The following is a 230686-nucleotide window of genomic DNA, read 5'->3' as shown; positions in this document are numbered from 1 at the left end:
TATTTCAGGAAAAATGCGTAAAAATTATATTCGTATTTTGACAGGTGATAAAGTTCGTGTTGAGTTAACACCTTATGATCTTTCAAAAGGTCGTATCACCTACCGAGCGCGTTAGTTTTTAAACAAATCTTATAGTCGATTTACATTTTATGGTAAGGTGGTTTCTTTGCTACCTTAGCTTTCTACTATTAACATTTTTTTGCTTGTTATAATTATCCTTGCTAGATGATAATAGACCTTTATATGGCTAATATATACCAATAATAAATCATTAAAGGATAATTAATAATCTATTATGAAACAATTGCTTATTCGTTTTTTTAGATTGGAAGCGGCATCAGGTATCTTATTGATTATAGCTACCATTTTAGCATTAATAGCTAGTAATAGTTTGCTTAGTGATTGGTACAATAATTTTTTAAATATACCTGTTATGTTGGCAGTTGATAAGTTAGTGATTGATAAGCCATTGTTGTTATGGATTAATGATGGGCTAATGGCTATCTTCTTTTTACTCATTGGTTTAGAAGTAAAAAGGGAAGCATTACAAGGTCAACTCTCCAAAGTTTCACAAGTGATTTTGCCAACGGTTGCAGCCTTTGGCGGGATGATTGTTCCTGCTATTATTTATTGGGTATTTAATCAAAGTGACCCACAAGCTCATAGTGGTTGGGCTATCCCAATGGCAACTGATATTGCTTTTTCTTTAGGCATTTTGGCATTATTGGGCAAAACGGTGCCAGTCCCTTTAAAATTATTTTTGATGACCTTAGCTATTATAGATGATCTTGGGGCTATTCTTGTTATTGCATTATTTTATTCTGGTGATGTATCACTAGGAGCATTAGGGCTGGCAGGGATTTGTTTAATTGTATTGATTACTTTGAACTTGCTGAAAGTTAGAAGTATAGGTCTTTATTTAATTATTGGCTTTATTTTATGGGTTTGTGTATTAAAAAGCGGTATACATGCCACTATTGCAGGGGTTGCCTTAGCCTTTACTATTCCTTTAAAACTTAGAATGACTAAAGCGGAGCATATTCATCCACCACTTATTAAGTTGGAGCATGCATTAAGCCCTTGGGTTTCTTATGTTATTTTGCCTCTATTTGCCTTTGTTAATGCTGGAGTTTCTTTTGCTCATGTCACCCAAGATCATTTATTAAGTACGGTTACATTAGGCATAGTACTGGGGCTTTTATTGGGTAAAACCATTGGTATTTTTAGTTTTACATGGATAATAGTAAAATTAGGTTTTGCTAAACTCCCTAAAGGTTCTGATTGGTCTCTGCTCTTTGGAGTCTGCATACTTTGCGGTATAGGTTTTACCATGAGCCTCTTTATTGGTGGTTTGTCTTTTCCAGCTAATAATGAGTATGTAGGCATTGATAGAGTGGGTATTTTGATAGGTTCTTTTTTATCTGCTGTCATTGGTTATTGTGTAATGTATAGAGCACTTAAAAAGAAAGCCAAATCATCATAATTTGATAGAGTATTTTCCTTAATATACTTCTTAATTTAGGTAGGTTAAATTTATAGTTGTTGTGTTTAGTAAATTTTAGTATAATCCCGCCCCTTGCTCTATTGTGGGCATGTAAAACTGAAAATTAACTCCTTGCTTGATACTTGCTGATTACAAGTACAGGCTATTAACCCGTAAGGAGCAGCTATGCGTCATTACGAAATCGTATTTTTAGTGCATCCAGACCAAAGTGAACAAGTACCTGGTATGGTTGATCGCTATAAAAAAATTATTGAAGAAGATGGTGGTAAAGTTCATCGCCATGAAGACTGGGGCCGTCGCCAATTAGCTTACTCTATCAACAATGTTCATAAAGCACACTACGTGTTATTAAATGTTGAATGTGGTGCTAAAGCATTAGCAGAAATTGAAGACAATTTCCGTTATAACGATGCGGTTATTCGTAATTTAATCATCCGTCGCGATGAAGCAATTACTGAACAATCTGATATTGTTAAAGCTGAAGAAAACCGCAACTCTCGTGGCGATCGTCGTCGTGATGATGTGATTCTTGAAGATCAAGATGACATTGAAGAAGATGATGATATGTTAGAAGAAGTTGACGCTTCTGACGAAGAGTAATTCCCAGATTAAATGAGGAGCCACTATTATGGCACGTTTTTTCCGTCGTCGTAAGTTCTGCCGCTTCACTGCTGAAGGTGTGCAAGAGATCGATTACAAAGATTTAAATACATTAAAAGCATACATTACTGAAACAGGTAAAATTGTTCCTAGTCGTATTACAGGAACTAAAGCTAAATACCAACGTCAATTAGCAACAGCAATTAAGCGTGCTCGTTACTTAGCTTTATTACCTTATACTGATGGCCACGATCGTTAATATTTAACCCTATAAGTTTATATTAGCTATTAATGATAGTTTTTGATTAAAGTTGATTTTACTTTAACTAAAGACTAGAAAAGATTGAAATGACGAGGTAAGACTTAAATGGAAGTCATCCTATTAGATAAAGTTGAAAATCTTGGTAACTTAGGTGACAAGGTTAATGTAAAATCTGGTTATGGCCGTAACTACTTACTTCCACAAGGTAAGGCAACAATGGCTACGCCAGAGAATATTAAAGTATTCGAAGAGCGTCGTGCTGAGCTTGAAAAACAAGCTGCTGATAAATTAGCTGCTGCACAAGCGCGTGCTGCTAAGTTAAATGAGCTTGAAATTTCTATCACAGCAAATGCAGGTGATGAAGGTAAGTTATTTGGTTCTATTGGTACTCATGATATTGCTGAAGTTTTAACTAATAATGCAGGTATCGAAGTTCATAAGAGCGAAGTACGTTTACCTAACGGTACTATCCGTAATGTTGGTGAATACAGCATTGATTTACACCTACACTCTGATGTAGATGCTACTATCAAATTAATTGTTGTAGCTGGCTAATTTATACTACTTATTTATAGTCAGTATAAAATATAATAGGCACGTTAACGTTTTTACGTTAACGTGCTTTTTATTTTTTGATGGTTTAAAAGTAGGCGCAGATGGCAAATATAACACCTGAACAACATGATCTAGAAATAGCAGCTTTAAAAGTACCTCCTCATTCTATTGAGGCTGAACAAGCTGTGTTAGGTGGAATAATGTTAGAAAACAACACATGGGATCGTGTTGAAGATGTTGTTTCAGATAATGACTTTTACCGTCATGATCATCGCTTAATTTTTAGAGCAATTGCTAAACTAGCCGAACGCAATCAACCCTTTGACGTAGTTACTTTATCTGAACAGCTGGATAAAGAAGGCGTGTTAGAACAAGTAGGTGGTTTAACCTATTTAGCAGAGCTAGCTCGTAATATTCCATCAGTAGCTAACATTAGAGCTTATGCACAAATTGTTAGGGAGAGAGCTACTTTAAGACAGCTTATTAGTGTAAGTAATGATATTGCGGATAGTGCCTATGTTCCTAAAGGCCGTACAGGTGATGAAATACTTGACGATGCTGAACGAATGATCTTCCAAATTGCCGAAGGTCGACCTAAAACAGGTGGCCCTGAAGTTATTAACAATATTCTTGCTAAGACCATTGATCGTATAGATGAATTATTTAACTCCAATAATGCGTTAACAGGTATCTCAACAGGCTTTGCTGATCTAGACAAAAAAACCAATGGTCTACAAGCAGCAGATCTTATTATTGTGGCAGGTCGTCCCTCAATGGGTAAAACCTCCTTCGCCATGAACCTTATAGAAAATGCTGCTTTAAGAACAGATAAAGCTGTTCTAGTTTACTCTTTAGAAATGCCTGCTGAATCATTAGCCATGAGAATGCTTTCCTCATTAGGCCATATTGAACAAGGTAAAATTAGAACGGGTCGTTTAGATGAAGATGATTGGCCTCGTTTAACATCAGCAATAAATCTACTTAATGAATGTAAATTATTTATTGATGATACGGCGGGTATTAGTCCTTCAGAAATGCGTTCAAGAACCCGTCGCTTAGCACGTGAGCATGGTGAAATAGGCTTGATTATGGTTGACTACCTGCAATTAATGCAGCTAGGTAATGGTGGTAGCGAGAATAGAACCAATGAAATTTCTGAAATTTCACGTTCTTTAAAAGCCTTAGCAAAAGAATTTAACTGTCCAGTTATTGCTTTATCCCAGTTAAACCGTTCACTTGAAAGTCGACCTAATAAACGACCTGTAAATGCCGACTTACGTGAATCTGGAGCAATCGAACAGGATGCTGACGTTATTATGTTTATCTATCGTGATGAAGTCTATCATCCAGAAACAGAATATAAGGGCGTGGCTGAAATTATTATTGGTAAACAACGTAATGGCCCTATTGGTACAGTAAGACTTGCGTTTTTAGGTAAATATACCCGCTTTGAAAATTTAGCAGCTGGTATGTACGATTTTGATGATGAATAAAATATAGGCAGTATGTATTATGCAAATCAAATTGGCCAATCCCCGTGGTTTTTGTGCTGGTGTAGATAGAGCGATTGAAATTGTTAATCGTGCACTTGATCTTTTTGAACCTCCTATCTATGTCCGTCATGAAGTAGTACATAACAAATTTGTAGTAGAAAACTTAAAGAGTCGTGGTGCAGTATTTGTAGAAGAGCTAGATCAAGTTCCAGACGATAATATTGTTATCTTTAGTGCTCATGGTGTTTCCAAAGCGGTTAGAAAAGAAGCAGAAAATAGAGGGTTAAAAGTTTTTGATGCTACTTGTCCTCTAGTAACAAAAGTACATATGGAAGTGGTACGTTATAGTCAAAAAGGTCAAGAGTGTATTCTTATAGGTCACGCAGGGCATCCAGAGGTAGAGGGTACCATGGGGCAGTATGACTCTAGTCAAGGTGGTTCTATATACCTTGTGGAAAATGAACAAGATGTACAGCAACTACAAGTTCATAATCCTTCTGCTTTGGCCTATGTCACTCAAACGACTTTATCTATGGATGATACAGCTAAAGTCATTGATGCATTACGAGAAAAATTCTCTGAAATTCAAGGGCCTCGTAAAAATGATATATGTTATGCCACCCAAAATCGCCAAGATGCAGTAAAAACATTAGCTGCTGAATGTGACTTAGTGCTCGTAGTAGGAAGTCCAAATAGTTCTAATTCAAACCGTTTACGTGAGTTGGCAGAACGTATGGGAACTAAAGCTTACCTAATAGATGGTGTACAAGATCTAAAGCAACAATGGTTTGATGGTGTCAATAATATTGGTATTACTGCAGGTGCATCGGCTCCAGAAGTACTAGTTCAAGAGGTGATTCAACAGCTACAGAGCTGGGGGGCTACCAATCTAATAGAACTGGATGGACAGTTAGAAAATATTACTTTCTCTATGCCAAAAGAGCTTAGAATAAAAGAACTATAACTATTTATAAAATTACTCTTCTTATATGTCCTGTAAATACAGGGTTTATTAATTTAATTAAAAATAGTTTAAAAAAGTAGTTGACGGGTTTTGTTGATCGCGTATAATGCGCGTCCTCGATAGGCAGTAAGCAAAAAGTTGGTTACCAAACTATCACTGTTCTTTAACAATATAAATCAAGTAAATCGTGTGGGTGTTTGTAGTACTGGTAAGAAATATCAGTAATATAAACAACTCGTCATAGATTGAGTTTTTAGATTACTGAGCCGTTTTAGAACCTTATGGTTCAAAAGATTTTAAACTGAAGAGTTTGATCATGGCTCAGATTGAACGCTGGCGGCAGGCCTAACACATGCAAGTCGGGCGGTAACAGGTCTTTCGGGATGCTGACGAGCGGCGGACGGGTGAGTAAAGTCTAGGAATCTGCCCAGTAGTGGGGGACAACGCGGGGAAACTCGCGCTAATACCGCATACGCCCTACGGGGGAAAGGTGCTTTATTGTACCGCTATTGGATGAGCCTAGATCAGATTAGCTAGTTGGTGGGGTAAAGGCCCACCAAGGCGACGATCTGTAGCTGGTCTGAGAGGATGATCAGCCACACTGGGACTGAGACACGGCCCAGACTCCTACGGGAGGCAGCAGTGGGGAATATTGGACAATGGGGGAAACCCTGATCCAGCCATGCCGCGTGTGTGAAGAAGGTCTTCGGATTGTAAAGCACTTTAAGTTGGGAGGAAGGGGTGAAGTAACGACTCACCTTTGACGTTACCAACAGAATAAGCACCGGCTAACTTCGTGCCAGCAGCCGCGGTAATACGAAGGGTGCAAGCGTTAATCGGAATAACTGGGCGTAAAGCGCGCGTAGGTGGTTTGTCAAGTTGGATGTGAAATCCCCGGGCTCAACCTGGGAACTGCATCCAAAACTGACTGACTAGAGTACAGTAGAGGTTAGTGGAATTTCCTGTGTAGCGGTGAAATGCGTAGATATAGGAAGGAACACCAGTGGCGAAGGCGACTAACTGGACTGATACTGACACTGAGGTGCGAAAGCGTGGGGAGCAAACAGGATTAGATACCCTGGTAGTCCACGCTGTAAACGATGTCAACTAGCCGTTGGGACCCTTGAGGTTTTAGTGGCGCAGCTAACGCAATAAGTTGACCGCCTGGGGAGTACGGTCGCAAGATTAAAACTCAAATGAATTGACGGGGGCCCGCACAAGCGGTGGAGCATGTGGTTTAATTCGACGCAACGCGAAGAACCTTACCTGGCCTTGACATGTCCGGAATCCTACAGAGATGTGGGAGTGCCTTCGGGAATCGGAACACAGGTGCTGCATGGCTGTCGTCAGCTCGTGTCGTGAGATGTTGGGTTAAGTCCCGTAACGAGCGCAACCCTTATCCTTAGTTACCAGCACGTAAAGGTGGGCACTTTAAGGAGACTGCCGGTGACAAACCGGAGGAAGGTGGGGATGACGTCAAGTCATCATGGCCCTTACGGCCAGGGCTACACACGTGCTACAATGGTTGGTACAGAGGGTTGCCAAGCTGTGAAGCGGAGCTAATCTCAGAAAACCAATCGTAGTCCGGATTGAAGTCTGCAACTCGACTTCATGAAGTCGGAATCGCTAGTAATCGCGAATCAGAATGTCGCGGTGAATACGTTCCCGGGCCTTGTACACACCGCCCGTCACACCATGGGAGTGGGTTGCTCCAGAAGTAGCTAGGCTAACCTCGTGAGGCCGGTTACCACGGAGTGATTCATGACTGGGGTGAAGTCGTAACAAGGTAGCCGTAGGGGAACCTGCGGCTGGATCACCTCCTTAAACGAAAGCTGGTACTACAAGTACCCACACGAATTACTTGATTTATAATTGCAAAGAACGAATTGGGCGGATGCCTAAAAAGTTAACAGATTAGGGTCTGTAGCTCAGCTGGTTAGAGCACACGCTTGATAAGCGTGGGGTCGTAGGTTCAAGTCCTACCAGACCCACCAATTAAATGGGGCCATAGCTCAGCTGGGAGAGCGCCTGCCTTGCACGCAGGAGGTCAGGAGTTCGATCCTCCTTGGCTCCACCAGATAATAATCAAAAGAAGCTAGAAGCTAATTCTTTTAAGCAAAGAGAATTACCTTCTAACTTTTAAAGTTAGACTGTTCTTTAACAAATTAGATATGCAAAGAAGTAAAGATTAATTAGTAATTACTGGTCTAATTACTAATGCTGAGGTGAAAATATTGCGAACTCAAGCGCAAATTTTCGGCGAAACAAATGTCGATTCTTTGGTTGTGTAGCTTTAGATTACTAGATAATTTAGGGTTATATAGTCAAGTGAATAAGCGCATACGGTGGATGCCTTGGCAGTCAGAGGCGATGAAAGACGTGATACCTGCGAAAAGTTACGGGGAGCTGGGTACAAAGCATTGATCCGTAAATGTCTGAATGGGGAAACCCAACTGAGAGAACCTCAGTTATCCAGTACTGAATACATAGGTACTGAGAAGCGAACCAGGGGAACTGAAACATCTAAGTACCCTGAGGAAAAGAAATCAACCGAGATACCCCAAGTAGTGGCGAGCGAACGGGGTGCAGCCAGTGTTCAGAAGCATATGTATTAGTGGAATGGTCATGGGAAAGCCAATCATAGAGGGTGATAATCCCGTACACGAAAATACGCATGTGGATCTAAGTACACAAAAAGTAGGTCGGGGCACGAGAAACCTTGACTGAAGACGGGGGGACCATCCTCCAAGGCTAAATACTACTGACTGACCGATAGTGAACCAGTACCGTGAGGGAAAGGCGAAAAGAACCCCGAGTAGGGGAGTGAAATAGAACCTGAAACCGTATGCGTACAAGCAGTGGGAGCGGACTTGTTCCGTGACTGCGTACCTTTTGTATAATGGGTCAGCGACTTATATACAGTAGCAAGCTTAACCGAATAGGGGAGGCGTAGCGAAAGCGAGTCTTAATAGGGCGCCTAGTTGCTGTGTATAGACCCGAAACCAAGCGATCTATCCATGGGCAGGTTGAAGGTTAGGTAACACTGACTGGAGGACCGAACCGACTACCGTTGAAAAGTTAGCGGATGACCTGTGGATCGGAGTGAAAGGCTAATCAAGCTTGGAGATAGCTGGTTCTCCTCGAAAGCTATTTAGGTAGCGCCTCATGTATAACTTCTGGGGGTAGAGCACTGTTTCGGCTAGGGGGTCATCCCGACTTACCAACCCGATGCAAACTCCGAATACCAGAAAGTTCTAGCATGGGAGACACACGGCGGGTGCTAACGTCCGTCGTGAAAAGGGAAACAACCCAGACCGTCAGCTAAGGTCCCAAAATTTTGGTTAAGTGGGAAACGATGTGGGAAGGCATAGACAGCTAGGAGGTTGGCTTAGAAGCAGCCATCCTTTAAAGAAAGCGTAATAGCTCACTAGTCGAGTCGGCCTGCGCGGAAGATGTAACGGGGCTCAAACCAAATACCGAAGCTACGGGTTCACGTTTTACGTGAGCGGTAGAGGAGCGTTGTGTACGCCTGTGAAGGTCAATTGAGAAGTTGGCTGGAGGTATCACAAGTGCGAATGCTGACATGAGTAACGACAATGGGTGTGAAAAACATCCACGCCGAAAGACCAAGGTTTCCTGCGATACGTTAATCGAAGCAGGGTTAGTCGGCCCCTAAGGCGAGGCTGAAAAGCGTAGTCGATGGGAAATAGGTTAATATTCCTATACTTCTAATAACAGTGATGGAGGGACGGAGTAGGCTAAATCAGAGTGGCGTTGGTTGTCCACTTGAAAGGCTGTAGGTAGATCTCTTAGGCAAATCCGGGAGATTATTACTGAGAACTGATGACGATTCATTTATCTTAAATGGAAAGTGATTGATGCCATGCTTCCAAGAAAAGCTTCTAAACTTATGTTATTAGGAACCGTACCCCAAACCGACACAGGTGGTCAGGTAGAGAATACCAAGGCGCTTGAGAGAACTCGGGTGAAGGAACTAGGCAAAATGGCACCGTAACTTCGGGAGAAGGTGCGCTGGTGGTAAGTGAAGTTCCTCGCGAATGGAGCTGAAGCCAGTCGAAGATACCAGGCCGCTGCAACTGTTTATTAAAAACACAGCACTCTGCAAACACGAAAGTGGACGTATAGGGTGTGACGCCTGCCCGGTGCCGGAAGGTTAATTGATGGGGTTAGCTTAGGCGAAGCTCTTGATCGAAGCCCCGGTAAACGGCGGCCGTAACTATAACGGTCCTAAGGTAGCGAAATTCCTTGTCGGGTAAGTTCCGACCTGCACGAATGGCGTAATGATGGCGGCGCTGTCTCCACCCGAGACTCAGTGAAATTGAAATCGCTGTGAAGATGCAGTGTATCCGCGGCTAGACGGAAAGACCCCGTGAACCTTTACTGTAGCTTTGCACTGGACTTTGAACCTGTTTGTGTAGGATAGGTGGGAGGCTTTGAAGTTAGGACGCTAGTTCTAATGGAGCCAACCTTGAAATACCACCCTGACATGTTTGAGGTTCTAACTCTGACCCGTTATCCGGGTTGAGGACAGTGTATGGTGGGCAGTTTGACTGGGGCGGTCTCCTCCTAAAGAGTAACGGAGGAGTACGAAGGTGCGCTCGGCGTGGTCGGAAATCACGCTAAGAGTATAAAGGCAAAAGCGCGCTTGACTGCGAGACAGACAAGTCGAGCAGGTACGAAAGTAGGTCTTAGTGATCCGGTGGTTCTGTATGGAAGGGCCATCGCTCAACGGATAAAAGGTACTCCGGGGATAACAGGCTGATACCGCCCAAGAGTTCATATCGACGGCGGTGTTTGGCACCTCGATGTCGGCTCATCACATCCTGGGGCTGAAGCCGGTCCCAAGGGTATGGCTGTTCGCCATTTAAAGTGGTACGCGAGCTGGGTTTAGAACGTCGTGAGACAGTTCGGTCCCTATCTGCCGTGGACGTTTGAGATTTGAGAGGGGCTGCTCCTAGTACGAGAGGACCGGAGTGGACGAACCTCTGGTGTTCCGGTTGTCACGCCAGTGGCATTGCCGGGTAGCTATGTTCGGAAGAGATAACCGCTGAAAGCATCTAAGCGGGAAACTTGCCTCAAGATGAGATCTCACTGGGGATTTAATCCCCCTAAAGGGCCGTTGAAGACTACAACGTTGATAGGTTGGGTGTGTAAGCGTAGTGATACGTTGAGCTAACCAATACTAATTGCCCGAGAGGCTTGACTATATAACCCCAAGTTATTTAGTTAACCAAAGAAAGACAAGCAAAAGTCGAAAGTGAGCAAATGAGTTCGTTTGCCAAAGCGTAGACTAGACTGAAATAATGATTAATCTTTACAGCATACAAAAGCATATCTGATTTGGGTGATGGGGTAAGATAACCAAGAACCTTCTCACCATAAAGAATTGCTTGAGGAAAATAGAGCGTTGGAACCACCTGAATCCTTCTCGAACTCAGTAGTGAAACGACGTATCGCCAATGGTAGTGTGGGGTCTCCCCATGTGAGAGTAGGTCATCCTCAAGCTCCTAAACAAAAGCCCCATCATAAACTTATATGATGGGGCTTTTTTATTTACAGATAAATTTAATAATAAATAGAAAATATTAGATGGCTGGTTAAAGTCATTAAAAATACTATATTAGATTACAGTAACTTCTTACCTTAGCGGCTGGGATTCAACCATAATGTTGGTTCTTGATATCTTTAGCATATAGCCAAGCACCATAGATTGAGATTACCTCTAAGTTTTCATTTTTGTTAATATCTAATTCTGTTGGATTGTAATCTATTACTAATTCATTATCCTCAAGGAGGTATTTAGATATGTAGGTAGTATATCCATCTATTTCACACAGATACCAGTCAACAAACTCTTCGCAGGACTCTTTAATGGTAACTCTTGTTCCTTTTGGGAAAGTTGGAAAAATTCCTTCATTTTGGTGGGAGCTAGTAGTTGTTACTTGTAGCATAATCTCTCTCTATTAGATCCTAAACAAATATTAATGTGTATGATTACTCCATAATAACTCTTAATAATAAGTAATCCAAATTAGTATTTTTAATTTTATTAAAGGGTATTTTGTGAAGTTTTAGATATCCAATGAGTAATTGAAATACTTCATTATTTTTAGAAAGGTTATTGGGGATGGATTCTATTTTTATTAGAGCATTGCTAGAAGATTTGTGATCTGTTTTTGAGTATAAGTTGATTTCGAGTGGATAACTTTTCCTATCATACACTTTATATTCACTGTTAAGAATATCTATTACTTCCATTTGGCATAGAGTTGTACTTGAAAGAATAGTTCATTGATAATTCCTGTAGGCCAAGTCCAGATATTAGCCCGAGCAACAAGGATAACAGTAAGTAAACCAAATAATGTACCTAAAAATTTAGCGTAACTTAAATGATAATTAAGCACTGTTAACATCACTGCGTTGATATCAAAGAGAAAGTTTATCGTTTTTATATAAAGGGAAAGATTTTTCTCAATTTATCTATTCTAAATTAGTTGTTAAGTCAAAAGCTATAATTGTTTGATTTAGTTTAAGGTAAATATTAATTAAGATAAGTGTTAGTTTTGTTTTATTGTTTTTTATCAGTTTTATTATTTTTGAAAGTATTATGCTAATAAACGGATATTTACTAATTAGGGGATAGTAAAATGAGGAAAAAATTAATATCAGTTTTGCAGTCTATTTTGTTATGCATATTATATTCATGGGGAGGCTATGTCTGCGCTGAACAGGATGCTTCTAAGTTTTATTTACCTAATGATATTACTCAGGCACAAGCTGAGCAGGTAATGGCGGCAGCGGTAAAAAAGGCAGTTGATAATAAGCTTTTAATGAATATTGCTATTGTGGATGCAGGTGGAAATTTAAAGGCTTTTGTACGTATGGATGGGGCATTCCTAGCTAGTATTGATATTGCCATTAAAAAGGCTAAAACAGCACGTTCTCTTAATATGTCGACTTATGAGTTAAGTAAATTAGCACAACCTGGCAATGAGCTTTATGGAATAGAAGCTACCAATGGTGGTATGGCTATTTTTGGTGGTGGTGAGTTAATAAAGAATAAGGATGGTTTAATTGTTGGTGCTATTGGCGTTAGTGGTGGCAGTGTGGCTGAAGATATGACTGTGGCGCAAGCAGGTGCTGCTGTGATGGTTAAGTAAAATTAGGTATCTATTTTTTTATCAATTTAATCATGAAGTATTTTGGGTAAATGATTATAAAGTACTATTTTATATTGGGAGTTTAATTATGTTAATTAAAAGATTGGTATTAGGGTTAGTTGTGGGATTGTTATCAACAATGGTTTTAGCTGAATATTATCCAAAAGAAGAATTAATTACTTTTGATAGAGATTCAGTAGCAGGTGGTAAAGGCAAATTATATGGTAATTTTGCATTTAAACGTGATGCTGCGTTGAAAGATCATGCCATTAAAGAAATTGGTTGGATGACATTACAACCTGGGGATTCTATAGGATTACATAAACATGAATTAAATGAGGATGCGTATATTATTATATCTGGTGAGGGTACTTTTAAAGATACAGATGGTAAACAATATGCTGTTAAAGCTGGTGATATAACCATTGTACGCAAAGGGGAATCACATGAGTTAGTCAATACAGGTAAAGAGCCGCTGATATTTTTAGATGTTATTGCTGAACAGTGATATTTTCTTACTAAGGGTTGGTAAAAAGTTTTACTAATCCTTAGTACAAGAAAGCTAAAATTTATAAGAAAAATAACAAAAAGAATGCAGAATATCGGCTTATTTATTCAAAAAATTTATTTTATTATACTTAAGAATTATTCTCATTAATATTGTTTGTGATGTACATCAAGTTTTATTAGAACGTTCTGTATTACTATATGTTGTGTTTGTTATATTAAATGTCACTATATGTAGAGTTTTCCCATGAATGATCAGCAGCTCAGACTTCCTAGTAATATCCGTAAACGTGATGGTCATATTGCCATTTTTGATGCTAAGAAAATAGAAAATGCTATAGCAAAAGCAGGTAAGGTAACAGGTGACTTTGATGAGTCAAAAGCTAATCAGTTAACTGTAAAAGTATTAGGAAATATTGCAGGGAATGATTTATTAAATATTGAATCTGTACAAGATTATGTAGAGCGCACATTAATGGAAGAAGGTTATTTCAATACAATGCGTGCTTATATTGTTTATCGTGAGCAACATAATCGTTTAAGACAAGATCATAAAACAGTGATTGATGTGTCCGCTTCAATGAATGAGTACCTTAATCAGGAGGATTGGCGAGTAAGAGCAAATGCTAATCAAGGTTATTCATTAGGTGGATTGATTTTAAATGTGTCTGGGAAGATTACGGCTAATTATTGGTTAGATGAGGTTTATGCCCCAGAAATTGGTGAAGCTCATAGGGTAGGTGATTTACATATTCATGATTTGGATATGTTAGCAGGTTATTGTGCTGGTTGGTCATTACGTACTTTGTTATTTGAAGGTTTTAATGGGGTGCCTGGTCGTGTAGAAGCAGCTCCGCCAAAACATTTATCTAGTGCTTTAGGGCAGATGGTTAATTTTTTGGGAACCTTACAGAATGAATGGGCAGGTGCTCAAGCTTTTAGTTCGTTTGATACTTATTTAGCTGCTTTTATTCGTAAGGATAATTTAAGTTATGATAAGGTTCGTCAATCTATTCAAGAGTTTATTTATAATTTAAATGTACCTTCTCGTTGGGGTACGCAAACCCCTTTTACTAATTTAACGTTTGATTGGGTATGTCCAGAAGATTTACGTGAGCAAGTACCTGTGATTGGCGGTGAAGAAATGCCGTTCACTTATGGTGAATTGCAAGTAGAAATGGATATGATTAACCGCGCTTACATTGAGGTTATGCAAGCAGGTGATGCCTATGGTCGAATCTTTACTTTCCCTATTCCTACTTACAATATTACTCATGATTTTCCTTGGGAAAGTGAAAATGCTACCCGTTTGTTTGAGATGACAGCTCGTTATGGTTTACCTTATTTCCAAAACTTTTTAAATTCTGATTTGGCACCCAACTTGGTACGGTCTATGTGTTGCCGTTTACAATTAGATGTGCGTGAGTTATTAAAGCGTGGTAATGGTTTGTTTGGTTCTGCTGAACAAACAGGATCACTAGGCGTTGTAACTCTAAACTGTGCGCGTTTAGGTCACCTATATAAAGGTAATAAGCAAGCACTTTATCAGCGTTTAGATGAATTATTAGAGTTATCTCGTGATAGTTTAGAAGTAAAACGCAAAGTTATTCAGCGTCATATGGATAATGGTCTGTATCCTTACACTAAACGCTATTTAGGTACTTTACGTAATCATTTCTCAACTATTGGAGTAAATGGTATCCATGAGATGATTCGTAATTTTACAGATGATGCAGAGGGTGTTCATACAGAACAAGGTCATAAGTTTGCTGTTGAGTTTTTAGATCATGTTCGAGCTAAATTAGTGGAGTTTCAAGAGCAAACTACCCATTTATATAATCTTGAAGCAACACCTGCTGAAGGAACTACTTATCGCTTTGCTAAAGAGGATAAGAAACGTTTCCCAGATATTTTACAAGCAGGTACAGCAGAAGCACCTTATTATACAAACTCTTCGCAGTTGCCTGTGGGAATTACTGATGATCCTTTCTATGCATTAGAAATGCAAGATGATTTACAGACTAAATATACAGGTGGAACAGTATTGCATTTATATATGGCTGAGCAAGTTTCTTCAGCAGAGGCTTGTAAAAAGTTAGTTCGTAATGCATTAACTAAATTTAGATTACCTTATTTAACAGTTACACCTACTTTCTCCATTTGCCCAGTACATGGATATCTGGCAGGTGAGCATGAATATTGTCCAAAATGTGATGAAGCCTTATTACAGCAACAAAGTGCGCAAGCAGCTAAGACTTGTAGTAGCTGCTAAGCAGTAAACTTAATTTTAGAGAGGTATTATATGACTAAAGAGCAATTACCAGTAGAACAAAGACAACGTTGTGAAGTATGGACTCGAGTGATGGGTTATCATCGTCCTGTGAGCGCGTTTAATCTAGGTAAACAATCTGAACATAGCGAGCGTCAACACTTCACTGAGTGTGCTGCTGGTAAAAGTTGTCATCAATAATTAACAGAATTAACTCGTGGGAGTAATAATGAGCGCTTTAACTCATCCCTCAATAGCCAACTCTACTACTCCCATTGAGTTATATCCTACTCTGCATGTTGGTGGCTTTGTGCCACTGACGACATTAGATTATCCAGATCATTTAGCTTGTGTTGTTTTTTGTCAGGGTTGTGCTTGGCGTTGTCGCTATTGCCATAATGGTGATCTTATACCGCCAAGAACGAATGATGAATTAGCTTGGCAAGAAATTATAAGTTTTTTAGAAAAACGCAAAGGATTATTAGAGGGTGTTGTTTTTAGTGGGGGAGAACCTACATTACAACGAGGTTTGTTACAATGTATTGAACAAGTAAAGGCAATGGGCTATTTAGTAGGACTACATAGTGCAGGGATTAAACCAAAACTGTTTGAGCAGGTGGTAAATAAAGTTGACTGGGTAGGTTTTGATATTAAAGCTTTGCCTGAAGATCATCAGCAAATTACTTGTGTGCAAGGAAGTGGAGAGGCAAACTGGTTAAGTTTAGAGTATTTATTGGAGAGTGGTACTCACTATGAAGTGCGTACCACTGTTCATTGGCATTTATTAACAGTAGAGAAGTTAGAACGCTTAGCTAATAAGTTACGAACAGTAGGTGTTGAGAAATTTGTAGTACAGGTAGCACGACATAAGCAAATGTTAGATGCTGAATTACCTGTAACACCTCCCCCTTTAGAAAAACAACAACTGTGGGATTATTTGGCTAGTTTATTTCCTAGCTTTATATTAAGAGAAGCATAACGTATTAAAATTAATAAGTAATTTTAATGTATAAATAAATATTCTGAATAATTGCTTAACTACACTTAATTGTTATTATTTTTTACCTGAACAAAATAATACCTATTTTTTCTAATATTTCACAAAATATTTTTTACCAAGGAAATAATCATGAAGATAGGTTTGCATTTAATATTGGTTTCTTTACTTGCTACTGGTTCTGTATTAGCTAATGAACAATGGGGATATGAAGGAAAAGTTTCTCCAGAGCATTGGGGGGATTTATCTGTTGATTTTACAACTTGTAAGATAGGAAAACATCAGTCTCCCATCAATATTACCCAATCAAAAAAAGTACATCACCATGACCTTAGTTTCCATTATGCGTTGACTTCAGAAGAAGTAGTGAATAATGGTCATACGGTGCAGGTAATAATTAAGAGTGATGATGACTATTTAATTTATAAAGATAATAAATACTACTTAAAACAGTTTCACTTTCATACACCCAGCGAAAATTTAATACAGGGTAAGTCCTTTCCTTTAGAAGTTCACTTTGTACATGCAGATAAAGAGGGTAATTTATTAGTGTTAGCTGTTATGGCTGAAGAAGGTAAAAATAATCTAGAGTTAGCAAAAGCATGGCAAGTAGTTTCACAACAACAGAATCACGTAGTGGCTATTAAAGATCCTTTTGATATTAATAACTTTTTACCTGAAGAAAAAAGCTATTATCATTTTGAAGGTTCTTTAACTACGCCACCTTGTACTGAAGGGGTGAATTGGGTAGTGTTGAAACATTCTGTAGAAGTGTCTAAGGAACAAGTTCAGCAGTTTGAAAAATTAATGGGACACCATAATAATAGACCTGTTCAACTCATTAATGATCGTGAGGTAGATGAGGATTAGTTGTACTTCTTAGAGGTGTTTCTAAAAAGGAACACCTCTTCTTGCCAGTTAAGATAAGTTAGTGATAGTCTTACCATAAATAACAAAAAATTAAGGATATAGAATGCTAATTGAGCTTACTTCCAAACGGTTAAAATTACGCCAATGGCAAGATAAAGATTATGAGCCATTTTTTAGCCAGTTAAGTGCAGACCCAAAAGTAATGGAATATTTCCCAAGTACATTAGATAAAGTAGCAAGTGATGCTATGGCTAATAAATGTCGTAGCCTTATTGAAGAACAAGGCTGGGGAATTTGGGCTGTTGAATTGAAAGCTACTGGTGAGTTTATAGGTTTTGTTGGGCTACATAAACCTAGCGCAAAATTACCTTTTTCACCTTGTGTAGAAGTGGCTTGGCGACTAGCTTCTAAATATTGGGGGAATGGTTATGCACCAGAAGCAGCACAAGCTGCATTGAAATTTGGTTTTGAAGAGTTAGCTCTAGATGAGATAGTGTCTTTTACTACCTTACAAAATCAACGCTCTCAAACTGTAATGAAAAAATTAGGGTTTGAGTTTTCGGAGGAATTTGATCATCCTGCTTTACCAGCAGATTCGCCATTACTCAGACATTGCTTATATCGTTTATCAAAAGCTAAATGGCAAAGTTTAGTTTAGGATTACTTTTCTAGAACCACGTACACTGTTAATAAAGAGTATTTGTTCTGCTTGTTGAATATCTTTTTTATAGAGTATTTGTTCAGATATATATTTTTTATTAAGTAACCATTGTCTGAGAGTGCCAGCTAATAAACCACTACTAACAGGTGGAGTTAGCCATTTTCCGTTACTTAGAATAACCAGATTACCATTAACAAACTCTGTTACTTCGTCTTTTTCATTGGTCATTAAAAATTCATATTCTGGTTTCACTTTTGGGAAAAAATCTCTACTGGTGGTTTTATGATAAAGCAAAATATTTTGACTATTCATAATAGTATCTGACCAACTTGCTTGTAGAGGAGTAGGGTCTAAGTGGATAGTGGCTGCTTCACAATCAATTTGACCGTTATTATTTAATAATAGTCGTACTTTATATTGTCCATCAGCGTATTGTGTGGCTAGTTGTTGTAAACGATGCTTTATCTGTTGATAGCTAAAAGAAAAATTAAAGTAACTAGCTGAATCTTTTAAACGCTTTAAATGCAGTGAAAGTAAGAGGTATTTACCATCTACTAATAATAAACTTTCTAATAATTGTTTAGGAATATGTTGAGTGGTTAATACTTTTGCTTTAGTGAGCACTTCTTGGTATTCATTTCCTTCAGTGGAGTCCCAAGTAATTCCTCCACCCACACCATAACTAGCAATTTTTTTGTTGGTATCTACTTTTATAGTACGGATAGCTACATTAAAAGTGGCCTCATTGTCTGGTGTTACAAAACCTATTGCCCCACAATAAGCTTCTCTAGCAGTAGTTTCTAATTGTTTGATAACATCCATTGCACTGGTTTTAGGCGCCCCTGTGATTGAACCACAAGGAAATAGTGCTTTAAATATATCAAGTAACGTAGTATTAGGTTTTGTTTGTGCTGTAATGGTGGAAGTCATTTGTAGCACAGTAGGGTATTTCTCAATAGTAAATAATTGTGGTACGGCTATAGAGTTTAAATGGGCTATTTTACTTAGATCATTACGTAGTAAATCTACAATCATTAAATTTTCAGCTTGATCTTTAGCAGAATTAGCTAAGGTTTCTGTTTGTAATTTATCTTCTGTTACTGTTTTTCCTCTAGCAATCGTTCCTTTCATAGGCTTGGTGGTAATAATACCTTGATGCCAATGAAAGAAAAGTTCTGGAGAGGCTGATAACAGCTGAAATTCTCCCATATCTAAATAAGCGCTATAGTTAGCTTGTTGAGCATGGTGAATTCTTTGATAGTAAGCATAACTTTCAGTAGGGCTAAAAGTTGTGTTTAAACGAACTGTATAGTTAACTTGATAAACATTGCCATTACCAATTTCATTATGGATAGTTTGAATAGCTTGTTGATAATGGCTACGAGAGGTATCTATGCGCCAATTAGGTGTTGTTAGTGCACATTGAGTAAAGAGTTGAGCTTTTTCAATAGGTTTCTCGAACACTCCAAACCACAATAAAGGCATATCACCTTTAGGATGAGTCATTAAATAAGGAGTAAATGCAGAGGCAGCCTCATAAGAGACATAACCCGCTATATAGTAACCTTGCTTAATAGCTGTTTGTAGCTGATGAAAACAGCTAATAACTTGATCAAGTTGATGAGTTTGAATAATTTGTAGAGGATGGCAAAAGTTTAAGCTTTTGCCATTAAAATCGAACTGCAAATGAATCAACAGTAAAACCTATATTTCAAGCGTCCAGTTATAATCTATTGTTAAAGGCGCATGTTGTGAAAAACGAGGTTGACGAGATAAGTTAAAGTTTCTAACAATACGACGTAAGCCAGGCGTTAGTAGTTGGTAGTCGAAACGCCAGCCAAAGTTGAGGGCTTCAGCTTGTTCACTATCTGGCCACCAACTAAATAAATCTGTTTCGCGAGTAAGTTCTCTCATTGCGTCAACATAGCCTAGGTCTGCAAAGATATCATCTAACCAAATGCGTTCATCAGTTAAGAAACCTGGTAGTGATTGGCAATCACGCCAGTTTTTAACATCCAATTTTTGATAAGCAATATAAAGAGAAGCACAATAAATGTATTCGCGACGTTTACGTCTTTGTTTAATAAGGTGTTCTGTAAAGTTCTCCATAAAAGAGAATTTTTCGTCAAGTTGTTCTTCACTTTCACGTCCAAAAGGAAGTAGTAAAGAAGAAATACTCACTTTATCAAAATCTAATTGTAAGTAACGACCGAAATGATCGGCTTCTGGAAAACCTAAACCAAAAATCACGGCTTTGGGTTGCAAGCGAGAGTAGATAGCAACACCACCTTTTTCTGGTTCAAAAGAATCACAACTGAATAGGTTAAAACCTTCTAATTGAAACTCAGGCGCTTCCATCTCTCTGTTAGTTATACGAGTGTCTTGCAAACAAATAACATCTGCAGCTTGCTCTCTGAGCCAGTCAAATAAGCCTAGTTCGGTAGCAGCTCTAATACCGTTAACATTAACACTAACAACTCGCATAATATAAAATAACCTCTTCAAAAACTAATGCGTATAATACTCTAGTTAGGTATATTTTTTTAGGTAAATTCATCAAAATAAACCTAATTTATGCTCTAGGGCAAATTAGGTTGTACAATCGTTATATGAAATAAAGAAAAGATATCTAAAAAAATAAACCAATTGCTTAAATCTTACAGCAAAAGATGTTTCTCGATAGCTGGGGGGTATCAATGAGTATCCATCTAGGGCGCGTATTTTATGCTTTATATGAGTAAATTGCAAAGAAAACAAAAGATTAACAGGGTTTTTATTTGATTGTTGGCAAGTTTTGTGAATTAACGAAGACGATCACTGTAATTATCGTTAAAATAGCACAAATTTTTTGTCATTATTGGTTTTATTATCGGGTGAAGCATGCAAGATTATCAGCGGGATTTTATTCAATTTGCTATAGAACAAGGAGTATTAAAGTTTGGCGAGTTTACTTTAAAATCAGGTCGAGTTAGTCCTTATTTTTTTAATGCAGGATTGTTTAATAGTGGTTTAGCTATTTCTCGTTTGGGGCAGTTCTATGCAGCGGCTATTGTAGAAAGTGGTTTAGAGTTTGATGTGTTATTTGGCCCAGCCTATAAAGGCGTACCATTAGCAATAGCTACAGCTATTTCGTTAGCTGAAGATTATGAGCAAGATTATCCTTGGTGTTTTAATCGTAAAGAAGCAAAAGATCATGGTGAGGGTGGTGTATTAGTTGGCGCTCCTCTAAAGGGTGATGTATTAATCATCGATGATGTAATGACAGCAGGCACAGCCATTCGTGAAGTAATGCAGATTGTTAAAGCTGAAAAAGCGATTACAGCAGGTGTTATTATTGCTTTAGACCGCCAAGAGCGCGGTAAAGGTGAGTTATCAGCTATTCAAGAAATTGAAAATGATTTTAGAATGCCTGTTTTAAGTATTGTTACTTTAGATATGATTTTAGAATATTTAAGTGAAGATAAGACACTTAAAGAGTATTTGCCATCAGTTAAAAAATACCGTGAAGAATATGGTGTATGATTTATAATAATTAACTATTGATAATATTAGAAATTATTATAAAACTAAAAATATACAGCCTTATAAAAGTAATTTTATAGGGCTTTTTTATTATTAGTTATTTATTAAAATAATTAATTACGATTTATGGCTCGGTGTAGGGTGTTGCCTAAAGAGCCAATAAAATCCAGTGATTTTGCTGAGTTGCTTGGGAAAGTAGTAGATTAACATAATCACTAATAAATGGGTCAATGTTATTAAGCCTAGGTAATAGACAATACCAATGCCAGCACCTAATTGTTTAATGGCAACGAAAAAAGCGATAACTAATAGCAAAGAGCCAAAGATAATAGCGATGATATTATTGTGGTACAAAGTAATAGCTAGGGCTTGTGCATAATGCTTTTTAATTCCCATACAGAGATAGCTAAGCCCAAAAAAAATAATTAAAAATAACATAATAATCATTTTTTATTTATCCATCACAAGTTGTTGAAGTTGGGCATTAGAATTCACTTTATGATTTTTAGGGTGATAGTTGTGATGAAAGATCATATAACTTAACCATGCAAATAATAGAGCAAAAGTGATAGCTATTAATTCAACACTGGCTAGTTGCCAATTACCTTGAGTGATAGATTGAAATAATGAATCTTTAGTCGTTAGGGAATTAATAATAGGAATGGCTAAACAAGTTATAGTAGCTAATGCAAAAAGTTCATACCATGCTTTTTTATAGGGGCGGATAATACTATAGAGTAATGTGAGTCCCCATATAATGAAAAAAATATGTGCTTCCCATCTTTGACGGTGTTCTAGCATAGTAGGTAGTAAACGATTGGTTAACAGTACACTAGGTAATGCAACACATAAGCCAGCTATAGTTGTAACATTTAGTATTTGTACTAAACGATGGCTAAAAGGTTGTTTGTTAGGGGATGTTTTTTTCAATCTTGCTTGTTTTTTGATAAACCATAAAATTAAGCCACTGGCCGTCATAAAACAGCCTGCAATACCTGATAAAAAATATAGCCAACGTAATCCATAATTAGCAAAGTGACCACGATGAAGTGAGCTGAGCGTATTTTGAGTAGCTGCTGCTGGTCCATTGGCGTTGACTTCAGTAACTATTTCACCTTGGTTGTTAAAAACCAAACCCTTTGGATTGATAGTATTTGCAATATCAGTTGTTAGTACAATTTTACTATTGGTTTGATTGGGGCGGTAAATTGTTATAAAGCTAAGTTGTTGGTTTGGATATACTTTATTAAATTGCTCAAGCAGGGAGCTAATTGATGGCATAGACTGTTTAATACCACTGGCTCGCTCACCAAAGTCTGGGATATTAAATGCTTCTTGATATATTTTACCTCGCTGTTGTCCGTAGACTGCATCGTTACCCCATGGCATAAAGAAGCCAATTAAAATAATTAACCCACTAAAGGTTATCATTAAATGAAAAGGTAACGCTATTACGCCACTAATAATATGGCCGTCTAACCAAGAGCGCTGGCCTTTATGGGTACGTAGTACAAAGAAATCTTTAAATATTTTTTTATGCGTAATAATACCTGTGATAAGTGCAATTAACATGCAGAGTGTGACAACACAAATAATAATACGCCCTGTAAAAGGGGATAGATACCACAGTTGATAATGCATGCGGTAATAAAAATTACCTCCCACCGTTGCTCTTGGTTTAATAACATTACCTGTATTTGGATCAAATACTAAATTGCCTCGTTGTCTAGCGGCAAACCAATTAACTTTTAAGGTGGGATTACGGTCTGATGGTAAGGTAATGGCTAAAAAAGAAGCATCTTCTATTTTAGGCGAGAGTTGCCTAAAAACTCTTTCTAATATAACAGCTTGATTTTCATCTTTAGGTAATGATACTGAATGTAATTCGGGTTGCATCCAATAAGTAATTTCCTCTCGAAAAAAGCTAAGTGTTCCTGTAGCAAAGATCATAAACAATAGCCAACCTACTATTAGGCCAGACCATGTATGTAACCATGCTTGTGATTGTCTAAAACCCTCTTTCATTAAACACTACCTGCTTGATGAAGGCCATTAAATAACAAACATAATAGGGTGGGTAACAGTACACCTAACAATGCTTTCCAATTCTTATCAACACTAAATACCCAGCAAACAGCTATACAAAGAATAACTAGACATAATAAGTTAGCGGTTATGACTGCTTCTGACGGTGTAAATGGCAGATATAATGCAAGAAAAATATTGCTTGTAGCAGCTAATGCATAGCCTCCAGCAATAGCAATTAAACATCTAATGGCTACTGCTATACGATACTTTGTTAAGCTTTGTTGGTGTATTCTCATAGGTGATTAAAAATCTACATCAACTGAAAGCATGTAAGTACGAGGATTACCCATCGTTAGATAGTTCGCACCTGCATAACCGCCTACTGATGCCCAGTATTTGCGGTTTGCAATATTCTCTACTTTGCCTCTTAGGGTTATTTTTTGTTTACCTATATTCATTTGATAACGTGCACCTAAATCCATTCTTGTCCATGAAGGAACGTGTAATGTATTGGTTGCATTAACATATTGTTTATCGGTATACATCAGCTGACTATTAACAGCTAACCCTTCAACAAAAGGAATATCCCATTCAGCATTTAAATTAGCTCGATATTTAGGAACACCAATTGCCTTTTTATTTTTAGACGTATCATCCGCTACTTTAATTTGCTTGGCTTCTATATACGTAATACCACCTAATAATCTAACGCCTTCTACTGGCTCACCAAACAGCATTAACTCAACACCTCTATTACGCTGTTTGCCACCTGCTGTAAAATAGCTGTCTTTAACCATGCTAAAAGGTTTTTTGGTAGTGAAGAAAGATAAACTACCGCCTATATTGCCACCATCATATTTAACACCAAACTCAGTTTGTCTGGAACGGTAAGGCGCTAATGCCTCACCAGCATTAACAACTGGGGTACCACTACTAACTGAAGGGGCAACATCGCCCTTAGTTAAACCTTCAATATGGTTGGCGTATAAAGAAATTTCAGAGTTAAATTTGTACACTACACCATACATAGGTGTAGTAACGCTTTCATCATAAGATGAAGCTCTATCACCTGTATTATAGTTATAGCTCTTTACATTTAAGTTTTGACGACGAGCACCTACAGTAACCAAAAATTGATCATCAAAGAAACCTAATGTATCCACTATGGCTGTACTCATCATCTCTGTACGATCAGTAACATGGGGAGATGAAAGGTCACCACCAACAATAGAGTTATCTGTAGGCATACTACTTCCAATAGGATTATAGATATTACCTGTGATAGATGAGGATGACCAAGCATAAGCATTGCGGGAGCGTAAGTTATAACGATTGTGGGAGACAGCCCATTGATGGGAAATAGGGCCTGTCATAAAGTTACCCATCAATCCCATGTCTCCTGAAAATACAGTATCTTCACGACTGAAAGAGGAGCGTCTAGCCGTAAATGAACCATCTTCTTGGGCAGTTGGACCTGATAAAATACTGTGCTCAGTCCCTTTACGCATGCCCACTGCCGCCCAAGCTGTAACATTATCTAGTAAATCCCACTCTCCGCGGAAAGTACCGAATGTCTGGCGCTCCATAGAGTAAGTCCAAGGTTGTGCAAAGTTATCTTTGGTGTTCGGCACGCTGGGAACACCATTACCTGTTGGTGTTACACTAGGGCGAGGATCATCTAACCGTTGATCTTGATAACCAAAATCACTGGAAAGTCTAATATTATCAATTCGATAATCTAATCCTAGTGAAAATACATCAAGTTTACGATATTCATCTTCAATGCTGGTTTCACCTTTGTGGCGAGCGGCGTTTAACCTAATACCTAATTGTTGCTCATCACCAAAACGTCTACTAATGTCCGTAGCGGTATACCACTGACCACCATTCTCAATACCAGAGGATAATCTGGTTAATGGCTCATTACTTGCTCTTTTAGGTAATAAATTAATCGCACCACCAATACCACTTCCACCTGGCGCTGCTCCATTTAAGAAAGCATTAGCACCACGGAATACTTCAACTCTTTCTACCAGTTCAGTGGCTACATATTGGCGGGGTAAAATGCCGTATAGTCCGTTATACATCATATCGTCTGAATAAATAGGAAAACCACGTATTACATATACTTCTTGAAAGTTACCAAAGCCTCGCGCCACTTGTACGCTAGGATCATTACGTACCACATCAGCAATACTGCGTGCTTGTGTATCTTGAATCATTTTAGAGGTATAGGCAGTGCTTACAAATGAAGAATCCATCATATCTTGATTCCCCAAAATGCCCATACGAGCACCACGGGCTACTTGTCCACCTGAATAGGCTTCGCTTAAACCTCGAGAAGAAGCATCTGCACTAATTGTAAAAGTATCCATTTGTAAGGTATCTTCAGTTGTGTCTGTTGAGTTTTCTGATGGTGTTATCTGTTCTTCAGCTTTAACTATACTTCCCCATAAGAGAGGCTGAATAAGGATTGCTAATAGAATTCCTTTTCTTATAGGGCTATTTTGAAGCATAGCTACTGAATTGAGAATACAAGACATGCGAAGGGTAACCTTACCTTGAATTTTGAATGGTAATTAAAAAGCGCACATTCTAAATGATAAAAATTATTATTTGCAATAGGTATTGAGTATCATTTCGATAAAAATATTAATAGATTCATGCATTTTTATTTTTGCTAAGGCTAGCAAGGCATTTAAAGATAAATGATAGGTTGGTAATAATGATATATATGAGAGGAATAATAAGCCACTTTTAAAGTGGCTTATTAGTTATTACATAAAGGTGAAGATTTGTTCTTCTGGGAGACGAGACTTAGGTAATTTACTATTAAAGTCATCTGTAGCATGATAACCAAGGCTGGCTACAACTACACTAGAAAGCCCTTTTTCTTTTAAGCCTAATACTTCATCTAGTTTTTGTTGATCAAAGCCTTCAATAGGTGTTGAATCTATACCTAAGGTGGCCGCTGCTAACATTAAGTTACCTAAAGCAATATAAACTTGTTTGCTTTCCCAATTAAATAATTGCTCTGGTGAGTTATTATTCAGACCTACGAAGAAGTGACGACCGCCATCATTAGCTTTTTTAATCTCTTCATTAGCAAAGCGACCATCTTTATCTTCTTGATTTAAAATAGTTTGTAAGTGTTCTTCTGGCATTTGAGTTTTTGCGCAGAATACGACTACATGAGAAGCATCCGTAATACGTGGATGATTAAAATCACTAATGCCAGGTAGGATTTTTTGTTTGCCTTCTGTGCTATTAATCACAAAAAAATGCCAAGGTTGTGAGTTTACAGAAGAAGGACTATTACGTAGCACTGTAAGTAATTGTTTTACTTGATCTTCAGGGATTTTCTTACTACTATCATACTGTTTAGTCGTAAAGCGTTTTGCTGAGATTTCACCAATATTCAATTTTATCTCCTCATTGTGAGTGATATTAAATAGTTAAACCTAAATTATAACAGTCTAGAGATTACCTTTTTAGATTATTTAGAACTGAATATATTTCTATTAATGTAAAAAAAGATAATTCTTATGGACAAGATAGGCAATTATCATTGCTGTAATACTTCAAAAAATAAGGGATTAAATAACTGTAAAAAATTACAGAGATTACATTATTCAATTTAGGTTTGTTTATGGTTTTAATCGCTAATGATTAATAGAATGAAAGAGAGCGTTATAGTCTCTCTTTCATAATGGTGTGTATTAAATTTCTGAATAAATTTTGCCACCTTGTTGTTTAAACTCTGCAGATTTTTCCTGCATTTTCTGTTCTATTTCTGTTACAGCAATTGTTTCTTGTTTAGCTGCATAATCACGAACTTCTTGAGTGATTTTCATAGAGCAGAATTTAGGGCCGCACATTGAACAGAAATGAGCTACCTTAGCAGAGTCTTTGGGTAGTGTTTCATCATGAAAGCTTCTAGCAGTATCAGGATCTAACCCTAAATTAAACTGATCTTCCCAACGGAACTCAAAACGAGCTTTAGATAGTGCATTGTCTCTTATTTGTGCACCAGGATGACCTTTTGCTAAGTCAGCGGCATGTGCAGCAATTTTATAAGTGATAATACCTGTTTTTACATCTTCTTTATTGGGTAGTCCTAAGTGTTCTTTAGGGGTGACATAACAAAGCATAGCGCAACCATACCAACCAATCATCGCTGCACCAATACCAGAGGTAATATGATCATAAGCTGGCGCAATATCAGTAACTAGTGGACCCAAGGTATAAAAGGGTGCTTCATCACAACAGGCTAGTTGTTTATCCATATTTTCTTTAATTAAATGCATAGGAATATGGCCAGGGCCTTCGATAATGGTTTGTATATCGTGTTGCCATGCAATTTTGGTTAATTCGCCTAGTGTTTCTAGCTCACCAAATTGTGCTGCATCATTAGCATCCGCTACAGAGCCAGGGCGTAAACCATCACCTAAGGAGAAGCTAACATCATAGGCTTTCATAATCTCACAGATATCTTCAAAGTGTGTATGCAGGAAGTTCTCTTGATGGTGAGCAAGACACCATTTTGCCATAATAGAACCACCACGGGAGACAATACCTGTTAAACGTTTTGCTGTTAGCGGAATATGATGTAACCTTAAACCTGCATGGATTGTAAAGTAATCAACACCTTGTTCTGCTTGTTCAATTAAGGTGTCTCTAAATAATTCCCATGTTAAATCTTCTGCTATGCCGCCTACTTTTTCTAAAGCTTGATAGATTGGTACTGTACCAATAGGTACTGGGCTATTGCGAATAATCCACTCACGGGTCTCATGAATATATTTACCTGTGGAGAGATCCATAATGGTGTCTGCACCCCAACGAATCCCCCATGTTAGTTTGGCTACTTCTTCTTCAATGGAAGAGCCTAATGCACTATTACCAATATTGCCGTTAATTTTTACTAAAAAATTACGACCAATAATCATTGGTTCTAATTCAACATGGTTAATATTGGCGGGAATAATCGCTCTACCCCTAGCAATTTCTTGGCGAACAAATTCTGGAGTGATTTGTTTTGGTATGCTGGCACCAAAACTTTGTCCTGCATGTTGATTATTATAAACGCCTGCTTCTAATTGTTGTTGCAGTTTTAAATTTTCTCGAATAGCTACATACTCCATTTCATCGGTGATAATACCTTTTCGAGCATAGTGCATTTGAGTTACATTTTGGCCTGACTTAGCTTTTCTTGGTGTATGAGTTAGTCCAAAGCGCATAGCTTGTAACTCAGCATTGGCTAATCGTTGTTGACTAAATTGTGAGCTAAGGGAGGTCAGTTGCTCCGTATCTTGACGACGCTCTAGCCATGTTGAGCGAATATCCGCTAATCCTTTACGAATATCTATAGTAATATTGGGATCAGTATAGGGGCCTGAAGTATCATAAACAGTAACTGGTGGATTGTATTCATTACCTAGTGAAGTAGGTGTTTCAGCTACAGAGATTTCTCTCATAGGTACTTGAATATCTGCTTTTGAACCCTGTACATATATTTTTTGTGAGTTGGGAAAAGGTTGTACTGAGTTACTATCAACTTGAGCTGATTGACTTAAAGGGTTTAGAGATGTTTTTTGCATAATGGTCACCACCTATAGTTTATTGTTAATCACGGAGGTGAACCTGAAGAGTGAGCAAGGCATGTATACAAACCAATAGATTGAATAAATCCATATAGTTGTATTCACTTGTTCCCTACGCAGGTATTAACCTGATCAGGTTCAACGGGACAAGGCAACTGCCAATCTCAGCCATAAGGCGCCCCGACAAGAGTATTTATAAGTTTACAGACTTGAATTTATTAATCAATAGCTTTAGCTGTTATTGGATATTTGATTTTAGTAGTACTCATAGCGAAGTTAATTGATTAAGGTGTTGTAATGTTACATATAGGGTTACAATTTGTAAGATAGATTTTACCTATTAATACAATAAGTTATTAGCGCAATGATTAATATAATTAATAAATTAAATGTGTTAAGTTGTAAAAAACGTATAATTTAAGCATTAATATAGTGCTGGAAAGATTGGTATTTATGAACAAAATGACACAACAAAATACTGATAAGGCTTGGTATCAACTCGAAACGGAAGAAGTAGTCAAACGACTCAATACATCAAAACAAGGCTTAGCTATAAGTCAAGTCGATGATTTATTACAGGAGTACGGTAAAAATACTTTACCAGAAAAAAAATCTAAGCATCCACTACTGCGCTTTTTAGCTCATTTTAATGATACTTTAATTTATATTTTATTGGTGGCCGCTGTTATTACATCTGTTATGGGGCATTGGGTTGATACGGCTGTTATTCTTGGCGTGACCGTTATTAATGCATTGATTGGGTTTATTCAGGAAAATAGTGCTGAGCAGTCATTAAAAAGTATTCAAGGGATGTTATCTAATACCGCAACAGTGATTCGTGGCGGTGTTGTTCAAGAAATCGATGCAATGGAGTTAGTGCCTGGTGATATTGTCTCTTTAAAACCTGGTGTGAAAATTCCTGCTGATTTACGTTTAGTTGATGTGCATAACTTACAGGTTGAAGAAGCTATTTTGACAGGAGAGTCTATAGCGATAACTAAACAAACTGATCTTATAGAAAAAGAGTCCTTATTAGGCGATCAATTAAATATGGCTTTTTCTGGTACTACAGTCAGTGCCGGTACAGCTATAGGTATTGTTGTGGCAACAGGTAGTCATACTCAACTTGGTTTAATCAATCGCATGATGGATGAAACAACAAGTTTACGTACACCATTGTTACAGCAAATGGATCAGTTAGCGAGAAATATTCTTTATGCGATAGTAGGGCTTATTGCCATCCTTTTTGTTTTTGGTTATTTCCTACACGATATTTCATTAGGTGAATTGTTAATTGCGCTTATTAGCTTGGCGGTGGCTGCTGTTCCTGAGGGCTTACCTGCTATTATTTCGATTATTTTATCGATTGGTGTACAAAATATGGCACGTAAAAAGGCCATTATCCGCAAAATTCCTACAGTAGAAACTTTAGGTGCGATGACTGTTATCTGTTCTGATAAAACAGGTACGCTCACCATGAATGAAATGGTGGTGGAAAATATTATTTTAGCTGATGCCGAATATCAAGTAACAGGTAATGGCTATGAACCTGTGGGTGATATTTTTAATGAAGCATCATTGCAACAAGTTGATCTTAACCAAGACATTTTATTAAGTCGTTTTTTACAGGCTGCTCTGTTATGTAATGACAGTGAGCTTAATCAAGATAGCAGTGGGCAATGGCATATTATTGGTGGTCCAACAGAGGCAGCTTTAAAAGTATTAGCGATTAAATCAGGTATTGAAGTAGAGGATGAAAGGATTAGTAAAATACCTTTTGATTCATTATATAAATATATGTCTACCTGTAATCAAATAGATGATAAAACATTTATCTTTCTAACAGGGGCACCTGATGTATTGTTTAAATTGTGTGATAAACAATTAACAGCACATGGTACGGAAAGTTTTAATCAAGATTACTGGGATAAAGAAATAGCTATGTATGCCCGTAGAGGGTTGCGTATGTTAGGTGTAGCCTATAAAGAACAAGCAGAACCAGTGGTTAAGTTAGAACACAGTCATGTACAAGAAAGGATGGTATTTCTTGGTATTGCAGGAATTATGGATCCTCCTCGCTCTGAAGCTATTGAAGCAATTAGGCAATGTCAGAGCGCAGGTATAAAGGTCAAAATGATTACGGGTGACCATCCAGAAACAGCAATGGCTATTGGTTCAATGTTAAATATAGGTAATGGTAAGGATGTTATTACTGGACAAGAGCTAGAGCAAATAGACGATCAAGCTTTGATACCTGTTGCCAAACAGTATGACGTATTTGCCCGTACCAGCCCTGAGCATAAACTACGTTTAGTACGAGCATTGCAGGCCAGTCATGAGATAGTAGGCATGACAGGAGATGGAGTTAATGATGCGCCTGCACTTAAACAAGCCGAAGTTGGCATAGCTATGGGGATCAAGGGAACTACGGTTACTAAAGAAGCTGCTGATATGGTGCTGGCGGATGATAATTTTGCCACTATTGCTAACGCTGTTAAAGAAGGGCGGAGAGTATATGATAACCTTAAGAAAACAACCTATTTTATTTTACCAAGTAACCTTGCACAGGGATTAATTGTTGTTATAGCTATTATATTGGGGATGGGAATCCCATTAACACCTTTACAAATCTTATGGATGAATATGGCTACCTCCATAACACTATCATTTGGGTTGGCAGCTGAGTTGGCTGAGTCTAATGTCATGTCCCGTCCACCACGTAATGCTAAAGCTTCTATTTTGGATGGTTATGCAATTTGGCGAATCATTTTTGTGGGTATTTTATTGGCAACAAGTGCCTTTATTTTAGAAAGTTATTTGGCAAGTAAATATGATAATGTGAACCTTGTTCGTACCATAATTTTACAGACGTTGGTTGCAGGGCAGTGGGTATATATGTTTAATTGCCGTTTCCAAACAAAATTTCCTTTTGATAAGACTATTTTTCAAAATAAATGGCTTTGGGGAGCGACGGGTGCATTGATTGTATTGCAGCTGGCAATTACTTATTTACCCTTTATGAATCGGATTTTTTCAACAGAACCATTACCTCTATTATACTGGGGAATTATTTTGCTATTTAGTGTGGTGATTTTTATCATTATTGAACTGGAGAAGTTTATTATGAGTCGTTTTAAATCAAGATAATTTTATTACACATTATTAGCTAAGTATTTTTTATTTATTTAACTAGAGTATACTAAACCACCTTGTAATTTTTGCAGTTTTGAAGTGATTTATGCGTAATGATCTTAAAGATGAACCTATTGATGTACCAAGTTTAACGTTGGATGAACATGACCAGTTAGAGAATGCTGATCATGCCTCACGCGATAGAGCAAGGAGTACAAAGCTGTCTAGATTATCTAATAGAACTGTTGTTTATATGCTGTTGTTTTTGTTTGTTGTCTATTCTATAGGCATGGTTGTATTGTTTTGGGTGTTTAAACAAGCAGCCGATGATGTGCGATACCAATTAGATGAGAAAACACATACAACATCTGCAATTACAGAAAATAATACGGGTCGATTACAGGCTATTACAGAACAAGTGAATAATCAACAAACAGTGACTAAAAATCAGCTTGAAAATATTCGTGCGCAAAATAAACAATTAGTTAATCAATTAAATCGGATTTTAGAAGCACAACAGACAATTACCACTAAACAAGAGGCTCAAGAAAAACGTTTAGCTAAATTAGAAGAGCAATTAGCTGTGTTAGGTAAGGCTACTAATCAAACAGAGCAAGTAAAGCAACTACAAAATGAAATAGCTGAGCTTAAAAAGATACAACCAGCTATCATTAGTTTAAGCAGTGATGTTGATGGACTGAAAAAACAAAATGTATCGCAAACACTGAAAAGTGTGCAGGATGATTTGTTATTATTACGTAGTCAGTTAGATAATGTTTCTACTAATAACGATAGTAAACAGCAATTAGAAGCATTACAAAATAAAGTAGATAGCCAGCTACAAAAAATGCAACAACAGCTTGATAATCGTTCCCCTTATTAAATGACAGAATATCCTCATGCGGTAGCTAAATTACGTGCTATTCGGCAAGCAAGTAGTACACGTCCTTTTTTAGCAAGGGGACATCAGGTTAAGCGTTGTGAGCGTTGTAGACTTGATGAAAACTACTGTATTTGTAATTGGCAGCCTAAAGTTAATACATCAGTAGGTGTTTGTTTATTGATGTATGATAGTGAACCATTTAAACCCAGTAATACAGGTTGGTTAATTGCTGATATTGTAAAAGATACACATGCTTTTAGTTGGACTAGGGTAGGTGATATGCAGGCAGTTAAAGACTTACTGAAAGATGATAGTTGGCAGCCTTATATTGTGTTTCCTGGTGAGTATGCACAATCAGAGCGAGTTAATCATCAGCTAATAAAAACAACAAAAAAACCATTATTTATTTTATTAGATGGTACTTGGCCCGAAGCTAGGAAAATGTTTCGTAAAAGCCCTTATTTGGATAGTTTGCCTGTATTGAGTTTAACGCCTGAACAATACTCACGTTATCAATTACGACGCTCTACTAATAACATGCATTTATGTACCGCAGAGGTGGCTGCACTTTGTTTGGAGTTAGCCGATGAAAATCTAGCAGCTTCAGCACTAAATACATGGTTGGACCTTTTTACGCAACATTATCTGGCAGCCCGAGAGTGCCGAAAAGTTAATGTAGATGATGTATTACATCAGCAAGCATTAACATATCAAATGGATCTTTAGTTATTAACTGGTAATGATGGTTGTTTTTTTGTTGGCCAGATTTGCGCAATAATAATTCCTACAAACATAAACATACATCCAATATAGCCTCGTGTTGTTAGTGATTCGTCTAAGAATATAGCGCCACAAATAGCAGCAAATACCGCTTCTAATGATAAAATAACAGCCGCATGTGAGGGAACAGCATCTTTCTGAGCAATGAGTTGTAATGTAAAACTAATAGCCACCGAAACAATCCCTGTAAAGAAAATAGCCAGTAGTGCTGGTTGAGCAAAGCTGATTTGTAGTCCTTCTAATGGCGCTGCTAGTAATAAACTAAGTATCGAGCAGACTAAACATTGCATAAAAGCCACTGCGATAGGATCATAACGACTTACTAGAAAACCAGCGCTTAGTACATGAAGCCCCCATGCAAATGCACTGATTAGGGTAATTAAATCCCCAAAACTGATGGTAAGGTGATCTGTTAATGTAAGAAGAGCCATGCCAATAACGGCTAATACGGCACCAATCCATGTACCTAATCCAGTTCTTTGACCAATGATTAAACCAAGGATAGGAACCAGAATGACATAAAGGCCAGTAATAAATCCAGAGTTAGTAATAGTAGTGTATTTAATACCTATCTGTTGTAAGTTGATGCCTATAGTTAATATAATTCCTAATACGATGCCACCTGCGATAGTCCTTTTAGAAAATATTTGTAATAAAGTAAGTTTATTTTTTCTTAAATAAAAGAAGATAATAGGCAGTAGTGCAAAAGTGCCTAATAGAAAACGTACTCCTGAAAAGGTAAGCGCGCCCATGTAGTTCATTGCGACATTTTGTCCGAGGAACGTGCTTCCCCAGATCATGGCAGTGATTAACATTAGAATGTTGGCACGGATTATAGCAGTTTGCATGATGTTCCATTGATACAAAAACCAATAACTTTGCCTGAAAATATGATGATTCGCTAGTGTTATTTGAGAAAATATAGTTAAATTGTATAGTCAGTAATCATAATTAAAATATAGGAAGATAGCACGTGAATAAATATGATATCTTAATTGCAGATGATCATCCGCTGTTTAGAAATGCCCTTCGTCATACACTAGTGTTAGGCTTGGGCTCTGATACTAAATTGGTGGAAGTGGATACTATTTCTAATTTAGAAAAAAGTTTAACGGATAAGTCGGATTGGGATTTAGTGTTACTCGATCTAAATATGCCAGGTGCTTATGGTTTTTCTGGATTGGTATTGTTGCGTGGCCAATATCCTAAAATCCCTGTAGTTATTATTTCTGCCCAAGAAGAACCTTCTATTGTTAACCGCTCTAGAGAGTTTGGTGCAGTTGGCTTTATTCCTAAATCTAGCCCTTTAGAAACTATTCAAAAGGCAATTCAACAAGTATTAGATGGTGACACATGGTGGCCTTACCCTGAAAATACTGATGATGGTATGGAAGAGGAAGCTAAAGAAACTAGTGCGAAACTAGCTAGTTTAACTCCTCAGCAGTTTAGAGTATTAACGATGGTGTGTGATGGCTTGTTGAATAAGCAAATTGCTTATGACCTAGATGTATCAGAAGCAACAGTTAAAGCACATATTACAGCCATATTTCGTAAGTTGGGAGTGCGTACACGTACTCAGGCAGCTTTATTATTACAACATATGGAATCGTTAGCACAATCTAAATAAGAATGTGTATTTGTGGTCATCTTTTGGATTAAGCGATAGAGAAAGATGAACCACAACCACAGGTTGTAACTGCATGTGGATTATTTTTTACTACAAAGCGAGAGCCTTGTAGGCCTTCTTCATAGTCAATTTCTGCACCTGATAGGTATTGAAAACTCATAGGGTCAATAACAAGATTTACGCCATTTCGTTCTATTAGAGTATCATCTTCAGCTGTTTCTTCATCAAAAGTAAAACCATATTCAAAGCCAGAACAACCACCACCTGTTACAAAAACACGTAATTTAAGGCGAGCGTTACCTTCTTCCTCGACTAAAGATTTTACTTTTTTAGCAGCACTTTCAGTGAATTGAATAGAACTAGGAGTAAATGTTTCGATACTCATTTTTTGATGTCTCCATGGTATTTTTTAGATAATAAAAATACCAATATAAATAAAATACCTAATTATTATCTTATTAACCAACTGAAACAGTCAATTATTATTTAATGACAAACTATTAACTGTTTGGGTCTTCGATGTCTTTAATCGGAAGTGGTTGTACTGTCCAATCAAAAGTATAGGTAGTCGGTTTGGTTTCATCAGCTAAATAGGCAGTTATTTTAACGCTTTTAGGTATAAAATTCTCTGGTAAAGTCATCTCACCAAATTGATTGCTTTCAGGAATCATGGCCATATATCTAAAAGAGAACGGGATATTATCTTTTTTATGCTCTGTTGTTGTGGTAACTGCTGCTAATGATATTGTGTGGGGTTGGTTATTGGTGGATCCAACAATAGCAATATGTAATGAGCCTTTTAGCAGTATATTGGCTTGATCAAGGCGTGTTAAAACTAACTTATAGCGAAAAGTATAAGGTTGTTCAGTAGCCTGAATAATTAAATCTCTAAATACTAATGGATCAGTAATTTTTTGTTTTGAGATAATGGCTTTATAAGAAATAATATCTTTTTGCTGCTGATAAATTTGTTGTTCTAACTGTAGGATAGTTTGACGAGTTTGGTCAAGCGTTTGAGTGTTTATTTTATTGGTATTTTCTGCCATGGATAGGCGAGTTTTGGTACTTTTCAACTGTACTTCTAACAATTTATATTGTTTTACTGAGTCAGTATTTGCATTGCTAGAAGCACTGTTAGCAACTAATTTCCCTGTATAGTAACTGGCTACAATGATTAACAGAGTAACAACGATAATTGAAGAAAGCTGTAGCCCAAACCAAAGTTGGTTTGGGTTGGATGGTGAGGTATTGTTATTCATAGTTATGGCATTAATGCTGTGTTCGTTAGTCCCAATGTTTCGTCTAAACCAAATAGGATGTTCATATTTTGAATGGCTTGTCCTGAAGCACCTTTAACGAGGTTATCAATAACTGATAAGATAACAACTAAATCACTATTTTGTGGGCGATGGACTGCAATTCGACAAACATTAGCACCTTTTACACTACGTGTTTGAGGATGACTACCTGCTGGTAAAATATCCACAAAAGGTTCATTGGCAAAACGTTGTTCATAGAGTTTCTGTAAGTCGGTAAAATGGTCTTTTACTTTTACATAAAGGGTTGCGTGAATACCTCTAATCATAGGGGTTAAGTGTGGGACAAAGGTAAGATTAATAGGTTGTTGAGCGGCTATTTCTAGCCCTTGTTTTATTTCAGGTAAATGGCGATGTCCACTCACACTATAAGCCATCATATTTTCAGTAGCTTCACAAAATAATGAACCTATTTTGGAGGCACGTCCAGCACCACTAACACCAGACTTGCAGTCAGCAATAAGTTGTGAAGTATCTGCTATGCCTTCTTCTAATAGTGGCAAAAATCCCAATTGTGTGGCTGTAGGATAACAACCTGGCACCGCGATTAAACGAGCAGTTTTAATTTGTTCACGATTAACTTCTGGTAAACCATAAACAGCTTCCTTCACTAGAGTAGGCGCACCATGTGGTTGACCGTACCATTTTTCCCATTCTGTAATATCTTTGATACGAAAGTCAGCAGATAAATCAATGACCTTGGTTCCTGCTTCTAACAATTCACCTGCTAAAGAGTGGGCCACTCCATGAGGGGTAGCAAAGAAAACCACATCACAAGCAGCTAGTTTTTGTGTATCAGGTACTGTAAAAGTAAGGTCGCTATAATAGTCTCGTAGGTTAGGATACATATCTGCTACATGTACACCTTCTTCAGAGCGAGAAGTAATAGCTACTACTTCAGCTTCTGGATGGGCAGCAAGTAAGCGTAGCAGTTCTACACCTGTATAGCCTGTTCCTCCAATAATACCTATTTTTAACATAACGCTTTACCCTTGATATGTGTAAATCAACATTATAAGTAATCAATAATAAAGCCAGAAGATTAAACAAACAATAGTATCTGTGAATTATCTTGATTATACTTGCAACCTAATAAAGCGATTTATCACAATAAGTTAGTTGATTAATAACATTATTTGTTATTTTGTAAGGCTTAACTTATGGTTTATGAGTGTTTGCAGGAGAAAGTTATTTTGACATTTAGAAAGGATTTATTAGTTACTTTGTTATTAATTACAGTAGCTCCTTTTTGTGTATTTATCCATTTTGCACCTTTGGGTGATTTTTGGCCATTTTTTATTGCTTGTGTTGCAGTTGTAATTTGCGCAGTATTCACATTAGGGGTTAATAACTTTAAGCAAAGTAGTTTGCTGGTTTCTCCTTTAATAGGTTGTTTAGTTGGGTTTTTTGCTATTCTTTGTTTGTTAACAGTAGTACAAAACACTAGTTTGCCAGATAAGGTCACTTTAATTGTTTATAGTGTGGTTGTTATTCTAGCAGCACTATTAGCTATTCAATTAGCTCAGAAAAGTGAAACACAATATTATGACTATTTAGCTTTTATATTGTTTATAGGCGGAATAGTTGAAGCATTAGGTGCTATCGTCATTCAATATCGTTTAGCAGGTATTGATTATTGGATGGTTCCTATGAGCGATCGTCTTATAGGTTTTATTGCTCAATCAAATCAATTAGCTATTTATATGATGGTAGCTTTTTTAGCACTTTGCTATTTAGCTTTCCGTAATATTTTACATATTGTAGTTGTGGTTATTTTTGCTTTATTGTTTGGTTTTGTATTGCTAGGTAGTGGTTCTAGGGCCGTATTAGTTTATCTAGTAATGGCATCAATAGTTGCTGGATTTTGTTTATTTAAAACGAGAGATAAAACTTACTTAAAGTTTGTTGTTTGTTTGGTTGCTCTTATTATAGGTGCTTTAATCTATTATTTTTTACCTACTATTCTACAACTATTTACTGATGATACTACGCAAGTTGCAACCACTAATATAGTTAGTTCCTTAAATCGTTCAGCGGCTAGTGAATCATTTCGATTATCTGAAATAAGCAAAGCATTTGCCATTGTTAAAGAGTCACCCTTGATAGGTGTGGGATTTGGTAATTATGCTGTTCATGGTTTTTGGGTTGGGGTGAATGATCCTAATTACACTATTATTGGTGACCTAACATTACATAGCCATAATCTATTTACGCAAATAATGGCTGAGTTTGGTTTAATAGGTTTGTTAGCATTATTAGCCTTATTGGCTTATATCACTGTTTGTTTTTGGAAAGCGCCTAAAACTTTACAATGGTGGTTAGTGCTCACAATATTCTTAGTGTATTTTATTAACTCTATGCTAGAGTATGTAATGTGGCGTATGCACTTTGTGCCATTAATTATTTTGGTATTAGTACCTTTATTATCAAAAAACATAAAGTTATTTATACCTAAAGTAATCAGTGGTGTATTCTGGATAATAGTTGCAGGGGTATTTATAGTTATAGCTAATAGCTCATTAGATACTTATGCAAAAAGCTTTTTTTACGATAATAATGTAGCTGTATTTGATAAAGGTGATTATAACAAATTTAAATCTGCTACAAGGGATTTGCTCTGGGGACGTGAGGTTCAACTACAAGAGTTTGTTAATTTGTCGCCTACAGTTGTCGATTTTGCTTATCAGCAAAGAGTAACTGATGAAATGTTAGCATGGCGCCCTTATGCACCAGTTATTGCAAATAAAATACAGTTGTCTTTATTATCTGGACAGGTAGGTGACTTGGATAAGCTATCACATGCATTAACTAGGGCTTATCCTACTATGGTACCAATGGTGTGCAATTATTTTAAAGATTTTAATAACATACCGAGTCTTCAAGGATTACGTATTGTCAAAAAAGAATTAAATTGTAGAAAGTTATCCTTATCAAAATAATAAGTATGTTGGTGAGTTTAATTAAATAAAGAGGCATTATAATAATGAGTAATGAGTTATTGGGTGAGTTAATTACTTTATTAAACCTAGAACCTATAGAAGAAAATATTTACCGTGGTCAGAGTCAAGATTTAGGGTTTCGTCAATTATTTGGTGGGCAAGTACTCGGGCAAGCATTATCAGCGGCCAGTTATACTGTTCCTGAAGAGCGCGTTGCTCATTCATTACATGGCTATTTTTTACGTCGTGGTGATGCGACTTTCCCTGTTGTTTTTACTGTTGATCGAGTTCGTGATGGAAAAAGTTTTAGTTCTAGACGTGTAACAGCCATTCAAAAAGGTAAACCCATCTTTTTTTGTAGTGCTTCATTTCATGATCCTGAAACAGGTTTTGAACATCAAGAAAAAATGCCAGATGTGCCAGGCCCTGATGATCTTGAAAATGAAGCTAGTTTGATTTCTAGGCAGTTAGATACTTTGCCAGAGAGGGTGTTAGAAAGAGTAAAGCGTGGTCGTCCTATAGAGATAAGACCTGTGTCTGATTTTAACCCGTTTGTACCTAAGAAAGGTCCAGCTATTCGTCAAGTATGGTTTAAAGCGGATGGTGAAGTGCCAAATATTGCTTCATTGCATCGCTATTTATTAGCTTATACATCTGATTTCAATTTATTAACTACTAGCTTATTGCCGCATGGTAAAGGGTTTATGGATGTAGATATGGAAGTAGCGAGTGTAGATCATAGTATCTGGTTTCATAGTCAACCTAAAATGAATGAGTGGATGCTTTACTCTATGTATAGTCCTTGGGCAGGAGATGCACGTGGTTTAGTTCGTGCGGAAATTTTTAGTCAGGATGGCAAGTTAGTGGCATCAGTGTGTCAGGAAGGGCTTATTCGTCAAATAAAGGCTAATCCTTAATTATATACTTAGGGGATGGGGATAGTTATTATGCAAATGGATATAAAAAAGCTTAAAGCTTGGGGTGTTCATGCGTTTACTGCTAGTGGTGTGGTATTTGGTTTATTAGCATTATTGGCAATTTTAGAGGGTGATCCACAAATGTCTTTTGTGTGGATGGGGGTTACCTTATTAATAGATGGTATTGATGGTACATTAGCACGTCGTTATGATGTAAAGAATCAAGTACCAGAATTTGATGGCAGTATATTAGATTTAATCATTGATTATTTAACCTACGTTTTTGTACCAGCTATCTTTATTTATTATTTTGTACCATTACCTTATGGTACACAGATATTATCAATAGCCATTATTTTATTATCGTCCTTTTTCTGTTTTTGCAATGTAAATATGAAAAGTGAAGATAATTATTTTGTAGGTTTTCCTGCTACATGGAATATTGTTGCATTATATTTTGTAGTAATTAATCCCCCTGCAGTTTTAACATTTTTGGCTATTATAGGACTAGCGATATTGTCAGTAATACCTGTTAAGTTTTTGCATCCTTTTAGAGTTCGTAAAGCAATGGTATTAAATATTATATTTAGTTTAGTGTGGTTGATTACTAGTGGTTTTTTAATTGCACAGTATGGCAATTTTAAAACATGGACTTTAATATTATGGTGGATTTCAGGTCTTTATTTTATCGGTTTTGGTGTGTGGCAAACGATTAGTGATAGAAATAGTCAAAACTGATAAGATTTGGTATGTTTACTTAATACGTACTGAGCATGGGAAACTCTATTGTGGTAGTAGCCATGATCCTGTTGCAAGATTTTATAAGCACTGTCAGGGTAAGGGGGCTAAGTTTTTTTCAACAAGCAAGCCCATAGCATTAGTTTATATTGAGCAATGCGAATCTAAATCCCATGCTTTAAAAAGAGAAAGTGAAATAAAGCAATTAACTAAATATAATAAAGAACAGTTAGTTATTAATGGTTGTAAAGGGTTTCAGTTACCTATTTATAATAAAGAACCCTCTTTAACATTAGCTGATATTTTACAAGCATGAGGAAGATAATGTTATGTGGCAAGATATTGAAGAACGCCTTAAGCTATACCAGCCAAGTTCTCCTTTATTTCCCAGTTCTTTGCAAGAAGCCGCTGTACTAATACCTATTATTAAAAAAGAGCAACCAGAGTTAGTCTTAACATTGCGTTCTGATAAATTGGCCTCTCATCGTGGAGAGGTTGCTTTCCCCGGTGGTAAACGTGATCCAGAGGATGTAGATTTATTGCAAACGGCATTGCGTGAGTCTGAAGAAGAAATAGCCTTATTACCTGATAATGTAGAAATTATAGGTTCTTTACCAACATTAATTTCTAAAAATCTTTTAAAAGTTAAGCCTTATGTCGGTTTTGTCGACGATTCTCTTTCTTACCAAGCTAATTTAGATGAAATAGCATTAATTTTTACGGTGCCCTTGAGCTATTTTAGAGAGGATCCACGCATTGTTACTCACCGTATTGATTATTTAAATATTGAGTGGTATATCCCTTGTTATCAATATCATCAATTTAAGATTTGGGGATTAACCGCCATCATGATAGCAGAGCTAGTAAATATAGTATTTGATACTAATATTTCCTTTCATGAGAAACCTGCTGATAGTCTTTTAATAGACTATACTCAGTTGAAAAAATAAATCTATATCAAAAAAAATTGATATAGACTTGTTGTTTTGTCATTTTCTGGGTAGACTGCGCAGCTATGCCAGCTTCTAACCTAACTATTGATAATTTTGCCAATCTATGTAAAGCAGTGAGTGAACCGCTGCGGGTTATGGTATTAAGGGTTTTATTGCATAATTCGTTTGGTGTTTTAGAGCTTACCCAGTTGTTTAATACTACACAGTCAGGAATGAGCCACCATTTAAAGGTGTTATTGCAAGCAGGCCTAGTGATAACTAGGCGTGAAGGAAATACTATATTTTATCGTAGAACACTTTCTGTAGAGCATTCTTTGAGTAGATTTCATCAAAGCTTATTAGCCGAAATTGATGGTTTAGCAATACCAAATGAGCTGCAACAAAATCTTAATATCATTTATGCTGAAAGAGCAGAGGCTAGTCGAATTTTCTTTACTAATCTTGCAAAAGGCGATGGTATAGATCAGCAAGATGTGATTGTTGACCTGAAACATTATCAAGATAATATTTTGAAGATTATTGATAGTAAAGGTTTTAATAAAGAGGCTATTGCGTTAGAGGTGGGGCCTGGTGATGGCAAGTTTTTACCATTACTGGCTAAGCGCTTTAAAGAAGTAATTGCAGTCGATAATAATGCGGAAATGCTACAATTAGCAGAGCAATATTGTCAGCAGCAACAGCTGCCTAATGTTATTCTAAAGAAGGCAGATGCTACTAAGCTACAGGTAACTAACCCATTAGATTGTATAGTGGCTAATATGGTGTTACATCATTTACCAGCACCAGCTGATGCTTTCCAACATTTTAAAAGTTGTTTAAAAGCATCAGGTAATTTATTAGTGGCAGAGTTATGTCATCATGAACAAGATTGGGTTACTAAAACTTGTGGTGATTTATGGCTAGGTTTTGAGCCAGATGAATTAACTCATTGGGCTAGTAGTGCAGGGTTTAAGCCAGACGAAAGTTTGTATATAGGTTTACGTAATGGTTTTCAACTACAGATAAGATGCTTTTGTGCTGTTTAGCGATTCTTTAGTAATAAAGTGATCAGTTATATTATTTAATATGAGGAGTTTTGTGATGAGTGAATATGCACTCTTTACTTCAGAGTCAGTTTCTGAGGGACATCCAGATAAAATTGCAGATCAGATTTCCGATGCGATATTAGATGCTATTATTGCTCAAGATAAACTTGCACGTGTGGCTTGTGAAACTTTAGTAAAAACAGGTGTGGCTATTATTGCTGGTGAAATTTCCACCAATGCATGGGTGGATTTAGAAGAATTAGTTCGTCGTGTTATTTGTGATATTGGTTATACTTCATCAGATGTGGGATTTGACGGTGCAACTTGTGGTGTACTTAATGTAATTGGTAAGCAGTCAGTTGATATTGCACAAGGTGTAGATAGACAGAAACCAGAAGATCAAGGTGCAGGTGACCAAGGTTTAATGTTTGGATATGCAAGCAATGAGTCTGATGTATTAATGCCAGCGCCTATTTGTTTCTCTCATCGTTTAGTTGAACGTCAATCAGAAGCACGTAAAAGTGGTTTATTACCTTGGCTTCGCCCAGATGCTAAATCACAAGTTACTTGTCGTTATGACAATGGTAAAGTGGTGGGTATTGATGCGATTGTATTGTCTACGCAACATAATCCTGATGTATCACAAAAAGATATTCAAGAAGCAGTAATGGAATTAATTGTTAAACATGTTATTCCAGCAGAGTTATTACATAAAGATACTCAATTCCATATTAATCCGACAGGTCAATTTATTATTGGTGGTCCTGTAGGTGATTGCGGGTTAACAGGTCGTAAGATTATCGTAGATAGCTATGGTGGTATGGCGCGTCATGGTGGTGGTGCTTTCTCTGGTAAAGATCCATCAAAAGTTGACCGTAGTGCGGCTTATGCGGGTCGTTATGTGGCTAAAAATATTGTGGCGGCAGGTTTAGCAGATCGTTGTGAAATTCAAGTATCTTATGCTATTGGTGTGGCACAGCCTACTTCTATTTCGATTAATACCTTTGGTACAGGTAAAGTAAGTGATGAGAAGATTATTCAATTAGTGCGTCAGCACTTTGATCTTCGTCCTTATGCCATTACTACTATGTTAGATTTATTACATCCAATGTATCAAGAGACGGCAGCTTATGGACACTTTGGACGTATTCCACAACAAAAAACAGTAGGCGATGATACCTTTACTACTTTTACTTGGGAACGTACTGATAAAGCAGAGGCATTAAAAGCAGATGCTGGCATTAAGTAAGTTAAGGTAAATTAATAAAAAGGCAGATTTATTCTGCCTTTTTTATTAATTAGAAAAATAATTGGTAAGTTTATATATTCCATAAACGCATAAGTACCTTATTAAAAATTCTTTTTAAGAATAAAAAAAGCTCGTTAGAATGCTACCCAACAATCTAAATAAAATTGGGAAGAGGCCATTATGTCTACTTTAAAGAAAACAATAGCAGGTGTTGTGGGAGTATTATTAACAACTCAAGTAATAGCTGCTGAGTTGCTTAATGTGTCTTATGATCCAACCCGTGAGCTTTATCAATCTTATAATGAAGCGTTTAAAAAACATTGGCAAGAAACAACAGGTGAGACACTGACCATTAAAAACTCGCATGGTGGTTCAGGTAAGCAAGCAAGAGCAGTGATTGATGGATTAAGAGCAGATGTGGTTACTTTAGCGTTAGCAGGAGATATTGAGGCAGTTAATTTAAAACAGCCGTTAATTGATAAGGATTGGCAAACAAGGTTACCTAATAATAGTACTCCTTACACCTCAACTATTGTTTTTGTAGTACGTAAAGGAAATCCTAAAAATATTAAAGATTGGGATGACTTAGTTAAAAATGGTGTACAAGTTATTACTCCAAATCCTAAAACATCAGGTGGCGCACGTTGGAATTTTCTTGCTGCTTGGGCTTATGCGAAGCATAAATATGGTAGCGATGAGCAAGTCCGTGACTTTGTGAAAAAGATTTTTGCTAATACTCCTGTATTGGATACTGGTGCTAGAGGCTCAACAATAACCTTTGTGCAACGTGGTTTAGGTGATGTACTTGTTGCTTGGGAAAATGAAGCTTATCTTTCTTTAAAAGAGGAAGGTGGTGACCAATTAGAAATAGTGACTCCTTCGCTGTCTATTCTTGCTGAACCCCCTGTTGCAGTTGTTGATGCTAATGTAGATCGAAAAGGTACTCGCAAACAAGCCACTGCTTATTTAGAGTATTTATACAGTGAACCAGCACAACGTATTATTGCTGAAAATTTTTATCGTCCTCGCAATGAAAAAATAGTGGCTGAGTTTAAAGATCAATTCCCCGCATTAAAGTTAGTAACCATTGACGAAGAGTTTGGTGGTTGGAAGATTGTACAACCTAAGTTTTTTAATGATAACGGTATATTTGACCAGATTTATAGTGAAATAAACCATTGATAGTTGGATTATGTAAGTAATGTCTTTTCGTAAAGCATCAGTTATTCCAGGTTTTGGCCTCACATTAGGGTATACCCTAATGTGGCTTTCTCTTATTGTATTGATTCCATTAGCTGGTATGTTCTTTTATGCCAGCCAAATTACCATGGAACAATTATGGACTATTCTTAATAGTAGACAGTTACAGTCTGCTTTAAAGTTATCCATTTATACCTCTTTATTATCGGCCTTTATTGTTTCTATTATTGGTAGCTTATTAGCATGGGTATTGGTGCGTTATGAGTTTCCAGGGAGAAAGTTAATTGATGCCATGGTGGACTTACCCTTTGCCTTACCTACAGCGGTAGCAGGTATAGCATTAACTACTTTATATGCACCGCAGGGTTTAATAGGTTCATTATTACCTTTTAAAGTGGCTTATACACCCATAGGTATTACCCTTGCTTTGGTGTTTGTTACTTTACCCTTTGCGGTTCGGACGGTTCAACCTGTTATTAAGGATATTCCCCGTGAGCTAGAAGAAGCTTCTCGGAGTTTAGGAGCAAATAGATTTCAAACTTTTTTGTTTGTTGTCTTTCCTATTTTATTTCCAGCGTGGATAACTGGTTTTTCTTTAGCTTTGGCAAGAGGAATAGGGGAGTATGGCTCAGTAGTTTTTATTTCCGCTAATATTCCTTTTAAAACAGAAATACTGCCTTTATTGATTATGTCAAAACTGGATCAGTTTGATTATATAGGCGCTACTGCTATTGGTGTATTAATGTTAATTATTTCCTTTGCTATGCTATTAATGATTAATTTAATTCAGCGTTATTTAAAACCTACTTATATTTTAAATATGTTTTTGAAATTATTTAATGTGGTAAGGGCATAGGCCAGAATTATGATACGTTCTAAATACACAGGTAAGTTTTCATGGACAGCCCTTATTTTAATTATATTGGCATGGTTAATTTTTATTTTAGTGTTACTTTTACCGTTATGGGCGGTTGTTTCTCAAGGTTTAGCTAAAGGACTGGGTGAGTTTTGGAATGCCATTAGAGAGCCTGATGCTATTTCTGCTTTTAAACTTACCTTAATAGCTACAGGTATTTCGGTACCATTGAATATTATTTTTGGTATTGCTGCGGCATGGTGTGTGACTAAATACGAGTTTTGGGGTAAGAGTATCTTAGTTACTTTAATCGATTTGCCGTTTTCAATTTCTCCAGTAGTAGCTGGTCTTATTTATGTTTTATTATTTGGGGCACAAAGTTATTTTGCAGATTTCTTTAACGAGCACGATATCCAAATAGTTTATGCAGTGCCTGGTATTGTATTAGCCACCATCTTTGTAACGTTTCCTTTTGTGGCGCGTTCACTTATTCCGTTAATGCAAGAACAAGGTACGCAAGAGGAAGAAGCTGCCAGATTGTTGGGTGCTAGTGGCTTTAAAATTTTCTGGTATATTACTCTGCCGAATATTAAATGGGCTTTACTGTATGGTGTAGTTCTATGTACTGCTAGAGCTATGGGGGAGTTTGGTGCTGTTTCAGTGGTATCTGGTCACATTCGTGGTTATACCAATACTTTACCTTTACATATCGAAATTCTTTATAACGAATACAATATTGTTGCTGCATTTAGTGTAGCCATCTTATTACTAATAATGGCGTTGGTGGTGTTATTGCTTCGTCAATGGAGTGAGTCTCGTTTAAATCGCTCCCGTCAACGTCCAGAGGGTCCTGCTGTATGAGTATAACTGTTGAAAATGTCACTAAAAACTTTGGTAACTTTAGGGCACTTAATAATATTAATTTAGAGATTAAAAGTGGTGAGTTAGTTGCTTTATTAGGCCCTTCAGGTTGTGGTAAAACCAGCTTGCTACGAATTATTGCAGGTTTGGAAACACCTGACACAGGCAGTATTATCTTTCATGGCGAAGATGTAAGTGGTCATGATGTACGTGATCGTAATGTGGGATTTGTGTTTCAGCATTATGCATTATTCCGTCATATGACAGTATTTGATAATGTGGCTTTTGGTTTAAGAATGAAGCCTCGTAGCGAGCGCCCTACTGAAAAAGTGATTAAAGAAAAAGTACAGTATTTATTACAGATGGTACAACTTGATTGGTTGGGTGATCGTTATCCTGATCAGTTATCCGGTGGTCAACGGCAACGTATTGCTTTGGCGCGTGCATTAGCAGTAGAACCTAAAGTATTACTACTTGATGAACCTTTTGGTGCACTAGATGCTAAAGTACGTAAAGAGTTACGTCGTTGGTTAGCACGTTTACATGATGAGATTCATTTAACCAGTGTATTTGTAACCCATGATCAAGAAGAAGCGATGGAGGTTTCTGATCGTATTGTGGTGATGAATAAAGGGGTAATTGAACAAGTAGGTTCACCTGCAGAATTATATGATAAGCCTGCTAATGATTTTGTGTATCATTTTTTAGGCGATTCTAATCGCTTTACTGTGGGTAACCAAGAAATACTCTTTAGGCCGCATGAGGTAATTATTTCATCACGGCAAGAGCAAGGTTTTTTTGAAGCAGAAGCATTGGATATTAGGCCTTTGGGCGCTATAACTCGTGTAACGATAAAGCCTGCCAATCAAAAGGACTTTTTAGAAGTTGAATTAACTAAAGATAATCCTAGTTTAGTAAATTTACAACGTGGTCAGAAGATTTATTTTAAGCCTAACCCACAGAAAAACTGGTAATTGTACTATTTTATATAAAGCTAATTGATGATTTGTTAAAAGCAGTAAAGAAATATTTTATGTTGAATAGTCATAAGTTTAAGAAAGAGGCTCAGTTAAAAAAGTGAGAATGAAGCAACTTTCTCAACTGTTGGTTTGAGAGATAAATTGCGTATTACTGATAAAGCTAAGATAAGCTTAGGTGCTTATTACTAAAGACACTACTATTACTAAGTTTGGAGTAGAAGTTAATCTAATGCTAAATACCAGTATTTCAGCTAATTAATAAGGACAATTTGATAATAAAGCAGAGAGTAATACAGTGAAGGTAGGGCTTAATTATAAGTTGTTTAGTTAATAAAAAAAGGATTAGTTAATTACTAATCCTTTTTTATTGGCTATTATTCAACAGTAACGCTTTTAGCTAGGTTACGTGGTTGATCTACATCGGTTCCTTTTAAAATAGCCACATAATAAGAGAGAAGTTGTAATGGAATAGTATAGAGAATAGGTGATAGCACATCATGAATATGTGGCATATTCACTACATGAGTAAACTTATCTTCTTTGATATCTATGGTTTCATCTGCAAATACAAAAAGCTCGCCACCTCTAGCACGTACTTCTTGTAAATTGGATTTAAGTTTTTCTACTAGCGCGTTATTGGGTGCGACTGTAATAACGGGCATATCTGCATCGACAAGAGCTAATGGGCCATGTTTTAGCTCACCAGCAGGATAAGCTTCTGCATGAATATAAGAAATTTCTTTTAGCTTTAAAGAACCTTCCATCGCCACAGGGTATTGAGCGCCTCTACCTAAGAAAAGAGCATGGTGCTTTTCAGCAAAACATTCAGCTATTTTTTCAATAGTGTTATTGGTTGCTAATGCTTCATCAATACGGCTTGGTAAACGGCGTAATTCTTTAACTAAAGTTGCTTCTAATTCAGGATTAAGCGTGTTACGTACTTTTCCTAAAGCAAGGGTAAGCAATAGTAAGGCGGTTAGTTGGGTGGTAAACGCTTTAGTAGATGCCACACCAATTTCTGGTCCTGCTTTGGTTAATAAGGTTAGTCCAGACTCTCTAACTAGAGAGCTAGTTGGATTATTACAAATGGTAAGGCTATCTAAGTAGTTGCCTGTGGTATAAGTTTCAGAGAAAGCATTGCGTAAAGCAGCTAAGGTATCTGCTGTTTCGCCGGACTGGGAAATAGTAATGAATAAAGTATCAGGTTGAACGGCAACACGACGGTAACGGAATTCACTAGCTACTTCCACTTGACAAGGAATACCAACTAACGCTTCTAACCAGTAGCGAGCTACTAAGCCGGCATGATAACTTGTGCCACAAGCTACAATTTGAATATTTTTAACTTGAGTAAAAAGTTGTTCTGCATTAGGTCCAAAGCTTTGTACATTGATTTGATTATCAGTAATTCGACCATTGAGAGTTGTTTGAATAACAGTAGGTTGTTCATAAATTTCTTTCATCATAAAATGACGAAACTCACCTTTATCTGCTGCTTCGGCATTTTCTTGGGCTGTTATAATTTCACGGTGAACTTCTCGTCCTTGTTGATCCCACAATTTGACAGTGTCACGGGTAATTTCAGCAATATCGCCTTCTTCTAGGTAAATAAAACGGTCAGTGACTTGTCTTAATGCCAGTTGGTCAGAGGCTAAAAAGTTCTCGCCAATACCAAGCCCAATAACTAATGGACTACCACTTCGAGCTGCTACAATACGGTCAGGCTGTTGTATACACATGGCGGCCAAACCATAAGCGCCATGAAGTTCTTTAACTGTTGCTTTGAGTGCAGTAGTAAGGTCTCCGATTTCAGTTAGTTTGTAATGGAGTAGGTGAGCAATAACCTCTGTATCTGTTTGCGAAGTAAACTCATAACCAAGGGTAATAAGGTGTTCCCTTAATAGCTCATGATTTTCTATAATGCCATTATGTACTATGGCTACTTGATTATGTGAGAAGTGTGGATGAGCATTTTGTTCAGTAGGTGCACCATGGGTAGCCCAACGTGTATGAGCAATTCCTATTTTGCCAGTAAAATTTGAATCTTGTTGTAGTGCTTGAGCAAGCTGGTTAACTTTACCTGTGCGGCGAACCCTTTGTAGATTTTGTTTATTATCGATAATAGCTAATCCAGCACTGTCATAGCCACGATATTCAAGTCGTTTTAGCCCTTCAATTAAGAGTGCGGTAACATTACGCTCAGCAATAGCTCCTACAATTCCACACATATTAAATATCCTCTGATTCTTGCAGCGTAGCACATAGAAGTTGTACACCACATTTAGTGATTTGTTTTTGAATAGTTTTATCTAAACGGTCATCAGTGATAAGAATATCGATCTTATCCCATGTTAATTCAATATTTGGTATCTTACGACCGATTTTATCAGCTTCTAACATAACAATAACTTGATGAGCATTATTGGCCATAGCTTGTGACAGTGTTAGTAACTCATGAAAGCTGGTTGTCCCATGAGCTAAATCCAAACCGTCTGCACCAATAAAAAGTTGGTCAAAGTCGTAACATTCCAATACTTGCTCAGCAATTTTTCCTTGAAAAGATTCAGAAGTTGGATCCCATGTGCCGCCTGGCATTAACAATGTGGGCTCTGGTTCAAGAGTCAATAGTTGATTAGCTATTTTTAATGAATTAGTCATTACTAACAGATTTTTTTTCTCCGTTAGCATAGGAATAAGTGCTGAAGTCGTATTGCCACTATCAATAATAATTCGACTATTATTTTTGATAAGTTGACTGGCTAGTTTTGCAATAGCCTGTTTATATTGGGAAACTAACTGCTCTGTGGTATGACTAGGTAAACGAATAGCACCACCGTAACGTCGTAATAGTTTACCTTCATTTTCTAGAATATTAAGGTCTTTACGAATCGTAACTTCTGAGGTGTTGAGCTCTGCTGATAATTGTTCAACAGATACCTCTCCATTCAAAGCAATTTGTTCAATAATATAGTAACGACGTTGTTGAGTGTTTCTTTGTGTCATTTAATTGTTTCGATTCGAAATATTTATATTTCATTTATAACATATATCGAAAGATGAAGCACAAAAAATTAATTGTCGTTCACATTAATTTCACATTGTATGTGTTGATTATCTTCTATATTAGTATCCCAATCTAGTCGATAAATAAATGAAAGAGTTCCTGTACCACTCTTAATGGCTTTGAATTTCCAAATGGTTTCTTGTCGGTGCAGATGGTTCTCTGGATGGTCATCTTTTTGGGTATGATTTTTATTAAGTTGCAAAATAGCTGTTGCATCGTTTTCAAGCTGCCATTTATAACCACTATGCGCACTGCTAGGTAAGGCAACAATAAGTTCCTGATTTTTGTGTAAGATAAGTGGATTACACAATGTTTGATAATTTTTATTATTAATCGTTTTAGCAGGTGAAGTAGAGACACAAGCAGTTATTGAGAGAGAAATTAAAGTAATAGTTATTAAACGAAATATTATTTTTTTGATCATAAAGGTTAAGATAAGCTGTATTAAAATTAGTACTTATCTTAACCAACAGATTATTTATTTTATATTCTATAAATCAATAAAAATGTAATAATTTATTAACTAAATAATACTTTTGCCACATCTTTATATGTTTTAGCAAAGTGAATAGTCAGCCCTTGTTTTAAATAATCTGGTAGCTCTTCATAGTGCCCACGATTAGCGTCAGGCAAGATAAGCTCCATGATTTTTTGACGACGAGCAGCAATCACTTTTTCTCTAACTCCTCCAATGGCTAATACTTGGCCAGTTAAGGTTAACTCACCAGTCATTGCTACGCCTTTTTTAGGGGCTTGGTTTCGGGCTAGTGATAGTAGCGCACTTGCCATGGTAACGCCTGCACTCGGTCCATCTTTAGGGGTGGCACCTTCAGGTACATGAAGATGTACAAATGCCTTATCAAAAAACTCTGGGTTTGCTTTATACTCTTTTAAATGAGATGTAATGTAACTGTAAGCAATTTCAGCAGATTCTTTCATTACATCACCAAGTTGCCCTGTTAATTTGAAGCCTCTATTTAAGGTATGTACACAGGTTGCTTCGATTGGTAGTGTAGCTCCTCCCATGCTTGTCCAAGCTAACCCAGTGATAATACCTATGCCAGCCAAAACTTGTTCGTTATGGAAGATAGGCATACCCAATAGTGGTTCTAAATTTTTATGGCTAATTTTGATATTAAGCTCAGGTTCTTTTAATAGTGTAACAACACTTTTTCGAATAACTTTAGCCAATCGTTTTTCTAATTGGCGTACACCTGCTTCTCGAGCGTAACCTTCAATAATTGCTTTTAAGGCACTATCAGTAATGCTGATCTTACCTTTGGGTACGCCAGCTTTTTCTAATTGCTTAGGCCATAGATGTTTCTTGGCAATAGCTAGTTTTTCTTCTGTGATATAACCAGCAAGACTGATTACCTCCATGCGGTCTAATAAGGGACCAGGAATGGAGTCTAATGTATTAGCAGTACAAACAAACAGTACTTTAGATAAGTCGAGCCTTAAATCAAGGTAATGATCTAGGAAGTTAATATTTTGCTCAGGATCCAGTGTTTCTAATAATGCTGATGCAGGGTCACCTTGATAGCTTTGTCCCATCTTATCAATTTCATCCAGCATAATGACTGGATTGATAACTTGTACTTCTTTTAGCGCTTGTACAAGTTTACCCGGTTGTGCACCAATATAGGTACGACGGTGACCTTTGATTTCTGCCTCATCACGCATACCTCCTAAACTAAAGCGATAAAAAGGACGGCCTAGTGACTCAGCAATGGATTTACCGATACTGGTTTTACCAACACCAGGAGGGCCGACAAGGAGAATAATCGAACCATTAATTTCACCTTTATAAGCACCTATAGCTAAAAACTCTAAAATACGGTTTTTAACATCTTCTAAACCAGCATGATGTTTATCGAGTACTTTTTGAGCATGTTTAAGGTTTAGCTTATCTTTACCCATAATGCTCCAAGGTAAAGCAGTTGCCCAATCAAGGTAGTTACGTGTGACAGCATATTCAGGAGAGCCTGTTTCTAATAAAGAAAGTTTGTGTAGCTCTTCATCAATACGTTTTTGTGCTTGTTCAGGCAGTACTTTTTCTTTTAAGCGGGCTTTAAACTCATCTGCATCTGCACTTTTATCATCTTTTGTAATACCAAGTTCACGTTGGATGATTTTAAGTTGTTCTCTTAAGAAAAAATCACGTTGATTTTTACTGATTTTCTCATTTACTTCAGTAGAAAGTTTATTTTGTATACGTGCTACTTCTACTTCTTTACGTAGTAAGGGCAATACTTTTTCCATTCGTCTTAAAACAGGAATGGTATCTAATACTTGTTGCAACTCTTCGCCAGGTGCAGTTGTGAGTGCAGCAGCAAAATCAGTTAAAGGAGAAGGCTCATTAGGGCTAAAGCGATTAAGATAGTTTTTTAGCTCTTCACTATATAAAGGATTAAGTGGTAATAGTTCTTTAATAGCATTGATAACAGCCATGCCATAGGCTCTCACTTCATTGCTAGAGTCTTCACTATTCTTAGGATATTCGACTTCTGCTAAATAAGGTGGCTTATGGGTAAGAAAACCTTTTATTTTAACGCGTGTGATGCCTTGAGCGACAAATTGCAATTTATCATCTTCTTTGCTTACATGGTGAATTTTCACCAAGGTGCCACATTTAGGTAAACTCTCTATATTAAAGTTTTCATCAAAAGGCTCTTCAGTATAAAAAATAGCAACAGAGTGATGTTCCGTTTTTGCTACACGACGGAGAGTTTTTTCCCAAGGATCTTCATTGACTAGTATAGGTAATACTTGAGCAGGGAAGAATGGCCTATTATGAATAGGAATAATATATAATTTTTCAGGATAAGAAGGAGTAGGCACAGCAATTTGTTTACTTGGCTGTGTATTTTCTGCTTCTATAATTACTTCATCCGCTTGATTTTTGTCAGTCATAACGTATCCGTATCTAAGATTATTGTTATATAGATGGGGTGTTATCTTTAAAATTCAATAGATAGAATTTTGGGTAATACAAGTTACATTAATAACGCCAAAAGCTAGGTGTTAGCAATACTAAAATAGTAATAATTTCTAACCGACCTAATAACATGCCAAAAGACAGCACCCATTTAGCTATATCAGGTAGGGTGGAGAAGTTGCCTGCTGGCCCTATAGTTTCGCCTAGTCCTGGCCCAACGTTACAAACAGTAGCTACTGCAGCACTTAATGCAGTAACCATATCATAGCCGAGAAAGGCTAAAAATAGTGCAATAATGGCGATAATAAAAGCAAAAAAGAAAGTAAACGTTAAGATAGAGCGAACAATTTCTTCATCAAGATTATGACCATTATATTTTTGTGGAATAACTGCTCGGGGATGAATAAGTTGTTTTAAGTTGGCAGCAAGTAATCTTAAGGTAACTTGAAAGCGGAAAGTTTTTAGACCACCTGTGGTTGAACCAGAGCAACCACCTAAAAAGGTAAGGTAGAAAAAGATAATCATAGCGAAACTACCCCATTGGCTATAATCATCCACAGCAAAACCAGTAGTAGTAACAACAGAGACAACACTAACAGAGGCTACTCGTAGAGAGTCTATAAATGAGTTACCACTGTTTTTCCAAAACCAGAGGCTAAGTAGGAAACAACTAACCACTAAAATAGTGATAAAACCTCGTACTTGTTCATCTTTAAACAAAGCCGTGTAGTTACCACGCAGGGTACTAACATAGAGGGTAAAAGGTAAACTGCCTAGTAACATTAGTACAATAGCAACCCAATGAGTAGCAGGTAGGAATTTTCCTAATGAAGTGTCTGAAGTTGAAAAGCCACCTGTTGCAATTGAACTCATGGCATGGTTAACTGAGTCAAATATAGGCATGCCGGCTAACCAGAAGGCAAAGATACCAATAATAGTAAAAGATACATAGATAACAAGAATGTATTTAGCAATAATATGGGAGCGAGGTAGCACTTTTTCTGACCAATCAGAAGATTCTGTTTGGAAAAGTCTCATACCACCAATACGTAGCATTGGTAAAACAGCTACAGCCATAACAACGAAGCCGATACCACCAAGCCAATGTAGCATCGAACGCCACATAAGTAGAGCGGGAGCAGCATTATCTAAACCAGATAAAACAGTTGCACCCGTTGTGGTAATACCAGACATTGCCTCAAAAAAAGCATCTGTGTAGCTAATATGGCTAATCATAGTCATAGGCAGTGCTGCGAATATACAGACCACAATCCAACTACTTGCAGTAAGAAAATACATGTCTCTTGGGCGCAGTTGAATTTGTAATGAACCTTTTTGCTTAATCATTAAAAAGCCAGCAAAGAAAGTAACCAGACCAGACCAGAAAAAAGCAGCGATATCATTGGCTGTGTGTTCAAAAATAAAAGAAGTAGTAAGCGGCACTAACATGCTAACTGAGAGTGCAATAAGAAAAAAACCGACAATGTAGGAAATACTGCGTATTGTTTGTCGAGTCATACAGACTAACTACACCTTTGATGATATTCGGAATGGGCTATTATAGTGGTTAGTTCGTAAATAGTAATCTCATTTTACAAGTTTGTTATTTGTTGGCATGCTTACTACGCTATTCCTTAGCAATTGCTTCTAGTCCAGCTAATGAAAATATTTTTAAATGTTGTGTAAGGGGCACGGCATTATAGAAACCTATAATACAGAGTTTTCAGGGCAAAAGAATTTAATTAATGTTGAAACTAGGGCATGGTATAACCCAAATTTAGAGTCACGCTGGAATATTATGCTTGCAATGATTGCTACATTCAGTTTCTTGCAAACCCTAGTTTTAACAGCCTTATTTGTGGTTAGGGTTATCCATTTCAGCTTTATCATTGATAATGATTTTATTGTCCGGATTAACGGCACCCATTAGTAATATTCCAGTAATTATGCAATATATCACTTTACTGAATTCATTACGCTATGCTATTGATTTTGTAAGGTGAGTTTATTTAGAAGGTATAGGGTTATGGCAACTTAGTTATGATCTATGGCCGTTACAGATAATCGCAATAGTAACATTACCGATAGCCACTTGGTTATTTAGAAATAAATTGAGCCAATAAAAAAGGCTACAATTAAAGTAGCCTTTTTATAGTTAGCGGGATAGTTATTTTACCCAACCACGTGCCTTAATAGCTTTTGCTAAACGATCAATAGAAACCATATAGGCAGCCATACGTAAAGTTGCTGCTTGGTTATGGTTTTGATACATGTTCCATACGTTGTTGAAAGCGCGTACCATTGCCTCTTCTAAGCGATCATTAACTTCTTTTTCGGTCCAGTATAAACCAAAACGATTTTGTACCCATTCAAAATAAGAAACAGTTACACCACCAGCATTAGTAAGAATATCTGGTGTTACAACAACACCTTTAGCTTGTAGAATTTCGTCTGCTTCTGGGCTAACAGGACCATTAGCCGCTTCTGCAATTACTTTTGCCTTGATGTTGTTCGCATTTTCTTCAGTAATTTGATTTTCTAATGCTGCTGGAACTAATACGTCACACTCAATTTCAAGTAATTCAGCATTGGAGATTTGAGTTACACCCTCAACAGAGAGGATAGTTTTATTATCTGCGATCGCTTGGTCTAAACTATTAGGGTCTAAACCATTGGCATTATAAATACCACCATCACTATTACTCACAGCAATAATTTTTGCACCTAATTCATGTAGGAAATGTGCAGTGAAAGAACCTGCATTGCCATAACCTTGGATGGCTACAGTAGCACCTTTAATATTAATATCTAATTTTTGTAATAGTTCTCTTACAATGATACTAGTTCCTTTACCAGTAGCTGCAACACGACCTTCAGAACCACCTAGTATAAGAGGTTTACCTGTTAATACACCGAAGTGATTACCACGGATTTTGATGTATTCATCAACCATCCAGCCCATGATTTTGGGATTAGTATTTACATCTGGAGCAGGGATATCTTCAAGTTCTCCAATTACAGGTGCGATTGCTTGAATATAGGCACGTGTTAATCTTTCTAACTCACCTTTAGAAAGTTTTTTGGGGTCTACAACTATACCGCCTTTACCGCCCCCATAAGGTAAATTAAGTACACCACACTTAAATGTCATCCAGATTGATAATGCTTTAACTTCATCCATTGTTACATCTTGATGATAGCGAATACCACCTTTACCTGGACCAATTGCATTGCAATGTAAAGATCTATAGCCCTTGAAAAGTTGTACTGAACCGTCATCCATAGTTACAGGAACAGAAACTTCTAAACAACGTTGAGGCTCTCTTAAAATAGTATGAATGGCCGGATCTAATTTAAGAAAAGAAGCGATTTTGTCTATTTGTTGATGGGCCATTCCTAAAGCAGATGTTTCATGTTTACTCATATCTAAATCCTAGTGATATATTTTTAGTTGCTTTTATAAAAGTTTTGAAGAAAGGAAATGTATTATATGTTTATTTTCATGATATGCAAATACTGTATATGTTATGCATGTTTTGCATAGCGATTATGTGACAATAGATATAAGTTATGTTTTAGTAAAAATTTTAATAAAATTAATAACAAGAAAATTATTTAACACAAATTGATTTGGTGTTTTTTTATAAATTTAACACTAAAGAATTGATTAAACTCATAGAAAGCATTTAGGTTAAAAAATCATCAGAAAGTTGTAAAATTGATCACAACTTATTAATAAGTTCAAGATAATGCTTTCAGCAAAGAGCAATTACCTACTATAATAGCCCCTTTATATGTTTGGCATCACTGGACGAGTTTCATGTTTGATAATTTAACCGAACGCCTTTCCAAGACACTTCGTCATATAACTGGACAGGCAAAGCTTACTGAAGAAAATATTCAAGGTACTTTACGTGAAGTGCGGATGGCTTTATTAGAAGCTGACGTGGCGTTGCCTGTTGTAAAAGATTTTATAGAAAAAGTTAAAGAAAAAGCAGTTGGTACTGAAGTACTAAAGAATCTTTCTCCAGGGCAAGCTTTTGTTAAGATTGTACAGGCTGAGTTAGAACAACTAATGGGGGCTGCTAATGAAGATTTAGCTCTTAATGCTACGCCTCCTGCAGTGATTTTAATGGCTGGTTTGCAAGGGGCTGGTAAGACAACCACAGTTGCTAAATTAGCACGCTTCTTAAAAGAACGTAAGAAAAAAACAGTATTAGTAGTTTCTGCTGACGTTTATCGTCCTGCTGCAATTAAACAGCTTGAGACGTTAGCTAATGAAGTAGATGTTACTTTTTTCCCTTCTACCATAGAACAAAAACCAGTAGATATTGCTAAGGCTGCTATTGCAGAAGCTAAGTTAAAATTTATTGATGTTGTATTAGTGGATACCGCAGGTCGTCTTCACATTGATGAAGAGATGATGGGTGAGATTAAAGGTCTTCATGCTGCTGTAAATCCTGTGGAAACATTGTTTGTGGTTGATGCCATGACAGGTCAGGATGCAGCTAATACAGCCAAAGCATTTAATGATGCTTTACCATTAACAGGGGTAATCCTTACCAAGGTAGATGGTGATGCACGTGGTGGCGCGGCTTTATCTGTGCGTGCTATTACGGGTAAACCTATTAAGTTCTTGGGTATGGGAGAAAAAACAGAAGCTTTAGAACCTTTCCATCCTGAACGTATTGCAACCCGTATTTTAGGTATGGGTGATATGCTCAGCTTAATTGAACAAGCTGAACAAAAACTCGATAAAGAAAAAGCTGAAAAGCTAACGCGTAAAATCAAAAAGGGTAAAGGTTTTGATTTAGAAGACTTCCGCGATCAACTACGCCAAATGAAAAATATGGGTGGTTTAGGTAGTTTAATGGATAAATTGCCTATGATGGGTGGTGTTAACTTGGCGGCTATGGCTGATAAGCAGGATGTTGCTGATAAACAGTTTGTGCAAATGGAAGCAATTATTAGCTCTATGACAATGGCTGAGCGTCGAGATCCTGAGCTTATTAATGGTTCTCGTAAACGTCGGATTGCACAAGGTTCTGGTACGCAAGTACAAGACGTAGGTAGATTAATCAAGCAGCATAAACAAATGCAAAAAATGATGAAAAAAGTAATGGGTAAGGGCGGATTAGCTAAAATGGCTCGTGGTTTGAGCAGTGTATTACCAAAAGGTAGTGCTGGCCGTCGTTTTTAACTCGTTGTTAATTTGGTGTATTTAATAAAAGCATGAGATTTTTGTGAATGAATTGAAAAAGCCATTTGCAAAAATCTCAACTTCCTATAGAATATGCCACCTTTTATATGCTATGTATTTTTACATAATTAACTAATTTAGGAATAATATCTTCATGGTAACTATTCGTTTAGCACGTGGCGGCTCTAAAAAGCGTCCTTTTTATTATATTTCTGTAACTGACAGCCGTAATGCGCGTGATGGTCGTTTCATTGAGCGTGTAGGTTTCTTTAACCCAATCGCTGCTGGCGGTGAAGTAAGATTAAACGTTGATCAAGAACGTGTTGCTTACTGGAAAAGCCAAGGTGCACAAATTTCTGAACGCGTTGCTAGCCTATTAAAGGAAGCTGCTAAGACTGCTGCTTAATCAATAGCATTATCATGCTTGAGAAAGAGTTAGTTGTATTAGGTAAGATTGTTTCTGTACATGGTATTCGTGGTGCAGTAAAGGTTTATTCGTTTACAGACCCTATTGATAACATTCTAGATTATAAAAACTGGATATTACGTAGGGCAAATGAACAAACTACAGTTAAACTACAAAGTGGTCGTTTACAAGGCAAAGTACTAGTAGTTGAATTACAAGGTTTAACTGATAGAGATGAAGCTAGAAGTTTAGTAGATTCTGAGATTTGTATTTATCGTGATGAATTACCTGAATTGGCAAGTGACGAGTATTATTGGTACCAATTACAAGGTTTAAAAGTTATTAATCAACAGGGCCAATTATTGGGTCAAGTTGATCACCTGTTAGAAACAGGTGCTAATGATGTATTAGTAGTTAAACCTTGTATTAATAGTATTGATGATAGAGAGCGATTGCTCCCTTATATAGATCAATGTGTATTGAATATTGATCTAACAGCAGGCGAACTTCAAGTTGATTGGGATGCAGAGTTTTAACAAATAGGCAACAGGCCATGCAATTTGAACTCATCACCCTTTTTCCTGAAATGTTTGAAGCTATTACTAGCTATGGCATTACAGGTCGTGCTGTAAAACAAGGACTAATGACATTAAACTGTCATAATCCTAGAAGCTATACCCATGATCGTCATCATACTGTTGATGATCGTCCCTTTGGTGGTGGGCCAGGTATGGTAATGAAAATAGCTCCGCTTGAAGCGGCGTTGTTAGAAGCAAAAAAACAAGTACCACCAACAGCTAAAGTAATTTATTTATCACCACAAGGTAATAAGCTAACACAGGCAGCTGTGCAACAGCTAGCTAGTGAACAAGCATTAATATTAATAGCAGGCCGCTATGAAGGTATTGATGAACGGTTTATAGAAAGCTTTGTGGATGAAGAATGGTCGATAGGCGACTATGTATTATCTGGCGGTGAATTACCTGCTATGGTAATGATAGATGCCATTACACGTCAGTTACCAGGTGCGTTGGGGTGTAATGAATCGGCACAGCAAGATTCATTTATGAATGGTTTGCTAGATTATCCTCATTATACACGGCCTGAAGTATATAATGAGCAAAGTGTTCCAGCGGTGCTACTTAGTGGTAACCATGAACACATCCGGCGCTGGCGTTTACAACAAGCTTTAGGGCGAACTTGGCAACGTCGGGCTGATCTTCTGGATAGCCGCTCGCTTTCTGGAGAAGAACAACAGCTGTTGACCGAATACCTCGATCAACAGAACGATAGTAAACGTATCGATGGTTAGCCAGTTGGCAACCTTAGGAGCATTAACATGACGAATAAAATTATTGCTCAGCTAGAAGCTGAACAAATGAATAAAGAAATTCCAGCGTTTGCGCCAGGTGACACAGTAGTTGTACAAGTGCGTGTGGTGGAAGGTGAGCGTACCCGTTTACAGGCTTTTGAAGGCGTTGTAATTGGTAAGCGTAACCGTGGTTTAAACAGTGCATTTACTGTTCGTAAAATTTCTAGTGGTGTTGGTGTAGAACGTACTTTCCAAACTTATAGCCCAATCGTTGATAGCATCACTGTTAAACGTCGTGGTGATGTACGTAAAGCGAAACTTTACTACTTACGTGAGCTTTCTGGTAAAGCTGCTCGTATTAAAGAAAAATTGGCTAAGCAAACTCAACAGCAAGCTGCTGAGTAATAGCTTACTAATGAAAGAAAACCCGCTTTATAGCGGGTTTTTTTATGAGAGATTAGTTATTATTTGCAAGTATAGCTATATAGATTGGTTTAGTGACTTCCTAGTGTAATAGTAGGATTGTTCCAATTACCCTTAATGCTATAAGTAACAGCTACTAGTTTCATAAGTTCATTACCAAGAAAATAATCTACTATCAACATGGCCCCACCAATAGGCGGTGCAACGGCTAAAGTAGCAATAGAAATATTAGAGCCTAAGGGAACACCTACTTTAAGGTTAGCATCTACTTGTTGGTTCTGCATATTAATATGTCCTGTCATGGACATAATCATAGAAGGACCTTCAAATACAAAAGGTTTATCGATTTGCAGAACGCCATTATTACCTTTGAATTCACCTTTAATACTGTCGTAGGCAAGTCCTGCCTTATATAGGTCGGTAAAATCTAAACGTAAGCGTCGACTAATTGCTTCAGAGTTTAGAATACCAAAGATACGTAATATATTAGTGGAAGAACCATCAACACTTAGTAAACGGCCAGATTTTAACTCTGGAGCTAGTGTTCCTGTAAAGTGTTCCGGAGCAAAGTCAGCAGGTGTACCAAGCCATGAACCATTAATAGCTACTTTAAAAGATTTAGCTGTAATAGTGGGTTTTATGTCCCAGCTAGTTAAAATAGCTTCTAAATTTTTTCCTGATAATATACCGTTAAAAGTAGTTTGTTGGCCTATTTGCCAATCTAAGTCACCTTTTACATGTAGACCTTTAAGATTTAAGGCAATGTTGGAAACCTTTAATCCCTGTTTAGATGTACTGTTTTTTAAATTAATAGTTCCTATTAACTCATTCTCTATAAATAGCTGTTGAATAGATAAATTTATATTGGGAATGTTATCAGTATTAAAGTTATTAATAGGGTCTTTTTCTTTTAATGAAGTAACAAGGGTTTTAGGTATTTTCAAATATTTTAGATGAACATAATAAGGTAAGTTTTTAACTTGTGGAGCAGTAATACGGCCTGCTATGGATGGACTGTTAATATCAAGCCGCCAACCTTGCTCACCTGTTGGTTGTAAATAGAGAGCAGCTTGTTGAGAGGGAAGGTTAAACCCTGTAACCTGGCCAATACGTAAATCTATACTGCGTAGTGTATTGGTATTAACACTCGTTATTTTATTATTCTGATTAGATGTATAGTTCGATAAATATTCATCATAAAGTTTTTGCCATTCTTCTAGATTTACTTGACTTAAATTACCACGAACCTGTAGTCCTTTTTTATTTGAAAAAGCGGCTTTTCCTTGATTAATTAATAATTCACCTTGCCAGTTCTGTTGGTTTTCATCCATAGTGATAGCAGAAGTAATAAGAGAATTATAGTCAAGCTGTAGTTGAGTCTTTTGTTGTTTGCCAAAATTCATTTGATAAGTAAAGTTTTGCTCTTGTTCTGCTGATTTTGTAAATGGAGCAGGAAGATTTAGAGCAATGCCTTTTAGATCAGAGGAAACTTTTAACTGGTTATTTTCTCCTATCCAAATTTCTAAATCATAAGGTGTTTTCCCAGAAAATGGCCATGTCTTATTGGGTGTAATATACCAGCTGGCTAGTTTGGTAATATCAATATTTCCTTTTAGCTTCATATAGGAAAGCGGCTCACCATGAGTACCTTTAGCTGTAATAGAACCTGTTATAGGGTTGCCTAAAGCATAGGCACTAACTGCTTGGCTGCTTAATCCTTTAGTGCTGTCATAATGGAAGTTGCCTGATATATTGGTTAAAGCGGGAATAGGGTGTTGTAGATTTAATTGCGCCCCTTTTGTACTAAAACTAGTAATAACAACTGGTTGATGATGTTTTTTCAAAGGAATATCTAATTGTAAACTCCCTGTTAAGTTACCTGTACCTTGCCAGTCATTAAATACATGAGATATTTCGGGTGGTGCTGACTTTAGTATTTGGAGGGTATCATCAAGAGTACTAACAATTTTAGCGTTTAAATATAAATGAGTGATTGCTGGATTAGCTATATGTGGAATATTGATATTGATATCAGTTAATTGGCTATTACTAATAACGCCTTTATCAGCTAATATGCGAACTCCAGAAGGTTCTACAAAAACCTCTCCATCAACTTGTTTGATGGGTAGCCATGGGGCTTGATAATTAATTTCAGCATTTTTAGGCTTCATATAAAGCAATAAACTATGTGCAGTGGAAGGTGTTCGCTTATCTAATGAACCTTGATATTGAAAGAAACCTGTTTCAATATCTCCACTTTTAATAGAGGTATTTAACCAATGCACTAACTCTGGATCAATATTTGCCTTTGAAGGAATATATTTAGAGGTATAGCTAGCATCACCATTGGCAATATTTACCCGTAGATCCATATAGTCTTTGATGCCATCATAGGGATAAAGGCGAATCATCATATCCCCTGCTAGGTCACCTTCATCACCTTTAAGCTGCATTAAGTGACTAAAAATGCTAACGGTGTCACCATCGAATGACCAATTTAGGGTAGTTTTGGCATGTTGATAGTGCCAAGGCTTACTGTATACTTTTGCGATAAAGAGTGAAAAGTTGTCAGCATCAAGATCTAAGTGACCGCTATTAATACCACCTTGGATTTTTCCTGTAATATTAGATGCTCCTACTGTATCTTTATAAGCATTAAAAGATATATCTTTAACATCAGCTATAAAACTTAAACTATCAATCAGTGGTTTTTCAGGTAGCCATTTAATGTTCAAATTTTGGATGATACCTTTAGGAGATACTGTATTAATAGCTTCATGTATTTTTTTAGAAAGAGGGGCTAGTGCTAGTACTGGGGGAATAAAGTGCTCTATATTAATGCTATTAGCTTGAGCATTCCATTGTTGTTGATTATCGATTGTGCGACGTGTTAATAGTAGATCAAGGTCTGTGAAAGGTGTTTTGTCGATGGTAAAAGATAACCCTTTGACTTGTAGCCCTATATATTCTTGTCGATAAGCATCAAACCATGCTTGCATATTGATATCTTTAATTGCAACAGTTTGATTTTTTTCATGTTGAACAACTAATTGGCTATTTTTAGTATCAATAGTGGCTGAACGTAATTGACCATTCTTTACAGTAGCCCACACCTGGCCACCTAAGGTTAATTTTTTCAATTGTTGAGGTAATTCAATCTCTTTAGGTAACCATGTATGCCAATCAAGATAAGGAATATCGGCGTACAGTGTACCCTTTAAGTTTTGCCAGTTTTCAGGGGCTATAGAAGCTGTTGTTGAAAGAATAAGAGGTTTATCATCATTAATATAGAGTATGCCATCTAACCGCATTCTTTCATCTGTAAAATGAGTTAATGTGGCGTTAACATGAGTAAATGTATGCGTAGGATAATTGTAAGGATGAACACTGATCGTACTATTACTGATAGATATTTTAGTAAAGCGCTGTAGTTGTGAGAGAATGATCGCTGGTGTAATAGGGTCTTTTTGTCGAGGTATACCACCTATTGACCAAGTATCGGGTTTATTTTCACGAATTTGTAGTTTTAAACTTTCACCATGAGCAGTTGCAATACGTACTTGCCAATTTAAAATAGTTTGTGGAACATCTATTTCAAGTGTTAGTTGATCAACTTCTAGTTTTTGCTCATGATCACCAATATGAACATTATAAGCGGTTAAAGTAGGGGAAAATATATCCCAACTACCTTTTAGTTCCCCAATAGTGACTGGGGTATGTAATGTTTCAGAAAGTTTGTTTTGTAGGTGAAACTTATAGTCACTTACCCAAACAACTAATTGCCTAGCAATGCTGACATAAAGAGCTACGAGTACCAATAATAACAATAAACAGCTAATGATTAGCTTGCGTATTTTAGTTGTAATTTTTGGGTTGCCCTGTGTCATTCTTTATTCCATTATTGTGGAACAACATCATATTGATCTTGTGTATAAAGATTTTCTACTTGAAAACTAATGGTTTTACCAATAAATGTTTCAAGATCTGCCACATTGTTAGATTCTTCATCTAATAAACGATCAACAATTTTTTGGTTAGCGAGTATTAAATAACGATTAGTAGGATAAGCTCTAGCAATTCTCATGATTTCTCTAAAAATTTCATAACAAACTGTTTCAGACGTTTTTAATGTGCCTTTCCCATGACATTGGAAACAGGGTTCGCAGAGTGTTTGCTCAAGATTTTCACGAGTTCGTTTGCGTGTCATTTGTACTAGCCCAAGTTCTGTAAATCCTAGTACATTAGTTTTTGAGTGGTCTTTTTCAAGTTCTTTTTGCAGTGTTTGTAGGACTTGATCGCGGTGCTCTTCAAGTTCCATATCAATAAAATCAATGATAATAATACCACCTAGATTACGCAGTCTTAGTTGGCGAGCTATAGCTGTGGCAGCTTCAAGATTTGTTTTGAATATGGTTTCTTCAAGATTTTTATGTCCTACAAAGCCTCCTGTATTAACATCTATGGTGGTCATGGCTTCGGTGTTATCAATTACTAAATAGCCGCCAGACTTGAGAGATACTTTTCTTTCGATAGCTTTTTGTAGCTCTTGCTCTATTCCATAAATATCGAAGAGAGGAGGATCATTCATATAAAGTTTTAAACGGTCACTAAGCTCAGGTAGAAATTCTTGTAAAAATTGTTCAGCTTTGTGGAAAGTTTCTTGTGAGTCTATGTATACTCTATGAATGGTTGGATTAATGAAATCACGTACTATACGTAAATTGAGTGGTAAATCTTCATAGATTAGTGAGGAAGCTTGAGCTTTCTCAATATGGCCTTTTACTTGATTCCATAGTTTATTGAGATAACGAATATCTGTTAGTAGTTCCGATTTAGCAATGCCTTCAGCTGCTGTGCGAATAATAAAACCACCCTCTACTATTGCTTCCTCTTCAATACATTCAGTGACTAATTGTTTAAGCCGTTCTCGCTCTAACTCATCTTCAATACGAAGTGAAATACCAATATGCTGTGTTTGTGGCATATATACTAGATAATGAGAGGGGAGAGACAGTTGCGTGGTTAATCGAGCACCTTTAGTTCCTATGGGATCCTTAGTGACTTGTACAATTAGGTGCTGCCCTTCTTTCAATAGTTTAGTAATATCTTCTTCTTGTGGTTGGTCAATTTCACGATTGGTAAGCTCTGCTACGTGAATAAAAGCAGCTTTATCTAAGCCTATATTAATAAAGGCAGCTTGCATTCCTGGTAGTACTCGGATTACTTGACCTTTATAAATGTTACCAACAATGCCTCGTTTAAGGGTACGTTCCATATATACTTCTTGCAGAATGCTATTTTCTACAAAAGCAACTCTTGTTTCCATAGGGGTGACATTTATAAAAATCTCAGTGCTCATGAGTTGTCCTATTATTTATTCTTTATTAGTGGATAAATGCCAACCTGCTTTAATAATTGGGTTGTAGCGAATATGGGTAAACCAACTACCGAGTAATAATCACCTTCTATTTTTTCAATAAACATAGCAGCCAATCCTTGAATAGCATATCCACCTGCTTTATCTTTAGGTTCCCCAGTTTGCCAATAAGCAATAGCTTCTTCTTCAGAGATGGCTCGCATGGTTACCTCAGTGGTGATAACCTGACTAATAAGTTGATTTTGATAGTATAAGGTAATTGCTGTAAAAACTTTATGAGTTTTATTAGATAACTCAGCTAACATAGTTATAGCTTGTTGCTGTGAGTGGGGTTTACCAAGTATTTTATTATTTATACTAACAGTGGTATCAGCCGCTAAGATACAAGCTATTTCTTTTTGTTGGTCTGATAGTTGTGTAAAACCTGCTTTCGCTTTAGCAATAGCTAAACGCTGTACATAGCTTTCAGGTAATTCATTGTGATGAGGTGTTTCGTCTATATCTGCATTAATAACGGAAAAAGTTATACCTAATTGCTTAAGCAGTGCTTGCCGACGAGGGGATGCTGAGGCAAGATAAAGAACACTCATTAGTTAATCCCTATTCGTATCCGTAAAGCTCTTAGTGCTGCGGATAGCCATGGCCACATAATAGCACTGGTAATGATAGGAAAGATATAATCAAAAATACTGAAGTTACTGGGATAAATACCTGTTAAAACATAAATCCATAATTGGATTAGTTGTCCTAATATTAAGATAACAGAAACCATTATGGTTTGTCTGACAATGGGTTGCGGCCTAATTTTATGTTGGAAGAGTAAGCTGATATATACGGTTAAGACTAAAACTAGCGCGTTTTGACCTAGTAAACTATTAACCATAACATCTAGTAGTACACCAAAAATAAAGGCTGCTACCATGCTTACACGATGGGGTAGAAATAAAGACCAATAGATAAATACTAAAGAAACCCATAATGGGCGAAAAGCATTAAGGGATTGGGGAAGAGGTGTAATGCTCAGTAATAAAGCAACTAATACACTGGTCCAAATAGCCCAACCGCCTCTAAGATGATGTGCTGTCATGGCGTTGTCTCTTCCTCTGCTGGTGTTTCTGGGGATTCTGATGTGGCAGTGTCATGACTGTTATCAAGTATTTGTCTTGAAGTAAATATTAATAATACATAACGGCTACGATTGAGTGCAGCAGTGGGTTTGGCATAAATAGTGGCAAAGGGAGTGCCATTATCATGCTCAATTTTAGAAACAACAGCTACAGGATAACCCGCAGGGAAGTTACCACCTAAACCTGAGCTTACTAAAAGGTCATTAACTTGAATATCTTCATTATTAGGAACATAGCGTATCTCTAGTAAGTCTTCACCTGTACCTGTGGCAATGGCTCTTAAGCCATTACGATTGACCATAATAGGAATACTATGGGTAGTATCAGTAATTAATAAAACCCACGCACTATGAGGCATAACATCGATTACTTGGCCCATAATACCTTTGGCATCTAATATGGCTTGTCCTATAAAAACACCATCACTACTGCCTTTATCAATTAGATAACGGAAGGTGCTAGGGTTTGGGTCAATACCTATAAGTTCACTGACAACAGCTTTTTCATCAACTAAGCTGGTTGAGTTTAATAATTCTCTTAAACGAACATTTTGTTCTGTAAGAGAGGCTAGTTTCTGTAGTTTTTGTTCTAATAATAAGGATTGTGCTTTTAAACGTTCATTTTCAGCCAATAATTCACTGTGACTTGAAAATTGCTCTTGAATAGTACCCCATATTTTATTAGGGATATTGGTAACAGCATAAAGTTGTGAGGTAACTATACCTATCTTATGGCGTACAGGTATAAGAACTTCAAAACGAGCGTCTACAACCATAGCAACAATAGCCAAAATGGACAATGTTATGGCTTTAAATCTTTTGGAAAGTCCCCTAGGGAATAAAGATTTAATAATAATCCCCCTCTATAGAATAGATAGAGAGTATAGCTCTAGTGATAGGATAGTGTAGATATATTTTTGTTGAAAAATATATCTACAAGTTAGATTAAGGATTGGTGGATAATAGATCCATTGCATGACGGTCTATCATTTCTAATAATTTACCACCACCACGAGCCACACAAGTGAGAGGATCTTCTGCCACAATAACAGGAAGTCCAGTCTCTTGAGAGATTAACTTATCTAAATCACGTAATAATGCACCACCACCAGTTAACACCAAGCCACGCTCTGCAATGTCTGACGCTAGTTCTGGAGGCGACTGTTCTAAAGCACTTTTCACAGCTTGTACAATAGTAGCTAAAGATTCTTGTAAAGCTTCTAAAACTTCAGCTGAAGTAAGTGTGAAAGAGCGTGGAATACCTTCGGCTAGGTTACGGCCTCTTACTTCAATCTCACGAATTTCACCGTTGGGGTCAGGGAAAGCAGAACCAATTTGCTGTTTAATATGTTCGGCAGTAGATTCCCCAATAAGGCTACCATAGTTACGACGTACATAAGTCACAATAGCTTCATCAAAACGGTCACCGCCTAAGCGTACAGACTCGGCATAAACCACACCATTTAATGAAATAAGGGCAATTTCAGTAGTACCACCACCAATATCAATTACCATAGAACCACGTGCTTCTTCTACTGGTAAACCTGCACCAATAGCCGCTGCCATAGGTTCTTCAATTAAGTAAGCTTCACGTGCTCCGGCATGTAAAGCAGCATCACGAATGGTACGTCTTTCCACTTGAGTGGATTTACAAGGTACACAGATTAAAATACGAGGACTTGGAGGTAATAAACTTTTTTCATGTACTTTATTGATAAAATATTCAAGCATGCTTTCACATACTTCAAAATCAGCAATAACACCATCTTTCATTGGACGGATAGCTGAAATATTACCTGGTGTACGGCCAAGCATTTGTTTTGCTTCAGTACCAACTGCAACAATACTTTTTTGATTACCTTGATGACGAATAGCAACTACAGAAGGTTCATTTAAAACAATACCACGATCCCGAATATAAACCAGTGTATTAGCTGTACCTAAATCAATTGAAAGGTCACTGGAAAAGAAACCACGTAACTTTTTGAAGACGTTAAACATAAAAGTAAGAACTCTAGTTTTTAATTAAAAAGAATAATCTGTACAATAGATCAACAATTGTAAAACGAAATTTATTCCATGATGATTAAGGAATAGATTTAGCGAAAATCAGTATTGTGATAAATTGTAATGGTTTTTGTGTAATTTATACATGGGGAAATTGTATCCCATTTAAAAAAAATTATATATAGCTGGAGATATTAATGGCACTTGAGCAAACAGATGTTGAAAAAATTGCCCAGTTAGCGGCCTTAAAGCTAAATGACAGTGATTTGGCTGAGACGACAACGACGTTAAATAACATTTTGAAATTAATTGATCGTATGCAGGCTGTCAATACTGACGGAGTGGAACCATTAGCACATCCACTAGAAGCAACTCAGCGGTTACGACCAGATATGGTGACAGAGGAGAATCACCGTGACGATTATCAGAAGATAGCTCCTGCTGTAAGTGATGGGCTCTACCTTGTACCTAAAGTTATTGAATAATTAAGGCAAATAGTAATGCATCAATTAACCTTGTCAGATATTTCTAAGGCACTAATAGCCAAAGAATTTAGCTCTGTAGAAATTACTAGCTATCTATTAGAAAGAATTAAGCAGTTAGATCCTCAGTTAAATAGTTTTATTACAGTGACTGAACAACTAGCACTTGAGCAAGCAAAAGCAGCAGATGAAAGACGCGCTCAAGGCAAATATCATGAGTTACTAGGTGTACCTATTGCTCATAAAGATTTATTTTGTACACAGGGTATACGTACTAGTTGTGGCTCTAAAATGCTAGATAACTTTTTAGCACCTTATAATGCAACAGTTGTACAAAAATTGATTAACTCAGGTTGCGTTACCCTAGGCAAAACTAACCTTGATGAATTTGCCATGGGTTCATCCAATGAGTCTAGCTATTATGGCGCGGTTAAGAATCCTTGGGATACTACGCGTGTTCCCGGCGGCTCTAGTGGCGGCTCAGCAGTAGCTGTGGCTGCTAGATTAGTGCCTGCCACTACAGGTACAGATACAGGTGGTTCTATTCGTCAACCTGCTGCCCTAACAGGCGTAACAGGTATTAAACCTACCTATGGTCGAGTTTCTCGTTGGGGAATGATTGCTTACGCCTCTAGCCTTGACCAAGGCGGTCCTATTGCTAGAACTGCAGAAGATTGTGCATTGTTATTACAAGCAATGGCAGGCTTTGATCCTAAAGACTCTACTTGTATGAGTGAAGCAGTACCAGACTATTATGCAGACTTAGATAAAAAAATAACAGGTTTAAAAGTAGGCTTACCTAAAGAGTTCTTTGGTGCAGGATTAGATCCTCGTATTGCTAGCTTAGTTGACACTGCCGTTAAAGAGCTAGAAAAGTTAGGTGCAGTGATTAAAGAAATTAGTCTCGCTAATATGGAGCAGGCTATTCCTGCCTATTATGTAATTGCGCCTGCAGAAGCTTCTTCTAATCTATCTCGTTTTGATGGGGCACGTTTTGGTTATCGTTGTGAAAATCCAAAAGATTTACAAGATATGTATACGCGCTCAAGAACAGAAGGTTTTGGGGCAGAGGTAAGACGCCGTATTATGGTAGGTACTTATGCCCTATCAGCAGGTTATTACGATGCTTACTATTTACAAGCACAAAAAATTCGCCGTTTGATTAAAAATGATTTTATGCAAGCCTTTAATGAAGTGGATGTGATTTTCAGTCCTACTACACCAAATCCAGCATGGAAAATAGGTGACAAGGCTGGTGATCCAGTAGCTCAATATTTGGAAGACGTGTATACCATTACAGCTAACTTGGCGGGATTGCCTGCTTTATCTATGCCTATTGGTTTTGCTGATGGTTTACCTGTAGGTGGACAATTATTAGCACCTTATTTTGAAGAAGGTCGTTTACTGAATATTGCTCATCAATATCAACAAGTGACTGACTGGCATCGTCAAGTCCCTACTGGCTTCTAAGGAGTTTAACTGATGCAATGGGAAATGGTGATTGGGCTAGAAATTCACGCTCAACTTTCAACAAATTCAAAGATCTTTTCAGGTAGCAGTACTACCTTCGGAGCAGAACCTAATACGCAAGCCAGTTTGATAGATTTAGGTATGCCAGGTGTGTTACCTGTTCTTAATGGGCAAGCGGTAAGAAAAGCCGTTAAATTTGGTTTGGCAATAGACGCACATATTGGTAAAACGAGTATTTTTGCTCGCAAAAACTATTTTTATCCTGATCTACCAAAGGGTTATCAAATCAGTCAATTTGAACTCCCTATCGTTGGCAAGGGGTGTTTAGAAATTGCCTTGGAAGATGGTACAGTTAAGTCTGTAGGTGTTACTCGTGCTCATTTAGAAGAGGATGCAGGTAAAAGTTTACATGAAGATTTTCAAGGGATGACGGGGATCGATTTAAACCGTGCAGGTACACCATTATTGGAAATTGTTTCTGAACCTGATATGCGTAGTGCTAAAGAAGCAGTGGCTTATGCTAAAGCAATCCACGCGTTAGTGCGTTATTTAGATATCTGCGATGGTAATATGGCAGAAGGGTCATTACGTTGTGACTGTAACGTATCAGTTAGACCAAAAGGTGCAACTGAGTATGGTACGCGTTGTGAAATTAAGAATGTTAACTCTTTCCGAAATGTAGAAAGAGCTATTAACTACGAAGCTCAACGCCAAATCGAAATCTTAGAAGATGGTGGTAAAATTGTTCAAGAAACCCGTCTTTATGATCCTGTAAAAGATGAAACTCGTTCTATGCGTAGTAAGGAGGAGGCTAATGATTACCGTTATTTCCCTGATCCTGATTTATTACCTGTCGTATTAGATGATGAACTTATTGAAGAAGTACGTGCGCAACTACCTGAGTTACCTAATCAAAAACGTGAACGTTTACAGCAACAGTTTGCTTTATCTGTTTATGATGCAACTGTGTTAACAGCTAGTAGAGAGTTAGCAGATTATTTTGAGCAAGTACAAAGTATCTGTGGTGATGCTAAATTAGCAACTAACTGGGTAATGGGGGAGTTATCTAGTTTATTAAATAAAGATAATTTAGACATAACAGAATCGCCTATTTCAGCTGAATTATTAGGTGGTTTATTGGTACGTATTAAGGATAATACTATTTCTGGTAAGATTGCTAAAACCGTATTTGAAGCAATGGCTGCTGGAGAAGGTACTGCTGACCATGTGATTGAAGCTAAAGGGTTGAAGCAAGTAACAGATTCTGGCGCTATTGAGTCTATTTTAGATGAAATGCTGGCTGGTCTTGTTAAAGATGTAGAAGAGTATCGTGCTGGTGATGAAAGCAAGCGTAAGAAAATGTTTGGTTTCTTTGTTGGACAAGCAATGAAAGCTTCTAAAGGAAAAGCTAACCCTCAGCAAGTAAATGAATTACTTAAGAAAAAATTAGAAGGTTAAAGACTAATAAAATGAGTATCCACTTAGCGATAGGTGGATACTGTATTTATTTAGTTTTTAAGGATTGAAACATAATTTCCTTTTTATTTATATTTTTATATTCTTTTGATATAGCACAATGAATGTCTAAAATAATTAAATAGATCAATATTGTTTTTGTATCTTTTTGATTTTATTTGTGTTTTCTTGTTTTTCTGAGGTTGGCTAGAAATAATATAATGGTTACAATAACCTTTATATTATTTCTAGTAATTTAATGGATATTTAATAGAGAATTGAGTTGTTTTCTTGAATGTTACTTAATTTTCTTATGAAAGAATGAGGGTGAAGGTATTATATGAGTCAACAAGAGCAGGACTCCCCACAGGTTTTTGATTTTCATAAACGTAAAAAAGGATCTGAGCAAGTAAGTGAAGACGACAGTAATTTAAACGCTAATCTACAAGAAATTCTTGCTAAGGTAGAAAGTAGCCAAAAGCTAAAAATAGTTATATTTGATATTGATGTTAAAGCAATGAATGCCTTGAGTTCGATATTAAAACCACAATATGATGTTTATTGTTTAACAGACCCATTGGATGCATTAAAAATTATCGGTACTAAAAAAATAGCATTAGTTATTAGTGACCAAGCATTACCTAATATGAATATTTTAGGAGTCGACTTTTTACTCAAAGCGAAAAAGATAGCACCTAATACCAGTAGGATATTATTAGCAGGGCAATTAGATTTTGGTAAAGCTAAACTCTCTTTAGAAAAAGGAGATGTTTTTAAACTAATTAAGAAACCTTTTGATGATAATCGTCTATTAGAGTTTGTTAATGCTGCCTTAGAACTTTATCTTGAACAATCCGGTAGCTTAGCTAGTGCAGCAGCAAAGTTACAAAAAAACTCACCAAATTTTGATAAAGAAATTACCATAGCTAAAACAATCCCTGCTTCAGCTAATCCTGTATTAGTTAAATGTAGTAGCGATGAAATATTTGAAGAAATAAAAGCAAGTTATACAGGTAAAGCTTTATTTATAAGAGCTGAGGATAGAAAATCAGCCATTAAAGTATTGGAAACGACTATCGTTAAAGCTGTTATTTATTTCTTTGAACGAGCTAATATCCTTGAGGATCATGAAACAATATTTTTAAGTCAGGTAAAACGAGAACTACCCCATTTATCTATTATTGCGGTAGTGAATAAAGATAAAACAAACTATCAAGACATTATAAATTTATTGAGTGAACAAATAATATTTAGTTATTTTCCTTTTAATACACGTGCAGAGAAGATTTGTCAGCAACTATCGCCTGCTATAGATAAAGCAACTAGGTTATATGAGGGGCCTATCTATTTAAAATGGCCGCCTCCAGAGCGTGTAGAAGAAGTTGAAGAAGAGGAAGTGGCTTTAGCTGATAAATTAACAGATATCTCATCTAAAGTTAAAGAGGGATTTTTATCAGGTATTCGTTCTGTAAAAAATCTCTTCGGCAAAAAGGATTAATTACGTAGGTGTAGAACATCAATGGTTGGTGGATTAAAGAGCCGTAATGGTAAATTGTTTTCACCAACGCCTGCTGTCACAAACACTGGTGTACCAGTAATACTAGCATCATAATAGCCACATACTAAGCCATAACTAGTTTTAACAACAAGCTTATTGCTATAAGGTAAACGAACTTGCCCACAATGAGTGTGTCCTGCTAGCAATAAGGGTACATTGTAAGTAGTTAATTTATCGCTGCTATCTGGATTATGAGCAACCACTAAAATAGGTTTATTCTTTGCTGCTTTTTTTAGAAAATCAGTATCATCATAAGATTCAACTCGATCTTTTAGGCCTGCGAGTTGGTAGCTATTTAAATCAATAATTTGATCTTCAATGATCTTAACATTAAAGCTTTCTAAAACTTTAGGAAGATTTCTTCTAGTATATCGATAATCATGGTTACCACGTACTGCATAAATAGGCTTATTGATTTTCGCTAAAGGTGCAAAGTGAGTTTTATAATATTTTTCATCACTTTTATATAAAAAGTCTCCTGCTATAACCACATAATCAGCAGGAATGGTATTAATTTTATCAACTACACGTTGTAAATAGTGTTGATCTTTATAATAACCTAAGTGTAAATCAGCAATTAAGATAATATCAGCATTAAAGCCTAGCTTTGTAATGGTTCTTTCTTTTACAAGAATAATTTGCGGTTCAATATAGTGAGCCCAAAAGAATGATAGGCTTAATATTAGTATAATAAAGCTGGTTTTTTTATAACGACGTTTTTTTATTAACCAAAGACAAAGGATAGCAACTGGAAAACAAAGCCAGCCAAAATAAACTGCTAAAAACTCTAGAAGAGTAACAGTAATAGAGATCATAGTAAAATTTCAGTAATAAAAAAGGCAGCTAATAAATAGCTGCCTAAATTTACATAAATGGCGTCCCCTAGGGGACTCGAACCCCTGTTACCGCCGTGAAAGGGCGATGTCCTAACCACTAGACGAAGGGGACAAAACCTTCTTGCAAACTAAGTTGCATAAATTGGTGGAGCTAAGCGGGATCGAACCGCTGACCCCTTGCATGCCATGCAAGTGCTCTCCCAGCTGAGCTATAGCCCCAATAAGGACGGAGCGAATGTTACAGGGGCTAACCTAGTCTGTCAAGAAGTTTCTAGTTTAGTTGTTGTCTAATTAGATACTCCATCGGTTGCAGGTACTGGCTCAGACTGAGGTGCCCCTGGAGTAATATCAATAGGTTTTATTCCTTCGGGTATTTTATAACTCAATTGTTCTGCAGTAAGTGGTGAGAAGTCATAATCATTAAATAAAACTTTAAATTTATCTGTGCCCGCTAAATTATAGCTGGTAACTAAGTAGTTACTTTTATCTATTTTAATAGTGGCTTTCTTTAAAGTCTTAGCAAATTGCTTAACAAACTCATCTAAAGGAGCAGTGATATTGCGGCTTTTAGTATATTCAGTGAATTTTGGAATATCTAAATCACCTGTTAAGGTAATGGTGTTAGTTTGGCAAGAAGCTTTTAAATCATAAATGGTTAACATGGTTTTGATAGTACCAACATAGTCTTCACCACTCAATAAACCACCAGCTAGTGAGTAGTCTGTATCAAAAGGACGCTCAGCTGTTCTTCTTTCACTCTTACTTAAGTTTACTTGGTAAACCATATTACCTTCTTCAATCCATTGGTATTGTTTGTCATATACAATGGTTAGTTTATCTGTTTCAGAAAGCTGCATAACTGCTTTTAATAGATCAGGACGTTTACCATATAAGGTCATTTCTGCAGGTTTTTGGTCATTCACAACAGACTCAATGGTTACACGATAATCTGTAATAGTGTCTAATCGTTGTTCCATTTTTTGGATAATATCTGCAGTATTACAACTTTTAGGGTTTGCATAAGCTACAGAGGTAGCCATTGCTATAGTGATAATAATACTGTTAAGAATATTATGTTTTATGTTCATTGTGGTATGCCTTGCGAATAAGAATAGTTTTAACAAATTATGGTGAATTAGCGGGAGAAGTGCAACTAATACATTATGTTTAGTATTATGTTAGAGAACTAACAGGATAGTAAAAACTATCCTGTTCAGTAGCTATTAGTAGTGAATTTGTTTGATAAGTTGTTCTAATTGATCGTTGATACTATCAGGTTTGAGAATTAAGATATCACAATCTAAATCATCCAAAATAGCTTCTACCGTATTACCAATTAATACACCAGAAATACCAGTACGAGCAACTGTACCAATTACACAAACTGCGGCATCGAGGTCCTTCGCTGTTTGTGGAATAATAATATCAGCCGCCCCTGCAGCAAGATGAATATTTTCTTTGGTAAGAGCAGGGTATTGATCTTCAAATGCTTTGCATGCCGAAGTATATATTTCTTTGATTTCAGGCGTCATACCAGGAACATTAGAGTCTGGATGAATCTCTGAGAAAATAGGTGAGGGATATACACTAACTAGGTGCAAATTGCCTTCTGCAACACGGGTTAATGTATTGGCTAGTTTGACTATTACATCATGTAGTGCAATATGATTTTTATCAGGATTACCCAAATCAACAGCTGCTAATACAGAGCGACCTAACCAAGATCTATCTTGATTAACAATAAGAATAGGGCAAGGGCAGAGGCGTAATAGCTTCCAATCTTCGGGAGTAATAATGACACGTTTCAATGCACTATCAGCTAGGTGTGTTTTAATAACCAGGCCGCAACCTTGAGCTTTCTGAATAGTCACAACGGTATTATGGTAATTGTTATACCAAGCGATTTCTGAAGTGGCTTGAAAACCTTCTTCATGTAAATCATTTACTAGGCTAGTTAATAAATCAGCTTTCTTCTTGGACTCATTACATATGAGTAAATGCAATGATGCTTTCATTACCTTAGCAAACTCTTTAGCACGGGTAAGTACGGGATTATTATCATGTTTAGGGTCAATAATCACAAGGATGCTGTAAATGGTTTTCATAATCTATCCTAATTAAAGAGTTCTGGATGAGTTTATGTTTATACTATAAGCGTTTTTACGCGAGTTGAACACTGCTAAATACAAGGAAATAGTTTATTTATATTAAGCATATAATAATTAATAAATGTTTGTGAGTTCATTGGCTATTATATAATCAGCAAAATTTTGTGATGGTTTTTTTATGGATAAATTGTTTTTTGTGTTGGATAAGGTTGTACTTAATCGCCTAAATTTACCTGTTTTTGATAAAGCAGGTGTTGAGTTAGCCGTTTTACGATTAGATAAAACAGATTATTTAATTTCAGGCAATAAATGGTTTAAGCTTCAATACCATTTACATAAGGCAATTGACCAAAAAGCAAAAGGATTGTTAAGCGTTGGTGGTGCTCACTCTAACCATTTGCATTCTTTAGCAGCAGCTGGACAAAGATTAGGTTTTGCAACCGTTGGTTTAATCCGTGGTAATCCTGTGCAAACACCGACTGTTGTTGATTTGCAAGATTTTGGAATGACGCTGCATTGGTTGAGTTATGGTGAATTTCGTCGTCGCTATCAAGATGCTTTTTGGCAGGAGTGGGTAGAATGCTATCCTGATTATTATTTTGTTCCTGAAGGTGGCGGTGGTCTTTTGGGGGCACAAGGGTGCAAGATCATTCCTCAGATGATTAAGCAACAATTACTAACGATTGGTTGGGATGATTTTGACAGTATCTATTTAAGTGTGGGTACAGGTAGTACATTGGTGGGTATTATCTGGGGTAAAGAAAATAGGCATCAAGTAGTTGGTTGTCTGGCTGTACCTGATTGCTATCGTGTAGATAAACAAATTGAAGACTTGTTGGATGAGATTCCTATTAAAATTGCTAATTACCAATTACAATCAGCAGCTAGAAAAGGCTTTGGTCAAGCAGATCCAGAGTTATTAGACTTTATTAATGAGGTTGAGAAAACAACAGGTTTACCATTAGATCCTGTTTATACAGGGAAAACATTATTTTTTTTACAGCAGCAAGTACAGGCGGGGCATATTGCAAAAGGTACTCGTATTGTATTTATACATACAGGTGGTTTACAAGGAAGACGAGTATTGTTTGATAGCTGAGGAGCGACGGGATGCGTGTGTTAATCTTAGGTGGTTATGGAAACTTTGGGCAAATAATAGCACAGCATTTACATAAAATAGCTGGTATTCAGCTTATTATCGCAGGCAGAAATTTAGTAAAAGCACAACAGTTTGCAGGGAAGATAAACGCAGAGGCTATACAGTTGGATGCTAATCAAACAGATTTAGCTAATATTTTAAAACAACAACAAATTAATTTATTAATCTCCACAGCAGGCCCTTTTCAAGGACAAAATTATGCTGTGGCTAAAGCGGCTATTGAAGCGAACTCTCATTATATTGATTTGGCAGATGGTCGGGAGTTTGTGTGTGGTATTAATATATTACATGAGCAAGCTCAACAGCAAAATGTATTGGTTTGTGCTGGTGCTAGCTCTGTACCTGGTTTAAGTAGCGCTGTGATTAATGAGTTACTACCTGCTTTTTCAGAGTTACGAATAATAGAAATAGGCATTAGTACCTCTGAGAAAATACCTGGAAAATCTACTATTGAGGGGATGTTAGCTTATTGTGGTAAGCCTATTAAACAATGGGTTGATGGTGTGTGGCAAAATCGTTTTGGTTGGCAAAATTTATCCACACACCAGTTTTCAGAACCTGTAGGAAAACGCTCTGTAGCTGCTTGTGACGTTCCTGATTTAAGTTTATTTCCTGAATATTATAAAGGAGTTAATACCGTTACTTTTTCAGCAGGTACAGGCTTAAAACTTACTCATTATGGTACATGGTTTTTTTCTTGGTTGATTCGTTTCGGAATAATTAGAAAGCCCCAAAAATATGCAGCAATTTTGCACAAAAATTCATTAATATTAGAACGTTTCGGTGATGGTAATAGTGGTATGTATATTCAGCTGACAGGGTTGGATAAGAATAAAAAACCACTTAAATTAAGTTGGGAGCTTATTGCATCGGCTAATGATGGTGTAAATATCCCTTGTCTTTCTTCTGTCGCTTTAACTCGTAAATTATTAACTGATAAGCTAGTAGCTAGAGGTGCAATGTCTAGTATGGGGTTGCTAACGCTTGATGAATATTTAGCAGAGTTAGCAGGCTTACGTATAACAACTAAACTACATGAGTTATATCCCTTTAGCTAATTGTTTAGTAATTTCTGCGGCAGGAATAATATTACAGCCACTAGTGTTTTGGCTGGCCCATAAAGGAGTGAAGTCATTACTATCTTGTGATTCTGCTATTTGCCTGAGTGTCGCCATTGCTGGTGTAGCATAAGGGAAAGTAGGTGCTAGGGGGTTAAGTGCGCCAATTTCTTGAATAGCCTTATTTATAAGCGCCCGTGCAGGTTTTCCCGTAAAAATATTAGTGATAGCGGTGTGTTTAATTTCATCGGAAAGGATTGCCTGTCGATGCAGCAAACTGGTTTTTGCTTCAGGGCATAGTAAGTAACTGGTACCCACTTGTACGCCTGAAGCACCTAGTGTCATGGCTGCTTTCACGCAGTTAGCATTGGCTATCCCACCCGTAGCGATGACAGGAATATTTACTGCTTCAACAATCTGTGGTAGTAAAGCCATTGTGCCCATTTGTGTCATTAAATCATCAGTTAGAAACATACCACGGTGTCCGCCTGCTTCTAATCCTTGCGCAATAATAATGTCAGCACCATTGGCTTGTAGATAAAGTGCTTCTTCTATGGTAGTTGCTGTGGATAGAATGGTGGTTCCCCACTCTTTCAGTTGATCTAGTAAGTTTTTGTCAGGCAAACCAAAATGAAAACTAACTACTCTGGGTTTAAATTCAGTTAATACATCCAGTTGTTCTTGACTAAATGGACGACGATTGGCTTCAATCTTTATAGTAGTAGGATCAATCTCATATTTATTAAAAAAAGGAGCTAATTCTTTAAACCATGCGGCTTGTTGTTCGTGGTTAGGCTCAGTTATTTTGTGGCAAAAGAAATTTAGATTAATGGGATTTTTAGTTTGTTTTTCTATAGTGGTTAATTCTTTATGTAATTCTTCTACAGATAGCGTGGTACAGGGTAATGATCCTAAAGCGCCTGCATTACTAACAGCAATAGCTAGTTGGCTATCTTGCACACCAGCCATAGGAGCCTGAATGATTGGAATATTAACATCTAACAAGGTGATAATGTTTTTCATTGTAATTTCCCTGTTTAATAATTTTAGGTGGAGCTTACAGTAGTATATTATTTAATTGATGTCTAATTTTTTGTCTAAAGAAATTATATTTATAGTTTTTTATAATTGGATTTATAGTAATAATAAATTTTATTAAAAAATAGAGAGGAATATACTGTAATTAAGAATTATTCTTAATTGGAGTAAGAGAAATGATTAAGACTGTAACCTTTACTTGTATGCACTTTATTATCGCATTTAGTGTTGCTTATTTATTAACAGGAAGTATAGCTGTAGGTGGTTTGGTCGCATTGGTTGAACCATTATGTAATGCTGTTGGTTTTTATTTTCATGAGAAAGTATGGAATCGTATTAAAACAACTAAGGCAAAAAACATAGCGAGGGAAAATTATGAAGTTATCTCAGCTTAATATGGTATGTCATCACTATTATCGACAAACAGGACTAGAGCATAGTCCGTTTGCCGATAATCAATCAATTAACTATACATTATGGCTAGGCTCAAATGAGTTTGCTTGGGCTATATTCCATACATCAGAATAGAAAGGACTAGCAATTTGGCCTGATAATAATTCGCCTTGTTTTAAATAGTAATCAATATTTGAAAGTAGGCGAATTTCATTATCAGAAATACGTCTTGCCACATGATGTGGTTTTAATTCAGTGGGATGATTTAAACCAGTAGCGGCTAACATTTCAGCAAAGGCATGCAAAGTATTTTTATGGAAATGATACACACGTTCTGCTTTATCGGGCACAACCAGTGCATTTTGTCTGAGTGGGTCTTGGGTAGCAACACCTGTTGGGCATTTATTGGTATTACATGCTTGTGATTGAATACAACCAATGGCAAACATAAAACCACGTGCAGAGTTAACCCAATCCGCGCCCATTGCTAAGGCGCGAACAATATCAAAACCACTGATGATTTTACCACTGGCTGCAATTTTTATTTTATCTCGTAAATTAGTCCCTACTAAAATATTGTGGACAAAAGAAAGCCCTTGTCTTAGTGGTAACCCAATATGATCACTAAACTCAACAGGTGCATCACCTGTACCACCTTCTTTACCGTCTACAACAATAAAGTCAGGTAATATCTTAGTTTCTAACATGGCTTTTACAATAGCCGCAAATTCCCAAGGGTGACCAATACAAATTTTAAAACCAACAGGTTTGCCATCACTTAATTCACGCAATTGGGCAATAAACTGCATAAGTTCAAGAGGGGTTGAGAATGCACTATGGCAAGGAGGAGATATACAGTCTTGCCCCATAGGCACTTCACGAGTAGCAGCAATTTCAGCGGTTACTTTATCTTTGGGAAGCATTCCACCATGACCAGGTTTGGCACCTTGACTGAGTTTTACTTCAATCATTTTTATTTGTGGATTAGCTGCTTGTGCAGCGAAGCGCTCAGGGTTAAATTTACCATCATCTGTTCGGCAACCAAAGTAACCACTAGCTATTTGCCAAATTAGGTCACCACCATTTTCTTTGTGGTAGGCACTAAGCCCACCTTCACCAGAGTCATGGGCAAAATTACCTTTTTTAGCTCCTTTATTTAAAGCACGGATAGCATTAGCACTTAACGCCCCAAAACTCATGGCTGAGATATTTAGAAGAGAGGCTGAATAAGGTTGTTTACATTGGTCAGTACCAATAGTTACTCGGAAACTTTCAGGGTCTTGAATGGTGGCAGGTATAATCGAATGGCTAATAAACTCAAAGCCTGTTTTATAAATATCTTCTACTGTACCAAATGCTTTATTAGCATCTAAATTTTTTGCACGTCTATAAACTAAAGAGCGTTCTTGTCTACTAAAGGGTAGTGCTTCTGTATCGGATTCGATGAGATATTGGCGAATTTCTGGACGTATATATTCAATCATAAAGCGTATATGCCCTAGAATAGGGTAATTACGACAAACGGAATGTTTTGGTTGAAACAGGTCATAGATACCAATCAATGATAATACAGTCCCTATTAAAGTAAAGACCCATAACCAGTTATGGATCATAGCAAATGGGGCTGTAATTAGCGTAAATAAAATACAAAAAACAAAAAAACTGTAGCGGCTTAATTGTAAAGCTTTCATTAATATCTCACGGTAAATTGTAGTTAACTTTTATATTTAGCAAAATAAATAGGATTATACTAAATCATTGATTAACATTTGCTGATCAAAGACTAGTTAAAGAGTGTTAATTGGATATTAATATCTTTTAAATCAATTACACGAGTACCAATGCCTAATAGTCTAACGGGTTTATTGCCACGTTCAAAAGCTTGTTTAAGTAAGGTCTGATAACTTGTTAAGTCAAGAGGAGCACCTTGTTGTTCTAAGGTTGTTTGAGTAAAGTCATGGAATTTTACTTTAACAAAAGGTTTTCCTGTTTTATAACTGCTATCTAACCGTGCTATTCGATTGTTTAATTCGAGTATTAACTCAGGTAGTTTTGTAAGACAATGTTGCAAGTCGGGTAAATCTTCTTCGAAAGTACGCTCTACACTCACTGATTGACGACGGTGTGTTTTAACTGGACGATCATCTATACCTCTGGCAAGATGCCAAAGTCTTTCTCCAAAACTACTAAATTCTCGCAGTAGTTCTGAACGACTCCATTGTCTTAAATCATAGCAAGTGTTAATGCCTAATTGATTTAATTTAGCCGCTGTTACTTTGCCTACACCATGTAGTTTATGAACAGGTAAGTGAAGAATAAAGTCATCCATTTTCTCAGGTGTAATAACAAATAAGCCACTGGGTTTTTTCCAATCACTGGCAATTTTAGCTAAAAATTTATTGGGAGCTACACCTGCAGAGGCAGTAATACCAATTTCTTGTTGGATACGTTGTTGAATTATTTTGGCAATACGTGTAGCACTATTGTTATAGAGAGGGCTATCAGTAACATCAAGATAGGCTTCATCCAGTGATAGAGGCTCTATAATTGATGTGTAATCTTGAAATATTTGATGAATTTGTTTTGATACCGCACGGTAGACATCAAAACGTGGCCTAATAAAAAGTAAATCAGGGCAAAGCTTATAGGCTTTTTGGGATGACATAGCAGAGCGGATACCATAAGCTCTAGCTTCATAGTTACAAGTAGCTACCACTCCACGTTTGTCGGGTGTACCACCAACTGCAATAGGTTTGCCGACAAGTTTTGGATCATCACGCATCTCAATAGAAGCATAAAAACAATCACAATCGATATGAATGATTTTTTTTAAAGAGGAGTTGGTCATTAGCTAATTGTAAGTCAAAACATTAAAAGGAACTAAAAAAATCAATAGTGATATTTAATTAAATATAAAGCAATATAATTTAATAATAGAGCTAGTTATGGGATAAGCGCTATTGGTTATTTTAAGCTTTCTAATATAGCAAAGGTAGACTGTAAGCACTAACGTTCTACCTTTGTATTATAGGTTAAAGAAAAGGTATTTATTCGCGGTAATAATCATGACGATTACTGCCATCGAAAACAGCCTGTTTTAAGGCAACATTTCTTAAAAGCTATGCCCAGAACCACAAGGACAAGGATCATTGCGTCCTAGTTTTTCTTCTAAAACTTTATCGCCATGAACAGTGCGAACTAAGCCTCGTTTGACGTTGGTTTCTGATGGGAAGCCTTTGCGGCGTTTGCTGGTTGGCTCAAAAAAAGCCTTTATTGTTAAAAGTACTCATGATAGTTCTCCTTTTAGTAAGAGACTTAAATGTGATGTTAGCTACTTTTAGCTAACTGAATCATTATAATGGTTATTAGTTATTATATAAATGATATTATAATAACTTTAACAATCTAATTAATCGGCAAGGAATATTGATGACTGTGCCTTACTATATACAACCACAAGATGTTACTAAGCTATCAATATGGCAAGCATTAACTGAACATTATCAGTTAATGAAAAACTTTGATATGCGCCAAGCATTTGCTGAAAACTCTAAACGATTTCAAGAGTTTTCATTAGAGGGTTGTGAGTTACTGTTTGATTATTCTAAAAATTTGATTACTAAAGAAACCATACAATTATTAGTAAAGTTAGCTAATGATGTAGGTGTGGAGCAAGCAAGAGAAGATTTATTTTCAGGGAAATTTGTTAATGCTTCAGAGAATAGAGCAGCCTTACATACTGCACTAAGAAGACCTTATGGCGATCAAGTATTTATTAATGATGTAGATATTATGCCAGAGGTACATCAAGTTCTGCATCAAATGACAGAATTGGTTAATAGTATACATAATAAATTATGGCGTGGCTTTACAGAAAAGCCTATTACAGATGTAGTTAATATTGGTATTGGTGGTTCATTTTTAGGCCCGATGTTGGTATCTGAAGGATTGCTACCTTTTGCCCAGAAAGGAGTAACTTGCCATTATTTAGCGAATATTGATGGCAGTGAGTTTAGGGAAGTAGTTGCAGAATTAAATGCAGAAACGACACTATTTATTGTATCGAGTAAATCATTTGGTACGTTAGAGACATTAAAAAATGCTCAAGCAGCAAGATGTTGGTTTTTAGCCCAAGGTGGCTCAGAAAAAGATTTAGCAAGACATTTTATTGCAGTTTCTTCTAATGTAGAGGCTGCTGTTGAGTTCGGTATTGCTAAAGAAAATATTTTCCCTATGTGGGATTGGGTAGGGGGACGTTATTCCCTATGGTCAGCAATAGGTTTGCCCATTGCATTAAGTGTTGGCATGTCTAACTTTAAAGAGTTATTGGCTGGCGCTTATATGATGGATCAACACTTCTTAACGGCGCCTTTTGAAAAAAATATGCCTGTATTAATGGCATTGTTGGGCGTTTGGTATAGTAATTTCTTTGATGCGCAGAGCCATGCTATCTTACCTTATGACCATAATTTAAGAGATTTTGTAAGGCATCTACAACAATTAGATATGGAGTCTAATGGCAAAGGTGTACGTCAAGATGGTAGCCCTTTAACAATTGATAGTGGGCCTATTATATGGGGCGGTGTGGGCTGTAATGGACAGCATGCATATCATCAATTATTACATCAGGGAACACGGTTTATTTCTGTTGATTTTATTGTGCCTGTGGTCAGTGCTAATCCATTAAATAATCATCATCAATGGTTATATGCCAATTGTTTAAGTCAAAGTCAAGCATTGATGCTAGGTAAAAATAAACAACAAGTCGAGCAAGAGCTAAAAGAAAGAGGTTGTTCAGCAGAACAAATAGAAAAATTAGCACCTCATAAAGTTATTCTAGGTAATAGGCCTTCTAATACGCTAGTGTTAGAGCGTGTAAGCCCGCGTAGTTTAGGTGCATTAGTAGCCTTATATGAGCATAAAGTATTTGTGCAGAGTGTTATTTGGGGAATTAATGCATTTGATCAGTGGGGTGTAGAACTAGGTAAGGAGTTAGGGCTAGCTGTTTATAAAGGATTAACAGATTATCAACCTGTTCCTGCTGAGGATACTTCTACCCAAGGATTAATTAATTATTTCCGTAATCACCATAGAGGTTAGTGTAGCATTGCTATTATTAGTTAAATAACAAGAATATTATTTGTTATTTAACTATGTGTAGCTATTAATTCTAGTACGCCATTAATGACAAACTGTACACCCATACAGACCAGTAAAAATCCCATTAAGCGAGAGATAGCTTCTACACCACCTTTACCAATCCATTTCATAATAGTATTAGCACTGCGTAAGCATAACCATAAAAGAATAGATATGGTTAAGAAGATAAAGATAGGTGCTATTTTAAGTATGATAGGGGAAAAAGTAGCTTGCGTTTGGATTGTCGATGCACTACTAATGATCATTGCAATAGTTCCTGGGCCAGCTGTGCCTGGCATAGCAAGAGGAATAAAAGCAATACTATCTTTATTCTGAGTTTGTAGTTCAGCAACAGTTGATTTAGTAATGTCAAAGCCTATTTCTTTGGTGGGAAAAAGCATTTGAAAACCAATGAATGTAACAATTAAGCCCCCTGCAATACGTAAGCCAGGGATAGAAATACCAAGGGTATTCATGACTAACTGGCCGCCATAAAAAGCTACTATCATAATAATAAAAACATAAATGGCAGCCATTAATGCTTCGTGATTTATTTGTTTAGTGGTCATTCCTTGTGATAATCCTAACAGTAATGCAACTGCTGTAATAGGATTAGCTAATGGCAATAAAATGGCTAACCCAACACCTATCACTTGGAACAACTCGAGAATAGTAGACATGAAAAAGCCTTATAGTAATTTTCCAATGTATATTGATTATTATTGGTATTGTAACTGTTAAAAAGTAATTATGATTTTAAAGTTTTTTCATTATATTTAAAGCTACGTGGAAAGTAAGTAAGCACATCAGGATTAGTTAATCGATAAATTTGTGCAGGTCTGTTAGTGGCAGGTCGCATTTTGTTAGTTACAGGCTCCACTAAATTGGTGGCGAGAATACGTGTACGAAAAGAGCTTTTATCAAGGTGGCGGTCTAGTACTATTTCATAGACTTTTTGTAAGTCAGGTAAGGTAAACTCATCAGGTAGCAAATAAGCAGGCAATGAGGTGTATTCTACTTTTGCTTGTAATCGTTGAATGGCATTACTGAGTAATTCGTTATGGTCAAAAGCGAGTTGTTTTTGAATATTGTCATTTGTGATAGGAAACCAAGCAACTTCAGCTGCATTGCCACCCTGTTGTAAAATAACCTTATCAGCACTTAATAATGCAAAATAAACATGGGTAACAGACCAACCTCGAGGATCACGATCTTTACTACCCCATGCACCTACCTGTTCAAGGTAAGGACTATTAACATTAGTTTTTTCTTTTAATTTACGTAAAGCACAAGCATTTAAATCTTGATCAATAGTGACATCTAAAAAGCCACCAGGTAATGCCCAACAATTAGCAAAAGGTTCTTGTTCATCATTAGGTCGTTTAACCAGTAAAACCTGCAATTTGTCATCTTTAACTGTAAAAATAGCAATATCTACTGTTACTAGAGGGCGTACAATAAAATCTAAAAAGCCTGTAGGTTTTGATTTAGATGCTTGTTTTGACATGTTTATATTCTTTTATTAATTAGAAAACTATTAGTATTATAGTACAACTAATTAAGATTTAGATACTAATTAGTATTGATAGAGTTTTCATACTAAATAATTAACAATAGATTATTGTTAGTTCATTTTGTTAATAGGTCAAAATAGCTTCAGCTAGGGCAAGATCGGAAATATGATCCGCTACAGAATAGTTTTGACGAAGATGCTGTAAAGCTACTTCTAGATATACACCTAGTACTTTGCCATTTGTCCCTACAAAAGTGGCAGCATCATTTTGTGCTTGTTCAATAATTTTATCCCGCTTGGTAGTATCGGTGGATGCTGATGATCCTGATGTACCCGCTGTACTACCTGAGGTGGCAATGTTGTTAATGGCATTAGTGGTAGCACCAAATGCAAATACTTGTACTGAAAATAAACAACCTAACACAAGTAATAATAGTTGACGCATGTTTTACCCTTAGTGAATGAATAGTCTTTTTTAGTATAGCGCGTTTTTTAGAAATACAATATTAGCTATTAATGAATATAAGGTCTGCTTTGTAGAATAAATATTGTTCCTTGTTTTACAGCCCACTCTATATCTTGATCCTGAGAATTAAAAAGATATTTTATTTGTCGGGCTATTTTTGCTAGATTAACAATTAATTGCTCATTGAGTATTGATTGGTCACTATCCAAAGGCTGTTCTACAACCCCTCCATCTTTGGCCAATTTTAATGCCGTTTTTTCATCAGACAAAGAGAGCACTTGAATTGCTTTTGACCATGAAGAATACATCACTTGTTCAGCGATTGCTTTTCCCTCTACGACTTTAATGCCTAAACCATACTTGGCTGCAATATAAGTAATATAGGGTCTTGTCTTATTAAATGGGTCTCGTGTAATCATAACCCCAGCCTTATCTGTATCTATAGCGACTTGAATAAGTACACTCATTTTAATAAGGTCATCAGATAACCTTAATATTTGCCTTGTTTCATAGGCTTTATAGTTGTAGGTTGAAGCCCAAACAGTTTTAACAGCTTTCGCTAGGGATTCTCTATCAATCACATTAGCTACACTGGTATATAAACCAGCACTACTAAAGTTAGGTAAATCTTCAGAGTTAGAAGAGCTACGTACAAAGATAGCTTTACCTGCTAATTGGCCTTGCCATTGCTTAACCCATTCATTTAACAGTTTATTAGGAATAGGGGTATCAATAATTTGTTGTCGAAATAAAGCCAATTGATGTTGGCGGTATTGTGAGTTATTTTTAAATTGAGGTTGATTCTCTAATTGTGCAAGTTGTTTAAATAAACCATGTTGTTGCATAAATAGCTGGTATTGACCAAAAGGAATACAAAAACCATCAGGAATATTTATAGCAGGTAATTTATGAGAGATCTCACCTAAATTAGCGGCTTTACTACCACAATAAATACTATCTTTGATAGTGAGTGTTTTTAAGGGAAATAGTTTTAATTGAGTGGTGTTAGTATTAGTTTTGGCTACAGTAATTACTTTGGTGGCAACCACTGTTTGCTCACTAGCTTTAATAGTATAGTTAGAGGTATTAACTTGTAGTTCTATCCATTGGTTTTCATATTGCTTAAGTTCTTCAGCTGCATTTTTGATATAGGCATTAGGTATCTTCCAGCTTTTAGCAAGTAAGTTAACATGAGAAAGTACTGTGGAAGGTTGTTCAGTAATAATAGCTGCAACTGGCGGTAAAGCAATAGGTGTTTCTTTTAAAATAATAATGTCAGAGCTAGTTAAACTTGTTAAATCTTGTTCTGATGTAATTAGTTTTAATTTTCCTACAGCAGTTCCTTGATTTAGCGCCAAGAAACTTTGTTGTTGAATAAGTTGCTGTTGAGTGAAGTAATGGATATTAGCTTTTTTAGTTGTTTGTTCTTGAGTAGTAGAGTTTGTTTTAAAGACAACGGCATCAAAGAAAGTTTGTTTGATGAGTTGCTCCGTCAATTGCAGTTGTTCAGCAGAAAGTGTATCTCCTTCCCAAAACTCATAAGTATATTGTTTGATACTTTGTTGCCAGCTTAATGTACCTAGTAAGAAACGTCTTTTAGGGCTTAAATAATTAGTGTTGAGTTCTGTACGAGTTAGTTTTTTCTTAACAATTACTTGTTGTAAAAAGTTCTCATGGAGTTCATAAAAAGGGGTATTTAAATAATAAAGGTGATTATTATTTTTTAAATCAATAACAAAAAGTATATGAGGAATTTCATAAAGTGAGCCAAGTTCATAGGTTCTCGCCAATTGTTGGAAGATATTTTGATCCTTTATGGAGGAAATATAAGTTATTTTAGGCGTAGGTCGTTGATTTGCAACTGAGCGAGGTAGTAGATTTCCTATTTTTGATTGTTGATCGTAATAAGAGGGTTTGCGTGCAGTTTGTCCATATAAAGGAAATATTAGGTTAATTAAGAATAATGTTAGAAAACTGTAACGTAGCATGACCTTTACCAATTGTTAAAAATCCTTTATGGCAATTAATACTGTCTTAGTTTGCAAAATAAGACAATTCATTTTTTATTGTATAACTGCAACTTTAAGTCGTTATTAATAATTTAAATCTATTGAATAAGGGTTTTTCATGAATTTGCTTATTGTTGTTCATGTTCTATTAATTTTTCTGCAAAAAACTTGGTAATGATTATTCAACTTTAGTCAAGAAGGTGTGTATTTACTGATTTTTATGCAGATTGTACTTGACTGATGTTGCATTGGTTTCTATAGTGTGCATAAGTGGTGTAAAGTGGTGAAAAAGGGTATAAAGTGGTTAAATAATCTCTTTTAGTGGTAAAGAAAGTAAAAATGAGGATTAAATAATTGTTTCGCGGAGCTAATGCAGTCAGTTTAGACGCTAAAGGTCGTGTAGCGATGCCTAGTCGGTATCGTGACGAGCTAAGTGTGCGCTGCTCTGGTAAGCTTATTGTAACAGTTGATGCTGTTGATCCTTGTTTAAATATTTATCCATTACCTGAGTGGGAGTTAATTGAGAATAAGCTCCGCCAAATGCCTTCTTTACGTGAAGAAACCCGTCGTTTACACCGTACTTTGATTGGTAGTGCTCAAGATGTTGAGTTGGATGGTAATGGTCGTTTTTTAATACCTCCTCGTTTAAGAGTACGAGCAGAGTTGGATAAGAAAGTTGTTTTAGTAGGACAACTGAATAAGTTTCAACTTTGGGATGAAGATACATGGAATGCTATTGAATTAGATGATATGGCAGCCATAAAAGAAGCTGGTGGTTTACCAGAAGAATTACGTGACTTAATTTTATAACGACCATGACAACACAAAATTTTACTCATACAACGGTGTTGTTGAATGAAGCCGTTGAACAGCTAGCCATAATGGCAGATGGTTGTTATGTGGATGGTACTTTTGGTCGTGGCGGGCATAGCCGATTGATCCTTAGTCGGTTAGGTAAGCAAGGTCAGTTAATAGGATTTGATAAAGATCCACTTGCCATTAATACAGGAAATTTATTAATGGCTGAGGAAAAACGTTTTTCTATTATTCAAAATTCTTTTGCAGCAATGAAAGAAGAGTTAGAAAAGCGTGGTTTAGCAGGGAAGGTATCAGGAGTTTTATTAGATTTAGGTGTTTCATCACCACAGTTAGATGATGCAGGTCGTGGCTTTAGTTTTAATCAAGATGGTCCATTAGATATGCGAATGAATCCTCTGTCAGGTGTCAGCGCTAAAGATTGGATAGCATCAGCCAGTGAAGATGAAATTAGCCGAGTACTTAAAGAGTATGGTGAAGAGCGTTTCGCTAAAAGAATGGCGAGAGCGGTTGTTCAGAGAAGGGAAGTCAAACCATTTGAGCGGACATTAGATTTAGCTGAAGTTATAACAGTAGCTAATCCTGCTTGGGAAAAAGGTAAACATCCAGCGACTCGTGCATTTCAAGCAATTCGTATCTTTGTAAATAATGAGTTAAGCGATTTAGAACACGGTTTACAAGCAGCACTTGATGTACTAGCAGTTGGTGGTCGATTAGTGGTAATTAGCTTTCATTCATTGGAAGATCGTATTGTAAAGCAATTTATGCGGAAGCAGGTAAAAGGTGAAAAAGACCAATTACCAAGGGATTTACCAATACAGGTAGAACCTTTTGAGGCAAAGTTACACATAATTGGTAAGCCAATTTATGCTAGTGAGCAGGAAGTAAAAAATAATCCTCGCTCTCGTAGTGCTGTATTAAGAACTGCAGAGAAGTTAAGGTAATGGATAAAAAGCAAAGTGCCATGCCAAAAGGTAGTTTATTAATGCTAATACTTTTTATTGCTGTATTGGTTTCAGCAGTAATGGTTATTTATACCAGTCATAAAAATAGACAACTGCTTAATGAGCTTTATCAAAATATGTGCCTTTACAATAAGGCGCAAGCAGATTGGGGCAGATTAATTTTAGAGCAAAGTACTTGGACGGCTTATAGCCGTGTTGAGAAAATAGCAGTTAATCAGTTAACCATGCATATTCCTGTCCCAAATGACGTAAGGATAATAGGCCAATGACAGCCAATGAAAATAGTTATCCAGGGCGTTTCAAATTTGTATTAGTGTTATTGGCACTGATGGTGGGAGCTATTGTTTGGAAATTGCTCGATCGTCATGTTATTAATAATGAGTTTCTTAAACTTCAGGGTGATTTAAGATCTGTACGCTACATGCCGATTTCTGCTCATCGTGGTATGATTACTGATCGCAATGGCCAATACCTTGCAGTAAGTACACCTGTTATTACTTTATGGGCTAATCCTAAAGAATTGTCACAGATGCCAGATGAGTGGCCTAAATTGGCAAGAGCATTAGGGCAAGATGTTAAAACATTATCAGAAAAAATTAAAAAGAATGATGATAGGGAGTTTATTTATCTTGCTAGGGGGTTAGACCCTGATAAGGGAAATGAGATCTTAAAACAAGATTTTACTGGCGTATACTCCCTTGAGGAGTATCGTCGTTTTTACCCTGCAGGAGATACAGTTTCTCATTTAATTGGTTTTACTGATATCGATGATAAAGGTAGAGAAGGGGTTGAGCTTGCTTATGATGGTTGGTTAACAGGCGTTTCTGGAAAGCGTGAAGTATTAAAAGACCGTCGTGGCCATTTAATTAAAGATTTACAAATAGTAAGCCATGCTAAACCAGGTAAGCAAATTCAGTTATCAATTGACTTAAGATTGCAATATCTTGCTATTCGTGAGCTGCATTATGCGATGGAAGAATATGGTGCTAATTCAGCTAGTTTAGTATTGATTGATATTAAAACAGGTGAAATTTTAGCATTAGCTAATCAACCTACTTATAACCCTAATAATCGTAGCCAGTTAAAACCAGAAGAAATACGTAATCGCGCGATGCTAGACGCGTTTGAGCCTGGTTCAACAGTAAAGCCTTTTTCCATGGCAGCAGCTTTAGCAACAGGACGTTGGAAGCCAGAAGATACTGTCAATGTTACAGGTGGGCAGTTAAAAGTTGGACACTATACAATTAAAGATGTATCGCGAGCTACTATTTTAGATTTAACAGGTGTTTTAAAGAAATCTAGTAATATTGGGATGAGTAAGATTGCCTTTGATATTGGTGCTGAACCCATTTATGAAACAATGAGAAAAGTAGGCTTTGGTGAAACTACAGGCTTAGGATTTCCAGGTGAATCAACAGGTTCTTTACCTGTTCACCGTAAGTGGGGACCAGCAGAAACGGCTACTTTATCCTATGGTTATGGTCTTTCAGTAACACCCATGCAGTTAGCTCATGCATATGCAACGTTAGCTAATAATGGTGTCAGTTTACCTCTTTCTTTGGTTAAGAGACATGAAGTTCCAGTAGGAACACAAGCTATTGATCCTAATATATCTAAAACTGTGCTTAAAATGTTACAGGCTGTAGTTGAAGATGAGGGTGGTGTGTTTAGAGCGCGTGTTAATGGCTATCACATAGCTGGTAAAAGTGGTACAGCAAGAAAAACTATTGTCAATAAGGGGTATGGTGAAAATCATTATCGCTCGTTCTTTGCAGGCATAGCACCAGCAAGTAATCCAAGATTTGCAATGGTGGTAGTGATTGATGAACCAACTAAAGTTGGCTATTTTGGTGGCCTGATAGCAGCTCCTGTTTTCAGTAAAGTGATGTCTGGCACATTGCGGATGATGAATATTACTCCTGATAATTTATTGGCGAGTGATCAATCTATCGCACAGTTTTCTAACTCAAGGAGGTAATGATGTTACTTAATCAGTTATTACCTCAAGTACAAAAGCCTATTGAAATAACAGGGCTTAAGTTAGATAGCAGAATGGTGCAGCAGGGTGACTTATTCCTTGCTGTCAAGGGTACTCAGCAAGATGGTAGAGACTATATTGAACAGGCTCTCCACAAGGGTGCATTAACTATCGTATATGATCCTGAAGATTATCAGTTAGCAGATTCTATAGTTAATCAGCACCCTTACGCTGAGTTTATTGCAGTAAAAAAATTACAATACCATGTATCTGATATTGCAGGTCGTTTCTATGGTGAACCAGCAAACCTATTACGTTTGATAGGTGTTACAGGTACTAACGGTAAAACAACAGTTACTCAACTAATTGCTCAAGCATTAGATTTGTTAAATGAACCTTGTGGCATTATAGGTACATTGGGTACAGGATTTTGGCAAAGATTACAGCAGGGTAAACAAACAACACCAGATGCGATTAGTGTTCAAGCTAGTTTAGCTAAGTTATTACAAGAAGGCGCTAAAGCCGTTGCTTTAGAGGTTTCTTCCCATGGTTTAGATCAAGGACGTGTTGCAGCATTACCCTTTAAAGTGGCCGTGTTTACTAATTTAACAAGAGATCACTTAGATTATCATGAAACATTAGAAAACTATGCTGCTGCTAAAGCTAAGCTTTTTGCTTGGGATAGTTTACAAGCCAGAGTAATTAATCAAGATGATACTTATGGTAAGCAGCTAGTAAACCAAAATAATCATAAAGAGTTACTTACTTATAGTATTGAAGATACAACCGCTGATTTGCACTGTACTAATATTTTATTCAATGAGCGGGGTGTTACAGCTAACTTAGTTTCACCACAAGGAACAGGTTTGTTACAGAGTCAGCTTATTGGACATTTTAATTTAAGTAATGTGCTAGCGGTTGTTGGTAGTTTGTTAGGGTTAGGCTATGAGTTTGCCAAAGTATTGACGATAGTGCCACAGTTAAAAGCGCCTGCTGGCAGAATGCAATGTTTGGGTGGTAATGAAAAACCTTTAGTCATTGTGGATTATGCACATACGCCAGATGCTTTAGAGCAAGTCTTAACAGCATTAAAGCCCCATGTTAAAGGTAAATTATGGTGTGTCTTTGGTTGTGGTGGTAGTAGAGATAAAGGCAAGCGTCCACTTATGGCAGCCATTGCTGAAAGATTAGCAGACCAAGTAGTGGTAACAGACGATAATCCTCGTGAAGAGATAAGCAGTGCCATTATTAATGATATTTTAAAAGGCTTTAATAGTACCCAGTCAGTACAAACTATTGCTGATAGACAACAAGCTATTTTACAAACTATAGCTCAAGCAAAATCAGACGATGTAGTATTAATAGCAGGTAAAGGCCACGAAGATTATCAGGAGATAAATGGTGAGCGCAGCCATTTCTCTGATACAGAACAGGCTAACCAAGCATTAAAGACTTGGGAGAATAAATAATATGATTAAACCAATGTCACTCGCACAGTTAGCAACTTTATTAGAAGTTACATTGATTGGTGATAGTGTAAGTTTTGATGCTGTGTCAATTGATAGTAGAACCATTAATAAAGGTGAGTTATTTATTGCTATCTCTGGTGAAAATTTTGATGGTCATGATTATGTGGCTAAAGCGGCTGAAAATGGTGCCGTTGCTGCTATGGTTGAATGTCCCGTGGATGAGGTGAATATTCCACAATTAGTTGTTGGCAATACTAGATTGGCCTTAGGGAAACTGGGTGCATTGAATCGACAAGCTTTTCAAGGAAAAGTAATTGGTATTACAGGTTCTAGCGGTAAAACAACCGTTAAAGAGTTTGTTGCAAGTATTTTAAGTAAACAGGGAACTGTACATGCTACTCAAGGTAATCTAAATAATGATTTAGGAGTACCTTTAACATTATTGCAATTAACAGCAGAACATGAATTTGCTGTTATTGAGATGGGTGCTTCAGCAATAGGTGAAATTAGCTATAGTGTTAATTTAGTAAAACCTGATGTTTCGGTATTAAATAATGCTAGTAATGCCCATGTTGGTAAGTTTGGTAGTTTAGAAAATATTATTGAAGCCAAAGGTGAAATTATTGATGGTTTAGATGCTAATGGAACAGCCATTCTTAATTTAGATGATCCTTCTTTTGCTATTTGGAAAAAACGAGCAGGGCAACGTAAGGTGATTAGCTTTGCTAAACAAAATAACCAAGCTGATTTTTATTCAAGTGATTTAAGTCGTAATAGAAATGGTTGCCAATCTTTTACTTTGCATAGTCCTGTTGGTGAAATGGATATTCAATTAAATGTTTTAGGGCAACATAATGTTAGTAATGCATTAGCTGCGGCAGCTGCTTGTTATGCAATAGATATTGACTTAGCAGTTATTAAAGAAGGTTTAAATGCACAGCTATCTGTAAAAGGGCGCACTAATACTTTCTTAGCATTAGGTGGCGCACGTGTTATTGATGATAGTTACAATGCCAGTCCTGCTTCAGTAAAAGCTGCAATTGATTTATTAGCGGAGTTTACGGGTAGAAAAATACTGGTATTAGGTGATATGGGTGAGCTAGGCCAATGGGCTGAGCAAACTCATCAGCAAATAGGTGATTATGCTAAAGATAAAGTTGATATTTTATATGCCATAGGGCCATTAACTACATTTGCAGTTAAAGCATTTGGTGATAAGGCTTATCATTTTGAAACTAAAGAAGAGTTATTAAAAGCATTGGTTGTTCACGATGATGTGAACAATATAATTTTGGTAAAAGGATCACGTAGTATGGGGATGGAAACATTGGTTAGTAACCTTTGTGGTTCTGCAGAAGGAATTCATTAATGTTAGTTTGGTTATTTAGTTTCTTACAAGAAAATGTGCACTCAGGATTTGGAGCATTTCTATATCAATCTACACGAAGCATTATGGCTGTGTTAACTGCTTTATTATTAGCTTTATTTTTAGGGCCTTGGATGATTCGCACTTTAAAGAATCTGCAAATTGGTCAAGTAGTACGTGAAGAAGGTGTTAAAGAGCATTTATCAAAAACGGGTACACCTACCATGGGAGGTGTGTTGATTTTAAGTTCTATTACTATCAGTACATTATTATGGGCAAACTTAGCCAATAAATATGTATGGGTAGTTATTGTTGTTACTTTGTTATTTGGTGCTATTGGCTGGGTTGATGATTATCGTAAAGTGATAGAAAAAAATACCAAAGGATTACCGAGCCGTTGGAAGTATTTTTGGCAGTCAATATTTGCCTTAGGGATTGCTATATTTTTATATGTAACAGCAGCCAAGGGCTCACAAGATACCTCTTTATATTTACCTTTTTTAAAACATGGTATTTATCCATTAGGGATGTTTTTTATTGTATTTGCTTACTTTGTCATTGTGGGTACTAGTAATGCGGTCAATTTAACAGATGGTTTAGATGGTTTAGCTATTATGCCTACTGTATTGGTAGGTGGTGCATTAGGTATTTTCTGTTATTTGTCAGGTAATATGCAATTTGCCAAATATTTATTAATACCTTATGTACATGGTTCAGGTGAGTTAGTTGTTTTTTGTGCTGCTATGATTGGTGCAGGTTTAGGTTTTCTTTGGTTTAACACTTATCCAGCACAAGTATTTATGGGTGATGTAGGCTCATTAGCATTAGGTGCTGCGTTAGGCACTATTGCGGTGATCGTTCACCAAGAGATTGTATTATTTATTATGGGCGGTGTTTTTGTGATGGAAACATTATCAGTCATTATCCAAGTAGCCTCTTTCAAATTAACAGGAAAGCGTGTTTTTAGAATGGCGCCCATTCATCATCATTTTGAGTTAAAAGGTTGGCCAGAACCACGTGTGATAGTGAGATTCTGGATTATTACGGTAATTTTAGTATTGATTGGTTTAGCTACCTTAAAGATAAGGTAATAGAGTTTTTTATGATTACTACGACTGACTTTTATATCGTTGTTGGCCTTGGCAAAAGTGGTATGTCGTTGGTTCGTTATTTGGCGAGTCAAAGGGCATCTTTTGCTGTGGTTGATACCCGTAGTAGTCCACCAGAGTTAACTACATTAAAAATAGAGTATCCACAAGTTGAAGTACAGTGTGGTGAATTAAATGTAGAGTTTTTGTGTAAGGCTAAAACATTGTTTGTAAGCCCTGGACTTGATTTAAAAACTCCTGCTTTACAAACAGCGGCAAAACGTGGTGTTAGGCTATCTGGTGATGTTGATTTATTTTCACAATTAGCAAAAGCTCCTATTGTAGCTATTACAGGTTCTAATGGGAAAAGTACTGTTACCACATTAGTCGGTGAAATGGCGAAGGCAGCAGGAAGAAAAGTTGCGGTAGGTGGTAATCTTGGTGAGCCTGCTTTAAATCTTTTAGCAGACGATATTGATTTGTATGTTTTAGAACTTTCTAGTTTTCAATTAGAAAGTTGCCAACAGCTAAATGCTGAAGTAGCCACATTATTAAATGTGAGTGAAGATCATATGGATCGTTACTCTGATCTAGCTGCATACAGTGATGCTAAACAGCGTATTTTTTTAGGTGCTAAGCAAGTAGTTGTAAATCTGGATGATCTATTATCTATCCCTAAAAAAGCACTAACTACAGCAGTTCGTTGGGAGTTTACTACTAAACTAGCTAAGTCAGATTTTACAGGCTTTAAATTAGATTCTTTGCAGGGTGATGGTTGGATTATCTTTAATAATGAGCCATTGTTGCCATTAGATAGATTAAAAATTAGAGGTAGTCACAACTGGTCTAATGTTATGGCTGCTTTAGCATTAGGGCATGCCGTAGGTTTATCTTTTGAAGCTATGATAGAGGCCTTAGTAAACTTCAAAGGTTTACCTCATCGTTGTGAATGGGTTGCAGAAAAAGCTGGTGTGGTTTACTACAATGATTCTAAAGCGACTAATGTAGGTGCTGCTTTAGCAGCAATCGATGGGTTAGGTAGGGATATTACTGGCAAGCTAGTGTTAGTTGCTGGTGGTGATGGTAAAGGTGCTGATTTTAATAGCTTAAAAGAGCCGATTGAAAATTATTGTCGAGCAGTTATTTTATTAGGAAAGGATGCTCCTTTAATAGAGAAAATTTTAGATACAGCGATACCAAGAATATATGTAAGTAGTATTGAACAAGCAGTGGCAGAAGCCTCTAAACTTGCTCAAAAAAATGATGCGGTATTATTAGCGCCTGCTTGTGCTAGTTGGGATATGTTTAAAAACTTTGAAGAACGAGGCCAGCTGTTTGCAGAAGCTGTAAAGGGGTTAAGTGAATGAAACTGTCCATCGTTTGTTTAAATCCTTCACCTATTTATAGCCGACGTGGTTTTGATGTCGATTTTCCATTATTGGCTGGTTGCTTATTATTATTGGGTTTAGGTGCTGTAATGATTGCCTCTGCTTCTTCTGAGGTAGCATCAGCACAAACAGGTAATACTTTTTATAACTTAACAAGGCATTTGGTTTACCTCGCTATTGGCATTTTGGCTACAGCAAGTGTTTTAGTGGTACCCATTAAAGTATGGCAAAAGTACAGTGCTCATTTGCTATGTGTGGCAGTGGTGTTATTAGTAGCTGTATTAATCCCAGGCATTGGACGCAATGTGAATGGTGCAAGCCGTTGGATTGGCGTTGGCTTATTTAATATTCAACCTTCTGAGCTAGGAAAGTTATTTGCTGTTATCTATTTAGCAGGCTATTTGGTTCGCCGTAAAGAACAAGTTAGAGATACATGGTCAGGTTTCTTTAAACCTTTTGTCGTGTTATTACCGGTGGCTTGGTTATTCCTATTAGAGCCAGATTTTGGAGCAACAGTGGTAATGATGGGCGCTGCACTTGCTATGTTGTTCTTAGGTGGTGTGAGCCTGGGACGTTTCTTATTAATGGTATTAATGAGTATTGGTGCCGTAGTATTTTTGGTTTTAACGCAAGAATATAGAATGCATCGTTTGATGAACTTTACAGACCCTTTTGCTGATCAGTTTGGTTCTGGCTATCAATTAACCCAATCATTAATTGCTTTTGGACGAGGGGATTTTTTGGGATTAGGTCTTGGTAATAGTATTCAAAAACAATTTTATTTACCAGAAGCACATACAGACTTTGTATTTGCTGTGTTGGCTGAAGAGTTGGGTTTAGTAGGCTCTCTATGCACTGTTGCACTATTTGTGTTTGTTGGTGTGAGGGCATTAATTATTGGTTTATGGGCAGAGCGTGAAAAACAATATTTTTCTGCTTATGTAGCTTACGGCATTGCCATGTTATGGCTTGGTCAATTTATTATTAATGTAGGGGTAAATGTTGGGTTATTACCTACTAAAGGTTTGACCTTACCATTTTTAAGTTATGGTGGTAGTTCTTTGGTTATTTGCTGTATTTGTTTAGGAATATTACTACGAATTGATTGGGAAAGACGTTATCCAGAGCCTGAACTATCTTACGTGTTTACTGATAAAGATTTTCCAGAAGAATCTTCGGAGGTGAAACATGGTCGCTAAAAATATATTAATTATGGCAGCAGGTACTGGTGGTCATGTATTCCCTGCGTTAGCCTGCGCTAAAGACTTTCAGGAAAGAGGTTATAACGTTCATTGGCTTGGTACACCCAAAGGCATGGAGAATGAACTGGTGGCTAAAGCAGGCTTACCAATTTATCAGATTAATGTGACAGGATTACGTGGTAAGAGTCTTACTACATTAATAAAAGCTCCTTTCTTATTGTTAGGCGCATTAAGACAAGCTCGTAAGCTGATTAAAGAAATAAAACCAGTATGTGTGGTTGGTTTTGGTGGTTTTGTGACTGGCCCTGGTGGTCTAGCTGCAAAGTTAGTTGGTATACCATTAATTATTCATGAGCAGAATGCCAAAGTGGGCACTGCTAATCGTTATTTAGCAAAAATGGCAACCCGTATTTGCCAAGGTTTTCCTAATACTTTTGTGAATAAAGAGCATTTAATTACTACGGGTAACCCTGTACGCAAAGAGCTGTTTATTGAGCAGTCTAAAGAATCCATAGTTGATCGTAAAGTGAGATTGTTAGTAGTTGGTGGAAGCTTAGGGGCTGAACCACTTAATAAGTTATTACCTGAAGCTTTGGCATTGCTTGATGATTCAATTCGTCCAGAGGTCTTTCATCAAGCAGGTAAAAACCATGCTGAAGTAACCAAAGAGCGTTATCAAAAAGCAACAGTCGAAGCTAAGGTAGAACCATTTATTACTGATATGCAACAAGCCTACAGTTGGGCTGATTTAGTGGTTTGTCGGGCAGGTGCTTTAACAGTGAGCGAGTTAGCTGCGACAGGTTCAGCTGCTATGTTAATTCCTTTACCCCATGCTATTGATGATCATCAGAGTTTTAATGCTGATTATCTTGCTTGTAAAGGGGCTGCAATCAAATTGATACAAGCTCAGTTAACACCACAAGTTATGGCTGATCATTTACAAACATTATTAAAAAATCCTGAAAAATTGAGAGAAATGGGAAAAATCGCCAAAAGCTTAGCGAAACCTAAGGCTACTAGTGACGTGGTTGATACCTGTTTGGAGGTAGCCAATGGTTAAAAGTCGTTATGAAGTTTTACAACCTGAATCACGTCGTATGCGTCGTATGCGTCGTGTTCATTGGATTCATTTTGTTGGTATTGGTGGTTCTGGAATGTGTGGTATAGCTGAGGTATTGTTAAACCTTGGCTATAAAATATCAGGTTCAGATATTAAAGTATCGCCTGTTACTGAGCGCCTAAAGAAAATGGGCGCGACAATTTATATTGGTCATTGTGTTGAGAACCAAGCTAATGCGAGTGTGCTTGTGGTTTCTAGTGCCATTAATACAAAAAACCCAGAGGTAGCCGCTGCATTGGAACGACGTATACCTGTTGTACCTAGAGCTGAAATGTTAGGTGAGCTGATGCGATATCGTTATGGTATTGCAGTGGCAGGCACACATGGTAAAACTACGACAACAAGTTTAATTGCTTCAGTTTATGCAGCAGCTAAATTGGACCCTACTTTTGTAATTGGTGGCCGTCTAAATGCAGCAGGGACTAACGCGAAGTTAGGCGGCGGTCAGTACCTTATTGCAGAAGCCGATGAAAGTGATGCTAGTTTCTTGCATTTACAGCCAATGGTAGCAGTGGTTACTAATATTGAAGCTGACCATATGGCTACTTATGATGGTGACTTTAATAAATTAAAGAAAACTTTTATTAGCTTTTTACATAACTTGCCATTCTATGGTTTAGCAGTGATGTGTATTGATGATCCTGTTGTAAGAGAGATTATCCCTCAAATCAGTCGTCCAATTATGACTTACGGTTTTAGTGAGGATGCAGATATACGTGCGGTTGATGTTTATCAAGAAGAGTTGCGTACTTATTTTACTATTTTAAGAAAAGGTTATGAGCCATTAAAAGCGGTGGTAAATCTGCCTGGTAAGCATAATGTGTTGAATTCATTAGCTACTTTAGCTATTGCCTCTGATGATGGTATTAATGATAGAACTATCTTAGCGGGTATTAGTAAGTTTGAAGGTGTTGGTAGACGTTTTCAAGTGTATGGCGAGTTACCTGTAGATGGTGGAACAGTGATGGTAGTAGATGATTATGGGCATCATCCTACAGAGGTGGCAGCAGTTATTCAGGCAGTGCGTGATGGCTGGCCAGAACGCCGTTTAGTAATGCTTTATCAACCTCATCGTTATACCCGTACTCGTGATCTGTATGAAGATTTTGTACAGGTGCTATCGGGTGTTAACTTGTTATTATTAATGGAGGTTTATCCTGCAGGGGAAGATCCTATCCCTGGTGCAGATAGCCGTCAATTGTGTGGCAGTATTCGCCAACGTGGTGTACTAGATCCAATTTATGTAGAACGTGATACTGATATTGTAGATGTGGTTAAGCCTATTTTAAGACCTGGTGATATCTTACTTTGCCAAGGGGCAGGCGATATTGGCGCTATAGCAAGCCAAATCATGAAGAACGCAAAATCTTTTATCAGTGAACCAGTTAAACCTTTGAAAAAAGGGAAAAAGAAAAATGAAAAAATATAATCCTATTGATTTTGGCAGAGTTGCTGTTTTTTTCGGTGGTGAAAGCGCTGAAAGAGAGGTTTCTTTAAACTCTGGAAAAATGGTATTACAAGCCTTATTAGATGCAGGCGTTGATGCATTCGCTGTTGATACAAAAGGTGATTGGTTAGCCAAGTTTTTGTCAGAAAAAGTGGATAGAGTCTTCATTATATTACATGGTCGCGGTGGCGAAGATGGTTGTATTCAAGGCTTATTAGAAACATTGAAAATTCCTTATACAGGAAGTGGTGTATTGGCTTCTGCATTGGCAATGGATAAGTTGAGAACCAAACAAATATGGTCAAGTTTTGGTTTGCCTACTCCTAAATATGCAGTGTTAACAACAGAAGAAGATTGTCAGCAAGCAGCGCAGTCACTAGGTTTTCCAATGATTATTAAACCAAGCCATGAAGGTTCTAGTGTAGGAATGGCAAAGGTTAATAATGTTGATGAGTTAATAGCTGCCTGGCAAAGCGCATTAACTTATGACGCTGAAGTATTAGTTGAAGAATGGGTGACTGGAGCTGAATTTACGATAGCTGTAGTAGATAATCAGGTTTTGCCACCTATTCGTTTAGCAACGCCTCATACTTTTTATGATTATGATGCTAAATATAAAGCGACAGACACTATTTATCAAATTCCTTGTGGCTTAGATGAGGAAAAGGAAAAAGAGCTACAAGCATTAACGCTTAAGGCTTGTCAGTTAATAAATATAGAGGGTTGGGGACGTGTTGATGTGATGCAGGATCAACAAGGTAATTTTTATTTGTTAGAGGTTAACACTGCACCTGGTATGACAGACCACAGTTTAGTTCCTATGGCAGCAAAAGCTATTGGGATGGATTATCAACAGTTGGTATTAACCATATTAGCTACTACTTTGGTGCAAGGAGGTTAAAATGTTAAATGTAAGATTAAGACATGGAGAGCCAGTAGCACTTTGGCGGCAGCGTGCTAATCAGCGTGGAGCAAGTCGAGCTATGCCTAAAAAAGGTGTAGTGACTACTTTAAAATCAATGGCTGATTATTTAAAAATAGCAGGTTATTTGTTATTAGCTGTTGTTTTTGCAATTTTGGCTTACAACGTTGCTAATAAAGTGATTGCTTATGTAAATCAACCTATATCAAAAGTAAGTATTTTAGGTGATTTGGGTTATATTGATCAGCAAGACTTACAGAAACGTATTGAACCTTTGGTAAGTACAGGGTTTTTAAATGTTGATTTAGAAGGTTTGCGTAATAAACTTGAAAATACTCCTTGGATTTCTCATGTGGAAATAGAGCGTGTTTGGCCAAATGAATTAAAAATTGAGTTAAATGCTCGTCAACCTATCGCCCGTTGGGGAGAGGATGGACTTTTAAATAATGTGGGCGAACCTTTTGTCGTTAAGGATATTTCTGCTTATAAATCATTGCCCTTGCTAGATGGGCCAGAATATGCACATGCTCAAGTTATGCAACAGTATCAAATTATTAGCCAATTATTGAGGCCAATGGAGCTTGCTATTACTTCGTTGACTTTAACAGAACGAGGTAGCTGGTCATTAACTACCAGCACAGGTCTTGAGCTAGTGCTTGGTAGTGGGGATGTTGCTGAAAAAATTAAACGTTTTAGTAAGGCTTATGAGATTAATTTAAAAGCTAAAATGGATAATATTGCAAGGGTTGATATGCGATACAGTAATGGCTTAGCTGTAGCATGGAAAGATCCAAGTAAAGAAATTGATACGAATAATGCTACTAAGATAGTAGCAAGACAATAAAAAACTATTCATAATAAGCCATTTGTTAGATACAAAATGATTAGTTTAGGTATTTAAGAAATGGCAATATTTGTCATTATTTTGAGTGAAGTGCCTAGAGGAGAATAGAGAGTCTTATGGCGCAAGAACAAAGTAGCAAAATGATCGTTGGCTTGGATATTGGTACTTCTAAAGTAGTAGCTTTAGTGGGAGAAATTTCGCCAGATGGTCAAATAGAAGTAGTAGGTATTGGATCACACCCTTCTCGTGGTTTGAAGAAAGGGGTAGTGGTGAATATTGAATCTACTGTTCAATCTATTCAGTATGCTATTGATGAAGCTCAGCAAATGGCAGGTTGCCAAATATTTTCTGCTTATGTTGGTATTGCAGGCAATCATATTCGTAGTTTAAATTCGGATGGTATTGTTGCTATTCGTGAAGGTGAGGTTACTAGAGCTGATATTGAGCGTGTATTAGACTCAGCAAAAGCGGTAGCTATTCCAGCAGACCAAAGAGTATTGCATACCTTACCCCAAGATTATGTGATTGATAATCAAGAGGGTGTGCGTGAACCGTTAGGTATGTATGGTGTACGTTTAGAAGCTAAAGTTCATGTGGTTACCTGTGCGGTGAATGCTTCACAGAATATTGAGAAGTGTGTAAGACGGTGCGGTTTAGAAGTCGATGATATTATTTTAGAGCAACTAGCCTCCTCTTATTCAGTGTTAACTGAAGATGAAAAAGAGTTAGGTGTTTGTTTGGTTGATGTGGGTGGTGGTACTTCTGATATTGCTGTTTACACTGAGGGTGCTATACGTCATACATCAGTGATTCCTATTGCAGGGGATCAGATTACCAATGATATTGCAATGGCACTACGTACGCCAACTCAATATGCAGAAGAAATAAAAATTCGTTATGCTTGTGCCCTTGCGAAATTAGCAGGTGCTGGACAAATGATTAAAGTTCCTAGTGTTGGTGAGCGTCCACCTCGTGAGCTTTCTCGACAAGCATTGGCAGAGGTAGTAGAGCCTCGCTATGAAGAACTATTTAAATTTGTGCAAAAAGAATTACGCCGTAGTGGCTATGAAGATATGATTCCTGCAGGTATCGTAGTAACAGGCGGTACAGCTAAAATGGAAGGGGCAGTGGAGCTGGCAGAAGAAATTTTCCATATGCCTGTTAGGTTAGGTATTCCTTACAATGTGAAAGGATTAGAAAGTGTGATTCATAATCCTATTTATGCAACAGCAGTTGGTTTATTGATATATGGTGCTCAGCAACAATTAGAAAGTGGTAGTGTTGAGCATAATAAAGTTAATAGAGAAAGTTTTTCAATGTTTGGTCGTTTAAAGAAGTGGGTACAAGGTAATTTTTAGTATTATTTTGGCTTATATTGGTAGTTATTCGTTGATTGAAATTAAATTTATCAACATTAATCACAAAAACTTTGATTTTTATACTAAGATAGTACAAGAGAACACTAGATATTCCTGCTATCTAACGTTAGAATAACAAGATATAGACGACAAGGCATGTTGTTTCGGTTTAGGAGAGAGGCAATGTTTGAGATGGTAGAAGCCCAGCTTAATGCGGTAATTAAAGTTATTGGTGTCGGTGGTGGCGGCGGTAATGCTGTGAACCACATGATTCGTAGCAATATTGAAGGTGTTGAATTTGTTTGTGCTAACACAGATGCGCAAGCATTAAAAAGTGTTACTGGCGGTGCAATTCTTCAATTAGGTGCTAATATCACTAAAGGATTAGGTGCAGGTACTAACCCTGATGTGGGTAGACAAGCTGCTTTAGAAGACCGTGAACGTATTGCTGAGGCACTACAAGGTGCTAATATGGTATTTATTACCACTGGCATGGGTGGTGGTACAGGTACAGGTGCAGCTCCCGTTATTGCACAAGTTGCTAAAGAAATGGGAATTTTAACTGTTGCAGTAGTGACTCGCCCATTCATCTTTGAAGGTCGTAAACGTAGTAAAGTAGCGGATCAGGGAATTGATGCGCTTGTAGAACATGTTGACTCTCTCATTACTATCCCTAATGAAAAATTGATTACTATCTTAGGTAAAGATGTTAGTTTATTAACAGCTTTCGCTAAAGCCGATGATGTACTTACAGGTGCTGTGCGTGGTATTTCCGATATTATGCAGCGTCCTGGTTTAATCAATATCGATTTTGCTGACGTTAAAGAAGTAATGAGTGAAATGGGTATGGCGATGATGGGAGCAGGTAGTGCTAGTGGTCCTAATCGTGCTCGTGAAGCTGCGGAGGCTGCTATTCGTAACCCATTACTTGAAGATATCAATTTACAAGGTGCACGTGGTGTATTAGTAAATATCACAGCTAGCGATATGACAATTGGTGAGTTCAATGATGTAGGTGAAATCATTGAAGATCTAGTTTCTGATCATGCAACAGTTAAAATTGGTTCTGCTATTGATCCAACTATGGGTGATGAGTTAAACGTAACTGTAGTTGTAACTGGTTTAGGTCAAGAAATGAGCAGACCAGTGAAAGTAATTGATAATACCATTCCTACTGTGAATGCAGTTGAATCATCTACAGCTACACGTTCTGAAAACTTATCAGAAACTAATTATCGTGATTTTGATCGTCCAACAGTAATGCGTAATCGTGGTGCACATGGTAATGCAGCTACCAATTTGGAAGCACAAGACGATTTAGATTATTTAGATATTCCAGCTTTCTTAAGAAATCAAGCTGATTAATCTATTTATTGTAGTAGTGTAATAATAGCGTTATAGGTAATAATCTATAACGCTATTTTATTTTTTCAATGGCTTTTCAGGGTTGTAAGGGTGTTCAGTTAAAGGGCAATCTGCTATTATTGATAGCAATTCGCATTTTGCTGGGACGAGTAATTGTATGATTAAACAACGCACATTAAAAAACACCATTCGAGCTACGGGTGTAGGTCTTCATTCAGGTAAAAAAGTTTATCTTACTTTAAAGCCCGCCCCTGTAGATACAGGTATTGTCTTTTGTAGAGCTGACTTAGACCCTATGGTTGAAATTCCAGCTAGAGCTGAAAATGTAGGAGAAACAACACTTTCTACTACATTGATGAAAGATGGAGTACGTATCGATACAGTAGAGCATTTATTATCTGCTATGGCTGGTTTAGGTATTGATAATGCTCGCATTGAGCTTTCTTGCTCTGAAGTACCTATTATGGATGGTAGTGCCGGACCTTTTGTATTTTTAATTCAGTCTGCGGGATTAGAAGAGCAAGATGCACCAAAAAGATTTATTCGTATTAAAAAAGAAGTTACTGTAGAAGATAATGGCAAAAAAGCTACTTTTTTACCCTTTGATGGTTTTAAAGTTAGTTTTGAAATTGATTTTGACCATCCAGCCTTTAAAAAACATACTCAATCAGCCACTATTGATTTTTCAAGTACTACCTTTGTAAAAGAAGTTAGCCGTGCTAGAACATTTGGTTTTATGAGAGAGATTGAGTATTTGCGCTCTAAAGATCTAACTTTAGGCGGTAGTTTAGAGAATGCTATTGTCGTAGGTGATGATGGTGTTATGAATGAAGATGGTCTTCGTTATGAAGATGAGTTTGTAAAACATAAAATTCTCGATTCTATTGGTGATTTGTATTTATTAGGTCACAGTTTAGTTGGTGAGTTTATAGGTTTTAAATCAGGCCATGCATTAAATAATAAATTACTGAGAACCCTTATAAGCCAACCTGATGCGTGGGAAATGGTAACCTTTGAAGGGGTTGATAAGGCACCTATTTCTTATATTCAGCTTGCCACATCGGCATAATCTGTTAAAATTCCTATTAGACGAAAGTCTATCTAGTATGTTTAGATAAACGTTCCAGTGCTTCTCGAAGTGCTGGATGATTTATATTTTCAGCTGTTTCGGCAATAATTTTTGCTGTTTTTGAAGACATGGTTAATTCATGTACTTCTTCTGGCTCTTTTAAGGGTTTAGGGGAAACTTTTATAGCGACTTTATGAATGCCATAGAATTCATGGTGTTCTTGTAGCTGTTGTTTTAGCTTATTTTGTTGATAGCGCAAACGGGTTGCCCAGTGTGCATTATTTACTAAAATAGTTAATATTCCATTTTGGAAGGAAGCAATAGCACAGTTTTCTCTTATGGTAGTTGATAAATACAGATTTAAACATTGTTGTAGTTGATTTAGGTAGGAAGCCTTATTCACTAATTGTTTAAGTGAAGATGTTTTTACCAATAATGACTTGGAATGTTTTGCATATAACGGTCTGAAAGACATATGAACTCTGTATTTATTATGACTTAATTATTTTAGCAAAATACAGGGATTCTGTAAGTGAATAGTTTTAATAAAGGAAGTTTGTATGCGTCTTATCTTTATTTCTGATAAAAATACTCAGCGTAGCCGCATTACCTTTGCAACGGATTTATCTACTATAATTTTAAGTTTAGTTGTATTGTGTGTTGTCTCTGCTAGCTTAGGTTACTGGTTTACTAAACAAACCATAAAGACAACAGTAATTACAGATGATCAACTGTCTAATGTAATGAAAGAACCTTTAAAAGAAATAGCTGATGTGCGTGAAAAAGCACAAGCTCGTTTAGATGCATACAGTGCTTATTTAGCTAATATTCAGGCTCGATTGATTCGTTTAGACGCGATGGGTGAACGTTTAACAGGATTAGCAGGTATTGATAATGAGTTTGATTTTTCGGAAAGCGTTGGTTTAGGCGGTACTGAGGAAAGTTTAGGTGAGGGTAAAGAGGCATTTACTCCCCCCACTTTTATGCAAGAACTAGATAAGTTATCAGATAAAATTGCCACTAGAGAAAAACAACTAGAAGTTCTTGAAAATCTTATTGTTAAGCGTAGTATTCGACAAGAAAATTATATTGCAGGTTATCCTATTAAAAATGGTTATATTACTTCTCGTTATGGGGTAAGAATAGATCCTATTACTGGACGCTCTAAAGGACATAAAGGAGTAGATTTTTCTGGCCCTCGTGGTGCTAATATTATGTCAGTCGCTGCTGGTGTTGTTACTTTTTCTGGTGTTAAAACGGGTTATGGTAATGTAGTAGAAGTTAGCCATTTAGATGGTTATAAAACTATTTATGCACATAATCAGCAAAATTTAGTGAAAGCGGGCGATCTAGTGCAAGTAGGGCAGGTTATTGCTAAACTAGGTAGTTCTGGACGTGCAACAGGGCCTCATGTTCATTTTGAGGTAGTTAAAAATAATCAAGCGATTAATCCAATTACCTATATTACACGAGTTGGTAAGTCAGATAATTTACCTATACAAATAGCTAAGGTAGAGTAAAATAACCTTTTGTTTGTTTAAAAGGTATTATTTTGATAGAGAACTCAGCTGTTGGAACACTTTATATAGTGGCAACGCCGATTGGTAATTTAGAAGATATTACTAATCGTGCTTTGCGTATTTTACGTGAAGTAGACTTGATAGCTGCTGAAGATACGCGTCATACTACCAAATTATTGCAGCATTTTGCTATTAATACAGCGCTTAAACCCTGCCATGATCATAATGAACGAGAACAACAAAACTATTTTGTGCAGCTGTTATTAGCAGGCAAGAATATAGCTTTAGTTTCTGATGCAGGAACGCCCCTGATTTCTGATCCAGGTTTTCATTTAGTGAGAGAAGCACAGCAGCAAGGTATAAGAGTAGTGCCTATTCCAGGTGCTTGTGCAGTCATAGCTGCGCTATCTGCAGCTGGATTACCTTCAGATCGTTTTAGTTTTGAAGGGTTTTTGCCTGCTAAATCAACAGCAAGAAAAAGTACACTGGAGACATTGAAAGAAGAATCTAGAACGCTTATCTTTTATGAAGCACCCCATCGTTTATTAGAGAGTTTGCAGGATTTAGTTGCTGTTTTTGGAAAGGATCGCCAAGCAGTATTAGCCAGAGAATTAACAAAAACCTTTGAGACTATTAAAAATACTACATTAGCTGAATTAGCTGAATGGGTAGAAGCTGATAGTAATCAACAACGTGGCGAATGTGTATTATTAATTGAAGGCTGGAAAGCTCCTGTACAAGAAGATATTAATCAAGAAACAGGGCGGGTATTAAAAGTATTATTAGCTGAATTGCCTGTTAAGCAAGCAGCAGCGTTAACAGCCGAAATTACAGGGGAGCGTAAAAATAAGCTATATCAATATGCCTTAGAAATAACTAATAAAACTAATGAGTAAGAGACAGATTATATATAAGCTTATTTTGATCTCACTACTTTTTTGAATTTGTGGGCCTATTGTTGGTTTTCTTTTGCTTACTTTAATAATTGCGCTTATTGGCTTTGATATATCAGCTTTTTTTCATAATAGTTTCATGCCATTTTATTGTGTATCATTTGCTAGTTAATGATGTTATTAATGCGTTTAATAAAAAATCTATAATCTATATGATCTGAATGAAAAAAGTTTTTAGCTTGTTTCTCGTTATTTAAAAAGGTATGCTTATCTCAAGCAAGAGCCAGTCAAACAGTCGCTGCTTTTTATAACATGTTTATAAAAAGGGGAGGAAAGTCCGGGCTCCATAGGGCAAAGTGCCAGGTAACGCCTGGGAGGTGAAAGCCTACGGAAAGTGCCGCAGAAAATAACCGCCTAAGTAGCATATGCTAACGGTAAGGGTGAAAAGGTGTGGTAAGAGCACACCGCACAACTGGTAACAGCTTGTGGCTAGGTAAACCCCACTTGGAGCAAGACCAAATAGGAATCCTAAGCGTGGCCCGCGTTGGATTCGGGTAGGTTGCTAAAGATGTCCAGTGATGGCCATCGTAGATGAATGACTGTTCGCGACAGAACCCGGCTTATCGACTGGCTCTTGCTTTTCTTTTCTGTAGTACCAAAGGATATGGTTAAGTGAAGAAATAATTAATCTTAATTATAGGTGTTTTGATTATAGGTTATATGAAACTGGTTTTTTCAGCAAAAGCAGTACAAGCTCCATAAATGATAGGTTTAATAGTTAGTAATGATAAACTAGTTGCTAATGCAATAATTATTCTTCAGGCAAGAGAGCCAGAGTTTTGTAAAAATCTAACAACAAAAAAATAATAAAGGAAAATTTGTCATAGGCCCTTTATGTGAATATCGAACTAAAATACCCTCGATTAGATTAGAGCTTCCACTAATGTCTGGTTATAATCTCTTTATTTATGTTGATGGTAATGTTTATCTTTGGCATGTAATGGAGCGGGGATATTTACCTTTTAAACTGGATATGACAATAGACCTTTCTAAGAGAGCTCTTTGTACAATAAAAGATAAAAAATACTTTGATTTATTTTGGTTAAAAGAAAGTAGTTTTATACAAAGTAAAACTGAGCAATAAGAGTTTTTAGTAGTAGAATATTTAACTATATATCTTTATCAAGAGTTAGATTTTTGTGAGCCTTTAAATGACTTTAAATAATATACAAAGCCAGTATGTTAGTACGATTTTTAAACATACTATGATAGGCATTAAAAATGATGCTATAACTAACCAAATAATTAGATTTGGTATTTATGAGCGTGAAATCATTGAGTTTATTTTAAAATTATTACAAAAAATTGAAAAACCTATAGTATTTGATGTTGGAGCAAATATTGGTAATCATTCGTTAGCTTTTTCTTTGTTTGCTGAGCAGGTTTATTCATTTGAACCAACAGTCCCCATTTACCAGTTTTTAAGACAAAATATCTTTATAAACAATATTAAAAATATTAATGCTGTAAATAAAGGACTTTCAGATAAAAATATGGAAAGTTATATCAATATTAATACAACAGGCAATGTAGGAGCATCTAGCATAGAAATACAAACTGAAAATTATGTGAAGGATAAAATATATTTAATAAAAGGTGATAGTTTTGTTGATGAGTTTAAAATACAAAAGGTTGATTTAATAAAAATAGATGTTGAAGGTCATGAGTTATTTGCCATAAAAGGACTCAATAACACTATAGAAAAGTTTCGTCCTATTGTGATTATGGAATGGGTAAATAATATAGAAGAATTTTCTAATGAACATACCTTGGAAAATTTATTTAAGGATTATCAGGTATTTTCTATTGGTTTTAACTTTAACAATAATTTAAGTCGAAATAATTACTTAGATAGAGTATTAAGAATAATATACAAAAAATTATGCTTAGCAAAAGTTAAATTATTCGAATTTCCAGATTATAAGCGTAATGATATTTTATTAATTCCAAAAGAAAAACTATTTTTATTAGATAAATAATTTAGAGATATCTTTCTTAAATAGATCAGGGTATTGTGAGTTATTAGGCAATATGCAACTAATATTAATGAATTTTATAAACAGTTGTTTTATTATAAAAATGTATATCATTTATAATTAAAGAATAATTATTATTAATTATTGGTAGCGGAGAGTAATTATATGAAAAATAAATATCTTTTATTAATTCTAATAATGAGTGTTTTTTCGGCTCATGCTCAGTTTAAAACCATGCGTTGTGGAACAAAAGTAGTTTCGGTAGGTGAGCGTGTTTTTGAAGTAGAAAGAAAGTGTGGTACTCCTAATGCACAGAATTTTGTAGGGTTTACAGGTGATGGAAGTAGTTTAGGCAATGTACCTATAGAAGAGTGGATATATAATCAAACTACTGGATCTGCAACAGCTTATAATTTATTACGTTTTGAGGGTGGTAAATTAGTTAGCATAGAGTCTTATTTTCCAACTAATTGATTGGACTTATAATAAGTAACAGGTATTTTTAGCTAAAAACTTTTCTAAACCCATGTACATAATGCTTATTTTGAAGTTCAATATGTGAAAAAACTTATGAGACAATTAATATCATTAATTATATTTGTTAGTGTATTTTCTCCTAGTTTATTCGCTGCAAGTACATGGCGTTGCGGTGGTGGATTAGTAAGTACAGGCAATACTAAAATAGAGGTTATTAATCGTTGTAGTGAACCTAACAGTAAAAGTTTTTTAGGATGGGGACGCAGGGTTACTAGAGGTTGGGGAAATTATTTTGAAGATGTTCCTATTGAGGAATGGATTTATTCAGTTTCTGATAGCCTTTATTATGTATTGAAGTTTGAAGGTGATGAGTTAAAAGATATTACCAGTCATTATAGTTATTGAAATAAGTGAATGAATTAGAGGATAAACATGCAATTTAATGTAAAGAATAATCGTCCAGAGGCTCTAAAAATTTCAACATGGGTTGTTGCAGTAGGTAAAGGCGATAAGTTAAGTGCTACTGCTAGTGAAGTTGATAAATTAACCCAAGGCGCTATTAAAAATATTATTAAGTGGGGTGATTTTCAGGGCAACTTAGGTCAAACATTTATATTGCAAACTAATCAGCAACTAAAGGCTAACCGAGTGTTATTAGTCGGTATTGGTGAGCAACCTCTATCTGATGCACAATACCGTAAATGGGCTATGACTTGTTTTAAAACATTAAAGCAATTAGGCGGTACAGATGCATTATTTGTAGTTGATGATGTGGAAGTTAAAGGTCGTGATATTTACAGTAAAACACGCTTATTAGTAGAGACTTTAGAAACAAGTAGTTATTGTTTTGATGAATATAAAAGCAAGAAAGCAGAACCCTATAAGTTTTCATCAGTCACATTATGTACTGATAAAGCAAATAGTAAGTTAGTTGAACAAGCTATCACTGAGTCACAGGCGATTGCTGCTGGTATGGCATTAACTAGAGATTTAGGTAATACACCCGCTAATATTTGTCATCCTACCTATTTTGCTAAACAAGCAGAAACATTAGCGAAATTAGATAAGCGTGTCACTATAGAAGTGCTAGATGAAAAGAAAATGAAAGCACTTAAAATGGGTGCGTTTTTAGCAGTAGCGCAAGGCAGTGAACAGCCTCCTAGACTGGTTGCTTTACAATATAATGGGGCTAAAAAGAAATCAGAGCAACCTATTGTGTTAGTGGGCAAGGGTATTACTTTTGATACAGGTGGTATCAGTATTAAGCCTAGTGCCGGCATGGATGAAATGAAATATGATATGTGTGGTGCTGCTTCTGTATTAGGTGTGTTTAAAGCATTAATTGAATTGCAATTACCTATTAATGTCGTGGGATTAATGGCTTGTGCTGAAAATATGCCTAGTGGTCATGCTACACGTCCAGGTGATATTGTAAAAACAATGAGTGGACAAACAGTAGAAATATTAAATACAGATGCTGAAGGTCGTTTAGTGCTCTGTGATACATTAACTTATGCTGAACGTTTTAAACCAAAAGCAGTTATTGATATCGCTACTTTAACGGGTGCTTGCATTGTTGCATTGGGTACTCAGGCTAGTGGTTTATTAGGTAATGATGAAGTATTAATCAATAGCTTACTTGATGCGGGTAAACAGGTGGATGATAGAGCTTGGCAATTACCACTGTTTGATGAGTATCAAGAACAATTAGATAGCCCATTTGCAGATATGGCAAATATTGGTGGTCCTAAAGCAGGTACTATTACGGCAGGTTGTTTCCTTTCTCGTTTTGCTAGCAAATACCCTTGGGCACATTTGGATGTAGCTGGCACAGCATGGATCAGTGGTGGTAAAGAAAAGGGTGCAACAGGTCGACCTGTACCTTTGTTAACTGAGTATCTTTTAAGCCAAGCTAAAAATTAGTATTACGATGGCTAATGTAAAACTAGTAATAGTGAGCCTAGTTATGTTGGTAGGGGCTATTAATAATGCAATAGCTTCTCCCAACTGTACAGTTACCATTCATAGTAATGATCAAATTCATTGGGGTATAGATGATATTAAAGTCAGTAAAGCCTGTGAAACTTTTACTATAAATCTCATCCATGATGGTCATCTGGATAAAGGTGTTATGGGACACAACTGGGTTTTAACTAAAGAACAAGATAAAGAAGAAGTAGCGAAAGCAGTTATTCTTGAAAAAGAAACGGATTATATTAATGATGATCCTCGCATTATTGCACATTCCAAACTAATTGGTGGTGGGCAACGTACTACTATCTCTTTTGAAGTAAACCAGTTACAGCAAGGACAACAATATAGCTATTTTTGTAGTTATCCTGAGCATATAGGATTGATGCAAGGTACTTTAGAATTAGTAGACTAGTTGTATATAGCTATTGCTCTTCATTTTTATACGTCGTTGAATGACTTTGCCGTACTAATTGTACTGTCTTCAGTCATTTGTCTAGTCTAAAATTGTATAACAACAGCTATAGCTGATTTAGGTATAGTGATATAATTTTAATTTTGTTGTTGTGTTGGTATTAATAAATGACTACAGCTGTTATCCGTGAAAAGTTAGTGTTACCTAATGAGCAAGATAAGTTACTATTACATTCTTGCTGTGCGCCTTGCTCTGGCGAAGTAATGGAAGCATTACAAGCTTCTGCTATCGACTATACGGTGTTTTTCTATAATCCTAATATTCATCCTGAAAAAGAATACTTAATTCGTAAGGACGAAAATATTCGTTTTGCAGAAAAGCATAATATTCCCTTTGTTGATGCGGATTACGATACGGATAATTGGTTTGAGCGCGCCAAAGGCATGGAAGATGAACCAGAACGTGGCATACGTTGTACTATGTGTTTTGATATGCGTTTTGAACGTACCGCATTATATGCCCATGAACATGGTTTTCATGTGATTAGTAGTTCGTTGGGTATTTCACGCTGGAAAAACATGCAGCAAATTAATGATTGTGGCGTACGAGCTGCTGCCAAATACCCTGATATTGTGTATTGGGATTATAATTGGCGCAAAAAAGGAGGCTCACAACGAATGATTGAAATCAGTAAGCGTGAAGAGTTTTATCAACAAGAATATTGTGGGTGTATCTATTCGTTGCGAGATAGTAACCGTTGGCGTCGCCAAAAAGGCCGTGAAGTAATTAAGTTAGGTGTGAAGTTCTACGGTTATGATGATGAAAAAATTTAGCTAATAACTGTGAATATGGTGGATTTAGCCTTTCTACAAAATAAACTACAAATATCGCCAGCAGGCTTTGGCTATGCAGATGTAGGTCAATGGCTGCAAGATGTTCCCCATATTGAGTTGTTGGCTGAAATAAAGCCTTTATTTTTTGAGCCACTTTCTAAAAAAGAACTATTAGCATTCGTTACTTTATTAAAACACCGTTATATTAAAGATGGGCCAGCTTATAATCTCTTTCAAGATCATTTTGAAGAATACATTAAACATAATAGTTTAGAGGATTTTTATAAGGGACTTTATCTATATAAAGATGGTAGTCAGTGTCTAGATTTCTCTCTTCTAACCCAGACACTTACAAAGTTAATTATAAGCACTTCTAGTACTATAAAAACAGTGGTAATACCTGCTAGTAAACAATTAGAAGCATTAGAGTTAAGTTATTTGCCTGAGTTAACAGATTTACAGCAAATAGAGCAAGCAAAAGGATTAATGTATTTAGCCATTAATAAATGCTCCCAATTAACTGATTTTAATTTTATTAAAAAACTTAAAAAATTAGTTTGGTTAGATTTGTCAGGTAATGAGCAGTTAACAGATTTAGGCTTTCTATTAGCCAGTAGTCAGATAGTTTTTTTACAGTTACTAGACACTGAGTTATTAGATAATCCAAAAATCATTAAACAGTTATCAAAATTAAAGCATTTAAAATATTTAACTATCAGTGGCAAACAGGCACAGATAACTGAATTACGTGAACAATTACCCAATTGTGTTGTTAATGGAATATCTGCTGTAAAAAATCAGTTGTCATTAAATAATGAGGATGATTGATTAGTCGATAATATTTATTTTATAAAATAAAAAAGGGTAGTTAAACTACCCTTTTTTGATTGCAACGATTACTTATTAAAAACATCATCCACTGATTGTAATGGATAGTTTTTAGGATAAGGTAATGTAGCCACACCTGAGTCTATTGCTGCTTTAGCAACGGCATCTGATACTACTGTCAGTAAGCGCGGATCATTTGGTTTAGGAATGATGTACTCACGACCAAAGTTAAAGCAGTCAGTACCATAAGCATCACACACTTCTTTAGGCACAGGATGTTTAGCCAAGTCTCTTAATGCATAAGCAGCCGCTATTTTCATTTCCTCATTGATAGCAGTAGCACGTACATCTAATGCGCCACGGAAAATAAATGGGAAACCTAAAACATTGTTTACTTGGTTAGGGTAGTCAGAACGACCTGTAGCCATAATAACATCAGGACGAGTAGAATGAGCAAGTTCTGGACTAATTTCAGGGTCAGGGTTAGAGCAAGCAAACACAATAGGATCTGCTGCCATTAGTTTTAAGCCTTCGGCTGATAATAAGTTAGGTCCTGATAAACCAACAAATACATCGGCACCTGTTAAGGCATCTTCTAATGTACGTTTGTCTGTTTTATTAGCAAATTGTGCTTTGTATGGATTAAGATCAGTACGGTCAGCATGGATAACCCCTTTACGATCAACCATGTAGATATTTTCTATGTTAGCTCCTACGCTAACTAATAATTTCATACAAGAAGTTGCGGCAGCACCTGCACCTAAACAAACAATCTTAGCTTCTTCAATTTTTTTACCAGTAATTTCTAGCGCATTTAACATGCCTGCTGCAGTTACAATAGCAGTACCATGTTGATCATCATGGAATACAGGGATATCACAAAGCTCAATTAGTTTTTGCTCAATTTCAAAACATTCAGGTGCTTTAATATCTTCTAAGTTAATACCACCAAAAGTACCAGCAATATTTTTTACTGTATCAATAAATGCTTGAGGGTCTTTGGTATCGACTTCAATATCAAATACATCAATGCCAGCAAAACGTTTAAATAATACGCCTTTACCCTCCATTACAGGTTTGGAAGCAAGGGCACCTAGATCGCCTAGACCTAAAATAGCTGTACCATTAGAAATGACAGCTACTAAATTCCCTTTGCCTGTATAGCTATAGGCTAGTTCTGAATCTCTGGCAATTTCACGAACAGGTTCAGCCACTCCTGGGCTATAAGCCAAAGCAAGGTCTTTAGCTGTTGCTGTTGGCTTTGTTATTTCAACAGAAAGTTTCCCTGGGCGGGGTTGACTATGGTATTCAAGCGATAACGTTTTTAGATTAGACATAATTTGAATTCTACTTGAGTGATAATATGATTTATGAAATTAATTAGTATGCGAAGCATACTCAACAATTTGTTACTCAACAAGTCACAGAGATCAAAATTTTATGGATTATTTTCAATATATGATTTTTAAATAAGGGATACCCTTTATAAAGATGAGTATAAAGGAAAAGCATATGCAAATTGAAACATATATTGGTGGTTTCAAATCGAACACTCACTTTGTTAATGTAGAGCGTAATGAAATAGTTTATAAAGTCTTTTTTATGACACTAGTATAGGAATTAAGAATAAAATCTTTAGCATAATAATGGCTCATGTTTAAGAAAACATTAGATAATTTAAATAGTTGGCAATGACATAATGGGTATATTAATGAAGATATAAGAACAGGAGAAGATATTTCTTGATTCTTGAGTATTCAATACGAGGTTCAAAAAACAACAATAAAAGTAATAGGTGTTAATGCTGTTCCTGACGAAAATGGTCAACCAAGTACTAAAGAAGCTTTAGCATTTAAAGCATATTTAACGGCTATGGAAACTTTATTAAATCAGCATTTTCGGTAATATCAATAGACTATGTTTTTTAGTAGAATATAAATATCTATTTTTTAGGAAACTTTTATGGCAACGCCACTGATTATTGCTAAAACAGCTAATTTAGAGCCTTTGGCTATTTTACCTAATATGGCTAATCGCCATGGTTTGATTACTGGAGCTACAGGAACAGGTAAAACAGTTACTTTACAAAAAATTGCTGAATCTTTTTCAACAATAGGTGTGCCTGTATTTATGGCAGATGTAAAGGGTGATTTATCAGGTATTGGAGCTAAAGGTGAGTTATCCGAGAAGTTACAACAGCGTCTGACGGCACTACAAATAGAAGACTGGCAGGCAAAGGCATCACCTATTGTGTTTTGGGATGTATATGCCGAGCAAGGCCATCCTATTCGCGCTACCATTTCTGATTTAGGCCCGTTACTAATTAGTCGTCTATTAGGTTTAAGTGATGTACAAGCAGGTGTATTACAAATAGTCTTTAAAGTAGCGGATGATAATGGTCTGTTATTGTTAGATCTAAAAGATTTAAGAGCCATGGTACAGTATGTAGGTGAACATGCTGATGAAATTAAAACCACCTACGGTAATGTCAGTACAGCCTCTATTGGTGCTATTCAGCGTGGTTTATTAACGATAGAAGAACAAGGTGGCAACCAATTTTTTGGTGAGCCTATGTTAGATGTAAAAGATTTAATGCGTACTAATGAACAAGGCGATGGTTTTGTTAATATTTTAGCCGCAGAAAAACTCTATAATTCACCAACCCTCTATTCAACATTCTTATTGTGGTTACTTTCGGAGCTTTATGAAACATTGCCTGAAGTAGGTGACTTAGAAAAACCTAAGTTAGTGTTCTTTTTTGATGAAGCCCATTTATTATTTAGTAATGCTAATAGTGCACTATTAGAAAAAATTGAACAGGTCGTTAGGTTAATTCGCTCTAAAGGGGTTGGTATCTTTTTTGTAACACAAAACCCATTAGATATTCCTGATCGTATTCTGGGTCAATTGGGAAATCGTGTACAACATGCATTAAGAGCCTTTTCACCACGTGATCAAAAAGCAGTTAAAGCAGCCGCTCAAACTATGCGTACCAATTCTGCATTTAATGCTGAACAAGTTATTACTGAGTTAGGTGTTGGTGAGGCATTAGTGTCTTTTTTAGATGCGAAAGGAACGCCAACTATTGTGGAGAGGGCGACTGTGATTGCTCCTTGTTCACGAATGGGGACTTTAACTAAAGAAGAACGTAATAGTTTACTGAATAGCTCTGCATTATTTGGTAAGTATGAAGAGGCTATAGATCGTGAGTCAGCCTATGAGTTACTAAATAGTAAGAAAGGAACGCTTTCAACGGTTAGTAAGGGTGGTAATGAAAAACCTACTACAAATAATAATGAGTCTGGTGGTTTCTTTCAGAGTGTTAAAGAGTTTTTATTCGGTCGAACTGGGCCTAGAGGTGGCCAGTATGATGGTGTTGTACAAAAAGCATCAAAACGTGTCACAACACAACTGACCAATCGTATTATTCGTGGTATATTAGGCAGTATATCTGGTGGTAGTAAACGTCGTAAATAATAAGCAGCCAAAACCGCCATTGTAGGTTTTAGTAATTTATTAGTACTTGGGTAATAGGTTAAAAGTAACTTTATATTATTGATAAGTAACTAATAAATTTCTTAAAAGAGAGTAGGGTATATTTTTACCGTTTAATAAACTATTGCAATAGGGAAAATTTATTATGTTTCCAGAATATCGTGACTTAATATCAAAATTAAAGACTGAAGATGCTCATTTTTCTAAATTATTTGAAAAACACAATGATTTAGACCATAAAATTAAAAACTTAGAGTCTAGCTTTGCTGCCGATTCTGAAGTTGAAACGTTAAAGAAAGAAAAATTAAAGTTAAAAGATGAAATTTACGTTATGTTAAAAAAACATGATGCATAATAAATTTTATTTATAATTTTCTAAAAAGTAAGGGTAGCATAAGCTACCCTTATTTATTTGGGCGCTAATATGTTCAGTTAATATTTAGTAATAGAATTTTTATATCCCAATAAGCTCATCTATTAATTAATAATAATTATCATTAGCGATTGTGAAGATTTATTATATGATACGAATTAGAAATAGTGATGCCATAAATTATCACCATTTAATTTTTAGGAGAGAAGCATGAAGCTACGTAACAAAGGCTTATTGGTAGCAATAGGGATGATGTGTATATCGAATTGGTCTATTGCGGATGATATTACGAACCAACAAGAATCAAAGGGTTTTATTGAAGATAGCAGTTTAGATATAATTAGCCGAACCATGTATATGAATAGTAATGCCCGTAAAGGTGGTTTCTATACACTGGGAGGTTATAACAAGAGCGATAAAGATCGTGGTCATGCAGAGGATTTTGGTACCAGTTTAATTGGCGTTTATCAATCAGGTTTTACAGAGGGGACTGTTGGTTTTGGTATTGATGTTATTGGCATGACAGCCTATAAATTAGATGGTGGCAGGGGGCGTAGTGGTGATGATGTAAATGGTCTATTTCCTGCCGATGGAAGAACAGGTCGCCCACAAGATAATGTTTCTAAATTAGCACCAGCAATAAAATTTCGTATTTCAAAAACCGAACTTAAATATGGGCAAATGATGGTGGATACACCTGTATTTGCTACACAATCAATTGACGATAAATTATTGCCTGAAGATGCTACAGGCTTTTTACTTCGTAGCCAAGAAATTGATAATTTAGCGATTAATGCAGGTTACTTCACTGCATTACGTGGACAGGAGTTTTCTCATCAGGACTCTATAGCAGAAGAAAGTGCTTTCTCTGATGATGGTAAAACATTGAAACGTGTTTATTTTGCAGGTCTGGAATATCAGTTTAATGATAATTTTTCAGGCAAATTATATGCCTCTAAAAATAAAGATTTCTGGAAAAAATACTATGCTAATTTAAATTACAATTATGAATTCAATGATGATAGCGCTATTGATCTGGACTTTAACTGGTATAAAACTAAAAGTATCGGCAAAGGCTATGCAGATGAGCTAAGAGCTAATGATGCTAACCGTCGCATTAATTCAGATTTATGGAGTATAGCAGCAGCTTATAGTTATAAAGCACATACATTTACTGTGGCTTATCAACGTAACTCAGGAACAGGTGGTATAGGTCGTGCTTCTTTCCCGTATGGGGTAGATGGTGGTGGTGCGATAGCTGTAGCCAACTCAATGCAATACAGTGATTTTAATTTTGAAAACCAGCATTCATGGCAAGTTCGTTATGATTTAGATTTTGCTGATTATGGTATTCCAGGTTTAACCTTTGCTGCTGCTTATGTAAAGGGTAGTAATGCTACTGATGAAAATAAAGATTATCGTCGTAAAGGCAAGTCTTGGGAACGAGATATTGAATTGGCTTACACTATACAAGAAGGTAAAGCTAAGGACTTGAGTTTTACTTTACAGCATGCTCAATATCGATCTAATTTTGGTGGCGGCACAGATTATTCTGTTAATGGCAGACACAATGCATATGGCCGTGACAATATTGATGAATTACGTCTAATCGTTCAATATCCATTTAGTATTTTATAAGAGAAGTATCCCTTATAGATAATGACTATCTATAAGGGATGATAATATCTAAGCTAATTCACTGGCTGGCCCAAAAAACTCATAATGGGTTTGTGATTCGGGTACACCCAATTCTTTTAACGCTTTTTTTATGGTAACCATAAAAGGTTTAGGACCTAAGAAATAAGCATCAATATCTTTATTTGCTGGTAACCATTTTGCTAGTAATGATTTATCTATCATACCTTCTGCATCAGCTAATTTATTAGAATCTTGTTCATAACAATAAAAACAATGTAGGTTATTATGTGTTTTTTGTTGTTCCCTAATCCAATTTCTAAAACCATCTACTTCTGCATTACGCGCAGCGTGAATAAAATAAATAGAGCGTTGAGTCGTTAATGCTGCTTGCAACATAGATAAAATAGGTGTAACACCAACACCACCAGAAATTAATACCAAAGGTTTATCACTTTCTTGTAAAGTGAAGTCACCAAAAGGTGGGTAAACACGGATAATATCACCTTCTTTAACATGGTCATGCAAGTGATTAGAGATAACACCTTGATTCTCACGCTTAACACTAATTCTATAATATTTGCCATTTGCTGCTTCAGAAATAGAGTAGTTGCGACGTTGTTCACCTTCTAAGAGTACAAAACGTAAACCTAAATATTGCCCCGGTTTATGGTGAATAATTGCTTTGCCATCTTTAGGTTCTAGGTAAAAAGACACAACTTCGCTGCTTTCTGGAACTTTTTTAGCTACTCTAAATAAACGTTCTCCACGCCAGCCACCTGTCACATCTTCTTGTTGTTGGTAAAGATTTTCTTCTACCTTAATTAATACATCAGCTAATTGTCCATATGCTACTCGCCATGCTTCAATGACTTCGTCTGTCGCAATCTCTGTACCTAATACCTCACGAATTGCACGTAATATACAAGTGCCCACAATAGCATATTGTTCAGGTAATACTTGTAGTGCAGCATGTTTGTTAGTAATTATAGAGACAAGATTACCTAGGTTCTCAAGATTATCAATATGCTTGGCATACATAAGAATACTATGAGCTAAAGCCCGAGGCTGATCACCTGTTATTTGGTTAGTTTTATTGAACAGTGGTCTTACATCCGTATATTCATTCAGCATGATATTATAAAAATGCTTTGTTAGTGTTTCACCACCTGTTTCTAATAGGGGAACAGTTGCTTTAATAATATTACGCTGGGCATTGGTTAACATCAGATATCTCCATTTATTTATTACTTAATTACTTTGGAGTTATCTACTATCAAGATATGTGCCATTTAGGAATATATTATTTATCAATAAGATGTATTTTTCATAAGTCATTATGATACTATTTGAGTAGGTTTATTTAACTACAAAGAATAATTATGACTACATTATCTTGGCTTAATAGTATTACTACCTTAGTGGATGACTTAGCACTAGAATTACCAACAGTGGAACGTTATCAACGATTACTAATGGCTATACGCCGTCTTATCTCTTGTGATGCCGTAGCATTATTACGTTTAGATGGTGACTATCTTGTTCCTTTAGCAGTCAATGGACTTAGTAAAGATACCTTAGGTCGTCGTTTTGCAATTGATGATCATCCGCGTTTTAAAATATTATTAGACTGTCCCGAGCCAATGCGCTTTCCAGCGAATAGTCCATTACCTGATCCATATGATGGCCTGATTGATGGAGTAACAAGTCAACAATTAGAAGTTCATGACTGCATGGGCTGTGTATTATTTTGTCATGGTAAATTATGGGGCTTATTAACCTTAGATGCATTGGAACGTAATAGCTTTGATAGTGTAGATTTTAATCTATTACAATTAATAGCTAGCCTAACAGTAGCTACTGTTAATGTTGGGGAGCGTATAGAAGAATTAAGGTCACAAGCTAAGTTAGAACAAGAACGGGCAGAATCTTTTCGTTTAGCTATTACGCAGCCTATCCATAAGTGGATAGGTGAAAGTGAACCCTTCTTAAAATTAAAGAAGGAAATAGAGCTAGTAGCTAATAGTGATTTAACGGTTTTAATTACGGGGGAAACTGGTGTTGGTAAGGAGTTAGTAGCTTATGGTATTCATCAAGCCTCTACTAGAAATCGTCAACCATTAGTGGCAGTTAATTGTGCTGCATTACCAGAAAACCTGATTGAAAGTGAGTTATTTGGTCATGTGAAAGGTGCTTTTTCTGGGGCTATTAGTGATCGTGCAGGTAAATTCGAGCAAGCTAATAATGGTACTTTATTTTTAGATGAAGTGGGTGAGCTACCTTTAGTTGCACAAGCTAAGTTATTAAGAGTATTACAAAATGGCCAATTGCAGCGAGTGGGTGCTGATAAAGAGTTACATGTAAATGTACGTATTGTAGCTGCTACTAATCGTGATTTAGCTAATGAAGTAAAAGAAGGGCGCTTTCGTGCAGATTTGTACCATCGTTTAAGCGTGTATCCCATGCATATCCCGCCATTACGTGAGCGTGGTAATGATACTTTATTGTTAGCTGGTTATTTTTTAGAGCAAAATCGTTCTCGTTTAGGGCTTCGAGCATTGCGTTTGGAACCTCTAGCCCAGGCAGCATTATTGTCTTATTCGTGGCCAGGTAATGTTCGAGAGTTAGAACATGTTATTGCTCGTGCTGCATTACGATTGTTAAGTCGATCTGTTGCTAATAAACAAACAATTCTTTCAATATCTAAACAGGACTTACAGTTGTTAGATACTGTTTATGAGGAGATAGAAACAACTCCTATAGCACTTTCTCCTGAAGCTCAGGGGAAAGATTTAAGAATTATTCAAGATGACTTTTTACGTAATTATATTAGTGAACGATTACAAGTGCATCAAAATAATCTATCAGCAACAGCACGTGAATTAGGAGTAAATCGGGCGAATCTTGCTAGATTATTAAAACGCCTTCAATTAAGAAAATAATATGTGCTTACATTTTTGAGGTGTAAATTTCTTTAGCGAATGCCCCTTTAGTATAAATAACCTTATGAATAATTTAATATTTTTCTACTAAAGCCTGATGGTTAGGTATGTTGTTAAGGCATAGTCTAAACATAGGTAAGATATCTTACCTAACAATGTTCAGACATTCTATAGGAGAATAAAAATGAACAAAGATATTAAGCACGATGATAAATCTAAAAAAACTGCTACTGAAACTAGCATTAAAAAAGACGATAAAACGAAGGATCAAGGGCATAAGCAACCAGGAAATAATAGTACTCACAAAGGTAAAAAATGATCTTTGTAAAGCTGAAATAAAGGTAAGTTAACACTTACCTTTGTTTTTATGGTTAGTAATAGTTGTAAGATAGATTTTTTATTAATATTGAAGACGTTGTAATAAGTCAGCTAATAATTTTTTTCTTTTAAATAGTAATTGCCAACGTCTACCACCTAATTGATGCCATAGCATAGCAGAACGAATACCTGCTAATAATAGGGTACGTATTTGAGCAGCAGCATTGGGTTGTTGTAGATAACTAACATCCCCCATCACTTGAATACGATGGTTAAAAGTACTGATAGTTTCCTCATATAAAGCACCACAGGCAGCTGTTACATTATCATGCATAATACCAAAGTGTTCTACTTTACTGCGGATTTGCTCTAAGCGTGTACTAATTGTATTAAGCATAGCACTATTACTGCTAAGTTTACGTTCTAACAAAATAAGTGATAAACCATAACGGAGTGCCTCACGAGAGATACCAGAGTTTCGCTCTAAAAATCTACATAAAAAATGGTAACCATCTACTAGCTCACTATCATTACCACCGTATACATCTAAAGTACTTTGTGGATCAATAACCAATAAACTATTAATTAAGCATTTTACAACAGGCTCATCGACTAGACCTGTTCTTGCTAATTTATCTACTTGTAAGGCAGCAGTGAATATTGCACCTAAAGCTATTAATTGTTCTTGTTGTTTAGTCATAATGTCATTCTTTAATTAATATAAGAGGGTCTGGCTCTACTGTTTCTATAACCCCACCGCCTAAACAAATCTCGTTTTGATAGAACACAACTGATTGTCCGGGTGTTACAGCACGTTGTGGTTGATCAAAACTAATATGGTAACCATTGTCTGTTTTGGCTAGTGTACAGGCTTGATCTGCTTGGCGATATCTGACTTTAGCTGTAAGTGCTAAAGGCTTGCTTAAATCAATAGGATTAACCCAATAGATTTCTTTGCAGGTTAAAGCATTGGCAAATAAACAAGGATTATCATTACCTTGTCCAACTATGAGTACATTGCGTTGTAAGTCTTTTGCCATGACATACCAAGGTTCTTCAGAGGCATTTTTTAAACCGCCAATGCCTAATCCTTGGCGTTGACCAATGGTGTGATACATCAAACCATGGTGTTTACCTATCACTTCACCTGTTGTCGTTTTAATATCACCGGGTTGAGCAGGGAGGTATTGTTTCAGAAAGTCACTAAAGCGACGTTCACCAATAAAGCAAATACCTGTGGAGTCTTTTTTTCTAGCAGTAATTAGGTCATATTGTTCAGCTATAGCTCGAACAGCAGGTTTTTCTAATTCACCAACAGGAAATAAGCTTTTAGCTAATTGTTCACCTGCTACTGCATGTAAAAAGTAACTTTGATCCTTATTTGGGTCTAGTCCTTTTAATAATAAGGTCTGGCCATTCTCATCATGTCGACGCACATAATGACCAGTAGCAATAAGCTCAGCATCTAGCATTAAGGCGTAGTCTAAAAATGCTTTAAATTTAATTTCTCTATTGCAAAGAATATCTGGGTTGGGGGTACGGCCTGCTTTATATTCTTCTAAAAAATGTTCAAAAACATTATCCCAATATTCAGCCGCAAAATTAGCTGTATGTAGCTTAATTCCTAATTTATCACACACAGCTTGCGCATCAGCTAAATCTTCTTTAGCCGTACAATATTCTGTACCGTCATCTTCTTCCCAGTTCTTCATAAATAGGCCTTCTACTTGGAAGCCTTGTTGTTGAAGGAGCAATGCGGAAACCGATGAGTCTACACCGCCAGACATGCCGACGATAACACGAGTGTTAGCTGGATCAAACTTCATAAATAATTTAGATAATCGATTAAAGAGACTCATTTTAACAGAAAATTAGTCACGAATAACGCTTAATGGATAAATATGTCCTGCTAAGTAGTCATCAATGCAATTTAAGATCATGGGATTACGCCAATGGTCACGTTTTGTTATTAACTCATCACGAGTTAGCCAAACGGCATTTATAATACCATCATCTAAAGGTTTGTCAGGATGATGTTTAATAGGATTAGCAGCAAAGCAAATTCGTTGATAACTAATACCGTTATCCCCTGTGAATAGGTAAATGCCGATAACGCCTGTTAACTCTACATCCCATGCAGTTTCTTCCAATGTTTCACGCAATGCTGCTGCCAATAGTGTTTCGTTTCTTTCAAGGTGCCCTGCTGGTTGGTTTAAAACTTTGCGATTATTTTTGATTTCTTCTACCATTAAAAAGCGCCCTTGATCTTCAACAATAGTAGCAACGGTAACATGGGGGAGAAAGCGCATAATTTCCTCATTCCTATTTAAGTGGTATAATTAGCAATTTACTACAGTTTAAACCTTAAAGTGTGTAAGATTATAGGTGAAAACTACAAAAATAGTCGCCTATTTGGGCATTGAGAGCTATTTTTATATAAGTAGAATTATTTAGTAAAAGAATTGTCTCTTCTTATAGCATATTGTTAATACATAATAAAACGATGGAGTTTTGTAATGACTAAAATTAAAGTTCCGGCAAATGGTCAAAAAATTACTGTAAACCAAGATTTTTCTCTCAATGTTCCTGATAATCCGATTATCCCTTTTATTGAAGGTGATGGTATTGGTGTCGATATCAGCCCAGTAATGATTAAAGTGGTAGATGCTGCTATTGAAAAAGCTTATGGCAGCAAACGTAAAATTGAATGGATGGAAGTATATGCGGGTGAAAAAGCGACTCAAGTATACGATAAAGACACTTGGTTACCTGATGAAACATTAGCAGCAGTTCGTGACTATGTTGTTTCTATTAAAGGTCCATTAACTACGCCAGTGGGTGGTGGTATCCGTTCATTAAACGTAGCATTACGTCAACAATTAGATTTATATGTGTGTCAACGTCCAGTACGTTGGTTCAAAGGCGTTCCAAGCCCAGTTAAAGAGCCAGGTTTAGTAGATATGGTTATCTTCCGTGAGAACTCTGAAGATATCTATGCAGGTGTTGAATGGAAAGCTGATAGCCCAGAAGCTAAAAAAGTAATTGAATTCTTAACCAAAGAAATGGGTGTTAAGAAAATTCGTTTCACTGAACATTGTGGTATTGGCATTAAGCCAGTATCTGAAGAAGGTACTAAGCGTTTAGTACGTAAGGCATTACAGTACACTATTGATAACGATCGTGAATCATTAACTATTGTTCATAAGGGCAATATTATGAAATTCACAGAGGGTGCTTTCAAAGATTGGGGTTATGAAGTAGCTCAGAAAGAATTTGGTGCTGAATTACTTGATGGTGGTCCTTGGATGCAGTTCAAGAACCCAAAAACTGGCAAAAATATCATTGTAAAAGATGCTATTGCTGATGCTATGTTACAACAAATCTTATTACGTCCTGCTGAGTACGATGTAATTGCAACGCTTAACCTAAATGGTGACTACTTGTCTGATGCATTAGCAGCTCAAGTGGGTGGTATTGGTATTGCGCCAGGTGCTAACCTTTCTGATTCAATTGCTATGTTTGAAGCAACACACGGTACTGCTCCAAAATATGCTGGCCAAGATAAAGTTAACCCAGGTTCAGTGATCCTTTCTGCTGAAATGATGTTACGTCATATGGGTTGGTATGAAGCAGCTGATTTAATCATCAAAGGTATTGATGGGGCAATTGCTGCTAAAACTGTAACTTATGACTTTGAACGTTTAATGGAAGGTGCTAAATTGCTTTCTTGTTCACAATTTGGTGATGCAATTATTGCTAATATGTAATAGATGTAATTTCTTATGCAGTCTAACAAAGGGAACTTTATAGTTCCCTTTGTTGCTTATTAAATAACAAAATAACTGCTTGGAATGGATAGGGTATGCGATTTGATCTTGTTGATTTACGATTATTTGTTAATGTGTGTAATGCAGGAAGTATTACGGGGGGCGCAGCAAATTCCTGTATAACATTACAATCAGCCAGTGAACGAATCAAAGGTATTGAAGATGAGTTAGGTACACCGTTATTAATCCGTTCGAAAACAGGTGTGATTACTACAGAGGTAGGAAGAGTTTTTTTACAACATGCTATTAGCGTTTTACAAGATGTTGACTATATGCGTGATGAGCTTTTTCAATACAGTAAAGGGTTGCATGGACATATTTTATTAGCTTGTAATTCATCAGCATTAAATGAATATTTACCTAATAAAATAGCTTATTTTTTAAAAAATAACCCTCATATTTCTTTCACATTACAAGAAAAGCTAAGCCTTGATATTGTACATGGTTTAAAAAGTAAAACGTTACCATTGGGGATAGTGTCCAATTCTGTTCAATTGCAAGGTTTGCAACAATTACCTTTTTGTGATGATGAGTTAGTTGTCATTGTGCATCAACAACATTCTTTAGGATCACATTCAGAGGTTTCTTTACAAGATATTGTACAAGAAGAATTTATAGGATTAATGGAGCATTTAGCATTACAACAGTATATTGAAAGCCACGTCAAACAGCTAGGTAAACGGCTTAACTATCGAGTACGCTTAAGTTCATTCGATGCAGTATACCAAGTGGTAGCTAATGGTGTGGGGATCGCTATTGTGCCACGCTATACCGCACAGCGATTAGCTCATAAAGATATTAGTATAGTTACTTTAAAAGACAGTTGGGCTAAACGTAAATTAGTTATTTGTAGCCATTGTTTTAACGAACTTCCACAGTACTATCGAGATTTTATTGATTGTTTAACAACCAATAATTTATAGCAAATCTTTAATTATCATATAGCTTCCTAACAGAATTAACCCTATGAAAAAATAGCGGCGAAAAACTTGCTCACTAATAATATTACGTAATAATTGTCCAAAATACATACCAATTAGTGCAGGAACTACAGCTAAAATTGATAATCCATAATTCACTGTAGGTAAGTCAGCCTGTATCAAAAGTTGTATGGCAAGTGCAATAGTTGAGGCGGTAAAAGATAATCCTAACGCTTGTATCAATTGATTTTTATTTAAATGCAATGTTTGTAAATAGGGAACAGCAGGTAATACAAAAACACCTGTAGCTGCTGTAATAGTACCTGTTATATAACCAACTAAAGGGGAAAGCCAATGCTCATTTTTAACTGCATTTGGTAGTTTTTTACCTGCTATACCCCATATTCCATACAAACAAAGAATAATACCTAAAGCAGAGCCTACCCAAGAGTTTGATGAAGTAAGTGGAGGTAGAATACTCCATAAAGTACCTATTACTATACCTAGAATCATTGGCCATAGTCGTTTAAATAGTGGCCAAAAATTTTCACCTAACCATAACTGCCAGATATTGGTTACTAAAGAGGGAATAATTAGTAATCCAGCCGCAACTGCTGGAGGGAAGAAGAGTGTTAGTAGGCCCATGGCTATCGTGGGTAAACCTAAGCCTATAACCCCTTTCACTACTCCTGCTAGTAGGAAAATTAAGATAATAATAAGTATCAACATAAGTGCTCTAATAAGTTACATAAGAATATATTGAAAATTAGCTTATCTAAAATTAAGTAGAGGGGGTATTTGGTTTTACCTGACTAGGTCTAAGGAAAATTTGGAGGAAACTAATTAATAGTAGTGATGATATAAAAAAGCCCACATTCAGTGGGCTTTTTATTAATATTAAAGAGATAAATCGAGTAAACGTCTTACCCATTTATCGTAGGCTTCCACAATATTCTTCACAAAGTTGTGGGTACGTTCATTTAAATTACCAGCTTCATCAAAAGCGTCAGCTATACCACCAAGGTAAGTTTCAGGCTGTTGCATACAGGGCATATTTAAGAAAACTAATGATTGACGAATATGATGGTTTGCTCCGAAACCGCCAATAGTTCCTGTAGATGCAGTAATAACAGCTGTTGGCTTTTCATTCCAAACGCTTTTGCCATAAGGGCGTGAACCTACATCTAAGGCATTTTTTAATACAGCAGGCACTGAGCGATTATATTCTGGGCTAACGATTAAAATAGCATCAGATGCTCTGATTTTTTCGCGGAAACTAGTATAACTAGCTGGAGGAGTTTCATTATCTATATCTTCGTTATAGAAGGGTAATTCACCAATTTCAACAATCTCTAAAGATAGTGTGGGTGGAGCCATTTTAATCATTGCTTCTGCTAATTTTCTATTATAAGAACCTTTACGTAAACTACCCACTAAAACAGAAACTTTATAAGTTGTTGTCATATTTTCTTCCTACTTAAAAGTTGATAAACAAATTTATTTAATATTACAAAAAAGTAATTGTTCTAGTTTCTTAAAGAAATAATAGACCAACCTTGTGTTTGAGCATGCTTTCTTAACTCCTCATCTGGATCTACTGCAATAGGGTTTTCCACTAATGATAGTAGAGGTAGGTCATTCTTAGAGTCACTATAAAAATAACTACCTTCAAGGTCTGCATTATTTTGTTTAAGCCAGTCATTAAGGCGAGTTACTTTACCTTCTTGATAACAAGGAACGCCTGTAGATCTACCTGTATAATGGCCATCTTTCATTTCACATTCAGTAGCTATCAAGTTATTTACACCAAGGCGTTTAGCAATAGGTTCAGTGATAAAGCGGTTAGTTGCTGTGATGATGACTAACTTATGACCTTCCTTACGATGCTGTTCTAAAAGCTCTTCCCCTTTTTTTAAGATCATTGGTTCAATCGTGTCTTGCATAAACTGCAGCTGCCACTCATGCAGTTGTTTAATGGAAGCTTTACCTAAAATAGCTAGGCTAAAGTTTAAATACTCTTTAACATCCATTATGCCAGCTTGGTATTTTTCGTAAAACTCATCATTTTTTGCTTTGTAATGAGCTTTATCGAGAATACCCCATTTACATAACCAATCTCCCCACGCATGATCACTATCGCCAGCAAGAAGAGTGTTATCAAGATCAAATAAAGCTAGTTTCATATATCATCTCTGTTTTAAATATAGTGTCATTTTAACCATTCAAAAGAATAACGTCATGGTTTTATGAGTATTCATAGACTAGAGAATAGTCGTATTTATTATAGGGATTTAGCGTTACTAATTGTTAGCATTAGATTTGTATCTTGCAATGAATTGTTAGTATTTATTTCATTATTAAAGCCAAATTAATATTTACTAAAAGAAAATTTGTATTGTATTGATATTATCTGCTTTTGAATAATGCAATTTTATGGAACAATGGTAGTAATAATTTTTGGAGATGGTTAGTGTGATAGATTCAGATGGTTTTCGCCTGAATGTCGGACTAATTCTTACTAACAACCTAGGTCAAGTTTTATGGGCCAAACGTATTCATCAAGATGCATGGCAGTTCCCGCAGGGAGGTATTCAACAGGGTGAAAAACCTGAGGATGCCTTGTATCGTGAGTTGTATGAAGAAATTGGGTTGACAGAGCAAGATGTGCAAGTCCTAGCATGTACAGGTGGATGGTTACGATATCGATTACCTGAATGGTTAATTCGTTCAAAAACTCAGCCACGTTGTATTGGTCAAAAGCAAAAGTGGTTTTTGTTAAAGTTATTGGCAGATGATAATAAGGTTTGTTTAACCAATGGTGACAAACCCGAGTTTGATAGCTGGCAATGGGTAAGTTATTGGTATCCATTGCGGCAAGTTGTTAATTTTAAACGAGAAGTTTATCGGCGAGCCATGAAAGAGTTAATTTTAAGAGCACCTCAAATAACTAAATAAATCGGAGTACTAGCTTATTATGCTTGATGCACTGCGCAAAATTGTTCAGGAAGTCAATGCTGCCAAAGATCTGAAAACAGCTCTTGGTATTATTGTATTGCGCGTTAAAGAAATGATGTCAGTACAGGTATGCTCGGTTTATTTGTTGGATGCAGAAACAGACCAATATATATTAATGGCTACTGAAGGTCTAAATAAGCGTGCTATTGGTAAGGTACATTTAGAAAGTGATGAAGGTTTGGTAGGGTTAGTGGGGACACGTCAAGAACCATTAAATTTACCTAATGCTTCTGATCATCCACAATATCGTTATTTTGCGGAAACAGGTGAAGAGCGTTATTCATCATTTTTAGGTACGCCCATTATTCATAATGGCCAAGTATTGGGTGTGCTTGTTGTACAGCAAAAAGAACGTCGTGAGTTCAGTGAGGAAGAAGTATCCTTTATTGTAACCATGGGTACACAGCTAGCTGGTGTAATCGCGCATGCTGAGGCCTCAGGCAGTGTTTCTCCTTCTAAAAGATCACCACAAGAAGCGCGTTTTGTGGGGGTGATTGGTGCATCAGGGGCTGTTGTAGGACAAGCCATGGTAGTTTTACCACCTGCTGATCTAGAAGCAGTACCTGATCGTAAAACTAAAGAAATACAAGTTGAATTAGATTTATTTGAAAGTGCCATTGAGGCTGTACGTAAAAATATTCAAAAAACCTCTATTAAACTTGCCAAACAGCTACGCCCAGATGACTTAGCCTTATTCGATGCTTATCTTTTAATGTTAGAAGATGACGTGCTAATAGGTGATATCGAAAAAACAATCAGAGATGGGCAGTGGGCGCAAGGTGCAATTAGAGATGTAATACTACAGTATGTGCAACGTTTTGAGGCAATGAATGACCCTTATTTAAAAGAGCGCGCAGTAGATATTAAAGATTTAGGTCAACGTTTATTAGAACAATTACAAAAGCGTGACCAAGCAAATATGGAGTTTCCTGATGACACTATTTTAGTGAGTGAGGAAATTAGCCCATCAATGCTTAGTGAAGTACCTGAAGGCAAGTTAATAGGTATTGTTTCTGTATTAGGCTCAAGTAACTCCCATGTAGCAATTTTAGCAAGAGCAATGGGAATACCTGCGGTAATGGGGGTGGCAGAATTACCTTACCGTAAGATGGATGGCTTAAAGATTATTGTAAATGGCTTCTTTGGAGAAGTCATTACTAACCCCAGTGAAGAGCTATGCCAGTATTACTTATCAATGGCAGAGGAAGAAAAGCAGTTATTAGCTAGTCTTAATATATTGCGTGATTTACCCTGTGTTACTTTAGATGGGCATCGTATTTCGTTATGGGTTAATACAGGTTTACAAGCGGATGTAGATAAGGCACAACAACGAGGTGCAGAAGGGGTAGGTTTATACCGTACTGAAGTGCCTTTTATGATAAGTAGTTCTTTTCCAAGTGAAAAAGAACAAATGGCTATTTATCGGCAACAGTTAGAAGCTTTTCATCCCTTACCTGTCACCATGCGTACATTGGATATTGGTGGGGATAAGTCATTACCTTATTTTCCTATTGAAGAAGAAAATCCATTCCTAGGTTGGCGTGGTATTCGAATTACCCTTGATCATCCAGAGATTTTTATCCTACAAATTCGTGCAATGCTTAAGGCTAGTGAAGGACTGGGTAATCTTAAAATCTTATTACCTATGATTTCTTCTGTGCATGAGGTTGAGCATGCTTTACGAATGATTAATAGAGCATGGTTTGAAGTAAGAGAGGAAGGCATAGAGGTAGAGATGCCGCCTATTGGAGTCATGATAGAAGTGCCTAGTGCGGTATTCCTCACTAGAGTGTTAGCCAAAGAAGTGGATTTTGTCTCTGTAGGTTCTAACGATTTAACCCAATATTTATTAGCAGTTGATCGTAATAATGCACGTGTAGCTGAGCTTTATAATTATTATCATCCTGCGGTGTTGCACAGTTTATATAAAACAGTTAAAGACTGTCATGCAGAAGGTAAAACCGCTAGTATATGTGGTGAAATGGCTGGTGATCCAGCTGCTGCAATTTTATTACTGGCTATGGGGTTTGATTCGTTATCAATGAATGCTACCAATTTACCTAAAGTTAAATGGGTGCTTAGACAATTAACCATGGTGAAGGCCAAAGAAATTTTAGACGATGTTTTAAAACAAGATGACCCACAAGTGGTAAAAAGTATTATTAATCTTGAGTTATCTCGTTTAGGATTAAAACGTATTGTTGCTCCCAGTAAAAAGATAAACTGAAAAGTTTTAAATAAAAAAGGCGGGAAAACCCGCCTTTTTTATTGAGTTATTTAAAGAGATTTTTATATTGGTGTGGTTGGCAACGTAAGTATTGTGGTGGAGCAGTTACTTGTGCACCTAACTCTGCTGCTGCTTGCCATGCCCAGTGAGGGTTGTATAACATGCCACGACCAATGGCCACCATATCTGCTTGGCCCGTTCCAATAATACCTTGTGCTTGTGTGGCTTCAGTAATTAAACCAACCGTCATCGTTGGCATCGCTACTTGTTCTTTAATAGCTTGTGCAAAAGGAACTTGATAGTTAGGACCCACAGGGATTTTTTGATCTTTATGTAAGGCTCCAGTAGAAACATCAATAAAACTACAGCCTAAATCTTTTAATGTTTTAGCAAGCGCGATAGATTGCTCTAAATCCCAACCACCTTCTACCCAATCAGTAGCAGAGATACGAATACCCACCGCTTTTTCCATTGATACTACTTTACGAATAGCTTTGAATATTTCAACAGCAAAACGAATTCTATTTTCTAATGGGCCACCATATTCATCAGTACGTTTATTACTAAGAGGTGAGAGGAATTGATGGATTAAATAGCCATGTGCACCATGAATTTCAATCATATCAAAGCCAGCATCATCTGCTCGTTTAGCTGCCTCTGCAAACTGTTTGATAATAGTTTTTATCTCATCAGTTGTTAACTCTTTAGGTGTATCATGGTTATCATCATAGGCAATGGCAGAAGGCGCAACGGTTTTCCAGCCACCTTGTTGTGGTGTTATATATTTATTTTCTTTCCAAGGTTCTGGCATAGAGGCTTTACGGCCAGCATGAACAAGTTGGATACCCAAAGGTATAGCGGAATATTTTCTAATCGACTTGATTAGTTTAGACATTGCTGCTTCTGTTTCATCATCCCATATTCCAAGATCATAGGGAGAAAGACGGCCGTCAGGGCAAATTGAAGTGGCTTCAAAAATAAGTAGGCCAGCGCCTGAATGAGACAGTGAGCCATAATGCATTTTATGCCAGTCTGTAGGCTTACCATCTATAGCAGAGTATTGGCACATAGGGGGAATAATTACGCGATTTTCTAAGGTTTGTTGATCAATGATGATAGGGCTAAACAATTTAGTCATTCTTCTCTCCAATCTTTTAGCTATATGTAATTATTATGCGGATAAATAGCCTTATGTTATTCCTATTAACATAAAGAATCCATACTACTATTGTTATTCATTGTATAAGAAGGTGTTTGATCTTTTGATTAATAGTTAAAAATAATTGACAACTTATTTCCAATAATGAAAACTGGTTGTCAATTTAAGGGAAGGATAAAAATGAATCAATCAAATTCAATTCAGCTATTGCATGAAATTATCATCAAGATTTTTCAGCTAAAAACACTATTTATGGATAAAGGGGATCAATTAGTGACTCCCTTTGGTTTAACGAGTACTCAATGGCAAATATTGGGTGCTATTTCTATGTCTAATAAGCCTATAACAGTGCCACAAATTGCTGGGTTTATGGGACTTACAAGGCAAGGTGTACAAAAACAAATTAATTATTTAATTGCTGAGAAATTATGTCGCCCACATATGAATCCAAAGAATTTGCGCTCTCCACAATATGCATTAACTGATAAAGGTAACAATGTCTTTGCTCAAATAATGAGTATTTCAGATGTTTGGATAGCAGGCCTTGGAGAAAATATTAAGTTTGAAGATTTATTTACTACATTACGTGTATTAACTACTTTATCTGATCGGCTACCCACCTCATCATTAGGAGAAGATGATGAATAATATAAAAATAGTACATGGCATTGTAGCTAATGTAGTGATATTGATGGTGATCGTTTTTTGGGGAAGTACAGTTATTAGTGAGTTATTCTTAGATCAACAAGCTATAAAACTGGTTAAACAAAGTATTGTTTATTACGGTTTGCCTTTTATGATTGTTGCGATGATGATAACAGGCATGACAGGTTTTTTATTAGGGAAAGAATCTAATTATTTACCTATTTTAAATAAGAAAAAAAGAATGCCTTTTATTGTTTTTAATGGTTTATTTGTTATGGTGCCATTAGCTATTTATTTAAATTATAAGGCAGCTAATAATGCATTTGATAGTTGGTTTGTAATTATGCAAGTTGTTGAATTATCAATTGGTATTGTTCAATTGTCGTTGTTGGGCAAGAATTTTACAGAAGGTATAAAAATATCAAAATCCTTTAATAGTTGGTAATAAAACTTATAAAAAATAATAAATAGCTTGACGTTTAGAAATTGAAAGGAATAAAATCGCCACGCCTATTTAAAGGCTTATCAATTTTAATCAATATGTGAGAGTGATTAACTAAAAAACTATGGACAACGAACAGAGACGGTTGCCAGTATTTACTGGCCTAAATAACAATTTAACTGCTCAATAGGTTGCCAGTTTCACTTATGGCCACTGAGTTGGGCTATAGGTGAATAGTATGAACTTCAAAACTATCTTCCCATTAAACATTTTTGTTTATTTCTTTAACCACAAAGATATCACTGTTAAGCAATCTGCTAATACAAATTTACCTCTTTTCCGCCAAGTATTGGTTTGGAAAAAAAATGCTCAAACTCAGTGTTTAGAATGTGGTTTTGTATCTACTAATCAATCAGAAGAAGAGCCTGCGCCGTATAACTATTTATTGGCGTGTTAAGTTCTTTGAGATGATTAATTAAATCTATTTAATAAACTGTTAAATAACGTTATTAATAACGGAGTTTAATTACAAGTAAATAATAGGAGCCAAAAATGGAAGAGCCTCCCAGTAGTGATTTTTCTGAACCAGAACCTATTCAGAAAAAACTAATTAATTTAATAGCAAATAATTTTATTTACCACTATGGTGAAGGGATATTTTCGTGCCTAATTTTTAGATAGGCAGTTATTTTCTCTTGTCACCATAGTGTACAGGAGAAAGAAGAGATGACTGTTATCACTAACAAAGAGTATACAACCCAAGCTCAAGAAAACCGTAAAACAAGTCAGCAAAATATAGTCGCTGCCAATGAAGCACAAAATACGTTAGAAAAAACTTTATATAACTTAGCAACTAGTCGTGATGGATTAAATGAGCTAGAGGTAGAAGTACGTTTAGCAAGAGATGGTGCAAATACGGTTGCCCATGATAAGGCTCCGCACGCACTCATTCAATTGTTATCAGCCTTTAATAATCCCTTTATTTACGTATTAATGGCACTAAGTGCTGTTAGTTTTTATACTGATTTTTGGTTGCCTTTTAAGGCTGGTGAAGATACAGATTTAACAGGTGTTATTATTGTTGTTACGATGATAGCTATCAGTGGTTTCATGCGTTTCTGGCAAGAATATCGTTCAAATAAAGCCGCAGAAGCATTAAAAGCGATGGTAAAAACTACTGCTACTGTATTACGTCGTAATAAAGAGGGAAATAATCCTAAAATAAAAGAAATAGCGATGCGTGATATCGTGGTGGGCGATATTGTTCATTTATCAGCAGGGGATATGATTCCAGCTGATGTGCGCTTGATAGAATCACGCGATCTATTTATTAGCCAAGCAGTATTAACAGGCGAGTCTATTCCTGTCGAAAAGTACGATACTTTAGGCAATGTCAAAGAAAAAACAGCTGATGTAGTAGCTCTTGGTGAATACGATACATTAGAACTGCCTAATATTTGTTTTATGGGAACCAATGTGGTAAGTGGTACGGCAACAGCTGTAGTAGTAGCCACAGGAGCAAACACTTATTTTGGTTCTTTAGCTAAGTCAATCGTAGGCTCAAGAGCACAAACAGCTTTTGATAGAGGAGTTAATAGCGTTAGTTGGTTATTAATTCGCTTTATGTTAGTAATGGTGCCTATAGTGCTATTAATTAATGGTTTTACTAAAGGTGACTGGACAGAAGCTTTTATGTTTGCCTTGGCCGTAGCAGTAGGTTTAACCCCTGAAATGTTGCCAATGATAGTCAGTGCGAATCTTGCTAAAGGAGCAGTAGCAATGGCGCGCAAAAAAGTAGTGGTAAAACGTTTAAATGCTATCCAAAACTTTGGTGCCATGGATATTCTTTGTACTGATAAAACAGGTACTTTAACCCAAGATAAAATTATTCTTGAACGCCATGTGGATATTAATGGAGCTAATCGCGATCAGATTTTGCAATTAGCTTGGTTAAATAGTCATCACCAAAGTGGCGTAAAAAATTTAATGGATAAAGCGATTATTCGCTTTGCTAAAAAACATCCAGAATTTAAAAAGCCAAAAGAGTGGAAAAAAGTTGATGAGTTACCTTTTGACTTTGTACGTCGTCGTCTATCTGTCATTGTAGAAAAACAAGGTGAGCGTTTATTAGTATGTAAAGGTGCTGTAGAAGAAATGCTCTCTGTAGCCACTAAAGTACGTGAAAATGGACAGCTTTTAGCTATTAATGAAGAACGTCGCCAACAGCTATTAAAAATTGCAGATGATTATAATAATGATGGTTTTCGTGTATTAATATTGGGTACTAGAGTATTAGCTGATGATTCTCGTACACAGTATACGATAGCGGATGAGTTAGATTTAGTTATTGAAGGTTTTTTAACTTTTCTTGATCCACCAAAAGATACTGCAGAGGCTGCATTAACTGCATTACGTGATAATGGTGTAGGCGTTAAAGTGTTAACGGGTGATAATCCAGTTATTACTTTAAAAATTTGCCGTGAAGTAGGCTTGGATGCAGGTGAACCATTAATTGGTAAAGAAATAGACCTATTAGATGATGAGACATTACATAGTAAAGTAGAAGAACATACCGTTTTTGCTAAATTAACCCCTATGCAAAAATCACGAGTACTTAAAGCGTTACAAGCCAATGGCCATACAGTGGGTTTCTTAGGTGATGGGATTAATGATGCTCCAGCATTACGTGATGCAGATGTGGGGATTTCAGTAGATACAGGTACTGATATTGCTAAAGAATCAGCGGATATTATTTTATTAGAAAAGAGTTTAATGGTGTTAGAAGAGGGGGTTATTAAAGGCAGAGAGACCTTTGGTAATATCATGAAGTACCTTAATATGACGGCTAGCTCTAATTTTGGTAATGTTTTTTCTGTATTAGTGGCCAGTGCTTTTTTACCTTTCTTACCTATGTTGGCTATCCACTTGCTCATTCAAAACTTAATGTATGATATCTCTCAGTTATCATTACCTTGGGATAAAATGGATAAGGAGTTTTTACGTAAACCACGCAAATGGGATGCTAAAAATATTGGTCGTTTTATGCTATGGATTGGCCCAACGTCCTCTATTTTTGATATTACTACCTTTGCTTTAATGTGGTATGTGTTTGCCGCTAATACACCAGAGTTACAATCTTTATTCCAATCAGGTTGGTTTATTGAGGGATTATTATCGCAAACCTTAGTAGTACATATGTTACGTACTCAAAAGATTCCTTTTGTACAAAGCACAGCTGCTTTACCTGTTTTATTAATGACTGGTTTAGTAATGGCGATAGGTATTTATATCCCATTCTCACCATTAGGTGCCATGGTTGGATTACAACCATTACCATGGGAATACTTCCCTTGGTTAGTAGGTACTTTAGTGTGCTATTGCTTGGTTGCACAAACGATGAAGGTCATTTATATCCGTCGTTTTGGTCAATGGTACTAAACACAAAAAAGGCACCAATAGGTGCCTTTTTTGTGTTTAGTAAATGAATATTAGAAGGATGCAGTAATCGAGGTATATAACGTTCTACCTGGCTCATTATAAGTATAAGCACCAGCATCTTTACTATTACCCTCACGGTATAAACGTTTATCAAAGATATTATTAACACCTAGGGTTACTCGTAAGTTTTTAGTAAATTCATAAGATCCTGAGAAGCCTACTAAAACATAAGGTGATATTTCTCGTTTGCCATCTTTACTAACAGGTTTTCCTTGATAATCATATTTAGGTGGTGTTTGTCTGCCATACCATGTTGCTGTAGTTTGTAATGATAGTGCGTCAGTAGCTTGCCAGTCCATTGTAGAGTTGATAGTAAACTCTGGAATAATAGACAATGGCTCACCTGTTGTTTTATTTTTGGACTGTAACATATAGGTGAAATTGTTTGTCCATGTTAAATCATAGTGTAATGGAATGGTTAAATTACCTTCTAACCCTTCAACCACTGCTTTAGGTACATTATCCCATTGGAAAATATCTGAGTTAACATAAGAGCCTGTTCCACCAGTTGCTGTACCAATAATACCTTGGCCTGCTTCGATCTTGTTTTTATAATCGTTACGGAACCATGTAATACCTGCGATCCAACCATCTTGTTTGTATTCAATACCTAATTCTTTATTAACACTGGTTTCTGCTTTAAGGTTTTTATTACCCATTAAGTAACAACTACCACCTGCTCCCCAACAACCATTACCACGACTATAGAGTAAATAGTTAGGGTTAGTTTGATACAGATTAGGTGCTTTATAAGCATGAGCAATACCTGCTTTTAAGGTAACAGTATCCGTTAAGTCTTGAGAAATATTTAGAGCAGGGCTCCAGTTGCTACCCGTTGTAGTGTGATGATCGTATCTAAGGCCTGGAGTTACGATAGTACCTGGTCTTAATTCAATATTGTTTTCTACAAATAATGAACTGATAGTAGCAGAAGACTTAGTATTACGGTTAGTACCAGTAATACTAGGAATGCTTCCTCCTTCTGTTACTGTTTGGGTATTAGAGAATGGATCATCCATTTTTTGTTCATTCCATTCTGTACCTAAAGTTACTACTTGATCAAATACAGCATAAAAGGGAATATTAACTTCACTATGGCCTGTTAAACTACGTAGACTAATAGTTCCAAAATCGTTACTGTTAATATTACCTTCAGGACCACCTGCTAAGCCTTCTTGCAATCGTCTATTACGTGTTTTTTCATATTGGAAAAAACTCATAGAGGATAAGTTATCCCATTTACCACGGTGAGTAATTGCAAAGTTTTCACGATATATTATGTTTGTTTCACGACCAATCCATGGGTCACGAAAAGCTTGTAATGCAGCAGCAGAAGAGTTATTCATACTATCACCTGCATAAATATTACCTTGTCGACTGAAACCTGCTTCAAATTCTAATGATTGTTCAGGAGTAAATTGCCATTTAATTAGGCCATTAATGTCTTTATTACGAACACCTTCACGACCTGCTGTTGCAAAGTTACCAATAGTATGATTTTTATTAATATCCTTATCATCTGCATCCGTTTTATTAAGATTGCCATAGATACGATAGGATAGATTATCAGCAAGGGGACCACTTAAACCAAAATCAATACGTTTGGTTACCCCCTCACTTTTATGTTGAGGCATATTTCTATATATGGTGACGTTGCCATGATGTTCTTGAGTTGTACCTTTAGTAATGATATTGATAACACCACCTGCGGCACCTGAACCATAACGTGCAGCAGCAGGACCACGTAAAATTTCAATGCGTTCAATTTGATCTGCTGGTACCCAGTTAGTATCACCTCTCGTATCTCGGTCACCACGCCAACCATAACGTACTGAGTTTTTAGAGGATATAGGTTTACCATCCACTAAAATTAAGGTGTTTTCTGGCCCCATGCCACGGATATCAACTTGTCGATTGTTACCCCTTGCACCAGAACCGCTGTTACCTGTTAAGTTAACACCAGGTTGTTTACGTAAGATTTCAGAAATATCATTAACAGGCGGACTTTTGCGAATATCTTCAGCAGTAATAATAGAAACACCAGGTGCTTGTTTTAGTTCTTCTTGGGCTGTACCTAAAACTTCTAAGGTATCAAGTTGAATAGCATTGTCTTGCTCTTCTGTAATTTGGATTTGTGCCAATACTGGTAGGCAAATACTAGTTACTAATAGAAATAATAAATTCTGCCTAGTTACAAACTTACGACACTTCATGAGTGTGTTACCTCTTCAAATTAATGCTTAATGATGTGATGGTGGATTACTAAAAAAACTGGTTAGAGCCTGTTGAATGGCAAATGGAATTACAGCACCATGATTTTGTTCAGGAAAAATAAAGAAACGGGTGTGTAACTTTGTAGAAGCATCTTTGCTTAGAAGATTTGCTAATTCTTTGGCATTAGTTACTTGGTTTCTTTTAACAAGTTTTTCTTTTCTTGCCGCTGGACTATTAGTAGGAACTGTTTGTTCTAAGCCGCCAACACTGATAATAAGTTGTGGTGGTTTGTTATATGTTTTCTGGCTATTAATAAAGTGACTTGATTCTCGGATAATGGCTTTATTATCCCACCAGATTGAAGGGCTTGCAGCGTAGTAGTATTGAAAGCTTTCTGGCTTAGTAAAACTGGTAAATAAAGTAAATAGACCACCATAAGAATGACCAAATAAAGCTTGTTGTTGGCTATCTATATTATATTTTTGCTCAATTAACGGTTTTAATTCTGTGGTGATAAATTTTAGAAACTTTTCAGCACCACCACCATTTTCTTCCCCTTTAATAAATGGATCATTAGTGATAGTTGAATTATGGGGTGGCGTGTAATCTTGGGCGCGGAATGTTAGCCATTGCTCTTGATAATCAATAGCAACTATTACTATTGGTTTTATAATCCCTTGTTCTATTAAATTATTGGCTAGGCTTTCTGCACGAGAAAAAGTTAAGTGTCCATCGAGCAAGTAGATAATAGGATAGCCAGTGCTAGGTGCAGCTTGTTGAGGGGATGCAATATAAATAAGATAATCTTTATTAGTGATAGATGAGTGTAGGGTTATTTGTTGAGCTGTACTTGTAAATGTTGCTTGTTGATTATTAGAGTTAGCAAGGATTGTATGAGTGTAACAGCCTGTTAAAAGAGTAAATAATGATAAAGCAATTGCTTTAAATTTACTTTTATTTGAGTTAAGGCTGTTTAAAGTCATAAATACTCCAAAAAACTTTATGAAAATGAGAATTATTATCATATAATATTGGGCATATTGTTGCTTATTTTTCTTTTTCTTTATTTTGCGTAAACGACAAATTGTTTTGCAAAAAACACAATTAACGAATTAGTTAGTTGTGGTGGTAGGTATATTTATAATGCTTTCTCACTCAGATACTATGGTCGACCGTAATCAACTTGCTAAACTTACTCAAGTAGTAGGGCGAAAATGTCACGTTATTGATAAACAACAATGTACAGATAACCATATCTTCAAAGGCAACTTTAACCTTATCAAGTTACGTGATGGTTTAACTTTACATACATCAGATGGCTATGATGCTCACAATTTAAAAACACAAGCTGAGCTTAAACCAAGAATTGGTTTTATGTTGTTTTTGAATGGTCAATGTGATGTTTGCTATGGAGAGCGAAAAGTTACTTTAGGCGTTAAACATAAGCAACAGAAAACAATAGTGCCTGAGGCAGTATTAATTTCTGTAGATCGCAAAGAGTTATTTACTAGAGAGGCGCAAGAAGGTCGTTATTTACGTAAAGTAGTGGTGGGAATAGATCCTAGCTGGTTAGAGAAAGGTGGTTTTGAAGGTTTAGAAGGGTATAAAAAGGTTATTCAATTTTCTCAACAACATCTAAAGGTTGAACGACATCTAGTATCTAAGCATATGCAAGTTATTGCTGAAAAAATTTTAAATCCACCTGATTATTCACCCTTTTTAAGAAACTTATATGTTGAGGGATTAACATTAGAAATGGTGAGTGAAGCATTAATGATGCTAACCGAGCAGCAAAGTTTAGTAACCAATACTACAAAGATTCATCCCTATGAAAAGAAACGAATTAACAAAGTATTAGAGTTATTGGAAAACACGATAGAGGTAAAAGATTTATCATTAGATTTTATTGCTCAACAAGTGGGTACTAATACTAATACATTGCAACGTAATTTCCGTAATATGATGGGTATGACAGTATTTGAATATTTACGTTGTCGCAAGCTTACTGAAGCAAAAAACGCATTAGAAAATAATCAAGTTAATGTATTAGAAGCTGCTTTGTTGGCAGGTTATAGTGGTGCTGCTAATTTTAGTACTGCCTTTAAAAAACAATTTGGTGTTACCCCTAATCAAGTACGCACAAAAATCTATACAATGTAATTGACGCTATTGTTAAATAATAAAGTAGCTTTTGTATGGTATTATTTATAGCTAATTAATTACATATATAAATTCTCCTATGGCTGTATTTCGTCATTCTAGTTATAAAAAGAACTTTCAAAAAAAGCTGGTTGCAGCAGAGCCTAGCAAGTTATTGCTGTTTAATAAGCCTTTTGATGTTCTCACCCAGTTTACTGATGAGCAGGGTAGAAAAACCTTAAAGGATTTTATTAATGTTAAAGGTGTTTATCCTGCAGGCCGATTAGATCGAGATAGTGAAGGGTTATTACTATTAACTAATGATGGAAAATTACAGGCTAAAATTGCTGATCCTAAATTTAAATTACCTAAAACCTATTGGGTACAAGTAGAAGGGACACCTACTGAACAACAACTAGAGCAGTTGCGAAAAGGGGTAGAGTTGAAAGATGGTTTAACATTGCCTGCACAAGTTAAATTGATTGATGAGCCTGATTTGTGGGAGCGTGATCCACCAGTAAGATTTCGTAAAACTATACCTACCCATTGGTTAGCTTTAACCATACGAGAAGGGCGTAATCGACAAGTACGACGTATGACAGCAGCAGTAGGATTACCTACCTTACGTTTAGTACGAGTGAAAATAGGTGACTGGACATTAGATGGATTGGCTCAAGGTGAATGGAGAGAGGTACCTGCTATATTACCGAAAGGTAATCAATAATCCCTAAGCCAGCGGCATAGCCTGTGGCAAAACAGCCTGTTAATAAATAACCGCCTGTTGGTGCTTCCCAATCAAGCATTTCTCCAGCACAGAACACACTGGGCAGTTTCTTTAACATCAAATTATTGGTCAACTCATCAAAGCAAACACCGCCAGCAGAACTGATAGCTTCTGCTAGGGGTCTAGGTTTGGTTAAAATGATAGGTAAAGTTTTTAATAGTTTGGGTAGATTAGCTAAATTTTGTAAGGCTTGTGGAGCTAATTCCCTTACTAAGCCCATTTTAATATCTTTAAGGTTAATTTGCTTACGTAGAAAATTGCTAATAGATTGGCTACCTTGCGTTTTACTTAGTTGCTGTTGTAGCTTTTCTAAAGAGGTTTGAGGAAATAAATCAAGGTATAGGGTAACACTACCTTGTTTATTAATGGTTTCTCGTAGCGGAGTAGATAAAGCATAAATGGCACTGCCTTCTACACCGTATTGGCTAATTAATAATTCACCAAGCTGTTGCTGCTGTTTTCCTTGTGCATCTATAAAAGAACAGGTGACTTGTTTAACTGGCGAGCCTGCATATTTTTCTTTAAAAATACTAGACCAACCTTTAACTTCGAATCCACAGTTTGATGGTTGCCAAGCAGAACAATTAATTTGTCTTTGTTGTAAATAGCTTAACCATTGGCCATCTGTTCCTAGTCTAGGATAACTAGCACCACCTAAGGCTAATAAAGTAGCATTAGCAGTGAGTTTTTTGATACCTGCAGGGGTAGTAAAAATAAGATTATTTTCCCTATCCCAACCTTGCCAAGTATGTCGCGTATAGAATTGTATACCTTGTTCTCGTAAACGTTTTAGCCATGCTCGTAATAGGGGCGCTGCCTTCATTTCTTTGGGGAAAATACGTCCTGAACTGCCAATAAAGGTTTCAATACCTAGACCATGGCACCATCTTAGCAACTGTTCTGTACTAAATTTTTGTAGATAGGGTGTTAGACTGTTAGTAGGGATATAACGTTGACTAAATTGATTAAAAGGTTCGGAGTGAGTGATATTTAAACCACCAATACCTGCTAATAAAAACTTTCTACCTACTGAAGGCATACGATCAAAAATATGCACACTAAAACCTTGCTGACTAATAACTTCAGCCGCTATAAGGCCAGCAGGCCCTCCGCCAATAATAGCAATAACAGGTTGATCAGTATTGGTTGTCATAAATTAGCCATAAATAAGGATTATTATAAATCACTTAATATTAATAGAATAGCTAATAGGCTAAGCTGAATAAAGGCTGTATGCTATAACAATCTTAAAATGTATGCATGGATTTAGTTTATTATATAGCGATATAACATCAGAAAAAACAGATTGAGGTTTTAATTAATAATGGCGGGCAGTCGTTCGTTAACAAATACACTCTATAATTTATGGTCGCTAGAGCGGGTTGCTTATAGTATAAGGGTATTTATTGCTTTAACAGGAGTAATGGCAGTATGTTGGTGGCGAGATGAATTATCATTATTAGTACCTTTATTTTTAGGTATTATTGCAAGTGCTTTAGCGGAGACTGATGATAATTGGCAGGGAAGATTAAAGGCTCTTATTGTAACATTAGTCTGTTTTAGTATTACATCTGCCTCTGTTACTATCTTATTCCCTTATCCATGGTTATTTGCTGTAGGTCTTGCTACCTCTGCTTTTTTTCTCACCTTGTTGGGTGCTATTGGTAGTCGTTACAGTACCATTGGCATGGCGACATTAATTCTTTCTATTTATACTATGATTAGTGTTAGCCAACATATTGAGATGAATAATCCACATATTTGGCGTGATAGTATCGCATTAATCGTTGGTGCTGCATGGTATGGAGTGTTATCGGTTGTTTGGAGTTTTCTATTTGCTCATCAACCTGTGCTATATGCATTAGCGAGTTTATTTTATGAGTTGGGTGAATATCTAAGAATTAAAGCAACTTTGATAGAGCCCGTTAGGCGCTTAGATATTGAGGAAAGGAGATTAGCTTTAGCTAAACAAAATGGCAAGGTAGTAGCTGCCCTTAATGTGGCAAAAGAAACCATATTAAATAGAATGAAAGGTAGCCGTCATAATCCTCAGGTAAGCCGTTATTTAAAACTTTACTTTATTGCTCAGGATATTCATGAGCGAGCAAGTTCATCGCATTATCCTTATGATGCGTTAAGTGAAGCATTTTTTCATAGTGATGTATTATTTCGTTGTCAGTTATTGTTACACCATCAAGGTAGGGCTTGTCAGTTATTAGCTAAAGCCATTCGTTTAAAGGAACCCTTTGCTTACAGTGAAAGTACAGAAGCTTTAGAGGACTTAAAAAAATCTATTGATTATGTGAAACAACAGCCAGAAACCAATAGAAGATTATTACGCTCAGTACGTGCTTTAGCACAAAATTTAACCGTGTTAGAGCAAAAGTTAGTGGATGCTAAAAACCCTGATGCATTAACCCATCAAGATATTAGTTTATTTGATCGAGAAGTACATACTTTTAAAGAAGCATTTATTCGTTTAAAACAAAATCTTTCTTTTACTTCATTAACATTTCGTCATGCTGTACGTATAGCCATTGCTCTTTCTGTGGGTTATGGGTTAATGCATTTATTAAATGCTGAATATGGTTTTTGGATTTTACTGACAACACTATTTGTTTGTAGACCAAGTTATGGTGCAACAAGAGTGCGTCTAGTGCAACGGATGATAGGTACAGTTATTGGGGTGGTAAGTGGTTGGGCATTGATTACATTGTTCCCTAGTTTAATTGTGGAATCGATTATTACTATTATCGCAGGGGTTTTATTCTTTGCTTATCGAGTAAGTCGTTATACGTTATCGACAGCTTTTATTACATTAATGATTTTGTGTTGTTTTAATCAAATGGGTAGCTCAGCCTTTACCATGATTATGCCACGCTTATTGGATACATTTATTGGTTGTGCTATTGCAGGTTTTGCGGTGTTTTTAATTTTACCTGATTGGCAGGGTAGACAATTAAATAGAGTTTTAGCTAATACCTTAAGTACTAGCAGTCGTTATTTACGCGAAATTATGCGCCAATATGAGACAGGCAAGGAAGATGATTTAGATTATCGAGTTGCCCGTCGTAATGCCCATAATGCAGATGCTGCCTTATCAAGTGCATTAGCCAGTATGTTATTAGAGCCTGGCTACTTTAGAAAAGATGCCGATGCAGGTTTTCGCTTTCTAGTGGTTTCTCATACCGTGCTAAGTTACTTATCAGCCTTAGGTGCACATCGAGAAACATTGCAGGATGATACTGAAACAGATGCTTTACTAGAAAGAGTGATATCTACCATTGCAGATGACTTAGATGAAATAGCCAATGATCTTTTATTGAAAAAGCCTGTTAAATTAAAGAGTGAGACAGAGGAGTCATTAGCTAAAGAATTAGAACAATTACCCGAAGAAATGGATGATAATTTAAAACTAGTACTAACAGAATTAGCGTTAATTTGTAGGCAACTAATACGTATTAGAACATTATCTGCACAATTGCAACATCAGGCAATAGAACAACCAGTGACTAATTAGTCACTGGTCTTTTTCTTAAACACATAAAATAGATTAGGCTCACTCACTAAATAAAGATTGTTTTCATCATCCATTGCTATACCTTCAGCTTGTGGTATCGATTTAGTGAGTCCTTTTGCGAATCTTAATGATAGGCTACTAATAGGGCGTCCTTTTTTATCAATCTCAACAATTAATTTAGATTCATCAGATAGTACTAATAGATGTTGATATTGTTGATTGAAGTCTAAACTGGATACATCACGAACAAACAAACGTTGATCACGGTTAGGGTTATTGCCTACTTCTATATCCATGGTTGTATTAGGTTTTTGTGGGAAACCAGTTACTTCATAGATGTGGATAGGGTCACGTTCTTTAGCAGCATAAAGCTTTTTATTTGCAGAGTCCCAAGCTAGCCCTTCAATTCCCTTGTTGTCAGTTAAGCCCATACCAAGTGTAAGTTGTTGTAGGCCCTCCGTGTTAATTTCAGTGGTAGTAGGTGTAATAATCACTTTAATAAGTTTTTGCCTTCTTTCGTCGGCTACAATAAAGCGTTCATCTCCTATGTATTCAACTGCTTCAGGATCACCAAAACCTGTTAGTTTTATACTACGTAATAATTCACCTGTGGTGGATAGTTCAATTATTTGTTGTGGATTATTGACAACGGCAAATAGCGTTCTTGTGTCATGGTTCCATGTTAGACCTGATAGATTGTTATCAATAGTTTTGATAGGTTTTGCTTCTATGATAACTTTATAATCTGGCAGCCACAGGGATTTATTTTTCCATTCATTAGCATGGCGCCATTCTTTAATACTGTATGCAACACGGTCATAAACACGAAGTTTTTGATTAACAAAATAAAGTGAGATAATTAACAATAGTAGAATAACTATAAAGATAGTTATTTTTTTAGTAAAAAATTTAGCCAATTTAAATACCTTCTCATCAATGAGAGCTTAAATAACCTCAGATACAAAATGACAGTGTTCAGGTAGTTCCATCACTAATCTATCACCTGTATTTAAAGGGCCAACACCTTTTGGTGTACCTGTTAATACAACATCACCTGGTAATAAGGTAAAATTATTAGCAATATATTGAATAAGTTCCACAATAGGTGTGAGCATTTCGCTACTATTACCTTGTTGACAAATATTTCCATTAATAGTTAAACGGATATCGATATCTGTTAGGTTAGGATAATTACTCGCAGGAACAAATGGTGTTAATACACAGGCACCATCAAAACCTTTAGATATTTCCCAAGGTAAGCCCTTTTCTTTAAGTTTTGCCTGCACATCGCGTAGTGTTAGATCTAAGGCAGGTGCAAAACCAGCTATGGCTTCAATTACATCTGTTTGACTAACAGAGCCAGCAAGTTGTTTACCAATGAGTACCGCAATTTCAGCTTCATAGTGGACAGCGCCACGATGGTGTGGAATGGTAAAACCGCCATTACTGCTGACAATAGATGTAGCTGGTTTAATAAATAAAATAGGCTCAGTAGGTATTGGGTTGTTTAATTCCTTTGCATGTTCTGCATAATTGCGCCCTACACATACCACTTTGCCTACAGCAAAATGAATAGTTGTACCATCAATATATTGGTGTTGATAACTCATAGTAAAAACTCAAACCAGAAATAATTTATCGTTGTTAGCAACTTATTAAACTTTAATAAGTTAGTTAATTTTATAGTAGAAAACAACTGCTTAAAATAACAATTATTTTTAATTATAAACATGTTCACTTTTAACTATCTAAAATAACCTCTATAGATTTTGTAACTGCAATTTCTTGTGGAGTAATATTACAACTATAAGCTAAAATTTTTACTCCTGCTTGATGAGCTAATTGCAGTGTTTTAGCATAGTTTGCATCAATTTCTTTACATGCTCTGACAGCAGAAATATTAGTTAAATTAACACAGTAAAGAAGAACAGTATTGGTTCCTTGTTTTGCCAATTCGGCTAACTCTCTAAGGTGCTTACTACCTCTACTAGTTACCGCATCCGGAAAGGCTGCGATATCACTATTATCATACCCAAGAGTGACACTCTTAACTTCTAAATAAGTAGTGGTTTTATTAGGATAATCTAGACAAAAATCTATACGAGAATTTTCTTGACCGTATTTGACTTCACGACGTAGTTGATTAAACCCTAGTAATTCCTTAATAACACCTCGCTGTAGGGCTTCTTCTACTAGCTTATTAGCTAAATGTGTATTAACACATGCAAGCCTACCTTGTGGTGTTTCAGATAGTGTCCATGAACCTGCTGATTTACGTTTAGGATCTGTTGAGCGACTAAACCAAATGCGGCAACCTTCACTCATACAATTAAGCATAGAACCAGTGTTTGGGCAATGAATAGTTAATATTTCACCGGTTGCAGTTTTAATATCTGCTAAAAAACGTTTATAACGTTTAATAAGTATTGCTTCTTCTAAAGGGGGATCAAATTGCATTGTTTAACCTTGCCAGTTTTGTAGGCCACGAGCGATACGGTTAACAGCTTCTTCTAATACAGGCAAACTTTGGGTATAAGCGAAGCGCACATGTTGATTAGAGTGATAGTTACCAAAATCTAATCCAGGTGTAAAAGCAACATGTTGATTTTCTAAAAAGTAATAACAGAATTTATAAGCATCATCAGTAAAGGCTGAAACATCAGCATAAAGATAGAATGCACCATCAGGTTTAGTTTTAATTTTAAAACCTAGCTCTGTTAAAGCAGGTAATAAAAAGTCACGACGCTTGGCAAATTCTGCTCGACGTGCCTCTAAAATAGTTTGTGTTTCGGGTTTAAAACAAGCTAATGCAGCGTATTGAGAAACACTAGTAGCACTGATATAAACGTTTTGTGCAAATTTTTCTAAGCTATCTACAGCTTCTAGTGGAGCTACTAACCAACCTAAACGCCAGCCAGTCATTCCATAGTATTTGGAGAAACTGTTAAGAATATAAGCGTTATCATCTACTTCTAAAGCACTAGGTGCCTCTACGCCATAGGTTAAACCATGGTAAATTTCATCTGAAATAAAATAACCTTGATGTTGTTGGCAAGTTTTGGCAAGTGCTGCTAATTCATCTTTATTTAAAATAGTGCCTGTTGGATTAGCAGGTGAGGCAACTAAAATACCTGCTGTATTGTTGTCCCAATGTTGTTCTAGTAGTTTAGGGGTTAGTTGGTAATTGCTAGTATGATCTGTGGGGATCATTTTTGCATCGGCCTCTACCAACCTTAAAAAATTTCGGTTGCAGGGGTAACCAGGGTCAGCCATTAGCAAGTGCTGACCAGCTTCGACCAGTAAACCACTGACTAATAGTAGGGCACCAGAACCACCAGGGGTAATTAAAATACGTTTGTAGTCTATATCAAGGTTATAGCGTATTTTATAGAGTTTAGCTATTTCTTTACGTAACGCAGGTAAGCCAAGTGCAGGTGTGTACTGTGTATAGCCCGCATCAATAGCCGCTTTGGCAGCTTCTAAAATTGGCTCAGCTGTGGTGAAGTCTGGTTCACCAATTTCTAAATGTATTACTTGCTTACCTTCAGCTTGTAATTCATTTGCCCTAGCTAATAAAGCCATGACTTGAAAGGGCTCAATAGATTCACTACGTTTAGTGAAAGTCTTATTCATAAGGGTAAATGCCTTGTTATATCCTTGATTAAATATTATATGATAACAAAATTAAGAAATAATTAAGTCAATACTAATTGTTATATCACTTATTCTTTTTTGTAAGGAACTATTCACTAAACTTTGTACATTTTACCTTGTAGTATTTTAGGAAATATTATATTGTACAAGTTATTTTGATTGTTGATTAATGCTAGGATTAATGATATTAAGTTAATTATTTTTGCGTTACTGCATAAATTTTTTAATTTAATGGGTTAAATGATAGAGAAAGACTAAAGTAGTACTAGATTAGTTTCTCACTATCTGATAATTTGCGCCGTCAAATTTTTATTAAAGCTTATTAATAAAGGTTTAATATCCTTTAAGTGGTTTGTTTTAAAAAGAGGGAAAAGCAGTGGCTAAGGCTAAAAAAACTCCAGAAAAGAAAGGTTCTGAAGAAACTATCGGTCAAGGATTCACACCTTATAAAGAAAAGAAAGGTGAAGAATACATGAGCGAAGCAATGCGCGAACATTTTGCAGGGATTCTTAAAAAATGGCGCGCAGAGCTAGTAGAGGATATGACTCGTACAGTTGAGCATATGCAGGATGATGCTGCTAATTTTCCAGATCCAGCAGATAGAGCAACTCAAGAAGAAGAGTTTAGTTTGGAACTACGAACTCGTGATAGAGAGCGTAAATTAATCAAGAAAATTGATGATACGTTACAATTGATTGCAGAAAATAATTATGGATGGTGTGATTCTTGTGGTGTTGAGATTGGTATTCGCCGCTTAGAAGCGCGTCCAACAGCAACACTTTGCATTGATTGTAAAACATTAGCAGAGATAAAAGAGAAGCAAACAGGTCTATAGTATTTTTGTTATCCTTTGTTAGCTATGCCTAAGCCTTATATTGGTCGCTTTGCCCCCACTCCTAGTGGGGGTTTGCATTTAGGATCATTAGTTGCTGCTTTGGCTTCTTACTTGGATGCTAAAGCAGCAAATGGCAAATGGCTTATTCGTATTGAAGATATTGATCCTCCTAGGGAAGTGGTAGGTGCTACGGAAAATATTCTACGCACTTTAGAAGCTTATGGTTTTGAATGGGATGGTGAAATTTTATACCAAAGCAGTCGTTTGGCTGATTATGAGTTGGTAATAGATAAGCTATTTAATAATGGACTAGCTTATGCTTGTACCTGTTCAAGAAAACAATTAGAAAACTATTCAATTTATCCAAATTTTTGTCGTGATGCATTAAAGCCTCGTTTAGACGCCGCTATTAGAATTCGTGTACCAGAGTTAATTTATCAGTTTATTGATCGTGTGCAAGGTAATTTCTCTCAGCATTTGGGGCAAGAAGTTGGGGATTTTATTATTAAGCGTCGAGATGGTTTTTTTGCTTATCAGTTAGCGGTAGTGCTAGATGACTCTGAACAAGGGATTACTGATATTGTGAGGGGTGCAGACCTATTAGATTCAACGCCTAGGCAGCTTTACTTACAAGAACTACTAGGGTTTTCTATGCCAAAGTATTTACATGTTCCCATATTGTTAGATGTAAATGGCCATAAGTTAAGTAAAACACAGTGTTCACCTATTCTACCTATAGTAGAAGCTAGTAAGTTGTTAATAACAGCGCTAGAAGTTTTAGGTCAACCTGTAGAAACAAACTTATATAAAGAAACACCACAACAAATTTTAAATTATGCAATAACTAATTGGTGTGTTGATTTAATTCCTAAAAATCAATTTATGGTTTACACACATCCATATTGATATAAATATATTATCTAAGTATTTGTAAATATAGAATTATGTACAATGATAAATTTTCATTTATCTATGGATGGCTAATCAAAATAGGGGTATAAGTAGGGGTGTAAATATTAAATTAATTTTACTATAGGTTAAATCATGGCTAGATTAATAACCCCTCTAACAGACAACAAAGTTAATACTGCAAAACCATAAGATAAACCCTATAAATTATTTGATGGTAGTGGCCTATTCTTATTAGTTAAGAAAAACGGTATTAGAAGTTGGCGGTTAAAATCTAAACGACCTGATAAGCGTGAAAATGAGTTAACTTTTGGCAATTATCCAGAGGTTACTTTAAAAGAAGCCAGTAAAAAAAGAGAAAAAGCCAAATTTGCAAACCTTACAAAATAACGCTTTTTACCTATACCTTACAATGTAATCATTGTGCTCCTTTAATTATAACGGTAATGTTTACAAAATAAGGGCTTTTTCTATCATTGTTTAAGAGCGTGAAAAAAACTGACATTAAAATAATATTACTATAATTCAAAATTCTTACTAAGAAAACACAACTTAATTGTTGGTTTTTTTATGTCTATTGTTCTTGTTAAAGCAAGAAGAATCAAAAGCTTATGCTAATTATAATGTAATCTCCATTAAACAACAAAGGAGATTTAAAAATGGCAAATGGTAATAGAGCGCCTAATAATTTATATATTGCTAGTAGTAATAATTCTGCACGAACCTATTCCTCTGTAGGACCATTAGATGTTAATAATATCTTTACTGAAATATATCAAGGAAAAACTCAATATGGTTTAACCAACTGGGGGTTAAATGATTATATTAATTATGATATAAGTTTTTGTTTTTCCACTACCAAACCTGTTCCTTCTGGAGTTAAGCTTTTAATCACTACGGGATTATCTGAATATACAGAATATCATGAGCTTTCTCATATAGAGTTTGAGTTTCCAGAAGGGCAAACTAATTTTCAACCCTTAATATTAGCAAATTTTTTAGGATATTTTGCTGATGATACAAAAAGTTTAACAATAATTGATAATAAAGCTGGTGGATTAAAGTTTAAGGCTCGTTCAGTAAACCATATGGTAAAACTTATCGGGTTGCCTTCAGACATAGAGTGGTCAAATAGTGAGATATACAGAGGCCAATATATTGGTACGATGGTTGACAGCCAGTTAGTTTATAATCCTTAAAAATGAAGCCCCTTTCTAGAATTAGTCAGGGGATTTTTAATATCATTTTTTCTTGCTAAAGCAAAAAAGAATCAATGTTATGTATTAAACGTACCTATTTAACCCCTGTCCCACAACAAAGATAAGCTCTATCTAAAATATTGAGTGTGGCGCAGAAATGCAACTAAAAATACAAATTTAGTCGTATAAAAATAACTAAAAATTTAAGCATACTTAAATAAATGCAAATACAAACTGTATTACAAAAAATCTTCTATTAAACGCCTTAACTATTGCCCTTTTATATTGCACATACTCATCTAGTGACGAAAGAAATAGCCAACCATATAAAACAGCATAAGGACATTATAAAAAGTGAATTGTTGGTGTACTCTCAAGATGTCCTGAAATTACTCTAATTAACCGAACTAACCATACAACAGCAAACATGGCTTAATCAAATGGCTGATATACTTAATGTTACCCCTGATTATCTACTACAACATAGATTAATAGATCAGTTTGATTTAATAGGGTTAGTACACAAAGCTCCTGTTATAGTGACTAATATCGCGAAATCGAGCTATTACTGGTTAAAAATTAACAATAACAATCCTAGCTAGCCAGATAAAACAATTAGCCTATTAGCTAATTAATAAACAGAATCAATAATATTATTATTGTACTCGTTAAATATAGTTAACCATTTTTTATATTTGATAGACATAAGCTTATAACTTTAGTTTGTATTTATTATGGGCTAAAGTTTTTTTATTGAGAGAACAAAAAAGAACCACGAGAACCACCCCCATGCACACATATAATTTATTCTATTTAATAGACAAGGTGGCTAGATAGTAACTACCCTTACACAAGGAAAATCATATTTGTTAAATCTGAAAAACAGAGATATTTTTTTATGATTATTAGCGACGTGCTAATATTAACTTGGGGATAGATAACCCATATTTTTATATTTAATGATTTATATACTAAGGATTAATGTTATGAAACATTTTATTAAACTAATTGCTGTCACTTCTATTGTCGCTTTTCTTTCTGGTTGTACTGGCCATGTTTATAATAATGAAAGAAATTGTAGTTATGATTATTTCCTGCACCCAGATGTATCTATCTCTAAAGTAATTGGTGGCTGTGGACCTGTAGCTAACCATAAATAATTTTATGATATGAAGTCTTGCAATTAGTCACTAGGTAGGCTTTTTAAGATTTTTAATACTTATATAAAGAATTTTCTAAAAATAAGAAAATTCTTTATATTAATGTAAGAATAATATTCTTATAATTTAAAGTTTTTTATTTAGAGAACCAAAAAAGACTCTCCCAACGCGCGAAAAGTGACCAGAGAGTAACCACCCTCATGCGCGAGCAAATAACACTTATATAATTTTGTCAGTCCATAAAAAAGCACCTGTTACAGTAACCATAATTTAATAAAAATAGTGATTTGCTAATATAACCCTCTTTTTAAACTACTTGCTGTGTTATTGCACAGGTGGCGCATTAACTAAGGCTAAACTACAGATACAAACTAGGATGTGGATAGCTTCTAAATTAAAGCCTAGAGTTTACGGAAATAAACCAGAGCCACATCCAACTACGCAACAACCGACAGCCCTTAATATTATTATAGGTGAACAAAGAAAACGCGACCTAGTCAAGCTAACAGACGAACAATTAGAACAATGCAATCAAGTAGCTTTAGCCAATAAAGCAAAACAATAATTATAAGTTGTTTATCAAGTCGCTATAGATCAAGTTAGTTATAGAAATATTTTGAATTATCTGAGTCCATAAAAAAGAGTAACCCAGAAGTAACCCGCCTTAACAACAAAGTAAACATTAATGTAAACATTTTTCAATAAGCTATTTTATGAAAGTTATTGATTAACAAGACTTATAGTTAAATAGATGTTAAGGTAAACAACTTTTGAAATTAGGGATTTTTTTATACCTGCGAAATTAAAAATTAAAATTTGCTATTTGTAGTTAAAAAATAATAATACTATTACTAAATTAATGGCCTTTATTAAATAGATAAAATATAGAATAAGAGTGTAAATAGAGGTGTTATTAAAAATTAAAATAGAATATATCAATAAAATTAATATCTTATTCATCGTATTTTATTCCATTCCTAAAAAACAAGAAATAACAGTGGCTATATAAAATATTTGTTGTTTTAAGTCTAAATTAATATTAGTTTACTATGATATAAGATAAGTTTTAGTGAACTGCTAAAAATAAACAGATAGATTTAAAGTAAAAATTAGTTGTGTACAATCAGCAGCTAAATCAATGGAGTTTTTAGGTATTGCGTACGACAATTCTTATGCTGATAGAGATGTACAAGAGTATATCGAGAATAATTTATAATCATCATTGATTTTGGTTTCTTAGGGGTAACACTAATAGAAGAGTAGTTAAGGGGTTAGTGTTATCTCTAAAGAAATCGATTGTATTTCAATGTAAAATGAATAAGAACGATAGTTAGTCATCATTTTATAAAGTATCTTATACCTCTCTTATTTGTATTTACTGGCTTCTATTAGTTTTTCAGTATCATATTATCTGTGGCATAATAGGTAATATAGACAGTATTAAGAAATTCTTCATATTTAGGAAAAGTTATGAAAATTACGCAGAATATTACAGTATTAACAGTACTTTTATTATTGTTAGGTATTGCTGGTTGTATGCCTAAATTAGACAGTAAAACTTATGGAAGAGAAGAAGTACGTAATATACAAAATGTGACCTTGGGTACGATTCTTAATTTGAGACCTGTTAGAATAGATGGTTCGAGAAGCGGTGTAGGTGCTGGCGCTGGTGCTATTGCAGGAGGTGCTGCTGGTGCTTCAGGTGGGGCTAATTCATTTGGTGATGCGGCTGGTGCTGTGGTAGGGGCGGTGATTGGTGCAGTGGCTGTAGGTTTAATTGGTACAGTAACCGAAGAAGGCTTAACTCGTACTGATGGCGTAGAAATGATTATTAAACAAGATGGTGAAGATGGTCGTTTAATTTCTATTGTACAAGAGGTAGACCCTAACCAGATTATTCGTGTTGGTGATCGAGTTTATATTATTGTTAATAGTTATAACAAAGTGCGTATAGCGCAGACAGGACAGAATATAGCGGATCAGCAGCAACCAAAAAATAATCCATGAATTTGTAAAAGAATTATTGACTAATATCGCGTAGCCTCGTAATGTTGCGCATTAATTTTGTTAATAGGTGGGAGTATTAGCTTGAAACCAGTAAAAGTTGGCATATGTGGGTTGGGTACTGTCGGTGGTGGTACTTTTAATGTATTAGTGCGTAATGCGCAAGAGATTGCTCGTCGCGCAGGTAGAGATATTGAGGTAGCACAAATTGCAGCTCGCTCTATTAACCCACAATGTCAAACAGGTAGCACCCCTATTACGGAAGATGTTTTTGATGTAGTAAATAACCCTGAAATTGATATTGTTGTTGAGTTAATTGGCGGTTATACCTTAGCTCGTGAGTTAGTACTTAAAGCAATTGAAAATGGTAAGCATGTAGTTACTGCTAATAAAGCATTGATTGCTGTACATGGTAATGAAATTTTTACTAAGGCAGAAGAAAAAGGTGTTATTGTTGCTTTTGAAGCTTCAGTGGCTGGCGGTATCCCAATTATTAAAGCAATTCGTGAAGGATTGGCGGGTAATCAAATTAATTGGGTGGCTGGTATTATTAATGGTACAGGTAATTTTATCCTGACTGAAATGCGTGAAAAAGGCCGTGCGTTTGCTGATGTATTAAAAGAAGCGCAGCAGTTAGGTTATGCCGAAGCTGATCCTACCTTTGATGTGGAAGGTATTGATGCTGCACATAAATTAACTATTTTAGCGTCTATTGCATTTGGTATTCCTTTACAGTTTGATAAAGCCTATACAGAAGGTATTACTAAACTAACCTCTGAAGATGTATTGTATGCAGATGCTTTAGGCTATCGTATTAAACATTTGGGTGTGGCAAAACGCACAGAACAAGGTATTGAATTACGTGTACATCCGACATTAATCCCAGCAGAGAAATTACTAGCTAATGTAAACGGCGTAATGAATGCTGTAATGGTAAATGGTGATGCAGTAGGTTCAACATTATACTATGGTGCAGGTGCAGGTATGGATGCAACAGCCTCAGCAGTGGTAGCTGATTTAGTAGATGTTGTGCGAGTGATGACATCTGACCCTGAAAACCGTGTGCCTCATTTAGCATTCCAACCATCAGCATTATCTGATGTACCTGTATTACCTATTACTGAGTGTGAAACGGCTTATTATTTACGAATTCAAGCTAAAGATTCTCCAGGTGTATTGGCTCAAGTGGCGACTATCCTCTCCGAGCGTGGTATTAATATTGAATCTATTATGCAAAAAGAGTTAGAAGAAATGGATGGTAAAGTCCCAATGATTTTACTTACCCATAAAGTAACTGAAGCAAAAATGAATGATGCGATTACTGCACTTGAAGCCTTAGAGGGTGTAGAGGGGCAAGTAGTACGTGTTCGTGTTGAACAGCTAAATTAATAAAGTGTATTAACTATGCGTTATATTAGTACTCGCGGGCAAGCGCCTGCATTAAACTTTGAAGATGTTTTATTAGCAGGTTTAGCCTCTGATGGTGGCTTATATGTGCCTGAAAATTTACCTCGCTTTACAGTAGAAGAAATTAGTAGTTGGGCTGGTTTACCTTATCACGAGCTAGCTTTTAAAGTCATGCGCCCTTTTGTTGAGGGTAGTATTCCTGATGCTGATTTTAAACAAATTCTTGAAGAAACTTATGGCGTGTTTGCTCATCAGGCAGTAGCCCCATTACGTCCTTTAGCAGGTAATGAATGGGTACTTGAGTTATTTCATGGCCCAACCTTAGCCTTTAAAGATTTTGCCTTACAATTACTAGGTCGTTTATTAGATTATGTATTAGCTAAACGTAATGAACGTGTAGTGATTATGGGGGCAACTTCTGGTGATACTGGTTCAGCAGCCATTGAGGGTTGTCGCCGTTGTGGGAATGTAGATATTTTTATTCTGCATCCACATAATCGCGTATCAGAAGTACAACGCCGCCAAATGACCACTATCTTAGGTGATAATATTCATAATATTGCCATTGAAGGTAATTTTGATGATTGCCAAGAAATGGTTAAAGCAAGCTTTGCAGATCAAGGTTTCTTAAAAGGTACTCGTTTAGTAGCAGTAAACTCAATTAATTGGGCGCGTATTATGGCGCAGGTTGTTTACTACTTTTATGCTGCTTTACAACTAGGTGGACCATCACGTTCTGTGGCATTCTCTGTGCCTACAGGTAACTTTGGGGATATTTTTGCGGGTTATTTAGCACGTAATATGGGTTTGCCAATCAATCAGTTGATTGTAGCGACTAATCGTAATGATATTCTGCATCGCTTTATGTCAGGTAACCATTATGATAAAGATCAGTTGCATCCTTCTTTATCTCCTTCGATGGATATTATGGTTTCCTCTAATTTTGAGCGTTTGCTGTTTGACTTGCATGGTCGCAATGGTAAGGCTGTAGCTGAGTTATTAGATAACTTTAAGCAAACAGGTCAGCTTTCTATAGAACAAGATCGTTGGACAGAAGCACGTAAATTATTTGATTCATTAGCAGTGTCTGATGAAGAAACCTGTGCAACTATCGCAGAAGTATTTAAACAAACAGGTGAAGTATTAGATCCTCATACTGCCATTGGAGTAAGAGCGGCTCGTTTATGTCGTCGTAGTTTAGCTTTACCTATGGTTACTTTAGGTACTGCTCATCCTGTGAAGTTCCCAGAAGCAGTGGAAAAAGCAGGTGTGGCAAAAGCTATTGAACTTCCTGCCCATTTAACTGATCTATTTAAACGTGAAGAACGTTGTACAGTGCTTGCTAATGATTTAGCGAAAATACAAGCTTTTGTTAGCCAACATGGTAATAGAGGCAAGCCACTGTAATCGTCATTATGGATAAGGGAGCAAATAGCTCCCTTATTTATTTCTATATTTTGTAAATTAAGAAATTCGTGAGGATATAATGCGTTTAGTTGGTATTTCAGGTAGTTTACGCCAAGATTCTTATTCAACAATTATTTTAAAAGCAATAGTTGAAATGATTAAACCGCAAGCTGTTTTTGAGTTGTTAGATATTGGTGTTTTACCTCATTACAATGGTGATTTAGAAAAAGAGGTATTACCTAAAGCAGTAACCGATGCAAGAGCACTAGTACAACAATCTGATGGAGTGCTGGTGGTATGTCCAGAGTTTAATCATGGCATTCCTGGGGTATTAAAAAATACCTTGGATTGGTTATCTCGTCCAGCCTTTAATAGTTGTTTTTTACATAAGCCAGTCTATTTTATTACTCAATCAACAGGTGATTTGGGTGGTGTACGTGCTCAGTATCAATTACGTGAGACGTTTGCCTCTATGTTATGCCATATCATCCCTTTAAGAGAAGCAGCATTAACGCATATTGGCGAAAAAGTAACAGATGGTGTGATTACGGATACAGATACACTGGCTTTTTTAAAGCGTACAGTTGAAAGAGTAGTGAGTGAGATAAATAAGTTAAAGCAACAGCAGTAAATTGATCTTGTTAGCTCAGTAAACGGTTAGTGAGTATTAGGGGAAATTATTATCAAAGGACTTTTTTATAGAGATCATTAGCTTTGGCTTTTTATCTTTTGCTAACTAATGTATGCTAGCAGGTTTATTACTCAATCCTAATTGATCCGTTGAAACCATGATGAAAGAACAATATTTACCCCAAGAAATTGAAGCAACAGCCCAGCAATATTGGGAGAAAAACCAATCTTTTTTAGCAACTGAACGTGCTGATAAAGAAAAATATTATTGTCTATCTATGTTTCCATATCCAAGTGGTAAGCTGCATATGGGACATGTGCGTAATTACACAATAGGTGATGTAATTAGCCGTTATCAACGTATGCTAGGTAAAAATGTTCTGCAACCTATGGGATGGGATGCTTTTGGTATGCCTGCTGAAAATGCGGCTATGAAGAATAAAGTAGCACCTGCTAAATGGACTTATGAAAATATTGCTTATATGAAGAAGCAATTAAAAAGTTTAGGTTTGGCAGTAGATTGGACGCGTGAAGTCACTACTTGTAAACCTGATTATTATCGTTGGGAGCAATGGTTATTCACTAAGTTGTTTGAAAAAGGTGTTATTTACCGTAAAAATGGTACAGTAAATTGGGACCCTGTTGATCAAACAGTATTGGCTAATGAGCAAGTTATTGATGGTCGAGGTTGGCGTTCTGGTGCATTGGTTGAGAAGCGTGAAATCCCAATGTACTATTTTCGTATCACTGCGTACGCACAAGAGTTATTAGAGGATTTAGATAATTTACCAGGTTGGCCTGAGCAAGTTAAAACCATGCAACGCAATTGGATTGGTAAATCAAAGGGGATGGAGATTTGTTTCCCCTATGATGAGCAAAGTATAGGTTATGCTGGTCAGTTAAAAGTATTTACTACTCGTCCTGATACGTTAATGGGTGCCACTTATGTGGCTGTGGCTGCTGAGCATCCATTAGCTACTCAAGCTGCTGAGAATAATCCTGAGTTGCAGGCCTTTATTGATAAATGTAAAAAAGGCGGTGTATCAGAAGCCGATTTGGCTACTCAAGAAAAAGAAGGGATGGCGACAAATTTATATGTTAAACATCCGTTAACAGGTGATAAGTTAAATGTATGGGTAGCTAACTATGTATTAATGGCTTATGGTGAGGGTGCCGTAATGGCTGTACCTGCCCATGATGAGCGTGATTATGCCTTTGCACAAAAGTATAGTTTACCGATTAAACCTGTTATTCATACCAGTGTAGGCGATGAAGTACCAGCTCCTTGGCAAGATGCTTACGGTGAGTATGGTACTTTAATTAATTCGGGCGAATATAATGGTTTAGATTTTGAGCAAGCCTTTGCAGCGATTGGTAAAGCATTACAAGCACAAAATTTAGGAGAAGCTAGAACTCAATATCGTTTAAGAGATTGGGGTATTAGCCGTCAGCGTTATTGGGGTTGTCCAATTCCTATTGTGCATTGTGATTGTTGTGGTGATGTGCCTGTTCCTGAAGATCAATTACCTGTGGTATTGCCTGAAGATATAGTGCCTGATGGCACGGGTAGTCCTTTAGCGAAAATGCCAGAGTTTTATGAGACAACTTGTCCTAAGTGTGGTAAAGCTGCTCGTCGTGAAACGGATACAATGGATACTTTCGTAGAAAGTTCTTGGTACATTGCTCGTTATGCCTCACCACATTTTACAGGTGGTATGGTTGATAAAAAGGCTTCTGATTATTGGTTACCTGTTGATCAATACATTGGTGGTATTGAGCATGCTATTTTACATTTACTTTATACGCGTTTCTTCCATAAATTAATGCGTGATGAAGGTTTAGTAAATTCTGATGAGCCTGTGGTGAATTTATTAACGCAAGGCATGGTAGTGGCAGAAACATACTTCCGCACCGCAGATAATGGTAGTAGAACATACTTTAGTCCAAATGATGTTATTGTAGAGAAAGATAATAAAGGTAGAGCAATATCTGCTGTTTATAGTGGAGACAAACAACCTGTTGAGATTGGTGGCATGTTAAAAATGTCTAAATCATTCAATAATGGAGTTGATCCACAAACCATGATTGAACAATATGGTGCTGATACTTGTCGTTTATTTATGATGTTTGCTTCGCCACCAGATATGAGTCTTGAATGGTCAGATGCGGGGGTAGAAGGAGCTAGCCGTTTTTTACGTAGAGTATGGCGTTTGGCTTATCAGCATGTTAACGCTGGATTACTTGAAAAATATGATGTAGCACAGTTAAATGATGAGCAAAAGGTGGTTAGACGTGCTATTCATATAGCTATTAAGCAAGCAAGTCAAGATGTTGGGCAAAACCATAAGTTTAATACAGCTATTGCAGCAGTAATGACTTTAATGAATGTATTGGAGAAAGCAGCCAATGAATCAGTAATTGATCGTGCTTTAATTCAAGAAGGTTTAGAAACAGTTACATTGTTATTAGCACCTATTACACCACATATTTGCCACACTTTATGGCAAGTCTTGGGGCATAGCGATACAGTAATTAATGCAGCATGGCCTGAAGTTGATGAGTCTGCTTTAGTGCAAGATGTATTAACGATAGTAATTCAAGTAAATGGTAAACTTCGTGGTAATATAGAAGTATCTGCTAATGCTTCTAAACAAGATATTGAAGCTGCTGCCCTTAGCCATCAGTCAGTACAACGCTTTATAGAAGGGGTAACTGTGCGTAAAGTGATTGTTGTGCCTGGTAAGTTAGTTAATATTGTGGCTAATTAACATAAAGATCAGTAATGGAGTTTCATAATATATGAAGCGTTTAATAAGTTATTTTATAGTCAGCATAATGGCACTCATGTTAACTGCTTGTGGTTTTCATTTACGTGGTACTAATGATGATAAAATTGAAATTAAAGAAATGGCAGTCTCTGCGGGGGACAAGTATGGTCCTTTTGTTAAAGAACTCAAGGATAGATTAACTGCTGCTGGTGTGAAGATTTATGATACTGCTGAGTATAAATTAACTGTATCAGAGAAATGGAATGACAGAACGTTAAGTTTTGCTAATGATATACGTGGTACAGAAATAGCAAAAATATTGACCCTTGAATATCAAATCTATGGCACTGGTGATCTATTATTAATAGAAGATTCTTTAGAGGCACGTGGAGAATATATCAGTGACTCTAATAATATTGTGGCTGATGAGCAGCAATCTGAGCTGATAGATAAAAGGATAAGAGCAGATGCTGTTACTTTGTTATTAGAGCGTTTACAAGCTATTTCAGCTGAGCAATTAGATACCTTACAAACAGCAGCTGAAGAGCAAGTGAGATTAAAAGCTGAGGCCGAAAAAGCTCAACAGAAAGCTATAGAGGAACGTCGTAAGTCACTATTACATAGTATTCCTTTAGATGAGATCGAAAAGTTTAATGAACGTTAATCATTATTCTAGAGCCTGTTCATGACAGGCTCTTTACTTTTATGAAATTAAATACCAATCAATTAACTAAACAATTACAAGCAGAATTAAGTGCTATCTACATTGTAGCAGGTGATGAACCTTTACTATGTATGGAGGCCACAGATGCTATTCGCGCTGCAGCTAGGGCTGAAGGCTATAGTGAACGACAATTATTTAATGTAGAAACAAATTTTGATTGGTCAGTGTTATATGATGAAGCAGCTAGCATGTCTTTATTTGCAGAAAAGCGAATATTGGAGTTTCGCCTAAAGACAGGTTCTTTATCAGACAAAGGGGAGGCATTGCTGAGTTATTTGCAGAATCCTCCACAAGATACTTTATTGTTAATTTCAGCGCCTAAATTAGATGTTAAAACAAAATGGGTCAAAACCGTCATTGATAGCCCATTATGCCAACTGATACAAGTTTGGCCGATTGAGGTTAATCAATTGCCACAATGGATTAGACAACGATTAGCAACGTTAGGATTATCTATTACAGCAGATGCATTAGAGTTATTTTCATTGAGAGTGGAAGGTAATTTATTAGCTGCTGCTCAAGAAATAGAAAAACTTAAATTGTTGATAGGTGATGATTCCTTAGTGGATGTTGAGCATATTCAAGCAATGGTAGTAGATAGTGCTCGCTTTGATATTTTTGGGTTAGTGGATATTGCTTTACAAGGTGATGCCACTCATAGTTTACGCATGTTGCAAGGGTTAAGGGCAGAAGGAGCAGCAGAAACTCTAGTGTTATGGACATTAACTAAAGAATTACGTGCCTTAATGACATTGGCTCAATTAGCAGGGCAGGGCATTCCTCTGCAAAAGGCCTTTTCACAAGTTAGGCCACCTATTTGGTCAAAGCGTCAAGGAATTTTCCAACAAGCTATAGGAAGATATACTGCTAATCAATGGGGAGAGTTATTGATCAAAGCACAGCAAGTAGATGCACAAATTAAAGGACAAGCATCTGGTGACTGTTGGCAAGGGCTTACCGATATTTTATTAGCTATGGCTGGTAAGCCCCTTCGTATAAATTAATTGGTTGGCTCTGGGGGAGTGTTAGTGGGTTCTTTTTTGTGTGTTGCTGTACTGTCTTTATTAGGCTCTATAGGTTTTAGTTGCGTTTCATCAGGGCGCTTAACAATTCTATTGGTAGCAGGTGATTGACAAACTTGTTGGTCAATATAGTAACTTCCCAATAACTCACCTTTAGTATTGTAATAAGCAAAAGTGAATAATGTTCCTTTAGCTAAGTTTGTTTGTTGGGTATTACATACATCATTATTATTAACAATAAAGCGCTCAGTTAGATAAGATGATAATAATGGTTGAGAGTGAGTAATGCCATCAATAACCATAAATCTAAAAGTAACATTTTGATTAGATGATTGAGCACCTAAGAATTGTGTATTATAAGCAATAATAGCATTAGTATTTTTATTGGCTGTTTCTGCTAGAGATTTGGCTATTTCTTTTAGTTCTGGATTATTAGCATTTTGTTTTTTAAGTTGTTCTGCACTTTCTAATGCTTTTTTCAGTTCATCAGAAACGGCAGGAGCGGTTTTTTGTGAGTTAGCTTGTTGGCTTTGTTGTGTTTCTGTCGTAAAAGGTGAAACAGGGGATTTAAAGATAATATAAAAAACACCTGCTGCGATAGCCATTAATAAAATTAGAATAATTATTAGTAAGGTATATAATAATTTGCTTGAGGAATGTGTTGTCATAGTCGTTGCTTGATTAGTGATAGTGGTGATATTGGGTGTTGGGTTATTTAGTGACTCATCAAAATTAGCCCGTGTAACAGGGTTAGAAAGTACTTTATAGGCTAGTTCAATGCTAGCAATAACTTTATTTGAGCGTTCTTTAGCTTCGGGTGTTTGTTGCTTTTGTAGTTGTTGCCATTTATTTATACTATTAATATAAGCTTGTTTAATTTCTTCAGAGGTAGCTGTTTCAGGGGTCTGTAAAATTTTATAGTGATTAATAGTCATGTTTCATGGTCTGTTAGGATGGTGTAAAAGGCCATTATAGCTAAACTGATTATGCATGCAAAAAAAATTGTATTTCTAGGTAATTTTTTTATTCATTGGGTTGATAATTTTAAAGATGAATTATACTTTTTTGCAGGCTTTTGTATTACACAGTAAACCTTATAAGGAGAGTAGTGCCTTGGTGGATTTTTTTACACCAGAGGGTAGGGTAAGGGCGGTATTAAGAAAAGCGCGTAGTAAAGTAGGTAGTATTGCTAGGCCTTTTATGCCATTGACTGTTAGTTTTGTTGGCAAAGGTGATTTAAAAACGGTTCGCCAAATTGAAACCACGAGTAATCCTTTTTTATTAAATGGCAAATATCTTTTTAGCGGTTTATATCTGAATGAGTTGTTAATACGGTTACTGCCTTTAGAGGATGCTTGCCCAACATTGTTTAATTATTATCAACAAGCGTTACAACAATTACCATCACAGACTGCTATCGAGCCTTTGTTAAGAGGTTTTGAGTGGCAATTATTAAATGAGTTAGGCTATAGTTTTTCCTTAACAGAGACGGGAGATGGTGAACCATTGTGGCCTGATGGGTTTTATATCTTTACTCCAGAGAATGGTTTGCAACGAATACCCCAATTACAATCTGGTGCTTTCTATGGTCGTGATCTGTTAGCAATGAGTGAGGCCGATTGGTCATCTGCTACTGTATTATCATCAGCAAAACGTTTAATGCGGCAGGTACTAGCAATACATTTACAAGGAAAACCGTTAATAAGTCGACAGTTATTTAATAGTATATCAAGCGATTAAAGCAGAATAACTTTATTAAACTGTCTAATTTTATAAGACAATTTAGCTAATATATTTTTTTACCAAAATTTTACTTACATCTATCTCCAAAATATAAGATAATAACTTACATTCTCATTTACGAATAATTATCATATGGCTATTTTAATGCCTTATCCAAATTGGAGTCTTACAATGAGCAAATTCCTTAAAATACAATGTGCATGCATATTTGCTGCCGTATTTGCTTTCTCGACAAATGTTCGAGCAGAAACTATTACCGATGTAGCTGGCAGAACAGTTGAGATACCTAAAAAAGTAGAAAGAGTGCTATTAGGTGAAGGACGTATGATCTATAGTATGGCGATTTTGGATAAAGATGATCCTACTAAGCGTGTAATCGGTTGGCAAGGTGAATTAAAAACAAGTGATACCAATGGTTATAATGCTTATTTAAAAAAATACCCTCATATCAAAGATATTCCTTTAATTGGTCAAACATCTGAAGCAAGTGTTAATCCAGAAACAGTGATCTCTTTACAACCTGATATAGCTATTTTCGGAATTGCAGGGCATGGCCCAGGTGTTACTAACCCATTAGTAGAAAAATTACAAAGCGCAGGTGTACCTGTGGTATTTATTGATTTTCGCCAACATCCTATGAAGAATACTATTCCAAGTATCAAAATATTAGGTAAAGTATTACATCGTGAAGAAGCAGCTAATAAATATTTAGCTTTTTATGAAAAGCACTTAAAACGTATTCAAGATCGTGTTGCTAAAATTCCGGCTAATGAAAGAACAACCGTATTTATTGAAATGTTACCTGAAGTAAAATCTCCTACTTGCTGTCATACTGCGGGCAAAGGTAACTTTGGTGAGTTTATTGAGGCAGCAGGCGGCCATAATATTGCAGCTGATATTTTACCTGCAGTAATTGGTGAAATTAGTTTAGAGCATGTTATTAGTGTTGATCCAAAAGTTTATATCATGAGTGGTACAGGTACTAATGATGTTAAATTAGGATTAAAAGAAGGTTTAGGTGTTACTAAAGAAAATGCCGCACAAAGTTTAAAGCGTTTAACTACTCGCACAGGGGTTAACGCATTAACAGCTGTTTCTAGCATCGACAACACCCATGGTATTTGGCATAATTTCTACAATTCACCTTATAATATTATTGCCATTGAGGCTTTTGCTAAATGGTTCTATCCAGATTTATTTAAGGATGTAGATGTGCAAGAAACTTTCAATGAGCTACAAGAGTTTTTACCAGTGGATATTCAAGGAACATATTGGGTTGATCTTAAGGACGCTTCATGACAGATAGCGTTCTGGCACAACCAGCATCAGTAGTCTATCGTTACAAGCAAATTATTGCAAAAAGAGTTTTCTGGCTAGTAGTGTTACTACTAGCCATTATTGCTTCCTTATTGGTAGATTTATCCTTAGGTTCATCTGGTTTAGGATTTACAGATTTACTTAATATTCTATTTAATGCACAGTCTGCACCTAAAACACAGCAGATTATTATTTGGGATATTCGTTTACCTCAAGCCTTGATGGCTATTTTAGTGGGTGCTGCCTTAGGGTTAGCGGGGGCAGAAATGCAAACAGTCTTAAATAACCCGTTAGCCAGTCCTTTTACATTAGGTGTATCTCATGCTGCGGCTTTTGGTGCAGCTTTAGGTTTTGTATTAAATATTGGTATTCCTGGTGTTCATCCTAAGTGGATAGTAGCAGGTAATGCTTTTGTGTTTGCTTTATTTGCGACTATGTTGTTGGATGTATTAGCACGTTGGCGACAAGCTAATACTAATGTGATTGTTCTGTTTGGTATTGCGATTGGCTTTACTTTTAGTGCACTGGTGGCACTGTTACAATACATAGCAACAGCCGAAGCATTGCAGGCATTGGTATTTTGGACTTTAGGTAGTATGTCCCGTGCTGATTGGCAAAATATCAGTATTTTAGCTATAGCGTTAGCAGTTGCTTTTCCTTTCTCTATGTTAGCGGCTTGGAAGTTAACGGCATTACGTTTAGGTGAAGATAGGGCCGCTAGTTTTGGTATTAATATTAAACGATTACGTTTGGCTAGTTTATTTAGAATCAGTGTGTTATCAGGTTTAGCAGTAGCCTTTGTGGGAACGATTGGTTTTATTGGTTTAGTAGGCCCCCATATTGCACGTATGTTATTTGGTGAGGATCATCGTTTTTACTTACCTGCCAGTGCTTTATCAGGTGCTCTTATTCTTTCATTAGCATCCGTTGTATCAAAGAATATGATACCGGGGGTATTAATTCCTGTAGGTATTATTACTTCTTTAATAGGCATTCCTTTCTTTTTAGCTATTATCTTCCGTACGACTTCTGGAGGTCGTGGGTGAGTGATTTATTGATTAAGTCGCTCAGCGTTTCTTACGGTCGGCGACAAGTTATCGAGAACCTTTCGGTTGAACATATTAATGCAGGTGAAGTAACCGCACTGTTAGGCCCTAATGGTAGTGGTAAGTCTACTTTATTAAAGGCAATGGCTGGTCTTAATTCAGCTACAGGAGAGGTGATCTTTAATGGACAAGATTTAGTTACTGCTCATTTTTCTGAGCGTGCTAAACAGGTTGTTTATTTACCACAAAGTTTACCTGCTAGTGTCCATTTGCGTGCTTTTGAGTCAATGTTAGTGGCACGTAAAGCTTCTCATAGTGAAAGTACCCAAGAAGTTATCGAAGAAGCAATGGCCTTGCTCGAGAAGTTAGGTATTGAAGAGTTAGGTATGCGCTATCTTGACCAGCTTTCAGGTGGTCAAAAACAATTAGTAGGATTGGCACAGGCACTTATTCGCAAGCCGAAAGTATTATTACTGGATGAACCTTTAAGTGCATTAGATCTTAATCATCAGTTTCATGTGATGGATGTTATTAAACAAGAAACAAAAGAGCGAGATATAGTAACGGTTATTGTATTGCACGATATCAATATTGCACTACAACATACTGATTATGTATTGATGCTTAAAGATGGGCGATTAGTAACCAGTGGTATTCCAGATCAAGTGATTACCCCAGAAGTACTTGCTGAAGTGTATGGTGTGCAGGGTAGAGTAGAACATTGCTCTCGTGGTAAGCCACATGTAATGATTGATGGTTTAGTCAATCAGCATTAATAAAGTTGGGGTAATTTACTAGCAAAAGCTTGTTCATATTCTTTTATAAAATATTGCCATTCTTGTTGGTTAAGTAAAGAATGGCGTTTTATTTTGGGAATATCATGTAATGCAGCTTCTTTTGCAGTCAATCGGCCTTTTACTTTTTCCAGATCTAATAAAGCGGTTTCAACAATAAGTTGACCATCTTTGTTCACTGTTTTTACAAAAATATGTTTACCGTAAAGGCTACCATGTTGTAAGCGGTTTTTATGGAGTCTAGCCAACATTTGAGCAGTCTTTGTTAGTACTATGTCAGTCGTTTCTGGAAGGTATTGTTGTTGTCTTTGTAAGGTTAACCAACTATCTAATTCAATAAAATCTTGTAGTGCTTCGGTTACTAAAATAGCTTTATCTCCAGATACCCCACAATAAACAACTTGGGGAATATTAATTTGAGCTTTAGATAATGCACAGTAAGCTTTATATTCACGAATGATAGTGGCTTGTCCAAAAGGATGAAAAAAATCACGGTATATATGTTTTTCTTGGCGTTTAATATATAAGGTTTTACCTTGATCATCTATGGCACGTAAAACACCACTTTCGCCACCCCGACGTTGATTAGGAAGTTCTACCCACTCTCCTGAAATACTCCACCAATGCTCAAAGTTTTTTCCTGCGCTATCAAAGGAAGGGATGATCATCTTAACTCTCATAAAAGTAATGTTGGGTATATTATAGACAAATAATTTATATAAGATATAAGTATTAAAAAAGGATTCTGATAAATTAAAGACTCAAAAGTAACTTTATAAAATAATTAAGTTAATATTGTCGAGCTAGGGGAATCGTCAGTATACTACTCTCCTTCATGAGTGAGGAAGATTTAGTGTTATTTAATGTAGTGTGGATTCGCGATAATAAAACTTTGATTGAGTATTGTAGTCAATGGCAACAATTACCCTTTATTACGTTAGATACTGAATTCTTACGAGAAACGACTTTTTATCCTATAGCGGGACTGATACAGCTTAGCGATGGGAAAACACCTTATTTAATAGATCCTCTTACCATTTCGGATTGGTCTGCGTTTTCTCAATTACTACAAAGCAAACAAGTAATAAAAGTATTACATGCGTGTTCAGAAGATTTAGAGTTATTATTTCAACTGACAGGTGTAATTACTGAACCTGTGTTTGATACGCAAGTGGCCGCTGCTTTTTTAGGCATGGGAATAACTTTAGGTTATTCTCCATTAGTTAATCAATTATTGAACAAAGAAATAAGTAAGGAAGAAAAACGTTCAGATTGGTTGCAACGTCCTTTATCATCAGAGCAAGAGCAGTATGCGGCAGCTGATGTGATGTATTTAATAGAGCTATATCATTATTTTGTTAGTCACTTATCTGCTGAGAAACAACATTGGCTTTATGAAGACACTAAAGAATTGGCTGAGAGTTATGCTAAAGTACCTGATTTCCAAACATTGTATAAAGAATCAAGGCAAGCTTGGCGTTTATCAAGACAACAATTGGCTGTCTTAAAAGCCCTTTATGCTTGGCGAGAAGAGCAGGCAAGAGCACAAAATATTGCAAGAGGGCGTTTATTAAAAGACAACAGTCTATTAATGATGGCTAAATATCAACCTAGCAATTTAGTGGCGTTAGCAAAGATACCTGAAGTTCATCCAAGGACTTTACGTAAAGAGGGTAATGCTCTTTTAGGAGTTATTCAGCAAGCCGCTAAAATTTCTCAAGAAAATTGGCCGCAACGAGTAGATAGGCCGTTATCAGTAAATAGTGGCAAGTTGGCTAAAGAGCTAAAAAAAATAGTGCAGCAAAAAGCTACAGAGTTGAATATTTGTCCTGAATTGTTATGGCGTAAAAGGATTATTGAAAAAATATTATATTCAGTTCAAGCTAACAAGGATTATCAGTTACCTGATAGTTTAAAAGGTTGGCGTAAAGAAATATTATCTGACATTTTATTACAAGCATTAAATTAAACAGAGCTTAAAATTATGGCAATAGAAAAACGTATTTGTTCTATTTTTAAAAGTCCACGTAAGAATGAAATGTATTTATATGTGGATAAAAAAGAGGGATTAGAACGGGTTCCAGAAGAGTTATTAAGTGTATTTGGTAAGCCACAACCTGTATTTGATTTATTACTTACTCCTCAACGTAAACTTGCACGAGAAGATATTGTCCAAGTTTTAGCTAATATAGAACAACAAGGTTTTCATTTGCAAATGCCACCTCCTCCTGAAGAAGATGAGTTAATGAGTTTACCTGATGAATTATTGAGGTTTAATGATCCACTATGAATAAGTTGTTAATTATTGATAAAGACTATCCAGCCTATATTCCATTAGTAGAGAAAAAATATCCTGATTGTCAGTTATTTGCTAGTAATGAAGTAGCTTCTTTGCAAGAGGTTGCCAATCATTGTGATATTTGGCTGGGTTCTCCCAATCAATGTGCAGACTTATTAAGAGAAGGGGTTAAAACACCAAAATGGATTCAGTCAGTTTTTGCAGGCATTACTCCTTTGATGGCTAAGGATTTGCCTAAAGATTATATGCTAAGTCGTGCCGTAGGCGTATTTGATCAGTTGATGGCTGAGTATGTATTAACATACATGTTGGCTAATGAGCGACAAGTATTACAAAGGTATGCCGCACAACAAAAACAACACTGGTTGCTTGACCAACCAACAACTTTACATGGTAAGCAAGTATTAATTGTAGGTGCTGGTACTATTGGTACAGGTGTTGCCAAGTTTCTTAAACCGTTTGGTGTAAAGATTTTCGGTATTGCTACTACAGAGAGAGAGCTACCACCTTTTGAGAAAGTAGGCGCATTAAAAGATTTAGCAAATTATGTATCCACAGCTGATTATGTAATCAGTTTATTACCTGATACGCCTAATACACAGAATATTTTTGATGCTAAGATTTTTTCAAAAATGAAACAAGGTTCGGTGTTTATAAATGCAGGGCGAGGTACATCAATTGTTGATGAGGAACTTATTATCGCTTTAGATAAAGGACATCCCAGTTTAGCAATATTGGATGTATTTAGAACAGAACCTTTACCTGCAAACCATTTATTTTGGCATGTACCTAATTTATTAATCACAGAACATACAGCTGCTATCGGTATACCAACATTAGTTTTTGATTTATTTAATCATAATTTAGAGCGTTTCCAAAAGCAACAGCCATTGCTTGGACAAGTAGATTTTAGACAGGAGTATTAATGGCTAGGGCAGTTTTTAAGAAAAGTTTTTTGCATCCTCGTTACTGGTCATTATGGCTAGGTTTGGGATTGTTATGGCTTATTATTCAATTGCCTTTTAGTTGGTTACGTAACTTAGGTGCAAGTATAGGGCGTCTTCTTTATTATTTTGCCAAGAGTCGACGGACAATAGTATTACGTAATTTAGAATTGTGTTTTCCTGAGATGACATCTGATGAGCGTATTGCTATTACGAAGCAAAATTTTGCTGCTATGGGTATTGCTTTCTTTGAAATGGCGATTAGCTGGTGGTGGCCTAAAAAGAAGTTTGCCAAATTAGCTAAAAAAATTGATGGTTTAGAATATTTACAAAAAGAGCATGAAGCTGGCAATGGTGTATTGTTAATGTCATTACACTTTACTACCCTAGAAATAGGTGCTGCGTTATTGAGTACGGTTTACCCTATGAATGGTATGTACCGTCAGCATAAAAATAAGTTGTTTGATTATATTCAAAAAGCAGGACGAGAAACTTATAATCTACAGGGTGAAGCAATTGAGCGTGATGATATTAAAACCATGCTTAAAGTAATGCGTTCAGGAGGAACGATTTGGTATGCACCAGATCAAGATTATGGTCCAAAGCAAAGTATTTTTGTACCTTTATTCGGTATTCCTACAGCTACAGTAACAGCCACTAGTAAATTCGCCCGTTTAGGTAAGGCAAAAGTAATCCCTTTTGTGCAGAAGCCTTTAGCTGATGGTAGTGGCTATCATCTGATAATTTATCCACCTTTGGATAATTTCCCAAGTGAGTCAGAAGAGGTAGATTGTCTAACCATCAATCAATGGGTAGAGAAGTGTGTTACAGAGCAGATAGATCAATATCTGTGGGCTCATCGCCGTTTTAAAACACGACCTGCAGGTGAAACATCACTTTATAAAAAGAAGTGATGAAATTTATAGAAAAAATAAAGATTTTTTAGTTTTAGGGAATATGAAGTATACAAGGATATAGTATAATAAACGGTTAAGGTTCATCGATGATTTTTTCAGGCTAATCAATCCTGTAAAATGAGTCAATAAGAAGAGGCTTAGTAGTCATATAAGCTGATTATAAATAAACGATTAACAATCTATAACAGGATTGTGAATTTCACAGCTTTCAAAAGAAGCTTTACTATAGAGACTGGAGCAAGCTATGCAAGATCTTGATCCCATAGAAACAAAAGAATGGGTTGATTCCCTGGAGTCAGTGGTTGAGAACGAAGGTGAAGAACGTGCTCAATACCTGATGACTAGAATGGGTGAGTGGGCGACACGCAATGGTGTAAAACTGCCTTATTCGATTAATACACCTTATCGTAATACGATTCCATTAACTGAAGAACCACCATTACCTGGTGATATGTTTATGGAGCGTCGTATCCGTTCATTAGTCCGTTGGAATGCAATGGCAATGGTGGTACGTGCGAACCGTAAAGATCCTGATCTGGGTGGACATATTGGTAGTTTTGCTTCCAGTGCAACGCTTTATGATGTTGGTTTTAACTATTTCTTTAAAGGCCCTACCGAAGAACATGGTGGTGACTTGGTATTTTTCCAAGGCCATACTGCTCCAGGTATTTATGCTCGTGCATTTATTGAGGGTCGTTTAACTGAAGAACAATTAGATAATTATCGTCAAGAAGTGGGTGGTAAAGGTTTATCTTCTTATCCACATCCTTGGTTAATGCCAGATTTTTGGCAATTCCCAACCGTATCTATGGGGTTAGGGCCAATCCAAGCTATTTACCAAGCTCGCTTTATGAAGTATTTAGAACACCGTGGTTTTATTACACCAGGTAAACAAAAAGTTTGGTGTTTTATTGGTGATGGTGAAACAGATGAGCCAGAAACTTTAGGTGCTATTTCTTTAGCGGGCCGTGAAAAGTTAGATAACCTTATTTTCGTGATTAACTGTAACTTACAGCGTTTAGATGGCCCTGTACGCGGTAACGGTAAAATCATTCAAGAACTTGAAGGTGTATTCCGCGGTGCTGGTTGGAATGTAAATAAAGTAATTTGGGGTCGTTTATGGGATCCTTTATTTGCTAAAGATAAAGATGGTTTATTGCAACGCCGTATGGAAGAAGTAGTAGACGGTGATTATCAAAACTATAAAGCTAAAGATGGCGCTTTCGTCCGTAAGCATTTCTTTGGTGCTTATCCTGAACTGTTAGATATGGTTAAGGATATGAGTGATGATGATATTTGGGCATTAAATCGTGGTGGTCATGATCCATTTAAAGTTTATGCTGCTTATCATCAAGCTGTAAATCATGTTGGTCAACCAACTGTAATTTTAGCTAAGACTATTAAAGGTTATGGTATCTTAGGTACAGCAGGTCAAAATACTGCACATAATGATAAGAAATTAACTGATGCAGTTATTAAAAACTTCCGTGACAAGTTTGATGTGCCTGTATCTGATAAGGATATTGGAAATATTCCATTCTTCCGTCCAGATGAAGATAGCCCTGAAATTAAATATATTCGCGCCCGTCGTGAAGCATTAGGTGGTTATGTTCCTAGTCGTCGTACTAAGAGTATTAGTATTCCAACGCCATCGTTAGATACCTTGAAAGCTATTTTAGATGGTTCAGGTGATCGTGAAATCTCTACGACTATGTCATTTGTACGTATTCTTGCACATTTAGTGAAAGATAAAGATTTAGGTAGTCGTATTGTTCCTATCGTCCCTGATGAGGCACGTACTTTTGGTATGGAAGGTATGTTCCGTCAATTGGGTATTTACTCTTCTGTGGGTCAATTATATGAACCAGTAGATAAAGACCAAGTGATGTTCTATCGTGAAGATAAGAAAGGTCAAATTTTAGAAGAAGGTATTAACGAAGCGGGTGCAATGTCTTCGTGGATTGCGGCAGGTACTTCTTACAGTACGCATAACCAACCCATGTTACCATTCTATGTGTTCTATTCAATGTTTGGTTTCCAACGTATCGGTGACTTAGCTTGGGCAGCGGGTGATAGCCGTGCACATGGTTTCTTAATTGGTGGTACTTCAGGTCGTACAACGTTAAATGGTGAAGGCTTACAGCACGAAGATGGTCATAGCCATATTCTTGCAGGCACTATTCCTAACTGCCGTAGTTATGATCCTACTTATGCTTATGAGTTAGCAGTTATCATCCGCCAAGGTATTAAAGAAATGGTGGAAGAAGGTAAGAGCATTTTCTATTACCTAACTGTATTAAACGAAAACTATATTCAACCTGCTTTACCTAAAACTAAAGGTGTTGAAGAAGCGATTGTGAAAGGTATGTACTTATTAGAAGCTGATAAGTCTAAATCTAAACAACGTGTACAACTTTTAGGAGCTGGTTCTATTTTACGTGAAGTACGTGCTGCTGCTGAGATTCTTCGTAAAGAATTTAAAGTGGCTGCTGATGTATGGAGCGTACCAAGCTTTAATGAATTACGTCGTGATGGATTAGAGGTTGAACGTTGGAATCGTTTACACCCAACGGCTAAACCTAAGAAAGCTTATATCACTGAGTGTCTAGAAAAAGCACAAGGTCCAGTTATTGCTTCAACAGATTATATGAAGTTATTGGCTGATCAAGTACGTCAATGGGTACCTACTGATTATAAAGTGTTAGGTACTGATGGTTTTGGACGTAGTGATAGTCGTGCTAACTTGCGTAACTTCTTTGAAGTAGATCGTCACTGGATTGTAGTGGCTGCATTAGAAGCCCTAGCAGCGCGTGGTGAGATCAAACCAAAAGTGGTGGCTGATGCGATTAAGCAGTTTGGCATTGATCCAGAAAAAACTAATCCACTTGATTGCTAATGGCTACGGAATAGGAGAATACAAATGAGTGAAACTATTCACGTACCCAATATTGGCGGAGAAGGCGAAGTTATTGAGATACTTGTTAAGGTTGGTGATCGTATTGAAGCCGAACAAAGCATTGTAACTCTTGAATCAGCCAAAGCCAGTATGGAAGTACCCTGCTCAAAGGCTGGGGTAGTGAAAAAGATTCTATTTAAAATGGGTGACACCTTAAAAGAAGGTGACCCTATGATTGAATTAGAAGCTGAGGGCGGTTCAGAAGTCAAGCAAGAAGAGCCTGCTAAAGAGCAAAAAGCGGAACCTAAACAAGAAGCTAAAGCAGAACCAAAAGAGGCTGCTCAGAAACCAGCGGCAAAATCTAAAGGTGGTGTCGAGCAAATCAATGTGCCTAACATTGGTGGCGAAGGTGAAGTAATTGAGATTCTTGTTAAAGTGGGTGATCGTGTTGAGGCTGAGCAAAGCATTGTTACCTTAGAATCTGCTAAGGCCAGTATGGAAGTACCTACCCCTAAAGCAGGTATTGTTAAGAAACTTCTATTCAAAATGGGTGACTCACTAAAAGATGGTGACCCAATGCTTGAGTTAGAAGTTGAGGGTGATGTTGCACCTGCTACAGCTGAACCTGCTAAGCAAGACACAGCCCCAGCGGCAGCACCTAAAGCTGCTGCACAAGCGCCAGCTACTAAAGGTGGTGTAGAACAAATTAATGTGCCTAATATCGGTGGTGAAGGCCAAGTAATTGAAATATTGGTAAAAGTAGGTGATAGCGTTGAGGCTGAACAAAGTATTGTGACGCTAGAGTCAGCTAAAGCCAGTATGGAAGTACCTACTCCTAAAGCAGGTATTGTTAAGAAGCTTCTATTTAAAATGGGCGATTCATTGAAAGATGGTGACCCTATGATTGAATTAGAGGTGGCAGGTAGCGCAGCTCCTGTAGCAGAATCTGTAAAAGAAGCTACTAGTTCACAAGCGAGTGCTCCAGCAGCTAAAGCAACACCTGCATCTGTTAGTGCGCCTACAGGTGCTCCAGCAGGTAATAGTGCTAAAGTGCATGCAGGCCCTGCAGTACGTATGGTTGCTCGTGATTTTGGGGTGGATTTAGGTTTAGTAACACCTACAGGGCCACGTGGACGTATTCTAAAAGAAGATGTACAAAATTTTGTTAAGCAACAGTTACAACAGCCTAAAGCTGCTGCAGGTGCAGTGACAGGTGGTAGTGGTATTCCGCCAATCCCTGAAGTAGATTTCAGTCGCTTTGGTGAGATAGAAGAAGTAGCAATGACTCGCTTAATGCAAATCGCCGCTGTAAATTTGCATCGTAGTTGGGTTAATGTACCACATGTTACTCAGTTCGATCAGTCTGATATTACTGAACTTGAAGCATTCCGTGTGGCGCAAAAAGCATTAGGAGATAAGAAAGGGGTTAAGTTAACCTTGTTACCTTTCTTAATTAAGGCATGTGCATACTTATTGTTAGAGATGCCAGACTTTAATAGTTCATTAGCACCTAGTGGTAAAGCGCTTATTCGTAAGAAATATGTACATGTAGGCTTTGCAGTGGATACTCCAGATGGCTTATTAGTACCTGTTATTCGTAATGCAGATAAGAAGAGCTTATTTGAGCTTGCTCAAGAAGCTGCTGATTTAGCTGCTAAAGCACGTGATAAGAAGTTAAAACCAGACGAAATGCAAGGTGCTTGTTTCACTATTTCTAGTTTAGGTCATATTGGTGGTACGGGTTTCACTCCTATCGTTAATGCGCCTGAGGTAGCTATTCTTGGTGTTAATAAAGCAACCATGCAACCAGTTTGGGATGGTAAAGCCTTCCAACCACGTTTGATGTTGCCATTATCATTATCCTACGATCACCGTGTGATTAATGGTGCAGCAGCAGCTCGCTTTACTAAACGTTTAGCGGATGTATTAGCTGATATTCGCTCAATGTTACTTTAAACATAAGTAGCTATAAAAAGCCCCTCATTAGAGGGGCTTTTTTATGAATAATAAATAATAGTTTTGGCTACAGTATTTGATATATTTTTAGAAAGTAACTTTGTTGGCTGTGGGTTCAATTGCAGATCCAAATTTATCGACACAATTAGGGCTAGAAGTAACACCTCCAGAGATTGGAGCAAATACAGTTGAGCAATGATAAATCTCACCATTATTTTTGTTTTTTACATCATATTCAATAGTAGATACACCATTTTTTCTATTACCAATAATAAACTCATGTTCTTGTAACCCGATTGAACGTGCAGTGGCCTTTCTTAAATTTGATTCAGAGAAAGAATTTGAGCAACCGATTAGTGTTAGAAATAGTATTAATGCTATAGTTTTTTTCATTAATTATACCTTTGCCATTGTTAAAGAAAAAATTAGGGGGGCAATATACGGTTATTAATACTAAGTTGCAATAATATTTCCAATGAGATTAGTTTTCATAAAAAAATACTTGTATTTAGAAAATTGCTAGTATAATAGCCATCCTGAAGGTCAATTGACTTTATCAGTGTTAGTGTTAAGTAGAAGGTTCAAAAGTGCAAGAAGCTACACGTTTATTTATGTACGGTAAAATCCATCGCTGTCGTGTGACTGAGGCGAATTTGGATTATGTGGGTTCTATTACCATTGACCCATTACTACTAGAGGCCAGTGGTATTTTGCCTTACACCCAAATTGATGTGGTGAATATTACCAATGGTAATCGCCTACAGACATATGTTATTCCAGGTACTAAGGGGGCTGGTGAAATTTGTTTAAACGGTGCTGCCGCCCATTTATTTAATAAAGGGGACTTGGCCATTTTAATGGCGTATGAACAATGCCCCGTAAGTCAATTAGTAGGTCGTAAATCAAAAGCAGTAATGGTCGATGATAATAATCAGATTACTGAGATTTTTACTTACGAAACACCAAGTATGGAGCAACTAGCAGCAGGTGAAGTGCCTAGCCGTGCCCATGAACGTTACTCAGAGAAAATATTAGCTCATTAATTATTTCCTGAGCTAATATTTATTCTTTGATTATTGCTACTACCTGCACGGAGTAGGAGTGATATTAATATTCCTTACCTAGCTTTTGTGTTTGTTGATGTAAGAGATGGGCTTTCCAAGCTTGAACATGTTCTAAAGAGGACTAATAGGAAAAGAGTAATCTCTTGATCGTTTTCTGTAATGGATTAGAAGTCTAAGCAGCCAAACGCATTAAAGGCTAATCCCCTTAATTGGTTGGCTAATTCATTATAATAGTAATCTAATTGTTTTACTTTTGCTTTAAAAATAACAATATGCATAGTTAACTTAATAGTTTTTCTAATAGCCAATTACCTGCCATGCCTAGTTTTCTCTTTCTAGACCAAACCACATCAATAGACATATTGTAAGGCCAACCAGATACTTTTAATTCAGTGAGCTGATTTTTAGCAAAATTTTTAACGAGTTCGTGAGGAAGCTCAGCCCAACCAAAACCTTCCACAACCATTTCTAATACTAATAAGTAGTTAGAAGCTGACCAGTAGATAGTAGGATTGATAATATCAAATAGGTGATTAAGGGGTAACTCATCAGTGGATGAGGTTGTTTTGACATGAATTAGGCGATATTGAGATAGTTGTTCATAGGATATTTTTGTGAGGTGTGCTAGAGGATGAGTTTTAGCTACAAATAATCCAAAATCCACTTGGTGTGGAATAGTAGTGTGAGCAATATCAGGCGCATAGTGTGACTGGGTGATTAGTAACCCTAAATCAGCTCGCCCAGTACTGACTAAATTTAGAATATCATCGTGTTCTGCCACAATACATTCAAACTCTAACTCTGGGTAGTTTTGGTCAAGCTCTCTTAAGCAGTTTGTGTATTGTTCGGCCTGATAGGTATCTGATAAAGCAAGCGTTAATTGAGGTTCTAAGCCACTAGCTAATTGGTAAGCCATTCTATTAAGCTGATCGGATGCACTAAAGACATTTTCAGCATAACTCAGTAGTTTTTTTCCTGCTTCAGTCAATGTAGGGTGGCGATTTTGTCGATCAAATAAAGAAACCCCTAAATCAATTTCTAATTTAGCAATTGCTTCACTGATGGTTGATTGGCTTTTTCCTAATTTTCTCGCAGCTGCGCTAAATGAACCAAGTGCAGCGGCTTGGGTAAAGGCTTCTAATAATTCTAATGAAAAATACATATCGGTTTTCCCGATGAAAACTAACTTAATCTTATTATATATCCGATTATAATATACGCCTATAGATAAATGAGTAATATAAGGTTGCAAATATGATGAGTTCTGTTATTTATGATTCCACGAGAAGAAGTGGCAAAGAGCGTGCTTTTCATGCATTGCTGTTTGAGGTCATTGCTACTTTAATTACTGCACCGACAGCCGCTTGGTTAATGGGGCATTCGATTATTAAAATGGGCGCATTAACTATTATGTTTGCTGCCATCGCGGCATTATGTAATGTGGTGTTTAATTTTTTGTTCGACTTAGCACAACGACGTATGTGTTTTAAACGAACGGTTAAAGTGAGATTATTACATGCTACATTGTTTGAGATAAGTTTAATTGGTGTTTTGGTGCCAGTAGCTGCATGGTGGTTATCAGTAGGATGGGTTGAAGCATTTTTACTTGATATTGGATTTACATTGTTCTTTTTACCTTATACTTTTGTTTATAACTATGTTTATGATGAGATACGAGAGTATTTATTTAAAAGAAAAATGATGAAGCAGCAACTTGATATAAAAGTGTTACCATAATAAGACTAACCGATTAAATACAAGTTAATTAAACAGAGTAAAATCCTTAACTGAAGTTTTAAGTTGAGGATTTTTATTATGTCATGTAAACAATTAACAAAAGTAGATTTAGCTAATTTGTCTCCTAGTTTAGAAAAGGTGATCTTTGGTATGGGGTGTTTTTGGGGGGTAGATCGATTATTTTGGCAACAAGAAGGAGTTTTAGGGACAGCCGTTGGTTATGCAGGTGGACATACTTTAAATCCTACTTATGAAGAAGTATGTAGAGGTAATACAGAACATGCAGAGGTTGTATTAGTTGTTTATGATCCTGAAGTTATTTCTTTTGATGAATTATTAAAAATATTTTGGGAAAATCATGATCCTACCCAAGGTATGCGTCAAGGTAATGATATTGGTAGTCAATATCGTTCAGTTATTTATTGTACTTCTGAAGTACAATTACAAAAAGCTTTTGCAAGTAAGCAAGCTTATCAACAACAGCTTAGTTTAAAAGGCTTCCGAGCTATCACCACGGAAATTAAAGAAGCACCAGAGTTCTATTTTGCAGAAGAATACCATCAGCGATATTTACAAAAAAATCCAAATGGTTACTGTGGATTAAAGGGAACAGGTGTGGAATGTGTATCTTAATTTGTGGGAGCAATATTATAGGTAACAATTAATGTGAGAAAAGGTAACAATCATTGAGTATTAAAAATTGGAGTTTTCTAAATAAGTCTTTAACTTATTGATATATATCAATATCTATTTTTTGGCATGGTTTGTGCTTTTATATAATTACAAGAAAAACAATAACAGAGTGATAATATGAAAATTAGTTTAGCGGTTAAATAAGAATTATAAAACGCATCATTAAAATAAGAATTATAAGAGTGGTATCAATCAAGAAGGGGGCTTAGCCCCCTTTAGTATTTTTGCAACTTCCGTTTCTAGCTATAAATCAGTTAATATCTTTTTAGAATATAAAAAACTACATGTACTGATTAATTGATTCATTATCGACGAAACATAGAAAGAAAATATAAACCTATGAAAATAATCATATGTTTAATAATGATTGTAATGGCATTTGGGATATTATCTTATCAGTTAATAGCATCATCAAAAGACAAGAAAATATAATAAAGAAGTTCTGGTAATTACATAGAGTAATTACCAGAAGTATAGAAAGGATTAAACCTTAGCACGTGCTTTGTATTCGTTAGTACGTGTATCGATTTCGATATAGTCACCGATTTCACAAAACTCAGATACTTTTAATTCATAGCCAGTATTTAAACGTGCTACTTTCATTACTTTACCAGAAGTATCACCACGTACTGCTGGTTCCGTATAGGCGATTTGGCGAACGATGGTAGTTGGTAGTTCAACAGAGATTACGCGACCATCATAAAATACTGCTTCACAAACGTCTTGAATGCCATCTTCAATAAAATGAACAGCATCACCTAAGTCGTCTCTTTCTACTTCGTATTGGTTGTATTCATTGTCCATAAATACAAAGTTAGGATCAGCAAAGTATGAATAAGTTACTTCTTTACGTTCTAGAATGATAGGTTCTAATTTATCATCTGCTTTGTAAACATTTTCAGTAACAGCACCTGTTAAAATGTTTTTTAACTTCATTTTTACAACAGCAGCATTGCGGCCTGATTTATTAAATTCGGTTTTTTGCACAACCCATGGTGCATCATTAATATTCATTACTTGGCCAGCACGAAATTCTTGAGCGGTTTTCATTAGGATATCCGTTAATTTATCTGATTAGTACTTTATATAAAATTTTAGAACTGCCTATGATAGCCAATTTTTATAAAGTTTGGCTAGTTTTGTGATCAAATCTGTAACAGTTTTTTGCTTTTTTGCCCAATTTATTGCCTGTTTTTGTAGTTTAGGTAGGTGTTGTTGATAGTTTAGCCAACTATTAGCGAGATTTTGTTGTTTATTCCAAGCAAACCACCAATCAATAGTGGCCTGTTTTTCATTAGCAGTTAAATCTGTTAAATAGTAATCGAGAAAAGCGTTTAATTTTGTTAAATGAGCATCTTCTTGTTGTGGATAAATATGCCATAACATGGGCTTACCAGCATATTGAGCTCTAATAAAAGAGTCTTCACCTCTAATAAGATTATAATTTGTACACCACAGTAATTTATCAAAATCCTCTTGATTTACAAAAGGAATAATTTGAATAGTGAGAGCGTCTTTGTGGTATTGGTAACCAGCAACTAATGATGAACTATCGATATTTAAATAATCAGCAAGGTTATTTAATAAAGGTGTTTGGGGGATTAGTAAGTGATATTGCTTATTACTTTTTTGTAAAATATCTAACCACTCAGATAGTGCATGATTAGCATAGCTGAATAGTAATATTAAATAGTGATCTGGTTGTTTTATAACACCTAATTGGCTTAAAAACTGTTGTTGACGGTTAGTATCATTTTGAAATTGCTCTGCTTGTTCAAGTAAGTTTTTTTCTCTGATGACACTGCCCGTTTCTTCTAAACCTGTAAAAAAGAAGTATTTATTAAGATTATTAGATTGTGGTGAAGATAGGGCATGAAAATCAATAGACCACCTTTCATAGGTTAGATATTCTAAATTTAACCATAAAATGGCTTTATTAGCTGTTTGCATAGCTTGTTGGTAAGCTGCCGGAATATTACAGGCAAAAGCTTCTATTACAATATCAGCAGGTTCAACAGGTTGCCATTGATTGTCCCAATACCTAATTTCAATATTAGCAATTGTTTGTACTTCTAATTGTGGATCTATAAGGTTACAGAGTTTTTGAAAGCTATTTAGATCGTCTACCCATAATCTAACTTGTTGTTTGTGTTCATTAGTAAGCTGTCTTGCTAAACGCCAACAAACACCAATATCACCATAGTTATCAATGACACTACAAAAAATATCCCATTTAGTGTTAGTAGGGAACTTATCCATTAAGCAATACGTTGAAATTTTAAATCCCAAACACCATGCCCCAAACGTTCACCCCGTGTTTCAAATTTAGTTTTGGGTCTTTCTTCTGGTCGAGGAACATAGGTATTGTCTGTAGCCAGATTTTTATAACCCTCTGCTGCACACATTACTTCTAGCATATGTTCTGCATAAGGTTGCCAATCAGTTGCCATATGAAAAACACCGCCTACTTTGAGTTTACTTCTAACTAGTTGAGCAAATTCAGGTTGTACAATACGGCGTTTATGGTGACGTTTCTTATGCCAAGGATCAGGGAAAAAGAGTAATAAGCGATCTAGGCTATTGTCAGCAATGCAATTATTGAGTGCCTCGATGGCATCACAGTTAAAGACTCGAACATTATTGAGTTGTTTATCTTGTAGGATAGTGATTAAAGCACCTACACCAGGTTTATGTACTTCGATACCTATAAAATCTTGCTCGGGTGCTTGTTCTGCCATTGTACAGAGCGATTGTCCCATGCCAAAGCCAATCTCTAAAGTAACGGGTGCTGTTCTTTTATAGATTTGTCGGTAATCTAAAAGTCCTTGTTCTAACTCTAGCCCAAAATCTTTCCAGCCTGTTTCAATAGCTTGTTTTTGCCCATGAGTCATTCGGCCTGCACGTATCACAAAGCTTTTAATAGTACGAAGTGGTGTGGTTGTTTCTGTCATATAATTACTAAAGTAGGGAGCTATAATATTAGGCGGGTATTTTATAGCATAAAAATGGAAACGCTACTTTTTTAAGTTATTATATAAGAAAAGGATTCTTTAGAATAATTAAAAGGCTAGATAACTAGCCTTTTACGAGGGTTAAAACTAGACTTGAAACAGTTACTTTCGAGCAACAAGTCCTAGTACTAGTGTTACAACAAAAACCACTAAGAATATATAGAAAAGAATTTTTGCTATTCCTGCCGCACCTGCAGCAATACCACCAAACCCAAATAATGCGGCAACAATAGCGATAATAAAGAAAATAATAGCATATCTAAGCATGGTTATACCTCATTGTAAGTAATTAGAAACTCGATTAATATTTTTGACGAGATTCCCAATCTTTAATTTGCTCTTCGGCTTTATCTTTAGTAATGCCATATTGCTTTTGGATGATGCCAGATAATTGTTCACGTTTGCCGTCAATTTGATCAATTTCATCATCGGTGAGTTTTCCCCACTGTTCTTTGATCTTACCTTTAGCTTGTTTCCAGTTACCTTTTACAATATCCCAGTTCATAATCGCACCTCATAAATCAGTTAATTAAATTAATTACTTGTGCACATATTCAAGATAAGTTTATTTATCAAGTACTTCCATTAGACGATGGTAATTAAAAGACAAATCACTATTATTTGATAGTTTTACTATTTTTTGTGTTTTTTCAGTAGCTTATAAGACTTGTTAAATTATGTTTGAAACATGAAGACAAGAATAACAAGTGATAATCAGTCTGTTATTTAGCTGAAAGGGAGATATTAATTGGTAAAATTAACAAAAATAACTAAGTCTATATAAGCAATTAGACTTAGTTATTGATTGAGGTAGTTATTTTATTAAGCCATCTAATGGTGATGAGGCTGTTGCATAAAGTTTGCGTGGCATACGACCTGCTAAATAAGCCTTACGGCCAGCAATAATGGCATGTTTCATTGCTTCTGCCATAAGCACGGGGTGTTGTGCGTGGGCAATAGCACTGTTCATTAATACTGCTTCACAACCTAATTCCATGGCAATAGTAGCATCAGAAGCAGTACCTACTCCTGCATCAACAAGTACAGGAATTTTGGCTTCTTCTAGAATGATTTGTAAGTTATAAGGGTTACAAATACCCATGCCACTACCAATTAACCCTGCCAATGGCATAACAGCAATACAGCCAATTTCTGCTAGTTGACGAGCAATAATAGGGTCATCACTGGTATAAACCATTACTTCAAAGTTTTCTTTAACTAGTATTTCAGCTGCTTTTAATGTTTCTACCACATTAGGAAATAAAGTTTTTTGATCAGCTAATACTTCTAGTTTAACGAGGTTATGACCATCTAGTAGTTCACGAGCTAAACGACAAGTTCTAACGGCTTCAGTAGCGTCAAAGCAACCTGCGGTATTAGGTAAAATAGTATATTTTTCGGGTGAGATAACATCTAATAAATTGGGCTCATTAGGGTTTTGACCGATATTAGTACGACGTACCGCTAAGGTAACAATTTCTGCACCAGAAGCTTCAATAGCTTGTTGCGTTTCGTTGAAATCTTTGTATTTACCAGTGCCAACTAATAAACGAGATTGATAGGTTTTACCTGCTAATACTAGCGGTTTATCTGTTATAGTAGTATTCATTTTATTGATTCCTTAGGCCTAACCACCACCAATAGCGTGGACGATTTCTAATTGATCATTTTCTTTTAAAAAAGTTTCTGTATGTTGACTACGCGGTACTATTTCTTGATTAAGCTCTATGGCAATACGTTTACCTGTCAACTCAAGCTGTTCTATTAAGCCAGTTATTGTGGTTGGTTCAGTAAGCTCATGAGGCTGTCCATTAATATAAATTTTCATCATACTAAGATCACTCTAGATGGATTGTTTCGCAGGAACTTTCCATGCTGCAATACACAGTAAAAACCAGCCAAGAATAAAAGCAACACCTCCAATAGGTGCAGTACCTATATTTGGTAAGCCAAAATAGGTGATGGAGTAAAGGGTACCAGAGAAGAATAAGATACCAATGGTAAATAACCAACCTGTTGCTTGAATAAGGCGGCTAGAAAATAGGTAACAAAGAGCGGCTATGCCCAGTAGGGCAATGGCGTGGTATAGTTGGTATTGAACACCTAGCTTGAAGGTTAAGATTTGTGCTTCAGATAATACTGATTTTAGGCCATGTGAGGCATAAGAGCCTAAAATAACCCCAGTAAAACCAAAAAAGCCAGCTAAGGTAAGAAAAACACGAAACATGCTAACCCCTTTTAATAAAAATTATCGCGCCTATTCTACCTGAGAATAATTACTATATGGTAATTTAATATAATTATTAGGCTCATAAAAAAGCCTGCGATTAAGCAGGCTTTTAAGTAGATTAACAAATTATTTACGTTGATCTACTGGTACAAAGTCACGCTCTGCGTAACCTGTATAAAGTTGGCGTGGACGGCTAATTTTATAAGGTTCAGATAGCATTTCTTTCCAGTGTGCAATCCAACCTACGGTTCTAGAAATGGCAAAGATTACTGTAAACATACTGGTTGGAATACCAATTGCTTTTAGGATAATACCAGAGTAGAAGTCAACGTTTGGATAGAGATTACGCTCTACAAAGTAAGAATCATTACGTGCGATTTCTTCTAATCTCATCGCTAGTTCTAAATGAGGATCATTGATTCCAAGTTCTTTTAACACTTCATCACAGGCTTTTTTCAGTACTTTAGCACGTGGATCGAAGTTTTTATAAACACGATGACCAAAGCCCATTAGTTTAAATGGATCGTCTTTATCTTTAGCTTTGGCTAAATATTTTTCAATATTATTAACACTGCCAATTTCTTCTAACATAGTAAGTACTGCTTCGTTAGCACCACCATGCGCAGGTCCCCATAGTGCAGCAATACCTGCGGCGATACAAGCAAAAGGGTTAGCCCCTGTAGAACCCGCTAAACGAACGGTAGAGGTTGATGCATTTTGTTCGTGGTCAGCGTGTAGGATAAATATTTTATCCATTGCTTTGGCTAAGATAGGGTTAACTTCTTTTTTCTCACAAGGATTGCTAAACATCATGTGTAAGAAGTTAGCAGCATAATCTAAGCTATTATCTGGATACATAATGGGTTGTCCCATTGAGTATTTATAAGCCATTGCTGCAATAGTAGGCATTTTAGACACTAAACGATTAGAGGCTATTTCGCGATGGATAGGATTGTTAATGTCTAAAGAGTCGTGATAGAAAGCAGAGAAAGCCCCTACAAAACCACACATGACAGCCATTGGATGGGCATCACGACGGAAGCCATTTAAGAAGCTCTTCATTTGTTCATGTACCATGGTGTGGTTATGAACAATATCTTCATATTGTTTTTTCTGTTGGGCGTTTGGTAACTCGCCATTTAATAATAAGTAACAAACCTCTAAATAGTCAGAATATTCTGCTAATTGCTCAATGGGGTAGCCTCGATAGAGTAAAATACCTTTATCACCGTCGATATAGGTGATTTTTGACTCACAAGAGGCAGTGGACATAAAGCCTGGGTCATAAGTAAAGTGATGAGTAGAGGCAAGATTTCTTACATCCACCACATTAGCGCCTAAGGTCCCTTGAAGTACAGGTAGTTCTAAATTTGTACCATCATCAAAGGTTAGCGTAGCTTTATGATCTGCCATGTTATCTCCTTCTTGTTTAATCTATTAATTAAACAGTTAATTTTTTGATTATTAAAGATTTTTAGTTAGTTTAAGTTCGGATAATTAGTTAGTATCACATTTTCGTTAATTATTAAGTTTCCAAAATATTATATTATATTTGTTAAAATTTCATGCTCATAATAGACTAATAAATAATATAACCGTTCAAAATATAATTAGGGAACAGTTTTTATGACTTCTTATGTTGAAATGATAGAAAAAATCACCCCAGAAATATACCAGAATTTGAAGCAATCTGTCGAATTAGGTAAATGGCCTAATGGTAAACCGTTAACTGCAGAACAAAGAGAAACTTGTTTGCAGGCTATCATTGCGTGGGAGTTGAAGCATCTGCCAGAAGAAGAGCGTACGGGATTTATTGATGGTCCTGGTTGCCAATCCCATAAAGATGATGATCACCATGATGAAAAGATAATTATTAAAACTAAGACAACCCACTAATGACTTTAAATAATGTGCTAGAAGGGCAGTTGCAAAAGATGCAGGTGTCTATTGCTGATGTTCAAGATAAAGTTGTGCAATATAATTTATGTTTAGGTGAACATAAATTGTTACTGAATAATTACTTAGGTAAAAATATACAAATTAATTTTACGGGTAATATTTTTTGTCAGGCATGTCACACAAAAACACCAAAAAGCTATGGACAAGGCTATTGTTATAAATGTTTTATCAGTTTGGCGCAATGTGATATTTGCATTATGAGTCCTGAGAAATGTCATTATGCTGAGGGGACTTGCCGAGAGCCTGAGTGGGGTGATCAGTTTTGTATGACTGATCATATTGTCTATTTAGCTAACTCATCAGGATTAAAAGTAGGTATTACTCGAGCCAGTCAAATACCTACCCGTTGGATTGATCAAGGTGCGAGACAAGCAGTCCCTATTTTTCGTGTAGCTACTCGTCAACAATCTGGTTTTATTGAAGATATTTTAAGAGAGCAGGTAGCAGATAAAACTAATTGGCGGCAATTATTAAAAGGTGAGGCAGAATCTTTAGATTTGTTAGCTGAGCGTGATCGTATTTTAACTAATAGCCATAAAATGATCGCTAAATTACAAGCTACTTTTGGCATACAAGCAATACAACCAATAGAAAATCAACAGGTTACAGAATTAAACTATCCTGTTCAACAATATCCTACTAAAATAATCAGCCATAATTTAGATAAACAACTGGTTGTACAGGGCAAATTGGATGGGATAAAGGGCCAATATTTAATTTTAGATACAGGTGTTATTAATATTCGTAAATACACTGCTTATCAGGTTAGTGTTTCTGTACAATAGTAAGTTAATTTAAAAAATCACAATTATTATTATTCGCTTCACCACCAAGGAGTTTTTTAATGAGTAACTCAGTAAAAACTATTTATTTAAAAGATTATCAAGCACCTGATTACTTAATAGATGAAACCCATCTTAAGTTTGAGTTGTTTGAAAGCTTTACAATGGTTCATGCCGAGTTATATATGCGCCGTAACCCTATTCAAGATACTGACGAGTTGCCAGAGCTAATACTTGATGGGCAAGAGTTAGAGTTACTGACTGTAGCTATGGATAATGTGGTTTTAAATAGTAATAGTTATACGGTAGATGATAAAAGCCTGACCTTACAACCGACTAAAGATAAGTTTGTGTTAAAAACAACGGTACGTATTCATCCAGAAACCAATACAACCTTAGAGGGCTTGTATAAATCTAATACTATGTTCTGTACACAGTGTGAAGCTGAAGGGTTTAGAAAGATTACTTATTACTTAGACCGTCCTGATGTAATGAGTAAATTTACAACCACTATTGAAGCAGAGCAGCAACGTTATCCTATTTTACTATCCAATGGTAATTTAACGGCGCAAGGTGATGAAGATGATCGCCATTGGGCTACATGGCAAGATCCTTTTAAAAAGCCTGCTTATTTGTTTGCTTTAGTAGCAGGTGACTTATGGTGTGTAGAAGATAAATTTATCACCATGAATGATCGCGAAGTGGATCTACGCATTTATGTAGAGCCTGAAAATATTGGCAAAGTAAGCCATGCGATGACCAGTCTAAAAAATTCGATGCGTTGGGATGAAGAAGTATATGGTCGTGAATATGACCTTGATATCTTTATGATCGTAGCGGTCAGCGATTTTAATATGGGCGCGATGGAGAATAAAGGACTTAATATCTTTAATACCAGTTGTGTATTAGCGCGCCCAGAAACCGCTACGGATATGGCTCATCAACGTGTCGAAGCTGTGGTGGCACATGAGTATTTCCACAATTGGTCGGGTAATCGTGTAACCTGTAGAGATTGGTTCCAATTGTCTTTAAAAGAAGGTTTTACAGTATTTAGAGACAGTGAATTTACAGCGGATATGAATTCACGAACAGTAAAACGTATAGAAGATGTAGCTTTTTTACGCACCCATCAGTTTGCTGAAGATGCAGGGCCAATGGCACACCCAATACGTCCTGATACTTATATGGAAATTTCTAATTTCTATACGGTGACTATCTATGAAAAAGGGGCAGAAGTAGTACGCATGCTGCATACTTTATTAGGTAAAGAGGGCTTTAGAAAGGGAACCGATTTATATTTTGAACGCCATGATGGGCAAGCGGTGACTTGTGATGATTTTGTAAAGGCATTGGCTGATGCTAATGATATTAATTTAAACCAATTTAAACGGTGGTACAGCCAAGCAGGTACACCTAAGTTAGAGGTTGCTGAATATTATGATGCGACTACTAAACAATATAGTTTAACCTTTAAACAGTTTTGTCCGCCAACCCCTAATCAGGAAGAAAAATTGCCCTTTGTTATTCCTGTAGCAATGGGTTTATTAGATAAGCAAGGTCAACCTTTACTATTACAGTTGGTTGATGACGCAACTACTGCGTTAGAAAAAGTATTGGTGATTACGGAAGCAGAACAAACTTTTACCTTTGAAAATATTAATGAAAAACCCATACCTTCTTTATTAAGAGGTTTTTCTGCTCCTGTACAATTAACCTTCCCCTATAGTAAACAAGATTTATTATTTTTAATGGCGCATGATAGCGATGGCTTTAATCGTTGGGATGCTTGTCAACGTTTAGCTATAGAAGCTATCCAACAACAAATAGCAAATTACCAAGCAGGTAATCCTTTAACCTTAGATGAAGGCTTGGAGAAGGCTTATGCTAGCTTGTTGGCAGATGATTCTTTAGATCAAGCGATGGTAGCTGAAATGCTATCACTACCTGCTGAGAACTATTTGGTAGAGATCAGTGAAGTGGCTGATCCAGCCGCTATTCATGCTGCACGTCAGTTTATTCGTAAACAATTGGCGATTAATTTAAAAGGGCTATTTTTAAACAGATATCAAACTAATAGAAATATTTCTAAACAAACGGCTTATTCTCCTTTAGCAGATCATAGTGCGCGTCGTAGTTTACAAAATATGGCGCTCTCTTATTTAATGTTAACAGAGGATAAAGAGGTGCTAGCGGCTTGTATAGATCAGTTTAATAACAGTGATAATATGACAGAGCAGTTAGCAGCTTTAACTAACTTAGTGAATTCTCCTTTTGAGCAAGAAAAACAACAAACATTAGCTAGTTTTTATGACCAGTTTGCTGAAGATCCTTTAGTGGTTGATCAGTGGTTTGCTGTACAAGCGAATAGTCAAGCAGGGGATAGTTTGGCGAGAGTGAATGAGTTAATGACTCATAAAGCATTCACTATTAAAAACCCTAATAAGGTTCGTTCATTGATAGGTGCTTTTGCTAATAATAATCTTACGGGCTTCCATCAAAAGACTGGAGCAGGCTATAAGTTCTTAGCGGATCAAGTGTTGGTATTAAATAAAATGAACCCACAGATTGCTTCTCGCTTGCTAACACCTCTAACTCGTTGGAGAAAATATGATACTGAGCGTCAGCAATTAATGAAGGCTGAATTAGAACGTATTCTGGCTGCTGATAAACTATCCAGTGATGTTTATGAAGTGGTTAGTAAAAGTTTAGCATAGAATAATAATGGAATAATCGTATGGCTATCGTGTCAGAGATATTGCAGCAAAAACTGGCTAATGTAAAAGAAGTTGCCTGTGTTATAGCAGATATTAATGGTATTCCTCGTGGTAAGATGATGAGTAAAGATGGCTTTTTATCTGGCCGTCGTTTACAAATGGCACGAGGTATATTATTGCAATGTATTATGGGCGGCTATCCACCTACTCATTTTTATGGGGCAGATGATGGTGATGTGGCTGTTTATCCAGATGAGCAACATATTTATTTGTTACCATGGTCAGACATTCCTAAAGCCTTGGTTCTCAGTGATGCCTATGAGTTAAATGGTGAGCCCTCAAATCTATGTTCTCGAGTATTGCTAAAGCGTATTTTACAGCGCTATAGTGACTTGCAGTTTGAACCTGTAGTTGCTACAGAAATAGAATTCTTTTTATTTGATAAAAACTCAGATCCTAAAGAGTCTTTTATGCCACCTATTGGCTTGGATGGAAGACGTGAAACAGGTGCGGCTGGTTTTACTGTTTCAGCCAATAATAACTTACAACCCTTTTTTCAAGAACTTTATCAATCTATGGAGTCGTTTGGTATTCCTAGGGATACTTTTGAACATGAAATGGGAACCAGTCAATTTGAGTTAAACTTAGTGCATGATAATGCATTACTGATTGCTGACCAGACATTGTTGTTTAAGTTTATGGTAAAAGAGTTGGCGCTAAAATATGGCATGATAGCCGTGTTTATGGCTAAACCTGTTGAAGGGGTAGCTGGTAGCTCTATGCATATTCATCAAAGTATTGTTAATAAAGAAACAGGTAATAATATTTTTAATGATGAAAGTGGTGAAGCAACACCTGAGTTTTTTAATTATATTGGTGGTTTACAAACAGTATTAGGTGATTTAACACCCTTTTATGCACCTAACATTAACTCTTTCCAACGCCTTAATAACCCTTATTATTCTCCCAATAATGTTTGTTGGTCTTATGATAATCGTGCCGCGGGTTTACGTATTCCAGTTAGTAGTCCAGAAGCTAGACGAATAGAGAATCGTTTAGCTGGGGTTGATGTGAACCCTTACCTTGCTATTGCTGCTACGTTAGCAGCAGGTTTATATGGGCTAGAGAATAAGTGTCAACCTACTGAACCTAGTAGTGGTGAGATTATTGTACCTGATGAGTTAACCGTTCCTAATTCATTGTTTGGCGCACTGCAACGTTTAGAGAAAAGCAAACTAGCTCACGGTTTGTTTAATCAAGAGTTTATAGACGGTTTTATTGCTACTAAACGCCAAGAGCTCCAAAGTTTCTTTGAGGAGATTAGTCCTTGGGAAAGGTTATATTTAGGTGGTCAGCTTTAAGCTGATAAAATATTAGCCTTATTTATTAATAGGGCTATTTTTTATACAAGCTCTTCTGCTCTCAATTCACTTTTTAGGTAAGCATAGTAAATAGGGGCTGCAATTACACCTGCAAGGCCAAAAGCAGCTTCGCAAACTAGCATTGCTATTAATAACTCCCATGCCCTAGCACGAATTTGTCCCCCAACAATACGAGCATTTAAGAAATACTCCAATTTATGTATTAGTACAAGGTAGAGTAGTACACAGCTAGCCACCCAAAAAGAAACAGACATGGCGACAATAAAGATGATCGTATTGGAAATAAGGTTGCCAATAACAGGTAATAATCCCACAATAAAGGTGAGTAGAATAAGGGTTTTTACCAGAGGTAAATGCTCACCAAAAATATGCGGTACAGTCAGTAAAAATATCGCTGTAAAGAAAGTATTAAGCATAGATATTTTAATTTGGGCAAATACAATATCATGAAATGCTTTAGCAAAACGGCTCACTCGGGTAAATAAGGCTTCTGCTAGTGGTCTTAAAGTATTGGGTGTTGGTGTAGGTTGTAAAGCGATAATAGCACCTAACACCATGCCAATAAGCACTGTTACAAACAGATGTGCAGCGCCTTTACCAAAAGTTCTTAGTTCTGCTAGATGCCCCATAATAAATTGGCTGATATGGTTTTTAATATCTTCAGCAGTAGCAGGCAAATATCTATCAATACTTTCAGGTAGTTGATTACGTGCTTTTTCAATAATCATTAGTAGCTTTTTTAGTAGTTGTTCTGGGTGATTAGCTTCATGCATTAAAAAGGAAAAGGCACTGGTAAAGGCAATAGTAAGGGCTGTAATAACAACAATAGTTAAAATGCCTACCGCAAGAAAGCGCGCCACTCTGCCTGCTATACGCTGTTGCAGTATTTTTGTAATAGAATCTATGATTTCATAAATTAGCAATCCTGCAATTAAACAGGGAAGCAGTTTTAAAGGTAATAAAAGAATAAGGCTAACAGCTACAATAAGAACACTAGCTAAATTAATAGGCCATGAGCGGGCATTATTCATGAAAAGTTATTTACCTTTAAGTTAGTTTGAGAATCTGCAATATATTGCCATTATTTAAAGGGTAAAATCAAAATAAGTAATCATTATATGGTTAGTTATTTTGTTTCTTAAGATTTTTACCTTGTTTTTAAGTAATATTGTTAAAATGAAAAACTACATTTATAAAAATCATAGTTTATTGAGAGTATCCCTATGAAACTAGAAACATTGGCCATTCATGCAGGTTATAGTCCTGAACCTACTACTCACTCGGTAGCAGTGCCTATTTACCAAACCAGTTCATATGCTTTTGATGATACCCAACACGGTGCTGATTTATTTAATTTAGCAGTACCCGGTAATATTTATACGCGTATTACTAACCCCACTAATGCTGTTTTAGAACAACGTATTGCTGCTTTAGAAGGGGGGATTGGAGGGTTGGCATTGGCTTCTGGAATGGCAGCTATTACTTATGCTATTCAAACAATTACCGAGGCAGGTGATAATATTGTATCTGTGGCTAAGCTTTATGGTGGTACTTATAATTTATTAGCACATACATTGCCACGTTTTGGCATAGAAACACGCTTTGCTCAACACGATGATTTAGTAAGTTTAGAAAAACTAATCGATGACCGTACTAAGCTGATTTATTGTGAGAGTATTGGTAACCCTGCAGGTAATATTGTTGATATTGAAGCATTGGCTACAATAGCACATCGTCATGGTATTCCATTAGTGGTTGATAATACAGTAGCAAGTCCTGCGCTTTGCCGTCCATTTGAGTTTGGTGCCGATATTGTTGTTCATTCATTAACTAAATATATAGCAGGGCATGGTACTTCATTAGGTGGAATGGTGGTTGATTCTGGTAAGTTCCCTTGGGTCAAGTATGCAGATCGTTTCCCTATGTTGGTTAACCCTGATCCTTCTTATCATGGTGTAAGTTATACTGAGACCTTTGGTGAAGCAGCCTATATTGCTCGTTGCCGTGTTATCCCATTACGTAATATGGGGGCTGTCTTATCTCCGTTTAATGCTTTCCAAATTTTACAAGGTGCTGAAACACTTGCACTACGAATGGAGCGTCATTGTGAGAATGCAGTGAAGGTGGCTCAGTATCTAGAGCATCATCCTCAAGTGAGTTGGGTTAAATATGCAGGTTTGGCTAGTCATCCAGAGCATAAGTTAGCCCAGAAATATATGAAAGGAACACCCGCTTCTATTTTGTCTTTTGGTATTAAAGGTGGTATTGAAGCAGGTGCTAAATTTATTGATGCCTTAAAACTAGTGGTGCGTTTGGTGAATATTGGTGATGCTAAGTCATTAGCCTGTCATCCTGCTTCTACTACACATCGTCAGTTAAATGCTGAGGAATTAGAGAAAGCAGGTGTTAGTCAAGATATGATCCGCTTATCAATAGGTATTGAACATATTGATGATATTTTAGCAGATCTTGAGCAAGCATTAGCAGCAACTAAGTGATTTTTGTAAGAAAGGTAAATAAATTATATTTACCTTTCTTCATTTTAAATAGGTTGTTAGCCTTTAGTTGTAGAGATATTATAAGTTGTTGCTCAAATAATTTAGTAACAATTACCTCAATTTAAAATTTCCCAACATAAATTCTTTCCGTATAATACAAGTTTTTTGTTATAGATTTAACTTAATCTTATTGGATATTCATTTAATTCAAAGGGTTGTTTTTAGGGTTTGGGTAGATGAAGAAATTAATAATATTGTTAATTTGTATTTATGGGATAACGGGATGTGTGAATCGACAGAGTGATAAACAATCACTTGTTGTTTACCCTCAGCCTGCTTCGCCTTTCGACTTGTCTCTTAATAGAGAACTACATTATCAACAAAAAGATACTATTGATACTTCCTTATTTGGGCTTAAACAAGCATTTATAGCTCAAGAAGGGGACTTCAATCGTGCCCAAAAACCAAGTAGTTCGCCAGCTATTAATGGCATTATTTCCCGTGGTTTTTCTTTATTAGGTACTCCTTACCGTTATGGCGGTCAATCAGTCAAAACAGGTTTTGATTGTAGTGGCTTTGTTGGTTACTTATACCAAAAAGAGGCTGGCGTTGATTTACCACGTTCTACACGGCAGTTAATTAAAGTGGATGCTCCCAAAGTAGCAAAAACCAAGTTAAAACCAGGTGATGTTCTGTTCTTTGCTACAGGCCGTGGTCGCCAAGTGAGCCACACAGGTATTTATATTGGAAATCATTACTTTATTCACTCAGCTAATGAGCGTAAAGGTGTTCGTATTGACAGTCTAAATAATCGTTATTGGAATATTAGCTTTGTAGAGGCTAAACGAATTCTAAATTAATATTGATTTTTACTGTGAAAATGATGAAACACATGTTTATAATAACAACAATTTTTTTATGATTTAGAATTGAGTAGTATTAGTTTGTGTTACGAGTGTAATTAAAGTATGAGTTATCTAGGTGGAGGTTGTATGTTGAGGAAGCTTCTTATTCTAGGGATTGTACTCGGAATTTCCGCTTGTTCTACTAATGAACAGACTACACGTACGGCGCCTGTGATTACTGCTAAATTTCCTGCAAGTGCCGATGAGGTTTCTATTAGTGCAATGAGCCTAATTGGAACACCTTATATTTGGGGAGGGAATACGCCAGAATCAGGTTTTGATTGTAGTGGCCTAATTGTCTATGTTTACAATAGCTCAGGCATTAAATTACCACGCACTACTAAAGCAATGAGCAGTATGGCTACACCTACTGTAAAACGTAATTCATTAAAAACAGGTGACTTAGTGTTTTTTGCTACCAATGGTGGTTATAGTGTAAGTCACGCAGGAATTTATGTGGGTGATGGTCGTTTTGTGCACGCTCCTAGTTCTGGTGGGGTGGTACGCCTTAATAATTTAAATGAAAGTTATTGGAATAAAACCTTTGTATTGGGTAAGCGAGTTATTCAAAAGTAATATATTGAATAACTATCTAGTAATACTGAGCATCAAATTAATATAGGAATGGGCAAGGGGTAAGAGGAGTATAATGATGTTACGTATCGGCTATGCCCTATTGTTGATGCTCTTTTTGGTAGGTTGTTCTACTATTCGTGATTATGATAGAGAGTTAACTATTGTCAGCCAACAAATTAATGTGGGGGATGTTGATGCTGCATTAACTGTTTTAGAGAGCAATAATAAGAAAGATAAGAAGGATTTACTCTATTACTTTGAAAAGGGTGAGTTACTCAGACTGAAAGGTGATTTGCAAGCTAGCCAAGTAGCATGGATGTCTGCCAATCAACAAGTACAAGCATGGGAAGATGCTGTAAAAGCTGATCCAGCAAGATATGTTAATAATTTTATGGCCTTTTTGTTAAATGACAAAATTAGACGTTATGAAGGCTATGATTATGAAAAAGTCATGTTAACTACTCAAATGGCTCTTAACTATTTAGCGATGGGGGATTGGGCATCTGCACGTGTAGCTATTAGACAAACCCATGAGCGAGAAGCAGTTATTGCCAATCTGCATGATCTGCTTTATGAAAAACAAGAGCAATTAGCTCAAGATAAAGGAATTGATACCCAGTTCCAAGATTTAAATGGTTATCCTGTTGCCACTTTAAATACACCAAGTGTGGTAAATTTAAAAAATAGTTATCAAAGTGCATTTAGCCATTATTTAGCAGGTTATATTTACGAAGCATTAGGGGAAAGAGACTTAGCAGCGCCTGGTTATCGTAATGCAATCGAGCTAAGACCTGATGCGGCTGTTTTAAAAGATGCTTTAAAGAATCTTACTAGTAATATCAGTAGGCCTGCTAATCAAAGTGATGTGTTAATTATCATGCAGTCTGGTTTGGCACCTAAACGTGAGTCTTTTAGTTTGTCTATTCCTATTCCAACTAATGATGGTATTATTCAAATATCTGTTTCATTACCTGTGATTACTGATGTTGGTTATAGCTCAAAATTTAATGCAATTGCAGTGAATGGTCGTAATTATCCATTAACAGAAGTAACAAGTGTGGATGTAATGTCTCGTCGTGCGTTACGCGATGATTTGCCAATGATTCTGGTAAGAACTGTTACTCGGGCGGCAACTCGGGCGGTTGCACAGCAACAGTTAAATAAGGAGGTTAGTCCTTGGGCAGGCTTAGCTCTTGGGTTGGCGGGTGCTTTATTAGAGCAAGCAGATTTAAGGACATGGCGTACTTTGCCAGAAAGCATGCAGATAGCGCGCTTAAATCTACCAAAAGGAAAGCAAACCATAAACTTACCGAATGGTACACAGCTTGATGTAATGATTAGTAATAGTTATCAGATAGTTCAGTTGATACAAATAGGAAATAAAATTTATGTACCTTAATCATCTTGAGCTATAATTGATGGAAAGTTGTAATTTAATTTGAGGGAAGATAAATATGCGTCTACATTTAAAATTAATCTGTGCATTAGTGATGGGTATACTTGTATTAGCGGGATGTTCAAGTAAACACCCAAATGTGGTTGAGATGGGCAAAGTAAAGCATATTGAGGTACTCGAAGCGCAAAAGTCTAGACAGAATGGATTTTTAGTGATTAAGGTGGCTGTAGAAAATACGTCTCGTTATAATCAAAATATTAATTACCGTTTCCAGTGGTTAGATGATCAAGGTTTCCCTGTAGGCAAAGAGGAAACATGGAAAAGTAAGTTGATTTACGGTAAACAAAGTACTTATATAAATAGTATTGCTCCTGTTACTCAGGCAGTGGACTTCCGTATTGAAATTCAAGAGCCTTAATGATTACAAGTTTATTTAAGAGGATGTTAGTATGTTAAAAATGCGTGGTATTACTTTATTAGCAGCAGCTGCTATGATCGTTGTGGGGTGTGCTGATAACTCTCCTATGGTTAGAAGTGAAAAAGATGTTAGCTATGGTGACCCAAATGCAGTAGAAGTGGCAACCATAGATTTTGGCTCTACTGATTTGCAAATGATTGCTGAAGATATGTCACGTTCTTTAGCGCAATCAGGTGTATTGCGTGGTCGTCCAGTTATTCAAGTATATGATGTACAAAATAAAACTTCTGAGTATATTGATACACGTAGTGTGACTGACTCTATTAAAAATCAGCTGATGAAAGCAGGTGTAGCACGTTTTGCTAGTGATAATACTAGAATGCAAAGCCAAGTAGATCAACTTAAACTACAAAATGATAGTGGCTTATATAAAGAGTCTACAGTGGCTAAAACAGGTAATATGATTGCTGCAAAATACCGCTTAGAAGGTACTTTAACTTCTATTAATAAGAAAACTAAAAATATAAAAGATGTTTATTATAAATTTACTTTAGAGCTGTTTGATGTAGAAAGTGGCTTATCTGAGTGGATGGATGAAAAAGAAATCCGCAAAACACAAAATCGATGAGTAGATGATTATGCGTATATTAACAGGATTATTAGTAGCTACATTATCTCTTGGTGCTTTTGCTCAAGAAGTTAAACCGAAAGTAGCTGTCACAGATTTAGCATATGAAGAGCAAGTCAAGGATTATATTAAAATTGTTGACTCTTCTCATAATGCTAATACTAATTCAACAAACAATAACAGAGCAGGTAATTACTCTAATAATACAACTTCTGATTATCATAAGGTTGAGGGTACTTACAGCTATGTTAATCAAACGGAGTTACGTAAGTTTGTAGGCGATATTAAGGGTGATCTTAGAAAAACGGGTTTAGTTGATTTAATCCAAGGTCGTCCTTATTCTGGTGATCCTGATTTTGATAATATTAACGACATAATTGCACGTATTGATCAGGGTGATTTTGATGGTGCAGATTATGTATTGTTTGGTCGTGTTTCAGATATTCAGTTTTCTGATAATGTGATGAATATTCAACACACTAATACTTATTCTAAATCATTAAATTTAACAGTAGTTGCTGAGTTTAATTTAATTAATACACAAACCCATGAAATTAAAGCCGCATTCACTGCTATGGGTGAAGCTAAAGAGTTAAAACTAGTTAATAGTTTAGATAAGAAGGTAACTTTAGATCGTGCTAAATTAGTTAGTAAAGTATCTAAGGCTTTAGGTAAAGATGTATCGAATCAAGTGGTTGAACAATTAACAGGTCAGTTACCTGATGATGCGTATAATCCACCTGTTCGTCACAATATGCCGGCAGATGAGCCACCAACAGTGATCAGACGTAAGTAATCATAGATAGTTTATAAAAAGGGGTATTTATTACCCCTTTTTTATTTTAGTATTTTATTTCTTCTTCAGGATTGACTTCATAAGGGATGCTAAGAAGCTTTAAGTGATTGGTTTGGTTATCTTGTAACCATAGTTCATTAGTTGTTGCATCATCTTGCGTCACAGCTAATAGTTCTATTTTATGATCTTCAGTTTGGGCAGCTAACACTACTCGGCCAACACTGCTTGTATGAACTGTTGAGAATAAGTCAGCGCCAATATTAGGTAGATCTTGATGATCTAATGAAAACCGATAGAGATGACGTTTTAATTTACCAAGGTATTGCATACGAGCAACAATCTCTTGCCCTAAGTAACAACCTTTCTTAAAACTAACTCCACCTATTGATTGTAGATTGATCATTTGTGGAACAAATTCTTCAGTGTTTTCTAAAAATACTTGTCCAATTCCTGCTCTAATTTGTCCTAATAACCAATCATTAAGTGGCTTTTCCATTAGATGTTGAATTAATAATTGTTTGATAGTGGCTACATGTGAATTAGTTATCCATAATTCATAACGTTGCTCACTAATGTTAATTAAAAAATATTGTTGACTATGGTGTTGTTTAACTTGATTAGCTTGTTGTGGTGTTTCTAATTCTAAAAAAGATAATTCTTCAGGAGTAGCCTGTAGGCCAAAGCGAACCCATTGTTCATCTGCTTTTTCTAATGTAACTTTTGAAAATATAGCATATTTCTTAAAATCAGCTAATTGTTTTTCAAATAAATTTTTGTCTAAGCAGAGTAGATAGTTGTCAGTTGCTTGCTCTAGAAGTCTAAAACTAGAAACCATACGGCCTTTAGGTGTACAGCTAGCACCTAAACTGGATTGTTCTGTGGTAAGGTAGTTTAGATTACAAGTAATTTGCCCTTGTAGAAATTTTTTACTGTCTACTCCTTGAATAGCAAGAATACTTTCATGAGTTAATAAGCAGAAAAATGGAGTTGTCATAAAAACTTATCCGTTTAGAAAATTCAGGAGATATGAAAGACTGAGGTTAATTTATTGTCTGAATTATAGCATTATTTTTACAGTAAACAGCTTGTTGTTAGTCTTAAGAAAGCAGAAGCATTTCTTGTGAAGAACTTGTTTTGGCAAAATATATGATATAATAGAGAGTCATAAAAGGGTTTTATTATATGTCTGATAATGAATTGGAATTAAAAAAGTTATACTGGCAATGCCGTCGGGGGATGTTAGAACTTGATGTACTGCTAATGCCATTTGTGCAAGAAGTATATCCAAGTCTAGATCAACAAGATCAAGAACGCTTTAAAAAACTATTAAGTTGTGAAGATCAGGATTTGTTTGGTTGGTTTATGCAACGTGACGAACCAGAAGATGTTGATTTAAAAAGAATGGTTCAAATGATTTTGGCCCGTGTACAACCTGCTTGATAGTAACTTATTTGAATGCCATTGGCATGTTTCAAAACGGTTATATTATTTATTTCTAATACTTTATGGGGTTGCATTATTAATCGTTTTCCAATTACCAATGGTATTTGGTTGGCAAATATTAATAGCAGTAATATTATCCATTTATGTTATAAGGGTATTGAGAAAACATATTTTATTTATATTGCCTACATCCTTTACTGCATTACGTAGAACTTCAAATAATTGGCTTGTTTATAACCAACAAATAGGTTGGCAGGTAATTAAGCTGCTTTCTTCTGAAAGTGTTGTATTATCGGGAGTCATAATTTTGCAGTTTAGTATTGAAGGGGATAGAAAACGTTTATCATTGTGTTTACCTTTTGATGTGATGTTAGAAAGTGATTATCGTAAATTGAAGGTATATTTACGTTATTTAACTGAATGAGAATTATAGAGTTGAGATTATTATTCACAGTTGTAACAAAATTTTATAATTAAACAGAACTTTTTTTTTATTGTGCCGTCAAATTAATAGAGAAATGATTTTGACGATGCAGAATAAGTCTCAGACGTATGGGGTGTCTGCATGTTAACCCAAGAACAGGATCAACAGTTAGTTGAACGGGTACAGCAAGGTGATAAAAGAGCATTTGATCTGTTGGTATTGAAGTATCAACATAAAATTTATGGTCTTATTTTACGTTTTGTACACGATATGCAGGAAGCTCAAGATGTCGCTCAGGAAGCTTTTATTAAAGCTTATAGAGCAATTAGTAGTTTTCGTGGTGAAAGTGCTTTTTATACGTGGCTGTATCGTATAGCTATTAATACTGCAAAGAATTATTTAGTTGCTAAAGGTCGTAGACCACCTGATGTAGATGTTGATGCAAGTGATGCTGAATTGTTTTTTGGTGATAGTGGATTAAAGGATATTGATACACCTGAGCATAGTCTCTTGCGAGATGAAATTGAGCAGGTAGTTCATAAGACAGTCCGATTATTACCTGAAGATTTACGTGTTGCCCTAACTTTACGTGAATCTGATGGTCTAAGTTATGAGGAGATTGCAGACGTTATGCATTGTCCTGTAGGAACAGTAAGATCAAGAATCTTTAGGGCTAGGGAAGCAGTAGATAAAGCGTTGCAACCATTGTTGGAAAACTGATTATCTACTAAGTGTTAGGTTAATTTTATTGAAGGTGCCATTATGAGTAATGAAAAATTGAAGGATTCATTATCAGCATTGATGGATAATGCAGCAGATGATTTAGAAGTTCGTCGTGTATTAGCTAATGCAGATGAGGAAGTAATGGCAACTTGGTCACGTTATCAAATTGCCCGCTCTGTCATGCAAGAACAAGTAATTTTCCCAAAACTTGATATTGCCTCAGCTGTGTCAGAAGCTATTGCCAGTGAAGATATTGATTCTAAGCAACAAGTTTCTCCAACAGTACAATATAAATCACAGTTTTGGAGTCATTTAGGTAAATTTGCAGTAGCTGCATCGATTATGACAATAACTCTATCAGTGGTCTTTTTCTTTAATAATGATGAAGATATAACGGCTTCTGTAAGTTCTTATGCACAAAATGAAGAAGTTATTGTTGAAGGATTAAATGTTGCTTCTAATGAGCAATGGGTTGAAAACAGGTTGTCTGATTTTATTGATAGACACGAAAAACAAGGTGTTCTTGTAATCGATGAGTATGATGAAACTCCGCAATCAGCAGATGTACAATCCAATTAGTATTTTTAAAAAAGCCTAATTAATGATATTAGGCTTTTTTATAGTATTTTATTTTAGTTAATGTAGTTGCAATAACTCTTGTATTATTCCTAAAAGAGTAAACAGTAGAAGGATAGTAATTAATGAAATTGTTGAATAAGTTAGTGAGGTGTTTTTCAACAGTAATATTACTAAAGTTTTGCACAATAGTTTACTTATTAATATTTTCTTTGGCAGCATTAGCAACACAAACAGATACTGTAAGTTCTAGAGTATATCTGGAGCATGTTATTGATGCTGAAACTAGCCAAAGTTTTAAAGGTGTATTTAGTTATAATCGTCCTGGTTATAACGTTGAGAGCTTTGTACATCAACAAGTTAGTGAGGACGGTCAAGTAACTCAATGGGTTAAAAAAGTTAACACTAATGAGGGTTTTTTAAGGCTTAATGGTCAAGTTAAATGTGTGACTAAAGGCTATAAGAGTCGATTTCGTGCCAACACAATTTTACAGTCTATAGCGAAATCAGATATAGATGGATTGTTGGAAGATTATAATATAACGGTATCACCTGATGATTTAACAATAGGTGGTAGAGCTGCCCATGAATTAATTTTTACAGCAAAAGATGGTGATCGTTATGTTTATAAATTAGCATTTGATAAACTAACTTCATTTCCTTTGCAATTTGTCTTTTTAGATGCCAATAATAATATTTTAGAAAGTGGTCAGTTCTCTCAATTCACTCCTGTTGCCGCTGGTGAAGTTTCAGTTACACCATTAAATGATTGTATTAATGTTGCCTATAAAGAAATAAAAAGTAATAAGTCACCTTGGGTGATAGATTGGAAACCAAACGGTTTTGGCTTAGAGCGTGTTATTAATAAAGCAAATAGTAAAGATGATCATTTAGTGTATAGTGATGGTTTGGTCACTTTTTCTGTTTTCATTGAGCCTGTGACTGATCCTCGTATGGCAGAAATAGAAAGACATTTTGGTGCAACAATAGTTGTTTCTCGTAAAGTTACAGTTAAGGATGATAAGAATTCACAATATTTAATTACAGTAGTGGGAGAGATTCCATTATCTACAGCAGAACGTATAGCTTTGTCTGCTCATCTACAATAAATTAAATCTAAAATATTATTAATAAAGCCTACTATATGGTGGGCTTATTTATTCATATCTTGTAAAAAATAGTCCACAGATTAGTTATTCAAAAAAAATATCTTTATATTAAAATTGCAAACCATGTATGCAACTTACATGTTTTTGGGAGTAACTATGCAAAAGCTAATAAAGCACTTATATAAGCTATTATTTATATTATGTATTGGACAAGTTAGTTTATTACAAGCGGCTGACTTGCCAGATTTCTCTAACTTAGTAGAGCGGGTCTCTCCAGCTGTTGTTAATATCAGTACCTCTAAAAAGGTGGCTAATAATTATAATATGTTAGCGCCAGATTTAGAGGATATTCCTCCTATGTTTCGTGAATTTTTCCGTGAGCAAACACCCAGTTATCCTCAATATCAACAAACACGTTCGTTAGGTTCTGGGTTTATTATTTCCAGTGATGGTTATATTTTAACCAATAATCATGTGGTTAATGGAGCTGACGAAATTGTTGTGAGATTATCAGATCGTCGTGAATTAAAAGCTACTCTAATAGGTGCTGATCCTCGTACAGATGTTGCTTTGTTAAAGGTGGAAGCAAAGAGTTTACCTGTTGTAAAAATGGGTAAATCTGAAACATTAAAAGTGGGTGAGTGGGTAATGGCAATTGGTTCTCCTTTTGGCTTTGATCACTCGGTAACAGTAGGTGTAGTAAGTGCTAAAGGAAGAAGCCTTGGTGCTGAGAGTAATTATGTGCCTTTTATTCAAACGGATGTAGCGATTAATCCTGGCAATTCTGGTGGGCCGCTATTTAATCTAAATGGGGAGGTAGTAGGCGTTAATTCGCAAATTGTCACTCGCTCAGGTGGTTTTATGGGCTTATCGTTTGCTATTCCTGTTGATGTGGCAGTGAATGTAGCTGATCAATTAAAAACTTCTGGTAAAGTACAACGTGCTTGGTTGGGTGTAATGATCCAAGAGGTGAGTAAGGATTTAGCGGAGTCATTTGGTCTTGCTAAGCCCGCAGGTGCATTAGTGGTTGATATCTTACCTGATGGACCTGCTGCTAAAAGTGGGTTACAAGTAGGTGATGTGGTGTTATCAGTTAATGATCAAACCATTAATCGTTCTGCTGATTTACCACATATTGTAGGTATGTTAAAGGCGGGTGAAAAAGCTACCTTACAGGTTATGAGAGATGGCAGTAATAAAAATATTACTATTGTTACAGAGACATTACCAGATGACAAAAATGTGGTATCTAATGGTCGAGTAGAATCTAATAATGGTAAGGCCAACTTGATGGGATTAGTGGTCGATGATTTAACCACTGAACAAAAGAAACGTTTAGGTGTAGAGCAAGGTATTATCATTAGAACAGTGCAGCGTGGTGGCCTAGCACAACAAATGGGATTACGTAGTAATGATGTTATTACCCATTTAAATAATCAACCTGTGAAATCAGCCAATGAGTTTAAAGAACTGATTGATAAATTACCAAAAGATAAAACATCTGCGATGCGAATCTTAAGAAATGGTTTTTCAACCTATATTACATTTAAAATAGCAGAATAAGGCAGTTAAATAAAAATAGCAGGTAGTGTGTAATCGAGATATAGGTTACACTTACCGGCTATTTTTTATGGGTTGTTAAAATGGTTACAAGGATATTTTGTAAAACCATAAACAGCTTATTGATGATAAAAGTAAGTTATAATACCGACGCTAATTTATTTCTTGAGTAAAACCTGTGAGTGATTTAACACATATTCGTAATTTTTCAATTATTGCCCATATTGACCATGGTAAATCAACCTTGGCTGACCGTTTTATCCAAGTTTGTGGCGGTTTAGCTGATCGAGAAATGGAAGAGCAAGTTCTCGATTCTATGGATTTAGAGCGTGAACGTGGTATTACCATTAAAGCTCACAGTGTAACTCTTTACTATAAAGCAAGGAATGGGGAAACTTATCAATTAAACTTTATTGATACACCAGGCCATGTGGATTTTACCTATGAGGTAAGCCGCTCATTAGCTGCTTGTGAAGGCGCTTTGTTAGTGGTGGATGCAGCTCAAGGTGTAGAAGCTCAATCAGTCGCTAATTGTTATACTGCTATTGAACAGGGATTAGAAGTAATGCCTGTGCTGAATAAAATTGATTTGCCACAAGCAGAGCCAGAGCGCGTTAAAGAAGAAATAGAACATATTATTGGTATTGATGCTACTGATGCAGTGGTATGTAGTGCTAAAAGTGGTTTAGGCGTAGAAGATGTGTTAGAACGTCTAATAGAAGTAATTCCACCACCACAAGGTGAAATTGATGATTCATTGCAAGCACTTATTATTGACTCTTGGTTTGATAATTATTTAGGGGTGGTTTCGCTTGTTCGTGTAAGAAATGGTTCTATTAAGAAAGGCGATAAGATTCTTGTTAAATCAACAGGTAAAACTCATTTAGTAGACAGTGTTGGAGTTTTTACGCCTAAACATACTACCACAGAATCACTAAAAGCAGGTGAAGTAGGCTTTGTGATTGCAAGTATTAAGGATATTCATGGCGCTCCTGTAGGGGATACACTGACCCTTGCCAATACTCCAGAAGTTTCTGTATTACCTGGATTTAAACGTGTAAAACCACAAGTATATGCTGGTTTATTTCCTGTAAGTTCTGATGATTTTGAAGATTTCCGTGAGGCACTGCAAAAATTAACGTTAAATGATGCTGCTTTACAGTATGAGCCTGAAAGTTCAGATGCATTAGGTTTTGGTTTCCGTATTGGCTTTTTGGGTATGCTCCATATGGAGATTATTCAAGAGCGTCTAGAGCGTGAATATAATCTAGATCTAATCACCACTGCACCTACTGTAGTATTTGAGGTGTTGTTGAAGAGTGGTGAAGTTATTTATGTGGATAATCCATCCAAATTACCTGATCCAACAATGATAGATGAAATGCGTGAACCAATTGTTCAGGCAAATATCTTAGTACCACAAGAACATTTGGGTAATGTGATCACACTTTGTATTGAAAAGCGCGGTGTACAAAGAGATATGCAGTTTATGGGTAGTCAGGTACAAGTGAGCTATGATCTCCCAATGAATGAGGTGGTATTAGATTTTTTTGATAGATTGAAATCTGTCAGTCGTGGTTATGCTTCATTAGATTATAGTTTTGATCGTTTCCAAGCAGCTAACTTAGTGAAACTAGATGTATTAATTAATGGTGAAAAAGTAGATGCTTTAGCGTTAATTGTGCATCGAGATAGAGCAGCTAGTAAAGGTCGCTCTCTTACTGAAAAAATGAAAGAGTTAATTCCTCGGCAAATGTTTGATGTTGCTATTCAAGCTGCATTAGGTGGTCAGATTGTCGCTAGAACAACCGTAAAAGCATTAAGAAAGAATGTATTGGCAAAATGTTATGGTGGTGATGCAACACGTAAGAAGAAACTACTTGAGAAGCAAAAAGCGGGTAAAAAACGTATGAAGCAAGTAGGTAATGTTGAAATTCCACAAGAAGCATTTTTAGCTGTACTAAAAGTAGATAGCTAAGGGTTAAATAATGAATTTATTTATTATATTTGGTGTGCTTTCTGTTGTTGCCATTATTATTATGGCATTGGATAAGTTTATATTGGGTACAGTACAAGCAGGACAAGAGGATGGTAGTAAACCTCCTGCTTATGTTGCATTAGCTTACTCATGGGGACCACTAGCCATTATGGTGTTTGTGGTGTTAGTGCTTGTTAGGTATTTTAACTTTACCCTGATTTTAACATTGGCTACTTTTATTTCTTTGCTAGTAGTGGTTATAAATCGCTTATTTTTTGTGGCAAAGCGTAAGGCAGCTGTTAAAGCTTATAAAGAAAGCGTTACAGTACCAGATGAGCAATTAGTTAAAGAATTAAGCCAAGGCCCGGCAGTTTTTGAGTTTATTCGTTCGTTATTTCCTGTATTGTTAATAGTATTTATACTTCGTTCTTTTTTGGTAGAACCCTTTCAAATCCCTTCTGGATCAATGAAGCCTACTTTAGAGGTGGGTGATTTTATTCTGGTAAATAAATTTACTTACGGTATACGCTTTCCAGTGATTAATAAGGTGATTATTCCGATTAATAAGCCACAACGTGGGGATGTAGCTGTTTTCCATTATCCACCTAATCCAGAAATTGATTATATAAAACGGGTTATAGGTGTGCCAGGTGATCACATTAAATACACTGAAGATAAACGCCTCTATGTGAATGATAAGTTGGTTGGTGAAAATTCGGCTGGGAAAGTTACTCTAGTTGAAGAAGTGCAAGTTTATAATCAATTACTACAAACAGTGGAAAGTCGTAAAGAATCTGTTGATTATCAACTATATGAAGAACAATTAGGTGATGTAAAACATAACATCTATAAAATGGCTAATAGGGCTAATGTTTCACCTAAGCCTAATCAGGAGTGGGTTGTACCTGAAGGCTATTATTTTATGATGGGTGATAATCGTGATAATTCAAAAGATAGTCGTTTCTGGATTGAGGATTTTGTAGATCAAAATACGCCTCGTGAAGAGATTAATAGAATTGTTAATGATGATAAGATGTATATGGTTCCAGCTGAAAATATTGTGGGAAAAGCATTTTTAGTGTGGATGCATTGGCCTGATAAGAAATTGGAAAATATTCCTTCATTTTCAAATGATAGATTAATTAAGTAATTTTTAGAGGATTTATTATGGCTGACGCTAAGTTTTCTGCTGCTGGTGCAATTAAAAATATTATCATCGTTTTATTTGTTGCATTGATTGTCGTTTTGGCATCACCTACTTTTAAGGTAACAATGGATATTATTGACAATAGGGTAGTCAATGATTTATTGGAAAAAGTAGTAAAAGAAGGTGAGCAAGATAGTCTTTATGGTGTTGATCAAATCTATGATTATTTGCAAAAAGGTTTAGATCAAAACAATGTTAAGTTACAAGCAAGAGAGATTATTAAAGCAGAAAATTTGGGTAGTCAAGTTACACTAACTGTAGATTATAGAAAAGATAACAAGATATTTGGCGATACTTATCTTTCTAATGTATTTAATAAAACTTACCAAGCTAGATTAAAGTAATACATGGTAAATGATAGAGCATTAAAAACTTTAGCAAATAAGCTAGGGCATTCGTTCACAGATTTAGAGTTAATGACTTTGGCATTAACTCATCGTAGTTTTTCTGGTAAAAATAATGAGCGTTTAGAGTTTTTAGGTGATGCTATTCTTAATTTTGTAGTAGGGGAAGCACTGTTTGAGCGTTTCCCACAAGCAAAAGAAGGACAGTTATCCCGATTACGTTCTAAATTAGTGAAGGGTGAAACTTTAGCAGTATTAGCACGTCATTTTCAGATTGGCGACTATTTACGATTAGGCTCTGGTGAACTAAAAAGTGGTGGTTTTCGTAGAGATTCTATTTTAGCGGATGCAATGGAAGCATTAATTGGTGCTATTTATCTTGACGCAGGTATGAATAAGGCTCGTGAACGTATATTGGTTTGGTTAACAGAAGAATTTAACACTTTAACCCTTGTGGATACTAATAAAGACCCTAAAACCCGTTTACAAGAGTTTTTACAGTCCCGTAATGCAGAGTTACCGAAATATGAGGTAGCTAATATAGAAGGAGAACCCCATGAGCGTGTTTTTTATGTTGAATGCTATCTTGGTGTGTTAGATAAGAAAACCCGTGGTAAGGGTAGTAGCCGACGTATTGCTGAGCAACAAGCGGCAGCAAGAGCATTGGATTTATTAGAGAGTAAAAAAGTATGACAGAGGTCGTTGAACGTTGTGGTTATGTAGCTATTGTAGGTCGGCCTAATGTGGGTAAGTCTACGTTGCTTAATCACATCTTGGGACAGAAACTAGCGATTACCTCTCGTAAGCCACAAACTACTCGTCATACTATGTTGGGGATTAAAACCGAGGGTTCAGTACAAGCTATTTATGTGGATACTCCAGGATTACATAAGGAAAATGAAAAAGCTCTTAATCGTTATATGAATAAAACGGCTGCTAATGCTCTACGTGATGTAGATGTCGTGGTGTTTGTAGTGGATAGAAATCGTTGGACTGAAGAAGATCAATTAGTTTTAGATAAAATTCAATACCTTAAAATGCCTGTGATTGTAGCAGTTAATAAAATTGATCGGTTAGATGATAAAAAAGAGCTATTACCTCATTTAGAATGGTTAAGTAATCAGTTACCTAATGCTCAAATCGTGCCTATTTCTTCATTACATTCACAGAATTTAACGGCTTTAGAAGAGTTGATAAGTAGCTACTTACCTGAAGGTGAACATTTTTATCCAGAAGACCAGTTAACAGATCGTTCTAGTAGATTTTTAGCAGCTGAAATTGTAAGAGAAAAAATTACTCGACAATTAGGTGCTGAGCTTCCTTACCAAGTTAATGTTGAAGTAGAAGAGTTTAAACAAGAAGGAGCTATTCTACATATTCATGCATTAATTTTAGTAGAGCGTGATGGTCAGAAAAAAATCCTGATTGGTGATAAAGGCGAGCGAATTAAGCGAATTGGTCAGGAAGCTAGACAAGATATGGAAGTATTGTTTGATTCAAAAGTAATGCTCAATTTATGGGTAAAAGTGAAACGTGGCTGGTCAGATGACGAACGTGCTATGCGTTCTTTAGGCTATTTGGACTAAGTTTGTTGAGAGCCTTGTCACATTTCCAAACACTTATGGCAGCCTAACTTAGGTTATTCTGTTTATCATAGCCCATTAATAGATTAACAAGTTAATGAGAACGATGAAGCGACTAGTAATTTTACTATTATCCTTAATAGTTATTCTTCCTGCACTGGCCAATAATGATATCTTACAAGCTCGGCCTGATAGTGTGTTTGGTGGTAGTACAACAACTATTAGTACTCAAGATAGTTTTTTACCTGTTGAACAAGCATTTCGTATAGAAAAAAAACAGGTTGATGCACAAAATATTCATCTGCAATTTATTATTGCAGATGGTTATTATCTTTATAAAGATCGTTTCTCATTTTCAAGTGATAATCCTAACGTTACCATTTCTTCATTTACTTTGCCTAAAGGGCAAATAAAGCAAGATGAATTCTTTGGTGAGGTTGAGGTATATCATGCAGTTTTAGATCTAGTCATACCTATTACAAATCCTGATAAATTGGCATTTAATTTTGATATTAAGTATCAAGGTTGCGCTGAAAAAGGGTTATGTTATCCAATGGAAACAGAAACTATTCCTGTAACAGGTGTTATGCCCGTATCATCAAATACAACGGAGAACGATGCTACACAATCGTTTAGTGATTCTTGGGCTGCGTTATCTTGGCTAACTTTATTGTCCTATTTTGGTTTTGGAATATTATTAAGTTTAACGCCATGTGTATTTCCTATGTTGCCTATTCTTGCTGGTGTAGTGTTGAGAGGGCAGGTAGGTACATTAAGAGCGCAAATATTAGCATTAACTTATATTCTGTCTATGGCAATTACATATGCCATTTTCGGTGTGTTATTAGGCTTATTTGGTGCTGAATTAAATGTTTCTGCAAGGTTACAGTCACCTTGGGTACTTATTCCTTTTGCAGTTTTCTTTACCCTGTTCGCCTTAGCCATGTTTGGTGTGTTTGAATTAAGGTTACCTGCATTTATTACCAATCCATTAAATAAGGCAGCTGATAAAACACATGGTGGATCGCTGTTAGGGGCGGCTATTTTAGGTGTGTGCTCCAGTTTGGTTGTTTCACCTTGTGTCAGTGCACCATTTGCAGGCATTTTATTACATATTAGTACCACAGGAGATGCCATAGGTGGTGGGGTCAGTTTATTTACCTTAGGTTTAGGAATGGGGTTGCCGCTATTTATTATTGCTGCGGGTGGTAAAGCGTTATTACCTAAAACAGGCATGTGGATGGTGGTTGTACGTAATGCTATTGGTGTTATGTTATTGGCTGTAGCTGTTTACTTGTTGTCCAGAATAATACCCGGTTACATTACTTTAGCTTTATGGGGGTTATTAGCCGCTGGTGTGGCAATCTTTATTGGAACGTTTGATTTTTCTAGCTCCAAAACTAAAGTACAAAAATTAGCTCAAGTATTAGGATTGTTTTTAATAGTTTATGCTATTTGTGCTTGGGTGGGAGCATGGCAAGGTAATACGGATCCATTACAATCTTTAAAAGGTATTTCCACAACTGAACAATCAACAACTAAAAACAGTACTCTGAATTGGCAAGTGGTTTATAACCAAGAGGAACTGAATAGTCAACTTACAGTAGCCAAAGCAGCAGGTAAGATAGCAATGGTTGATTGGTCGGCGGATTGGTGTATTGCTTGTTTGAAAATGGAAAAAGAAGTATTTGAAGATCGTGAAGTTGCTGCTAAATTGGCTGATTATCAGTTAATTAAAATTGATATGTCAAAAATGACTGATCAACATCGTCAATTGCAAAATGATTATAAAGTATTTGGTCCACCTACTATTTTATTTTTTGATAAGGCAGGCAATGAATTAGTAAATGCTCGTATTATTGGTGAAATGGGGCAAGTAGAATTCTTAGCACATTTAAATGAAATTAATCCTTAAAAGCGGCAAAAATTATAAAAATAAATATAATGACTTATATCTACCTAACATAAATAATTAATAAATAAAAGTAGTGCGAATAGTAAAAGTTTACGGTAAAATGTAACGAATTTCGGTTATTCTGTTTCTATCCTACATAAATTTAGAAGAGAATAATTAGTTTAGTTAGTCATATGACTGGTAAACAGTAAAACCACCAAATTATTATGATAAAGTTACAATAAAAGGATAACTTTTTGGCAGCTTTTTTAGTTTTACATGGTCCTAATCTTAATTTATTAGGCACCCGTGAGCCCGAAGTATACGGTACTACAACACTGGCTCAAATTAATGCTGGATTACAAGAGTGTGCTAAACAGCAAGGGCATCAATTGGCTTATTTGCAGAGTAATGCTGAACATGAGTTAATCGACCGTATTCATGCTGCGCGTAGTGAAAAAATTGATTTTATTGTAATTAATCCAGGTGCTTTTACTCATACCAGTGTAGCGATTCGTGATGCATTGTTAGGAGTAAATATACCCTTTATAGAGGTCCACTTAAGTAATGTTCATAAACGTGAACCTTTTCGTCATCATTCTTATCTTTCCGATATAGCTGTTGGGGTAATCTGTGGCTTGGGAGCCAAAGGTTATTATTTTGCTTTACAAACAGCTATTGAGCAAATTGAACATAGTAAATAAACCAGAGAGTTAAAATAATGGATATACGTAAAGTTAAAAAACTAATCGAATTGTTAGAAGAGTCTGGCATTGATGAATTAGAGATTCATGAAGGTGAAGAGTCTGTTCGCATTAGTCGTCATAGTAATAAAGTATTAGCTGCTCCTACCTATGCAGCACCAGCTCCTGTTGCCGCTCCAGCACCAGCTCCTGCAACTTCTTCTATTGCTCCAGCAGAAGCCGCTCCAGCAGCGCCAGTATTAAAAGGTAGTGTTATACGCTCGCCAATGGTTGGTACTTTCTATCGTTCACCAGCACCTACTGCAGCTTCATTTGTTGAAGTTGGTCAAACAGTTAAGAAAGGTGATGTGCTTTGTATTGTTGAAGCAATGAAAATGATGAATCATATTGAAGCAGAAGTAAGTGGTGTTATTGATTCAATTCTTGTTGAGAATGGTGAGCCAGTAGAATACGACCAACCACTATTTACAATTGTTTAATAGGTGAGGGCTAGCCATGCTAGAGAAAGTGTTAATCGCCAATCGTGGCGAAATTGCCTTACGTATTTTACGCGCTTGTAAAGAGTTAGGTATTAAAACAGTAGCAGTTTATTCTACAGCTGATAGTGAGCTTATGCATTTAAGTCTTGCTGATGAATCTGTTTGTATTGGCCCTGGCCCTGCTGCTAAGTCATATTTACATATTCCGTCTATTATTGCGGCAGCTGAAGTAACAGGAGCTACTGCAATTCATCCTGGTTACGGTTTCTTAGCAGAAAATGCTGATTTTGCTGAGCAAGTAGAAAACTCAGGCTTTACCTTTGTAGGGCCAACTGCTGATGTTATTCGTTTAATGGGTGATAAAGTATCTGCTAAAGATGCTATGAGAAAGGCGGGTGTTCCTACTGTACCTGGTTCTGATGGCCCATTGCCAGAAGATGAAGAGCAAGCAATAAAGATTGCTCGTGAAGTGGGCTATCCAGTTATTATTAAAGCAGCTGGTGGTGGTGGTGGTCGTGGTATGCGTGTTGTACACCATGAGGATGAGCTTATTAAAGCGGCTCGTTTAACCCGTACAGAAGCTGAGGCGGCTTTTGGTAACCCTATGGTTTACCTTGAGAAGTTCCTTGTGAATCCACGTCATGTTGAAGTACAAGTACTTTCAGATGGTCAAGGTAATGCTATTCATTTAGGTGATCGTGATTGTTCATTACAACGTCGTCACCAAAAAGTAATTGAAGAAGCCCCAGCGCCTTTTATTGATGAAAAAGCACGTAAAGAAGTACAAGACCGTTGTGTGAAAGCTTGTGTTGATATTGGTTATCGTGGTGCAGGTACCTTTGAGTTTTTATATGAAGATGGTCGCTTCTATTTTATTGAAATGAACACCCGTGTTCAAGTTGAACACCCTGTTACTGAAATGGTTACAGGTATTGATATTGTAAAAGAAATGCTACGTATTGCTGGTGGCGAAAAGTTATCGATTAAGCAAAAAGATGTGGTTATTCGTGGTCATGCTATTGAATGCCGTATTAATGCAGAAGACCCAGATAATTTTATGCCTTGTCCTGGTTTGGTTAATTATTTCCATGCGCCAGGTGGCAATGGTGTACGTGTAGATTCTCATCTTTATGACGGTTATCGTGTACCGCCTAACTACGACTCATTAATTGGTAAGTTAATCACTTATGGTGGAGATCGTGATGAGGCTTTAGCGCGTATGCGTAATGCGTTAGATGAGCTAGTAGTTGATGGTATTAAAACCAATGCTCCATTACATAAAAATTTAGTACGTGATGCTGGATTCTGTAAAGGTGGTGTTAATATCCATTACCTAGAGCATAAGCTTAATATGAAAAGTTAATAATTAATTAACTTAATGAAAGGGGCAGTTTTACTGCTCCTTTTTATTTCTAACTAATTAATTAAAAGGTTTGAAAATGGCTTGGTTACAATTAAAACTAGCAATTACCCCAGAACAAGCAGCAGAATATGAAGATATTTTATTAGATTGTGGGGCAGTTTCTGTAACTTTTATGGATGCAGAGGATCAGCCTATTTTCGAACCTGAATTGGGTACAACACCTTTATGGAAGCATACTCATTTATTGGCTTTGTTTGAGGGTGATACTGCAGCAGACCAGTTGGTTTTATCATTAGTCCAAGCATTAGGTACAATGCCTCAATATGAACTTGAAGTATTAGAAGATCAGGACTGGGAGCGTAATTGGATGGATAATTTCCAGCCTTTATGCTTTGGTAGCCGTTTATGGATTGTACCCAGTTGGTGTGAAGCACCAAACCCTAATGGCACTAACTTATTGCTAGACCCAGGATTAGCTTTTGGAACTGGTACTCATCCTACTACAGCACTTTGTCTTGAGTGGTTAGATCAGTATATGGAAAAGGGCTTAGAGGTAATAGACTTTGGTTGTGGTTCTGGAATTTTAGCGATTGCTGCTTTATTATTAGGTGCTAAACAAGTAGTGGGAACAGATATTGATATGCAAGCATTAGAAGCCTCGCTTGATAATGCCAAACGTAATCAAATCCCAGAAGAAGATTTTGCAGTTTATTTGCCTGAGCAAATGCCTGAAATAACAGCCGATGTGGTATTAGCTAATATTTTAGCGGGCCCTTTAGTAGCGTTAGCCTCTAAATTAGCTAAGTTGACACGTGCTACTGGTTGGATTTGTTTATCAGGTATTTTAGAAGAACAGGCTAGTGAGGTACGTGCTGCCTATGAGCCTTACTTTAATTTATATCCCACTGCTACTAAAGATGGTTGGGTACGTATTACGGGTCAACGTAAGTAGCTTATATTGACGATAATAGGGGATAGGCTTAGTATAAGGCCTTGTTAATTATCAGCTTATAAATGATTTAGAAAAATGACAGTTAGCTATCAATCAATACAAAGAATTTTTTGCCAAGATGGTAATGAATGGGAACGTGAAGCAGGTCATGGCGTTACTACTCAGACCAGTGATCCAGAACTAAAACTTCCACCCATGTATAAAGTAGTTATATTAAATGACGATTATACACCAATGGATTTTGTGATAGAGATATTAGAGCGTTTTTTTGCTATGAATAATGAAAAAGCAACACGTGTTATGTTACAAGTCCATACTGAAGGGAAGGGTGTTTGTGGTGTATATACTAAGGATGTAGCTGAAACAAAAGCAATGCAGGTTAATGAGTATTCAAGACAGAATGATCATCCTTTATTGTGTGAAGTAGAATGTCAGGAATAACTTAATTTATAAGCCTTTTAAAGTTAAGTAATGCAGGTGGTCAAGATATATTTGAACAGGATCAATACTGGCATTACATTTGCCTCTTATTTGATTAACAGCAGCAGCGTGATCCATAGGGTAATCGGAGCGAATAACTTTTCCTAAGTGACTACTAAAACGTCCCACTAAACCATCATTCTGTTCTAGTTCTTTTACAAAGTATTTGCTGGCAAGAGAGAGAAGAGAAAATTTATTGCTGAGAGTTATAGGAATTGTATTGAGAATACCTGACCACGAATAATAATAGACGCCATTAGTTTCTAGTTCTAAGCCTTCACCTCCCCAAGTTTCAGGAATTCCTTGTGGATATTGGTTATTAAATTGGTTAACGCCTTCAGTGGAAAGACAATTTAAGGCACCAATAAAGTCTTGCGGTAGATGGCGCTTAGTGCTTAATAAGGTAATAGAGTTAACAAAGTTAGTGATTAATTTATTAGCTATACTGCTAGATATTTTATTTTTTAAGACTTTTAACATTACATCAGCTATTTCAGAGCCATGATTAACACCGTTTACTGAGGTAACAGAAGCAACTAATTTGGGATGGCATGCAGCTACATAACGAGCTGTTAAAGCACCATGACTATGACCTATTAAATTAACTTTATCTGCTTTAGTTAAATCTAGAATTTGTTGAACTTGCAGTAGTAACTGTTCACCACGGTTTTCTGTGGTATTAGCTGCTGAAACTACAGGAGTAAATACAACGGTTCCTTGTTGGCGTAATAGTTCATCTATCTTATAAAAATAAGGATAACCTGCTATTTTTTCAAAACCAAATAAACCATGAACAAGTAAAATAGGATATTTGGTTGAGTGGGTAATTGTTAAATCGTTAGATTTCCTATCCATTTTTAAATATTAAATATCATTAACCTACTACATTATTTGGATGATATAGCATTACATGCTGTTGGTAAATATAAACTACTAGCATTAGAGGAACACTGCCAATCAGTATTATTGTTTTGGTTAAATGTTTTACTTAATACAACTTGTTTGCCATCTAAAGAAATACCTAAAGGCTTAAGTATTAAGGTGATGGAACAGATATTTTCGGTTACCCCTGTTGTGAAATCTATTTTATCTGCCATATCTTTTTCTGTAATAGTGACTGCAATATCTTGATTAGTTGGACATCTACTATGTTGATTGTAGAAATCTGTTACTTGTTCTGTATATTCTTGTCCCATTAAATAAGTATCCATCATTAATCCTTTATTGGTGTAATAGCTAGTACCTAAAAAGAGTAAAAAGGGAATACCTAGTAAGAAAAGTGTCATAGCGACAATAACTTTAATAACGACAATACGTTGCTTTTTGATATCTATAGTTTGAGTGTTTTCTGTTGGTTCCATGCGTTACTACTGCCTATGTAGAGGGAATATCATTGTACCCTATTTGAGGGTTAGTGATAAAAAAAGTATTTTATAATGTTGAGTTCTAAAAAAATATAATGCTAGAAGAATTAATAATAGTTATATCTATTAGATAAAGTTATAGTAATGGATTATTTGATAGTTGTTGGTTAATTTGGAGTCGTTAATGAGAAAAGTCATCCATTTTTCAATACTTTTTTTATTTAGTATTGGTTTAGGGTTAAAAATACCAGTAGTAATGGCTAATAATACTCAACAAACAGGTGACCAATCAGTAAGGTTTGAACGTAAGATTCTTGATAGAAAAGCTAATGGATTAGTCTTAGTACAAGACTTTTATGAGAGTGGTAAGAAAAAAACAGATCCTTTTTTAATAAAAGATAGCACACAAGCTAATAAACCTAGTGGTTTGTATAATCTGATGGCTAATTCAATTGATGGCCATTTACTCTCATGGTATGAGAGTGGTCAAAAAGAATATGATATAACCTTTAGTGAAGGTAAGCCAGATGGTCAATGGTTAGGTTGGTACAGTGATGGTAAGAAACAAATTGAAGCTAATTATTCACAAGGTAAATTGGTTTCACTCAAGTCTTGGTATATCAATGGCCAATTAAAACAACAAGCTAACTTAATAGAAAGTAAAGGGACTATTACTACTTATGCAACAACAGGCAGGAAAATATTGGAGGAGTCGTTTAATAATGGTGTATTGGATGGCGTTACTAAACAATGGGATGAGCAGGGTAATCAATTAGCTGAGAAGAACTATAAAAATGGTTTATTAGAGGGGCTTTCTCGTACGTGGTATAGCAATGGTCAATTAAAAACAGAAATTGAATATAAAGATGGCTATTATCATGGTCGCTATACAAGTTGGTATAGTAATGGTCAGCAGAAGTTAACACAAACATTAGTTAATAACAACGTTAATGGTATGGTTAAGCGTTGGTATGACAATGGTCAGTTAAAATCAAAAGTTGCTTTTAAAAAGGGTATAGCTGATGGGCAATGGTCATCTTGGTATGATAATGGTCATAGAAAAACCTTAGGATTAATGTCTAATAATCAAAAGCAAGGACAATGGACATATTGGTATGATAATGACCAAAAGCAGGCAGAAGGTAAAGTAGTAGAGGGTAAGGCCACAGGGGTTTGGAGTTTTTGGTATAAAAATGGAATGAAAAAGGCTCGGGGTAATATAGTGAGTGGAGCAAAAGAGGGAAGTTGGACAGAATGGTCTATAACTGGTAATGAAATACAAACAGGTAGTTATTTAAATGATAAACGGCAAGGGGTTTGGGTAGAAAAAAGTAAAGATGGACAAATTATTAGAAAAATAACATTTGAACAAGGTAAAAAAGACTCAAAGTAATCGTTATAACTTAATAATTAATAAATAAAAAATATTATGAAGAATAGTTGATCTTTATCGCTACATCTTGCCATATTTCTTATATAATGCTAGTTCTATATAATGTAGTTAGTTTGTATATAACTTACTTAGTATGAATGGATAAAACAACAACGGGATAATGTAGTTAATATGGGTAGTGATAACCGTTTCATTTATTATTCTACTATTCATTTGAATCGTCGTGAAGAAATTTTAGTTCAGTCCATTATATCGCTATATAACTCAAAAGATGATTATAAATGGGCACACAAGGACAGTAGTGATACGATTGTAGTAGTAGTGGGTAGTGATGCAAAAGCTTTGCTTAGTGCAGGAGAAGATCCTTTTTCTGCTATTAAGGAACAACATATTGTCTGCATTTTAGGTGATATTTTCTATCCTAAAAATGCCCGAGCAGTTGTGCCTATAGCTTTACCCATAAAAGCATTGCATTTGGTAGATAAGCTTTCTCATATCGAAAAGAATATTATTAGTAAACCTTTTTCACTAGGTTATATAGCTGCTAATCAAGTTGCTAACAAACAAGAGAATGAAGATACTGTATCTTCTCCAAGAGGTGCTATTGATTTTTGGCCAAAAACTGATGCAGCTGAAGTAATATCACAAGAAACAGTAACTGAAGATGTCCCTGATAAACCAGCAGCTACGGAAGCTACGCCTAGTAATCAAACCTCTTTATCTAGTACAGTAGATGCCATTAGCGTTTTAAATGAATATAACATACTTAAAGATAGTGGTGTAAATGAAACTGTCATTGAAAGTCAGTCAGTTCTTACTAAAGAAACAGTTGATTATGTTCCTCCTAAAATGGTACTACAGCCTTCTCCTCAAACAACAGAAGAGTCATTGGATAAGCCAATTTCTTATGTAAAACCCTCTGTTTTAACAGCAAAATTGGAACCAATAGATAACTTAACACCAACTTTAACTGAAGTAGCCTCTCCTGAGTTGGTACCTATTACTCCTATATCTCCAGTTATACCAACTTTACAAGAAAAAGTTACTGTAGAAACTCCTACTTTAACTGAAGTAGTGCCACCAACAATTGAACAATTAGCAGTAACAGAAGAGCCTGTTAAACCTGTGGTAGTTGAGAGCATAGAAGTAGAAGAGGTTAATGAGTTTTCTAAACGCATTAAATTGTTACGTTGGCCTAAATCAGAGGTTATTCAACGTCACCCAGGTAATGCAATTCTAGCCTCTATGGTTATTAATGTGCCTATGTCCGTAGAAGATATGGCAAAGCAGTCAGATTTACCTTTAGCAGTTTGTCAGCGTTTTATGGATGCGGTAGTTGAATCAAAAGTAGCTGAATACGTTGACCTCATTGAAGAAAAGCTTGATGAGCCAGTTGTTAAAGAAGAACCACCGAAGGAAGAAGTTTCACAAAGAAAAGGAATATTATATAGGATACGTGCAGCCCTTGGGTTACTAAGGAAATAATTTTTTTATGATTGAATATAAATTTATTGTTACTGGGACAGTTGGTGCAGGAAAAACCACATTAATTTCAGCTATCAGTGAAATCCCTACTATTTCAACAGATGTAAAAAATAATGATAGTTCTGTTGGGAAGGAGTCAACGACAGTAGCATTTGATTATGGACAAATTACAATCAGTGAAAATGAACGGTTGCGCTTATACGGTACACCTGGTCAAGAACGCTTTTCATTTATGTGGAAAGTTCTGGGGCAAGGGGCAATGGGAGTCATTATTCTGGTAGATCATACAAGGCCAGACCCTATTTCTGATTTAAAGATTTATTTGGATAATTTTGCTGAGTTAATTGATAAAACTGGCAGTGTTGTTTGTGTCTGTAAGTTTGATGAAAGTAAATCACCCTCATTAGATGATTTTGATGATGTGATTGCTGAATACAAAATTATTTGTCCTATTATTGCGGCTGATGTACGCCAAAAAGAAGAAGTATTAAAGATATTGGATATCCTATTGACCCAGTTAGAAAATCGGGAATAAGAGATCAATTATATGATGAGTATAGACGGAAATATTTCGTCATTAGTACGAAATGTTTCTGGTAGATTATTAAATCGATTAGTGGCAAATATCTCAGGAATAAAGGCTGCATTGATATCAACTGTGGATGGTTTTGAGATTGCTGCTGAGTGCGCAGAATCTTCCGATATCGCTAAATTATCCGCGGTCTCTAGTACGTTATCGGCTATTGGTAATATGGCGATGTTAGAAACTGATATGGGAACTCAATATCGTAGTGTTACTATAGAAAATGATAATGGTTTTTTGGTGATTATGGATATTCAATATAAATCATATCCTATGATTTTTTGTGTTGTTGCTTCCCGTGAAGCTATGCTTTCTAGGGTTATCCATCAAGCTAAAATTATTATTGATGTAATTGCTAATAAATTGCCTAAGTTGGAATAAGTTTCTTTTTTAATTTATTCGATTATAAAAAAAATCCCCTAATATATAATTAGGGGATTTTTATTACTAATTAGTTGCGTTTAAAAATAACAGCATTCGTATAAGCTGCTTTATCAGTTTGTTTTAGTAGATATATTTCTAAGCCTACAGGGACATCGTTGGTAAAAGCAATTTTAATTCTGTTTTCATAACCGTTGCTTAAGCTATTGATAATACGAGATTCTATAGGTGTAAGCCATGCTTCTGTATCAGGTAGAATATATTGTACTAATGCATTTTCAGCACCATTAATTAGGCCAGCACCAAAGCTAATATTATCTTTGGCCTGCCAATGTAAAATATAGATATTAGATTGGTCAGTGGGTGTAATATCTATTGAAAAATCATTATTTTGACTGCGTATATTACGAGCATCTTTATCAATAGGTAATACTAATGTTTCTAGTTGATAGGGCGTAAAGCTAACTTTCGCAGAGGCTATTTTTATTGAGTCTAATTTAATAGGTGCTACTTCAGGTTTGTAGAATATAGGTTTGTAAGTAGCAACGTTTATTTCTTTAGTTTTAGGTGGAATATTAAACTCTAAATTAGCTGTAGGAAGTAGTTCTAGTCTTTGGTCATCAGCGGCTTGAAGATCTGCAACTTGATATGTACCTATTGAATTAGCACTGCTCCCTGTATTATTTTTATATACCAACATAAGTTGTGTAGCACCATCAGGAGCATTGAGGTTAAATAATTTACCTTCTGTTGATGTTACAGCTAATTCTTGTTGTTGTGTTTTTTGCCAATTTTCTTTATCAAATCCAAAGATTGGAAAAGGTTGCAAATATTGTTTGGTTTCTTCGATATGCATTTCTGTTATTAATTGGCGTTTGTTATTACTTGACCAGTCTTTTGGACCCATGAGTAATATGGTACGCATTTTATAGTTAGTTCTAGCTGTAATAGGTGCTTCTTTAACAAGTGCCATTTTCTTAATCCAACCACTGGCTTTATCTATAACAGCTTTGCCATATATATGGCGATATTGATCATCTCCTTGTAAGATGAGATTTATCTCATCCTGTGTAATATTTTCAACTTTTATATTTACCTTATCCATGTCCATAAAGTTATTGAGTGTAACTTGTTGTTCTTTTTCTAATGGAATAGCTGTTGGTATAAAAGGTGCTGCAATCACAAATTGTAAGTAATGATATTCACTGTTTAAATCAGTAGAATTTTGAATTTGTTGTTGGGTATCGGTATCATTTTGAGAAATAGTTAGAGGTTTATCTCCTAAAGTATTTAACTGATAATGCATGCCATTAGCTAATATACTTTGTAATAAGGGGTGAGGATAAGCAGCACGTCCTCTTACTTGTAGCTCGGTGTGCTTGCTGTTCACATCAAGATTGATAGTATCTTTATCGATTTGTTTAACTTGGTAATTAACTAATAGTTGTGTGCCTACACGGTTTTTATTTGACCAATCAATTTTATCTTTCGCAACAATACTATAGCTTTGAATCCAGTATTCTTTTTGATCTCCTTGCTTAGGAGAGGGAAGTAAGGTTGCTATGGGAGTAGTTTTTTCAATAGTAGTTTTAGAGGTTGTTTCTGTTGTTGATGATTTATCACCACAGCCTACTAACAGTGCGGAAGCTATAAAAAAAGCTATTGTTAAGCGAAGTATATCCATATTAATTAATTTCTCTAGCTGTATATAAAAGGGCTATTCTATTATCCAACTTTTTGAAAAGAAAATCACCAAGTAATAACTAAAGGGGATTACTGGCCAGTCAATTTGATATTATCAAACAATGGTTGTAATGAATAACCTAGTTTGGGTTTTAAAGCAGTGATTTTTTGTTGGAGAGCTTCTAAATCAAATAATTGTTGTTTATTTTGTGGAACGAACAATACCACATTGCCTGATTCTACTAAACATTCCCAATAATATTTTTTGAAACGCACTTTTAAAATGGCCTCATCTTTTGGTGAACCACTGTGGAGTGCCCATTGGTTAATAATTAACCAGCCGTTTGGGTTGAGTTTTTGTTGGCAAAGGCCAAGAAAATCCCAAGCCGAATGGCCTGTAGATGGACCATTGTCAGTATAAAGATCAAGGAAAATTAAATCTACAGGTGGTTGTTCAGGTAGTAGTTTTAAGGCATCACCAATTTCAATAATTAACCTGTTATCTTCTGGTAATGCTAGATGTTGTTTAGCAAGTTCGACCACTGTAGCACGTAATTCAATAGCAGTTGCTTGCTGTAAAGGTAAATATTTTAAACAAGCTGTAGTGAGGCTACCAGCACCTAAACCTAGAAATAGTGCTGATTTAGGTTGTGGATGTATTAATGCTCCCATTAGCATTGCACGTGTATAGTCATATTCTAGCCAGCTAGGATCAGGCATAAATACACAGCTTTGCTCAATTTGTAAACCAAACTCAAGGAAACGATAATCACCCATTTCAAAAATACGGATAATGCCGTGTTCATCTTGTTGATCTGCAATTAGCATGGATTTGCTCTTAATAGAAAATAAACTAGCTATTTTGCTATAAAGGCTTAGCAAATACCAATTAAAAGTTCGAGGTTGGTTATCTAATAGCTGTTTATCTGGTTTCATAAGGATAGGGTTAGATAGTTATCATGTGTTGTGAATATGAATGGCTAAGAATAACTTTTCTATTATTCATTGATTGTAGCATGTTAGGTA

215 protein-coding genes, 4 tRNA genes, 3 rRNA genes, 1 other RNA gene, 3 pseudogenes and 1 riboswitch (1 of these 227 only partly in view) are annotated in these 230686 nt (G+C 36.1%); of the genes and pseudogenes, 151 read left to right on the top strand and 75 right to left on the bottom strand.

Annotation, left to right across the window (positions count from 1 at the left end):
- The 12 genes from infA to rrf all read left to right on the top strand — a co-directional run.
- Positions 1–115: the 3' portion of a translation initiation factor IF-1 gene (infA, locus tag ACQVD9_RS14200; RefSeq protein WP_053101714.1), read on the top strand. The gene continues 104 nt to the left of window position 1, outside the view; only the last 115 of its 219 coding nucleotides appear in the window; the start codon falls outside the window, past its left edge; the stop codon is at positions 113–115.
- A 180-nt stretch (positions 116–295) separates the two neighbouring features.
- The gene (gene nhaA / locus ACQVD9_RS14195) at positions 296–1483 is read left to right on the top strand and encodes a Na+/H+ antiporter NhaA (protein WP_264746580.1); all 1188 of its coding nucleotides are present in this window, start codon (positions 296–298) and stop codon (positions 1481–1483) included.
- Positions 1484–1669: 186 nt separating this feature from the next.
- On the top strand, positions 1670–2104 hold the full coding sequence (rpsF, locus tag ACQVD9_RS14190) for a 30S ribosomal protein S6 (RefSeq protein ID WP_264746579.1): 435 nt from the start codon (positions 1670–1672) through the stop codon (positions 2102–2104).
- A gap of 28 nt (positions 2105–2132) precedes the next feature.
- A complete protein-coding gene (gene rpsR, locus ACQVD9_RS14185) occupies positions 2133–2363 on the top strand; it encodes a 30S ribosomal protein S18 (RefSeq protein ID WP_201093780.1) in 231 nt (76 codons plus the stop codon).
- 108 nt (positions 2364–2471) lie between these two features.
- Positions 2472–2921, top strand: coding sequence for a 50S ribosomal protein L9 (gene rplI, locus ACQVD9_RS14180; protein ID WP_201093781.1), 450 nt, complete (start codon positions 2472–2474; stop codon positions 2919–2921).
- Positions 2922–3022: 101 nt separating this feature from the next.
- On the top strand, positions 3023–4414 hold the full coding sequence (dnaB, locus tag ACQVD9_RS14175) for a replicative DNA helicase (protein ID WP_264746578.1): 1392 nt from the start codon (positions 3023–3025) through the stop codon (positions 4412–4414).
- 19 nt (positions 4415–4433) lie between these two features.
- On the top strand, positions 4434–5378 hold the full coding sequence (ispH, locus tag ACQVD9_RS14170; RefSeq protein ID WP_264746577.1) for a 4-hydroxy-3-methylbut-2-enyl diphosphate reductase: 945 nt from the start codon (positions 4434–4436) through the stop codon (positions 5376–5378).
- A 298-nt stretch (positions 5379–5676) separates the two neighbouring features.
- Positions 5677–7202 (top strand): 16S ribosomal RNA (locus ACQVD9_RS14165).
- A gap of 93 nt (positions 7203–7295) precedes the next feature.
- Positions 7296–7372: transfer RNA gene (locus ACQVD9_RS14160), tRNA-Ile, on the top strand.
- A gap of 7 nt (positions 7373–7379) precedes the next feature.
- A tRNA-Ala gene (locus ACQVD9_RS14155) sits at positions 7380–7455 on the top strand.
- A gap of 245 nt (positions 7456–7700) precedes the next feature.
- Positions 7701–10606, top strand: a 23S ribosomal RNA gene (locus tag ACQVD9_RS14150).
- Between the two features lie 182 nt (positions 10607–10788).
- A 5S ribosomal RNA gene (gene rrf, locus ACQVD9_RS14145) occupies positions 10789–10904 on the top strand.
- The 16S, 23S and 5S rRNA genes sit together here with 2 tRNA genes alongside, the layout of an rRNA operon.
- A 152-nt stretch (positions 10905–11056) precedes the next feature.
- Here rrf and ACQVD9_RS14140 read toward each other — a convergent pair.
- Both ACQVD9_RS14140 and ACQVD9_RS14135 read right to left on the bottom strand, forming a co-directional pair.
- Positions 11057–11350: a hypothetical protein gene (locus ACQVD9_RS14140; protein WP_264746576.1), complete on the bottom strand. Its 294-nt coding sequence runs from the start codon at positions 11348–11350 to the stop codon at positions 11057–11059.
- A 297-nt stretch (positions 11351–11647) separates the two neighbouring features.
- The gene (locus tag ACQVD9_RS14135) at positions 11648–11812 is read right to left on the bottom strand and encodes a nicotinamide mononucleotide transporter (RefSeq protein ID WP_264747802.1); all 165 of its coding nucleotides are present in this window, start codon (positions 11810–11812) and stop codon (positions 11648–11650) included.
- Positions 11813–12046: 234 nt separating this feature from the next.
- Between ACQVD9_RS14135 and ACQVD9_RS14130 the strand changes: the two genes are divergently transcribed.
- The 6 genes and pseudogenes from ACQVD9_RS14130 (at position 12047) to ACQVD9_RS14105 (ending at position 17860) form a co-directional block, all read left to right on the top strand.
- The gene (locus tag ACQVD9_RS14130) at positions 12047–12559 is read left to right on the top strand and encodes a GlcG/HbpS family heme-binding protein (RefSeq protein WP_264746575.1); all 513 of its coding nucleotides are present in this window, start codon (positions 12047–12049) and stop codon (positions 12557–12559) included.
- An 88-nt stretch (positions 12560–12647) separates the two neighbouring features.
- Positions 12648–13067, top strand: a complete 420-nt coding sequence (locus tag ACQVD9_RS14125; protein WP_264746574.1) for a cupin domain-containing protein — start codon at positions 12648–12650, stop codon at positions 13065–13067.
- 246 nt (positions 13068–13313) lie between these two features.
- Positions 13314–15536, top strand: a pseudogene (locus tag ACQVD9_RS14120) (ribonucleoside triphosphate reductase).
- 28 nt (positions 15537–15564) lie between these two features.
- The gene (locus ACQVD9_RS14115; RefSeq protein ID WP_264746573.1) at positions 15565–16314 is read left to right on the top strand and encodes an anaerobic ribonucleoside-triphosphate reductase activating protein; all 750 of its coding nucleotides are present in this window, start codon (positions 15565–15567) and stop codon (positions 16312–16314) included.
- A gap of 150 nt (positions 16315–16464) precedes the next feature.
- Complete coding sequence (locus ACQVD9_RS14110; protein ID WP_264746572.1) at positions 16465–17202, top strand: carbonic anhydrase; 738 nt, start codon at positions 16465–16467, stop codon at positions 17200–17202.
- Positions 17203–17305: 103 nt separating this feature from the next.
- Positions 17306–17860, top strand: a complete 555-nt coding sequence (locus ACQVD9_RS14105; protein WP_264746571.1) for a GNAT family N-acetyltransferase — start codon at positions 17306–17308, stop codon at positions 17858–17860.
- On the opposite strand, the gene pabB is transcribed toward ACQVD9_RS14105, so the two are convergent.
- Both pabB and ACQVD9_RS14095 read right to left on the bottom strand, forming a co-directional pair.
- A complete protein-coding gene (gene pabB / locus ACQVD9_RS14100) occupies positions 17852–19558 on the bottom strand; it encodes an aminodeoxychorismate synthase component I (protein ID WP_264746570.1) in 1707 nt (568 codons plus the stop codon). The genes ACQVD9_RS14105 and pabB overlap by 9 nt on opposite strands.
- Positions 19559–19567: 9 nt before the next feature.
- The gene (locus ACQVD9_RS14095; RefSeq protein WP_264746569.1) at positions 19568–20347 is read right to left on the bottom strand and encodes an exodeoxyribonuclease III; all 780 of its coding nucleotides are present in this window, start codon (positions 20345–20347) and stop codon (positions 19568–19570) included.
- Positions 20348–20743: 396 nt separating this feature from the next.
- Between ACQVD9_RS14095 and pyrE the strand changes: the two genes are divergently transcribed.
- Positions 20744–21385, top strand: a complete 642-nt coding sequence (pyrE, locus tag ACQVD9_RS14090) for an orotate phosphoribosyltransferase (protein WP_264746568.1) — start codon at positions 20744–20746, stop codon at positions 21383–21385.
- A 117-nt stretch (positions 21386–21502) separates the two neighbouring features.
- On the opposite strand, the gene ACQVD9_RS14085 is transcribed toward pyrE, so the two are convergent.
- The 6 genes from ACQVD9_RS14085 to thiC all read right to left on the bottom strand — a co-directional run bounded on the left by ACQVD9_RS14085 (position 21503) and on the right by thiC (position 29013).
- Positions 21503–21832: a DUF3325 family protein gene (locus ACQVD9_RS14085; RefSeq protein WP_264746567.1), complete on the bottom strand. Its 330-nt coding sequence runs from the start codon at positions 21830–21832 to the stop codon at positions 21503–21505.
- A gap of 3 nt (positions 21833–21835) precedes the next feature.
- Positions 21836–23410 (bottom strand): PepSY-associated TM helix domain-containing protein, encoded by a 1575-nt coding sequence (locus ACQVD9_RS14080; RefSeq protein WP_264746566.1) that lies wholly within the window; start codon positions 23408–23410, stop codon positions 21836–21838.
- Entirely contained in the window at positions 23410–23709 is a 300-nt protein-coding gene (locus ACQVD9_RS14075; RefSeq protein ID WP_264746565.1) for a hypothetical protein, read from the bottom strand. The genes ACQVD9_RS14080 and ACQVD9_RS14075 overlap by 1 nt, the downstream gene beginning before the upstream one ends.
- A 6-nt stretch (positions 23710–23715) precedes the next feature.
- Positions 23716–25956 (bottom strand): TonB-dependent receptor, encoded by a 2241-nt coding sequence (locus tag ACQVD9_RS14070; RefSeq protein WP_264746564.1) that lies wholly within the window; start codon positions 25954–25956, stop codon positions 23716–23718.
- 234 nt (positions 25957–26190) lie between these two features.
- Complete coding sequence (nfsB, locus tag ACQVD9_RS14065; RefSeq protein WP_264746563.1) at positions 26191–26835, bottom strand: oxygen-insensitive NAD(P)H nitroreductase; 645 nt, start codon at positions 26833–26835, stop codon at positions 26191–26193.
- A 297-nt stretch (positions 26836–27132) separates the two neighbouring features.
- Positions 27133–29013: a phosphomethylpyrimidine synthase ThiC gene (gene thiC / locus ACQVD9_RS14060; protein ID WP_413774166.1), complete on the bottom strand. Its 1881-nt coding sequence runs from the start codon at positions 29011–29013 to the stop codon at positions 27133–27135.
- Positions 29014–29108: 95 nt separating this feature from the next.
- Positions 29109–29209, bottom strand: a riboswitch (TPP riboswitch).
- A gap of 260 nt (positions 29210–29469) precedes the next feature.
- Here thiC and ACQVD9_RS14055 point away from each other — a divergent pair.
- From ACQVD9_RS14055 to ACQVD9_RS14045, 3 genes are all read left to right on the top strand, one after another.
- A complete protein-coding gene (locus ACQVD9_RS14055) occupies positions 29470–32163 on the top strand; it encodes a cation-transporting P-type ATPase (protein WP_264746561.1) in 2694 nt (897 codons plus the stop codon).
- Between the two features lie 91 nt (positions 32164–32254).
- Positions 32255–33031, top strand: a complete 777-nt coding sequence (locus tag ACQVD9_RS14050; RefSeq protein ID WP_264746560.1) for a hypothetical protein — start codon at positions 32255–32257, stop codon at positions 33029–33031.
- Positions 33032–33757: a tRNA-uridine aminocarboxypropyltransferase gene (locus ACQVD9_RS14045; protein ID WP_264746559.1), complete on the top strand. Its 726-nt coding sequence runs from the start codon at positions 33032–33034 to the stop codon at positions 33755–33757.
- Here ACQVD9_RS14045 and ACQVD9_RS14040 read toward each other — a convergent pair.
- A complete protein-coding gene (locus ACQVD9_RS14040) occupies positions 33754–34659 on the bottom strand; it encodes a DMT family transporter (protein ID WP_264746558.1) in 906 nt (301 codons plus the stop codon). The genes ACQVD9_RS14045 and ACQVD9_RS14040 overlap by 4 nt on opposite strands.
- A 125-nt stretch (positions 34660–34784) precedes the next feature.
- Between ACQVD9_RS14040 and ACQVD9_RS14035 the strand changes: the two genes are divergently transcribed.
- A complete protein-coding gene (locus tag ACQVD9_RS14035; RefSeq protein ID WP_201093878.1) occupies positions 34785–35438 on the top strand; it encodes a response regulator in 654 nt (217 codons plus the stop codon).
- 28 nt (positions 35439–35466) lie between these two features.
- Here the strand turns inward: ACQVD9_RS14035 and erpA are convergent, their stop codons facing one another.
- From erpA to argC, 3 genes are all read right to left on the bottom strand, one after another.
- Positions 35467–35823: an iron-sulfur cluster insertion protein ErpA gene (gene erpA, locus ACQVD9_RS14030; RefSeq protein ID WP_264746557.1), complete on the bottom strand. Its 357-nt coding sequence runs from the start codon at positions 35821–35823 to the stop codon at positions 35467–35469.
- Between the two features lie 115 nt (positions 35824–35938).
- Positions 35939–36697, bottom strand: a complete 759-nt coding sequence (locus ACQVD9_RS14025; protein WP_264746556.1) for a DUF6776 family protein — start codon at positions 36695–36697, stop codon at positions 35939–35941.
- A gap of 2 nt (positions 36698–36699) precedes the next feature.
- On the bottom strand, positions 36700–37734 hold the full coding sequence (gene argC, locus ACQVD9_RS14020) for an N-acetyl-gamma-glutamyl-phosphate reductase (protein WP_264746555.1): 1035 nt from the start codon (positions 37732–37734) through the stop codon (positions 36700–36702).
- Positions 37735–37947: 213 nt separating this feature from the next.
- On the opposite strand from argC, the gene ACQVD9_RS14015 reads away from it, so the two are divergent.
- The 11 genes from ACQVD9_RS14015 to ACQVD9_RS13965 all read left to right on the top strand — a co-directional run bounded on the left by ACQVD9_RS14015 (position 37948) and on the right by ACQVD9_RS13965 (position 48466).
- Complete coding sequence (locus tag ACQVD9_RS14015; RefSeq protein ID WP_264746554.1) at positions 37948–39693, top strand: O-antigen ligase family protein; 1746 nt, start codon at positions 37948–37950, stop codon at positions 39691–39693.
- Positions 39694–39737: 44 nt separating this feature from the next.
- Positions 39738–40610, top strand: coding sequence for an acyl-CoA thioesterase II (gene tesB, locus ACQVD9_RS14010; RefSeq protein WP_264746553.1), 873 nt, complete (start codon positions 39738–39740; stop codon positions 40608–40610).
- Between the two features lie 30 nt (positions 40611–40640).
- Positions 40641–41348 carry a phosphatidylcholine synthase gene (gene pcsA / locus ACQVD9_RS14005; RefSeq protein ID WP_264746552.1) on the top strand — a complete coding sequence of 236 codons (708 nt, stop codon included), beginning with the start codon at positions 40641–40643 and terminating at the stop codon, positions 41346–41348.
- Positions 41326–41664 (top strand): GIY-YIG nuclease family protein, encoded by a 339-nt coding sequence (locus ACQVD9_RS14000; protein ID WP_319804735.1) that lies wholly within the window; start codon positions 41326–41328, stop codon positions 41662–41664. The genes pcsA and ACQVD9_RS14000 overlap by 23 nt, the downstream gene beginning before the upstream one ends.
- A 13-nt stretch (positions 41665–41677) precedes the next feature.
- Positions 41678–42298 (top strand): CoA pyrophosphatase, encoded by a 621-nt coding sequence (locus ACQVD9_RS13995; RefSeq protein WP_264746551.1) that lies wholly within the window; start codon positions 41678–41680, stop codon positions 42296–42298.
- A 65-nt stretch (positions 42299–42363) separates the two neighbouring features.
- Positions 42364–43326 (top strand): metalloregulator ArsR/SmtB family transcription factor, encoded by a 963-nt coding sequence (locus ACQVD9_RS13990; RefSeq protein WP_264746550.1) that lies wholly within the window; start codon positions 42364–42366, stop codon positions 43324–43326.
- 55 nt (positions 43327–43381) lie between these two features.
- Entirely contained in the window at positions 43382–44575 is a 1194-nt protein-coding gene (gene metK / locus ACQVD9_RS13985) for a methionine adenosyltransferase (protein ID WP_264746549.1), read from the top strand.
- Positions 44576–44755: 180 nt separating this feature from the next.
- On the top strand, positions 44756–45757 hold the full coding sequence (locus tag ACQVD9_RS13980; RefSeq protein WP_264746548.1) for a sulfate ABC transporter substrate-binding protein: 1002 nt from the start codon (positions 44756–44758) through the stop codon (positions 45755–45757).
- 19 nt (positions 45758–45776) lie between these two features.
- The gene (cysT, locus tag ACQVD9_RS13975; RefSeq protein WP_264746547.1) at positions 45777–46631 is read left to right on the top strand and encodes a sulfate ABC transporter permease subunit CysT; all 855 of its coding nucleotides are present in this window, start codon (positions 45777–45779) and stop codon (positions 46629–46631) included.
- A gap of 9 nt (positions 46632–46640) precedes the next feature.
- Positions 46641–47492, top strand: a complete 852-nt coding sequence (gene cysW, locus ACQVD9_RS13970; RefSeq protein ID WP_264746546.1) for a sulfate ABC transporter permease subunit CysW — start codon at positions 46641–46643, stop codon at positions 47490–47492.
- The gene (locus tag ACQVD9_RS13965) at positions 47489–48466 is read left to right on the top strand and encodes a sulfate/molybdate ABC transporter ATP-binding protein (RefSeq protein WP_264746545.1); all 978 of its coding nucleotides are present in this window, start codon (positions 47489–47491) and stop codon (positions 48464–48466) included. The genes cysW and ACQVD9_RS13965 overlap by 4 nt, the downstream gene beginning before the upstream one ends.
- Before the next feature lie 380 nt (positions 48467–48846).
- On the opposite strand, the gene glmS is transcribed toward ACQVD9_RS13965, so the two are convergent.
- The 5 genes from glmS to ACQVD9_RS13940 form a co-directional block, all read right to left on the bottom strand.
- Complete coding sequence (glmS, locus tag ACQVD9_RS13960; protein ID WP_264746544.1) at positions 48847–50700, bottom strand: glutamine--fructose-6-phosphate transaminase (isomerizing); 1854 nt, start codon at positions 50698–50700, stop codon at positions 48847–48849.
- Between the two features lies 1 nt (position 50701).
- Complete coding sequence (locus ACQVD9_RS13955; RefSeq protein WP_264746543.1) at positions 50702–51475, bottom strand: DeoR/GlpR family DNA-binding transcription regulator; 774 nt, start codon at positions 51473–51475, stop codon at positions 50702–50704.
- A 68-nt stretch (positions 51476–51543) separates the two neighbouring features.
- A complete protein-coding gene (locus ACQVD9_RS13950) occupies positions 51544–51960 on the bottom strand; it encodes a protease inhibitor I42 family protein (RefSeq protein WP_264746542.1) in 417 nt (138 codons plus the stop codon).
- Between the two features lie 95 nt (positions 51961–52055).
- Complete coding sequence (lon, locus tag ACQVD9_RS13945) at positions 52056–54449, bottom strand: endopeptidase La (protein WP_264746541.1); 2394 nt, start codon at positions 54447–54449, stop codon at positions 52056–52058.
- A gap of 88 nt (positions 54450–54537) precedes the next feature.
- Complete coding sequence (locus ACQVD9_RS13940; protein ID WP_264746540.1) at positions 54538–55992, bottom strand: TrkH family potassium uptake protein; 1455 nt, start codon at positions 55990–55992, stop codon at positions 54538–54540.
- Positions 55993–56330: 338 nt separating this feature from the next.
- Here ACQVD9_RS13940 and ACQVD9_RS13935 point away from each other — a divergent pair, with 338 nt between their 5' ends.
- On the top strand, positions 56331–56477 hold the full coding sequence (locus ACQVD9_RS13935; protein WP_413774165.1) for an ABC transporter permease: 147 nt from the start codon (positions 56331–56333) through the stop codon (positions 56475–56477).
- A gap of 164 nt (positions 56478–56641) precedes the next feature.
- Here the strand turns inward: ACQVD9_RS13935 and ACQVD9_RS13930 are convergent, their stop codons facing one another.
- Positions 56642–57898, bottom strand: coding sequence for a Glu/Leu/Phe/Val family dehydrogenase (locus ACQVD9_RS13930; RefSeq protein ID WP_264746539.1), 1257 nt, complete (start codon positions 57896–57898; stop codon positions 56642–56644).
- A 396-nt stretch (positions 57899–58294) separates the two neighbouring features.
- On the opposite strand from ACQVD9_RS13930, the gene ffh reads away from it, so the two are divergent.
- The 5 genes from ffh to rplS all read left to right on the top strand — a co-directional run bounded on the left by ffh (position 58295) and on the right by rplS (position 61797).
- Positions 58295–59674 (top strand): signal recognition particle protein, encoded by a 1380-nt coding sequence (gene ffh / locus ACQVD9_RS13925; RefSeq protein ID WP_264746538.1) that lies wholly within the window; start codon positions 58295–58297, stop codon positions 59672–59674.
- 154 nt (positions 59675–59828) lie between these two features.
- Positions 59829–60080, top strand: coding sequence for a 30S ribosomal protein S16 (rpsP, locus tag ACQVD9_RS13920; RefSeq protein WP_264746537.1), 252 nt, complete (start codon positions 59829–59831; stop codon positions 60078–60080).
- A gap of 14 nt (positions 60081–60094) precedes the next feature.
- Positions 60095–60616 (top strand): ribosome maturation factor RimM, encoded by a 522-nt coding sequence (rimM, locus tag ACQVD9_RS13915; protein WP_413774164.1) that lies wholly within the window; start codon positions 60095–60097, stop codon positions 60614–60616.
- 17 nt (positions 60617–60633) lie between these two features.
- On the top strand, positions 60634–61392 hold the full coding sequence (gene trmD, locus ACQVD9_RS13910; RefSeq protein ID WP_264746536.1) for a tRNA (guanosine(37)-N1)-methyltransferase TrmD: 759 nt from the start codon (positions 60634–60636) through the stop codon (positions 61390–61392).
- Positions 61393–61419: 27 nt separating this feature from the next.
- A complete protein-coding gene (gene rplS / locus ACQVD9_RS13905; RefSeq protein WP_201093940.1) occupies positions 61420–61797 on the top strand; it encodes a 50S ribosomal protein L19 in 378 nt (125 codons plus the stop codon).
- Positions 61798–61886: 89 nt separating this feature from the next.
- On the opposite strand, the gene ACQVD9_RS13900 is transcribed toward rplS, so the two are convergent.
- The 6 genes from ACQVD9_RS13900 to ACQVD9_RS13875 form a co-directional block, all read right to left on the bottom strand.
- The gene (locus ACQVD9_RS13900; RefSeq protein WP_264746535.1) at positions 61887–65702 is read right to left on the bottom strand and encodes a YhdP family protein; all 3816 of its coding nucleotides are present in this window, start codon (positions 65700–65702) and stop codon (positions 61887–61889) included.
- Positions 65703–65713: 11 nt separating this feature from the next.
- Entirely contained in the window at positions 65714–67174 is a 1461-nt protein-coding gene (gene rng, locus ACQVD9_RS13895) for a ribonuclease G (RefSeq protein WP_264746534.1), read from the bottom strand.
- A gap of 11 nt (positions 67175–67185) precedes the next feature.
- Positions 67186–67782 (bottom strand): Maf family protein, encoded by a 597-nt coding sequence (locus ACQVD9_RS13890; RefSeq protein WP_264746533.1) that lies wholly within the window; start codon positions 67780–67782, stop codon positions 67186–67188.
- Positions 67782–68279, bottom strand: a complete 498-nt coding sequence (gene mreD / locus ACQVD9_RS13885) for a rod shape-determining protein MreD (protein WP_264746532.1) — start codon at positions 68277–68279, stop codon at positions 67782–67784. Before mreD ends, ACQVD9_RS13890 begins: the two co-directional genes overlap by 1 nt.
- Positions 68276–69169, bottom strand: a complete 894-nt coding sequence (gene mreC, locus ACQVD9_RS13880; protein WP_264747799.1) for a rod shape-determining protein MreC — start codon at positions 69167–69169, stop codon at positions 68276–68278. The genes mreD and mreC overlap by 4 nt, the downstream gene beginning before the upstream one ends.
- Before the next feature lie 94 nt (positions 69170–69263).
- Positions 69264–70319: a rod shape-determining protein gene (locus ACQVD9_RS13875; RefSeq protein WP_264746531.1), complete on the bottom strand. Its 1056-nt coding sequence runs from the start codon at positions 70317–70319 to the stop codon at positions 69264–69266.
- 203 nt (positions 70320–70522) lie between these two features.
- Here ACQVD9_RS13875 and gatC point away from each other — a divergent pair, with 203 nt between their 5' ends.
- From gatC to ACQVD9_RS13855, 4 genes are all read left to right on the top strand, one after another.
- Positions 70523–70810: an Asp-tRNA(Asn)/Glu-tRNA(Gln) amidotransferase subunit GatC gene (gene gatC, locus ACQVD9_RS13870; protein WP_264746530.1), complete on the top strand. Its 288-nt coding sequence runs from the start codon at positions 70523–70525 to the stop codon at positions 70808–70810.
- A 15-nt stretch (positions 70811–70825) separates the two neighbouring features.
- Positions 70826–72277, top strand: a complete 1452-nt coding sequence (gatA, locus tag ACQVD9_RS13865; protein WP_264746529.1) for an Asp-tRNA(Asn)/Glu-tRNA(Gln) amidotransferase subunit GatA — start codon at positions 70826–70828, stop codon at positions 72275–72277.
- Between the two features lie 12 nt (positions 72278–72289).
- On the top strand, positions 72290–73735 hold the full coding sequence (gene gatB, locus ACQVD9_RS13860) for an Asp-tRNA(Asn)/Glu-tRNA(Gln) amidotransferase subunit GatB (protein ID WP_264746528.1): 1446 nt from the start codon (positions 72290–72292) through the stop codon (positions 73733–73735).
- Between the two features lie 337 nt (positions 73736–74072).
- On the top strand, positions 74073–75230 hold the full coding sequence (locus ACQVD9_RS13855; RefSeq protein WP_264746527.1) for a response regulator: 1158 nt from the start codon (positions 74073–74075) through the stop codon (positions 75228–75230).
- Here the strand turns inward: ACQVD9_RS13855 and ACQVD9_RS13850 are convergent.
- The 5 genes from ACQVD9_RS13850 to ACQVD9_RS13830 form a co-directional block, all read right to left on the bottom strand.
- A complete protein-coding gene (locus ACQVD9_RS13850) occupies positions 75227–76105 on the bottom strand; it encodes a metallophosphoesterase (protein ID WP_264746526.1) in 879 nt (292 codons plus the stop codon). The two genes, ACQVD9_RS13855 and ACQVD9_RS13850, sit on opposite strands and share 4 nt — an antisense overlap.
- A gap of 58 nt (positions 76106–76163) precedes the next feature.
- Positions 76164–76238, bottom strand: a tRNA-Glu gene (locus tag ACQVD9_RS13845).
- A gap of 31 nt (positions 76239–76269) precedes the next feature.
- Positions 76270–76345: transfer RNA gene (locus ACQVD9_RS13840), tRNA-Ala, on the bottom strand.
- Between the two features lie 68 nt (positions 76346–76413).
- Positions 76414–77214 (bottom strand): hypothetical protein, encoded by an 801-nt coding sequence (locus ACQVD9_RS13835; protein WP_264746525.1) that lies wholly within the window; start codon positions 77212–77214, stop codon positions 76414–76416.
- A 135-nt stretch (positions 77215–77349) separates the two neighbouring features.
- Entirely contained in the window at positions 77350–78231 is an 882-nt protein-coding gene (locus tag ACQVD9_RS13830) for a universal stress protein (protein ID WP_264746524.1), read from the bottom strand.
- A gap of 181 nt (positions 78232–78412) precedes the next feature.
- On the opposite strand from ACQVD9_RS13830, the gene ACQVD9_RS13825 reads away from it, so the two are divergent.
- Complete coding sequence (locus ACQVD9_RS13825; RefSeq protein ID WP_264746523.1) at positions 78413–79333, top strand: 1-aminocyclopropane-1-carboxylate deaminase/D-cysteine desulfhydrase; 921 nt, start codon at positions 78413–78415, stop codon at positions 79331–79333.
- An 11-nt stretch (positions 79334–79344) separates the two neighbouring features.
- On the top strand, positions 79345–80451 hold the full coding sequence (locus ACQVD9_RS13820) for a saccharopine dehydrogenase family protein (protein WP_264746522.1): 1107 nt from the start codon (positions 79345–79347) through the stop codon (positions 80449–80451).
- Here ACQVD9_RS13820 and ACQVD9_RS13815 read toward each other — a convergent pair.
- Positions 80434–81474, bottom strand: a complete 1041-nt coding sequence (locus tag ACQVD9_RS13815) for an NAD(P)H-dependent flavin oxidoreductase (RefSeq protein WP_264746521.1) — start codon at positions 81472–81474, stop codon at positions 80434–80436. The genes ACQVD9_RS13820 and ACQVD9_RS13815 overlap by 18 nt on opposite strands.
- A 191-nt stretch (positions 81475–81665) precedes the next feature.
- Here ACQVD9_RS13815 and ACQVD9_RS13810 point away from each other — a divergent pair, with 191 nt between their 5' ends.
- Complete coding sequence (locus tag ACQVD9_RS13810) at positions 81666–81884, top strand: DUF2061 domain-containing protein (RefSeq protein ID WP_264746520.1); 219 nt, start codon at positions 81666–81668, stop codon at positions 81882–81884.
- A gap of 72 nt (positions 81885–81956) precedes the next feature.
- Here the strand turns inward: ACQVD9_RS13810 and ACQVD9_RS13805 are convergent, their stop codons facing one another.
- The 3 genes from ACQVD9_RS13805 to ACQVD9_RS13795 form a co-directional block, all read right to left on the bottom strand.
- Entirely contained in the window at positions 81957–83573 is a 1617-nt protein-coding gene (locus tag ACQVD9_RS13805) for an FMN-binding glutamate synthase family protein (RefSeq protein WP_264746519.1), read from the bottom strand.
- A gap of 92 nt (positions 83574–83665) precedes the next feature.
- On the bottom strand, positions 83666–84730 hold the full coding sequence (gene dinB / locus ACQVD9_RS13800) for a DNA polymerase IV (RefSeq protein WP_264746518.1): 1065 nt from the start codon (positions 84728–84730) through the stop codon (positions 83666–83668).
- Positions 84731–84994: 264 nt separating this feature from the next.
- On the bottom strand, positions 84995–85156 hold the full coding sequence (locus ACQVD9_RS13795; protein WP_413774181.1) for an SEC-C metal-binding domain-containing protein: 162 nt from the start codon (positions 85154–85156) through the stop codon (positions 84995–84997).
- Between the two features lie 161 nt (positions 85157–85317).
- On the opposite strand from ACQVD9_RS13795, the gene pgi reads away from it, so the two are divergent.
- A complete protein-coding gene (gene pgi / locus ACQVD9_RS13790; RefSeq protein WP_264747798.1) occupies positions 85318–86982 on the top strand; it encodes a glucose-6-phosphate isomerase in 1665 nt (554 codons plus the stop codon).
- Between the two features lie 47 nt (positions 86983–87029).
- On the opposite strand, the gene ACQVD9_RS13785 is transcribed toward pgi, so the two are convergent.
- From ACQVD9_RS13785 to ACQVD9_RS13770, 4 genes are all read right to left on the bottom strand, one after another.
- On the bottom strand, positions 87030–87692 hold the full coding sequence (locus ACQVD9_RS13785) for a MarC family NAAT transporter (RefSeq protein WP_264747797.1): 663 nt from the start codon (positions 87690–87692) through the stop codon (positions 87030–87032).
- A gap of 77 nt (positions 87693–87769) precedes the next feature.
- On the bottom strand, positions 87770–88528 hold the full coding sequence (locus tag ACQVD9_RS13780) for an NUDIX hydrolase (protein WP_264746517.1): 759 nt from the start codon (positions 88526–88528) through the stop codon (positions 87770–87772).
- 130 nt (positions 88529–88658) lie between these two features.
- Complete coding sequence (locus tag ACQVD9_RS13775) at positions 88659–88979, bottom strand: DUF2388 domain-containing protein (RefSeq protein ID WP_264746516.1); 321 nt, start codon at positions 88977–88979, stop codon at positions 88659–88661.
- Positions 88980–89047: 68 nt separating this feature from the next.
- Complete coding sequence (locus tag ACQVD9_RS13770) at positions 89048–90988, bottom strand: PEP/pyruvate-binding domain-containing protein (RefSeq protein ID WP_264746515.1); 1941 nt, start codon at positions 90986–90988, stop codon at positions 89048–89050.
- Between the two features lie 375 nt (positions 90989–91363).
- On the opposite strand from ACQVD9_RS13770, the gene mraZ reads away from it, so the two are divergent.
- From mraZ to lpxC, 16 genes are all read left to right on the top strand, one after another.
- Positions 91364–91819 carry a division/cell wall cluster transcriptional repressor MraZ gene (mraZ, locus tag ACQVD9_RS13765; protein ID WP_264746514.1) on the top strand — a complete coding sequence of 152 codons (456 nt, stop codon included), beginning with the start codon at positions 91364–91366 and terminating at the stop codon, positions 91817–91819.
- Between the two features lie 5 nt (positions 91820–91824).
- Complete coding sequence (gene rsmH, locus ACQVD9_RS13760) at positions 91825–92769, top strand: 16S rRNA (cytosine(1402)-N(4))-methyltransferase RsmH (RefSeq protein ID WP_264746513.1); 945 nt, start codon at positions 91825–91827, stop codon at positions 92767–92769.
- Positions 92769–93059 (top strand): cell division protein FtsL, encoded by a 291-nt coding sequence (gene ftsL / locus ACQVD9_RS13755; protein ID WP_264746512.1) that lies wholly within the window; start codon positions 92769–92771, stop codon positions 93057–93059. Before rsmH ends, ftsL begins: the two co-directional genes overlap by 1 nt.
- The gene (locus tag ACQVD9_RS13750; protein ID WP_264746511.1) at positions 93056–94768 is read left to right on the top strand and encodes a peptidoglycan D,D-transpeptidase FtsI family protein; all 1713 of its coding nucleotides are present in this window, start codon (positions 93056–93058) and stop codon (positions 94766–94768) included. Before ftsL ends, ACQVD9_RS13750 begins: the two co-directional genes overlap by 4 nt.
- A gap of 2 nt (positions 94769–94770) precedes the next feature.
- Entirely contained in the window at positions 94771–96237 is a 1467-nt protein-coding gene (gene murE, locus ACQVD9_RS13745) for a UDP-N-acetylmuramoyl-L-alanyl-D-glutamate--2,6-diaminopimelate ligase (protein ID WP_264747796.1), read from the top strand.
- Position 96238: 1 nt separating this feature from the next.
- Complete coding sequence (locus ACQVD9_RS13740) at positions 96239–97606, top strand: UDP-N-acetylmuramoyl-tripeptide--D-alanyl-D-alanine ligase (protein ID WP_264746510.1); 1368 nt, start codon at positions 96239–96241, stop codon at positions 97604–97606.
- Complete coding sequence (mraY, locus tag ACQVD9_RS13735; protein WP_264746509.1) at positions 97606–98694, top strand: phospho-N-acetylmuramoyl-pentapeptide-transferase; 1089 nt, start codon at positions 97606–97608, stop codon at positions 98692–98694. Before ACQVD9_RS13740 ends, mraY begins: the two co-directional genes overlap by 1 nt.
- 11 nt (positions 98695–98705) lie before the next feature.
- Positions 98706–100058, top strand: a complete 1353-nt coding sequence (gene murD / locus ACQVD9_RS13730) for a UDP-N-acetylmuramoyl-L-alanine--D-glutamate ligase (protein WP_264746508.1) — start codon at positions 98706–98708, stop codon at positions 100056–100058.
- On the top strand, positions 100055–101278 hold the full coding sequence (gene ftsW, locus ACQVD9_RS13725; RefSeq protein ID WP_264746507.1) for a putative lipid II flippase FtsW: 1224 nt from the start codon (positions 100055–100057) through the stop codon (positions 101276–101278). The genes murD and ftsW overlap by 4 nt, the downstream gene beginning before the upstream one ends.
- Complete coding sequence (gene murG, locus ACQVD9_RS13720; protein ID WP_264746506.1) at positions 101268–102341, top strand: undecaprenyldiphospho-muramoylpentapeptide beta-N-acetylglucosaminyltransferase; 1074 nt, start codon at positions 101268–101270, stop codon at positions 102339–102341. Before ftsW ends, murG begins: the two co-directional genes overlap by 11 nt.
- Positions 102334–103830 (top strand): UDP-N-acetylmuramate--L-alanine ligase, encoded by a 1497-nt coding sequence (murC, locus tag ACQVD9_RS13715; protein WP_264746505.1) that lies wholly within the window; start codon positions 102334–102336, stop codon positions 103828–103830. The genes murG and murC overlap by 8 nt, the downstream gene beginning before the upstream one ends.
- Positions 103817–104749, top strand: coding sequence for a D-alanine--D-alanine ligase (locus tag ACQVD9_RS13710; RefSeq protein WP_264746504.1), 933 nt, complete (start codon positions 103817–103819; stop codon positions 104747–104749). The genes murC and ACQVD9_RS13710 overlap by 14 nt, the downstream gene beginning before the upstream one ends.
- 1 nt (position 104750) lies before the next feature.
- Complete coding sequence (locus tag ACQVD9_RS13705; RefSeq protein WP_264746503.1) at positions 104751–105614, top strand: cell division protein FtsQ/DivIB; 864 nt, start codon at positions 104751–104753, stop codon at positions 105612–105614.
- A 116-nt stretch (positions 105615–105730) separates the two neighbouring features.
- Positions 105731–106972, top strand: coding sequence for a cell division protein FtsA (gene ftsA, locus ACQVD9_RS13700; RefSeq protein ID WP_264746502.1), 1242 nt, complete (start codon positions 105731–105733; stop codon positions 106970–106972).
- 183 nt (positions 106973–107155) lie between these two features.
- On the top strand, positions 107156–108337 hold the full coding sequence (gene ftsZ / locus ACQVD9_RS13695; RefSeq protein WP_264746501.1) for a cell division protein FtsZ: 1182 nt from the start codon (positions 107156–107158) through the stop codon (positions 108335–108337).
- Positions 108338–108494: 157 nt separating this feature from the next.
- On the top strand, positions 108495–109406 hold the full coding sequence (gene lpxC, locus ACQVD9_RS13690; RefSeq protein WP_264746500.1) for a UDP-3-O-acyl-N-acetylglucosamine deacetylase: 912 nt from the start codon (positions 108495–108497) through the stop codon (positions 109404–109406).
- Between the two features lie 28 nt (positions 109407–109434).
- On the opposite strand, the gene ACQVD9_RS13685 is transcribed toward lpxC, so the two are convergent.
- Positions 109435–109881: a DciA family protein gene (locus ACQVD9_RS13685; protein WP_264746499.1), complete on the bottom strand. Its 447-nt coding sequence runs from the start codon at positions 109879–109881 to the stop codon at positions 109435–109437.
- 85 nt (positions 109882–109966) lie between these two features.
- Between ACQVD9_RS13685 and ACQVD9_RS13680 the strand changes: the two genes are divergently transcribed.
- The 11 genes from ACQVD9_RS13680 to ACQVD9_RS13630 all read left to right on the top strand — a co-directional run bounded on the left by ACQVD9_RS13680 (position 109967) and on the right by ACQVD9_RS13630 (position 118379).
- The gene (locus tag ACQVD9_RS13680; RefSeq protein ID WP_264746498.1) at positions 109967–110926 is read left to right on the top strand and encodes a M23 family metallopeptidase; all 960 of its coding nucleotides are present in this window, start codon (positions 109967–109969) and stop codon (positions 110924–110926) included.
- A 32-nt stretch (positions 110927–110958) separates the two neighbouring features.
- Positions 110959–111822: a 16S rRNA (cytidine(1402)-2'-O)-methyltransferase gene (rsmI, locus tag ACQVD9_RS13675; protein WP_264746497.1), complete on the top strand. Its 864-nt coding sequence runs from the start codon at positions 110959–110961 to the stop codon at positions 111820–111822.
- A 276-nt stretch (positions 111823–112098) separates the two neighbouring features.
- Positions 112099–112458, top strand: an RNA gene (gene rnpB / locus ACQVD9_RS13670) — RNase P RNA component class A.
- Between the two features lie 304 nt (positions 112459–112762).
- Positions 112763–112963 (top strand): hypothetical protein, encoded by a 201-nt coding sequence (locus ACQVD9_RS13665; protein WP_264746496.1) that lies wholly within the window; start codon positions 112763–112765, stop codon positions 112961–112963.
- A gap of 67 nt (positions 112964–113030) precedes the next feature.
- Positions 113031–113858, top strand: a complete 828-nt coding sequence (locus tag ACQVD9_RS13660) for an FkbM family methyltransferase (protein WP_264746495.1) — start codon at positions 113031–113033, stop codon at positions 113856–113858.
- A 162-nt stretch (positions 113859–114020) separates the two neighbouring features.
- On the top strand, positions 114021–114329 hold the full coding sequence (locus ACQVD9_RS13655) for a DUF2845 domain-containing protein (protein WP_264746494.1): 309 nt from the start codon (positions 114021–114023) through the stop codon (positions 114327–114329).
- Between the two features lie 96 nt (positions 114330–114425).
- Positions 114426–114737: a DUF2845 domain-containing protein gene (locus ACQVD9_RS13650; RefSeq protein ID WP_264746493.1), complete on the top strand. Its 312-nt coding sequence runs from the start codon at positions 114426–114428 to the stop codon at positions 114735–114737.
- 27 nt (positions 114738–114764) lie between these two features.
- Positions 114765–116255 (top strand): leucyl aminopeptidase, encoded by a 1491-nt coding sequence (locus tag ACQVD9_RS13645; RefSeq protein ID WP_264746492.1) that lies wholly within the window; start codon positions 114765–114767, stop codon positions 116253–116255.
- Between the two features lie 7 nt (positions 116256–116262).
- A complete protein-coding gene (azu, locus tag ACQVD9_RS13640) occupies positions 116263–116718 on the top strand; it encodes an azurin (protein WP_264746491.1) in 456 nt (151 codons plus the stop codon).
- A gap of 167 nt (positions 116719–116885) precedes the next feature.
- Complete coding sequence (locus ACQVD9_RS13635; protein ID WP_264746490.1) at positions 116886–117551, top strand: epoxyqueuosine reductase QueH; 666 nt, start codon at positions 116886–116888, stop codon at positions 117549–117551.
- A 9-nt stretch (positions 117552–117560) separates the two neighbouring features.
- Complete coding sequence (locus ACQVD9_RS13630) at positions 117561–118379, top strand: leucine-rich repeat domain-containing protein (protein ID WP_264746489.1); 819 nt, start codon at positions 117561–117563, stop codon at positions 118377–118379.
- A gap of 68 nt (positions 118380–118447) precedes the next feature.
- Here the strand turns inward: ACQVD9_RS13630 and ACQVD9_RS13625 are convergent, their stop codons facing one another.
- Positions 118448–119716, bottom strand: a complete 1269-nt coding sequence (locus tag ACQVD9_RS13625) for a malic enzyme-like NAD(P)-binding protein (protein ID WP_264746488.1) — start codon at positions 119714–119716, stop codon at positions 118448–118450.
- A gap of 412 nt (positions 119717–120128) precedes the next feature.
- On the opposite strand from ACQVD9_RS13625, the gene ACQVD9_RS13620 reads away from it, so the two are divergent.
- The 4 genes from ACQVD9_RS13620 (at position 120129) to ACQVD9_RS13605 (ending at position 123885) form a co-directional block, all read left to right on the top strand.
- Positions 120129–120284: a hypothetical protein gene (locus ACQVD9_RS13620; RefSeq protein WP_264746487.1), complete on the top strand. Its 156-nt coding sequence runs from the start codon at positions 120129–120131 to the stop codon at positions 120282–120284.
- Between the two features lie 57 nt (positions 120285–120341).
- Positions 120342–121856 carry a DUF853 domain-containing protein gene (locus ACQVD9_RS13615; RefSeq protein ID WP_264746486.1) on the top strand — a complete coding sequence of 505 codons (1515 nt, stop codon included), beginning with the start codon at positions 120342–120344 and terminating at the stop codon, positions 121854–121856.
- 163 nt (positions 121857–122019) lie between these two features.
- Positions 122020–122229 carry an HP1242/YdcH family protein gene (locus ACQVD9_RS13610; RefSeq protein ID WP_264746485.1) on the top strand — a complete coding sequence of 70 codons (210 nt, stop codon included), beginning with the start codon at positions 122020–122022 and terminating at the stop codon, positions 122227–122229.
- Positions 122230–122457: 228 nt separating this feature from the next.
- The gene (locus ACQVD9_RS13605) at positions 122458–123885 is read left to right on the top strand and encodes an OprD family outer membrane porin (RefSeq protein WP_264746484.1); all 1428 of its coding nucleotides are present in this window, start codon (positions 122458–122460) and stop codon (positions 123883–123885) included.
- Between the two features lie 48 nt (positions 123886–123933).
- Here the strand turns inward: ACQVD9_RS13605 and hmpA are convergent, their stop codons facing one another.
- Positions 123934–125109 (bottom strand): NO-inducible flavohemoprotein, encoded by a 1176-nt coding sequence (gene hmpA, locus ACQVD9_RS13600; protein ID WP_264746483.1) that lies wholly within the window; start codon positions 125107–125109, stop codon positions 123934–123936.
- A 155-nt stretch (positions 125110–125264) separates the two neighbouring features.
- Here hmpA and norR point away from each other — a divergent pair, with 155 nt between their 5' ends.
- On the top strand, positions 125265–126824 hold the full coding sequence (gene norR / locus ACQVD9_RS13595; protein WP_264746482.1) for a nitric oxide reductase transcriptional regulator NorR: 1560 nt from the start codon (positions 125265–125267) through the stop codon (positions 126822–126824).
- 184 nt (positions 126825–127008) lie between these two features.
- Positions 127009–127143 carry a hypothetical protein gene (locus ACQVD9_RS13590; protein ID WP_264746481.1) on the top strand — a complete coding sequence of 45 codons (135 nt, stop codon included), beginning with the start codon at positions 127009–127011 and terminating at the stop codon, positions 127141–127143.
- A gap of 81 nt (positions 127144–127224) precedes the next feature.
- Here the strand turns inward: ACQVD9_RS13590 and hflD are convergent, their stop codons facing one another.
- The 3 genes from hflD to ACQVD9_RS13575 are packed head-to-tail and all read right to left on the bottom strand — an operon-like array spanning position 127225 to position 129451.
- Positions 127225–127842 carry a high frequency lysogenization protein HflD gene (gene hflD / locus ACQVD9_RS13585; RefSeq protein WP_264746480.1) on the bottom strand — a complete coding sequence of 206 codons (618 nt, stop codon included), beginning with the start codon at positions 127840–127842 and terminating at the stop codon, positions 127225–127227.
- A 4-nt stretch (positions 127843–127846) separates the two neighbouring features.
- Entirely contained in the window at positions 127847–128968 is a 1122-nt protein-coding gene (gene mnmA, locus ACQVD9_RS13580; protein WP_264746479.1) for a tRNA 2-thiouridine(34) synthase MnmA, read from the bottom strand.
- Between the two features lie 45 nt (positions 128969–129013).
- A complete protein-coding gene (locus ACQVD9_RS13575; protein WP_264746478.1) occupies positions 129014–129451 on the bottom strand; it encodes an NUDIX hydrolase in 438 nt (145 codons plus the stop codon).
- A gap of 207 nt (positions 129452–129658) precedes the next feature.
- Between ACQVD9_RS13575 and icd the strand changes: the two genes are divergently transcribed.
- Both icd and ACQVD9_RS13565 read left to right on the top strand, forming a co-directional pair.
- The gene (icd, locus tag ACQVD9_RS13570) at positions 129659–130909 is read left to right on the top strand and encodes an NADP-dependent isocitrate dehydrogenase (protein WP_201090969.1); all 1251 of its coding nucleotides are present in this window, start codon (positions 129659–129661) and stop codon (positions 130907–130909) included.
- Between the two features lie 95 nt (positions 130910–131004).
- Positions 131005–131892, top strand: a complete 888-nt coding sequence (locus ACQVD9_RS13565; RefSeq protein WP_264746477.1) for a LysR family transcriptional regulator — start codon at positions 131005–131007, stop codon at positions 131890–131892.
- Here the strand turns inward: ACQVD9_RS13565 and ACQVD9_RS13560 are convergent.
- The 3 genes from ACQVD9_RS13560 to ACQVD9_RS13550 form a co-directional block, all read right to left on the bottom strand.
- Complete coding sequence (locus ACQVD9_RS13560) at positions 131887–132618, bottom strand: sulfite exporter TauE/SafE family protein (protein WP_264746476.1); 732 nt, start codon at positions 132616–132618, stop codon at positions 131887–131889. The two genes, ACQVD9_RS13565 and ACQVD9_RS13560, sit on opposite strands and share 6 nt — an antisense overlap.
- 168 nt (positions 132619–132786) lie before the next feature.
- On the bottom strand, positions 132787–133353 hold the full coding sequence (locus ACQVD9_RS13555; RefSeq protein WP_264746475.1) for an NADPH-dependent FMN reductase: 567 nt from the start codon (positions 133351–133353) through the stop codon (positions 132787–132789).
- 62 nt (positions 133354–133415) lie between these two features.
- Complete coding sequence (locus ACQVD9_RS13550; RefSeq protein WP_264746474.1) at positions 133416–134072, bottom strand: histidinol-phosphatase; 657 nt, start codon at positions 134070–134072, stop codon at positions 133416–133418.
- A gap of 289 nt (positions 134073–134361) precedes the next feature.
- Here ACQVD9_RS13550 and rppH point away from each other — a divergent pair, with 289 nt between their 5' ends.
- Together rppH and ptsP are read left to right on the top strand one after the other, a co-directional pair.
- Positions 134362–134844, top strand: a complete 483-nt coding sequence (gene rppH, locus ACQVD9_RS13545; RefSeq protein ID WP_264746473.1) for an RNA pyrophosphohydrolase — start codon at positions 134362–134364, stop codon at positions 134842–134844.
- Positions 134845–134863: 19 nt separating this feature from the next.
- A complete protein-coding gene (gene ptsP, locus ACQVD9_RS13540) occupies positions 134864–137131 on the top strand; it encodes a phosphoenolpyruvate--protein phosphotransferase (RefSeq protein ID WP_264746472.1) in 2268 nt (755 codons plus the stop codon).
- 46 nt (positions 137132–137177) lie between these two features.
- Here the strand turns inward: ptsP and ACQVD9_RS13535 are convergent, their stop codons facing one another.
- Positions 137178–138269 carry an NADH:flavin oxidoreductase/NADH oxidase gene (locus ACQVD9_RS13535; protein ID WP_264746471.1) on the bottom strand — a complete coding sequence of 364 codons (1092 nt, stop codon included), beginning with the start codon at positions 138267–138269 and terminating at the stop codon, positions 137178–137180.
- A 201-nt stretch (positions 138270–138470) separates the two neighbouring features.
- On the opposite strand from ACQVD9_RS13535, the gene ACQVD9_RS13530 reads away from it, so the two are divergent.
- The 4 genes from ACQVD9_RS13530 to mgtA all read left to right on the top strand — a co-directional run bounded on the left by ACQVD9_RS13530 (position 138471) and on the right by mgtA (position 142815).
- Entirely contained in the window at positions 138471–138938 is a 468-nt protein-coding gene (locus ACQVD9_RS13530; RefSeq protein WP_264746470.1) for a MarR family winged helix-turn-helix transcriptional regulator, read from the top strand.
- Positions 138931–139380 (top strand): hypothetical protein, encoded by a 450-nt coding sequence (locus ACQVD9_RS13525; protein ID WP_492089146.1) that lies wholly within the window; start codon positions 138931–138933, stop codon positions 139378–139380. The genes ACQVD9_RS13530 and ACQVD9_RS13525 overlap by 8 nt, the downstream gene beginning before the upstream one ends.
- A 235-nt stretch (positions 139381–139615) precedes the next feature.
- Positions 139616–139834 carry a hypothetical protein gene (locus tag ACQVD9_RS13520; RefSeq protein ID WP_264746468.1) on the top strand — a complete coding sequence of 73 codons (219 nt, stop codon included), beginning with the start codon at positions 139616–139618 and terminating at the stop codon, positions 139832–139834.
- A 269-nt stretch (positions 139835–140103) separates the two neighbouring features.
- Positions 140104–142815, top strand: coding sequence for a magnesium-translocating P-type ATPase (mgtA, locus tag ACQVD9_RS13515; protein WP_264746467.1), 2712 nt, complete (start codon positions 140104–140106; stop codon positions 142813–142815).
- A 50-nt stretch (positions 142816–142865) separates the two neighbouring features.
- Here the strand turns inward: mgtA and ACQVD9_RS13510 are convergent, their stop codons facing one another.
- Complete coding sequence (locus ACQVD9_RS13510) at positions 142866–145088, bottom strand: TonB-dependent siderophore receptor (RefSeq protein ID WP_264746466.1); 2223 nt, start codon at positions 145086–145088, stop codon at positions 142866–142868.
- Positions 145089–145115: 27 nt separating this feature from the next.
- Positions 145116–146072: an alpha/beta hydrolase gene (locus ACQVD9_RS13505; RefSeq protein ID WP_264746465.1), complete on the bottom strand. Its 957-nt coding sequence runs from the start codon at positions 146070–146072 to the stop codon at positions 145116–145118.
- A gap of 160 nt (positions 146073–146232) precedes the next feature.
- On the opposite strand from ACQVD9_RS13505, the gene ACQVD9_RS13500 reads away from it, so the two are divergent.
- Together ACQVD9_RS13500 and ACQVD9_RS13495 are read left to right on the top strand one after the other, a co-directional pair.
- Positions 146233–147249 carry a helix-turn-helix domain-containing protein gene (locus tag ACQVD9_RS13500; protein ID WP_264746464.1) on the top strand — a complete coding sequence of 339 codons (1017 nt, stop codon included), beginning with the start codon at positions 146233–146235 and terminating at the stop codon, positions 147247–147249.
- Between the two features lie 127 nt (positions 147250–147376).
- The gene (locus ACQVD9_RS13495; RefSeq protein WP_264747911.1) at positions 147377–147952 is read left to right on the top strand and encodes an rRNA large subunit pseudouridine synthase E; all 576 of its coding nucleotides are present in this window, start codon (positions 147377–147379) and stop codon (positions 147950–147952) included.
- Here ACQVD9_RS13495 and ACQVD9_RS13490 read toward each other — a convergent pair.
- Positions 147927–149165 (bottom strand): TIGR03862 family flavoprotein, encoded by a 1239-nt coding sequence (locus tag ACQVD9_RS13490; RefSeq protein WP_264746463.1) that lies wholly within the window; start codon positions 149163–149165, stop codon positions 147927–147929. The genes ACQVD9_RS13495 and ACQVD9_RS13490 overlap by 26 nt on opposite strands.
- Before the next feature lie 171 nt (positions 149166–149336).
- Here ACQVD9_RS13490 and yccS point away from each other — a divergent pair, with 171 nt between their 5' ends.
- On the top strand, positions 149337–151532 hold the full coding sequence (gene yccS / locus ACQVD9_RS13485; RefSeq protein WP_264746462.1) for a YccS family putative transporter: 2196 nt from the start codon (positions 149337–149339) through the stop codon (positions 151530–151532).
- Here the strand turns inward: yccS and ACQVD9_RS13480 are convergent.
- From ACQVD9_RS13480 to ACQVD9_RS13465, 4 genes are all read right to left on the bottom strand, one after another.
- A complete protein-coding gene (locus ACQVD9_RS13480) occupies positions 151529–152449 on the bottom strand; it encodes an SdiA-regulated domain-containing protein (protein WP_264746461.1) in 921 nt (306 codons plus the stop codon). The genes yccS and ACQVD9_RS13480 overlap by 4 nt on opposite strands.
- Positions 152450–152476: 27 nt before the next feature.
- Positions 152477–153142 carry a fumarylacetoacetate hydrolase family protein gene (locus ACQVD9_RS13475; protein WP_264746460.1) on the bottom strand — a complete coding sequence of 222 codons (666 nt, stop codon included), beginning with the start codon at positions 153140–153142 and terminating at the stop codon, positions 152477–152479.
- Positions 153143–153272: 130 nt separating this feature from the next.
- Complete coding sequence (gene sfsA / locus ACQVD9_RS13470) at positions 153273–153989, bottom strand: DNA/RNA nuclease SfsA (RefSeq protein WP_264746459.1); 717 nt, start codon at positions 153987–153989, stop codon at positions 153273–153275.
- Positions 153990–153992: 3 nt separating this feature from the next.
- Positions 153993–155165, bottom strand: a complete 1173-nt coding sequence (locus ACQVD9_RS13465) for a pyridoxal phosphate-dependent aminotransferase (RefSeq protein WP_264746458.1) — start codon at positions 155163–155165, stop codon at positions 153993–153995.
- Between the two features lie 445 nt (positions 155166–155610).
- Between ACQVD9_RS13465 and dksA the strand changes: the two genes are divergently transcribed.
- The 14 genes and pseudogenes from dksA (at position 155611) to holA (ending at position 169233) form a co-directional block, all read left to right on the top strand.
- Positions 155611–156021, top strand: coding sequence for an RNA polymerase-binding protein DksA (gene dksA, locus ACQVD9_RS13460; protein WP_413774200.1), 411 nt, complete (start codon positions 155611–155613; stop codon positions 156019–156021).
- Between the two features lie 24 nt (positions 156022–156045).
- The gene (gluQRS, locus tag ACQVD9_RS13455) at positions 156046–156927 is read left to right on the top strand and encodes a tRNA glutamyl-Q(34) synthetase GluQRS (protein WP_264746456.1); all 882 of its coding nucleotides are present in this window, start codon (positions 156046–156048) and stop codon (positions 156925–156927) included.
- A gap of 219 nt (positions 156928–157146) precedes the next feature.
- Positions 157147–157320 (top strand): annotated as a pseudogene (locus ACQVD9_RS13450) (Arm DNA-binding domain-containing protein); the annotation flags it as partial.
- 269 nt (positions 157321–157589) lie between these two features.
- A complete protein-coding gene (locus ACQVD9_RS13445) occupies positions 157590–158129 on the top strand; it encodes a hypothetical protein (RefSeq protein ID WP_264746455.1) in 540 nt (179 codons plus the stop codon).
- 440 nt (positions 158130–158569) lie between these two features.
- Positions 158570–158731, top strand: a complete 162-nt coding sequence (locus tag ACQVD9_RS13440; RefSeq protein ID WP_264746454.1) for a hypothetical protein — start codon at positions 158570–158572, stop codon at positions 158729–158731.
- A 384-nt stretch (positions 158732–159115) separates the two neighbouring features.
- A complete protein-coding gene (locus ACQVD9_RS13435) occupies positions 159116–159289 on the top strand; it encodes a YhfL family protein (protein WP_264746453.1) in 174 nt (57 codons plus the stop codon).
- 316 nt (positions 159290–159605) lie between these two features.
- The gene (locus tag ACQVD9_RS13430; protein WP_413774163.1) at positions 159606–159854 is read left to right on the top strand and encodes a terminase small subunit-like protein; all 249 of its coding nucleotides are present in this window, start codon (positions 159606–159608) and stop codon (positions 159852–159854) included.
- A 905-nt stretch (positions 159855–160759) separates the two neighbouring features.
- Entirely contained in the window at positions 160760–161296 is a 537-nt protein-coding gene (locus tag ACQVD9_RS13425) for an outer membrane lipoprotein (protein ID WP_264746451.1), read from the top strand.
- A gap of 81 nt (positions 161297–161377) precedes the next feature.
- A complete protein-coding gene (locus tag ACQVD9_RS13420; RefSeq protein ID WP_264746450.1) occupies positions 161378–162682 on the top strand; it encodes a homoserine dehydrogenase in 1305 nt (434 codons plus the stop codon).
- 15 nt (positions 162683–162697) lie between these two features.
- Entirely contained in the window at positions 162698–164107 is a 1410-nt protein-coding gene (thrC, locus tag ACQVD9_RS13415; protein ID WP_264746449.1) for a threonine synthase, read from the top strand.
- A gap of 79 nt (positions 164108–164186) precedes the next feature.
- Complete coding sequence (locus ACQVD9_RS13410; protein ID WP_264746448.1) at positions 164187–164738, top strand: NADPH-dependent FMN reductase; 552 nt, start codon at positions 164187–164189, stop codon at positions 164736–164738.
- 160 nt (positions 164739–164898) lie between these two features.
- Positions 164899–167505, top strand: a complete 2607-nt coding sequence (gene leuS, locus ACQVD9_RS13405) for a leucine--tRNA ligase (protein ID WP_264747910.1) — start codon at positions 164899–164901, stop codon at positions 167503–167505.
- A gap of 31 nt (positions 167506–167536) precedes the next feature.
- A complete protein-coding gene (locus ACQVD9_RS13400) occupies positions 167537–168169 on the top strand; it encodes an LPS-assembly lipoprotein LptE (RefSeq protein ID WP_264746447.1) in 633 nt (210 codons plus the stop codon).
- Positions 168170–168210: 41 nt separating this feature from the next.
- Positions 168211–169233, top strand: coding sequence for a DNA polymerase III subunit delta (gene holA / locus ACQVD9_RS13395; protein WP_264746446.1), 1023 nt, complete (start codon positions 168211–168213; stop codon positions 169231–169233).
- On the opposite strand, the gene ACQVD9_RS13390 is transcribed toward holA, so the two are convergent.
- Complete coding sequence (locus tag ACQVD9_RS13390; protein ID WP_264746445.1) at positions 169230–170186, bottom strand: J domain-containing protein; 957 nt, start codon at positions 170184–170186, stop codon at positions 169230–169232. The two genes, holA and ACQVD9_RS13390, sit on opposite strands and share 4 nt — an antisense overlap.
- 115 nt (positions 170187–170301) lie before the next feature.
- Here ACQVD9_RS13390 and recO point away from each other — a divergent pair, with 115 nt between their 5' ends.
- The 4 genes from recO to ACQVD9_RS13370 all read left to right on the top strand — a co-directional run bounded on the left by recO (position 170302) and on the right by ACQVD9_RS13370 (position 174133).
- Complete coding sequence (gene recO / locus ACQVD9_RS13385) at positions 170302–170991, top strand: DNA repair protein RecO (RefSeq protein WP_264746444.1); 690 nt, start codon at positions 170302–170304, stop codon at positions 170989–170991.
- A gap of 174 nt (positions 170992–171165) precedes the next feature.
- The gene (locus ACQVD9_RS13380; RefSeq protein ID WP_264746443.1) at positions 171166–172293 is read left to right on the top strand and encodes an ABC transporter substrate-binding protein; all 1128 of its coding nucleotides are present in this window, start codon (positions 171166–171168) and stop codon (positions 172291–172293) included.
- Positions 172290–173357 carry a FecCD family ABC transporter permease gene (locus ACQVD9_RS13375; RefSeq protein WP_264746442.1) on the top strand — a complete coding sequence of 356 codons (1068 nt, stop codon included), beginning with the start codon at positions 172290–172292 and terminating at the stop codon, positions 173355–173357. Before ACQVD9_RS13380 ends, ACQVD9_RS13375 begins: the two co-directional genes overlap by 4 nt.
- Entirely contained in the window at positions 173354–174133 is a 780-nt protein-coding gene (locus ACQVD9_RS13370; protein ID WP_264746441.1) for an ABC transporter ATP-binding protein, read from the top strand. The genes ACQVD9_RS13375 and ACQVD9_RS13370 overlap by 4 nt, the downstream gene beginning before the upstream one ends.
- Here ACQVD9_RS13370 and ACQVD9_RS13365 read toward each other — a convergent pair.
- Positions 174130–174819, bottom strand: a complete 690-nt coding sequence (locus ACQVD9_RS13365; protein WP_264746440.1) for a lipopolysaccharide kinase InaA family protein — start codon at positions 174817–174819, stop codon at positions 174130–174132. The genes ACQVD9_RS13370 and ACQVD9_RS13365 overlap by 4 nt on opposite strands.
- Positions 174820–175004: 185 nt before the next feature.
- Between ACQVD9_RS13365 and rnd the strand changes: the two genes are divergently transcribed.
- The 6 genes from rnd to aceF all read left to right on the top strand — a co-directional run bounded on the left by rnd (position 175005) and on the right by aceF (position 183163).
- On the top strand, positions 175005–176120 hold the full coding sequence (rnd, locus tag ACQVD9_RS13360) for a ribonuclease D (RefSeq protein ID WP_264746439.1): 1116 nt from the start codon (positions 175005–175007) through the stop codon (positions 176118–176120).
- A 15-nt stretch (positions 176121–176135) separates the two neighbouring features.
- Entirely contained in the window at positions 176136–176441 is a 306-nt protein-coding gene (locus tag ACQVD9_RS13355; RefSeq protein ID WP_264746438.1) for a YcgL domain-containing protein, read from the top strand.
- On the top strand, positions 176438–177376 hold the full coding sequence (locus tag ACQVD9_RS13350; RefSeq protein ID WP_264746437.1) for a D-2-hydroxyacid dehydrogenase: 939 nt from the start codon (positions 176438–176440) through the stop codon (positions 177374–177376). The genes ACQVD9_RS13355 and ACQVD9_RS13350 overlap by 4 nt, the downstream gene beginning before the upstream one ends.
- The gene (locus tag ACQVD9_RS13345; RefSeq protein ID WP_264746436.1) at positions 177376–178308 is read left to right on the top strand and encodes a lipid A biosynthesis lauroyl acyltransferase; all 933 of its coding nucleotides are present in this window, start codon (positions 177376–177378) and stop codon (positions 178306–178308) included. The genes ACQVD9_RS13350 and ACQVD9_RS13345 overlap by 1 nt, the downstream gene beginning before the upstream one ends.
- Before the next feature lie 247 nt (positions 178309–178555).
- A complete protein-coding gene (aceE, locus tag ACQVD9_RS13340; protein WP_264746435.1) occupies positions 178556–181207 on the top strand; it encodes a pyruvate dehydrogenase (acetyl-transferring), homodimeric type in 2652 nt (883 codons plus the stop codon).
- Between the two features lie 24 nt (positions 181208–181231).
- The gene (gene aceF / locus ACQVD9_RS13335) at positions 181232–183163 is read left to right on the top strand and encodes a dihydrolipoyllysine-residue acetyltransferase (RefSeq protein WP_264746434.1); all 1932 of its coding nucleotides are present in this window, start codon (positions 181232–181234) and stop codon (positions 183161–183163) included.
- Between the two features lie 87 nt (positions 183164–183250).
- Here aceF and ACQVD9_RS13330 read toward each other — a convergent pair whose 3' ends face one another.
- Entirely contained in the window at positions 183251–183556 is a 306-nt protein-coding gene (locus tag ACQVD9_RS13330; protein ID WP_264746433.1) for a hypothetical protein, read from the bottom strand.
- 194 nt (positions 183557–183750) lie between these two features.
- On the opposite strand from ACQVD9_RS13330, the gene panD reads away from it, so the two are divergent.
- Positions 183751–184206 carry an aspartate 1-decarboxylase gene (gene panD, locus ACQVD9_RS13325; protein WP_264746432.1) on the top strand — a complete coding sequence of 152 codons (456 nt, stop codon included), beginning with the start codon at positions 183751–183753 and terminating at the stop codon, positions 184204–184206.
- A gap of 301 nt (positions 184207–184507) precedes the next feature.
- Here panD and ACQVD9_RS13320 read toward each other — a convergent pair whose 3' ends face one another.
- Complete coding sequence (locus tag ACQVD9_RS13320; protein WP_264746431.1) at positions 184508–185389, bottom strand: LysR family transcriptional regulator; 882 nt, start codon at positions 185387–185389, stop codon at positions 184508–184510.
- A gap of 92 nt (positions 185390–185481) precedes the next feature.
- Between ACQVD9_RS13320 and ACQVD9_RS13315 the strand changes: the two genes are divergently transcribed.
- Positions 185482–185964, top strand: a complete 483-nt coding sequence (locus tag ACQVD9_RS13315) for a multidrug/biocide efflux PACE transporter (RefSeq protein ID WP_413774162.1) — start codon at positions 185482–185484, stop codon at positions 185962–185964.
- A gap of 141 nt (positions 185965–186105) precedes the next feature.
- Positions 186106–186597 (top strand): annotated as a pseudogene (msrA, locus tag ACQVD9_RS13310) (peptide-methionine (S)-S-oxide reductase MsrA); the annotation flags it as partial.
- 543 nt (positions 186598–187140) lie between these two features.
- On the opposite strand, the gene efp reads toward msrA, so the two are convergent.
- The 9 genes from efp to ACQVD9_RS13265 form a co-directional block, all read right to left on the bottom strand.
- On the bottom strand, positions 187141–187707 hold the full coding sequence (gene efp, locus ACQVD9_RS13305; protein WP_264746430.1) for an elongation factor P: 567 nt from the start codon (positions 187705–187707) through the stop codon (positions 187141–187143).
- 54 nt (positions 187708–187761) lie between these two features.
- Complete coding sequence (gene earP, locus ACQVD9_RS13300) at positions 187762–188916, bottom strand: elongation factor P maturation arginine rhamnosyltransferase EarP (RefSeq protein WP_264746429.1); 1155 nt, start codon at positions 188914–188916, stop codon at positions 187762–187764.
- Positions 188916–189608 (bottom strand): tRNA (guanosine(46)-N7)-methyltransferase TrmB, encoded by a 693-nt coding sequence (gene trmB / locus ACQVD9_RS13295; protein ID WP_264746428.1) that lies wholly within the window; start codon positions 189606–189608, stop codon positions 188916–188918. Before trmB ends, earP begins: the two co-directional genes overlap by 1 nt.
- 162 nt (positions 189609–189770) lie before the next feature.
- Positions 189771–189935 carry a DUF1328 family protein gene (locus ACQVD9_RS13290; RefSeq protein WP_264746427.1) on the bottom strand — a complete coding sequence of 55 codons (165 nt, stop codon included), beginning with the start codon at positions 189933–189935 and terminating at the stop codon, positions 189771–189773.
- 34 nt (positions 189936–189969) lie between these two features.
- Positions 189970–190173, bottom strand: a complete 204-nt coding sequence (locus tag ACQVD9_RS13285) for a CsbD family protein (protein ID WP_264746426.1) — start codon at positions 190171–190173, stop codon at positions 189970–189972.
- Positions 190174–190482: 309 nt separating this feature from the next.
- Positions 190483–191277: a thiazole synthase gene (locus ACQVD9_RS13280; RefSeq protein ID WP_264746425.1), complete on the bottom strand. Its 795-nt coding sequence runs from the start codon at positions 191275–191277 to the stop codon at positions 190483–190485.
- 18 nt (positions 191278–191295) lie between these two features.
- Positions 191296–191496, bottom strand: a complete 201-nt coding sequence (gene thiS, locus ACQVD9_RS13275) for a sulfur carrier protein ThiS (protein ID WP_264747908.1) — start codon at positions 191494–191496, stop codon at positions 191296–191298.
- 15 nt (positions 191497–191511) lie between these two features.
- The gene (locus ACQVD9_RS13270) at positions 191512–191895 is read right to left on the bottom strand and encodes a DUF423 domain-containing protein (protein ID WP_264746424.1); all 384 of its coding nucleotides are present in this window, start codon (positions 191893–191895) and stop codon (positions 191512–191514) included.
- A gap of 129 nt (positions 191896–192024) precedes the next feature.
- The gene (locus ACQVD9_RS13265) at positions 192025–193311 is read right to left on the bottom strand and encodes a citrate synthase (RefSeq protein WP_264746423.1); all 1287 of its coding nucleotides are present in this window, start codon (positions 193309–193311) and stop codon (positions 192025–192027) included.
- Positions 193312–193524: 213 nt separating this feature from the next.
- On the opposite strand from ACQVD9_RS13265, the gene ACQVD9_RS13260 reads away from it, so the two are divergent.
- The 4 genes from ACQVD9_RS13260 to ACQVD9_RS13245 are packed head-to-tail and all read left to right on the top strand — an operon-like array spanning position 193525 to position 198714.
- On the top strand, positions 193525–193794 hold the full coding sequence (locus ACQVD9_RS13260; protein WP_264746422.1) for a YeaC family protein: 270 nt from the start codon (positions 193525–193527) through the stop codon (positions 193792–193794).
- Positions 193794–194642: a DUF2797 domain-containing protein gene (locus ACQVD9_RS13255; RefSeq protein WP_413774161.1), complete on the top strand. Its 849-nt coding sequence runs from the start codon at positions 193794–193796 to the stop codon at positions 194640–194642. The genes ACQVD9_RS13260 and ACQVD9_RS13255 overlap by 1 nt, the downstream gene beginning before the upstream one ends.
- Before the next feature lie 59 nt (positions 194643–194701).
- Positions 194702–197353 (top strand): aminopeptidase N, encoded by a 2652-nt coding sequence (gene pepN, locus ACQVD9_RS13250; protein ID WP_264746421.1) that lies wholly within the window; start codon positions 194702–194704, stop codon positions 197351–197353.
- A gap of 20 nt (positions 197354–197373) precedes the next feature.
- Complete coding sequence (locus ACQVD9_RS13245; RefSeq protein ID WP_264746420.1) at positions 197374–198714, top strand: glutamine synthetase family protein; 1341 nt, start codon at positions 197374–197376, stop codon at positions 198712–198714.
- 41 nt (positions 198715–198755) lie between these two features.
- On the opposite strand, the gene ACQVD9_RS13240 is transcribed toward ACQVD9_RS13245, so the two are convergent.
- Positions 198756–199766: an AI-2E family transporter gene (locus ACQVD9_RS13240; protein ID WP_264746419.1), complete on the bottom strand. Its 1011-nt coding sequence runs from the start codon at positions 199764–199766 to the stop codon at positions 198756–198758.
- Between the two features lie 192 nt (positions 199767–199958).
- Between ACQVD9_RS13240 and ACQVD9_RS13235 the strand changes: the two genes are divergently transcribed.
- The 7 genes from ACQVD9_RS13235 (at position 199959) to ACQVD9_RS13205 (ending at position 205952) form a co-directional block, all read left to right on the top strand.
- Positions 199959–201233 (top strand): bifunctional O-acetylhomoserine aminocarboxypropyltransferase/cysteine synthase, encoded by a 1275-nt coding sequence (locus tag ACQVD9_RS13235; RefSeq protein ID WP_264746418.1) that lies wholly within the window; start codon positions 199959–199961, stop codon positions 201231–201233.
- A 287-nt stretch (positions 201234–201520) separates the two neighbouring features.
- Positions 201521–202093 (top strand): C40 family peptidase, encoded by a 573-nt coding sequence (locus ACQVD9_RS13230; protein ID WP_264746417.1) that lies wholly within the window; start codon positions 201521–201523, stop codon positions 202091–202093.
- Positions 202094–202225: 132 nt separating this feature from the next.
- Positions 202226–202714: a C40 family peptidase gene (locus tag ACQVD9_RS13225; RefSeq protein WP_264746416.1), complete on the top strand. Its 489-nt coding sequence runs from the start codon at positions 202226–202228 to the stop codon at positions 202712–202714.
- Between the two features lie 73 nt (positions 202715–202787).
- Entirely contained in the window at positions 202788–204113 is a 1326-nt protein-coding gene (locus ACQVD9_RS13220) for a COG3014 family protein (protein ID WP_264746415.1), read from the top strand.
- Between the two features lie 55 nt (positions 204114–204168).
- On the top strand, positions 204169–204528 hold the full coding sequence (locus ACQVD9_RS13215) for a YcfL family putative periplasmic lipoprotein (RefSeq protein WP_264746414.1): 360 nt from the start codon (positions 204169–204171) through the stop codon (positions 204526–204528).
- Between the two features lie 40 nt (positions 204529–204568).
- Positions 204569–205156 carry a penicillin-binding protein activator LpoB gene (lpoB, locus tag ACQVD9_RS13210; protein WP_264747906.1) on the top strand — a complete coding sequence of 196 codons (588 nt, stop codon included), beginning with the start codon at positions 204569–204571 and terminating at the stop codon, positions 205154–205156.
- Between the two features lie 10 nt (positions 205157–205166).
- The gene (locus ACQVD9_RS13205) at positions 205167–205952 is read left to right on the top strand and encodes a penicillin-binding protein activator LpoB (protein WP_264746413.1); all 786 of its coding nucleotides are present in this window, start codon (positions 205167–205169) and stop codon (positions 205950–205952) included.
- 46 nt (positions 205953–205998) lie between these two features.
- Here ACQVD9_RS13205 and ygfZ read toward each other — a convergent pair whose 3' ends face one another.
- Complete coding sequence (ygfZ, locus tag ACQVD9_RS13200; protein ID WP_264746412.1) at positions 205999–206946, bottom strand: CAF17-like 4Fe-4S cluster assembly/insertion protein YgfZ; 948 nt, start codon at positions 206944–206946, stop codon at positions 205999–206001.
- Between the two features lie 188 nt (positions 206947–207134).
- Between ygfZ and ACQVD9_RS13195 the strand changes: the two genes are divergently transcribed.
- The 17 genes from ACQVD9_RS13195 to clpS all read left to right on the top strand — a co-directional run bounded on the left by ACQVD9_RS13195 (position 207135) and on the right by clpS (position 222732).
- Positions 207135–207392: an FAD assembly factor SdhE gene (locus ACQVD9_RS13195; protein ID WP_264746411.1), complete on the top strand. Its 258-nt coding sequence runs from the start codon at positions 207135–207137 to the stop codon at positions 207390–207392.
- A complete protein-coding gene (locus ACQVD9_RS13190; RefSeq protein WP_264746410.1) occupies positions 207376–207819 on the top strand; it encodes a protein YgfX in 444 nt (147 codons plus the stop codon). The genes ACQVD9_RS13195 and ACQVD9_RS13190 overlap by 17 nt, the downstream gene beginning before the upstream one ends.
- Before the next feature lie 141 nt (positions 207820–207960).
- Positions 207961–208539: an RNA polymerase sigma factor RpoE gene (gene rpoE / locus ACQVD9_RS13185; RefSeq protein WP_264746409.1), complete on the top strand. Its 579-nt coding sequence runs from the start codon at positions 207961–207963 to the stop codon at positions 208537–208539.
- A gap of 42 nt (positions 208540–208581) precedes the next feature.
- Complete coding sequence (locus tag ACQVD9_RS13180) at positions 208582–209121, top strand: sigma-E factor negative regulatory protein (RefSeq protein WP_264746408.1); 540 nt, start codon at positions 208582–208584, stop codon at positions 209119–209121.
- A 209-nt stretch (positions 209122–209330) separates the two neighbouring features.
- A complete protein-coding gene (locus ACQVD9_RS13175) occupies positions 209331–210227 on the top strand; it encodes a MucB/RseB C-terminal domain-containing protein (protein ID WP_264746407.1) in 897 nt (298 codons plus the stop codon).
- Positions 210228–210383: 156 nt separating this feature from the next.
- On the top strand, positions 210384–211790 hold the full coding sequence (locus tag ACQVD9_RS13170) for a DegQ family serine endoprotease (RefSeq protein WP_264746406.1): 1407 nt from the start codon (positions 210384–210386) through the stop codon (positions 211788–211790).
- A gap of 175 nt (positions 211791–211965) precedes the next feature.
- The gene (lepA, locus tag ACQVD9_RS13165) at positions 211966–213765 is read left to right on the top strand and encodes a translation elongation factor 4 (RefSeq protein ID WP_264746405.1); all 1800 of its coding nucleotides are present in this window, start codon (positions 211966–211968) and stop codon (positions 213763–213765) included.
- Between the two features lie 169 nt (positions 213766–213934).
- On the top strand, positions 213935–214915 hold the full coding sequence (gene lepB, locus ACQVD9_RS13160) for a signal peptidase I (protein WP_264747905.1): 981 nt from the start codon (positions 213935–213937) through the stop codon (positions 214913–214915).
- 17 nt (positions 214916–214932) lie between these two features.
- Entirely contained in the window at positions 214933–215316 is a 384-nt protein-coding gene (locus tag ACQVD9_RS13155) for a DUF4845 domain-containing protein (protein WP_264746404.1), read from the top strand.
- 3 nt (positions 215317–215319) lie between these two features.
- Positions 215320–216009 (top strand): ribonuclease III, encoded by a 690-nt coding sequence (rnc, locus tag ACQVD9_RS13150; RefSeq protein WP_264746403.1) that lies wholly within the window; start codon positions 215320–215322, stop codon positions 216007–216009.
- Positions 216006–216902: a GTPase Era gene (era, locus tag ACQVD9_RS13145; RefSeq protein ID WP_264746402.1), complete on the top strand. Its 897-nt coding sequence runs from the start codon at positions 216006–216008 to the stop codon at positions 216900–216902. The genes rnc and era overlap by 4 nt, the downstream gene beginning before the upstream one ends.
- Before the next feature lie 103 nt (positions 216903–217005).
- Positions 217006–218814: a protein-disulfide reductase DsbD gene (locus ACQVD9_RS13140; protein ID WP_264746401.1), complete on the top strand. Its 1809-nt coding sequence runs from the start codon at positions 217006–217008 to the stop codon at positions 218812–218814.
- 236 nt (positions 218815–219050) lie between these two features.
- Positions 219051–219497: a type II 3-dehydroquinate dehydratase gene (gene aroQ / locus ACQVD9_RS13135; protein WP_264746400.1), complete on the top strand. Its 447-nt coding sequence runs from the start codon at positions 219051–219053 to the stop codon at positions 219495–219497.
- A gap of 17 nt (positions 219498–219514) precedes the next feature.
- Positions 219515–219976 carry an acetyl-CoA carboxylase biotin carboxyl carrier protein gene (accB, locus tag ACQVD9_RS13130; protein ID WP_264746399.1) on the top strand — a complete coding sequence of 154 codons (462 nt, stop codon included), beginning with the start codon at positions 219515–219517 and terminating at the stop codon, positions 219974–219976.
- 16 nt (positions 219977–219992) lie between these two features.
- Positions 219993–221339 carry an acetyl-CoA carboxylase biotin carboxylase subunit gene (gene accC, locus ACQVD9_RS13125; RefSeq protein WP_264746398.1) on the top strand — a complete coding sequence of 449 codons (1347 nt, stop codon included), beginning with the start codon at positions 219993–219995 and terminating at the stop codon, positions 221337–221339.
- A 76-nt stretch (positions 221340–221415) separates the two neighbouring features.
- On the top strand, positions 221416–222291 hold the full coding sequence (gene prmA, locus ACQVD9_RS13120; protein ID WP_264746397.1) for a 50S ribosomal protein L11 methyltransferase: 876 nt from the start codon (positions 221416–221418) through the stop codon (positions 222289–222291).
- 75 nt (positions 222292–222366) lie between these two features.
- A complete protein-coding gene (clpS, locus tag ACQVD9_RS13115) occupies positions 222367–222732 on the top strand; it encodes an ATP-dependent Clp protease adapter ClpS (protein ID WP_264746396.1) in 366 nt (121 codons plus the stop codon).
- A gap of 6 nt (positions 222733–222738) precedes the next feature.
- On the opposite strand, the gene ACQVD9_RS13110 is transcribed toward clpS, so the two are convergent.
- Positions 222739–223626 carry an esterase/lipase family protein gene (locus ACQVD9_RS13110; RefSeq protein ID WP_264746395.1) on the bottom strand — a complete coding sequence of 296 codons (888 nt, stop codon included), beginning with the start codon at positions 223624–223626 and terminating at the stop codon, positions 222739–222741.
- Between the two features lie 32 nt (positions 223627–223658).
- Positions 223659–224132: a pilin gene (locus ACQVD9_RS13105; RefSeq protein ID WP_264746394.1), complete on the bottom strand. Its 474-nt coding sequence runs from the start codon at positions 224130–224132 to the stop codon at positions 223659–223661.
- 187 nt (positions 224133–224319) lie between these two features.
- Here ACQVD9_RS13105 and ACQVD9_RS13100 point away from each other — a divergent pair, with 187 nt between their 5' ends.
- The 4 genes from ACQVD9_RS13100 to ACQVD9_RS13085 all read left to right on the top strand — a co-directional run bounded on the left by ACQVD9_RS13100 (position 224320) and on the right by ACQVD9_RS13085 (position 227977).
- The gene (locus ACQVD9_RS13100; protein ID WP_264746393.1) at positions 224320–225528 is read left to right on the top strand and encodes a toxin-antitoxin system YwqK family antitoxin; all 1209 of its coding nucleotides are present in this window, start codon (positions 224320–224322) and stop codon (positions 225526–225528) included.
- Between the two features lie 171 nt (positions 225529–225699).
- Positions 225700–227013, top strand: a complete 1314-nt coding sequence (locus tag ACQVD9_RS13095; RefSeq protein WP_264746392.1) for a hypothetical protein — start codon at positions 225700–225702, stop codon at positions 227011–227013.
- Between the two features lie 7 nt (positions 227014–227020).
- Positions 227021–227548 carry a GTP-binding protein gene (locus ACQVD9_RS13090; RefSeq protein WP_264746391.1) on the top strand — a complete coding sequence of 176 codons (528 nt, stop codon included), beginning with the start codon at positions 227021–227023 and terminating at the stop codon, positions 227546–227548.
- Between the two features lie 12 nt (positions 227549–227560).
- Positions 227561–227977, top strand: coding sequence for a roadblock/LC7 domain-containing protein (locus tag ACQVD9_RS13085; protein ID WP_264746390.1), 417 nt, complete (start codon positions 227561–227563; stop codon positions 227975–227977).
- Between the two features lie 70 nt (positions 227978–228047).
- Here the strand turns inward: ACQVD9_RS13085 and ACQVD9_RS13080 are convergent, their stop codons facing one another.
- Together ACQVD9_RS13080 and ACQVD9_RS13075 are read right to left on the bottom strand one after the other, a co-directional pair.
- On the bottom strand, positions 228048–229661 hold the full coding sequence (locus ACQVD9_RS13080; protein ID WP_264746389.1) for a hypothetical protein: 1614 nt from the start codon (positions 229659–229661) through the stop codon (positions 228048–228050).
- An 89-nt stretch (positions 229662–229750) separates the two neighbouring features.
- A complete protein-coding gene (locus tag ACQVD9_RS13075) occupies positions 229751–230488 on the bottom strand; it encodes a spermidine synthase (RefSeq protein ID WP_264746388.1) in 738 nt (245 codons plus the stop codon).
- Positions 230489–230686: the final 198 nt, after the last annotated feature.

This window comes from Entomomonas sp. E7T21 (assembly GCF_058693955.1).
Note: the sequence above shows the minus strand (reverse complement) of the source record. Positions and strands in the feature narration are given on the sequence as shown.

What these genes read in the sequence shown, in the direction of transcription:
- nhaA (WP_264746580.1), top strand. Translation starts at nt 296, where the DNA reads ATGAAACAATTGCTTATTCGTTTTTTTAGATTGGAAGCGGCATCAGGT.
- rpsF (WP_264746579.1), top strand. Translation starts at nt 1,670, where the DNA reads ATGCGTCATTACGAAATCGTATTTTTAGTGCATCCAGACCAAAGTGAA.
- rpsR (WP_201093780.1), top strand. Translation starts at nt 2,133, where the DNA reads ATGGCACGTTTTTTCCGTCGTCGTAAGTTCTGCCGCTTCACTGCTGAA.
- rplI (WP_201093781.1), top strand. Translation starts at nt 2,472, where the DNA reads ATGGAAGTCATCCTATTAGATAAAGTTGAAAATCTTGGTAACTTAGGT.
- dnaB (WP_264746578.1), top strand. Translation starts at nt 3,023, where the DNA reads ATGGCAAATATAACACCTGAACAACATGATCTAGAAATAGCAGCTTTA.
- ispH (WP_264746577.1), top strand. Translation starts at nt 4,434, where the DNA reads ATGCAAATCAAATTGGCCAATCCCCGTGGTTTTTGTGCTGGTGTAGAT.
- ACQVD9_RS14140 (WP_264746576.1), bottom strand. Translation starts at nt 11,350, where the DNA reads ATGCTACAAGTAACAACTACTAGCTCCCACCAAAATGAAGGAATTTTT.
- ACQVD9_RS14135 (WP_264747802.1), bottom strand. Translation starts at nt 11,812, where the DNA reads ATGTTAACAGTGCTTAATTATCATTTAAGTTACGCTAAATTTTTAGGT.
- ACQVD9_RS14130 (WP_264746575.1), top strand. Translation starts at nt 12,047, where the DNA reads ATGAGGAAAAAATTAATATCAGTTTTGCAGTCTATTTTGTTATGCATA.
- ACQVD9_RS14125 (WP_264746574.1), top strand. Translation starts at nt 12,648, where the DNA reads ATGTTAATTAAAAGATTGGTATTAGGGTTAGTTGTGGGATTGTTATCA.
- ACQVD9_RS14115 (WP_264746573.1), top strand. Translation starts at nt 15,565, where the DNA reads ATGAGCGCTTTAACTCATCCCTCAATAGCCAACTCTACTACTCCCATT.
- ACQVD9_RS14110 (WP_264746572.1), top strand. Translation starts at nt 16,465, where the DNA reads ATGAAGATAGGTTTGCATTTAATATTGGTTTCTTTACTTGCTACTGGT.
- ACQVD9_RS14105 (WP_264746571.1), top strand. Translation starts at nt 17,306, where the DNA reads ATGCTAATTGAGCTTACTTCCAAACGGTTAAAATTACGCCAATGGCAA.
- ACQVD9_RS14095 (WP_264746569.1), bottom strand. Translation starts at nt 20,347, where the DNA reads ATGCGAGTTGTTAGTGTTAATGTTAACGGTATTAGAGCTGCTACCGAA.
- pyrE (WP_264746568.1), top strand. Translation starts at nt 20,744, where the DNA reads ATGCAAGATTATCAGCGGGATTTTATTCAATTTGCTATAGAACAAGGA.
- ACQVD9_RS14085 (WP_264746567.1), bottom strand. Translation starts at nt 21,832, where the DNA reads ATGATTATTATGTTATTTTTAATTATTTTTTTTGGGCTTAGCTATCTC.
- ACQVD9_RS14080 (WP_264746566.1), bottom strand. Translation starts at nt 23,410, where the DNA reads ATGAAAGAGGGTTTTAGACAATCACAAGCATGGTTACATACATGGTCT.
- ACQVD9_RS14075 (WP_264746565.1), bottom strand. Translation starts at nt 23,709, where the DNA reads ATGAGAATACACCAACAAAGCTTAACAAAGTATCGTATAGCAGTAGCC.
- ACQVD9_RS14070 (WP_264746564.1), bottom strand. Translation starts at nt 25,956, where the DNA reads ATGTCTTGTATTCTCAATTCAGTAGCTATGCTTCAAAATAGCCCTATA.
- thiC (WP_413774166.1), bottom strand. Translation starts at nt 29,013, where the DNA reads ATGCAAAAAACATCTCTAAACCCTTTAAGTCAATCAGCTCAAGTTGAT.
- ACQVD9_RS14055 (WP_264746561.1), top strand. Translation starts at nt 29,470, where the DNA reads ATGAACAAAATGACACAACAAAATACTGATAAGGCTTGGTATCAACTC.
- ACQVD9_RS14050 (WP_264746560.1), top strand. Translation starts at nt 32,255, where the DNA reads ATGCGTAATGATCTTAAAGATGAACCTATTGATGTACCAAGTTTAACG.
- ACQVD9_RS14045 (WP_264746559.1), top strand. Translation starts at nt 33,032, where the DNA reads ATGACAGAATATCCTCATGCGGTAGCTAAATTACGTGCTATTCGGCAA.
- ACQVD9_RS14040 (WP_264746558.1), bottom strand. Translation starts at nt 34,659, where the DNA reads ATGCAAACTGCTATAATCCGTGCCAACATTCTAATGTTAATCACTGCC.
- erpA (WP_264746557.1), bottom strand. Translation starts at nt 35,823, where the DNA reads ATGAGTATCGAAACATTTACTCCTAGTTCTATTCAATTCACTGAAAGT.
- ACQVD9_RS14025 (WP_264746556.1), bottom strand. Translation starts at nt 36,697, where the DNA reads ATGAATAACAATACCTCACCATCCAACCCAAACCAACTTTGGTTTGGG.
- argC (WP_264746555.1), bottom strand. Translation starts at nt 37,734, where the DNA reads ATGTTAAAAATAGGTATTATTGGAGGAACAGGCTATACAGGTGTAGAA.
- tesB (WP_264746553.1), top strand. Translation starts at nt 39,738, where the DNA reads ATGAGTAATGAGTTATTGGGTGAGTTAATTACTTTATTAAACCTAGAA.
- pcsA (WP_264746552.1), top strand. Translation starts at nt 40,641, where the DNA reads ATGCAAATGGATATAAAAAAGCTTAAAGCTTGGGGTGTTCATGCGTTT.
- ACQVD9_RS13995 (WP_264746551.1), top strand. Translation starts at nt 41,678, where the DNA reads ATGTGGCAAGATATTGAAGAACGCCTTAAGCTATACCAGCCAAGTTCT.
- ACQVD9_RS13990 (WP_264746550.1), top strand. Translation starts at nt 42,364, where the DNA reads ATGCCAGCTTCTAACCTAACTATTGATAATTTTGCCAATCTATGTAAA.
- metK (WP_264746549.1), top strand. Translation starts at nt 43,382, where the DNA reads ATGAGTGAATATGCACTCTTTACTTCAGAGTCAGTTTCTGAGGGACAT.
- ACQVD9_RS13980 (WP_264746548.1), top strand. Translation starts at nt 44,756, where the DNA reads ATGTCTACTTTAAAGAAAACAATAGCAGGTGTTGTGGGAGTATTATTA.
- cysT (WP_264746547.1), top strand. Translation starts at nt 45,777, where the DNA reads ATGTCTTTTCGTAAAGCATCAGTTATTCCAGGTTTTGGCCTCACATTA.
- cysW (WP_264746546.1), top strand. Translation starts at nt 46,641, where the DNA reads ATGATACGTTCTAAATACACAGGTAAGTTTTCATGGACAGCCCTTATT.
- ACQVD9_RS13965 (WP_264746545.1), top strand. Translation starts at nt 47,489, where the DNA reads ATGAGTATAACTGTTGAAAATGTCACTAAAAACTTTGGTAACTTTAGG.
- glmS (WP_264746544.1), bottom strand. Translation starts at nt 50,700, where the DNA reads ATGTGTGGAATTGTAGGAGCTATTGCTGAGCGTAATGTTACCGCACTC.
- ACQVD9_RS13955 (WP_264746543.1), bottom strand. Translation starts at nt 51,475, where the DNA reads ATGACACAAAGAAACACTCAACAACGTCGTTACTATATTATTGAACAA.
- ACQVD9_RS13950 (WP_264746542.1), bottom strand. Translation starts at nt 51,960, where the DNA reads ATGATCAAAAAAATAATATTTCGTTTAATAACTATTACTTTAATTTCT.
- lon (WP_264746541.1), bottom strand. Translation starts at nt 54,449, where the DNA reads ATGACTGACAAAAATCAAGCGGATGAAGTAATTATAGAAGCAGAAAAT.
- ACQVD9_RS13940 (WP_264746540.1), bottom strand. Translation starts at nt 55,992, where the DNA reads ATGACTCGACAAACAATACGCAGTATTTCCTACATTGTCGGTTTTTTT.
- ACQVD9_RS13930 (WP_264746539.1), bottom strand. Translation starts at nt 57,898, where the DNA reads ATGAGTAAACATGAAACATCTGCTTTAGGAATGGCCCATCAACAAATA.
- ffh (WP_264746538.1), top strand. Translation starts at nt 58,295, where the DNA reads ATGTTTGATAATTTAACCGAACGCCTTTCCAAGACACTTCGTCATATA.
- rpsP (WP_264746537.1), top strand. Translation starts at nt 59,829, where the DNA reads ATGGTAACTATTCGTTTAGCACGTGGCGGCTCTAAAAAGCGTCCTTTT.
- rimM (WP_413774164.1), top strand. Translation starts at nt 60,095, where the DNA reads ATGCTTGAGAAAGAGTTAGTTGTATTAGGTAAGATTGTTTCTGTACAT.
- trmD (WP_264746536.1), top strand. Translation starts at nt 60,634, where the DNA reads ATGCAATTTGAACTCATCACCCTTTTTCCTGAAATGTTTGAAGCTATT.
- rplS (WP_201093940.1), top strand. Translation starts at nt 61,420, where the DNA reads ATGACGAATAAAATTATTGCTCAGCTAGAAGCTGAACAAATGAATAAA.
- ACQVD9_RS13900 (WP_264746535.1), bottom strand. Translation starts at nt 65,702, where the DNA reads ATGACACAGGGCAACCCAAAAATTACAACTAAAATACGCAAGCTAATC.
- rng (WP_264746534.1), bottom strand. Translation starts at nt 67,174, where the DNA reads ATGAGCACTGAGATTTTTATAAATGTCACCCCTATGGAAACAAGAGTT.
- ACQVD9_RS13890 (WP_264746533.1), bottom strand. Translation starts at nt 67,782, where the DNA reads ATGAGTGTTCTTTATCTTGCCTCAGCATCCCCTCGTCGGCAAGCACTG.
- mreD (WP_264746532.1), bottom strand. Translation starts at nt 68,279, where the DNA reads ATGACAGCACATCATCTTAGAGGCGGTTGGGCTATTTGGACCAGTGTA.
- ACQVD9_RS13875 (WP_264746531.1), bottom strand. Translation starts at nt 70,319, where the DNA reads ATGTTTAACGTCTTCAAAAAGTTACGTGGTTTCTTTTCCAGTGACCTT.
- gatC (WP_264746530.1), top strand. Translation starts at nt 70,523, where the DNA reads ATGGCACTTGAGCAAACAGATGTTGAAAAAATTGCCCAGTTAGCGGCC.
- gatA (WP_264746529.1), top strand. Translation starts at nt 70,826, where the DNA reads ATGCATCAATTAACCTTGTCAGATATTTCTAAGGCACTAATAGCCAAA.
- gatB (WP_264746528.1), top strand. Translation starts at nt 72,290, where the DNA reads ATGCAATGGGAAATGGTGATTGGGCTAGAAATTCACGCTCAACTTTCA.
- ACQVD9_RS13855 (WP_264746527.1), top strand. Translation starts at nt 74,073, where the DNA reads ATGAGTCAACAAGAGCAGGACTCCCCACAGGTTTTTGATTTTCATAAA.
- ACQVD9_RS13850 (WP_264746526.1), bottom strand. Translation starts at nt 76,105, where the DNA reads ATGATCTCTATTACTGTTACTCTTCTAGAGTTTTTAGCAGTTTATTTT.
- ACQVD9_RS13835 (WP_264746525.1), bottom strand. Translation starts at nt 77,214, where the DNA reads ATGAACATAAAACATAATATTCTTAACAGTATTATTATCACTATAGCA.
- ACQVD9_RS13830 (WP_264746524.1), bottom strand. Translation starts at nt 78,231, where the DNA reads ATGAAAACCATTTACAGCATCCTTGTGATTATTGACCCTAAACATGAT.
- ACQVD9_RS13825 (WP_264746523.1), top strand. Translation starts at nt 78,413, where the DNA reads ATGGATAAATTGTTTTTTGTGTTGGATAAGGTTGTACTTAATCGCCTA.
- ACQVD9_RS13820 (WP_264746522.1), top strand. Translation starts at nt 79,345, where the DNA reads ATGCGTGTGTTAATCTTAGGTGGTTATGGAAACTTTGGGCAAATAATA.
- ACQVD9_RS13815 (WP_264746521.1), bottom strand. Translation starts at nt 81,474, where the DNA reads ATGAAAAACATTATCACCTTGTTAGATGTTAATATTCCAATCATTCAG.
- ACQVD9_RS13810 (WP_264746520.1), top strand. Translation starts at nt 81,666, where the DNA reads ATGATTAAGACTGTAACCTTTACTTGTATGCACTTTATTATCGCATTT.
- ACQVD9_RS13805 (WP_264746519.1), bottom strand. Translation starts at nt 83,573, where the DNA reads ATGAAAGCTTTACAATTAAGCCGCTACAGTTTTTTTGTTTTTTGTATT.
- dinB (WP_264746518.1), bottom strand. Translation starts at nt 84,730, where the DNA reads ATGACCAACTCCTCTTTAAAAAAAATCATTCATATCGATTGTGATTGT.
- ACQVD9_RS13780 (WP_264746517.1), bottom strand. Translation starts at nt 88,528, where the DNA reads ATGTCAAAACAAGCATCTAAATCAAAACCTACAGGCTTTTTAGATTTT.
- ACQVD9_RS13775 (WP_264746516.1), bottom strand. Translation starts at nt 88,979, where the DNA reads ATGCGTCAACTATTATTACTTGTGTTAGGTTGTTTATTTTCAGTACAA.
- ACQVD9_RS13770 (WP_264746515.1), bottom strand. Translation starts at nt 90,988, where the DNA reads ATGCTACGTTACAGTTTTCTAACATTATTCTTAATTAACCTAATATTT.
- rsmH (WP_264746513.1), top strand. Translation starts at nt 91,825, where the DNA reads ATGACAACACAAAATTTTACTCATACAACGGTGTTGTTGAATGAAGCC.
- ftsL (WP_264746512.1), top strand. Translation starts at nt 92,769, where the DNA reads ATGGATAAAAAGCAAAGTGCCATGCCAAAAGGTAGTTTATTAATGCTA.
- ACQVD9_RS13750 (WP_264746511.1), top strand. Translation starts at nt 93,056, where the DNA reads ATGACAGCCAATGAAAATAGTTATCCAGGGCGTTTCAAATTTGTATTA.
- murE (WP_264747796.1), top strand. Translation starts at nt 94,771, where the DNA reads ATGTTACTTAATCAGTTATTACCTCAAGTACAAAAGCCTATTGAAATA.
- ACQVD9_RS13740 (WP_264746510.1), top strand. Translation starts at nt 96,239, where the DNA reads ATGATTAAACCAATGTCACTCGCACAGTTAGCAACTTTATTAGAAGTT.
- mraY (WP_264746509.1), top strand. Translation starts at nt 97,606, where the DNA reads ATGTTAGTTTGGTTATTTAGTTTCTTACAAGAAAATGTGCACTCAGGA.
- murD (WP_264746508.1), top strand. Translation starts at nt 98,706, where the DNA reads ATGATTACTACGACTGACTTTTATATCGTTGTTGGCCTTGGCAAAAGT.
- ftsW (WP_264746507.1), top strand. Translation starts at nt 100,055, where the DNA reads ATGAAACTGTCCATCGTTTGTTTAAATCCTTCACCTATTTATAGCCGA.
- murG (WP_264746506.1), top strand. Translation starts at nt 101,268, where the DNA reads ATGGTCGCTAAAAATATATTAATTATGGCAGCAGGTACTGGTGGTCAT.
- murC (WP_264746505.1), top strand. Translation starts at nt 102,334, where the DNA reads ATGGTTAAAAGTCGTTATGAAGTTTTACAACCTGAATCACGTCGTATG.
- ACQVD9_RS13710 (WP_264746504.1), top strand. Translation starts at nt 103,817, where the DNA reads ATGAAAAAATATAATCCTATTGATTTTGGCAGAGTTGCTGTTTTTTTC.
- ACQVD9_RS13705 (WP_264746503.1), top strand. Translation starts at nt 104,751, where the DNA reads ATGTTAAATGTAAGATTAAGACATGGAGAGCCAGTAGCACTTTGGCGG.
- ftsA (WP_264746502.1), top strand. Translation starts at nt 105,731, where the DNA reads ATGGCGCAAGAACAAAGTAGCAAAATGATCGTTGGCTTGGATATTGGT.
- ftsZ (WP_264746501.1), top strand. Translation starts at nt 107,156, where the DNA reads ATGTTTGAGATGGTAGAAGCCCAGCTTAATGCGGTAATTAAAGTTATT.
- lpxC (WP_264746500.1), top strand. Translation starts at nt 108,495, where the DNA reads ATGATTAAACAACGCACATTAAAAAACACCATTCGAGCTACGGGTGTA.
- ACQVD9_RS13685 (WP_264746499.1), bottom strand. Translation starts at nt 109,881, where the DNA reads ATGTCTTTCAGACCGTTATATGCAAAACATTCCAAGTCATTATTGGTA.
- ACQVD9_RS13680 (WP_264746498.1), top strand. Translation starts at nt 109,967, where the DNA reads ATGCGTCTTATCTTTATTTCTGATAAAAATACTCAGCGTAGCCGCATT.
- ACQVD9_RS13665 (WP_264746496.1), top strand. Translation starts at nt 112,763, where the DNA reads ATGTCTGGTTATAATCTCTTTATTTATGTTGATGGTAATGTTTATCTT.
- ACQVD9_RS13660 (WP_264746495.1), top strand. Translation starts at nt 113,031, where the DNA reads ATGACTTTAAATAATATACAAAGCCAGTATGTTAGTACGATTTTTAAA.
- ACQVD9_RS13655 (WP_264746494.1), top strand. Translation starts at nt 114,021, where the DNA reads ATGAAAAATAAATATCTTTTATTAATTCTAATAATGAGTGTTTTTTCG.
- ACQVD9_RS13650 (WP_264746493.1), top strand. Translation starts at nt 114,426, where the DNA reads ATGAGACAATTAATATCATTAATTATATTTGTTAGTGTATTTTCTCCT.
- ACQVD9_RS13645 (WP_264746492.1), top strand. Translation starts at nt 114,765, where the DNA reads ATGCAATTTAATGTAAAGAATAATCGTCCAGAGGCTCTAAAAATTTCA.
- azu (WP_264746491.1), top strand. Translation starts at nt 116,263, where the DNA reads ATGGCTAATGTAAAACTAGTAATAGTGAGCCTAGTTATGTTGGTAGGG.
- ACQVD9_RS13635 (WP_264746490.1), top strand. Translation starts at nt 116,886, where the DNA reads ATGACTACAGCTGTTATCCGTGAAAAGTTAGTGTTACCTAATGAGCAA.
- ACQVD9_RS13625 (WP_264746488.1), bottom strand. Translation starts at nt 119,716, where the DNA reads ATGTCTAATCTAAAAACGTTATCGCTTGAATACCATAGTCAACCCCGC.
- ACQVD9_RS13615 (WP_264746486.1), top strand. Translation starts at nt 120,342, where the DNA reads ATGGCAACGCCACTGATTATTGCTAAAACAGCTAATTTAGAGCCTTTG.
- ACQVD9_RS13610 (WP_264746485.1), top strand. Translation starts at nt 122,020, where the DNA reads ATGTTTCCAGAATATCGTGACTTAATATCAAAATTAAAGACTGAAGAT.
- ACQVD9_RS13605 (WP_264746484.1), top strand. Translation starts at nt 122,458, where the DNA reads ATGAAGCTACGTAACAAAGGCTTATTGGTAGCAATAGGGATGATGTGT.
- hmpA (WP_264746483.1), bottom strand. Translation starts at nt 125,109, where the DNA reads ATGTTAACCAATGCCCAGCGTAATATTATTAAAGCAACTGTTCCCCTA.
- norR (WP_264746482.1), top strand. Translation starts at nt 125,265, where the DNA reads ATGACTACATTATCTTGGCTTAATAGTATTACTACCTTAGTGGATGAC.
- ACQVD9_RS13590 (WP_264746481.1), top strand. Translation starts at nt 127,009, where the DNA reads ATGAACAAAGATATTAAGCACGATGATAAATCTAAAAAAACTGCTACT.
- hflD (WP_264746480.1), bottom strand. Translation starts at nt 127,842, where the DNA reads ATGACTAAACAACAAGAACAATTAATAGCTTTAGGTGCAATATTCACT.
- mnmA (WP_264746479.1), bottom strand. Translation starts at nt 128,968, where the DNA reads ATGAAGTTTGATCCAGCTAACACTCGTGTTATCGTCGGCATGTCTGGC.
- ACQVD9_RS13575 (WP_264746478.1), bottom strand. Translation starts at nt 129,451, where the DNA reads ATGCGCTTTCTCCCCCATGTTACCGTTGCTACTATTGTTGAAGATCAA.
- icd (WP_201090969.1), top strand. Translation starts at nt 129,659, where the DNA reads ATGACTAAAATTAAAGTTCCGGCAAATGGTCAAAAAATTACTGTAAAC.
- ACQVD9_RS13565 (WP_264746477.1), top strand. Translation starts at nt 131,005, where the DNA reads ATGCGATTTGATCTTGTTGATTTACGATTATTTGTTAATGTGTGTAAT.
- ACQVD9_RS13560 (WP_264746476.1), bottom strand. Translation starts at nt 132,618, where the DNA reads ATGTTGATACTTATTATTATCTTAATTTTCCTACTAGCAGGAGTAGTG.
- ACQVD9_RS13555 (WP_264746475.1), bottom strand. Translation starts at nt 133,353, where the DNA reads ATGACAACAACTTATAAAGTTTCTGTTTTAGTGGGTAGTTTACGTAAA.
- ACQVD9_RS13550 (WP_264746474.1), bottom strand. Translation starts at nt 134,072, where the DNA reads ATGAAACTAGCTTTATTTGATCTTGATAACACTCTTCTTGCTGGCGAT.
- ptsP (WP_264746472.1), top strand. Translation starts at nt 134,864, where the DNA reads ATGCTTGATGCACTGCGCAAAATTGTTCAGGAAGTCAATGCTGCCAAA.
- ACQVD9_RS13535 (WP_264746471.1), bottom strand. Translation starts at nt 138,269, where the DNA reads ATGACTAAATTGTTTAGCCCTATCATCATTGATCAACAAACCTTAGAA.
- ACQVD9_RS13530 (WP_264746470.1), top strand. Translation starts at nt 138,471, where the DNA reads ATGAATCAATCAAATTCAATTCAGCTATTGCATGAAATTATCATCAAG.
- ACQVD9_RS13525 (WP_492089146.1), top strand. Translation starts at nt 138,931, where the DNA reads ATGAATAATATAAAAATAGTACATGGCATTGTAGCTAATGTAGTGATA.
- ACQVD9_RS13520 (WP_264746468.1), top strand. Translation starts at nt 139,616, where the DNA reads ATGAACTTCAAAACTATCTTCCCATTAAACATTTTTGTTTATTTCTTT.
- mgtA (WP_264746467.1), top strand. Translation starts at nt 140,104, where the DNA reads ATGACTGTTATCACTAACAAAGAGTATACAACCCAAGCTCAAGAAAAC.
- ACQVD9_RS13510 (WP_264746466.1), bottom strand. Translation starts at nt 145,088, where the DNA reads ATGAAGTGTCGTAAGTTTGTAACTAGGCAGAATTTATTATTTCTATTA.
- ACQVD9_RS13505 (WP_264746465.1), bottom strand. Translation starts at nt 146,072, where the DNA reads ATGACTTTAAACAGCCTTAACTCAAATAAAAGTAAATTTAAAGCAATT.
- ACQVD9_RS13500 (WP_264746464.1), top strand. Translation starts at nt 146,233, where the DNA reads ATGCTTTCTCACTCAGATACTATGGTCGACCGTAATCAACTTGCTAAA.
- ACQVD9_RS13490 (WP_264746463.1), bottom strand. Translation starts at nt 149,165, where the DNA reads ATGACAACCAATACTGATCAACCTGTTATTGCTATTATTGGCGGAGGG.
- yccS (WP_264746462.1), top strand. Translation starts at nt 149,337, where the DNA reads ATGGCGGGCAGTCGTTCGTTAACAAATACACTCTATAATTTATGGTCG.
- ACQVD9_RS13475 (WP_264746460.1), bottom strand. Translation starts at nt 153,142, where the DNA reads ATGAGTTATCAACACCAATATATTGATGGTACAACTATTCATTTTGCT.
- sfsA (WP_264746459.1), bottom strand. Translation starts at nt 153,989, where the DNA reads ATGCAATTTGATCCCCCTTTAGAAGAAGCAATACTTATTAAACGTTAT.
- ACQVD9_RS13465 (WP_264746458.1), bottom strand. Translation starts at nt 155,165, where the DNA reads ATGAATAAGACTTTCACTAAACGTAGTGAATCTATTGAGCCCTTTCAA.
- gluQRS (WP_264746456.1), top strand. Translation starts at nt 156,046, where the DNA reads ATGCCTAAGCCTTATATTGGTCGCTTTGCCCCCACTCCTAGTGGGGGT.
- ACQVD9_RS13445 (WP_264746455.1), top strand. Translation starts at nt 157,590, where the DNA reads ATGGCAAATGGTAATAGAGCGCCTAATAATTTATATATTGCTAGTAGT.
- ACQVD9_RS13440 (WP_264746454.1), top strand. Translation starts at nt 158,570, where the DNA reads ATGGCTGATATACTTAATGTTACCCCTGATTATCTACTACAACATAGA.
- ACQVD9_RS13435 (WP_264746453.1), top strand. Translation starts at nt 159,116, where the DNA reads ATGAAACATTTTATTAAACTAATTGCTGTCACTTCTATTGTCGCTTTT.
- ACQVD9_RS13425 (WP_264746451.1), top strand. Translation starts at nt 160,760, where the DNA reads ATGAAAATTACGCAGAATATTACAGTATTAACAGTACTTTTATTATTG.
- thrC (WP_264746449.1), top strand. Translation starts at nt 162,698, where the DNA reads ATGCGTTATATTAGTACTCGCGGGCAAGCGCCTGCATTAAACTTTGAA.
- ACQVD9_RS13410 (WP_264746448.1), top strand. Translation starts at nt 164,187, where the DNA reads ATGCGTTTAGTTGGTATTTCAGGTAGTTTACGCCAAGATTCTTATTCA.
- leuS (WP_264747910.1), top strand. Translation starts at nt 164,899, where the DNA reads ATGAAAGAACAATATTTACCCCAAGAAATTGAAGCAACAGCCCAGCAA.
- ACQVD9_RS13400 (WP_264746447.1), top strand. Translation starts at nt 167,537, where the DNA reads ATGAAGCGTTTAATAAGTTATTTTATAGTCAGCATAATGGCACTCATG.
- holA (WP_264746446.1), top strand. Translation starts at nt 168,211, where the DNA reads ATGAAATTAAATACCAATCAATTAACTAAACAATTACAAGCAGAATTA.
- ACQVD9_RS13390 (WP_264746445.1), bottom strand. Translation starts at nt 170,186, where the DNA reads ATGACTATTAATCACTATAAAATTTTACAGACCCCTGAAACAGCTACC.
- recO (WP_264746444.1), top strand. Translation starts at nt 170,302, where the DNA reads ATGAATTATACTTTTTTGCAGGCTTTTGTATTACACAGTAAACCTTAT.
- ACQVD9_RS13380 (WP_264746443.1), top strand. Translation starts at nt 171,166, where the DNA reads ATGAGCAAATTCCTTAAAATACAATGTGCATGCATATTTGCTGCCGTA.
- ACQVD9_RS13375 (WP_264746442.1), top strand. Translation starts at nt 172,290, where the DNA reads ATGACAGATAGCGTTCTGGCACAACCAGCATCAGTAGTCTATCGTTAC.
- ACQVD9_RS13365 (WP_264746440.1), bottom strand. Translation starts at nt 174,819, where the DNA reads ATGATCATCCCTTCCTTTGATAGCGCAGGAAAAAACTTTGAGCATTGG.
- ACQVD9_RS13355 (WP_264746438.1), top strand. Translation starts at nt 176,136, where the DNA reads ATGGCAATAGAAAAACGTATTTGTTCTATTTTTAAAAGTCCACGTAAG.
- ACQVD9_RS13350 (WP_264746437.1), top strand. Translation starts at nt 176,438, where the DNA reads ATGAATAAGTTGTTAATTATTGATAAAGACTATCCAGCCTATATTCCA.
- ACQVD9_RS13345 (WP_264746436.1), top strand. Translation starts at nt 177,376, where the DNA reads ATGGCTAGGGCAGTTTTTAAGAAAAGTTTTTTGCATCCTCGTTACTGG.
- aceE (WP_264746435.1), top strand. Translation starts at nt 178,556, where the DNA reads ATGCAAGATCTTGATCCCATAGAAACAAAAGAATGGGTTGATTCCCTG.
- aceF (WP_264746434.1), top strand. Translation starts at nt 181,232, where the DNA reads ATGAGTGAAACTATTCACGTACCCAATATTGGCGGAGAAGGCGAAGTT.
- ACQVD9_RS13330 (WP_264746433.1), bottom strand. Translation starts at nt 183,556, where the DNA reads ATGAAAAAAACTATAGCATTAATACTATTTCTAACACTAATCGGTTGC.
- ACQVD9_RS13320 (WP_264746431.1), bottom strand. Translation starts at nt 185,389, where the DNA reads ATGTATTTTTCATTAGAATTATTAGAAGCCTTTACCCAAGCCGCTGCA.
- ACQVD9_RS13315 (WP_413774162.1), top strand. Translation starts at nt 185,482, where the DNA reads ATGATGAGTTCTGTTATTTATGATTCCACGAGAAGAAGTGGCAAAGAG.
- efp (WP_264746430.1), bottom strand. Translation starts at nt 187,707, where the DNA reads ATGAAAACCGCTCAAGAATTTCGTGCTGGCCAAGTAATGAATATTAAT.
- earP (WP_264746429.1), bottom strand. Translation starts at nt 188,916, where the DNA reads ATGGATAAGTTCCCTACTAACACTAAATGGGATATTTTTTGTAGTGTC.
- trmB (WP_264746428.1), bottom strand. Translation starts at nt 189,608, where the DNA reads ATGACAGAAACAACCACACCACTTCGTACTATTAAAAGCTTTGTGATA.
- ACQVD9_RS13290 (WP_264746427.1), bottom strand. Translation starts at nt 189,935, where the DNA reads ATGCTTAGATATGCTATTATTTTCTTTATTATCGCTATTGTTGCCGCA.
- ACQVD9_RS13285 (WP_264746426.1), bottom strand. Translation starts at nt 190,173, where the DNA reads ATGAACTGGGATATTGTAAAAGGTAACTGGAAACAAGCTAAAGGTAAG.
- ACQVD9_RS13280 (WP_264746425.1), bottom strand. Translation starts at nt 191,277, where the DNA reads ATGAATACTACTATAACAGATAAACCGCTAGTATTAGCAGGTAAAACC.
- thiS (WP_264747908.1), bottom strand. Translation starts at nt 191,496, where the DNA reads ATGAAAATTTATATTAATGGACAGCCTCATGAGCTTACTGAACCAACC.
- ACQVD9_RS13270 (WP_264746424.1), bottom strand. Translation starts at nt 191,895, where the DNA reads ATGTTTCGTGTTTTTCTTACCTTAGCTGGCTTTTTTGGTTTTACTGGG.
- ACQVD9_RS13265 (WP_264746423.1), bottom strand. Translation starts at nt 193,311, where the DNA reads ATGGCAGATCATAAAGCTACGCTAACCTTTGATGATGGTACAAATTTA.
- ACQVD9_RS13260 (WP_264746422.1), top strand. Translation starts at nt 193,525, where the DNA reads ATGACTTCTTATGTTGAAATGATAGAAAAAATCACCCCAGAAATATAC.
- ACQVD9_RS13255 (WP_413774161.1), top strand. Translation starts at nt 193,794, where the DNA reads ATGACTTTAAATAATGTGCTAGAAGGGCAGTTGCAAAAGATGCAGGTG.
- pepN (WP_264746421.1), top strand. Translation starts at nt 194,702, where the DNA reads ATGAGTAACTCAGTAAAAACTATTTATTTAAAAGATTATCAAGCACCT.
- ACQVD9_RS13245 (WP_264746420.1), top strand. Translation starts at nt 197,374, where the DNA reads ATGGCTATCGTGTCAGAGATATTGCAGCAAAAACTGGCTAATGTAAAA.
- ACQVD9_RS13240 (WP_264746419.1), bottom strand. Translation starts at nt 199,766, where the DNA reads ATGAATAATGCCCGCTCATGGCCTATTAATTTAGCTAGTGTTCTTATT.
- ACQVD9_RS13235 (WP_264746418.1), top strand. Translation starts at nt 199,959, where the DNA reads ATGAAACTAGAAACATTGGCCATTCATGCAGGTTATAGTCCTGAACCT.
- ACQVD9_RS13225 (WP_264746416.1), top strand. Translation starts at nt 202,226, where the DNA reads ATGTTGAGGAAGCTTCTTATTCTAGGGATTGTACTCGGAATTTCCGCT.
- ACQVD9_RS13220 (WP_264746415.1), top strand. Translation starts at nt 202,788, where the DNA reads ATGATGTTACGTATCGGCTATGCCCTATTGTTGATGCTCTTTTTGGTA.
- ACQVD9_RS13215 (WP_264746414.1), top strand. Translation starts at nt 204,169, where the DNA reads ATGCGTCTACATTTAAAATTAATCTGTGCATTAGTGATGGGTATACTT.
- lpoB (WP_264747906.1), top strand. Translation starts at nt 204,569, where the DNA reads ATGCGTGGTATTACTTTATTAGCAGCAGCTGCTATGATCGTTGTGGGG.
- ACQVD9_RS13205 (WP_264746413.1), top strand. Translation starts at nt 205,167, where the DNA reads ATGCGTATATTAACAGGATTATTAGTAGCTACATTATCTCTTGGTGCT.
- ygfZ (WP_264746412.1), bottom strand. Translation starts at nt 206,946, where the DNA reads ATGACAACTCCATTTTTCTGCTTATTAACTCATGAAAGTATTCTTGCT.
- ACQVD9_RS13195 (WP_264746411.1), top strand. Translation starts at nt 207,135, where the DNA reads ATGTCTGATAATGAATTGGAATTAAAAAAGTTATACTGGCAATGCCGT.
- rpoE (WP_264746409.1), top strand. Translation starts at nt 207,961, where the DNA reads ATGTTAACCCAAGAACAGGATCAACAGTTAGTTGAACGGGTACAGCAA.
- ACQVD9_RS13180 (WP_264746408.1), top strand. Translation starts at nt 208,582, where the DNA reads ATGAGTAATGAAAAATTGAAGGATTCATTATCAGCATTGATGGATAAT.
- ACQVD9_RS13170 (WP_264746406.1), top strand. Translation starts at nt 210,384, where the DNA reads ATGCAAAAGCTAATAAAGCACTTATATAAGCTATTATTTATATTATGT.
- lepB (WP_264747905.1), top strand. Translation starts at nt 213,935, where the DNA reads ATGGTGTTTGTGGTGTTAGTGCTTGTTAGGTATTTTAACTTTACCCTG.
- ACQVD9_RS13155 (WP_264746404.1), top strand. Translation starts at nt 214,933, where the DNA reads ATGGCTGACGCTAAGTTTTCTGCTGCTGGTGCAATTAAAAATATTATC.
- rnc (WP_264746403.1), top strand. Translation starts at nt 215,320, where the DNA reads ATGGTAAATGATAGAGCATTAAAAACTTTAGCAAATAAGCTAGGGCAT.
- era (WP_264746402.1), top strand. Translation starts at nt 216,006, where the DNA reads ATGACAGAGGTCGTTGAACGTTGTGGTTATGTAGCTATTGTAGGTCGG.
- ACQVD9_RS13140 (WP_264746401.1), top strand. Translation starts at nt 217,006, where the DNA reads ATGAAGCGACTAGTAATTTTACTATTATCCTTAATAGTTATTCTTCCT.
- accB (WP_264746399.1), top strand. Translation starts at nt 219,515, where the DNA reads ATGGATATACGTAAAGTTAAAAAACTAATCGAATTGTTAGAAGAGTCT.
- accC (WP_264746398.1), top strand. Translation starts at nt 219,993, where the DNA reads ATGCTAGAGAAAGTGTTAATCGCCAATCGTGGCGAAATTGCCTTACGT.
- prmA (WP_264746397.1), top strand. Translation starts at nt 221,416, where the DNA reads ATGGCTTGGTTACAATTAAAACTAGCAATTACCCCAGAACAAGCAGCA.
- clpS (WP_264746396.1), top strand. Translation starts at nt 222,367, where the DNA reads ATGACAGTTAGCTATCAATCAATACAAAGAATTTTTTGCCAAGATGGT.
- ACQVD9_RS13110 (WP_264746395.1), bottom strand. Translation starts at nt 223,626, where the DNA reads ATGGATAGGAAATCTAACGATTTAACAATTACCCACTCAACCAAATAT.
- ACQVD9_RS13105 (WP_264746394.1), bottom strand. Translation starts at nt 224,132, where the DNA reads ATGGAACCAACAGAAAACACTCAAACTATAGATATCAAAAAGCAACGT.
- ACQVD9_RS13100 (WP_264746393.1), top strand. Translation starts at nt 224,320, where the DNA reads ATGAGAAAAGTCATCCATTTTTCAATACTTTTTTTATTTAGTATTGGT.
- ACQVD9_RS13095 (WP_264746392.1), top strand. Translation starts at nt 225,700, where the DNA reads ATGGGTAGTGATAACCGTTTCATTTATTATTCTACTATTCATTTGAAT.
- ACQVD9_RS13090 (WP_264746391.1), top strand. Translation starts at nt 227,021, where the DNA reads ATGATTGAATATAAATTTATTGTTACTGGGACAGTTGGTGCAGGAAAA.
- ACQVD9_RS13085 (WP_264746390.1), top strand. Translation starts at nt 227,561, where the DNA reads ATGATGAGTATAGACGGAAATATTTCGTCATTAGTACGAAATGTTTCT.
- ACQVD9_RS13080 (WP_264746389.1), bottom strand. Translation starts at nt 229,661, where the DNA reads ATGGATATACTTCGCTTAACAATAGCTTTTTTTATAGCTTCCGCACTG.
- ACQVD9_RS13075 (WP_264746388.1), bottom strand. Translation starts at nt 230,488, where the DNA reads ATGCTAATTGCAGATCAACAAGATGAACACGGCATTATCCGTATTTTT.